General features: G+C 62.3%; 197 protein-coding genes, 4 pseudogenes and 2 riboswitches (2 of these 203 only partly in view). Of the genes and pseudogenes, 104 read left to right on the top strand and 97 right to left on the bottom strand.

The window, feature by feature from the left end; translation table 11 throughout:
• From SJ05684_RS08350 to SJ05684_RS08335, 4 genes are all read right to left on the bottom strand, one after another.
• Positions 1-305, bottom strand: partial view of a DUF2865 domain-containing protein gene (locus tag SJ05684_RS08350; protein ID WP_034857530.1) — the 5' end (the start) only. The gene continues 841 nt to the left of window position 1, outside the view; the window shows 305 of its 1,146 coding nt (coding positions 1-305); it begins with the start codon at positions 303-305; the stop codon falls past the left edge of the window.
• A gap of 284 nt (positions 306-589) precedes the next feature.
• Positions 590-1,234: an acyl-homoserine-lactone synthase gene (locus SJ05684_RS08345; protein WP_034857531.1), complete on the bottom strand. Its 645-nt coding sequence runs from the start codon at positions 1,232-1,234 to the stop codon at positions 590-592.
• A 154-nt stretch (positions 1,235-1,388) separates the two neighbouring features.
• Complete coding sequence (locus SJ05684_RS08340) at positions 1,389-2,126, bottom strand: helix-turn-helix transcriptional regulator (protein ID WP_034857518.1); 738 nt, start codon at positions 2,124-2,126, stop codon at positions 1,389-1,391.
• Positions 2,127-2,443: 317 nt separating this feature from the next.
• The gene (locus SJ05684_RS08335; RefSeq protein WP_034857532.1) at positions 2,444-4,756 is read right to left on the bottom strand and encodes an NADP-dependent malic enzyme; all 2,313 of its coding nucleotides are present in this window, start codon (positions 4,754-4,756) and stop codon (positions 2,444-2,446) included.
• Between the two features lie 209 nt (positions 4,757-4,965).
• On the opposite strand from SJ05684_RS08335, the gene SJ05684_RS08330 reads away from it, so the two are divergent.
• Together SJ05684_RS08330 and SJ05684_RS08325 are read left to right on the top strand one after the other, a co-directional pair.
• Positions 4,966-5,808: a UDP-2,3-diacylglucosamine diphosphatase gene (locus SJ05684_RS08330; protein WP_034857519.1), complete on the top strand. Its 843-nt coding sequence runs from the start codon at positions 4,966-4,968 to the stop codon at positions 5,806-5,808.
• Between the two features lie 109 nt (positions 5,809-5,917).
• Positions 5,918-7,138: an MFS transporter gene (locus tag SJ05684_RS08325; protein ID WP_034857520.1), complete on the top strand. Its 1,221-nt coding sequence runs from the start codon at positions 5,918-5,920 to the stop codon at positions 7,136-7,138.
• On the opposite strand, the gene dgcA is transcribed toward SJ05684_RS08325, so the two are convergent.
• Positions 7,090-8,073 carry an N-acetyl-D-Glu racemase DgcA gene (gene dgcA / locus SJ05684_RS08320; RefSeq protein WP_034857521.1) on the bottom strand — a complete coding sequence of 328 codons (984 nt, stop codon included), beginning with the start codon at positions 8,071-8,073 and terminating at the stop codon, positions 7,090-7,092. The two genes, SJ05684_RS08325 and dgcA, sit on opposite strands and share 49 nt — an antisense overlap.
• A gap of 287 nt (positions 8,074-8,360) precedes the next feature.
• Here dgcA and SJ05684_RS08315 point away from each other — a divergent pair, with 287 nt between their 5' ends.
• The 4 genes from SJ05684_RS08315 (at position 8,361) to SJ05684_RS08300 (ending at position 12,484) form a co-directional block, all read left to right on the top strand.
• Positions 8,361-9,503 (top strand): ABC transporter permease, encoded by a 1,143-nt coding sequence (locus tag SJ05684_RS08315; protein WP_034857523.1) that lies wholly within the window; start codon positions 8,361-8,363, stop codon positions 9,501-9,503.
• 12 nt (positions 9,504-9,515) lie between these two features.
• Positions 9,516-10,322 carry an ABC transporter ATP-binding protein gene (locus tag SJ05684_RS08310; protein WP_034857524.1) on the top strand — a complete coding sequence of 269 codons (807 nt, stop codon included), beginning with the start codon at positions 9,516-9,518 and terminating at the stop codon, positions 10,320-10,322.
• Between the two features lie 94 nt (positions 10,323-10,416).
• Positions 10,417-11,787, top strand: a complete 1,371-nt coding sequence (locus tag SJ05684_RS08305) for an MlaD family protein (RefSeq protein WP_034857533.1) — start codon at positions 10,417-10,419, stop codon at positions 11,785-11,787.
• Positions 11,788-11,866: 79 nt separating this feature from the next.
• On the top strand, positions 11,867-12,484 hold the full coding sequence (locus tag SJ05684_RS08300) for an ABC-type transport auxiliary lipoprotein family protein (protein WP_034857525.1): 618 nt from the start codon (positions 11,867-11,869) through the stop codon (positions 12,482-12,484).
• Between the two features lie 42 nt (positions 12,485-12,526).
• Here the strand turns inward: SJ05684_RS08300 and SJ05684_RS08295 are convergent, their stop codons facing one another.
• Positions 12,527-12,805, bottom strand: a complete 279-nt coding sequence (locus tag SJ05684_RS08295; RefSeq protein WP_095694237.1) for a BON domain-containing protein — start codon at positions 12,803-12,805, stop codon at positions 12,527-12,529.
• Positions 12,806-12,903: 98 nt separating this feature from the next.
• Positions 12,904-13,815, bottom strand: coding sequence for an oxygen-dependent coproporphyrinogen oxidase (gene hemF / locus SJ05684_RS08290; protein ID WP_034857535.1), 912 nt, complete (start codon positions 13,813-13,815; stop codon positions 12,904-12,906).
• A 226-nt stretch (positions 13,816-14,041) separates the two neighbouring features.
• Between hemF and SJ05684_RS08285 the strand changes: the two genes are divergently transcribed.
• Together SJ05684_RS08285 and SJ05684_RS08280 are read left to right on the top strand one after the other, a co-directional pair.
• Entirely contained in the window at positions 14,042-14,302 is a 261-nt protein-coding gene (locus SJ05684_RS08285) for a hypothetical protein (protein ID WP_034857536.1), read from the top strand.
• 278 nt (positions 14,303-14,580) lie between these two features.
• The gene (locus SJ05684_RS08280) at positions 14,581-15,783 is read left to right on the top strand and encodes an MFS transporter (RefSeq protein WP_050980130.1); all 1,203 of its coding nucleotides are present in this window, start codon (positions 14,581-14,583) and stop codon (positions 15,781-15,783) included.
• A 111-nt stretch (positions 15,784-15,894) separates the two neighbouring features.
• On the opposite strand, the gene soxR is transcribed toward SJ05684_RS08280, so the two are convergent.
• Positions 15,895-16,383 (bottom strand): redox-sensitive transcriptional activator SoxR, encoded by a 489-nt coding sequence (gene soxR / locus SJ05684_RS08275; protein WP_034857539.1) that lies wholly within the window; start codon positions 16,381-16,383, stop codon positions 15,895-15,897.
• Between the two features lie 78 nt (positions 16,384-16,461).
• On the opposite strand from soxR, the gene SJ05684_RS08270 reads away from it, so the two are divergent.
• Positions 16,462-17,034, top strand: a complete 573-nt coding sequence (locus tag SJ05684_RS08270; RefSeq protein ID WP_034857540.1) for an NADPH-dependent FMN reductase — start codon at positions 16,462-16,464, stop codon at positions 17,032-17,034.
• A gap of 98 nt (positions 17,035-17,132) precedes the next feature.
• On the opposite strand, the gene SJ05684_RS08265 is transcribed toward SJ05684_RS08270, so the two are convergent.
• Positions 17,133-17,594 (bottom strand): tRNA (cytidine(34)-2'-O)-methyltransferase, encoded by a 462-nt coding sequence (locus SJ05684_RS08265; RefSeq protein ID WP_034857561.1) that lies wholly within the window; start codon positions 17,592-17,594, stop codon positions 17,133-17,135.
• Positions 17,595-18,242: 648 nt separating this feature from the next.
• Between SJ05684_RS08265 and SJ05684_RS08260 the strand changes: the two genes are divergently transcribed.
• The 5 genes from SJ05684_RS08260 (at position 18,243) to SJ05684_RS08235 (ending at position 25,253) form a co-directional block, all read left to right on the top strand.
• Positions 18,243-20,096, top strand: coding sequence for an ABC transporter ATP-binding protein (locus SJ05684_RS08260; RefSeq protein ID WP_034857541.1), 1,854 nt, complete (start codon positions 18,243-18,245; stop codon positions 20,094-20,096).
• 112 nt (positions 20,097-20,208) lie between these two features.
• Positions 20,209-22,074 (top strand): ABC transporter ATP-binding protein, encoded by a 1,866-nt coding sequence (locus SJ05684_RS08255; protein ID WP_034857542.1) that lies wholly within the window; start codon positions 20,209-20,211, stop codon positions 22,072-22,074.
• 400 nt (positions 22,075-22,474) lie between these two features.
• Complete coding sequence (petA, locus tag SJ05684_RS08245; protein WP_034857543.1) at positions 22,475-23,053, top strand: ubiquinol-cytochrome c reductase iron-sulfur subunit; 579 nt, start codon at positions 22,475-22,477, stop codon at positions 23,051-23,053.
• A gap of 14 nt (positions 23,054-23,067) precedes the next feature.
• Positions 23,068-24,348 (top strand): cytochrome b, encoded by a 1,281-nt coding sequence (locus SJ05684_RS08240; protein WP_034857545.1) that lies wholly within the window; start codon positions 23,068-23,070, stop codon positions 24,346-24,348.
• A gap of 32 nt (positions 24,349-24,380) precedes the next feature.
• Positions 24,381-25,253 carry a cytochrome c1 gene (locus SJ05684_RS08235; protein ID WP_034857546.1) on the top strand — a complete coding sequence of 291 codons (873 nt, stop codon included), beginning with the start codon at positions 24,381-24,383 and terminating at the stop codon, positions 25,251-25,253.
• A 251-nt stretch (positions 25,254-25,504) separates the two neighbouring features.
• Here SJ05684_RS08235 and SJ05684_RS08230 read toward each other — a convergent pair whose 3' ends face one another.
• Together SJ05684_RS08230 and SJ05684_RS08225 are read right to left on the bottom strand one after the other, a co-directional pair.
• Positions 25,505-25,927 carry a VOC family protein gene (locus tag SJ05684_RS08230; RefSeq protein WP_034857547.1) on the bottom strand — a complete coding sequence of 141 codons (423 nt, stop codon included), beginning with the start codon at positions 25,925-25,927 and terminating at the stop codon, positions 25,505-25,507.
• 331 nt (positions 25,928-26,258) lie between these two features.
• Positions 26,259-32,420 (bottom strand): apolipoprotein A-IV repeat region-like domain-containing protein, encoded by a 6,162-nt coding sequence (locus SJ05684_RS08225; RefSeq protein WP_034857548.1) that lies wholly within the window; start codon positions 32,418-32,420, stop codon positions 26,259-26,261.
• Positions 32,421-32,944: 524 nt separating this feature from the next.
• Between SJ05684_RS08225 and SJ05684_RS08220 the strand changes: the two genes are divergently transcribed.
• Both SJ05684_RS08220 and SJ05684_RS08215 read left to right on the top strand, forming a co-directional pair.
• Complete coding sequence (locus SJ05684_RS08220) at positions 32,945-33,313, top strand: Hpt domain-containing protein (protein WP_034857550.1); 369 nt, start codon at positions 32,945-32,947, stop codon at positions 33,311-33,313.
• A 224-nt stretch (positions 33,314-33,537) separates the two neighbouring features.
• On the top strand, positions 33,538-33,858 hold the full coding sequence (locus SJ05684_RS08215; protein ID WP_034857551.1) for a 2Fe-2S iron-sulfur cluster-binding protein: 321 nt from the start codon (positions 33,538-33,540) through the stop codon (positions 33,856-33,858).
• A 696-nt stretch (positions 33,859-34,554) separates the two neighbouring features.
• Here the strand turns inward: SJ05684_RS08215 and SJ05684_RS08210 are convergent.
• Positions 34,555-35,184 (bottom strand): DUF922 domain-containing Zn-dependent protease, encoded by a 630-nt coding sequence (locus tag SJ05684_RS08210; RefSeq protein ID WP_034857552.1) that lies wholly within the window; start codon positions 35,182-35,184, stop codon positions 34,555-34,557.
• A gap of 286 nt (positions 35,185-35,470) precedes the next feature.
• Between SJ05684_RS08210 and folP the strand changes: the two genes are divergently transcribed.
• Genes folP through SJ05684_RS08190 form a run of 4 tightly spaced genes read left to right on the top strand, consistent with a single transcriptional unit; the run spans position 35,471 to position 37,817 of the window.
• Positions 35,471-36,340, top strand: coding sequence for a dihydropteroate synthase (gene folP, locus SJ05684_RS08205; protein ID WP_034857562.1), 870 nt, complete (start codon positions 35,471-35,473; stop codon positions 36,338-36,340).
• On the top strand, positions 36,337-36,708 hold the full coding sequence (gene folB, locus SJ05684_RS08200) for a dihydroneopterin aldolase (RefSeq protein ID WP_034857553.1): 372 nt from the start codon (positions 36,337-36,339) through the stop codon (positions 36,706-36,708). The genes folP and folB overlap by 4 nt, the downstream gene beginning before the upstream one ends.
• The gene (gene folK, locus SJ05684_RS08195; protein ID WP_034857554.1) at positions 36,695-37,219 is read left to right on the top strand and encodes a 2-amino-4-hydroxy-6-hydroxymethyldihydropteridine diphosphokinase; all 525 of its coding nucleotides are present in this window, start codon (positions 36,695-36,697) and stop codon (positions 37,217-37,219) included. The genes folB and folK overlap by 14 nt, the downstream gene beginning before the upstream one ends.
• 25 nt (positions 37,220-37,244) lie before the next feature.
• Positions 37,245-37,817, top strand: coding sequence for a dienelactone hydrolase family protein (locus SJ05684_RS08190; protein ID WP_050980129.1), 573 nt, complete (start codon positions 37,245-37,247; stop codon positions 37,815-37,817).
• Between the two features lie 99 nt (positions 37,818-37,916).
• Here SJ05684_RS08190 and SJ05684_RS08185 read toward each other — a convergent pair whose 3' ends face one another.
• From SJ05684_RS08185 to SJ05684_RS08170, 4 genes are all read right to left on the bottom strand, one after another.
• Positions 37,917-38,471: a hypothetical protein gene (locus tag SJ05684_RS08185; RefSeq protein ID WP_034857555.1), complete on the bottom strand. Its 555-nt coding sequence runs from the start codon at positions 38,469-38,471 to the stop codon at positions 37,917-37,919.
• 128 nt (positions 38,472-38,599) lie between these two features.
• Positions 38,600-39,676 carry a YcjF family protein gene (locus SJ05684_RS08180; protein ID WP_034857556.1) on the bottom strand — a complete coding sequence of 359 codons (1,077 nt, stop codon included), beginning with the start codon at positions 39,674-39,676 and terminating at the stop codon, positions 38,600-38,602.
• Positions 39,673-41,133: a YcjX family GTP-binding protein gene (locus SJ05684_RS08175; RefSeq protein ID WP_095694236.1), complete on the bottom strand. Its 1,461-nt coding sequence runs from the start codon at positions 41,131-41,133 to the stop codon at positions 39,673-39,675. The genes SJ05684_RS08180 and SJ05684_RS08175 overlap by 4 nt, the downstream gene beginning before the upstream one ends.
• 119 nt (positions 41,134-41,252) lie before the next feature.
• Positions 41,253-41,789 (bottom strand): SixA phosphatase family protein, encoded by a 537-nt coding sequence (locus SJ05684_RS08170; protein WP_034857568.1) that lies wholly within the window; start codon positions 41,787-41,789, stop codon positions 41,253-41,255.
• 415 nt (positions 41,790-42,204) lie between these two features.
• Between SJ05684_RS08170 and dksA the strand changes: the two genes are divergently transcribed.
• On the top strand, positions 42,205-42,624 hold the full coding sequence (dksA, locus tag SJ05684_RS08165) for an RNA polymerase-binding protein DksA (protein WP_034857569.1): 420 nt from the start codon (positions 42,205-42,207) through the stop codon (positions 42,622-42,624).
• Between the two features lie 220 nt (positions 42,625-42,844).
• Here dksA and SJ05684_RS08160 read toward each other — a convergent pair whose 3' ends face one another.
• The gene (locus SJ05684_RS08160) at positions 42,845-43,780 is read right to left on the bottom strand and encodes a flagellar biosynthetic protein FliO (RefSeq protein ID WP_034857570.1); all 936 of its coding nucleotides are present in this window, start codon (positions 43,778-43,780) and stop codon (positions 42,845-42,847) included.
• A gap of 369 nt (positions 43,781-44,149) precedes the next feature.
• Here SJ05684_RS08160 and cckA point away from each other — a divergent pair, with 369 nt between their 5' ends.
• From cckA to SJ05684_RS08140, 4 genes are all read left to right on the top strand, one after another.
• Positions 44,150-46,765, top strand: coding sequence for a cell cycle histidine kinase CckA (gene cckA / locus SJ05684_RS08155; protein ID WP_034857571.1), 2,616 nt, complete (start codon positions 44,150-44,152; stop codon positions 46,763-46,765).
• Positions 46,766-47,497: 732 nt separating this feature from the next.
• A complete protein-coding gene (locus tag SJ05684_RS08150) occupies positions 47,498-48,499 on the top strand; it encodes an ABC transporter substrate-binding protein (RefSeq protein WP_034857572.1) in 1,002 nt (333 codons plus the stop codon).
• 101 nt (positions 48,500-48,600) lie between these two features.
• The gene (locus SJ05684_RS08145; RefSeq protein ID WP_095694235.1) at positions 48,601-49,488 is read left to right on the top strand and encodes an ABC transporter permease; all 888 of its coding nucleotides are present in this window, start codon (positions 48,601-48,603) and stop codon (positions 49,486-49,488) included.
• A complete protein-coding gene (locus tag SJ05684_RS08140; RefSeq protein ID WP_034854951.1) occupies positions 49,481-50,560 on the top strand; it encodes a quaternary amine ABC transporter ATP-binding protein in 1,080 nt (359 codons plus the stop codon). The genes SJ05684_RS08145 and SJ05684_RS08140 overlap by 8 nt, the downstream gene beginning before the upstream one ends.
• 68 nt (positions 50,561-50,628) lie before the next feature.
• On the opposite strand, the gene SJ05684_RS08135 is transcribed toward SJ05684_RS08140, so the two are convergent.
• Positions 50,629-51,675 carry a GlxA family transcriptional regulator gene (locus SJ05684_RS08135; protein WP_050980017.1) on the bottom strand — a complete coding sequence of 349 codons (1,047 nt, stop codon included), beginning with the start codon at positions 51,673-51,675 and terminating at the stop codon, positions 50,629-50,631.
• 147 nt (positions 51,676-51,822) lie between these two features.
• On the opposite strand from SJ05684_RS08135, the gene SJ05684_RS08130 reads away from it, so the two are divergent.
• On the top strand, positions 51,823-52,857 hold the full coding sequence (locus SJ05684_RS08130) for a GlxA family transcriptional regulator (RefSeq protein ID WP_034854950.1): 1,035 nt from the start codon (positions 51,823-51,825) through the stop codon (positions 52,855-52,857).
• A 701-nt stretch (positions 52,858-53,558) separates the two neighbouring features.
• Here the strand turns inward: SJ05684_RS08130 and SJ05684_RS08125 are convergent.
• The 4 genes from SJ05684_RS08125 to SJ05684_RS08115 form a co-directional block, all read right to left on the bottom strand.
• Positions 53,559-55,172: a BCCT family transporter gene (locus SJ05684_RS08125; RefSeq protein WP_034854949.1), complete on the bottom strand. Its 1,614-nt coding sequence runs from the start codon at positions 55,170-55,172 to the stop codon at positions 53,559-53,561.
• Positions 55,173-55,230: 58 nt separating this feature from the next.
• A complete protein-coding gene (locus SJ05684_RS08120; RefSeq protein WP_034854948.1) occupies positions 55,231-55,647 on the bottom strand; it encodes a universal stress protein in 417 nt (138 codons plus the stop codon).
• Between the two features lie 110 nt (positions 55,648-55,757).
• A complete protein-coding gene (locus SJ05684_RS29555) occupies positions 55,758-55,991 on the bottom strand; it encodes a hypothetical protein (RefSeq protein ID WP_034854947.1) in 234 nt (77 codons plus the stop codon).
• 395 nt (positions 55,992-56,386) lie between these two features.
• Complete coding sequence (locus SJ05684_RS08115) at positions 56,387-56,773, bottom strand: winged helix-turn-helix transcriptional regulator (protein ID WP_034854946.1); 387 nt, start codon at positions 56,771-56,773, stop codon at positions 56,387-56,389.
• 152 nt (positions 56,774-56,925) lie between these two features.
• Here SJ05684_RS08115 and SJ05684_RS08110 point away from each other — a divergent pair, with 152 nt between their 5' ends.
• The 4 genes from SJ05684_RS08110 (at position 56,926) to SJ05684_RS08095 (ending at position 59,556) form a co-directional block, all read left to right on the top strand.
• A complete protein-coding gene (locus tag SJ05684_RS08110; RefSeq protein WP_034854945.1) occupies positions 56,926-57,537 on the top strand; it encodes an NAD(P)-dependent oxidoreductase in 612 nt (203 codons plus the stop codon).
• Between the two features lie 89 nt (positions 57,538-57,626).
• A complete protein-coding gene (locus SJ05684_RS08105; RefSeq protein ID WP_374188707.1) occupies positions 57,627-58,271 on the top strand; it encodes a DsbA family protein in 645 nt (214 codons plus the stop codon).
• A gap of 32 nt (positions 58,272-58,303) precedes the next feature.
• Complete coding sequence (locus SJ05684_RS08100; RefSeq protein WP_034854944.1) at positions 58,304-58,627, top strand: MoaF-related domain-containing protein; 324 nt, start codon at positions 58,304-58,306, stop codon at positions 58,625-58,627.
• Positions 58,628-58,665: 38 nt separating this feature from the next.
• On the top strand, positions 58,666-59,556 hold the full coding sequence (locus SJ05684_RS08095) for an MBL fold metallo-hydrolase (protein ID WP_083846145.1): 891 nt from the start codon (positions 58,666-58,668) through the stop codon (positions 59,554-59,556).
• 220 nt (positions 59,557-59,776) lie between these two features.
• On the opposite strand, the gene SJ05684_RS08090 is transcribed toward SJ05684_RS08095, so the two are convergent.
• A complete protein-coding gene (locus tag SJ05684_RS08090) occupies positions 59,777-60,706 on the bottom strand; it encodes a pseudouridine-5'-phosphate glycosidase (RefSeq protein ID WP_034854942.1) in 930 nt (309 codons plus the stop codon).
• Positions 60,707-60,789: 83 nt separating this feature from the next.
• Positions 60,790-61,737, bottom strand: a complete 948-nt coding sequence (locus SJ05684_RS08085; RefSeq protein WP_034854941.1) for a carbohydrate kinase family protein — start codon at positions 61,735-61,737, stop codon at positions 60,790-60,792.
• Positions 61,738-61,968: 231 nt separating this feature from the next.
• Here SJ05684_RS08085 and recA point away from each other — a divergent pair, with 231 nt between their 5' ends.
• The gene (gene recA, locus SJ05684_RS08080) at positions 61,969-63,051 is read left to right on the top strand and encodes a recombinase RecA (RefSeq protein WP_034854940.1); all 1,083 of its coding nucleotides are present in this window, start codon (positions 61,969-61,971) and stop codon (positions 63,049-63,051) included.
• Positions 63,052-63,278: 227 nt separating this feature from the next.
• Positions 63,279-65,942 (top strand): alanine--tRNA ligase, encoded by a 2,664-nt coding sequence (alaS, locus tag SJ05684_RS08075; RefSeq protein WP_034854939.1) that lies wholly within the window; start codon positions 63,279-63,281, stop codon positions 65,940-65,942.
• 55 nt (positions 65,943-65,997) lie between these two features.
• Here alaS and SJ05684_RS08070 read toward each other — a convergent pair whose 3' ends face one another.
• From SJ05684_RS08070 to SJ05684_RS08045, 6 genes are all read right to left on the bottom strand, one after another.
• The gene (locus SJ05684_RS08070) at positions 65,998-67,656 is read right to left on the bottom strand and encodes a SulP family inorganic anion transporter (RefSeq protein WP_034854938.1); all 1,659 of its coding nucleotides are present in this window, start codon (positions 67,654-67,656) and stop codon (positions 65,998-66,000) included.
• 321 nt (positions 67,657-67,977) lie between these two features.
• Entirely contained in the window at positions 67,978-68,727 is a 750-nt protein-coding gene (locus tag SJ05684_RS08065) for an HAD-IIB family hydrolase (protein ID WP_034854937.1), read from the bottom strand.
• Between the two features lie 501 nt (positions 68,728-69,228).
• Positions 69,229-70,557: a TRAP transporter large permease gene (locus tag SJ05684_RS08060; RefSeq protein ID WP_034854936.1), complete on the bottom strand. Its 1,329-nt coding sequence runs from the start codon at positions 70,555-70,557 to the stop codon at positions 69,229-69,231.
• A gap of 3 nt (positions 70,558-70,560) precedes the next feature.
• Positions 70,561-71,139, bottom strand: a complete 579-nt coding sequence (locus tag SJ05684_RS08055) for a TRAP transporter small permease subunit (protein WP_050980016.1) — start codon at positions 71,137-71,139, stop codon at positions 70,561-70,563.
• Positions 71,140-71,204: 65 nt separating this feature from the next.
• Complete coding sequence (locus tag SJ05684_RS08050; RefSeq protein WP_034854935.1) at positions 71,205-72,224, bottom strand: TRAP transporter substrate-binding protein; 1,020 nt, start codon at positions 72,222-72,224, stop codon at positions 71,205-71,207.
• 41 nt (positions 72,225-72,265) lie between these two features.
• Positions 72,266-73,093 (bottom strand): GntR family transcriptional regulator, encoded by an 828-nt coding sequence (locus SJ05684_RS08045; RefSeq protein ID WP_244426639.1) that lies wholly within the window; start codon positions 73,091-73,093, stop codon positions 72,266-72,268.
• 141 nt (positions 73,094-73,234) lie between these two features.
• Between SJ05684_RS08045 and SJ05684_RS08040 the strand changes: the two genes are divergently transcribed.
• The 4 genes and pseudogenes from SJ05684_RS08040 to SJ05684_RS30320 form a co-directional block, all read left to right on the top strand.
• On the top strand, positions 73,235-74,434 hold the full coding sequence (locus SJ05684_RS08040) for a mandelate racemase/muconate lactonizing enzyme family protein (RefSeq protein ID WP_034854934.1): 1,200 nt from the start codon (positions 73,235-73,237) through the stop codon (positions 74,432-74,434).
• A gap of 11 nt (positions 74,435-74,445) precedes the next feature.
• A complete protein-coding gene (locus tag SJ05684_RS08035; protein ID WP_034854933.1) occupies positions 74,446-75,213 on the top strand; it encodes an SDR family oxidoreductase in 768 nt (255 codons plus the stop codon).
• Positions 75,214-75,228: 15 nt separating this feature from the next.
• A complete protein-coding gene (locus SJ05684_RS08030; protein ID WP_034854932.1) occupies positions 75,229-76,269 on the top strand; it encodes an L-idonate 5-dehydrogenase in 1,041 nt (346 codons plus the stop codon).
• 305 nt (positions 76,270-76,574) lie between these two features.
• Positions 76,575-76,701 (top strand): annotated as a pseudogene (locus SJ05684_RS30320) (SDR family oxidoreductase); the annotation flags it as partial.
• A gap of 118 nt (positions 76,702-76,819) precedes the next feature.
• Here the strand turns inward: SJ05684_RS30320 and SJ05684_RS08020 are convergent.
• On the bottom strand, positions 76,820-78,034 hold the full coding sequence (locus SJ05684_RS08020; RefSeq protein ID WP_034854955.1) for an NADP-dependent isocitrate dehydrogenase: 1,215 nt from the start codon (positions 78,032-78,034) through the stop codon (positions 76,820-76,822).
• A 221-nt stretch (positions 78,035-78,255) separates the two neighbouring features.
• Here SJ05684_RS08020 and SJ05684_RS08015 point away from each other — a divergent pair, with 221 nt between their 5' ends.
• From SJ05684_RS08015 to SJ05684_RS07985, 7 genes are all read left to right on the top strand, one after another.
• Complete coding sequence (locus SJ05684_RS08015; protein ID WP_034854954.1) at positions 78,256-79,083, top strand: RNA methyltransferase; 828 nt, start codon at positions 78,256-78,258, stop codon at positions 79,081-79,083.
• The gene (gene murI / locus SJ05684_RS08010; RefSeq protein WP_050980015.1) at positions 79,070-79,921 is read left to right on the top strand and encodes a glutamate racemase; all 852 of its coding nucleotides are present in this window, start codon (positions 79,070-79,072) and stop codon (positions 79,919-79,921) included. The genes SJ05684_RS08015 and murI overlap by 14 nt, the downstream gene beginning before the upstream one ends.
• Before the next feature lie 262 nt (positions 79,922-80,183).
• The gene (locus tag SJ05684_RS08005) at positions 80,184-81,698 is read left to right on the top strand and encodes a helicase HerA domain-containing protein (protein WP_034854931.1); all 1,515 of its coding nucleotides are present in this window, start codon (positions 80,184-80,186) and stop codon (positions 81,696-81,698) included.
• A gap of 253 nt (positions 81,699-81,951) precedes the next feature.
• Positions 81,952-82,569 (top strand): 30S ribosomal protein S4, encoded by a 618-nt coding sequence (gene rpsD / locus SJ05684_RS08000; RefSeq protein ID WP_034854930.1) that lies wholly within the window; start codon positions 81,952-81,954, stop codon positions 82,567-82,569.
• Between the two features lie 250 nt (positions 82,570-82,819).
• Positions 82,820-83,767: a glutaminase gene (locus SJ05684_RS07995; RefSeq protein WP_034854929.1), complete on the top strand. Its 948-nt coding sequence runs from the start codon at positions 82,820-82,822 to the stop codon at positions 83,765-83,767.
• 297 nt (positions 83,768-84,064) lie between these two features.
• Entirely contained in the window at positions 84,065-84,955 is an 891-nt protein-coding gene (gene ttcA, locus SJ05684_RS07990) for a tRNA 2-thiocytidine(32) synthetase TtcA (protein WP_034854928.1), read from the top strand.
• A complete protein-coding gene (locus SJ05684_RS07985) occupies positions 84,952-85,776 on the top strand; it encodes an inositol monophosphatase family protein (RefSeq protein WP_034854927.1) in 825 nt (274 codons plus the stop codon). Before ttcA ends, SJ05684_RS07985 begins: the two co-directional genes overlap by 4 nt.
• Positions 85,777-85,827: 51 nt before the next feature.
• On the opposite strand, the gene SJ05684_RS29980 is transcribed toward SJ05684_RS07985, so the two are convergent.
• The 9 genes and pseudogenes from SJ05684_RS29980 to SJ05684_RS07940 form a co-directional block, all read right to left on the bottom strand.
• A complete protein-coding gene (locus SJ05684_RS29980) occupies positions 85,828-86,049 on the bottom strand; it encodes a hypothetical protein (protein WP_034854926.1) in 222 nt (73 codons plus the stop codon).
• Between the two features lie 173 nt (positions 86,050-86,222).
• Positions 86,223-87,512 (bottom strand): multidrug effflux MFS transporter, encoded by a 1,290-nt coding sequence (locus SJ05684_RS07975; RefSeq protein ID WP_095694234.1) that lies wholly within the window; start codon positions 87,510-87,512, stop codon positions 86,223-86,225.
• A 78-nt stretch (positions 87,513-87,590) separates the two neighbouring features.
• Entirely contained in the window at positions 87,591-88,829 is a 1,239-nt protein-coding gene (locus SJ05684_RS07970; protein ID WP_095694233.1) for a multidrug effflux MFS transporter, read from the bottom strand.
• Between the two features lie 446 nt (positions 88,830-89,275).
• The gene (gene grxD, locus SJ05684_RS07965) at positions 89,276-89,611 is read right to left on the bottom strand and encodes a Grx4 family monothiol glutaredoxin (RefSeq protein ID WP_034854898.1); all 336 of its coding nucleotides are present in this window, start codon (positions 89,609-89,611) and stop codon (positions 89,276-89,278) included.
• A 220-nt stretch (positions 89,612-89,831) separates the two neighbouring features.
• On the bottom strand, positions 89,832-90,077 hold the full coding sequence (locus tag SJ05684_RS07960; RefSeq protein ID WP_034854897.1) for a hypothetical protein: 246 nt from the start codon (positions 90,075-90,077) through the stop codon (positions 89,832-89,834).
• A 5-nt stretch (positions 90,078-90,082) separates the two neighbouring features.
• Complete coding sequence (locus SJ05684_RS07955; protein ID WP_034854895.1) at positions 90,083-90,316, bottom strand: BolA/IbaG family iron-sulfur metabolism protein; 234 nt, start codon at positions 90,314-90,316, stop codon at positions 90,083-90,085.
• Positions 90,317-90,442: 126 nt separating this feature from the next.
• Positions 90,443-92,674, bottom strand: coding sequence for a phosphoribosylformylglycinamidine synthase subunit PurL (gene purL / locus SJ05684_RS07950; protein ID WP_034854894.1), 2,232 nt, complete (start codon positions 92,672-92,674; stop codon positions 90,443-90,445).
• 249 nt (positions 92,675-92,923) lie between these two features.
• Positions 92,924-93,458 (bottom strand): annotated as a pseudogene (locus SJ05684_RS07945) (acyloxyacyl hydrolase).
• Between the two features lie 137 nt (positions 93,459-93,595).
• Positions 93,596-95,014 carry an aminotransferase-like domain-containing protein gene (locus SJ05684_RS07940; protein ID WP_034854893.1) on the bottom strand — a complete coding sequence of 473 codons (1,419 nt, stop codon included), beginning with the start codon at positions 95,012-95,014 and terminating at the stop codon, positions 93,596-93,598.
• An 81-nt stretch (positions 95,015-95,095) separates the two neighbouring features.
• Here SJ05684_RS07940 and SJ05684_RS29975 point away from each other — a divergent pair, with 81 nt between their 5' ends.
• Positions 95,096-95,338, top strand: coding sequence for a DUF1127 domain-containing protein (locus tag SJ05684_RS29975; protein WP_034854891.1), 243 nt, complete (start codon positions 95,096-95,098; stop codon positions 95,336-95,338).
• Between the two features lie 227 nt (positions 95,339-95,565).
• Here the strand turns inward: SJ05684_RS29975 and SJ05684_RS07930 are convergent, their stop codons facing one another.
• From SJ05684_RS07930 to purC, 4 genes are all read right to left on the bottom strand, one after another.
• On the bottom strand, positions 95,566-95,964 hold the full coding sequence (locus tag SJ05684_RS07930) for a hypothetical protein (protein WP_034854890.1): 399 nt from the start codon (positions 95,962-95,964) through the stop codon (positions 95,566-95,568).
• 146 nt (positions 95,965-96,110) lie between these two features.
• Complete coding sequence (gene purQ, locus SJ05684_RS07925) at positions 96,111-96,782, bottom strand: phosphoribosylformylglycinamidine synthase subunit PurQ (protein WP_034854889.1); 672 nt, start codon at positions 96,780-96,782, stop codon at positions 96,111-96,113.
• Between the two features lie 229 nt (positions 96,783-97,011).
• Positions 97,012-97,254 (bottom strand): phosphoribosylformylglycinamidine synthase subunit PurS, encoded by a 243-nt coding sequence (gene purS / locus SJ05684_RS07920; RefSeq protein ID WP_034854888.1) that lies wholly within the window; start codon positions 97,252-97,254, stop codon positions 97,012-97,014.
• Between the two features lie 18 nt (positions 97,255-97,272).
• Positions 97,273-98,037 carry a phosphoribosylaminoimidazolesuccinocarboxamide synthase gene (purC, locus tag SJ05684_RS07915; protein ID WP_018239850.1) on the bottom strand — a complete coding sequence of 255 codons (765 nt, stop codon included), beginning with the start codon at positions 98,035-98,037 and terminating at the stop codon, positions 97,273-97,275.
• A 224-nt stretch (positions 98,038-98,261) separates the two neighbouring features.
• On the opposite strand from purC, the gene SJ05684_RS07910 reads away from it, so the two are divergent.
• Positions 98,262-98,576, top strand: coding sequence for a DUF1476 domain-containing protein (locus SJ05684_RS07910; protein WP_034854887.1), 315 nt, complete (start codon positions 98,262-98,264; stop codon positions 98,574-98,576).
• An 89-nt stretch (positions 98,577-98,665) separates the two neighbouring features.
• Here the strand turns inward: SJ05684_RS07910 and SJ05684_RS07905 are convergent, their stop codons facing one another.
• Complete coding sequence (locus SJ05684_RS07905; protein WP_034854884.1) at positions 98,666-99,427, bottom strand: glutaredoxin family protein; 762 nt, start codon at positions 99,425-99,427, stop codon at positions 98,666-98,668.
• Positions 99,428-99,484: 57 nt separating this feature from the next.
• The gene (locus tag SJ05684_RS07900; RefSeq protein ID WP_244426638.1) at positions 99,485-100,369 is read right to left on the bottom strand and encodes a DUF305 domain-containing protein; all 885 of its coding nucleotides are present in this window, start codon (positions 100,367-100,369) and stop codon (positions 99,485-99,487) included.
• Positions 100,370-100,943: 574 nt separating this feature from the next.
• Between SJ05684_RS07900 and SJ05684_RS07890 the strand changes: the two genes are divergently transcribed.
• The 4 genes from SJ05684_RS07890 (at position 100,944) to SJ05684_RS07875 (ending at position 104,423) form a co-directional block, all read left to right on the top strand.
• Complete coding sequence (locus SJ05684_RS07890; RefSeq protein WP_034854881.1) at positions 100,944-101,486, top strand: Spy/CpxP family protein refolding chaperone; 543 nt, start codon at positions 100,944-100,946, stop codon at positions 101,484-101,486.
• A gap of 52 nt (positions 101,487-101,538) precedes the next feature.
• Positions 101,539-102,237 (top strand): response regulator, encoded by a 699-nt coding sequence (locus SJ05684_RS07885; RefSeq protein ID WP_034854880.1) that lies wholly within the window; start codon positions 101,539-101,541, stop codon positions 102,235-102,237.
• Positions 102,238-102,511: 274 nt separating this feature from the next.
• A complete protein-coding gene (locus tag SJ05684_RS07880) occupies positions 102,512-103,774 on the top strand; it encodes a sensor histidine kinase (protein ID WP_034854879.1) in 1,263 nt (420 codons plus the stop codon).
• A gap of 133 nt (positions 103,775-103,907) precedes the next feature.
• A complete protein-coding gene (locus SJ05684_RS07875; protein ID WP_034854922.1) occupies positions 103,908-104,423 on the top strand; it encodes an OsmC family protein in 516 nt (171 codons plus the stop codon).
• A 100-nt stretch (positions 104,424-104,523) separates the two neighbouring features.
• Here SJ05684_RS07875 and SJ05684_RS07870 read toward each other — a convergent pair whose 3' ends face one another.
• Entirely contained in the window at positions 104,524-105,078 is a 555-nt protein-coding gene (locus tag SJ05684_RS07870) for an RBBP9/YdeN family alpha/beta hydrolase (protein WP_034854921.1), read from the bottom strand.
• 161 nt (positions 105,079-105,239) lie between these two features.
• On the opposite strand from SJ05684_RS07870, the gene SJ05684_RS07865 reads away from it, so the two are divergent.
• Entirely contained in the window at positions 105,240-106,049 is an 810-nt protein-coding gene (locus SJ05684_RS07865; RefSeq protein WP_034854878.1) for a DUF2189 domain-containing protein, read from the top strand.
• Between the two features lie 20 nt (positions 106,050-106,069).
• Here the strand turns inward: SJ05684_RS07865 and SJ05684_RS07860 are convergent, their stop codons facing one another.
• The 7 genes from SJ05684_RS07860 to SJ05684_RS07830 form a co-directional block, all read right to left on the bottom strand.
• Positions 106,070-106,399, bottom strand: a complete 330-nt coding sequence (locus tag SJ05684_RS07860) for a PilZ domain-containing protein (protein WP_034854877.1) — start codon at positions 106,397-106,399, stop codon at positions 106,070-106,072.
• 138 nt (positions 106,400-106,537) lie between these two features.
• Complete coding sequence (purB, locus tag SJ05684_RS07855; RefSeq protein WP_034854876.1) at positions 106,538-107,845, bottom strand: adenylosuccinate lyase; 1,308 nt, start codon at positions 107,843-107,845, stop codon at positions 106,538-106,540.
• A 63-nt stretch (positions 107,846-107,908) separates the two neighbouring features.
• Positions 107,909-108,457, bottom strand: a complete 549-nt coding sequence (locus SJ05684_RS07850; RefSeq protein WP_050980011.1) for a hypothetical protein — start codon at positions 108,455-108,457, stop codon at positions 107,909-107,911.
• Positions 108,454-109,197, bottom strand: coding sequence for a DUF2259 domain-containing protein (locus SJ05684_RS07845; protein WP_034854875.1), 744 nt, complete (start codon positions 109,195-109,197; stop codon positions 108,454-108,456). Before SJ05684_RS07845 ends, SJ05684_RS07850 begins: the two co-directional genes overlap by 4 nt.
• Positions 109,194-109,871, bottom strand: a complete 678-nt coding sequence (gene rpe, locus SJ05684_RS07840) for a ribulose-phosphate 3-epimerase (protein ID WP_034854873.1) — start codon at positions 109,869-109,871, stop codon at positions 109,194-109,196. The genes SJ05684_RS07845 and rpe overlap by 4 nt, the downstream gene beginning before the upstream one ends.
• A 72-nt stretch (positions 109,872-109,943) precedes the next feature.
• Entirely contained in the window at positions 109,944-110,954 is a 1,011-nt protein-coding gene (locus tag SJ05684_RS07835) for a P1 family peptidase (RefSeq protein ID WP_034854872.1), read from the bottom strand.
• Entirely contained in the window at positions 110,951-112,039 is a 1,089-nt protein-coding gene (locus SJ05684_RS07830; RefSeq protein ID WP_034854871.1) for a branched-chain amino acid ABC transporter substrate-binding protein, read from the bottom strand. The genes SJ05684_RS07835 and SJ05684_RS07830 overlap by 4 nt, the downstream gene beginning before the upstream one ends.
• Positions 112,040-112,305: 266 nt before the next feature.
• Between SJ05684_RS07830 and SJ05684_RS07825 the strand changes: the two genes are divergently transcribed.
• Entirely contained in the window at positions 112,306-112,827 is a 522-nt protein-coding gene (locus SJ05684_RS07825) for a flavin reductase (protein ID WP_083846138.1), read from the top strand.
• A 14-nt stretch (positions 112,828-112,841) separates the two neighbouring features.
• Here SJ05684_RS07825 and SJ05684_RS07820 read toward each other — a convergent pair whose 3' ends face one another.
• The 5 genes from SJ05684_RS07820 to SJ05684_RS07800 form a co-directional block, all read right to left on the bottom strand.
• A complete protein-coding gene (locus tag SJ05684_RS07820; RefSeq protein ID WP_095694232.1) occupies positions 112,842-113,669 on the bottom strand; it encodes a carbohydrate ABC transporter permease in 828 nt (275 codons plus the stop codon).
• Entirely contained in the window at positions 113,666-114,568 is a 903-nt protein-coding gene (locus SJ05684_RS07815) for a carbohydrate ABC transporter permease (RefSeq protein ID WP_034854868.1), read from the bottom strand. Before SJ05684_RS07815 ends, SJ05684_RS07820 begins: the two co-directional genes overlap by 4 nt.
• Positions 114,569-114,602: 34 nt before the next feature.
• A complete protein-coding gene (locus SJ05684_RS07810; protein ID WP_034854867.1) occupies positions 114,603-115,838 on the bottom strand; it encodes an ABC transporter substrate-binding protein in 1,236 nt (411 codons plus the stop codon).
• Between the two features lie 208 nt (positions 115,839-116,046).
• Entirely contained in the window at positions 116,047-121,602 is a 5,556-nt protein-coding gene (locus SJ05684_RS07805; RefSeq protein WP_095694231.1) for a trifunctional serine/threonine-protein kinase/ATP-binding protein/sensor histidine kinase, read from the bottom strand.
• A gap of 352 nt (positions 121,603-121,954) precedes the next feature.
• A complete protein-coding gene (locus tag SJ05684_RS07800) occupies positions 121,955-122,596 on the bottom strand; it encodes a response regulator transcription factor (RefSeq protein WP_034854865.1) in 642 nt (213 codons plus the stop codon).
• A 586-nt stretch (positions 122,597-123,182) separates the two neighbouring features.
• Between SJ05684_RS07800 and SJ05684_RS07795 the strand changes: the two genes are divergently transcribed.
• The 8 genes from SJ05684_RS07795 (at position 123,183) to SJ05684_RS07760 (ending at position 131,061) form a co-directional block, all read left to right on the top strand.
• Entirely contained in the window at positions 123,183-124,565 is a 1,383-nt protein-coding gene (locus SJ05684_RS07795) for a polyhydroxyalkanoate depolymerase (RefSeq protein WP_050980014.1), read from the top strand.
• Positions 124,565-124,975: a response regulator transcription factor gene (locus tag SJ05684_RS07790; protein ID WP_034854864.1), complete on the top strand. Its 411-nt coding sequence runs from the start codon at positions 124,565-124,567 to the stop codon at positions 124,973-124,975. Before SJ05684_RS07795 ends, SJ05684_RS07790 begins: the two co-directional genes overlap by 1 nt.
• Positions 124,976-125,717: 742 nt before the next feature.
• Positions 125,718-126,647, top strand: a complete 930-nt coding sequence (locus SJ05684_RS07785; protein WP_034854863.1) for an AAA family ATPase — start codon at positions 125,718-125,720, stop codon at positions 126,645-126,647.
• 5 nt (positions 126,648-126,652) lie between these two features.
• Positions 126,653-127,936, top strand: coding sequence for a vWA domain-containing protein (locus SJ05684_RS07780; protein ID WP_034854862.1), 1,284 nt, complete (start codon positions 126,653-126,655; stop codon positions 127,934-127,936).
• 152 nt (positions 127,937-128,088) lie between these two features.
• Positions 128,089-128,421: an XdhC family protein gene (locus SJ05684_RS07775; protein WP_034854861.1), complete on the top strand. Its 333-nt coding sequence runs from the start codon at positions 128,089-128,091 to the stop codon at positions 128,419-128,421.
• A gap of 3 nt (positions 128,422-128,424) precedes the next feature.
• Positions 128,425-129,129, top strand: coding sequence for an XdhC family protein (locus SJ05684_RS07770; protein ID WP_034854860.1), 705 nt, complete (start codon positions 128,425-128,427; stop codon positions 129,127-129,129).
• Positions 129,126-130,739 (top strand): NTP transferase domain-containing protein, encoded by a 1,614-nt coding sequence (locus SJ05684_RS07765; RefSeq protein ID WP_034854859.1) that lies wholly within the window; start codon positions 129,126-129,128, stop codon positions 130,737-130,739. Before SJ05684_RS07770 ends, SJ05684_RS07765 begins: the two co-directional genes overlap by 4 nt.
• A gap of 4 nt (positions 130,740-130,743) precedes the next feature.
• Positions 130,744-131,061 carry a TfoX/Sxy family protein gene (locus tag SJ05684_RS07760; protein ID WP_034854858.1) on the top strand — a complete coding sequence of 106 codons (318 nt, stop codon included), beginning with the start codon at positions 130,744-130,746 and terminating at the stop codon, positions 131,059-131,061.
• Positions 131,062-131,146: 85 nt separating this feature from the next.
• Here SJ05684_RS07760 and SJ05684_RS07755 read toward each other — a convergent pair whose 3' ends face one another.
• The 5 genes from SJ05684_RS07755 to SJ05684_RS07735 form a co-directional block, all read right to left on the bottom strand.
• A complete protein-coding gene (locus SJ05684_RS07755) occupies positions 131,147-131,554 on the bottom strand; it encodes an NUDIX hydrolase (protein ID WP_034854857.1) in 408 nt (135 codons plus the stop codon).
• An 11-nt stretch (positions 131,555-131,565) separates the two neighbouring features.
• Positions 131,566-133,065: a DEAD/DEAH box helicase gene (locus tag SJ05684_RS07750; protein WP_034854917.1), complete on the bottom strand. Its 1,500-nt coding sequence runs from the start codon at positions 133,063-133,065 to the stop codon at positions 131,566-131,568.
• 189 nt (positions 133,066-133,254) lie between these two features.
• Positions 133,255-134,613, bottom strand: a complete 1,359-nt coding sequence (locus tag SJ05684_RS07745; protein ID WP_034854856.1) for a M23 family metallopeptidase — start codon at positions 134,611-134,613, stop codon at positions 133,255-133,257.
• A 91-nt stretch (positions 134,614-134,704) separates the two neighbouring features.
• Positions 134,705-135,532, bottom strand: coding sequence for a ferritin-like domain-containing protein (locus tag SJ05684_RS07740; RefSeq protein ID WP_034854855.1), 828 nt, complete (start codon positions 135,530-135,532; stop codon positions 134,705-134,707).
• Between the two features lie 2 nt (positions 135,533-135,534).
• Entirely contained in the window at positions 135,535-136,011 is a 477-nt protein-coding gene (locus SJ05684_RS07735) for a peroxiredoxin (RefSeq protein WP_034854854.1), read from the bottom strand.
• A 423-nt stretch (positions 136,012-136,434) separates the two neighbouring features.
• Between SJ05684_RS07735 and SJ05684_RS07730 the strand changes: the two genes are divergently transcribed.
• Positions 136,435-139,821: a YhdP family protein gene (locus SJ05684_RS07730; protein WP_034854853.1), complete on the top strand. Its 3,387-nt coding sequence runs from the start codon at positions 136,435-136,437 to the stop codon at positions 139,819-139,821.
• Between the two features lie 10 nt (positions 139,822-139,831).
• Here SJ05684_RS07730 and tyrS read toward each other — a convergent pair whose 3' ends face one another.
• Positions 139,832-141,085: a tyrosine--tRNA ligase gene (gene tyrS / locus SJ05684_RS07725; RefSeq protein WP_034854852.1), complete on the bottom strand. Its 1,254-nt coding sequence runs from the start codon at positions 141,083-141,085 to the stop codon at positions 139,832-139,834.
• A gap of 156 nt (positions 141,086-141,241) precedes the next feature.
• Between tyrS and SJ05684_RS07720 the strand changes: the two genes are divergently transcribed.
• Together SJ05684_RS07720 and SJ05684_RS07715 are read left to right on the top strand one after the other, a co-directional pair.
• Positions 141,242-142,396, top strand: coding sequence for an anhydro-N-acetylmuramic acid kinase (locus SJ05684_RS07720; RefSeq protein WP_034854851.1), 1,155 nt, complete (start codon positions 141,242-141,244; stop codon positions 142,394-142,396).
• A 117-nt stretch (positions 142,397-142,513) separates the two neighbouring features.
• The gene (locus SJ05684_RS07715) at positions 142,514-143,713 is read left to right on the top strand and encodes a GGDEF domain-containing protein (protein ID WP_034854850.1); all 1,200 of its coding nucleotides are present in this window, start codon (positions 142,514-142,516) and stop codon (positions 143,711-143,713) included.
• A gap of 183 nt (positions 143,714-143,896) precedes the next feature.
• On the opposite strand, the gene SJ05684_RS07710 is transcribed toward SJ05684_RS07715, so the two are convergent.
• Positions 143,897-144,574 (bottom strand): alpha/beta hydrolase, encoded by a 678-nt coding sequence (locus SJ05684_RS07710; protein WP_034854849.1) that lies wholly within the window; start codon positions 144,572-144,574, stop codon positions 143,897-143,899.
• A 224-nt stretch (positions 144,575-144,798) separates the two neighbouring features.
• Between SJ05684_RS07710 and SJ05684_RS07705 the strand changes: the two genes are divergently transcribed.
• The 8 genes from SJ05684_RS07705 (at position 144,799) to SJ05684_RS07670 (ending at position 153,275) form a co-directional block, all read left to right on the top strand.
• Complete coding sequence (locus SJ05684_RS07705; protein WP_034854916.1) at positions 144,799-145,965, top strand: cysteine desulfurase family protein; 1,167 nt, start codon at positions 144,799-144,801, stop codon at positions 145,963-145,965.
• A 153-nt stretch (positions 145,966-146,118) separates the two neighbouring features.
• On the top strand, positions 146,119-147,588 hold the full coding sequence (sufB, locus tag SJ05684_RS07700) for a Fe-S cluster assembly protein SufB (RefSeq protein WP_034854848.1): 1,470 nt from the start codon (positions 146,119-146,121) through the stop codon (positions 147,586-147,588).
• Between the two features lie 77 nt (positions 147,589-147,665).
• Positions 147,666-148,421 carry a Fe-S cluster assembly ATPase SufC gene (sufC, locus tag SJ05684_RS07695; RefSeq protein ID WP_034854847.1) on the top strand — a complete coding sequence of 252 codons (756 nt, stop codon included), beginning with the start codon at positions 147,666-147,668 and terminating at the stop codon, positions 148,419-148,421.
• Between the two features lie 22 nt (positions 148,422-148,443).
• The gene (gene sufD / locus SJ05684_RS07690) at positions 148,444-149,721 is read left to right on the top strand and encodes a Fe-S cluster assembly protein SufD (RefSeq protein WP_034854846.1); all 1,278 of its coding nucleotides are present in this window, start codon (positions 148,444-148,446) and stop codon (positions 149,719-149,721) included.
• Between the two features lie 11 nt (positions 149,722-149,732).
• Positions 149,733-150,974, top strand: a complete 1,242-nt coding sequence (locus SJ05684_RS07685) for a cysteine desulfurase (protein ID WP_034854845.1) — start codon at positions 149,733-149,735, stop codon at positions 150,972-150,974.
• A 9-nt stretch (positions 150,975-150,983) separates the two neighbouring features.
• On the top strand, positions 150,984-151,364 hold the full coding sequence (locus SJ05684_RS07680) for an SUF system Fe-S cluster assembly protein (protein WP_034854844.1): 381 nt from the start codon (positions 150,984-150,986) through the stop codon (positions 151,362-151,364).
• 130 nt (positions 151,365-151,494) lie between these two features.
• Positions 151,495-151,887, top strand: coding sequence for a Fe-S cluster assembly scaffold SufA (gene sufA, locus SJ05684_RS07675; protein ID WP_034854843.1), 393 nt, complete (start codon positions 151,495-151,497; stop codon positions 151,885-151,887).
• 317 nt (positions 151,888-152,204) lie between these two features.
• Positions 152,205-153,275 carry a patatin-like phospholipase family protein gene (locus tag SJ05684_RS07670; protein ID WP_034854842.1) on the top strand — a complete coding sequence of 357 codons (1,071 nt, stop codon included), beginning with the start codon at positions 152,205-152,207 and terminating at the stop codon, positions 153,273-153,275.
• Between the two features lie 198 nt (positions 153,276-153,473).
• Here the strand turns inward: SJ05684_RS07670 and gcvP are convergent, their stop codons facing one another.
• Genes gcvP through gcvT form a run of 3 tightly spaced genes read right to left on the bottom strand, consistent with a single transcriptional unit; the run spans position 153,474 to position 157,855 of the window.
• Positions 153,474-156,338 carry an aminomethyl-transferring glycine dehydrogenase gene (gene gcvP, locus SJ05684_RS07665; RefSeq protein WP_034854841.1) on the bottom strand — a complete coding sequence of 955 codons (2,865 nt, stop codon included), beginning with the start codon at positions 156,336-156,338 and terminating at the stop codon, positions 153,474-153,476.
• Complete coding sequence (gene gcvH / locus SJ05684_RS07660; RefSeq protein WP_034854840.1) at positions 156,338-156,700, bottom strand: glycine cleavage system protein GcvH; 363 nt, start codon at positions 156,698-156,700, stop codon at positions 156,338-156,340. Before gcvH ends, gcvP begins: the two co-directional genes overlap by 1 nt.
• Before the next feature lie 15 nt (positions 156,701-156,715).
• Entirely contained in the window at positions 156,716-157,855 is a 1,140-nt protein-coding gene (gcvT, locus tag SJ05684_RS07655; RefSeq protein ID WP_034854839.1) for a glycine cleavage system aminomethyltransferase GcvT, read from the bottom strand.
• A 67-nt stretch (positions 157,856-157,922) separates the two neighbouring features.
• Positions 157,923-157,999: riboswitch (glycine riboswitch) on the bottom strand.
• A riboswitch (glycine riboswitch) is annotated at positions 158,000-158,087 on the bottom strand.
• A gap of 226 nt (positions 158,088-158,313) precedes the next feature.
• On the opposite strand from gcvT, the gene SJ05684_RS07650 reads away from it, so the two are divergent.
• Together SJ05684_RS07650 and SJ05684_RS07645 are read left to right on the top strand one after the other, a co-directional pair.
• Positions 158,314-158,709, top strand: coding sequence for a hypothetical protein (locus SJ05684_RS07650; protein WP_034854838.1), 396 nt, complete (start codon positions 158,314-158,316; stop codon positions 158,707-158,709).
• Positions 158,710-158,800: 91 nt separating this feature from the next.
• Positions 158,801-159,766 (top strand): DUF1775 domain-containing protein, encoded by a 966-nt coding sequence (locus tag SJ05684_RS07645; protein ID WP_034854837.1) that lies wholly within the window; start codon positions 158,801-158,803, stop codon positions 159,764-159,766.
• 139 nt (positions 159,767-159,905) lie between these two features.
• Here SJ05684_RS07645 and SJ05684_RS07640 read toward each other — a convergent pair whose 3' ends face one another.
• The gene (locus tag SJ05684_RS07640; protein ID WP_034854836.1) at positions 159,906-160,292 is read right to left on the bottom strand and encodes a hypothetical protein; all 387 of its coding nucleotides are present in this window, start codon (positions 160,290-160,292) and stop codon (positions 159,906-159,908) included.
• A gap of 675 nt (positions 160,293-160,967) precedes the next feature.
• On the opposite strand from SJ05684_RS07640, the gene SJ05684_RS07635 reads away from it, so the two are divergent.
• Positions 160,968-161,399 (top strand): CHRD domain-containing protein, encoded by a 432-nt coding sequence (locus SJ05684_RS07635; RefSeq protein ID WP_034854835.1) that lies wholly within the window; start codon positions 160,968-160,970, stop codon positions 161,397-161,399.
• Between the two features lie 418 nt (positions 161,400-161,817).
• On the opposite strand, the gene SJ05684_RS07630 is transcribed toward SJ05684_RS07635, so the two are convergent.
• Entirely contained in the window at positions 161,818-163,062 is a 1,245-nt protein-coding gene (locus tag SJ05684_RS07630; protein WP_034854834.1) for a trimethylamine methyltransferase family protein, read from the bottom strand.
• A 281-nt stretch (positions 163,063-163,343) separates the two neighbouring features.
• Here SJ05684_RS07630 and SJ05684_RS07625 point away from each other — a divergent pair, with 281 nt between their 5' ends.
• The 6 genes from SJ05684_RS07625 to SJ05684_RS07600 all read left to right on the top strand — a co-directional run bounded on the left by SJ05684_RS07625 (position 163,344) and on the right by SJ05684_RS07600 (position 169,550).
• On the top strand, positions 163,344-164,048 hold the full coding sequence (locus SJ05684_RS07625; RefSeq protein WP_034854915.1) for a phosphatase PAP2 family protein: 705 nt from the start codon (positions 163,344-163,346) through the stop codon (positions 164,046-164,048).
• Positions 164,035-164,286: a hypothetical protein gene (locus tag SJ05684_RS07620; RefSeq protein WP_034854833.1), complete on the top strand. Its 252-nt coding sequence runs from the start codon at positions 164,035-164,037 to the stop codon at positions 164,284-164,286. The genes SJ05684_RS07625 and SJ05684_RS07620 overlap by 14 nt, the downstream gene beginning before the upstream one ends.
• A 246-nt stretch (positions 164,287-164,532) precedes the next feature.
• The gene (locus tag SJ05684_RS07615; protein ID WP_050980012.1) at positions 164,533-164,712 is read left to right on the top strand and encodes a hypothetical protein; all 180 of its coding nucleotides are present in this window, start codon (positions 164,533-164,535) and stop codon (positions 164,710-164,712) included.
• A gap of 369 nt (positions 164,713-165,081) precedes the next feature.
• The gene (locus SJ05684_RS07610) at positions 165,082-165,309 is read left to right on the top strand and encodes a hypothetical protein (protein ID WP_050980010.1); all 228 of its coding nucleotides are present in this window, start codon (positions 165,082-165,084) and stop codon (positions 165,307-165,309) included.
• A 315-nt stretch (positions 165,310-165,624) separates the two neighbouring features.
• Positions 165,625-168,594, top strand: a complete 2,970-nt coding sequence (locus tag SJ05684_RS07605) for an NAD(P)-dependent oxidoreductase (RefSeq protein WP_034854831.1) — start codon at positions 165,625-165,627, stop codon at positions 168,592-168,594.
• Positions 168,595-168,941: 347 nt separating this feature from the next.
• Positions 168,942-169,550 (top strand): dimethylsulfonioproprionate lyase family protein, encoded by a 609-nt coding sequence (locus tag SJ05684_RS07600; RefSeq protein WP_034854913.1) that lies wholly within the window; start codon positions 168,942-168,944, stop codon positions 169,548-169,550.
• A gap of 145 nt (positions 169,551-169,695) precedes the next feature.
• On the opposite strand, the gene SJ05684_RS07595 is transcribed toward SJ05684_RS07600, so the two are convergent.
• Positions 169,696-171,759: an ATP-dependent helicase gene (locus SJ05684_RS07595; RefSeq protein WP_034854830.1), complete on the bottom strand. Its 2,064-nt coding sequence runs from the start codon at positions 171,757-171,759 to the stop codon at positions 169,696-169,698.
• Positions 171,760-172,079: 320 nt separating this feature from the next.
• Between SJ05684_RS07595 and SJ05684_RS07590 the strand changes: the two genes are divergently transcribed.
• The 3 genes and pseudogenes from SJ05684_RS07590 to SJ05684_RS07580 all read left to right on the top strand — a co-directional run bounded on the left by SJ05684_RS07590 (position 172,080) and on the right by SJ05684_RS07580 (position 173,627).
• A complete protein-coding gene (locus SJ05684_RS07590) occupies positions 172,080-172,343 on the top strand; it encodes a hypothetical protein (protein ID WP_034854829.1) in 264 nt (87 codons plus the stop codon).
• A 56-nt stretch (positions 172,344-172,399) separates the two neighbouring features.
• Positions 172,400-172,672: pseudogene (locus tag SJ05684_RS07585) on the top strand (integrase core domain-containing protein); the annotation flags it as partial.
• 73 nt (positions 172,673-172,745) lie between these two features.
• Positions 172,746-173,627, top strand: coding sequence for an AraC family transcriptional regulator (locus tag SJ05684_RS07580; protein ID WP_034854828.1), 882 nt, complete (start codon positions 172,746-172,748; stop codon positions 173,625-173,627).
• 132 nt (positions 173,628-173,759) lie between these two features.
• Here the strand turns inward: SJ05684_RS07580 and SJ05684_RS07575 are convergent, their stop codons facing one another.
• Complete coding sequence (locus SJ05684_RS07575; RefSeq protein ID WP_034854827.1) at positions 173,760-174,197, bottom strand: DUF6678 family protein; 438 nt, start codon at positions 174,195-174,197, stop codon at positions 173,760-173,762.
• Between the two features lie 194 nt (positions 174,198-174,391).
• Between SJ05684_RS07575 and SJ05684_RS07570 the strand changes: the two genes are divergently transcribed.
• Complete coding sequence (locus SJ05684_RS07570; protein WP_014763131.1) at positions 174,392-174,628, top strand: hypothetical protein; 237 nt, start codon at positions 174,392-174,394, stop codon at positions 174,626-174,628.
• A 517-nt stretch (positions 174,629-175,145) separates the two neighbouring features.
• A complete protein-coding gene (locus SJ05684_RS07565) occupies positions 175,146-176,588 on the top strand; it encodes an RtcB family protein (protein ID WP_050980008.1) in 1,443 nt (480 codons plus the stop codon).
• A 185-nt stretch (positions 176,589-176,773) separates the two neighbouring features.
• On the opposite strand, the gene SJ05684_RS07560 is transcribed toward SJ05684_RS07565, so the two are convergent.
• The 3 genes from SJ05684_RS07560 to uvrA all read right to left on the bottom strand — a co-directional run bounded on the left by SJ05684_RS07560 (position 176,774) and on the right by uvrA (position 185,166).
• Positions 176,774-180,565 carry a vitamin B12-dependent ribonucleotide reductase gene (locus tag SJ05684_RS07560; RefSeq protein ID WP_095694230.1) on the bottom strand — a complete coding sequence of 1,264 codons (3,792 nt, stop codon included), beginning with the start codon at positions 180,563-180,565 and terminating at the stop codon, positions 176,774-176,776.
• Positions 180,566-181,271: 706 nt separating this feature from the next.
• Positions 181,272-182,075, bottom strand: coding sequence for a DUF72 domain-containing protein (locus SJ05684_RS07555; protein ID WP_034854825.1), 804 nt, complete (start codon positions 182,073-182,075; stop codon positions 181,272-181,274).
• Positions 182,076-182,244: 169 nt separating this feature from the next.
• Positions 182,245-185,166: an excinuclease ABC subunit UvrA gene (gene uvrA, locus SJ05684_RS07550; protein WP_034854824.1), complete on the bottom strand. Its 2,922-nt coding sequence runs from the start codon at positions 185,164-185,166 to the stop codon at positions 182,245-182,247.
• A gap of 265 nt (positions 185,167-185,431) precedes the next feature.
• Here uvrA and SJ05684_RS07545 point away from each other — a divergent pair, with 265 nt between their 5' ends.
• Positions 185,432-185,956, top strand: a complete 525-nt coding sequence (locus tag SJ05684_RS07545; protein WP_034854823.1) for a single-stranded DNA-binding protein — start codon at positions 185,432-185,434, stop codon at positions 185,954-185,956.
• Between the two features lie 103 nt (positions 185,957-186,059).
• On the opposite strand, the gene SJ05684_RS07540 is transcribed toward SJ05684_RS07545, so the two are convergent.
• The gene (locus SJ05684_RS07540; RefSeq protein ID WP_034854822.1) at positions 186,060-186,689 is read right to left on the bottom strand and encodes a MarC family protein; all 630 of its coding nucleotides are present in this window, start codon (positions 186,687-186,689) and stop codon (positions 186,060-186,062) included.
• Positions 186,690-187,017: 328 nt separating this feature from the next.
• On the opposite strand from SJ05684_RS07540, the gene gyrA reads away from it, so the two are divergent.
• Positions 187,018-189,801 (top strand): DNA gyrase subunit A, encoded by a 2,784-nt coding sequence (gene gyrA / locus SJ05684_RS07535; RefSeq protein WP_034854821.1) that lies wholly within the window; start codon positions 187,018-187,020, stop codon positions 189,799-189,801.
• Positions 189,802-189,888: 87 nt separating this feature from the next.
• Here gyrA and SJ05684_RS07530 read toward each other — a convergent pair whose 3' ends face one another.
• From SJ05684_RS07530 to trxB, 4 genes are all read right to left on the bottom strand, one after another.
• Positions 189,889-190,869 carry a transglycosylase SLT domain-containing protein gene (locus tag SJ05684_RS07530; RefSeq protein WP_034854820.1) on the bottom strand — a complete coding sequence of 327 codons (981 nt, stop codon included), beginning with the start codon at positions 190,867-190,869 and terminating at the stop codon, positions 189,889-189,891.
• 73 nt (positions 190,870-190,942) lie between these two features.
• Positions 190,943-191,452 carry a GNAT family N-acetyltransferase gene (locus SJ05684_RS07525; RefSeq protein ID WP_034854819.1) on the bottom strand — a complete coding sequence of 170 codons (510 nt, stop codon included), beginning with the start codon at positions 191,450-191,452 and terminating at the stop codon, positions 190,943-190,945.
• A gap of 759 nt (positions 191,453-192,211) precedes the next feature.
• The gene (locus SJ05684_RS07520; protein WP_034854910.1) at positions 192,212-193,108 is read right to left on the bottom strand and encodes a LysR family transcriptional regulator VtlR; all 897 of its coding nucleotides are present in this window, start codon (positions 193,106-193,108) and stop codon (positions 192,212-192,214) included.
• Positions 193,109-193,225: 117 nt separating this feature from the next.
• Positions 193,226-194,200 (bottom strand): thioredoxin-disulfide reductase, encoded by a 975-nt coding sequence (gene trxB / locus SJ05684_RS07515; protein ID WP_034854909.1) that lies wholly within the window; start codon positions 194,198-194,200, stop codon positions 193,226-193,228.
• Between the two features lie 480 nt (positions 194,201-194,680).
• Between trxB and SJ05684_RS07505 the strand changes: the two genes are divergently transcribed.
• The 4 genes from SJ05684_RS07505 (at position 194,681) to SJ05684_RS07490 (ending at position 198,140) form a co-directional block, all read left to right on the top strand.
• Positions 194,681-195,151 carry an Lrp/AsnC family transcriptional regulator gene (locus tag SJ05684_RS07505; RefSeq protein WP_034854817.1) on the top strand — a complete coding sequence of 157 codons (471 nt, stop codon included), beginning with the start codon at positions 194,681-194,683 and terminating at the stop codon, positions 195,149-195,151.
• Positions 195,152-195,257: 106 nt separating this feature from the next.
• Positions 195,258-196,070, top strand: coding sequence for a glycosyltransferase family 2 protein (locus SJ05684_RS07500; RefSeq protein ID WP_034854908.1), 813 nt, complete (start codon positions 195,258-195,260; stop codon positions 196,068-196,070).
• A 19-nt stretch (positions 196,071-196,089) separates the two neighbouring features.
• Entirely contained in the window at positions 196,090-197,121 is a 1,032-nt protein-coding gene (locus tag SJ05684_RS07495) for a glycosyltransferase (RefSeq protein ID WP_034854907.1), read from the top strand.
• The gene (locus SJ05684_RS07490; protein WP_034854816.1) at positions 197,118-198,140 is read left to right on the top strand and encodes a glycosyltransferase; all 1,023 of its coding nucleotides are present in this window, start codon (positions 197,118-197,120) and stop codon (positions 198,138-198,140) included. The genes SJ05684_RS07495 and SJ05684_RS07490 overlap by 4 nt, the downstream gene beginning before the upstream one ends.
• 17 nt (positions 198,141-198,157) lie before the next feature.
• Here SJ05684_RS07490 and SJ05684_RS07485 read toward each other — a convergent pair whose 3' ends face one another.
• Both SJ05684_RS07485 and greA read right to left on the bottom strand, forming a co-directional pair.
• Positions 198,158-199,213, bottom strand: coding sequence for a glycosyltransferase family 4 protein (locus SJ05684_RS07485; RefSeq protein ID WP_034854905.1), 1,056 nt, complete (start codon positions 199,211-199,213; stop codon positions 198,158-198,160).
• 80 nt (positions 199,214-199,293) lie between these two features.
• Complete coding sequence (gene greA, locus SJ05684_RS07480; RefSeq protein ID WP_034854815.1) at positions 199,294-199,770, bottom strand: transcription elongation factor GreA; 477 nt, start codon at positions 199,768-199,770, stop codon at positions 199,294-199,296.
• 298 nt (positions 199,771-200,068) lie between these two features.
• On the opposite strand from greA, the gene SJ05684_RS07475 reads away from it, so the two are divergent.
• A complete protein-coding gene (locus SJ05684_RS07475) occupies positions 200,069-201,550 on the top strand; it encodes an MFS transporter (RefSeq protein ID WP_050980006.1) in 1,482 nt (493 codons plus the stop codon).
• A 46-nt stretch (positions 201,551-201,596) separates the two neighbouring features.
• On the opposite strand, the gene SJ05684_RS07470 is transcribed toward SJ05684_RS07475, so the two are convergent.
• Positions 201,597-201,899, bottom strand: coding sequence for a DUF6894 family protein (locus SJ05684_RS07470; RefSeq protein WP_034854903.1), 303 nt, complete (start codon positions 201,897-201,899; stop codon positions 201,597-201,599).
• Positions 201,900-202,036: 137 nt separating this feature from the next.
• Positions 202,037-205,528, bottom strand: coding sequence for a carbamoyl-phosphate synthase large subunit (gene carB, locus SJ05684_RS07465; protein WP_034854814.1), 3,492 nt, complete (start codon positions 205,526-205,528; stop codon positions 202,037-202,039).
• A 390-nt stretch (positions 205,529-205,918) separates the two neighbouring features.
• Between carB and ypfJ the strand changes: the two genes are divergently transcribed.
• The 3 genes from ypfJ (at position 205,919) to SJ05684_RS07450 (ending at position 209,844) form a co-directional block, all read left to right on the top strand.
• Complete coding sequence (gene ypfJ, locus SJ05684_RS07460) at positions 205,919-206,854, top strand: KPN_02809 family neutral zinc metallopeptidase (protein ID WP_034854813.1); 936 nt, start codon at positions 205,919-205,921, stop codon at positions 206,852-206,854.
• 169 nt (positions 206,855-207,023) lie between these two features.
• Entirely contained in the window at positions 207,024-208,283 is a 1,260-nt protein-coding gene (locus SJ05684_RS07455) for a TCR/Tet family MFS transporter (RefSeq protein ID WP_034854812.1), read from the top strand.
• Between the two features lie 163 nt (positions 208,284-208,446).
• The gene (locus SJ05684_RS07450; protein WP_034854811.1) at positions 208,447-209,844 is read left to right on the top strand and encodes an MATE family efflux transporter; all 1,398 of its coding nucleotides are present in this window, start codon (positions 208,447-208,449) and stop codon (positions 209,842-209,844) included.
• Positions 209,845-210,020: 176 nt separating this feature from the next.
• Here the strand turns inward: SJ05684_RS07450 and SJ05684_RS30850 are convergent, their stop codons facing one another.
• On the bottom strand, positions 210,021-210,152 hold the full coding sequence (locus SJ05684_RS30850; RefSeq protein ID WP_034854810.1) for a hypothetical protein: 132 nt from the start codon (positions 210,150-210,152) through the stop codon (positions 210,021-210,023).
• A 224-nt stretch (positions 210,153-210,376) separates the two neighbouring features.
• On the opposite strand from SJ05684_RS30850, the gene coaD reads away from it, so the two are divergent.
• From coaD to tgt, 5 genes are all read left to right on the top strand, one after another.
• Positions 210,377-210,871 (top strand): pantetheine-phosphate adenylyltransferase, encoded by a 495-nt coding sequence (gene coaD, locus SJ05684_RS07445; protein ID WP_034854809.1) that lies wholly within the window; start codon positions 210,377-210,379, stop codon positions 210,869-210,871.
• A gap of 23 nt (positions 210,872-210,894) precedes the next feature.
• Positions 210,895-211,467 (top strand): peptidylprolyl isomerase, encoded by a 573-nt coding sequence (locus tag SJ05684_RS07440; protein ID WP_034854808.1) that lies wholly within the window; start codon positions 210,895-210,897, stop codon positions 211,465-211,467.
• A 22-nt stretch (positions 211,468-211,489) separates the two neighbouring features.
• A complete protein-coding gene (locus tag SJ05684_RS07435; RefSeq protein WP_034854807.1) occupies positions 211,490-211,999 on the top strand; it encodes a peptidylprolyl isomerase in 510 nt (169 codons plus the stop codon).
• 72 nt (positions 212,000-212,071) lie between these two features.
• Positions 212,072-213,154, top strand: coding sequence for a tRNA preQ1(34) S-adenosylmethionine ribosyltransferase-isomerase QueA (gene queA / locus SJ05684_RS07430; protein ID WP_034854806.1), 1,083 nt, complete (start codon positions 212,072-212,074; stop codon positions 213,152-213,154).
• Positions 213,155-214,285, top strand: coding sequence for a tRNA guanosine(34) transglycosylase Tgt (gene tgt / locus SJ05684_RS07425; protein WP_034854804.1), 1,131 nt, complete (start codon positions 213,155-213,157; stop codon positions 214,283-214,285).
• Positions 214,286-214,395: 110 nt separating this feature from the next.
• On the opposite strand, the gene SJ05684_RS07420 is transcribed toward tgt, so the two are convergent.
• The 6 genes from SJ05684_RS07420 to SJ05684_RS07395 form a co-directional block, all read right to left on the bottom strand.
• Complete coding sequence (locus SJ05684_RS07420) at positions 214,396-215,205, bottom strand: SDR family NAD(P)-dependent oxidoreductase (RefSeq protein WP_034854902.1); 810 nt, start codon at positions 215,203-215,205, stop codon at positions 214,396-214,398.
• A complete protein-coding gene (locus SJ05684_RS07415; protein WP_034854803.1) occupies positions 215,202-215,984 on the bottom strand; it encodes a hypothetical protein in 783 nt (260 codons plus the stop codon). The genes SJ05684_RS07420 and SJ05684_RS07415 overlap by 4 nt, the downstream gene beginning before the upstream one ends.
• A 10-nt stretch (positions 215,985-215,994) precedes the next feature.
• Positions 215,995-216,582 carry a protein-S-isoprenylcysteine O-methyltransferase gene (locus SJ05684_RS07410; RefSeq protein WP_034854802.1) on the bottom strand — a complete coding sequence of 196 codons (588 nt, stop codon included), beginning with the start codon at positions 216,580-216,582 and terminating at the stop codon, positions 215,995-215,997.
• 71 nt (positions 216,583-216,653) lie between these two features.
• Positions 216,654-217,244: a hypothetical protein gene (locus SJ05684_RS07405; RefSeq protein WP_034854801.1), complete on the bottom strand. Its 591-nt coding sequence runs from the start codon at positions 217,242-217,244 to the stop codon at positions 216,654-216,656.
• 157 nt (positions 217,245-217,401) lie between these two features.
• On the bottom strand, positions 217,402-217,542 hold the full coding sequence (locus SJ05684_RS30315; RefSeq protein ID WP_083846137.1) for an ABC transporter: 141 nt from the start codon (positions 217,540-217,542) through the stop codon (positions 217,402-217,404).
• Between the two features lie 189 nt (positions 217,543-217,731).
• Entirely contained in the window at positions 217,732-218,316 is a 585-nt protein-coding gene (locus SJ05684_RS07395) for a L,D-transpeptidase (RefSeq protein WP_034854800.1), read from the bottom strand.
• 424 nt (positions 218,317-218,740) lie between these two features.
• On the opposite strand from SJ05684_RS07395, the gene SJ05684_RS07390 reads away from it, so the two are divergent.
• From SJ05684_RS07390 to SJ05684_RS07380, 3 genes are all read left to right on the top strand, one after another.
• Positions 218,741-219,493 (top strand): SDR family NAD(P)-dependent oxidoreductase, encoded by a 753-nt coding sequence (locus SJ05684_RS07390; protein ID WP_034854799.1) that lies wholly within the window; start codon positions 218,741-218,743, stop codon positions 219,491-219,493.
• Between the two features lie 412 nt (positions 219,494-219,905).
• Complete coding sequence (locus tag SJ05684_RS07385; protein WP_034854798.1) at positions 219,906-220,868, top strand: manganese catalase family protein; 963 nt, start codon at positions 219,906-219,908, stop codon at positions 220,866-220,868.
• Positions 220,865-221,674 carry a DsbA family oxidoreductase gene (locus SJ05684_RS07380; protein ID WP_034854797.1) on the top strand — a complete coding sequence of 270 codons (810 nt, stop codon included), beginning with the start codon at positions 220,865-220,867 and terminating at the stop codon, positions 221,672-221,674. Before SJ05684_RS07385 ends, SJ05684_RS07380 begins: the two co-directional genes overlap by 4 nt.
• A 135-nt stretch (positions 221,675-221,809) precedes the next feature.
• On the opposite strand, the gene SJ05684_RS07375 is transcribed toward SJ05684_RS07380, so the two are convergent.
• Positions 221,810-222,970, bottom strand: a complete 1,161-nt coding sequence (locus SJ05684_RS07375; protein WP_034854796.1) for an MFS transporter — start codon at positions 222,968-222,970, stop codon at positions 221,810-221,812.
• A gap of 10 nt (positions 222,971-222,980) precedes the next feature.
• On the bottom strand, positions 222,981-223,238 hold the full coding sequence (locus SJ05684_RS07370; protein ID WP_244426637.1) for a DUF1127 domain-containing protein: 258 nt from the start codon (positions 223,236-223,238) through the stop codon (positions 222,981-222,983).
• A 137-nt stretch (positions 223,239-223,375) separates the two neighbouring features.
• Here SJ05684_RS07370 and SJ05684_RS07365 point away from each other — a divergent pair, with 137 nt between their 5' ends.
• Positions 223,376-224,884 (top strand): winged helix-turn-helix domain-containing tetratricopeptide repeat protein, encoded by a 1,509-nt coding sequence (locus SJ05684_RS07365; protein WP_034854795.1) that lies wholly within the window; start codon positions 223,376-223,378, stop codon positions 224,882-224,884.
• Positions 224,885-224,925: 41 nt separating this feature from the next.
• A pseudogene (locus tag SJ05684_RS31165) lies at positions 224,926-225,015 on the top strand (LysR substrate-binding domain-containing protein); the annotation flags it as partial.
• Between the two features lie 4 nt (positions 225,016-225,019).
• On the opposite strand, the gene SJ05684_RS07360 reads toward SJ05684_RS31165, so the two are convergent.
• The 3 genes in view from SJ05684_RS07360 to SJ05684_RS07350 are tightly spaced (at most 27 nt apart) and all read right to left on the bottom strand, a layout consistent with a single transcriptional unit that may run on beyond the window.
• A complete protein-coding gene (locus SJ05684_RS07360; RefSeq protein ID WP_034854794.1) occupies positions 225,020-225,901 on the bottom strand; it encodes a dihydrodipicolinate synthase family protein in 882 nt (293 codons plus the stop codon).
• 27 nt (positions 225,902-225,928) lie between these two features.
• On the bottom strand, positions 225,929-227,548 hold the full coding sequence (locus SJ05684_RS07355) for an ABC transporter ATP-binding protein (RefSeq protein WP_034854793.1): 1,620 nt from the start codon (positions 227,546-227,548) through the stop codon (positions 225,929-225,931).
• Positions 227,541-227,883, bottom strand: the 3' portion of a protein-coding gene (locus SJ05684_RS07350) for an ABC transporter permease (RefSeq protein ID WP_085939067.1). 524 nt of this gene lie beyond the right edge of the window; only the last 343 of its 867 coding nucleotides appear in the window; its start codon lies off the right edge, out of view — the gene reads right to left on this strand; its stop codon occupies positions 227,541-227,543. The genes SJ05684_RS07355 and SJ05684_RS07350 overlap by 8 nt, the downstream gene beginning before the upstream one ends.

Genomic DNA, 227,883 nt, shown 5'->3' with positions numbered 1-227,883 from the left:
TCGTCCAACTCGGCGCAGAAGGGGGTATTGTCATCGATGACTATGATGCTGCCGCGGCTGCATCCGAGCCGTCTCCGATCGTTCCGGGCGCGACGAAGCTCGATGTTCTGGCGGGAAATCGCGCCGGTGAAATCGCGCAGGTTTGCATTCGAGTTGAACGTGGTCGGCATGCCGGCGAGGCGGGCCTGAAGGCGCTCGCAGACGCTCGAGGCCGACGCCTCGTCTGCCATTGCCAATGCCAAAGGCAGAAGCGCAGACGCAAGCCACGCGAGGCCGCGGGGCGCGTTACTCGGAGATCCCGACACTTTTTTCTTCCCGCATTCCGGCGGAGCGGTCACCGAAGCAGCCGCATCCGTCTCTACAGCGCCGTGCGCCCTTACGGACGCACAAAGGACGCTGTAGTTCTTTGAACCGCGCATCGGGCTTTCCGAAAATCGGGTCCGACATTCGGGCCGATGCGCTAGGCCTCCATTCTAGGCTCTATCCTGGCCGACGCAACCGCAAGACGGCTTCTGCGTTAACGGGTGCGGCCGATAATGGAGGCCGGGCCGCCCTGCGCGAGCGTAGAGCGCGGCGCGGGAGAAGTGTGTCAGGCCGCTCTGGCGGTTTCGAGCGACATCGGGCGTTCCAGCACCGTGCCCTCTATCGTGGCGACCGCCTTCATGGTTTCGAGCAGTCTTTGCGACACTTCCCAGGCGATGGCGACCGCGTAGACATTGCCGATCCGTTGCGGATCGCCGATCCGTTCCCCGGGGCATCCCATCCGCCGGAACATCCGCTCCAGGAATACGTCGGTCACCGTCACGATATGCGTGATGCCGGAGCTCAGGCTCAATTCGCCGACCCCGCACATGAGCTCGGCCGCGGCGACCGTGACCTGGTTCGATGCGCGATCCTGCGAAATATCGGGATCGATGCAGAAGCGGCTCGATTCCCAGACCTCTGCGCTGCGGATCTCAGGATTGTCGCCGAGCAGGATCGGGAAGGTGTCGTCCAGCATGTTCGGGCCGAGCGTCGGCAGCAGCCGCAGCGAGCCGCGCAATTTCCCGGTCTCCGGCGAATAGGACATTACATAGAGCGGATTGGCCTTGTCGTAGTGGTCGATTTCCCACTCACCCTCCGTCTTGACATCCCATTTCAGGAAATCATGGAAGACGCGCTTGCGAAGCCTAAACATTTCGTCGATGGCCTGTGGATGTCGTCCGCGAGCGTTACCGTTCACTATCCTGATCATTTTTCGCTCCATCGTTTTCGTTCGATGGCGCGATGCTGTCAGGCTCCGATGACACATGTAACTGTCGATAGTGACAGTTCAATCGCTGCCATTTTCCCGGTAAATTGGGGGGGCCATCGAGCCGATTTCCGGGTCGGCCCGGCAAGTCGACCCGTCAGATGGTAGGGATCAATGCATGGCGCACGGCCTGCGCGACGGCCTGCGTGTTGGACACCACGTTGAGCTTGCGCCGGGCATTGGTCATGAAGAAGCGAACCGTGCGCTCGGAGATGCCGAGGATCGTGGCGATTTCCCAGTAGCTCTTGCCGGCTGCCGACCAGGTGAGGACCTCCGTTTCACGCAAGGTCAGCCTCGTGTCCCGCTCGTCCATTGCACCGGCCATCGCCGAATGCTCGAGCATCGAGGCGTGAAACAGATTGGCGGCCAATTGGAAATCACGCAGGTGACGGCGCCGATAGACGGACCATTCCGCCGGCGAAAGGTTGGAACCGATGGCGAGAAGCGCCACACGGCCAGCCGGACACGGAAGCGGCAGCGCCACGCCTTCCGTCGAAAGGCCGATCTCCTCTGCCGCCTCGAAAAGCGGTTCGCATTCGGGGAAGCGTCGGCGGGCCGTCGCCCATTCGACGGGCCTGACGCCGCCGAGAGCAAGTCTCAGGATCGGGTCGATCCGGTGGAGCCCTCTCGAATGGTAGATTTCGGCGGCATAGGCGCCGAAGGTGTGATGCAAGCGGCAGACCTTCAAGCCTTCTGACGATGGTTCCGCTTCGAGGTAGAGGAGATGCGCAATATTGAAGGTGCGGCGCATCAAGGCAAAGAATTGCTGCGGTTCGGCGCAGCCTCCGTATTCGACGATATCCAGCAGATCGAGGACAGCCTGTTCATTAGTCATGCCGTAACACCGATTCATGCCCCTAGAATAAACATGGTTTAGGGAGGCTGTCTTTGTCTAGTGCTATATTTTGTAAGCCCTGCAACTATCCTGATATATCAATCGGTGATTGTGGTTTTGTGGGGGCAGGACTTATAAATCGCCAAATGCGCGATTGCTGAAACAGCGATCGCTTCGACAAAGATGATCGCAGACCTAACAGATCTGAGATCATCTCGCGCGATTGGAAGGCGCTGAGACGGGAACCTGCTGGAGAAAAGGAGGGACTTCCTCGTCCTCCCTACGGCGCCGCGCGTCTCTCAGACGCGTAAAGGTCGCTATGCGGGATGGCTTGCCTCCACGACGGCGAGTGCGGCCATGTTGACGACGCCGCGCGACGTCACCGAGGGCGAAAGGATGTGCGCCGGCAGGGCCGATCCCAGGAGGATCGGGCCCACATGGAGGCTGTCCGTCATCGTCTTGACCACACCGAGCGTGATGTTTGCGGCATCGAGATTGGGGAAGACGAGCAGGTTGGCTTCCCCTTTCAGCGTGCTGTTCGGCATTACCCGCTGGCGCAGGATTTCGGAAATCGCCGAGTCGCCGTGCATCTCGCCATCCAGCTCGAGGTCCGGGGCAAGCTCGCGCACGAGCCGGAGCGCCGCACGCATCTTGGAGGCACTTTCGGAATCGCGCGAGCCGAAGTTCGAATGCGATACGAGCGCGGCGCGCGGGGTGATGCCGAAGCGGCGAATTTCGCCGGCGGCCATCACCGTCGTTTGGGCAATCTCTTCGGCGCTGGGATCATAGCTGACATAGGTGTCGGTGAAGAAGGTGGCGCCACGTTGCGAGATCAGGAGGCTAAGGGCGGAGAAATCATGGACGCCCGGTTTCTTGCCGATGATCTGGGATACGTCGCGCAAGTGTTTGCTGTAGCGCCCTTCGACGCCGCAGATCAGCGAATCCGCTTCCCCGCGCTTGACTGCGAGGGCCCCGATTACCGTCGTGTTGGTACGCACGATCGTACGCGCGGCCTCCGGAATGACGCCGAGGCGGCCGACAAGGTTGAAATAGTCGTCGACATAGTCGCGGTAACGCGGGTCGCCTTCGGGGTTCACCACTTCGAAGTCGACATCGGGCCGGATACGCAGGCCATAGCGGCGCAGCCGCGTCTCGATGATCTGCGGACGGCCGATCAGGATCGGCTGGGCGGTGCTTTCCTCGAGCAGAACCTGGGCGGCGCGCAGCACCCGCTCATCCTCGCCCTCGGCAAAGATGACACGGTTCTTCACGGCATTCTTTGCGGCGGCGAAGACCGGCTTCATGATGAAGCCGGACCGGAAGACGAAGCGATTGAGCTTGTCGAGATAGGCGTCGAAGTCCTGGATCGGACGGGTTGCAACGTCGGTTTCGGCGGCGGCCCTGGCGACGGCTGGAGCGATCCTGAGGATCAGCCGCTGATCGAAGGGCGAGGGAATCAGATAATCGGGTCCGAATACCGGCGTTTCGCCGGAATAGGCGCGGGCGGCAACGTCGGACGGTTCCTCGCGCGCAAGACCGGCAATAGCCCGCACGGCCGCCAATTTCATCTCTTCGTTGATGGTGCGCGCGCCGCAATCGAGCGCGCCGCGGAAAATATAGGGGAAGCAGAGGACGTTGTTGACCTGGTTCGGATAGTCGGAACGGCCGGTGCAGATCATCGCGTCCGGGCGTGCGGCGCGGGCGACTTCCGGCATGATTTCCGGCGTCGGATTGGCGAGCGCCATGATCAGCGGCTTCTCGGCCATTTGCGCCAGCAGCTCGGGCTTGAGCACGCCGGCGGCCGAAAGGCCGAGGAAGACGTCGGCGCCGCCGATGCTGTCGGCAAGCACGCGATTGTCGCTCTCCTGCGCGTAGACGGACTTCCACTCGTCCATCAGCGCTTCGCGGCCCTTATAGACAAGACCTTCGATGTCATGGACCCAGATGTTCTCGCGTTTCGCGCCAAGCGTCACGAGCAGGTTGAGGCATGCAAGCGCGGCAGCGCCCGCGCCGGAGGCGACGATCTTCGCCTTGGCGATGTCCTTGCCGGCAAGTTCCAGCCCGTTCAGGACGGCGGCGGCGACGATGATGGCGGTGCCGTGCTGGTCATCGTGGAAGACGGGGATATCCATCATCTCGCGCAGGCGACGCTCCACCTCGAAGCATTCGGGTGCCTTGATGTCCTCGAGATTGATGCCGCCGAAGGTCGGCTCGAGCGCGGAGACGACATCGACCATGCGCTCGACGGTGGGCGCGTCGATCTCGATGTCGAAGACGTCGATGCCGGCGAACTTCTTGAAGAGAACGGCCTTGCCTTCCATGACCGGCTTGGAGGCGAGGGGGCCGATATTGCCAAGGCCGAGTACGGCTGTGCCGTTCGAGATGACGGCGACGAGATTGCTGCGCGCGGTGAAGTCGGCGGCGGTTTCCGGATTGTCCCTAATGGCGAGGCAGGGGGCGGCGACCCCGGGCGAATAGGCCAGCGCCAGGTCACGCTGATTGCCGAGCGGCTTGGTCGGCTGGATCTCGAGTTTGCCGGGGCGAGGATAGCGGTGAAAGAAGAGTGCCTGCTGGTCGATATCGCCGCTCTCCGGCACCGATTGGGATTTCGCTTTGTCGCCCGTGGTCATACCTTGCTTCCTCGATTCCTGCATGCTGGCCTTTTGGCACGATTTGCGCGCGACGTATAGTTTTTCGCTTTCAGTCATTTCCATGTCGGTGTCGGGCAAGAATGACCGGTTGCCCATGCCGGAATGGCGCAAGCAGCGGTCCGTGTCATCTTCCTGAAACACGAGTCTGGTTTTGACGGGGCAAATGGCTCTAGCAAGACGAGGCTCGCATGGCAGCGGCAGCGGTATCGGAACCGAATCCCGTCCGGAAATTGCGCACGCTCTTCATTTCCGACCTTCACCTCGGCTCGAAAGCAGCCAGGACGGAATACCTGCTCGATTTCCTGCGCCACCACGACGCCGAAACCATCATCCTCGTCGGCGATATCGTCGACGGCTGGCGGCTGAAACGGAACTGGTATTGGCCGCAGCAGTGCAACGACGTCATCCAGAAGCTCCTGCGCAAGGCGCGCAAGGGTACGCGTATCATCTACGTTCCCGGCAACCACGATGAGTTCATGCGTGACTTTCCCGGAATGCACTTCGGTGGCATCGAGGTCGCACAGCGGCATATGCATCGGGGTGCCGACGGGCGGAATTATCTCGTGCTGCATGGCGACGAATTCGACGTAGTCGTGCGCAACGCTCGGGTGCTCGCCTATCTTGGCGACTGGGCCTACGACATGGCGATCGCCATCAACATCGGCCTTGCTGCGATCCGCCGCCGGCTCGGCATGCCCTATTGGTCGTTCTCATCCTGGGCCAAGCTGCAGGTCAAGCATGCGGTGAATTTCATCGGCGAGTTCCAGAAGGTCGTGGCCGAGGAGGCGCTCCGCCACCAGGCTCAGGGCGTCATCTGCGGCCATATTCACCACGCGGTGATCGAGGATGTCGGCGGCATCCGCTACATCAATACCGGCGACTGGGTCGAGAGCTGCACGGCGATCGCCGAGCACCACGACGGTACGATGGAACTGATCATCTGGCACAGGCTGCGCGGCAGTGCGGCAAACACGGGAAGCGCGAGCGGGGTCGATCTGCCCTTGTCCGTTCCGGCGCAGCAGGCGGCCTGACTACGCACCGGCGTCTGTCCCCGTACGGAAGTGCCTGTAGCGAAAACTAGCGGATGGTGCGCCGCGAGGCGGTTGTGCTACAGCTGGCACACAGCCATCAGGTCCTCCCATGATTCCCGCATCTGCGCCCCCGGTTCTGGGGCCACCTCCGCGCCATTTCGCGCTTCGCCTCGCGCTGCTGTTTTGCGCTCCGTTGATCGTCAACGGCTTCGCCATGCCGTATTTTCCGGTCTGGCTCAGCACGCTTTCGCTGAGCGATTTCGAGATCGGCGTGGTGCTCGCCGTGCCGATGTTCATCCGCGTCATCACGGCGCCGCTTGCGGGCGTGCTCGCTGACCGGCTCGGAGAGCGCACGATCGTGCTCATCTGGTCCGGCTGTCTGTCGCTTGCGACCGCTTTCATCCTCTTCTTCGCGCACAGCTTCTGGCCCGTGCTCGTGATCTATGCGCTGCAGTCGGCGGTCTATTCGCCCTATTTGCCGATCGTCGAGGCGATCGCGCTGTCGGGGGTGCGCCGCTGGGGGTTCGATTATGCGCATATGCGCGTCTGGGGATCGATCGCCTTTATCGGCGCGACCATGCTTGGCGGCTGGATGACAGGCCTCATCGGCGGCGCCATGGTGTTGCCGGCGATGGCGGTCGGCTTCGGGCTGACGATCGTGATGGCCCTTGCCGCGCCGCGGATCGGACGGCCCCGCCGACCATCACCGATCACGGCCATCACCGAGCCGCCGCCACAGTCGCTGCGTCAGTCAGACCTGCAACTGCTCCTCATCGGTGTGACGCTCGTCAACAGCAGCCATGCGATGCTCTATGCCTTTTCGGCCATCTACTGGCAGAGCATCGGCTACAGCGGCACGCAGATCGGCATCCTCTGGAGCGCCGGCGTAGCTGCGGAAGTGCTCATGTTCTTCTTCGCCAGAAGGATCATCCGGCGCTTCAGCGTCTGGGCGATGATCTTTTCCGGCTGTCTCCTGGCGGTGGCGCGCTGGCTGATTTTCCCGATGGAGCTGGGCTTCTCCGGCTACTTCATTCTCCAATGCTTCCACGCCTTCACCTTTGCGATCATGCATACCGGCATGCAGCACAAGCTCGTGGAGCGTGTCAGCGAGGAGCAGGAGGCCTCGGCGCAGGGGCTCTACTTCTTCTACACCGGCATGTTCACGGCGATCTTCACCTTTCTGTCAGGTTACTTCTACGCCTGGTTCGGCGTCGCCGGTTTCTATTCGATGGCGGTCGTCGCGCTGACCGGCTCCTGCTTCGCGTTTGCCGGCTGGTACCTTCAGCCCCAAAGGCTCGGCTCGGGCGGGAAGACGAGCGAGGCCTCGTAGCGTAAGCTCGCATCACGATCTTGGGCGAGCAGCAGCGGGCCGTCGAGATCGACGAAATCAGCGCCCTGGCCGAGGAGAACTGCCGGCGCCATGGCCAGCGAACTGCCGACCATGCAACCGACCATGATCTTGAGGCCGAGCGCCTCGGCGGCGCGGCGCATGCGCAAGGCTTCGGTGAGCCCGCCTGTCTTGTCGAGCTTGATGTTGACGGCGTCATAGCGGCCGACGAGCGCTTGCAGGTCCTCCGTCCTGTGCACACTTTCATCGGCGCAGATCGGGACCGGGCGGGTAATCCGGGCCAGCGCTTCGTCGCGACCGGCTGGAAGCGGCTGCTCAACGAGGGCAATGCCGTTTTCGAGGCAGGCCGAGAAATGCATTGCGAGATTGTCCTCGCTCCACCCCTCATTGGCGTCGAGGATGATGCGGCTCAAGGGGGCGGCCTGCCGCACGGCGCGAATGCGGACCCTGTCATCCGCCGTTCCGACCTTTACCTTGAGTAGCGCGCGGTGAGCGTATCGCGCCGCTTGCGCCATCATTGCCTCCGGCTCGGCCAGGGAAATGGTGTAGGCTGTGGTCAAAGGCTTCGGTTCGGCAACCCCCGCCAGCAAAGCGGCGGAGCGACCGCTTCGCTTCGCCTCCAGGTCCCAGAGCGCGCAGTCGACGGCGTTGCGGGCGGCACCCGCCTTCATTGCCTGCTGAAGCTCCTCCCGGGCGATGCCGCGCTCGACGAGCGGGCGAACCGCTTCGATCTCGCTCAGCACCGTCTCGATGGTTTCGCCATACCGGCCATAGGGCACGCACTCGCCTGAGCCGGCCAGCGCGCCGTCGGTGAGGCGGCAGGTGACGACGTCGGCGGTCGTCTTCGAGCCGCGTGAAATCGTGAAGGTGCCGGCGATCGGGAAATGTTCGACGGTTGCTGCAAGGGAAATCGGCATTCATGTTCTCCGGCGCTGGCGTGGCTGCGCAATCGGCATTTTACAGGTCGCTCCCGGGCCTTGCGGCTGTGTCTTTTCGGTCGCATGCCTGCGCTGCCGCGTGTCTTCTTAAATCGACCTCGGTTCAAGGACAAAGACATGTAGCCATTCGAAGTGCTACAGCGGCATTGCGCGGCCGACAAGACGCGCGACGATGCAGTACGACTTTGAATTCCCGCGTGATTTTTGTCCTTGGATCGAATCTGGTTTAAGAGATACGCAATGGCGAAGCGAAAGACCAAGCAAACGTGACGCGGGCTCAAACACAGACTGTTGCCGATGTCGTCCTTGAGGAGGGCGAAGGAGGAGCCGGCCGTCGCTACGTCTTCAGCGGCGACTGGCGGCACCAGACGGCCGTGGCCATGGCGGCCAAGCTGAACCGACTTGCCAAGCCGGCGCGTGACCATGACGAATTCGATCTTTCCGCCGTTACCGCGATGGACACCGCCGGCGCCTGGATTATTCGGCGCTTCATGAACGGGAGCGGTGGCGAGGTTCGCTTTGCCGGCGGAGGCGAGCGGTACGTCGAACTCGTGCAGGCCATGCCCGCGGAGCTGCCGCTACCGGAACGCGACACGAGACGGGTTCCGCTTTTCCAAAAACTATTCGCGCCGATTGGCGAGCTCACGGTGTCGATCTGGACCGACACTTTCGCCGCCATGTTCATCCTCGGCTCGGCGGTTCGCGGCGCGCAAATGAAGCTCGGGCGCCATGCCGGCGTTTCGCCGGCTGCGATCGTGCACCAGATCGACCGCATGGGGGTCATGGCTGTGCCGATCATCGTGCTGATGTCGTTTCTGATCGGCGCCATTATTGCGCAGCAGGGAGCCTTCCAGCTCCGCGCCTTCGGCGCCGAGATCTTCGTCGTCGACCTTGTCAGCATTCTGCAATTGCGCGAAATCGGCGTGCTTCTGACGGCGATCATGATTGCCGGCCGGTCGGGGAGCGCAATCACGGCCGAGATCGGCTCGATGAAAATGCGCGAGGAGGTGGATGCGCTGAAGGTCATGGGCCTGAGCCCAGTCGGCGTCCTCGTCTTTCCGCGGCTGGTGGCGCTTACCATCGTGCTGCCGCTGTTGACGATTGTCGCCAATTTCGCCGCGCTGGCCGGCGCGGCCCTCGTCGCCTGGACCTATTCCGACATCACTTTCGCAACATTCCTTTCGCGGCTGCAGGAATCTATCGATTTTTCCACGATTGCGGCGGGCATGATCAAGGCGCCCTTCATGGCGCTGATCATCGGCGTCGTTGCCGCCGTCGAGGGCCTGAAGGTGGGGGGGAGCGCCGAATCGCTGGGGCGGCACGTAACCTCGTCTGTGGTGAAATCGATCTTCGTCGTCATCCTCATCGACGGGCTGTTCGCCATGTTCTATGCGGCGATCGATTTCTGAGGCGGTTGGATCATGGTTCAAGAGGTCATGGAGAGGCAATCGGATCGGGCGGCGGAGAGGCGCGAGGTGGTGCTTTCCGTTCGAGACCTGACCGTCGGCTTTGGCGAGAATATCGTGCTCGACAGGCTCGATCTCGAGATCTATCGCGGCGAAATCCTCGGCTTCGTCGGCGCTTCGGGAACCGGCAAATCGGTGCTGATGCGCACCGTGCTGCGGCTGCTTCCGAAGCGGTCCGGCACCATCGAGATCCTCGGCGCCGAATACGACAAGCTCACCGAAGCGGAGCGCATCGCCCTCGACATGCGTCTCGGCGTGCTGTTCCAGCATGGCGCGCTCTTTTCCGCCCTGACGGTGCGCGAGAACATTCAGGTGCCGATGCGCGAATATCTCGACTTGCCACAGAAGCTGATGGACGAACTGGCGCGCCTGAAGATCGAGTTGGTCGGGCTCGCGCCCGAAGCGGCGGAGAAATATCCGTCGGAGCTCTCGGGTGGTATGATCAAGCGTGCGGCGCTGGCGCGCGCACTGGCGCTCGATCCGGATCTGGTCTTCCTCGACGAGCCTACCTCCGGCCTCGACCCGATCGGCGCGGCGGAGTTCGACGAGTTGATCGCCAAGTTGCGGGACACACTTGGGTTGACCGTGTATATGGTGACTCACGATCTGGACAGCCTGTTTTCGGTCTGCGACCGGATCGCAGTCCTCGGCCAGAAGCGCGTGCTCGTCTCCGGGACAATCGAGGACATGCTTGCCTGCGAGGAGCCATGGGTGAAATCCTATTTCCGCGGCAAGCGGGGAAGGGCGGTGGCGCGGGCATAAGCCCGGCCTGCCGATCGCGTTTGGAAATTGCTTCGGAGAGGTTCGCTTGCCGAAGCGGATGAAAGCGGCGGGAGCCGCAAAGGTGGTCGTAGCGATGGAAACCAAAGCGAATTATGCCATTGTTGGCTTTTTCACGGTGTTCGTGATCGCCGCTGCGTTCGGTTTCGTCTATTGGATGGCGCAATATGGCCGGGCGGGGCAGATGGTCGAACTCATCGTCAACATTCCGGGTTCGGCCAACGGTCTCTCGGTCGGCTCGCCGGTGCGCTTCAACGGCATCAATGTCGGTACCGTTCGCAACCTTGCGATCGACGCCAATGATCCGCGCTATTCGATTGCCATTACCGAGGTGTCGGCCGATGCGCCGGTGCTGACGTCGACCACGGCGACACTGGAGGTGCAGGGACTTACGGGTGCGGCTTACATTGAACTCAGCGGCGGCCGGAAGGGAGATGAGAATATTCTCAAGACGGCGCTCGAAAAGGGAACGTCGGCGACCATCACTGCCGACCAGTCGAGCGTCACCAGCCTGCTTGCGACCGCCGATCAGATCCTGGACCGGGCAAACAGCGCCATTGGCGATATCCAGGGTTTCGTCACGGACATCCGCACGCCTCTGACCGCGACCATCGGCAATGCGGAGAAGTTCTCGAAAGCGCTTGCGAACAATTCGGGTGCCATCGACCAGTTCCTGAAGAGCGTCGAGGAACTTTCGGGGTCGGTCAGCGCCGCGTCGAAGAAGCTCGACACCACACTTGAAAGCGCCGACAGGCTGATCAACGCCGTCGATCCCAAGAGGATCGACACGATCGTCAGCAATGTCGAACAGTTGAGCAGTGACCTCAAGGAAGCTTCCGGCGGCGTTTCGGAAGCGGTCGACGGGTTCAAACGCACGGTCGGCACCTATAACGAGTTCGGCAAGAGTGCGCAGGAGACCCTGAAGCGCGTCGATGCGCTGGTGGCCGCCGTGGATGCGCAGAAGGTCGGAACGGTCGTCAACGATATCTCTGCGGCAAGCGCCGATGCCCGCAAGGTTGCCGCCGAGGTGTCGAGCTTCGCCGAAAAGATCAGCGCCCGGCAGGAGGACATAGACCAGACAATCACCGATTTCACTCAGATGTCGACCAAGCTGAATGCTGCTTCCGATCGGGTGGACGGCATTCTTGTGAAAATCGACGGCTTTCTTGGCGACGCCGATGCGCCATCACTTTCCGCAGAGGCGCGCGCGACGCTCGAATCCTTCCGTACTATGGCCAACAATCTCAATGCCCAGATCGGGCCTATTGCCGAAAATCTGAAGCGCTTTTCCAACGCTGGCCTCAGGGACGTGGAGGCGCTCGTTACCGAAACGCGTCGCACCGTTCAGGGCTTGCAGAATACAATTTCCGATTTCGACAAAAATCCGCAGCGCCTCCTGTTCGGCGGCGAGACGGTTAAGCAATATGATGGCCGCACGCGGCGGTGATTCGCTCACCCCGGTGGTAGGCATGTGACGTGCGGTGGGGGAACCGTGCGACGCGCAATTGTTTGGGGATATTTGCCGTATGCGTTTTCCGGGTGTGGTAGCTGAGCGTAAGGCGGGGGCCGCCCGGTCTGCCGTGGTCTTTTCAATGGCGATGATCTTGGCGGGCTGCGGCACGCGTCCTGCGGTCAACGACACGTTCAGCCTGGCCGCGACGCCTGTCGTGGAGCGTCCGGCAGCGACCAGCCGCCAGATCCTGGTGCCCGAGCCGACTGCGCTGAGAACGCTCGACAGCGACCAGATCGTCGTTCGGCTGTCCGAGTCCGAATTGCGTTTCCTCGCCAGGGCGCAATGGGGCGACCGGCTGCCGCGCATCGTCCAGGACAGACTCGTCCAGACTTTCGAGGATACCGGCAGGGTCGGTGGTGTGGGCAAGCCCGGCCAGGGCCTGGCGATCGACTACCAAATCATCACCGAGATCCGTGCCTTCGAGATCTCCACCGACGGGGCCGACACGGCGGTCGTCGAGATTTTCGCCAAGATCCTCGATGACCGGAACGGCACCGTGCGCCGGCAGCGGGCGTTCCGGGCTGTCGCACCCGTGCACGGTACGAGCAATCCGGCGTTCGTTTCAGCGCTCGATGCGGCTTTTGCGAAAGTGGCGGCGGATATCGTCGGTTGGACGCTGGCGGCTATATGACCCGAGCCGCCGTATGGCGGCCGCAGGAGGAGAGGCGGACGCTCAGCCCCTGCCGACTTTAGCGAGCTCGATCCGGTTGACGACCTCGGTGACGCCGGGGACTGATCTTGCCGCTTCTTCGGCGCGCAGAATTTCCTCCTCGGTCGCAACCCGCCCGCCCAGCACGACTGTTTGGCCGCTGCAGGTCACGGTGACTTCGGCGGCATCCAGCCCCGGTGAGACGGCAAGCAGGTTTGCAACCCGACGCTCCAGTTCGGCGGGCTGCTGGGGTATCAACCGCTCCGGCTCCTCGCCGAAGAATGTGCGCTTCTTGAACACCATGCGACAGTCCCTTGAGTGAGGGTTCTCGTTTCGGTGGGGAAACGCCGGTCGCGCGGTTTTTGTTCGCTGGTTACGGTGTCGTGCGTCCCGAAGGGTGGTCAGGGCCAGCGGACGACCGGGGGAAGCGAGGAGAGGATCGACTCGACGTTTCCGCCGGTCTTGAGTCCGAAGATCGTGCCGCGGTCATAGAGGAGGTTGAACTCGACATAGCGGCCACGGCGCACGAGCTGCTCGTCACGATCGGCCTCGGTCCAGGGCGTGTTGAAGTTCGCCCTGACGATTTTCGGATAGACGAGCGCGAAGGCCTTGCCGACGTCGCGGGTGAAGGCGAAGTCCGCCTGCCAGCCGCCCAGTTCGTCCGGCGAATGCAGCCAATCGTAGAATATTCCGCCCGTGCCCCGCGGTTCGTTGCGGTGCTTGAGGAAGAAATATTCGTCGCACCACTGCTTGAATTTCGCGTGATCGGCGACTGCGTGCCGATTGCAGGTAATCTCCATGGCGCGGTGGAAGAGAACCGTATCCGCGTCAGTCATCACGCGCCGACGGACGAGGACAGGCGTCAGGTCCGCGCCGCCGCCGAACCAGTTGCTCGTGGTCACGACCATGCGCGTGTTCATATGTACGGCGGGCACGTTCGGATTGACGGGGTGGGCGATCAGCGAAATGCCGGAGGCCCAGAAGCGTGGATCTTCGCTGGCACCCGGGATTTGGGTGCGGAACTCCGGGGAGAACTCGCCGTGGACGGTGGAAGTGTGGACGCCGACCTTTTCGAAGACCCGGCCCTCCATCATCGATATACGGCCACCGCCGCCGGCACCTTCCTCGCGCTGCCAGTCCTTGGCGACGAAGCGGCCGGGGGGGCGATCCGACAGCGGTCCCGAGAGGTCGTCCTCAATCGTCTCGAAGGCGGAACAGATCGTGTCGCGCAAACTTTCGAACCAGGCTTTCGCTTCGGCCTTCTTGTCTTCGATGTCGGCAGGCAAGCCCTGCGGCAATTCCGGTCTTTCCATGGGAACTCATAGTCCGTTTGCGGCTCTCCAACGTGAACCGCCGATTCGATTGTCGTCGCCACAGTCCATATTTTGGCCCGAATGGCAACTGCGGAAGGCGGCGCGAATCCACTATACTGCCTGGTCCCTCCGGCCAGCTTCATCACGAAAACGGCCGATCGCCCTTCGCACGAATGGACTGGCAATGGCGCCGCCTCCATCCTATCTTCTCAGGAGAGGTATCGCTATGGCGAAGAAACCACCAGGACCACCGCTCGAGGGGCTGCGACGCCAGATCGCCCGCAGCCGCAGCGAGCGGCCTGCGCGAAGCGACAGCCTCTTCGTCCGCGAGACATTCCGGCTCGAACGGACTGCGGCCCGCGCCAAGGCGCGCGAGTGGTTCGAGACCTGGCCCAAGGCAGCCTACTGGACGGAAGTCGAAAGCTGGCGCCAGCTCGATGGCGGGGAGATCGAATTCACCATGCGTCGGCTCCCGAGTGCGGATTAAGCTCTCGGCATGCTTTTCCTCTTGCCCTGCGCTCCCTCCTAATGGGTGCGGATGCGGATACCCCCTCCGGTCTGCCGGCCATCTCTCCCACAAGGGGAGATCGGCCAGCGGCTTGCTCCTCGCTCCGACAGAAAGGCTTCTGCAGGCGTAGGAAGCGTCCCTATCCGGAAAAAATCGCCGAAGGTGTAAGCGTGGAGTGGTCAATACCGCGCCGACGGCGTAAACCTATGGCTGCATTCCTCCGGACCTGTTTCGCCCACTCCCGCCATCCCGGTTTCATGCCTGTCCTCCGCTCGGTTGCCATTCTCTCCATTACGCAGATCATCGCCTGGGGCGCGATGTTCATGTTCGTGTCGGTCAGCGCAGCAGGCATGGCCGGCGATCTCGGGCTCAGGCCATCCAGCATCTATCTTGGACCGACGGTCATGCTGGTGGTCATGGCGCTGTGCTCGCCGCCATTGGCGTCGTTCTATGCGCGTCTCGGTGCGCGGCGGGTGCTCGCCTTTGGCTCCGTGCTCGCCGCGCCGGGGCTATGGTTGCTTGCCGCTGCCCAGGGGCCGATCGCCTATTTCGCCGCCTGGGCCGTTCTGGGCGTGGCCGGGGCTGCGACGCTCACAACCTCGGCACATGTGTTCCTGACCGAGGTTGCCGGGGAGGGCGCGCGCCGGGCGATCGGAGCGCAAATGCTGGCGATGGCGCTGGCACCGAGCGTCTCCTGGCCGGTCACGGTCTTCTGCGAGGCGGTACTCGGCTGGCGCGGCACTTTCGTCCTCTATGGCGCCACCATGCTCCTCGTCTGCGCGCCGCTGCACTATCTCGCCCTGCCGCGAACCGAGCCCGCGGCGCGTGCGCCGCCTGTCGCGGCCGCAGAAGCGGACCGTGCGCAGGTTCGCCGCGACCGGCACGTGGTAGCACTGATCACCGCGGCCGTCGCGCTCAACGGCTTCGTCACCTGGGGCTTTCAGCTGGTCGTCATCGATCTCTTCCGCAGCTTCGCGGTCGCGGATCGTCTTGCGGTGGCTTTCGGCTCCACGATTGGCTTCGTTCAGCTCTCGGCGCGGCTCTTCGATTTCCTTGGCGGCAATCGCTGGGATGGGGTAACGACCGGGCTCGTTGCAGCGGCGATCATGCCGATGGCGTTCCTGGCACTGACTCTTGGACAGGGCGCGGAGTGGTCGATCGTCCTTTTCCTGCTGCTTTACGGGCTTTCGAGCGGCGCCATGTCCGTGAGCCGCGCGACGATGCCGCTCGTTTTCTTTTCGCCCGCGCAATATGCGGCAGTCATGGCGCGTCTCGGGCTGCCGCTCAACCTTGCCTTCGCGTCAGCGCCGCCCTTCTTCTCCCTGGTTCTCGACGAGTCGGGCAATAGCTCGGCACTGGCGATCGCGCTTGCCTGTTCCTGCGGAACGCTTTTCAGCATGGCGGTGCTCAGTCGGATGCGGCCTCCCGCCCGGAAGCGGAGAGCGTTCAAGGAAGCGTGAAACCTGCGTATCGGCCCGAAAATCGGAACCGGCTTTCGGAAAGCTCGATGCGCGGGATCCCTACAGCGGCTTTGCACTTCAGAAAAGACGCGCCGCGCTGTGGGAACGGCTTTAGCCGGTTTCCGGCTCGCCCGTGCCGTCCGTCGCTTCGATCAGGCGTGGGCCTGCCCCTTCGCTTCCGAGAACGTCATAGGGGTTGCGCAACGGACAGTCGCGCATCGACAGGCAGCCGCAGCCGATACAGCCGGTCAGTTGATCGCGCAACGCCGTCAGTTTGGCGATACGTTCGTCGAGCTGCTGCCGCCAGGTCTTTGAAAGTCTGCCCCAATCCTCCACCGTCAGTGGCCGGTCCTCGGGCAGGACCGATAAGGCGGACTGGATTTCCGAAAGGGGAATTCCCGTCCGCTGGGCGACCTTGATGACCGCCACGCGCCGTAGCACGCCGCGCGGATATCGCCGCTGGTTCCCGCGGCTGCGGTTGCTGCGGATCAGTCCCTTGGTCTCGTAGAAGTGAAGCGTCGACACGGCGACGCCGCTGCGCTCGGCAACCTCGCCGACCGTCAGCTCGCGCTTGATATCGTGGCTATCGTCTTTGTTCACGGGCGCTATTGACCTCAACTATGGTTGAGGTTCTATAGCATGGACTCCCTGTAGCCGACAACAAGGAGTTGATTCCCCATGACAGAGAAAATGACCCTTGCCGTGATCTACGGCAGCGCACGGCAGGGCCGTTTCTGCGATACGGTGACGAGCTGGCTCATCCGCGAGCTTTCAAGTTCCGACATTTTCAGCCTGACGATCATCGATCCGCTGCGGTTCAGGAGCGCGCGCGGCGACAAGGCCGGCGATCTCGGCGAGTGGATGGAGCGCAAAGTGGGCGAGGCCGACGCCTTCATCGTCGTCACGCCGGAATACAACCACGGCTATCCTGCGGCGCTGAAGGAATTGATCGATTCCGTCTATGAGCCCTGGCACGCCAAGCCGGTGGCCTTCGTCTCCTATGGCGGCGCCTCGGGCGGCATCCGGGCCGTCGAGCAATTGCGACAGGTTTTCGGAGAACTGCATTCGGTGACGCTGAGGGATGGTGTGATCTTAGCGAAAGCCTGGTCGAAATTCGATGCGGCGGGCAATCTCTACAAGCCCGAGGAAGTGCAGGCGTCTCTTTTCCTGATGATGGACCGGCTGACCTGGTGGGCGCGCACGCTGAAATCTGCGCGCAAGGCGACACCCTACAATGAGATCGCCGCATGATGTACACGCCGATGACGAATTTGGTGGCGCGCACAAGAAATCGCGCTATTCAGCCGTATATTTCCCGTCGCCGCGACGGTCTTCGCATCGGCCTCTGCTCAATAGGCCTCGACCTGCCGCATCGCCTCGCCGGCGATCATGGCAGTCGCCATCGCGATGTTGAGCGAGCGCTGGCCCGGCGCCATCGGAATGAGAATGCGTGCGTCAGCCCGCTCATGGACATGATCGGGTACGCCTGCGCTTTCGCGCCCGAAGAGGAGGATGTCGTCCGGACGAAAACCGAAGCGCGTGTAGGGCTCGGCCGCCTTGGTGGAGGCGAGAACCAGGCGCCGGCCGGTTCCGGCCCGCCAATCCTCGAAGCGTTCCCAGTTGACGTGGCGGGTCAGCGTGACGGCGGCGATGTAGTCCATGCCGGCGCGCTTCAGATTGCGGTCCGAGAGGTCGAAGCCGGCTGGCTCGATCACGTCGACGGCAAGGCCAAGGCAGGCCGACAGCCGAAGTATTGTGCCGGTATTGCCTGGAATATCAGGTTGATAGAGGCAGATTCGGAGATTCGTCATGAGCTTCCACGGAAAGGGCTGATTTGCGAAGACGAGGGCCTCTATGACATCGAATGGCTTCCTGTTCCACCATCCGATGACCTGATACCAACCTGCACCGATATTGACCAATTGCGTGGGACCGACTGCGGGTGTCCGGTGAGGAGCACACCGCAGAGCGATGCTCATGCATCGGTCGAGGATTGCGACGCGGCCGGCGGCCGACAGACGGCCCACCCGAAGGGCCGGGCGCTTTGGTCAATATCGGTGCAGGTTGGTATGACGCCCCGTCTATGCGATGGCGCTGAATTGCGCTTTGCTAATCTGTGCCGTATCGGCAACAGGGTGGGTGCCGGTGTAGAAAATCGCAGGAAAATGCGTGCGACAATCTGGCGCGGAACCCCGAATAAGGTTAAAGGTCTTTCATCTTCAACGCGAACCGATGGAGGCATACATGACAGTTCTGATGTTGACACGCCTCCCACGTGTGGCCGGGTCTTTCTTGGCCTGACCGGTTCCGCGCCTTTTCCTTCTACCGATCGAATGATGCGTGCTCCGGTCCTCGGGAGGTCCCAGCGCGTTTGCAGCGTCGTTTCCGGGTTGCATATTCAAAGGCAATGAAAGCGGGGAGACCCGCCTACCTTCAAATTCCCTGAAGGAGCTTCACACATGTTCGGCTGGTTTGAATCCCGCCTCAATCCCTATCCGCTCGAGGAGCCGTCCCTTCCGCCGAAGGGGCTCTTCGCCTTCTGCTGGCACTACAGCAAGTCCGCAATGCCGTGGCTCCTGGTCATGGCCGTTTGCACGATGCTGATCGCCGTCGGCGAGGTGGCGCTGTTCCAGTTTCTCGGCAACATCGTTGATTGGCTGTCCAACGCGGATCGGGAGAGCTTCCTCGCGGTCGAGGGCGGCAGGTTGGCATGGATGGGCGCATTGATCCTGATCGGTCTTCCCGTGCTGGTCGCGCTCGACTCTTTTGTCATGCACCAGGTTCTGCTCGGCAATTATCCGATGATCGCGCGCTGGCAGATGCACCGCTATCTGCTGCGGCAGAGCATGACCTTCTTCTCCAACGAGTTTGCCGGGCGCGTCGCCACGAAGGTGATGCAGACGTCGCTTGCCGTCCGTGAAACGGTGATGAAGATCCTCGACGTCTTCGTCTATGTGGTCAGCTATTTCGCGACGATGCTGGTCGTGGTCGCGGCGGCCGACTGGCGCCTCGTTGCACCGCTCGCGATCTGGCTCGTCGTCTATATCTTGATCGTCAGCTACTTCGTTCCGCGGCTCCAGAAGATCTCCAAGGAACAGGCGGATGCGCGCTCGATGATGACGGGACGTATCGTCGACAGCTACACCAATATCGGCACGGTGAAGCTGTTCTCCCATGCGGGGCGTGAGGAGGCCTATGCGCGTGCCGGCATGGAGGAGTTTCTCGGCACCGTCCATCGGCAGATGCGCAGGGTGACGCTGTTCCATATCTGCGTCTACACCAACAATTGCGTCGCGCTCTTTGCGGTCGGTGCGCTCGGCATCTATCTGTGGCTGACAAGCGCGATCTCCGTCGGAGCGATCGCGGTGGCGATCGGTCTTGCCATGCGCATCAACGGCATGTCGCAGTGGATCATGTGGGAAGTCTCGGCGCTGTTCGAGAATATCGGCACGGTCTATGACGGCATGGGCATGATGACCAGGGCGCACGACATCGTCGACAGGTCGGATGCGGCCGTGCTGAAGGCGGAGAAGGGAGCGATCAGCTTCGAAAATGTCCGTTTTCATTACGGCAAGGCGAAAGGCGTCATCGACCGGCTGTCGCTCGACATCCGGCCCGGCGAGAAGATCGGTCTTGTCGGCCGTTCCGGCGCCGGCAAGACGACGTTGATGAACCTGCTTTTGCGCTTCTACGACCTGGAAGAGGGCGTGATCCGCATCGACGGCAAGGACATCTCGCTCGTGACGCAGGACAGCCTGCGCTCGCAGATCGGCGTGGTGACGCAGGACACGTCGCTGCTTCATCGCTCGATCCGCGACAACATCGCTTACGGGCATCGGGAGGTGACCGACGCTCAGATCGTCGCTGCCGCGAAGAAAGCGAATGCCTGGGATTTCATCCAGGCGCTTGAAGACAACCAGGGACGCACGGGGCTCGACGCGCAGGTCGGCGAACGCGGAGTGAAGCTTTCCGGCGGCCAGCGCCAGCGGATCGCGATTGCGCGCGTCTTCCTGAAGGACGCGCCAATCCTGATCCTCGACGAGGCGACCTCGGCGCTCGACTCGGAAGTGGAGGCGGCGATCCAGGAGAACCTCTTCGCGCTGATGTCGGGCAAGACGGTGATCGCGATCGCACACCGGCTTTCGACGCTGACGGAGATGGACAGGCTGGTGATCCTCGAGTCCGGGCGGATCGTCGAGACGGGATCGCATGCCGAGCTGATCGCCAAGAGAGGGCTATATGCCGACCTCTGGTCGCGCCAGTCGGGCGGCTTCATCGCCGACGATGTCGGAAAGGAGGAGGCGGCGGAGTGATCCGCCGCTTCGCCCCCGGAGCTTGTAACGGGGTTTGAAGCTTACGCATTTGTAATCGCCCGGACGGCGGAAACCGATTGCCGTCCGAATTCCGCCACCTATTATCAGAACAATGCTGCGTTCCATCGTCGCCATCTTCGAGAACTGGATCCGCCCCTTCGGGCCGCGGGAGCGCGTTCAGCCGCCAAGTTCGCTGTGGGGCTTCGCCTGGTTCTATGCGAGTCAGGCAAAAGGACCCTTCCTTGCCATGGCGGCGCTTGGCGGGCTGGTGGCGATGCTCGAGGCCGGGCTCTTCTATTTCGTCGGCAGGCTGGTCGACGTGCTCGATACCGTGCGGCCGGAGGATGGCTGGAGCGGATTGATTGCCGCCAACGGCCCGGAACTGCTCTTCATGCTGCTGACGGTGCTGGTCTTCCGCTTCGTCGCCGTTTCGCTCGCCGCGCTCGTCGAGGAACAGTCGATCATCACCGGCTTTCTCAATCTCGTGCGCTGGCAGTCCTATGTGCATGTGGCCCGCCAGTCCCTGAGTTTCTTCCAGAACGAATTTTCCGGCCGTATCGTCACCAAGGTGTGGACCGGCGCGCAGGCGACGAGCGACTTGATCGTCTCGCTGCTGCAGGTCGTCTGGTTCATCGTCATCTACACCGCCTCGACCATGGCGCTCATCGCCCAGCTCGATTGGCGCCTGGCGGCGATGGTGGCATTCTGGATACTCGTCTTTCTGGCGCTCGCCCGCTATTTCGTCCCGCGGGTCCGCAGGCACGCCCGCAACACCGCGGAGATGGCGTCGATGCTCAACGGCCGCATGGTCGACGCCTATTCCAACATGCAGACGCTGAAGCTGTTCGGCAGCGACGAAGAGAATGATCGCTATATCCGCGCCGGCTTCGATCGCTACCAGGGAGCGGTGATCCCATTCACGCGCCTGTTGACCGGCGTCCGGGCCTCTCAGGCGCTGCTTTCGGGGCTGATGATCACGGCGATTGCCATCTATTCCATCAATCTGTGGCTTGCCGGTTCCGTGAGTTCCGGCGCCGTCGCCTTCACCCTCGCGCTTGTGCTGCGGCTCAACATGCTGCTCGGCCGGATGATGGGGCAGTTCAACGCGATCATGCGCAATATCGGCACGATGCAGAATTCGGCCGAACTCGTCTCGCAGCCGATCGGTCTCGTCGACCGGCCCGGGGCACCGGACCTTCAGGTCAGCCGGGCGGAGATCCGCTACGAGCACGTCCAGTTCCATTATGGCAAGGGCGGCGGCGTCATCGACGATTTTTCCCTCACCATCCGGCCGGGCGAGAAGGTCGGCATTGTCGGGCGCTCGGGCGCCGGCAAGTCGACGCTGGTGAACCTGCTGCTGCGCTTCTACGATCTCGAGGGTGGCCGTATCCTCATCGACGGGCAGGACATTGCGGCGGTCCGGCAGGAATCCCTGCGCGGGCAGATCGGGATGGTCAGCCAGGATACTTCGCTCCTGCATCGCTCGATACGCGACAACATCCTGTTCGGCCGCCCCGGCGCCTCGGAAGGAGACCTGATCGAGGCGGCGCGCCGGGCGGAGGCCCATGAGTTCATCGTCGACCTTCAGGACCAGCGCGGCCGCAAGGGCTTCGATGCACATGTCGGGGAGAGGGGTGTGAAGCTCTCCGGAGGCCAGCGGCAGCGGATCGCAATCGCCCGCGTCATGCTCAAGGACGCGCCCATTCTCGTCCTCGACGAGGCGACCTCGGCGCTCGACTCCGAAGTGGAGGCGGCGATCCAGTCGAATCTCGAGCGTCTGATGCATGGCAAGACCGTGCTCGCCATAGCGCACAGATTGTCGACGATCGCGGCTCTCGACCGCTTGGTGGTGATGGACCGGGGGCGCATCGTCGAGGATGGAACCCATGCCGAACTGATCGCGCGCGGCGGTCTTTATGCGGAGCTTTGGGCCCGCCAATCGGGTGGCTTCCTCGCGCAGGAAGAGGCCGCCGAATAGGCGTCCGCGACCTGCAGCGCCGCGCGTCTTGTCAGACGCGCAAAGGTCGCTGCAGCACTCTGAGTTGTGGCATGTCTTTGTCCTTAAATCGACCTCGATTCAAGGAGACATGCAGCAGGCTTGAAACACGCCAAGCCCTTGCGCTGATTGGCCGCATTTTTCCCCGCGACAATCTGCCCACCCTGCCTCATGAAGGCTGGACATAGTCCGCGATCAAGCATAGAACGCGCCGGATTGACGGGGAATCCGTGTGCCGGATTCTCCGGATTCCGCCATCCGATCCGAGGCTTGCCGCCGCGAGCCGGACAGGGTGTCGGTGAATGAGACAGGGCGCGGTTCCGTGACTCGGGGACGGGGGGAATGCGGTGTCCGCAACATTGCGTGAGAGGATGGTTTAGCCGTGAGCGAACACGACACTTCAAGCGAGACCTTGGGCGAGCCCACTCGCCGCGACTTCCTGTACCTGGCCACGGGCATGGCTGGCGTCGTCGGCGCCGGGGCCGCGGCCTGGCCGTTCATCGACCAGATGCGTCCGGACGCGTCGACGCTCGCGCTCGCTTCCATCGAAGTTGACGTATCGAGCCTGCAGCCGGGCATGTCGCTGACGGCCAAGTGGCGCGGCAAGCCGGTCTTCATCCGCAACCGCACCGACAAGGAAGTCGAGGAAGCCAAGGCGGTACCGGTTGGCGAGCTCAAGGACCCGGTGGCGCGTAACGCCAATCTTGCGGCCGATGCCGAGGCGACCGACCTTGATCGCTCCGCCGGCGAAGGCAAGGAAAACTGGATCGTGATGATCGGCTCCTGCACCCATCTCGGTTGCGTGCCGCTCGGCCAGGCCGGTGACTTCGGCGGCTGGTTCTGTCCCTGCCACGGCTCGCACTACGATACGGCCGGCCGCATCCGTAAAGGCCCGGCACCGGAGAACCTCCCCGTGCCGACCTTCACGTTCGTTTCCGACACAGTTATCAAGATCGGTTGAGGGGACTACTGAGAATGAGTGCTGATCATTCAACCTACACGCCAACGACAGGCATCGAGAAGTGGGTTGATTCCCGTCTTCCGCTGCCGCGCCTGATCCACGACTCGTTCGTCTCCTATCCGGTGCCGCGCAATCTCAACTACGCCTATACTTTCGGTGCAATGCTGTCGGTGATGCTGATCGTGCAGATCCTGACCGGCATCGTGCTGGCCATGCACTATGCGGCCGAGACGACCGTCGCCTTCAATTCGGTCGAAAAGATCATGCGCGACGTCAACCACGGATGGCTGCTGCGTTACCTGCACGCCAACGGCGCATCCTTCTTCTTCATCGCGGTGTATCTGCACATCGCCCGCGGTCTCTACTACGGATCCTACAAGGCGCCGCGTGAGATCCTCTGGATTCTCGGCGTCGTGATCTATCTCCTGATGATGGCGACGGGCTTCATGGGCTACGTTTTGCCCTGGGGTCAAATGTCCTTCTGGGGCGCGACGGTTATCACCGGCTTCTTCTCGGCCTTCCCGCTGGTCGGCGAGTGGATCCAGCAGTTCCTGCTTGGCGGCTTCGCCGTCGATCAGCCGACGCTGAACCGCTTCTTCTCGCTGCACTACCTGCTGCCCTTCATGATCGCCGGCGTCGTCGTCCTGCACATCTGGGCGCTGCACGTCACCGGCCAGACCAACCCGACGGGCGTCGAGGTCAAGTCGAAGACCGACACCGTTCCGTTCACGCCCTATGCAACGCTGAAGGACGCGCTCGGCGTTTCCGTCTTCCTGCTGGTCTATGCCTGGTTCGTCTTCTACATGCCGAACTATCTCGGTCATCCGGACAACTACATCCCGGCTGACCCGCTGAAGACGCCCGCTCACATCGTTCCGGAATGGTATTATCTGCCGTTCTACGCGATGCTGCGCGCCATCACCTTCAACATCGGCCCGATCGACTCCAAGCTCGGCGGCGTTCTGGTGATGTTCGGCTCGATCATCGTCCTGTTCTTCCTGCCCTGGCTCGACACCTCCAAGGTCCGCTCCGCCGTGTACCGTCCCTGGTACAAGCTGTTCTTCTGGATCTTCGTTGCCAACGCCATCATGCTCGGCTGGCTCGGTTCGCGTCCGGCGGAGGGCATCTACGTCGTGCTTTCGCAGCTCGGCACGCTGTACTACTTCGGCTTCTTCCTCGCCCTCATGCCTCTTCTCGGCCTGATCGAGACGCCAAAGCGTATTCCGAACTCCATCACCGAGGCGGTGTTGGAGAAGGAGAATGCCAAGGCGCAGCCGAAAACCGCGCACGCCTGACCGGAACAGCGATTGATAAGGAACTCACAACAATGAAAAAGCTTGTAGCGGGCATTCTGTCACTCGCTGTCGTTGCCGGACTCGGACTCGGAGCGGCCATCGCCCAGGACGACGCCGGCGGCGAAGACCACGCCGAAGGCGGCACTCCTCACTATCCGATCCACAAGCCGGTGCAACAGGATTGGTCCTTTGCCGGACTGTTCGGCCACTACGACAAGGGCCAGCTGCAGCGCGGCCTGAAGGTCTATACCGAGGTCTGTGCGGCCTGCCACGGCATGAGCCTGGTCGCCTTCCGCACGCTTGAGGACCTCGGCTATTCCGAGGCCCAGGTGAAGGCCTTCGCGGCAAACTATGAAGTGGAGGATGGCCCGAACGCGGACGGCGAGATGTTCACGCGCACGGCCATTCCATCCGATTACTTCCCGTCTCCGTTCCCGAATAAGGAAGCGGCTGCTGCGGCGAACAACGGTGCGGCCCCGCCGGACTTCTCGCTTATCGCGAAGGCGCGTGGCATCGAGCGCGGCTTCCCGCAGTTCGTTTTCGACATTTTCTGGCCCTACCAGGAAGGCGGTCCGGATTACATCCACGCGCTGCTGACCGGCTACCAGGACGCGCCGGCAGGCGCCGAGGTCGCAGAGGGTACGCATTACAACCCGTACTTCGCGAGCGCCGCAGCGCTCGCAATGGCACCGCCGCTTTCCGACGATCAGGTCACCTATGATGACGGCGCGCCGCAGACGGTGGATCAATACGCCCGCGATGTATCGGCCTTCCTGATGTGGACTGCCGAGCCACATCTCGAGGATCGCAAGCGCACCGGTTTCATGGTCATGGTGTTCCTGCTCATCTTCACCGGCCTCATCTATCTGACGAAGAAGTCGGTCTACGCCAACAAGGACCACTGATCGGAAAACCGGGACAACCGGACGATCGAGCGACAGGGCCCCAGAGAGATTCTCCGGGGCTTTTTTTGCAGGTGCGCCCAAGCGAAGCCCAAACGGGATGGTGGGCGACCCTGCTGGTCGTTCGTGACAGCGCCGTGCGTCTTCTCAGACGCGCGAAGGTCGCTGTAGCTTTTTCAATCTGCGCGTCGAGCTTTCCGGAAATCGGATCCGATTTTCGGGACGACGCGGTAGCCCAGGCGCGTTCGCGCGCTTCAATCGGGAACCGTCCATTGCGGGTTCCATGCAATCTCCCAAAGGTGGCCATCCGGGTCATGGAAATAGCCCGAATAGCCGCCCCAGAAGCGTTGGCATGCCGGATCCGTGATAACCGCGCCGGCGTCTGCGGCCTGCTTCATGACCGCATCGACCTCCTCCTGCGAATTGACGACATGCCCGAGTGATACGGCGCCGAGCCGCTGCTGCGTTGCGCCTATCCTCGCATCCTTTGCGAGTGATGGCGCAGGGTAGAGCGCCAATATGAGGTCGTCATTCATATGGATGAAGACGACGGCTCCGTCTTCGAATTCCTGTCCGATGACCCCCTTCGTCGGCAGGCCCATTCCGTCGCGGTAAAAGGCGAGGGACCTCTCAAGGTCATCCACCGCCAGGGTCAGGACTTTCAGTCGCGGTCTCATTTCGACCTCCCGTGCGCTTGTCCGAAAACGCGCGGCGCCACAGCGGCGTGGCGTCACGACGCCATGGCAAGCAGACTACCGCGAACGGCCCGCCATTACAGCATATGCGTGGCTGCAAAACGACGCGACGCGCTTTGGGCCCTTGTCACGGCGTATGACCCAAGAATCGCCGCACACTTTTGGGCGACATGCATTACTGCCTTGCGCGTCTTTTCAGACGCGCAAGGCAGACGCAACTCCATCTCACACCGAGCGCATAGCCGAAAAAGGAAGAACGGCCCCACCTTGCGGCGAGGCCGTTGTCCTTGGCGTCCGATCCAGACGTTTGGCGTCAGTTGAACCGGCCAGCGGCGTGGGCGAGCATGGTGTAGACCTTGCCCGTATCCGACGTCAGATAAGTCTGCGTGATGCGCTTGTCGGGGTCGTTGCGCGCCACATCGGACAGCAGCTTCTCGAAGTCGGCGATGTAGCGGTCCACCGCGGTGCGGAACTCGGGTTCACGGTCGTATTTGCGCTTGATCTCGTCGAACGTTTGCTGGCCCTTCAGCGTGTAGAGACGCCGGGTGAAGACGTCGCGCTCGCCGCGCTGGTAGCGCCGCCAGAGCTCGACCGAGGCGTCGTGGTCGATCGCGCGCGCAATGTCGACCGAAAGCGAGTTCAGCGATTCGACCACGTGACGGGGGTTACGATTATCACCGGCGCGTGCGACCGGCTGACTTTCGGCCGGGCGCGGCCGTGCCGGCTGCGGCTCCTCCTCGCGGGAGGCGGCGCGTAGCAGATCACGCATCCAGCCGCCGCCTTCCTCGGCCCGTTCCTCGACAGCCGGCGAGCGGGCAGGCTGCAGCGGCCGTGTCGCCTGTTCCAGCCCAAGGCTTCCGCGCAGCGCACCGGCCGGGACCGGCTGCTGCACGACGGGTGGTTGCGGCGCGGCTGCCTGTTGGGACATGGCTGCCTGTTGGGGTGCGGCCGGCTGCGGGGCGGGAGCGGGGGCAGGAGCGGGCGCGGCGGTCATTTTCGGCTGGGCGACCTCGAGCTGCGTCGAGGACTTGCCGATGATGTCCGACAGTTCCTGCAGCGCCTTGATCTGCTCGCCGACGGCGCGCCGCATGAGCGCGGCATTCTCCTTGGCCTCTTCCGGCAGGTCGAAGGCGCCGCGCTTCAACTCTTCGCGCGTCATGTCGAGTTCCTTGCGGATCTCGCCGGCGGAACGGCGAATATCGTCGGTGGCGCCGCTGAAGCGGTTGATCGCCTCGTCGATCGCCTGGCGGACAGCCTCGCGCAACTGCGTTGCCACGCCATCGGACTTTTTGCCGCTTTCCGCGAGCATCCGCTCGATGTCTGCGACAGAAGCGCCGACGCCGTTGCGCAGCCGCGAGGTGACGTCCTTCGCCCGCTCTTCCGCGCTGGCAAAGGCGCCTTCGAGTGCCTGACCGGCATCGTCGCCCGCTTTGGCAATCGCCTGGCGCAGGGCTTCGGAGGCGCTGAGCGCGCGGCCCTCGACCTGGGATAGTGTCCTGTTGACGTCGGCAAAGGAGCCTTCGACGCCGGAGCGCAGTGTATCGGCAATCTCGCGCGAGCGTTCCTCGGCGCGCGCGAAGACGCCTTGCACCGAAGCGGCCGCTTCATCGCCGGCCTGTCCGAGTGTGTTGCGCATGGCTTCCGCCGCCTCGGCCGCCCGCTGCTCGGTGGTCGACAGCAATCGACCGACATCGGCAAAGGAGGACTGAATGCCGCTGCGAAGGTTGCCCACAACCTGTCCGGACCGCTCTTCCGCCCGCTGGAATGCGCCGTCGACGAAGCCTTCCAACGCGCGCATGGTGCGTTCGATTTCTTCCGAGCGCTGAACGAGGCCGACCGAGAGCGTGCGCAGGGCGTCCTGACGCTCCTCGAGCGTGGTGACGAGGTTCGACTGGGCGGCGGACAACAGCTCGGAGGCTTGGCCGAGCACTTTCGAATGATCGTCGAAGCGGCCAACAATGCCGGCGACCTGCGAGAGCGTCGAGGAAGAAATGTCGGACAGCTTGTCGACCTTGCCTTCGATAAGGCGCGTGGAGGTGGACAGCATGTCGGAGGCCTGCCGGGTGGATTCGGAGACCTTGGCGGCGGTTGCTTCCAGACGCTGATCCATATCGCCGAGATTGTTACTGGCCTGTTCGATGACCGATGCAATCGCGGAATTGTTCGCCGCGAGTCGGTCGATAAGCCCCATCGCGGTCGATTGCAGGCGGTTTTCGACCATCTTCATCGCCTGTGCGGTCTCGTCGGCACGCAGCGAGATGGCCTCCAGGGTTTCGCTGGTCCGCTCCGTGATGGCGTTGACGAGAGACGCGCTCTCGGAACGCAGGCGATCGGCGCTCTCCTGGGTGAGCGTGGCAATGGCCTCGGCGGCCTCCTTGCCCGTGGCGGCGTATTGGTCGATCACCGGGCGCGCCTTCTCGTCGATCAGGCGGGAGAGCTCGAGCGAGCGGCCAGCCAGCATCGAGTTGAGCTCGCGGGTGCTTTCATCGAGTGCGCCGCGGATCGACTGGCTGCGCGCTTCGAGCGCCTTTTCTGCATCGGTCAGGCTCTGCTGGATATTCTGGGTGTGGTTGGCGATCTGGCTGTGCGTCGAAGCCAGGCGTGCCGTTGCCGTGTCGGCGGCATCGGCAACCGAGCGGGCGAGGTCCGCCTGACGGGCGGCCGTGGCCGAGGTGGCTTGTTCGAGCGATGCGGCGAATTCCGCGTTTCGGGCGGCAAGGGTGCTGGCGAACTCCGAGCCCGTCCTGGACAGGATCTCGGCCGAGCGCGCAGCCTCTGCGTCGATCTCCTGCGTGGCATCGCCGACGGCGCCGCGCAGGCTGCTGACGAGCGCCGCCGCCTTGCCCTCGAGCGTCCGGTTGACGTTCTCAAGGCCAATGTTGAGGGCGCGGTCCATCGTGCCAAGGCGCTCCTCGATCCGGCCGGCGCCGGATTCGAGGGCGGAGGAGATGCGGGTTGCGGCGGTTTCGGTGATCCGGTCGATCTCGCCCGCCCGTTCGCCAAGGCTCTCGGCAATACGCTGACCGGCATTGTCGACGATAGCGTTGACGCTTCCGACGCTGTCGCGAATCCGTCCCTCGAGCGAGCCGAGGCTCGTTTCGATGCGAGCGCCGGTGTCGTCAACGACGGCGTTGACGCTACCGACACTGCCGCGGATACGCTCCTCAAGGGAACCGATTGTCGTTTCGATCCGGCCGCCGGTGTCATCGACGATAGTGGTGACGGTATTGACGCTGTCGCGCACCCGGTCTTCGAGCGACCCGAGGCTCGTTTCGATACGGGCGCCGGTATCGTCGAGGCGGCTGTTGATGCCGTTGATCGAGATATCGACACGATGGGTGAGCGAGTCCGCCGCGAGGCTGATCTGATCCGCCGTTTCCGCAAGGCGTTCCGCAATGGTGCCCGTCGTCGAGCGCATGCGGACGTCGAGCGCTTCGGTGCTGCGGTCGATGGCGCCGGCGAGAGCGGCCTGGCGCTCCTCCAGGGTCATCTCGAGCATGGAGGCACTGGTCGCGAGCGTCGTCGCCACCGCCATGGTCTGGTCGGACAGCAGTTCTTCCAACTGCTCTCGGCCCTGGCCCACGGCCAGGTTGATCGCATTGATCCGGTCGTCGAGCGTCGAGCGGATCTGGTTATGGGTCGCGGACAGGGTGTCGCGCAGATGCTCGGCTTTTCCGGAGAGCGTCTGCTCGATTTCCGCCGCCTTGCCGGCGAGCGATGCAGTCGCTTCCGAGGTACGCGCGGTGAGCGCCTCGGCAATCTCCGAGCTGGTGCCTGTCAGCGCATCGGAAATCTTGCCGACGCGGCTGCTCAGGTCCTCGGCGATGCGGGCACTGGTATCGGTCAGAGTGTCGGCGATCTGGCTGACGCGGCCCCCGAGGTTTTCGGCGACCTCCGACACGCGATGCGAAAGCTTGTTTTCGATCTCGCCGACCCGGTCGGTCATGGTCTCGGCAACTGCCATCGCCCGGAAGGTCAGGTTGTCGGCAACGTCCTCGGCGTGACGGCTGAGCGTGTCCGCCATTTCGTTGGCGCGCGTCGACATGGTCGAACTGATCTGCGCCGCGCGCTCTGAGAGCACGCCGTCGAGCGCCGTCGTTTGGTTGGACAGCGTCTCGGTAATGGTCTGGCCGCGTTCGGAAAGGACCCCGTCAAGAGCGGCCGTCCGGCTGGTGAGCGCCTCGGTAATTGCCCGGCTGCGCTCGGAAAGGACGCCGTCAAGAGTGGCCGTCTGGCCAGTGAGCGTATCGGCGATTGCCTGGCTCCGCTCGGTCAGCACGCCCTCGAGGGCGGTCGTCTGGCTGGTGAGCGTTTCGGAGATCGCCTGGCCGCGCTCGGAGAGGACGCGGTCAAGCCGGTCGGCCGTATTGTTGACGGCACCCTCAATCGTACTGGTGCCGGTGGCGAGGGCGGTCGAAAGCGCAGCCGTGCGCTCGGACAGCGTATTATCGAGCCGATGCTGGCTTGCCGCGATCGCACTGGTGATCTCGTCGGTGGATCCTGTGAGCGTCTGTTCGATGCGCGCATGGGCCGACTGCAGACCGTCGATGAAGGCGGAGGTCCGCGAGTCGAGCCCTTCGGTGAGGCGTTGTTCGCTGGTCGTCAGGGCATTGGCGAGCGCGTCCGCGCGCTGGCCGAATCCGCCCTCGATGCGCTCTTGCGCATCCTTGAGCGCCGCCATGAGCGAGCCGGTCTTTTCCGAAAGCACGCCGTCGATGCGGCTGTGCGCGTCGCCGATGAGATTGCTGAGCTCCGTGGTGCGGGTACCGATCGTTTCCTCGATGAAATCCTGGGTCGCGCCGAGTGCCGTCGCCAGGGTCAGCGACTGATCCGAAAGCGCAGAGCCGATCTTCTCGATGCTGCCGTCAAGGGTGCTGCCGATCGTATCCGCTCCACCCGAAACGGTTTCGTTGATGCGGTGCAGGCTTTCCATGAGCTTGGAGTCGAGCATGCTCGCGCGCTTGTCGAAGGCGCTCGCGAACTCGTGGAAACGCTCGTCGAAGGCGGTGGCGAGCTGCCCGACGGTCGTCTGCAGCTTTTCTTCGAAGAAGCCGCCCCTGAGGTCGAGATCCATGATCGCATCGTCGGCGCTCGATTTCAGGCTCTGGCGGAAGCTCGCGCCCTTTTCGTCGAGGGCCGCATTGAGGGACGTCAGCACCTCGTCGAGGCCGCCGGCGATCGCCTGCTGACCGACGCTCAAACTTTCATTGAGATCACGCGTGCGCGCGATCAGGGTCTCGTTCAGCTGGCGGGCGCGCTCATTGAGGGCCGCATTGAGCTTTTCCGTGTTGGCGTCGAGCGTTGAGGCACGAGTCTCGAACTGGCTGAGCAATTGCTCGCCGCGCTTTGTCAGCGTGTCGCTGAGCGCGTCGAGACGGGCGTCGAATTCGCTGCTGAGCGTCTCGCCGGCGTTGTTCAGGCCGGAGAGCAGCGTGTCGGTACGGTTCGACAGCATCGCATCGAGGCTCTGCAGCGCGTGATCCGATTTCTCGCTGAGTGCCGCTGCGCGCGTGTCGATGAGCGATGCGAAGGCTTCACCGGAAACTGCGATGCGCGATGCGATGTCTTCGCTCGCGAGTTCGAGATCGTCCTTCAGCTTGTTGTGCGCGCCGGCAATTGCCGAGCGGATGCGTTCGGAATGGCCGATGATCGCCTCGCGCTCCAGTCCGAGCTCCTGGACGAGCGTGCGTACGCGCAACTCGTTCTCGCTGTAGCTACGCTCCAAGGCATTGACCTCGGAGTGCACGAGCGCTTCGAGTTCCGTCGCACGGGCGATTGTCCGCTCGATGCCTTCGTTCATGGCCGAGACTTCGCGCCGAACCGCCTGTCCGACGGTCATCACGCGGTCGGCAGCTGCGGTTTCGGGCTCGGCGAGCCGCAGGGCGACCTCGGCCATGGACCGCGCCGCATTACGCAGCTCCTGCGCGCGCGCAATCATGACCGCGAAGGAGAAGAACAGCATGACCGGCAGGGCTATGCCAAGCAGGAGACCGATTGCACCCGGTGTGGCCGCCAGATCGCCGAGCGAGCGAATCTGCCAGATCTGCGGTGCATAGAGAAGATGGCCGACCCCCAGGCCGGCAACGACCCAAACCGCGGAGATGAGGCCGGCAACCCGGATCGCCGCGCGATTTGCGCGCCCCTCGAAAGCGCGAAGCAAGGCAGCGGGCGACCTGCGCGTGTCGTCATTGGCAGGAGAAAGCGGCGGTTGCTTCGGCGCAGATTCAGGAGCGAGGCTGCGCGGCGGCTCCGCCTCGCGCGGCGTCTTGAAGCCCTCCTGCTGTGCCCTCGCAGGACGGGCCTGTTCGGATGCTGCCGACTTCCTGCTAGGCTCCGACACCAGTTCCTCCGGATCATCCAAGGACGTCTTGTCGTTCAAGGCCGACTTCAGGTCGTCAAAGTCGATCTTCAGTGCCGCCTCCAGAGCCTGGAAGGCCTTCTCGTCGATCGACTCGTTGCTCTTCTTCGTCGCCATAGGGATACGCCTCACTACTTTTGCCCACTGATGGCCGCCTCCGCGGCGCCGCCGGACGGGCCACAAGACATCCTGAACAGGGCGGTGCCTACAGGATACGCGCACCGCATCTGCGCAATATCATGACGGATCACCGATTGCATCGCCTCGATGGAATAGCCGCTGTCGCCGCATCGGGACACCGCGCGCTGAGCTTATCCACCAGAACAGTTGCCATTTTCATATGCATGCATGTTCCTAATCGTATCGTAGTGACACATTAGCCAGTTTCTTACAATTAAGCGCAATCGGCATTCACCGAAATCCTAACGTTTCGTTAACGACAAGATCAGCCGCAGGCATCAGAAGCCAAGGAAATCAGCCGCTTTAATGGCCGTTAACCATGCCACGAAATTCCTGCCCCGATTGTGCCGCCTTTTAAGCCGATGGCAGCGGCGCCCGCGGACGATATCTGTCTGAAAACGGTGCGTTCTCGCATTGCAATATTTGTATCTCGCAATGCAGTAAAATTAAAGGGATTGGCCATGGCGGCACTCAAAATAGCTTTCGACACACCCGATCATCCGGGAAATCCTGCTCCAATTGAAAGAATGCCGATCGATTTCGCTCATCTCGAAGGGCAAACGATGGGGGACAAGGGGCTCGAGATGGAAATTCTCCAGCTCTTTGCCCGCCAGGCACGCCGGGCGATGGCCGAGATTGGAAGCGGAGATGCCAACGCGTGCCGTGAGGCTGCGCACCGGCTGAAAGGCGCAGCGCTCGCCGTTGGTGCGCGAGTTGTCGCGGATGCGGCGGCCGCGCTCGAGAGGCAACCGGCGGATGCGGCTCTGCGGGGCGCCGTCAGTGTCGCTGTGCTCGAGACCGAGCTCTTCATCTTGAAACTTTGTCGCTGATCCAGGCGTTGTCCGACGGGTCGTGCCTCGGATGACTTGGGCGCGCGGGCTCCGCCGAACGCGGTGATGCGTGGACCGTCGCAGAGGCGCACGGCGGTCCGTGTTGACTGGCCGCCTGATATGTTGGAAGAAACGCCTCGAATTCAGCCCGCAACGACCCCTGCAGCACCGCAGGATCGGAGCGCTTGTCGACCGATCCCCATCAATTCAATCCGGAATGAGAAATGACAAAACTTACGATCGTAGCCTTTGACGGCACGCGCCATGAACTCGATGTCGAGAACGGCTCCACGGTCATGGAGAATGCGGTCCGCAATTCGGTGCCGGGTATCGAGGCCGAATGCGGCGGCGCCTGCGCCTGCGCGACCTGTCATGTCTATGTCGACGAGGAATGGTCCGCGGCGGTCGGCGCTCCGGAAGCAATGGAAGAGGACATGCTGGATTTCGCCTACGACGTACGGCCGACGTCGCGTCTATCCTGTCAGATCAAGATGAGCGAAGCCCTGGATGGGCTGATCGTTCATGTGCCCGAGCGTCAGGCCTGAGCTGCCGAGCGCATCGGCCCGAAAATCGGAACCGATCTTCGGAAAGCTCGATGAGAAGATGCGCTGTAACCGCTTCTTCTCGGCATTCCCTACGTCACCCGCAAAAAAAATGCCTCGCTGGTCGCGTCGACGAGCGAGGCAAGGGGGGCGTATCGCAAACAGATGAGGGAGGGGACATCTGCTGCACCAAGACACGCCAGGAGAACCTGCGTTGCCTCACGGCCGGGGATATTCATCAAGTATCCCAAGCAATGACGCCAAACATCCATCAAGGCCGAAACTCAAGCGCGAAGTCTTACTGTCGACCTGCAACTAATTCTGTAAACCCTCGAGCGGTTGAACTTCCGCTCTGCCGCTCGTTTCATGTTGTGAATATAGCTGAGTCGCGAGTCCGCCGCTATCGTTAGAATCCGCCAATAAAATACTGTGGGTTTGTGGCGACCAGAATGGGGCGGATGCGCGCGATCGCCCCTCTTTCAACCGGGGCGGCATCGATCGTGGCTGATCTTGAAACTGCAGCGCCGCGCGTCATTCAGACGCGCGAAGGTCGTTGCAACGTCTCGAAGCTGCGCATCGATCCTTCCGAAAATTGGTTCCAATTTCGGGCCGATGCAAAAGGCGCGTCGCGATCAAGCGTTCTCGTGCGACGTGCATGTCGTTGCCCCAAAACCGCTGCACACTTTTGGGCGACATGCATTAGTCCTGAGCTTTTTTCAGCCTATCCAGCCGGTATTGCAGCAATCTAACCATGCGGCGGTCGAAATTTGCGGCCTCGGTGCGGTCGAAACGCGCCTGATCCTTGTCATGGCGCTCGACTTCTTCGGCGCTGACCTCGGCGACGCGGGCCTGCATGCGCTCGCAATCGGCCTCCGGCCTGAGGGACACCAACGCCTTCTCCATCTGACGGGCATGGAGGCGAGCGATCTCGGCATGGCGCTCCTCATGCCGCTTTATGTCGGAGGCCAGCGTATCCCATACGAGCGCCAGATCGGGGTTGGCCTGCCTGCGGTGTTTCCAGCGCGGCAAGATAATGCGGGTGCTGAGCGTCACGCGCGCCGAGCCGACGGCGCACCGCCCGTTACGGCTGACATAGGTTACCGTGCCGCCGAACTTGATGCGTGTCGCACCGGGGTGGCGTGAGCCGGTGCTCGTCATCAAGGGACCGGTGGCGGCGAGCGCCTTGTCGAGTTCTGCCGCCGTGCGTCCGCCAATCGAGAAATAGGAGACGCTCTTGCTGATCACGGTTTCCCCGGAGGCGCTGCCAAGCGGCAAGCCGACGAGCAATGCGACGAGTGCGGCTTTCAGCGAAACGGGCGCTCGGGACATGATTGTTACTCTTTGATTGAACTTCACCCAAGCTTGGGGCATAGCCGGGGTGAGCGCAATAGAAATCGGAGCTGCCTACGGCGCCTTGCGTCGTGTTACACGCAGGAGGATCGCTGCGGGGCTTTAAGCTTTCTGCATGTCTTTGCCCTTAAATCCAGGCCGATTTAAGGAGACATGCAGGAGGTCGATCGATCTCCGATCCGCAAGGTCGCCTGCGTGCTGTTTTCGACTTTGCGCCTTAGTTCGAGGAAGTGTTGATGCCGTTCGAGCCGCGGACCGCCGGATGATGACCGATAATCCATTTCAAATCTCCCATTGGAAGCTGGCGCATGGACGCAGTCTCGAACTCGGAGCGCGCGGCGTCTTGATGGCGATCATCAATGTGACGCCGGATTCATTTTCGGACGGCGGCCGTTACATGCAGGCCGAGGCCGCCGTTGCGGCTGCGCTCAGGGCGGTGGAGGAGGGGGCAGCGATCCTCGATATCGGCGGCGAGTCGACCCGGCCGGATGCGGAACCGGTCAGCGCCGAAGAGGAGCAGGCGCGCATCCTGCCGGTGATCGCGGCCCTGGCGCGCCAGTCGGATGCGATCATCTCCGTCGACACCTACCGCGCCGAAACGGCCCGGCTTGCGGTGAGGGCCGGCGCACATATCGTCAATGACGTGCACGGCCTGCAGCGGGAACCGGCAATCGCCGGCGTGGCCGCCGAGACGGGTGCGGGGCTTTGCATCATGCATACGGGTCGCGATCGCCAGAAGCTTGCGGATGTGATCGAGGATCAGTGTCGTTTTCTTGAACGGTCCCTCGAGATTGCCGCCGATGCCGGAATATCGCGCGAGCGGATCGTGCTTGATCCGGGCTTCGGCTTTGCCAAGGACACGGAGGAAAATCTGCAGCTGATGGCGCGTTTTGGCGACTTGCACCGCTTTGGCTTGCCGATTCTTGTGGGCACGTCACGCAAGCGCTTCATCGGCGCGGTCACGGGGCGGGACGCCCAGGCCCGCGACGTCGGCACGGCCGCGACGACCGCGCTCCTGAGGGCCGCCGGCGCCGCGATTTTTCGGGTGCACGATGTCGCAATCAACAGGGATGCGCTGATGATCGCCGATGCTATGCTGGCGGAACAGATCAGCCGACGGGACATGGAGCCATGACTGCAACCTACACGATCACCCTGAAGAACTGTGCCTTCTTCGCCCGCCATGGCGTGCTCGACGAGGAAGAGTTCCTGGGACAACGCTTCTTCGTCGATGCGGAACTCGAAGTGGAGCAGGGCACTGCGCTGATGGAGGATTGCATCGACGACACCGTACATTACGGCATCGCCTTTGCGGAGATCGAGCGGATCGTCACCGGACGCAGGCGCTATCTGATCGAGGCGCTGGCGCTGGAGGTCGCAAAGACGCTCTGCGCGCGCTTCAACCAGGTCAGGCGGGCGAAGGTCTCTATCCGCAAGCCGAATGCGCCGGTCCCGGGCATTCTGGATTATGTCGAGGTCACGGTCGAGCATGTCGCCGAATAAGGTCTGGCGCCGTGCAATGCTCGGCCTTGGCGGCAATATTGGCAATCCGCGCCGGGCAATGGCGCAAGCGTTGACGGCGCTCGATCAACGACCGGACTGCCGCATCACCGCCGTGTCGCGGCTCTACCGCACGCCGCCGTGGGGGAAGACGGACCAGGACTGGTTCTTCAACGCCTGCGCGCAAGTCGAGACGACGCTCGATCCGGAAAAATTGCTGGAGACCTGCCTCGAGATCGAGCGGCTGATGAAGCGGGTCCGCAAGGAACGCTGGGGCCCGCGCACCATCGACATGGATCTCCTGACCTTCGAGGGCGCGCGCGCCGCAAGCGAAACGCTGGAACTGCCGCACCCGCGCATGACCGGGCGCGGCTTCGTGTTGATGCCCCTTGCCGACTTTGCGGCGGATCTCGAGGTTAAGGGCCGGACCGTCGGTGAGTGGCTTGCCGATGCCGACGTCCAAGGGATCGAGGTCGCCGACGAGAGCCCGACCTGGTGGCGCTCGGTCGATTGAGGTTCATATCTCAAGGACGTGGGATATGCGTGTACTGGTGGTGACGGACATTCATGGCAAGCCCGGCGCGGCGGATTGCCTGTCGCGTCAATTTCCCGGTCGGGCGCGAATGGTCGTCCGCACCATCGGTTTGCCGGAACTGCTTGGTGTGGACTGTACAGGGGAGGGCCTGCACCGGCATCTTGTCGCCGGCGACGGATTTGTGCGGGCCGCCCAGCGCCTCGTCGACGTCGCGGAGGATGCGGACGTGGCCCTCGGCTATAGTGCCGGCGGGATGGTCCTGTGGCAGGCTGCGCTTCACGGATTCTCGCTCGCCCGGCTGATCTGCCTCTCCTCAACCCGGCTTCGCCAAGTGAGCGCTGCCACAATGCCCGTGCCGGCCCTGGCCATCTTCGGACAGAGTGACTCGAACAGGCCCGCCGACACATGGAACGCCGGCTCGGGCGTGGAAACATTCATTATCCCGCGGGCCGGGCACGAGTTCTACGTCGCGAACAGTGCCGCGCGAGACCTTTGTCTTGCGAGGATGGTGGACTTCCTGAGCCGGTCAAGAGCCGACATTTCGGGCTACTCCGACTCCGCAAATCGGACAATCTGACATCCCGCAGGCATCCGCAGTCGAGGGACATGGATGTTTCGACCTCGCTCGCGTTAGCCGCGAGTACTGGCGCGGACGGCATCACGAGCGGCGCGCTTCCTATTCGATCGAGCCGACGGCGATGTCGTCCATCTGCCGGTTGAGGCTGACGCCGATCACCGGCACCATCGTTTCCTCGACCTTGACGGAGATCGTGATGTTCATCGTCTCTGCGTCCTGCAGCCGGGCGATCATCGCGCCGTTCAGCTTCTTGCGGTTGATGCCGACGACGACCTTGTCCTTGGCGACATTGCCGGAGACGATGTCGAGGCCCTTGCCATCCGCGCCGTCGAGGAATTTGCCGGTGTAGCTGCTGCCCTTCTGCTTGATCGTTGCGGACATCGGCTGTTTGAAGACGCCGACACGGCAGAAGCCGTCAAGTTTGATTCCGGCCGTTGGACCCGAGGTCGGTTCGCCAATCAGGTCGCAAGTGAATTTCGTGCCCTTGTATTTGCCGGCAACGATCTCGCCCGGACCCTTCCATTGGCCGGCGACCTTTTCGAAAAAAGCCTTGTCGCGGGTGCCGGAGAATGCCGGCGTGGCTGCGCCGACGGCGGTCGCTGCAAGCACAACGGCTGCAACGCCGCGAACGATCAAAAGAGGGCGCGAGAACATAAACGATCCTTGATGGGTGAGCGTCCAAACCTGTTTAACAGATTGCGCGAAAATGGTTAATGGAGCGTTTCCTTGGCAGTCGCCGAACTGCATGATCCCGCCCAAAATTGGTGAGAAATCGCCTCGCATCAAAGGCCAGGCGCGTCCTCGGTTCGTGAGGTGCCCGGCGCCAAATCAGCCAGGAAGTCGCCTATGCCCGGACGTTTCAATGCGCGGAACGGCATGGGTCGGCAAAGGTCCATCGCAGCGATGCCGATCCGGGCGGTCATCAACCCGTTGATCACACCTTCGCCGAGCCGGGCGGAAAGCTTCGAAGCGAGACCGTGACCGAGGACTTGTTGCACAAGACTGTCGCCAACGGCAATCGACCCGGTGACCGCCAGATGGGCGATGACGTCGCGCATCAGTCTCAAGAGGCCGAGCGTGCCGGGACGCCCTCCGTAAATCTCCGCCATGGCGCGGATCATCCGGGCCGATTCGTAAAGGACGTAGCCGATGTCGATGAGCGCGCGGGGGCTGACGGCCGTGACGATCGAGACACGCTTCGAAGCCGAAAGGATGATCCGGCGGGCGTCGCGATCGAGCGGCGTCAACAATTCGCGCTCGGCCAGTTCAACGAGATGCGGAGCGTCGATGATGTCTCCTTCCGTTTCCGCAAGCCGCGCCCGGCCCCTTGCCGTCCGGGGATTGGCGGCAAGCAGGTGGACGAGCTTCGAAATCGCCGCGCGCGCCGCCTTTCCGTTTCCCAATGCCGCCGCCTGAGCGACATCCGTTTTCAGCGTCTGGATCGCCGTCAGCTGCATCATGCCGGCAAGCTCGCGGGCGATGACGATCAGGAAGGCGAGGATGCCGATCACCACGACCGCGATTGCCGCATAGCCCAGCCAATCGGTGCGCGAGAAGAGATCGCGGACGAGTTGGTCGATCCAGAGGCCGATGGCGAGCGAAACGACTATCGCGGCCGCGCCGACCGCCACCTTGCCGAAGGAGAACCGGCGCCGGCGCGGGCGTGCCTCGGGTGGGGTGAGCGCTTCGGCGGCGGCGGTGGTCTCGATGAAAGGATCCTCCGCATCGGAAGTCATGATCACCTTGTCGTCGAAGCTCGCCGGGGAACGCTGTGCCGGCTCCGGTGAGCCCCGGCGTCTCTCCTCTTCGACCGAAAAGGCGGAAGGTTTGCGGTGGCGATGTTTGAATTCGTCATTCATGCCAGACGATCTCCAAGCAGGAACTGCATGGCCCGGTCGAGCCGTATATGCGGCACGGATAGCTTCAGGCCACCGCGCGTCTCCTCGAGATGCGGCGGGCGGAAGCGGACGAAATTGAGCTCCGGTAGCGGGTGGTTCGTGTCCTTGAGCAGAACATCAGGATTTTCTGGTAAGTCTCCGGGAAATATCGCTGTTTTCTTCTCCCCGTCAAAGATCTCCCCATTGATCCGCTCGCCGGCGATCGGCGTGCCGACGATCACCGGCAGAGCGTGGCCGTCATGGTTCACCGTCGCCTCACGCGTGGCCCGGACGGAGGCGAGCGCCATCACGTCCAGACCGGCGCCGCTCATGCCGATGCGCTCGGCCGCGCGGCTGACGAGGCGTGCCGCGATGCGCTCGAGCCGGTCATGGCTTTCATGATGCAGGTGATCGGCCTTCGTGGCCGCAATCAGCACCCGGTCGATTCGGCGCGTGAGAAAGGAGGATAGCCAGGAATTGGTGCCTGGTCGGAAGCAGGCGAGCACGTCTGCGAGCGCCTGCTCCAGATCCAGCAACGCTTCCGGCCCGCGATTGATGGCCTGCAAGGCATCGATGAGCACGATCTGCCGGTCGAGACGGGCGAAGTGCTCGCGGAAGAACGGGGTTACCACATGTGTCTTGTAGGCCTCGTAGCGCCTTTCCATCATCGACCAGAGCGATCCCTTCGGCGGACGGCCCTCCGGCAGGTCGGGGAGCGGCGAAAAAGTAAGCGCAGGTGAACCTTCGAGGTCGCCGGGCATCAGGAATCGTCCGGGCGGCAGCGTCGACAGCGACCGGTCGTCCTCCTTGCATGCCTTGAGATAGGCGGTGAAGCTGGTGGCGAGGCGGCGGGCGTCACCCTCGTCGGCCGCCGTCGCTGCGCCGATCGAGGAGGCGAGCGCCAGCCAGTCGCCCGAGAGGCTCCCACGGCTGCCGGAGCGGGCACGTTGAACGGTCGATTCGCTGAACTGGCGGAAATCCTGCGAAAGCAACGGCAGATCGAGCAGCCATTCGCCCGGATAGTCGACAATATCGATCGAAAGCCGTCCGGGAGAGAACATCCGGTTCCAGCCGCTCGCGCTTTCGTAGTCAAGCGTAATGCGCAATTGCGAAATCGCCCGGGTCGAATCCGGCCAGGTGCGGTCGCGCACCAGAGCGGCAATATGCTCTTCATATTGAAAGCGCGGAACTGCATCGTCGGGCTGCGGCTCCAGGCGTATCTTGGAAACGCGACCGGAGCGGACCGGCTCGAAAAGCGGCAGGCGCCCGCCGTTCAGAAGGTTGTGTACGACCGACGAGATGAACACGGTCTTGCCCGCCCGCGACAGGCCGGTAACGCCGAGCCGGACGGAGGGGTTGACGAGACCGGACGCACGGTCGGCAAGAGTGTCCAGCGCGATCAGCGCATCGTCTTTGAAACTGGTGAGAATCGACGCCAAGTGTCTCCGTCCCTTGGGAAATGTTCATCGACGCGGCGCTGTCGCCGGGATAGCACGTGGTCCGCGTCGTCCCTCGTGGCGATATAGGAAATGTTTCAGGCGGTACAACGAGGGACGGTTCATCGCCTTTCGGCTTCTTCCGGGGCCGGCACCAGCAACATGCCGAGAGCCGCCGACCAGATGCCGCCGGGTGTCGGGCGTGCCGGGAAATCGATGATGGCAAGCCCCGCGGGCGGGTAGCCGTCGCCAAGCGCCGCGGCGGCCATTTCCCCGCCGAGGATCTGGTGGAAGAGTTCCTCGATCATGGGATTATGTCCGAGAAGCATCAGCGAGTCTCGGTGTGCATGCGCCTCCACCAGGTTCCTGTAGGTGCTGGTCGGGCCGCTATAGAGCTGGTCGATATAGTGGATGTCGAGGTCTTCGCCGAGGGTGCGGAAGAGCGGTTCGGCAGTCTGGCGGCAACGCAGCGCGGTCGAGCAGAGGATCACATCCGGCCGGATGCCGTGATCGGCAGCAGCCTGCGCGGTCAGCTCGGCCTCCGCATATCCCGTGTCGTCGAGCGCGCGGTCAAAATCCCGTTGCCCCGGCATGGCCCAGCCTGAACGGGCGTGGCGAAGGAGAAAGAGGCGGAAGGCTGGTACGGTGCTGTGTTGCATAAAGGCATCCGCTGCTTGTGTGCGTTCGGCTCGGGCATCGGGCCGCCGGCGTGAGGATGCGCGGGCGGTCGGCTACCTTGTCCCGCCGCGGGTACAAAGATCAAGTCCACGTTATCTGCTTTCCTTGTGGCAGGCGTTCTATTGAAATGGCGCTTATGTGCACCAAATGTCGCAATCCCACGTGCGGCCGGGCATTCCGTTGAGGGCTAAGCGAATTTTTGGAAAGGCTCAATTTTCAGTGGAAGAACGAAATCCGGCGCTCACGCTCTCATGTGTAATTTTGATGGAATATTCGCCAGTTAGCCTGAAATGCAAGCATTGGTAAAATGCTCTTCATTGTGGGGCGCAAGGCTTGAATCGGGGCTTCCATAGGTCTATACACCGCCGCAATGAGATGTTCTTCAGGAGAATCGCGTTGAGTGAGAAGATCGATCTTAGTACCTATGTCCTCTCCGAGGACGAGGAATTCATGAATGCCAATCACCGGGCATATTTTCGCGCGAAGCTGAATGCCTGGAGAAACGATATCCTTAGAGAAGCCCGCGAGACGCTGGATCATTTGGCAGAGGAGAGCGCCAATCATCCGGATCTCGCAGACCGCGCCTCCTCCGAAACCGACCGTGCCATCGAGTTGCGCGCCCGTGACCGTCAGCGGAAGCTTATCGCCAAGATCGATGCTGCGTTGCAGCGCTTGGATGAGGGCACCTACGGCTATTGCGAGGAGACGGGTGAGCCGATCGGCCTGAAGCGGCTGGATGCGCGGCCGATCGCAACGCTCTCAATCGAGGCGCAAGAGCGCCACGAGCGCCGCGAGAAAGTCTATCGCGACGAGTAAACCTACAGACTTGCAGTATTTTTAACGGCGCGGCTTTGACCGCGCCGTTTTTCATTGGCTTCAGAAATTCGAAGTAGCCTTTCGGGCATGGCGCTCGACGAGCTGAGGCAGCGGCTATCCAACTCTGGGCCGGGCATCTTTCCGCCAGGATCAGAGGCGATGGCCTCGGCCCTGACGAATACCTGCTCCGGCAGAATGTTTCCATTTAACCAGAAAGGCTCTAGGGCTTGCGACCGGCGGAGATGTCGGCAAGCATCCGCGTCATCTCCTCGTCGATTGTCGTTTCCCTACTGGCTTCCGGGGGTGTCACGCCAAGCATGGGTTCCTGGCGGACGCTTGCCGCAGGGCGGCTCGGCTGTCTCGCTGCGCCCGCCGGGGCAAGGCGCTGCAGATCGCTGCTGATTTCCGCGTCGAGCATGCGCTCGAAATCCACCGTTTTCTCGGTGGTCGCAGGCCGAACCGCGACGGGCTGTGGCTGCCTCGGCTCTGCCGGTGCCGATTGCTGTGTCGGCCGCGTCCCTTCGGCTGCTCTTGCCATCGGGAGAACGCGGTCGCCCGGTACGGTTGAACTCTCCTGCCGCGGCTCTACGGCTGAAACGGGCGCAATGGCAGGGGCAGCCGACTGGAATCTGGTAAAAGGCTGCTCCTCCGGCCGTGCCGCGGGAGCGGGGCGTGGAGCGGCGGCCGCAACGAGAGGAGGAGCCGGTTCTGTGCGGACGGAGGGGCGCACCGTCTCATCCACTCGCATCGTCCGCATAGGTTCGGCGGCGCGCGTTTCTTCTTCCACCTTTTGCGGCTTTTCTTCCGGCTTTGCCGTCGCGACCGGGATATGGCTCTCGTCTGAAGGCGCGGTGCCCGGTGCCGTATCGTCCGCAACGATGCGGCTCTCGATGACGATATCCGTCGGGCCGCCGATCATGATCAGATGCTCGACGTCGTCGCGGCGGACGAGCACGAGCCGCCTGCGTGTATCGACGGCGGCGGCATCGAGCACGGCAAGTCGCGGCTGCCTATTCCTGCCGCCACGGACGAATGGGGAAGACGGTTTGCGGCGAATGATCCAGAGCACGGCCACGAGGCACAAAAGACCGATGGCAACGGCTCCAGCGGCGATGATGAATCGGCTACCGTTGTCTCCGACGATCGTTTCCAACATGCACTGAACTCCTTTCGCCGCCCGATTGGCAGCAATTGACGGCTTTTTTCGGGCCGCGACAAGCCGACGCCCGACATTCCCTGTGAATTGACTGCTTCCCTTCCGCAGAGACGCTTTTTGCTGTTATCTCTGATTGTTAAAGATGATTCCAGTTCGACTGACGGGGAGCAGGGGCGGCGGGTGCCGGTTCGCGAGGACCGCGTCGGATGCCGGCCACCGCATATCCTTTAACCGGACCCGTTTTAGGGATATGCAGGAAATTAAAGTATCACAGCGGCCCTGTGCCTCCGCATGGGATGCGCGGCGTTGTGAGCGGGCGGGGCGATGCCGGAGGGCAGCGAACGAACCCGCCAGCAGGGTGAGGACCCGATGACGAAATTGCGGCAGTCAGGTGACTACCAGATGCCGGTCGTTGACCGGGGAGTACGGCCGGGTACGGTATTCCGGATCATTGTCCTGGCGATCGTCCTGACAGCATCGGCCGCCGCCTTCGTCGTCTTCAAGAACCAACTTGAAAACGAGATCGTGCTCGGCATTCTCGGCGTGCTGGCAATGGTCGGGATATTCTTCCTGGTTTCCTCTGTAATCGGCTTCATCGAGGTCATGCCGCAGTCGCGGCCGGACGAGTTGGCGCGCGCCTTTCTGGATGGCCACGAAGACGGAACGATCGTCACCGATCGCAAGGGGCGGATCATCTACGCGAATGCCGCCTATGGCGCGCTGACCGGTGCCAGGACCGCCGCGGGCATCCAGTCGCTCGAGACGATCCTTTCGCGAAACCGTGAAGCGACCGAGGCGATTTATCGTCTGACCAACGGCTTGCACGAGGGCAAGCAAGGGCATGAGGAATTTCGTCTCCTGAAGCCGCTGGCGAACGGTGCGGGCGGCTCCGGGGCGCGTTGGTTCCGCCTGAAGGCGCGCGTGCTGCCGCTGGAAGACGCCGACAGCAACCCGCTCTATCTGTGGCAGATCGCCGACATCACCGCCGAACGCGACGATCAGGAACGTTTCTTCAAGGAATTGCAGAACGCGATCGATTATCTCGACCACGCGCCGGCGGGCTTTTTCTCCGCCGGGCGCAAGGGCGAGATCTTCTATATCAATGCCACGCTCGCCGACTGGCTGGGAATCGATCTCACCAAGTTCCAGCCGGGATCGTACAGCATTGCCGATCTCGTCGCGGGCGAGGGGCTGACGCTCGTACAGTCCGTCCAGGCGGAGCCGGGGCTGAAGAAGACCAAGGTTCTGGACCTCGACCTGCGCAAGATGAACGGCCAGAGCCTGCCGGTGAGGTTGATCCATCGCGTCTCCTCGGCGCGGGACGGGGCACCGGGCGAGAGCCGGACGATCGTCATGTCGCGCGAGGGCGATGACGGCGACCAGTCGGCCTCGAACGCGGCGATGCGTTTCACCCGCTTCTTCAACAACACGCCGATGGCGATCGCGTCGGTGGACGGAAACGGCCGCATCCTCAAGACCAACGCGCCGTTCCTGAAACTCTTCGCCGGTCTCGTTTCGCAGGACGACGTCGAGCGCGGCCTGCTGATCGAGGCCGTCGTGCACGAGTCGGAACGGACCCGGCTCGCTGAAGCCCTGGCCGCCGCGAAGGACCGGCAAAGCGACATCGCCCCGATAGACGCATTGCATCCGACGGACGACGGACGTCATTTCCGCTTCTATGTGAATGCCGTCATCGATCAGAGCGATCAGGCGCCGGACGAGGCGGCAATCATCTATGCGCTGGAAATTACCGAGCAGAAGGCGCTCGAAAAGCAGATGGCGCAGACGCAGAAGATGAATGCGGTCGGAACGCTCGCCGGTGGCATCGCGCATGATTTCAACAACGTGCTGACGGCGATCCTGCTTTCCGCCGACCATCTGCTGCTGTCGGCGCGGCCCGCGGACGCGGCCTTCGCCGATCTCATGGAAATCAAGCGCAATGCGAACCGCGCCGCGGTGCTGGTACGGCAGCTGCTAGCCTTCTCGCGCAAGCAGACGATGCGGCCGTCGGTGCTCAATCTCACCGACGTCATCGGCGATCTCCGGATGCTCGTCGACCGGATGACCGGCACCAATGTCAAGGTCGAGGTGGAGTACGGTCGCGATCTCTGGCCGGTGAAGACGGATCTCGGACAGTTCGAACAGGTGCTTCTCAACCTTGCCGTCAATGCGCGCGACGCGATGCCGGAAGGCGGAATCATCACGCTCAAGACGCGGAATCTGACGGCTGGCGAGGTCGCAGCGCTCGGGCGGCGGGAACTGCCGGAGGAAGACTACGTGATGGTCGAGGTCTCCGACCAGGGCACTGGCATTCCGCCGGAGATCATGGACAAGATCTTCGAGCCGTTCTTCACGACCAAGGAGGTCGGCAAGGGCACCGGCCTCGGCCTTTCGATGGTTTACGGTATCGTCAAGCAGTCGGGCGGATACATCTATCCGGAATCGGAAGTCGGCAAGGGCACGACGTTCCGTATCCTGCTACCGCGCCATGTCGAAGCGATCGAGATCCGCGAGGAACCGGGGCCTGGCGAAGCCACTGCCGCGTCTGCCGCTGCACCGGCGAGCGAACGTGCCGCAGCGCCCGCGGCCGCGGCGGAGCCGACTGATCTCACCGGAGATTCCGCCGTCGTACTGCTCGTCGAGGACGAGGAAGCCGTTCGCCGCGGAGGCAAACGCATGCTCGAGACGCGCGGCTATACGGTTCACGAGGCCGGCTCGGGCGTCGAAGCGCTCGACATCATGGATGAGCTCGACGGCGCCGTCGACATCGTCGTATCGGATGTTGTGATGCCGGAAATGGACGGGCCGACGCTTCTGCGCGAGCTGCGCAAGAAATATCCGGACCTGAAGTTCATCTTCGTCTCCGGCTATGCGGAAGACGCTTTCGCACGCAACCTTCCGGCCGACGCCAGGTTCGGCTTCCTGCCGAAACCGTTTTCGCTCAAGCAATTGGCGATCGCCGTTCGGGAGATGCTGGACTCGTGAGCGTGAGCGCGTTTGCAGCCGTCGGCTGCAGCGCCCTGCGTCTTTGAAGCCCGTTTCCGTCCGGCTCAACACCGACCTTTGCGCGTCTGAAAGACGCGAGGCGATGAAAGTGCGCCGCTTGGCTCTCGAACCTGAACGTGGCGCCGTTGCAGTGCCGATAGATCATCATACGCTGTGAGCAATGTGCGGCTCGGCGAGTCGCAATGTCACGCGGGAACGCCGGGCATAGGCAAATCGTAGCTCCGGACACAGCATATCTTGCCTTGCAGGGGAACGACTTCGTCCTCGAAGGACGTTGGAGGGGCACGCCGAATGAACGCGGTTCATTTCGGTCAGCGTCGGAGGCATGGTCTGAATAGGTCAAGAGCGAACAGGAATGCACTCCGTCTCGAACAGATCAGTGCCGGATGGAATTTGCTCGATCTTCGAATGAGCGTATCGAGCCTTGCGAGCGCGTTTGGCGCCGCGAGGCATCTGTCGACGCGTCTTCATGGCGCGATACAAACCCAAGGATGCAAGTCCCCGGGCGATCGCTCCTGCATGCCCCCGAGATATTCAATCATCGGTTTCACCGCCGTTGTGAGGCAGAGGCTAGAGCACGGAGGACGTGTTTAGCGGCTGTCAACGGCGCTGGAGGAAGTCGGCAAGCGCGGGGCACCGTGGCTGCCGCAGGAGCGGGTAAACGCGGCAGCCCCGCTCCGTGATAAACGCCGCATTCAAGAGGGAACGTTGATGAAGAAACTACTTGGGTCCACATGCCTTATGCTGGGTCTGCTCGGCGGGGTGTCCGCGTCGAACGCCGCGGAGTGCGGCAGCGTCACCATCGCCAGCATGAACTGGCAGAGCGCTGAGGTCCTGTCGAACATCGACAAAATCATCCTGAACGAAGGCTACGGTTGCAGCGCCGACATCACAATCGGCGACACCGTGCCGACGATCACTTCGATGGTCGAAAAGGGCCAGCCGGACATCGCGCCGGAAGCATGGGTCGACCTGTTGCCGGATGTCGTCAAGCGCGGCATGGACGAAGGCAAACTGGTCACCGGAGCGACGGCTCTGCCCGATGGTGGCGTGCAGGGTTGGTGGATGCCGAAATACATCGCGGACGCTCACCCGGACATCAAGACCGTGGGTGATGTCCTGAAACATCCGGAACTCTTCCCGGATCCGGAAGACTCCAGCAAAGGCGCCATCTACAACGGACCTCAGGGCTGGGGCGGCACCGTCGTGACTTCGCAGCTTTACAAGGCCTACGAAGCCGAGAAGGCGGGCTTCACGCTGATCGACACGGGCTCTGCTGCCGGCCTCGACGGCTCGATCGCCAAGGCTTACGAGCGCCAGCAGGGTTGGGTCGGATACTACTGGTCGCCGACCGCGCTGCTCGGCAAGTACGAAATGGTCAAGCTCGAAGCGGGCGTGCCGAACGATCCGGACGAATGGAAGCGCTGCAACACGGTAGCCGATTGCCCCGATCCGAAGCCGAATGCCTGGCCGATCGATCGCGTCGTCACGCTCGTGGCAAAGCCCTTCTCCGAAAAGGTCGGTCCCGAGGTCATGGACTACTTGAACAAGCGTTCCTGGAGCAACGAGACGGTCAACAAGCTGATGGCCTGGATGACCGACAACCAGGCGACCGGCGAGGAAGGCGCCAAGCACTTCCTCGAGGAGAACGAGGAAATCTGGTCGAAGTGGGTTTCGCCGGACGCTGCCGAGAAGATCAAGGCGGCGCTTTAAATAAGCCGAACTGACACGCGGCGCACGAAAGTGCGCCGCGTTCATCCCGCCCAAACAAAACAAAAACAGGCTCAGCCGGCTTCTTCAAAAAGGGGAACCGAATGGATTGGTTGTACGAATTTCCGCATATGAACGACGACTCCCTGCGCAATCTGAAGAAGATTATCGACGAGGGATTCCGGACCTTTACGCGCGCCTATGGTGAAGCCATCGAGGGCTTTTTCTCGCCTCTGCAGCATTTCCTGATTGCCGCCGAGCGTTTCTTGACGCAGACGCCGTGGCCGATCATCACGCTGATCATTCTCGCGATCGCCTGGGGCGCCAGCCGGAGCGTGAAAGTGGTGCTGGGCTGTCTCGTGACGCTGCTGACCATCGGCTATTTCGACATGTGGGACGACACGATGCGGACGGTGTCGATGATCTTCGTCTGTACCATCCTGTCGATCGCGGTCGGCATTCCGATCGGCATCCTGATGTCGCGGTCCGATCGCCTGCAAAGGGTGGTGAACCCGGTGCTCGACGTGATGCAGACGATGCCGAGCTTCGTCTACCTAATTCCGGTGGTGATGCTGCTCGGGATCGGCAAGGTGCCGGGCCTGATCGCCGTCGTCATCTACGCCATCCCGCCGATGATCCGCCTCACCAATCTCGGCATTCGCCTGGTCGACAAGGATGTGCTCGAGGCGGCGGACGCCTTCGGCTCGTCGAGCTGGCAGAAGCTGAAGAACGTGCAGCTGCCGCTGGCGCTGCCGACGATCATGGCCGGCATCAACCAGACGATCATGATGGCGCTTGCCATGGTGGTCATCGCCTCGATGATCGGCGTTCAGGGCCTGGGTCAGCCGGTTCTGAAGGCGATTGCCAACCAGTACTTCACGCTCGGCATCTTCAATGGCATGGCCATCGTCGGCATCGCCATCATCTTCGACCGCGTCAGCCAGGCCTATGGCAAGCGGCTGCAGAAGCACCTGGAGATCGTCCATGGCTGATCCCCACTTCGGCGGCATCAAGGTCCGCCATCTCTACAAGATCTTCGGGCCGAACGCGCAGGCGCATGTCGAGGCGGTCAAGAACGGCCTGACGAAGGCCGAGCTCAACGAGCGGCACGGGCACGTCCTCGGCTTGCGGGACATCAATATCGAGATCCCCTCCGGCTGCATCCAGGTGATCATGGGGCTTTCGGGCTCCGGCAAGTCGACGCTGATCCGCCACATCAACCGGCTGATCGACCCGACCGCCGGCGAGGTGCTGGTCGACGGCGTCGATGTCGTCAAGATGAACGCCCAGGAATTGCGGGCCTTCCGCAGGCATCAGACGGCCATGGTGTTCCAGAAGTTCGCGCTTCTTCCGCATCGCAACGTCCTCGAGAACACACTCTACGGGCTTGAGGTGCAGGGGATGGAGCGGGCGAAGGCGGTCGACATCGCCATGCGCTGGATCGAGCGCGTCGGGCTCGGAGGCTTCGAGAGCAAGTATCCGAACCAGCTTTCGGGCGGCATGCAGCAGCGCGTCGGGCTCGCCCGTGCGCTTTCCAACGACGCGCCGGTGCTGCTGATGGACGAAGCCTATTCGGCGCTCGATCCGCTGATCCGCATGGACATGCAGTCGGTGCTTCTGGACCTGCAGAAGGAGATCAGGAAGACGATTGTGTTCATCACCCACGATCTCGACGAGGCGCTGAGGCTCGGCGACCAGATCGCCATCCTGCGCGACGGCGAAGTCATCCAGCAGGGCACCAGCCAGGACATTGTGCTCAGGCCGGCCGACGAATACGTCGCGAACTTCGTCAAGGAAGTGAACCGCGGTCGCGTCGTCCATGTCGAGGCGGTCATGATGCCGATGCATCCGGGTTCTTCGCCGATCGGGATGCCGATCCAGGTGGGGACCACCATCGAGGATGCCATGCGCATGACCGCCCATGGCCCGGATGGCGATATCGCCGTCGTGGACGCCGAAGGCAAGCCGCTCGGCGTCGTCAACCTGCGCCAGCTCGCCGGCGCAATGGTCAGCGCCCATGGTGAGGCGCAACAGGCTGACGCCTCGCTGGCAAAGGTCATCTAAGCCGGTAATCTGGCGCCCGAAGAATCCGGATTCCTGTCCGGTTGGTACGGGCGCCAGTAATGCTTCAGTTACTTGGAACGAATTGCTTCAGCCTCCTGCATCTCCTTAGATAGGTCCGCAGAAGCACGGAATTGTTGCGGGGTGCCGTCGAAACGGCGCCGGAACAGTCGGCTTAGATGTGAGGAATCGCAGAAGCCGCTTTCCGCGGCAATCGAGGCGATGGACTTGTCCGTGTTCTCGAGCAGATGGCGGGCGTGTAAGAGCCGCATCTCGATAAAGGCCGACAGGGGCGAGCTTCCGAGCGCATCGCGGAAGTGCCGTTCAAGCCTGCGCTTGCCGACATTAAGATGCCGCGCGATTTCCGCAACGGATAGTGGCGTATCCAGGTTCTGCTGCATCAGCAGAAGCGCTTTCCGGACGAGCAGGTCCTTGGTACGGAAGTCAAGCGTGAGCCCCGGCTGCGGGGCTCCACCTTCCTCCGCGCCGCTGATCATCATGATGTTCAGGCTCTTCGTCGCTTGCGCCTTGCCGATATGCCTGTCGACGAGGAACGCTGCGAGATGCGCCGTGCTGGTGCCGCCCGAACACGTTAGACGATCGCGGTCGACCACGAATATCTGGTCCGACACCGGCTTCATCCGCTCGAACTGCGCGAGGAAGTCTTGATGGTGGAACCAGCTTACGCAGCAGCGATAGCCGTCCATCAGTCCGGCGCGGTGGAGGATGAATGTGCCGGTACAAAGGCCCACCAGCGGAATGCCCGCCGCGGCGGCCTCACGCAGAAATCCATCAATCCTGTCGTCGCTGCGGTCGATCTCGTCGAGAAGACCGCCGACCACGACGATATAATCGAACCGCTTCGGATTGCCGAACAGTTCCTGGGGCTGGATCGATACGCCGCAACTCGCGCTTACCGGCCTCATATCAGCGGCGATGACGCTCCACCGGCACTGGATCGGGCGGCTGCGGTCCCCTTCATCGGCGGCAAGCCGCAACACATCCACGAAGTTGGCGAAGGCGCAAAGCGTGAACCGGCGCAGCAGCACGAATCCAACTGACAGGCGCAAATGCTGGTAGCGGCGCTGGGAAATGGGGGAGACCTTGTTCGCCGCCATCGGTGTATGTCTCGTTTTTACTGTCGAAATGACGCAATCATTCTTTTCAGATTTTTAGGACAGGTCAATATTCGTCGATCATTTGGGAGGAGCGGGCAGACCGCCAAGTGCGCGAGCTGTTCCGCCGAGGATCAGAGGAGGTCTTCCATGCGACTGGTAAGTGCTGAGCCGCGTCTGGTAGTTTTTTACCTGGTGCCGGAATTCACCATGATGGCGTTCTCCTCGGCGATCGAGGCTTTGCGGATGGCCAACGCCGCCCTTGGCCATGAGGCCTATAGCTGGCGCGTGGCCACGGCGGACGGCGGGAAGGTTCGCGCGAGCTGCGGCCTCACTCTCGATTCCGACAGCTCCATTGCGGAAGAACGCCAGCGTCTCGTCACCCACCAGCGGCCTGCCCTGGCGATCGCCTGCGGCGGCAAGGACGTGCATCGTCACGCCCACCGGGCAGCCGAGGCATGGCTGCGCGAATGCCGGCATCGGGGTGTGGCGATCGGGAGCCTTTGCACCGGTGCTCATATCCTCGCGAAAGCGGGCCTGTTGAATGAGAAGAAATGTGCGCTCCACTGGGAGAGCATTCCCGGATTCGTCGAGGCGTTTCGCGGTGTCGACGTCAACACCGGAATCTACGAAGTCGATGGCAACATCTTCACTTGCGCCGGCGGCGCCGCCGCCTTCGACATGATGCTCCACATCATTCAGCGCGATGTCGGCGAAGAGGTCATCGGCAGCATATGCGAGCTCGCGCTGGTGGACCGCGTGCGCGGGCCGGGTGACCGGCAGCGCCTGCCTTTCGCACAACGGGTCGGGGTGCAGGATCGAACCGTGATGATGCTCGTGGAGAAAATGGAGCAAAGTCTTGCCGACCCGATGCAGATCGACGAGCTCACCGCATCCGTGGGGCTCTCGCGCCGGCAGATCGAACGGATCTTCCGCAACGAATTGCGCTGCTCGCCGGCACGCTACTATCTCAAACTTCGTCTCGAACGCGCCCAACACCTGCTGGTTCAAACCTCGATGCCAGTCGTGGAGGTCGCCATCGCCTGCGGCTTTGTATCGGCTTCGCACTTCTCGAAGTGTTATCGCGAAACCTATGGCTGTTCACCGCAGGATACGAGAAATCGCAACAGCCACAGCAAGAGGTCTCCGGCTCGGCGTTTGCGCGAGTTCGCTGCGGCCGCATAGGCGCTCTTCGATAGCAGCTCACGCATCCGGAGGCCGTCTCGCTGAATGGAGACATGGCGCTTTCGCGCCATGGCTTGCCCCGCTACAGGCAGCAAGCGCAGCCGACTTGTCAGTGCCGCCATCGAATTCGGGACCGATGGCGGCGGCGCATTGGCGTGCGGAGAAAAAGCGGTATGCGCTTACATGTTCTCCCCATTGCCGCTCTGTCTTCTCGTTCCCGCAAAATTGTCGGCGCGTCGAAATGACTTCGATCCGGACCGGGCGCGCACGCAATCTCATTCAAAGCCCTAGTTAAGCCCTACTGCGCCGTGCGTTCTATCAAAGATCGCTGCAGCGCTTTGAAGCGCTGCATGACTCTTAATGGGGTCGAGGAGACATGCAGCATGCGCGACGCTGGCGTGTTCCACCAAGTTCTGCCTCTCGAGCGAACTCGCAACGTCCTGTGTGGGCCCACACCTGCCGCCCCGTTTCGTTCGATGCACGGATTTGAGGCGAGGATGAGTCGAGAGGGCAATGCTGCAGTGGTGCCCTCGAATGCGGAGTCCAGAGCGGTCAACGCCCCGCCTGTCCAGCGGGGCGTTGAGTGGTCTTCGGCGCTTACAGCGCTGTGCATCCTTCAGGACGCACGGCGCTGCAACTCCTCGAATCTGCGCATCGCGCGTCCCGAAAATCGGATCCGTTTTTCGGGACGGCGCGCTAGACTAGCGGGGTTCGCTCGCCAATCCCTTGATGATGGCAAAGCAGGCAAGCAACAGCACGATGGTGAAGGGGAAGCCGGTCGAAACCGCCATCGCCTGCAGTGCGCCCAGTCCGCCACCCAGAAGAAGCGCGATCGCGACCAAGCCCTCGAAGGTTGCCCAGAAGACACGCTGCGGTGTCGGGGCATCCACTTTTCCGCCGGCGGTAATCGTATCGATCACCAGCGAGCCAGAGTCCGATGAGGTCACGAAGAAGACAATCACAAGAACGATCCCGATGAAGGACGTGATTGCCTGCAGAGGCAGCGCCTCCAGCATGGAGAACAGTTTCAGTTCCAGCGGTGCATCGACAATGACCTGGTAGCCGTCATTGACGATCTGACTGATTGCCGTGCCACCGAAAGCCGTCATCCAGAAGACCGAGACGAGGGATGGGATGATGAGGACGCAGGTGAGGAATTCACGCACGGTGCGACCGCGGGAAATGCGGGCGATGAACATGCCGACAAAGGGCGACCAGGAGATCCACCATGCCCAGTAGAAGGCCGTCCAGCCGTCACGGAAGTTGTCGTCGGTGCGTCCGAACGGGTTCGACAGCTCCGGCAGGTAGCGCACGTATTCATAGAGGTTAATGAAGAAGCCGGTAAGGATCGCCCAGGTCGGCCCGACGACGAGCACGAAGAACAGAAGCAACCCGGCCAAAACCATGTTGATTTCCGACAGGCGCTTCACCCCGGCGTCGAGACCTGCCACCACGGAAACGAGGGCGATGGCGGTGATCCCCACGATCAGAAGCACTTTCGAGACATCATTGATCGGAAGGCCGAAAAGATGGTTTAGCCCGGCACTGGCCTGCTCGGCGCCGAAACCCAGGGAAGTGGCAAGTCCGAACAGTGTCGCGAAGACTGCGAGTACATCGATGATGTGGCCCGGCCAACCCCACGTGCGCTCGCCGAAGACCGGATAGAAAATTGAACGGACCGTCAGCGGAAGGCCTTTGTTGTAGGCGAAGAGAGCAAGTGCAAGCGCCACCACGGCATAGATCGCCCAGGGATGCAGGCTCCAATGGAAAATGGTCGCTGCCATGCCGAGATGGCGGGCCGTCACCGTATCGCCGGGGGCGCCGCCGAGCGGTGCCCAGCTATCCGGCGTGCCAGCATCAGCCGCCACGGACGAGGAGTAGTGCGAGATCGGCTCCGAAACGCCGTAGAACATCAATCCGATGCCCATGCCGGCGGCAAACAGCATTGCGAACCAGCCGGAATAGGAATAGTCGGGCGTAGCCTCCTTTCCACCGATCCGTACCTTGCCGTAGGGCGAGGCAATCAGGAAAAGGCAGAGCAGGACGAATATATTGGCCGAGAGAAGGAAGAACCAATCGAAGGTCGACGTCAGCCATTCACGCATACTGTTGAAGATGGGACCCGCCTGCTCCTGAAAGGCGAGCGTCAGCAGCACGAAGGCCACGGCCGTCAAGCCGGATATCAGGAAGACGGGGTTGTGAACATCAAGGCCGAAGGGCCCGATTTGCGCAGTGATGTTGTCTTGACCGATTTCGTATTCGGTCTCGATCAGCGCCGAAGGGCCCTCAGGGGCCGGGATTCCAGCATCGCTCATGGAGTATGCTCCTCAAATTGTTGCCGCGATTTGTCGTGGCTGGTCCGGTGCTGATCGTTCAGCTGCGAACCAGGAATACGGAGGCATTTGTGTGGGTTGCCAGGCGGCCTCCATTGGAGGGCCAGATATGATCGACAACATTGGGAATGTGCGTCGCCATGACGACGAGATCACTTCCCGTTGTCTTGACCGCCTCGACCAGCGCATCGCTGAGATCCACTGCAGGGTCGTGACTGACAACCGACTTCGATTGGGTTGAGATGCCGTGTCGGGCACCCTGGTCCTTCGCGAAAGCCTCCAGCCTCGCGGCATATTCCGCAGCGTTGTGCCCGAGTGGACCGGGCGCTGCGGCCGTGACGCCCACGTAAGCAACGGGAGCATTGTAGAGCTTTGACAGATTTGCCGCCGTATCAAGTGCACGTTGTAGCTTTTCGACGTGCGCCAGATCGACGGGAACCATTATTTTCGTGTACATTTCCCCTCCAGTTTTGGTTTTCCGGTTGACCTCTTTTTCTCCTTTCTCTCGTGTTGAAATGCCGTTGCGACTTTTACCCGCGTGTCAGCCAACCCACGCGCCAGCAGTCTTTACATTGCAGTCCGGAAGATGATGCGCAAAAGCCGCTGCGCGGGTCCGGAATTCAAGCGCCGGATTTCCTGCTCGTGAGGACGCGCAGTCCGCGTCTCTTCATGTCGTTTGCTCAGATCTAGGTAAGAATTTGTGCCGTCGGGTGTCGTCGTCCACGCGACGGCGCTGCGAGCAAATGCGACATTGGTGTGGCATCCCGGTTCTGAAATCGGGATTTCTTCGATATTCAGCATGTCGGAACTGCAACTCAGCCATTGTCGGCAGGCCTGCGACTGCGCCCGGGTTCTTGCCGACGCCGCCGCGATACTGCCAAGGCCCGCAAGTATACCATCGAGCAGGCGAAAAGACTAAGTGGATAGTAGCTTCGCGTTCCGGCCTTTAGCGCAGACCGCGACTGGGTGGCCGGTCCCCAGAGCGAGGCGGATCAAGGGTAAACGCGCTGTCGATTGGCGTCGCCGCCAGGCTCGCAACCGGGTGGTGAACGGCGGGGCATGAGGTGCCTCAACTGACAGCGCAGCATCTGGCGTGGCGCTTCATTGCCCGCCCGCAGCACGCAGGACCAACGTCTTGGGTGGGCCGATTGAGCCATCTATCGTGACTGCCGCCGAGGAACCGCAAGGCGCTCCGATCACCGGCCACCGTTCTTTGCACCATATTCGCTACGGGCCTCGCAGATTGCCTGATGGTTCTCGTTCGCCCAGGCAATGAGAGTCTTCATCGGCGTCAGGAAGGAGCGGCCGAGGTCCGTCAGCTCGTATTCGACGCGCGGCGGCACCTCCGGATAGAGCGTGCGCTTTACGAAACCGTCCTCCTCCAGGCGCCTCAGCGTTTTGGAGAGCATCTGCTTGGAGATGTCGGTAATCGCTCGCTCGATCTCGCTGAAACGCATGGTTCCATGCTCGAGCACTTCGAGGAGGAGCAGGCTCCATTGGTCTCCGATCCTGTCGAGAACATCTCTGATCGGACAAGGTTGTTCGAACACGAATGGAATGGAAACCAGTTTACCGTGGCTCATTCTGCTGCGCTCCATGACGCTCGTGGTCACACCGGGCTGACCTGATCACCGGACGATGACGTCTTGCAAGGGCGATCCCGATACCATAGGTCGCCGGGCGCGGGGGTCTAGTTTATTGACCTGATCACGATCTCAAACCGAGGGGAATGGATATGGCACATATCGCGCTTATCGGCGCATCCGGCAATGTTGGCTCGCGCCTTCTCAAGGAACTGTCCGATCGCGGACATCAGGTCACGGCTATTGCGCGCAACCCCGAAAAGATCGCCGCGTTTCCCGGAGTGACGGCGGTCGCGGGCGATGCCCAGGACGTGCACTGCCTGGCGGACCTGGTCCGGGGGCACGATGCCGTGATCAGCTCGACCCGCTTTACCGGCACCGATTTCTCAATCATCACCGACGCGCTGCGCAAGGCCGGCGTCAAACGCTATCTGCTGGTCGGCGGCGCCGCCAGCCTCGAGGTTGCCCCCGGCAAGCGCCTGCTCGAGCAACCGGACTTTCCTGCGGCCTATAAGGAAGAGGCGACCAACGGCGCCGAAACGCTCGCTTACCTGCGCACGATCGACGACCTCGACTGGACCTTCCTGTCGCCCTCGGCGATGTTCGTCCCCGGGGAGCGGACAGGGAAATTCCGCCTAGGCAAGGACGAGTTGCTGACCACCAACGACGGCAGCAGCATTTCCTTCGAGGATTACGCCATTGCCATGGTGGACGAGGTCGAGAACCCGCAGCATCCACGCCAGCGTTTCACCGCCGGATACTGAACAACCACAATTGGCGGCAACCGCCGTTCCGATCCATGGGCTGTCCCCAATGCGGAGGCCCGCCGAAGCGCAACCTGAAAGTGAACGTCGTGACCGAGACAATTCATCTGACCTATCTCTTCGACCCGCTCTGCGGCTGGTGCTACGGTGCTTCGCCGGCGCTGGAAAGACTCCTTCAAGAGGACGGCTTTGCCGTCACGATCATCCCGACCGGGCTGTTCGCGGGCGCCGGCGCGTTTCCGATGAACGCGGGATTCGCGGCGCATGCATGGGAGGCCGACCAGCGCATCGCGAAGCTCACCGGCCAGGTCTTCAGTGAAGCCTATCGCAGGAATGTGCTGGAAAGCGGAACAGGCCAGGTGGATTCCGGCCCCGCCACGTTGGCGCTGACCGCCATACGCCTGATAGCGCCCGAAAAGGAGTTCGAGGTCCTGAAAACCATTCAGCGCGCCCGCTATGTCGAGGGGCGCGACAATGGCGATCCGGCCGTCATTGCCGACATCCTCTCCGCCCTGACGCTCGATGATGCGGCGGCACGCTTTGCCTCACCCGATGAAGAGCTGCTCTCTGCCAACCGCACCCGCATCGATGCCGGACAGGCCGAGATGCGCCGTTTCGGCGCCCGCGGCGTCCCGGCCCTTGTCGCCGGGCAAGGGCAGGACGTCCGCCTCGTCAATTCGGCCGCGCTCTATGGCAGCGCTGACGAGTTGATCGCTGGTCTGCGCGCGGCTTGACATCGCTAAACAGCAACGAACGAGGAAAACCCGTGACCGATACCGCATTTCCCGCAACCGGCCATGTCTTCAAGGCGGATTACGGCGACCCCGTCTTTCGCGTCGCTTTCGACGCGGATGGCAAGACGCTGCGCTGGGCGCCTTTCGCCGCCGAGGATTTCGAGGCCGCCGCCACGACCGAAACCTATAAGGCGACCTACATCCGCCCGGGCGTTTTCATGGTGACCTGGCAGGAGGCCGACGGCGTCACCGTCGCCCATGTCGAGGATTTCGAGAACGACACCGTCCACGCCGCCATTACGCTTCCGGACCACAAGTTCCTCACCCTCACCGGGAGCTGGACGCGTCTGGACTGAGTTCCTTTCCACATCAACCCCGAAACCAGGAGCATTCCATGTATACGAGAAGGGAAATTATGAAAACGTCGCTGGCCGCCGGAGCCGCCACGATCGTCTCGCCGCCCGCCTTCGCACAGTCATCGCTGTCGTGGGAGTATTTCCCGACCAATGACAGCGGCTTCTTCCGTGCGCCCGTGCTCGTCAAAGGTGCCACCGAGGCCGTTCTCATTGACGGCGGCTTTACGCTTTCGGACGGCAGAGCTGTCGCCGATGCGATCAAGGCGACCGGCCTGACGCTCACAACCGTTTATGTCAGCGTCAACGATCCCGACTACTATTTCAGTCTCGCCCCGGTGAAAGCCGCTTTTCCGGATGCGCGTGTGATTGCAGCGCCCGATACGGTCGCCGCTATCGAGGAAAATGTTGCGGGAAAGATCGAGGTCTGGGGGCCGCAGCTTGGCGATAATGGTCCGCAGTCGGTCGACGAAGTCGTGATGCCGGAACCGTCCGACGTGGCATCGCTTACGGTCGACGGCAAGACGGTGGAAATCGTCACCATCGAAGACATGCATGATCGCCGCTACCACTGGGTTCCCTCGCTCGAAGCGGTTTTTGGCGGCGTCCTGGTTTATGGTGGTCTGCACCCCTGGATCGCCGACGTCCCAAAACCGGAGGATCGTGCCGCCTGGATCCGCGCTTTGGACGGTATCGCCGCGCGCAATCCGAAGATTGTCGTGCCCGGCCACATGAAACCGGAATGGCCGACCGATTTCTCCGGGGTCAGTTTCACGCGTGATTATCTTGTCGCCTATGAAGAGGAGTTCGCGAAGGCCAAGGATAGCAGCGAACTCATCGCGGCAATGAAGAAGCGCTATCCGGATGCCGGTCTGGATGTTGCCCTCGAAATCGGCGCCAAGGTAGCCAAAGGCGAGATGAAGTGGGGCTGAGCCAAGGAATCATAGGACCGGCCGGGATTCAAACCGGCCGGTCCTGTCTCACATGAGCCTCCTAGAAGTATTCCTCGATGTTCGTCGTCATTTCCATCTTTAGAAGAACGGAATGGCGTCATCGGTCGAATGCGTTGCGAGCGGGCGTTACCCTGCGAATGTCACGGGCGATGCCCCAAATCAGGTCGACTTGAGAGACGTCCGGTGGCGCGGCTTGCAATTATTTCGCGGCCAGCGCGACGGCGATCTCGGCGGCGAGGCGAGCATTGTTTTCGACGAGCGCGATATTGGTTTCGAGGCTGCGACCCTCCGTCATGTGAAAGAGGTTGTCGAGCAGGTAGGGCGTCACAGCCTTGCCGGAAACGCCGTCGCTTGCGGCGTTGTCCAGCGCGCGGGTGATATAGATTTCCATCTCTTCACGCGCAATCTCGCTTTCCTCCGGCACCGGATTGGCGACGAGCATTCCGCCGTCAACGCCGAGTTGCTCGCGCATGCGCTGGAAATTGGCGATTGCCGCGGGGCTGTTCAGCATCAACGGGCTTCTGAGGCCGGAGTCGCGCGACCAGAAGGCGGGGAAGGTTTCGCTGTCATAGGTGACGACCGGCACGCCTCGGGTCTCGAGCACCTCGAGCGTCTTCGGGATATCGAGAATCGCCTTGGCGCCGGCACAGACGACGACCACGCTGGTGCGCGCGAGTTCGTCTAGGTCCGCGGATATATCGAAACTCAGTTCCGCGCCCCGGTGAACGCCGCCGATGCCGCCGGTCGCGAAAACGCCGATGCCGGCGCGGGCCGCGGCGATCATCGTCGCGGCAACCGTGGTGGCTCCGGTGCGGCGCTCGGCGATCGCGAAGGCGAGGTCGGCGCGCGAAAGCTTCATGGCCCCTTGCGTCTTTGCAAGCGCTTCCAGCTTCGTGTCGTCGAGACCGATATGGAGCACGCCGTGGATCACCGCAATTGTCGCAGGCACCGCCCCCTGTTCGCGAATGATCGACTCGACGCTGCGCGCCATGTCGAGGTTGCCCGGATAGGGCATGCCGTGGGTGATGATTGTCGATTCCAGCGCGACGATTGGCGCCCCGCGCGCTTTCGCGGTCGCGACTTCGTCGGAGAATTTCATCGGGAGGGACGGGGTGGAAGGCTTCGTCATTTTTCTTCGCTTCTGAGACGTTGGGGCAGAGGTCGGGCGGAAGAACGGTCGCCGTATTCCCGCCCGGCGTTCGATTGATGATGTCATGCCAGCATTTGCGGCGCCGGCACAAGGGGTAGCGCCTCGCGGAGTTTGTTCGCCGACATCTCCTCCGCAGCGGCGTAGGGAGAGCGGAGCGTGATCAGGGCGGCGGCAATGCCATGTCGCAGGGAAGCGGCGAGATCCAGGCCGGAGAGCCGGGCGGAAAGGAAACCGGAGGCCAGAGCGTCGCCGGCGCCGGTAACATCGGCGAGCGCGGGCAGGGCTGGCGGCTCGGCAAGGCAGGCACTCATCCGGTCGAAGGCGACCGCCGCCCGGTCACCGCGCGTCACGACCCCGCCGGAAAGACCCACGGCGCGCAGAAGATGAGGCCACGCCTCGGCATCGGCGTTTTCAGTCCCGGTCAGCGCGCGTGCTTCCGCCTCATTCATGAACAGGAAATCGAGGCCGGCGAGGCATTCGCCGTATCGGATCACCTTGGCGGGGGAAACGGCGATGCCGGCGATAGGCCGGCAGTCGCCGCTTGCGGCGCGGACCAGAGCCGCCAAGGTCTCCTGCGGTAGGTTGGCATCCATCAGCACGAGGTCGCTGGCCGCGATCACCTCGCGCGTTGCCCGCTGCTGCAGCCGGCGCGGCGAGAAGAGCGCATAGAGTTCCATGTCCGCGAGCGCTATGGCGAGGTTGCCGTCGTTTTCAAGGATCGCCGTGTAGCTCGGCGTCTTGCGGTCGAGAAAGGTGAAGGGGCAGTCGATCACCCCGGCTGCAGCCGCGGCCGCGGCGACCATCTCGCCGGACGCATCGCCGCCGCGCGGGCTGATCATCCGCACCCGGTGGCCGAGGCGCGCGAGATTGCGCGCCGCATTGAATCCACCGCCGCCCGCCTCCTCGAACCAAGTGCCGGGATTGCTTGCGCCCGGCGCCGTACTGCCAATGATGCGGCCGCGGCGGTCGATATGGGCGCCGCCGAAAACGGCGATTTCATGCTGCTTCATGCGCTCACCTCTTCATGCGAATCGGGCCGGCCTGCGAAAGTCCAGGCGAAGCCTCGCGCCGCTTCATGGAAATGGAGTATAATGGACGTGAACAGGAATCGAACGATTTGAAAATAATTCATATGCTTCAACCGGTTGGCGTGCCATTGTCAAAACGGAACAAAGCGTGTACAAAAACTCCTGCGGCGGCTTCATTGCCTCGATAGCTCCAATAACCTAAAGGTGGACCCAATGGCACAAAACTCTTTGCGGCTCGTAGAGGACAAATCGGTGGATAAAAGCAAGGCACTTGAAGCGGCTCTCTCCCAGATCGAACGTGCGTTCGGCAAGGGATCGATCATGAAGCTCGGATCGAAGGATAGCGTCGTCGAGATCGAAACCGTCTCGACCGGGTCGCTCGGCCTCGATATCGCGCTTGGCATCGGCGGCCTGCCGAAGGGCCGCATTGTCGAAATCTACGGCCCGGAAAGCTCGGGTAAGACGACGCTGGCGCTGCAGACCATCGCCGAGGCGCAGAAGAAGGGCGGCATCTGCGGCTTCGTCGACGCCGAGCACGCTCTCGATCCGGTCTATGCCCGCAAGCTGGGCGTTGATCTCGAAAATCTACTGATCTCGCAGCCCGATACCGGTGAGCAGGCGCTGGAAATCACCGATACGCTGGTTCGCTCCGGCGCAATCGACGTGCTCGTCGTCGATTCTGTTGCAGCGCTCGTGCCGCGCGCCGAAATCGAAGGCGAGATGGGCGACAGCCTGCCGGGCATGCAGGCGCGCCTCATGAGCCAGGCGCTGCGCAAGCTGACCGCATCGATTTCCAAGTCCAACTGCATGGTGATCTTCATCAACCAGATCCGCATGAAGATCGGCGTGATGTTCGGCTCGCCGGAAACGACGACGGGCGGCAACGCGCTGAAGTTCTATGCATCGGTCCGGCTCGATATACGCCGCATCGGTTCGGTCAAGGAGCGGGAGGAAGTGGTCGGCAACCAGACTCGCGTAAAGGTCGTCAAGAACAAGATGGCGCCGCCCTTCAAGCAGGTCGAGTTCGACATCATGTATGGCGAAGGCGTGTCCAAGACCGGCGAACTCATCGACCTCGGCGTCAAGGCGGGTGTGGTGGAAAAATCCGGCGCCTGGTTCTCCTATAACAGCCAGCGTCTCGGCCAGGGCCGCGAGAACGCCAAGCAGTTCCTCCGCGACAATCCGGATCTTTTGCGCGAGATCGAAATGACGCTCCGGCAGAATGCCGGCCTCATAGCAGACCGGTTCCTCGAGAATGGCGGGCCGGAGAGCGACGGCGAGGACGCCGCTGAATAGGAACGGCAGAGCAAGCCAGCTTTCGCCTGGAAGACCGGCCCTCGCAAGGAGCGGCCGGTTTTTGCTGCCGTCTGGACAGCGTGATATGCGGACGATAAAAGCCTGTGGTTCCGATGGCAGCGGCCGTCGGGAGGCGGCTACGAACGATAGACGCGGGGTTGAAGGTTACGGCACTGAGCGCGCGACACCTGCGCTTGCGGCCGGATTGTGCACAGATAGGACGCAAGATGAGCGGCGTGAATGAAATCCGGTCGATGTTTCTCGACTATTTCCGCAAGAACGGCCACGAGATCGTGCCGTCGAGCCCCCTGGTGCCGCGCAACGATCCGACATTGATGTTCACCAATGCCGGCATGGTGCAGTTCAAGAACGTCTTCACCGGGCTGGAACAGCGTCCCTATTCCACGGCGGCGACTGCGCAGAAATGCGTGCGCGCCGGTGGCAAGCACAATGACCTCGACAATGTCGGCTATACCGCGCGTCATCACACCTTTTTCGAGATGCTCGGCAATTTCTCCTTCGGCGACTATTTCAAGGAACGCGCGATCGAGCTTGCCTGGAACCTGATCACCAAGGAATACGGGCTCGATGCGAAGCGGTTGCTCGTCACCGTCTATCACACCGATGACGAAGCCTATGACCTCTGGAAGAAGATCGCCGGCCTCGGCGACGATCGCATCATCCGCATTCCGACGAGCGACAATTTCTGGGCCATGGGCGATACCGGCCCCTGCGGCCCGTGCTCGGAAATCTTCTACGACCACGGCGAAGAGATCTGGGGCGGCCCGCCGGGCTCGGCCGAAGAGAATGGCGACCGCTTCATCGAAATCTGGAACCTCGTCTTCATGCAATACGAGCAGGTGACGAAAGAGGAGCGTGTCGACCTGCCGCGTCCCTCGATCGATACCGGCATGGGCCTGGAACGTGTCGCGGCAGTCCTGCAGGGCCAGCACGACAACTACGACATTGACCTTTTCCGGGCGTTGATCGCGGCTTCGGAAGAAGCGACCGGCGTCAAGGCCGAGGGCGAAAGGCGTGCAAGCCATCGCGTCATTGCCGACCATCTGCGTTCTTCCGCCTTCCTGATCGCCGACGGCGTGCTGCCGTCGAATGAGGGCCGCGGTTACGTGCTGCGCCGTATCATGCGCCGCGCCATGCGCCATGCTCAGTTGCTCGGCGCTGAGCAACCGCTGATGTGGAAGCTTCTCCCGGCGCTGGTCGGTCAGATGGGCCGTGCTTATCCGGAGCTGGTGCGGGCCGAAGCGCTGATCTCCGAAACGCTGAAACTCGAAGAGACCCGTTTCCGCAAGACGCTGGAACGCGGCCTCATTCTTCTCTCGGACGCCTCGGCCGGTCTCTCCGAAGGCGATCAGTTCGATGGCGAAACCGCGTTCAAGCTTTACGACACCTACGGATTCCCGCTCGATCTGACACAGGACGCGCTACGCGCCAAGGGCATCACCGTCGACACGGATGCTTTCGCCGCCGCCATGGAACGGCAGAAGGCGGAAGCGCGTGCCAATTGGGCCGGTTCCGGCGAAGCCGCGACCGAGACCATCTGGTTCGAACTCAAGGAAAAGCACGGCGCCACGGACTTCCTCGGCTACGACACGGAAACGGCCGAGGGCGTGATCCAGGCTATCGTTCGCGATGGTACGATCGTCGACTCCGCGAGCCGGGGTGAAAGAATTCAGGTGATCCTGAACCAGACACCCTTCTATGGAGAGTCGGGCGGCCAGATCGGCGATACCGGCGTCATCACCACGGAAACGGGCAAGCTGACTGTGACCGACACGCAAAAGCGAGGCGAGGGGCTCTTCGTTCACTACTGCGTGGTTGCGGAAGGCAGCGTGAAAACCGGCGAAGCCGCCGCCCTGACGGTGGATCATGCGCGCCGCACGCGCCTGCGCGCCAACCATTCGGCAACGCATCTGCTGCATGAGGCGCTGCGCGAGGTCCTCGGCACCCACGTGGCGCAGAAGGGGTCGCTCGTCGCACCCGAACGCCTGCGTTTCGACGTGTCGCATCCGAAGCCGATGACGGCCGAAGAGCTCAAGGTCGTCGAGGAGATGGCGAACGAGATCGTCGTTCAGAACACTCCGGTCACGACTCGCCTGATGAGCGTGGACGACGCGATCGCCGAGGGCGCGATGGCTCTCTTCGGTGAGAAATATGGCGACGAAGTTCGCGTGGTGGCGATGGGTGAGGGCATTCGCGGTTCGAAGGCCGGAAAGCCCTATTCGGTCGAACTCTGCGGCGGCACACACGTCTCCGCGACCGGCGACATCGGCCTGATCCGTGTCGTCTCGGAAAGTGCCGTCGGTGCCGGGGTTCGCCGCCTCGAAGCGCTGACCGGCGAGGCGGCCCGCGCCTACCTTAATGAGCAGGACGAGCGGGTGAAAACCTTGGCGGCGGCACTCAAGGTTCAGCCGGCCGACGTTCTCGGCCGCGTCGAGGCGCTTCTCGACGAGCGGCGCAAGCTCGAGCGGGAACTGACCGAGGCGAAGAAGAAGCTCGCGCTTGCCGGCGACGGCCAGAACGGCTCGGGTGACGCAGCCCGCGAGATCGGTGGCGTCCGCTTCCTCGGCAGAGTCGTGTCCGGGGTCGAGCCGAAGGATCTGAAGAGCCTCGCCGACGACGGCAAGAAGACGCTCGGCTCCGGCGTCGTCGCCTTCGTCGGTGTATCTGGCGACGGCAAGGCAAGTGCTGTCGTCGCTGTCACCGACGATCTGACCGCGAAGGTCAGCGCCGTCGATCTGGTGCGTGTCGCTTCGGCCGCGCTCGGCGGCAAAGGCGGGGGCGGTCGGCCGGACATGGCTCAGGCGGGCGGCCCGGACGGCGGTCGTGCAGCCGAGGCGATCGAGGCAGTGGCGCTTGCACTGGCCGGCTGAGCCGGGACATCATTCGAAAGAAAAGGGCGCCCGCTGCAACGGCGCCCTTTTTTGTTCATGCGGTCTTTTCGGCACGGATGGACTCGAGTGCCGCCGGGACCGAGGCGCGCATCAGGACCCGCGGCGGGCGGACGTGGTGCTGGTAAAGCGTGCGGCGGACCTGCGACCTGGCTCCGGTGATGATGAAGCGCACGCCGCTTCGTTCCGCCTTCCGGAGCGTCCCTTCGATGACATTGGCAGCCGTCGAATCCATGAAGGGGACTTCGGAGCAGTCGAGAATGAAATTCCGGCGCTGGTCGGCGATGCGATCGAGAACGGTGCCGACGGTGGCAGCGGAGCCGAAGAAGAAGATGCCGGAGATGCGGTAGATGACTGTATTGGGGTCGTCTGCGACGACCGGATGCTCCTTCTCACCATTTCCCGGCTTCACAAGTGCCAGGGGCGTGGTCTCGCCGACAGAGATGCTCTTTGCCATGCGATCGATGAACAGGACGGCGCCAAGGGCGAAGCCGATCACGATGCCTTCCGTCAACTCGCGGAAAACGACGATCAGGAAGGTGGCGAGGAGGACTACCGCGTCGCCATAGGAGGATCGCAACAGCGCCATGAAGGCCGGCTTCTCGATCATGTTCCAGGCGACGATGGAGAGTACCCCGGCAAGTGCGGCAAGCGGGATATAGCTTGCGAGCGGCGCCGCCAGCAACATGAAGAGAAGAAGAAAGACCGCGTGCAGCATGCCCGAGACCGGGCTCGTGCCGCCGGCGCGCACGTTCGTCGCCGTTCGCGCGATGGTGCCGGTCACGCAGATTCCACCGAACAGGGCCGAGCAGATATTCGCGAGCCCTTGCGCGATCAGCTCGATGCTTGAACGGTGTCTGCGGCCGGTCATGCCGTCGGCGACCACCGCCGAAAGCAGAGACTCGATCGCTCCGAGAAGGGCAAAGGAAACGGCGTCCGGGAAAACGGCGACCAACTTGTCCAGCGAAAGCGGTGGCAGGGCGGGCAGCGGCAGACCCGGCGGAATTCCGCCGAAACGCGTGCCGATCGTTTCTGCCGGCAATTGCAGCAGAGCGACGCCGACCGACGCCGCGGCAACCGCGATCAACATGCCGGGCCAATGAGGCCTTGCTCGCCGGAGCGCGAGGATGACGCCGATCGTCAGGGCCGCGGTCAGTACGGACGCCCAGTTGACCGTGTCGGCCGCCCGGGCAAGCTCGACGACCTTGTCGACGATGGCGCCTGGCTCGGCTCCTGTCAGGGTCAAGCCGAAGAGATCGCGCAGCTGACTTGCAAAGATGATCACGGCAATTCCGGCGGTGAAGCCGACGGTGACCGGATAGGGAATGAGCTTGATGTATTGTCCAAGCCGCAAATAGCCGGCGGCGACCAGCATCAGACCGCTCATGGCGGTTGCCAACAGGAGACCGTCAACGCCGTGTCGCGTCACCGTCGCAGCGACCAGCACGATGAAAGCGCCGGCCGGCCCGCCGATCTGCACGCGGCTGCCGCCGAGAAGCGAGACGAGGAAACCGCCGATGATTGCCGTGTAGAGCCCGCGATCGGGCGTGACCCCAGAAGCGATGGCGATCGCCATCGAAAGCGGCAGGGCGACGATGGCGACCGTCAGGCCGGCAAAGGCATCAGCTTTCAGCCGCGCAAGATCATAGCCCTCGGCAAAGACGCTGAAAGTTTTCGGAACCATGGTATCGGGCATCGGCGAGGCTTTTCCGGACGCCGCGCGTTGCGGGATTGAACGTGCAGGGCGCATGCTTAGCGTATCTGAGTCGCGCCGCCGCACAAGCAGGATACAGCCGGTGCTGGCGTTACTGTACCCGCTCTTCGGAAAGCACCACGCGTCGATTCAAAACTTGCAGCGATCTTTGTGTGTCCTGAAGGACGCACGGCGCTGTTTGGCACTTGGCTGCCGCAGTCCGGCCCCGAAAACCGTGACAGCCCGATGTTCGAACGACGCGCGCGAGGTCGCCCCGACGGAACTCGGAGATCTACCTGCGGCTGAAGTAGAGGCAGAGCCCGTTCATCGCAGCACGCCCCAATGTCTCAGGCCTTCGATAACGCCATCCGCATGGCAACTCGATGCCAGAAAGTGCCGGCGGTGGAGCGATGCCGCGTCGCGGAGTTCGGAAAGTGCATTGGCGACCACGACGCCGCGGACATGGGGCATCTCGAACACCTCCCGGTCGTTGCCACTGTCTCCGGCGACAACGACCTCGTCGAGGGGGATCGATAACCGACGGCAGATCCAGCCGAGCGCGCTGCCCTTTCCGCCGGCCGGTGGCAGGATGTCGAGGTCGCGGCGACTGGAATAGACAAGCTTCACATCCAGTCCTGCGGCGGCGAAGAGCATGGCGATCTCGCGGATTGTCGCTTCCGCGGCCTCAGGCAGATGCCAGCTTTTCTTATGAGGGAGCTGGTGCGATTGCGGCTGAGGAGCGGCGCCCATGATCGAGTCCATGACGGCAGCGATCGCTTGCGACTCGAAAGGAGGGCCAAGTTCCTCGATGAAAGCCTGGAGCGGGCCCGGTATGAACATGTCGGCAATCACCGTGCCGACACCGCCGATCACGTAGTCTGGCCTCGGCAGAATCCTTGCTTCGACGAGAGACAGCATGTCGTCAGCGGTGCGCGCGCTGTTATAGACGAGGAGCGGCCGCTCGTCTCGGTTCAGCGCATGCCAGCGGCGTGAGAAGCGTTCGGCCGCCGCCTCGTTGCCGAGCAGCGTTCCATCTAGATCGGAGGCTAGCAGCCTTACCGGCCGGGTCGTCATTTTTACCGGTCCCCATTCCTCATTAAAGGGTCGGCGATGTGCCGTGCCGCGACCTTCTCCTCAAGGGCAGGCGGATCGGCGCTGGCAGGCGTTTCCTCTCCCGACGTCGGGAGTGCCTATGATGTGGGGCATGCGTATTCTATGGAGAAGTCTAACGCCTGGCGACAGATTTCTGTTTTGCGTGGAAGGCAGCCGTTTAAGAACGGAACGAACAGTTTGCGGGAGACACCTGCCTTTCGTGGAGCGCCGGTCCGGCAAGTGGGCGCAGGGCGCAGCCCAATCCAATATGTTCGCTCGTGCTGCGGATAACCGAAGAACTCCGCTGGCGAATAGTGTTCGATGATCTGGATCATCAGCGTCAAAGCTGGCTGTTGGTGCGGGCTTTGAAGGCGAGGTGCTTCGCGACGATCAATGGGAGCAGATCAACCGTCGTGCCACTACTTGCATGGCTTCCGTTGCGCAGGCCGGCGCTTCTTCAGATTTGACGTTACCGCTTCGGGCTTACCGCCCCGTTATCCCTGGAAAAGCTATGAGCACCGCAATCGCAAGCATCTGAAGCATAATGAACGGTAGCAGGGATTTGAAAATGACACCAAGCGTGATGCCCGGCGGGGCGACCGACTTGAGGTAAAACGCGGCGGGGCCGAATGGCGGGGAAAGGAAAGAAACCTGCATGTTCATGCAGAAGAGCACGCCGAACCAGACCGGATCCATGCCGAGCGATTTGATGATCGGCACGAAGATCGGCATCGTGAGCAGGGCGATGCCGACCCAGTCAAGGAAGGCGCCCAGCACGAAGAGAATGACCATCATGAAGAGAATGATGACCGTTGGGTTGTCGGAGATGCCGGTGATGAGGCCGGATACGAAGTTGACCCCGCCCATGAGATTGTAGACACCGACAATCGCCGTCGCACCGATGCCGATCCAGACGATCATGCCGACGGTCGCCAATGTCTGCATCGCCGCGCCGCGCAGCAGCGCGTAGGAGAACTCCCCGCGCAGGATTGTTGACAGCACCACGCCGCCGACGCCGATGGCGGAGGCTTCGGTTACCGAGGCGATGCCGCCATAGATCGAGCCGAGCACGATGAAGACCACGAGGATCGGCAAGGCCAATCCCTTGAGAAGGCGGATCTTTTCGGCAGTTGGGATCGGCGTCGCGTCGGCTGGCGGCGCCACATGAGGCGTGAAATAGGCGCGCGCCAGGATGTAGACGACATAGAACATGGCCAGCATGAAGCCGGGGATGAACGCGGCCGTGAACAGCTCTCCGATCGAGACGTTGGCGGTCAGGCCGTAGATAATCAGAACGATCGACGGCGGGATCATCGTCCCGAGCGACCCGCCGGCACAGACGACGCCGATCGCCAGGCTCCGGTCGTAGCCGAGGCGCAGCATCTGGGGCAGGGCGATGAGGCCGAGCAGGACGATCTCACCGCCAATGATGCCGCTCATGGCGGCGAGAATGACCGAGACGAAAACGGTCTGTACGGCGACACCGCCGCGGATACGGCCGGCGAAGAGCTTCATCGCGTCGAACAGATCGCGCGCGATACCGGAACGATCGAGGATCGCCGCCATCAGCACGAACATCGGCACGGAGACGAACACGAAGTTCATGACGAAAGAATAGACGCGGCTGGTGATCAGCGGGATCGACATCGGGCCGAACCAGCCGAGGGCAAAGATGAGCGCCACAAGCAATGTCACAAAGGCCAGCGGCATGCCGGTCAAAAGCAAGCCGACCATGAGCACGAACATCACGATCGTGCCCCAACCAATCCCGAGCGCCTGAAGGTTGAGGCCGAAGTCGAGAAAATCTGTCATGGGCTAATCTCCCTGACCGCTGCGTGCGTAATTGAAGGCCAGGATCAAGAATTGCAGGACCAGCAAGATCATCGTGATGAAAATGAAGATCTTGATCAGGGCAGGGGTCGGTGCGCTCCAGGCGCTCCCCGTCGTTTCGAGGCGTATCTCGCCGGATGGGGCGAAGACCGCGCGCGTCACCATGTGGTAGGCGGCATAGGCGAAAAAGCCGCTTGCGAGCGCGCAAACCACGGAGATCGCGACATCAGCGATCCGTCTCGCACGTGAAGACAAGTGGTCATATATGAGAACCACGCGGATATGGCTGTCTCGGCAGGTACAATAGAGCCCTCCGAAAACAAAAGCGGACCCGCAAAGGAAGACCGTCGTCTCATGTGCCCATATCGTCGGACTGTTGAGGACATAGCGTAGAAAAACCTCCATCAGGAGGATGAGCGCGGCTGCAACGATGCCGGCTGCGAAAATATACCCGGTCTTATCCACCATTCGACCCATAAGACCGGCTTCGGGAGCCGGAGCGCCGATGCCTTCACTTGTCGCCGCCAGATCTATCAATTCCCTCGTACGGGCGTGATCGCTCATGGCCTCTCTCCCTAGCCATATCAAGGAGGAGGGCGGCCCATTCGGCGGGCCGCCCGGTATTCGGATTAAAGCAGGCCGTTTTCTTTCAGATAGCCGGTCAGGGTATCAAAGACCTTCTGCGCCATCGGCGAACTCTTGGCCACCCGCTCCCATTCCGCAACGGCGATCTTGCGGAACTTCGCCCGCTCCTCGGCTGACCAGTCGTGCACGGTTATGGATCCATCAGCCTTCGCTTCCTCAAGTGCGGCCTGATCAGCCTTCTTCAACCCCTCGATCTGGGTTTGCTGGAATTCCTTGACCGTTTCCTCGAGCATCTTCTTGATGTCGTCGGGCAATTCGTCCCATTTCGCCTTGTTCATCGACACTTCGACGAGCGGCAAGGAGTGAAAGCCGGGATAGACCGGGTGCGGCGCCGCCTTGTTCAAGCCCTGCTGCTGGTTGACGGAAAACACGGAATAGTCGGCCGCGTCCACCACGCCTTTGTCGATCGATGTGTAAACCTCGGAGGCAGGCAGGTTGACTGGGGCCGCGCCGGCTGCGGCGAAGACGTTTGCAATTGGGCCCTCGGGCGAGCGCACCTTGACCCCTTTGAGGTCGTCGACGCCGTCAAGCGGCACGCGGGAGACGAAGGCTTCAAGGCCCGGGGTCGAGACGCCGATGAAGTGCAGGCCATAGGAGCCGAGCAGTTCTTGCATGATTTCCTTGCCGCCGCCGTTTTCGACGAAATCGATCATCTGCGACGGGTCCGACCAGGCGCCAACGGGATTCGAAATCAGGCCGAAGGCCGGGTCCTTGCCGGCCCAATAGGAGGAATCGCAGATCTGTCCATCCAGAATGCCACCTGCCACGGCGTCGAGAGTTTCATTGTACTCGACGATCGAGCCGACTGGCAGAAGCTCGATTTTGACCTTGCCTCCGGAGCGCTCGGCAACCAGGTCTGTCCAGCCCTTCTGGTATTCAAAATTGGGGTTGCCGGCCGGGTCCGATGATTGGAACCGGAACGAATACTCCTGTGCGCCGGCCGCGCCGGCCAGGCCGAGCACCGCCACGAGCGTGGCTGCGGTATTGAACAGAAAACGTCTCATGATCTTTCCTCCCTTGGATGATCCGTTGTGGGTATGGCGTTCTATTCGGGTGGCGCAGAACTCCCGGCCCTGGCCGGCGCGAATGGGCCGGCAACGCTGTGGGTGGTGGAGAAACGGATGTCCAGCAGGGCCGGATCGATCTGTTCCTCGAGCTCGACGAGCATGGAAATGCCGAACTGGATCAGTTCGTCCGATGCCTGGCAGGCCCTCTCCGCGTCGCCCGCAAGCACGGCTTCCATGATGGCGACATGGCGCTCGACGGTGCGCGAGAGGCCATCGAGTCCGCTTATATGGGTCAGATGCAGGTAGCCGTTGCGCCGGCCGATGGCGTGGAGCGGGCTCAGTACACGTTCAAGAAATCGCTCACCCGACGCTCGGATCAGGAGGTCGTCGAACGATTTGTCGATGAAATTGAAACTGTCGACCGTCATCGCCGGCCCCTCAGCTTCGAGCTTCCTCTTCAGGTGATGAAGAGCGGCCCGATCATTGGAGGTCATATTGCGAATGGCGGCCGCGGTGACGAAGCGATCGAGATCGCGCCTGAGTTCCGCGAGGCGCTTTTCCCTCGAAAGGTCGATGGGCGCGACGCGAAGGCCGTTCCGTGGACGAATTTCCAGAAGCGTTTCGGCTGCGAGCCTGCGCACGGCCTGGTGCACCGGCGTGCGGCCGATACCAACCATTGCCTGAAGGTCCTGCGTGCGGATTTCCGCGCCCGGCACGATGCGCATGGAAACGAACAGCGCCTCTATCCGCTCGTAGGCGAGCGCCGTCAGATCGCGCCCATGCTCGATCGGCCAAGTGCTTTCAGCCTCGGAAGTGGCCGAGGGTTTGGCGGCTTTGCCTCTCTCCTTGAGCGGTCTCCCTTGCAAAATGCGCTCCGAAAACGTATTGCGATCGGATGTGATATTTCACAGAATATCATAGTATGTCAATTCCCGACCCGCCGGCCCGCGGCAGAGGCCAGGCCTAAAAGGCCGGAGTGGGGTTTCAGACTGCCAAGGGAGGAGCGCATGAGGATCACCGCACTGGAAACGTTGAGAACGGAAGAGTTTTCGAACGTTCTCTGGGTTCGCGTTCACACAGATGAGGGCACGATTGGCCTTGGCGAGACCTTCTACGGCGCCGGGGCTGTCGAGGCCCATATTCACGATACTTTGGCAGGCCGCCTGCTCGGCCAGGACCCGTTGCGCATCGAGGCGCTCAATCGGGTCATGACCGACCTCCCGATGGCGCAAGCGTCGACAGGCGTTGAATATCGCGCCGCTTCTGCGATCGACATCGCGCTCTGGGACCTCTTCGGCAAGGTGTGCGGTCAGCCGGTACACCAGATGCTCGGCGGATTGGCCACCGACAGGCTGCGCGTCTACAACACCTGCGCCGGTTACGGTTATGTCCGCAGCCACAATATCCGCCCGGTGGACACCTGGAACATTGGCGCCGGTGAGGGACCTTATGAAGATCTGGCCGGCTTCATGGGCGACGCCGGTGCGCTCGCCGAAAATCTCCTTGAAAGCGGCATTTCGGCGATGAAGATCTGGCCGTTCGACCCGCCGGCACAAGAAAACCGCGGCCTCTTCATCACGGCGGCGCAAATGAAGAAGGCGATCGAGCCGCTCGAGAAGATCCGCAAGACCGTCGGCGACAAGATGGAAATCATGGTGGAGTTCCATTCGCTATGGAATCTTCCCACCGCCAAGAAGATCGCCCGGGCACTGGAGCCCTACGCTCCGACCTGGTACGAGGACCCGATCCGCATGAACTCGCCGCAGGCGCTGGCCGAATATGCGGCGGCTACGGACGTTTGGGTCTGTGCGAGCGAGACGCTCGGATCGCGCTTCCCCTACAAGGACATGCTGGAGCGGAACGCCACCCACGTGGTGATGGTCGATCTCTGCTGGACGGGCGGCCTGACCGAGGGGCGCAAGATCGCTTCTCTTGCCGATACTTATCATCGCCCCTTCGCGCCGCATGATTGCACTGGCCCAGTCGGTTTTGCAGCGGCAATCCACGCCTCTTTCAGCCAGCCGAACACACTGATCCAGGAGTCGGTCCGGGCTTTCTATACCGGTTGGTACAAGGAACTTGTGACGGTCGTGCCGACGATCAAGGACGGTTACGTCCTGCCGATGGAAGGTCCGGGGCTCGGCACGGATCTGCTGCCTGAGGTCTATCAGCGTCCGGATCTGATCTGCCGCCGCTCGGAGCTTTAAGGGAGATACCGATGACCAGCAAACTCTTCGATCTTACGGGCCGTACGGCTTTGGTGACCGGATCGTCGCGCGGGCTCGGTCGCGCCATCGCGGAGGGTCTCTGCGACGCCGGCGCCAGGGTCGTTCTCAACGGTCGAAACGAAAAGGCCGTGGCGATTGTCGCGGAAGAAATGCGGAATGCGGGGTACCAGGTACTGAAGGCGGTCTTCGACGTGACAAGTGAGTCCGCCGTGAGGAACGCCTTTGAACGCCTCGACGACGAGGGCCTGGAGGTCGACATCCTCGTCAATAATGCGGGCATTCAGCACCGGCAGCCGCTTGTCGAGCTTTCACTTGCCGATTGGCAGGGCGTCATCGACACCAATCTGACCAGCGCCTTCCTCGTCGGCCGCGAGGCGGCGCGTCGGATGATTCCCCGTGGTCGCGGCAAGATCATCAACATCGGCTCGCTGACGAGCGAAGTCGCGCGCGCCACGGTCATTCCCTATACCGCCGCGAAGGGCGGCGTGAAGCTCCTGACAAAGGGAATGGCGGCCGAATGGGCGAAGTTCGGCATTCAGGCAAATGCGATCGGGCCCGGCTATATGCTGACCGACATGAACGAGGCGCTCGTCAACGATCCGCAGTTCGACGCCTGGGTGAAGAGCCGCACGCCGGCCGGCCGCTGGGGTGAGCCGCAAGAACTCGTCGGCACGGCGGTCTTCCTTGCCTCCTCTGCATCCGACTATGTCAACGGCCAAATCATCTACGTCGACGGCGGCATGCTGTCAGTGCTTTGACGCGAGGAGAAACTCATGCGCGCTGTGGTCGCTCACGCTGCCCATGATCTCAGACTGGAACGGCTGCCGGAGGTCGCCGATCCTGGCGAAGGAGAGGTGCTCGTTCGCGTCGTCGCAGGCGGGATCTGCGGCTCGGACCTGCATTACTATCATCATGGCGGCTTTGGCACCGTGCGCCTGAGGGAGCCGATGATCCTCGGCCACGAGGTCTCTGCCGTGATCACGGCAGCCGGCAAAGGCGTGACGCGCGCCGGGCCGGATGATCTCGTTGCGATCAACCCATCCATGCCCTGTGGTAGATGCGAAGAATGCCGGCGAGGTCTCCGCAACGAATGCCACGATATGGTGTTCAGCGGCAGCGCCATGCGCTTTCCCCACGCACAGGGCATGTTCCGTGACAGCATTATCGTTCCCGAGGAACGGGTGTTTCCCGTCAGTCCCGGGATCGGTGCCGGCACTGCCGCGCTGGCGGAGCCCTTTGCCGTTTGCCTGCACGCCGCCAAGCGCGCGGGCCCGCTGCTCGGTGCAACGGTTCTGGTGTCCGGCTGCGGACCGATCGGTTGCTTGACCGTGGCGGCGGCACGCCATGCCGGCGCTTCCCGCATCGTCGCGTGCGACGTCGTTCCGGAACCGCTGGTGGCTGCCGGGCGACTTGGGGCCGACGATCTTGTGGTGGTGAGCCCTGATGCGAGCGGTCTCGATCGCTGGAAGGCAGGCAAGGGCAAGATTGACGTTGCCTTCGACTGCTCCGGCCATCCCACCGCTGTCGCGACGGCCCTGGACTGCCTGCGGCCGCGCGGCCGGCTGGTCGCCGTCGGCCTGGGCGGGCCGATGCAATTTGCGCTGCCTTCCGTCGTTACCAAGGAACTGGAGGTGATCGGCAGCTTCCGCTTCGATGAGGAGTTTGGCCAAGCGGTGGAGATCATCTCGCACGGCAAGGTGGACCTTTCCGGCTTGATCAGCCACAGCTTTCCCGTCGATGAGGCGATCGCGGCCTTCGATCTGGCTGGAGATCGCCGGAGCGCGATGAAGGTTCAGTTGAATTTCGCCACTTGAGCAGTGCTCAGCGCTCCAGCGAGACCGTTCCGCGGCGATGATCGCAATCGTGTCTTCACACCAGCGCTCTTTCCCGGCTTTCGCCACAAGGAACGCGGCCGTCAGGTTGACCGATGTAACATCGTTCCAGTTGCCGATCGTCATTCGGGTATTGGACCCAACTCTCCCACGATGCCGGCATTGTTGAACGCTCCGTCCAGCCCCCGAACTCTTTTCGGCGAGAGCGACGAGAGCATCGGCATAGCTCTCATCCTTAAGGTCGCCGGCTTAGGCACACGGCTTTGCCGTTGCCGCGGCCTGATCGCATGAAGCGCATGGCGAGCGCGAAGGAAATCGCCCAGGCAGCCCTTTTCCTCCTCTCCGACCGGTCGAGCTTCATGACGGGAGGCCCGGGTCATGGTGGATGGCGGCATGTCGGTTCGGCTTACGTAGCTGTCACACAGAGGTCGCCCAAAAGCAACATTGGCTGACCACCGTCTGTAATTATGAGAAGCGATACAAGAAACCCGGCGCGAGGCCGGGTTTCCAGATCGATGTCTATGCGGCTCGCTCAGGCGGCCATCGCCTTCCTGAGGTTCTCGTCGATCTTGTCGAGGAAGCCGGTGGTCGAGAGCCAGGGCTGGTCGGGACCGATCAGCAGGGCGAGGTCCTTGGTCATGAAGCCCGCTTCGACGGTGTCGACGCAGACGCGCTCAAGCGTCTCTGCAAACTTCGCCAGTTCCGCATTGCCATCGAGCTTGGCGCGGTGAGCGAGACCGCGGGTCCAGGCGAAGATCGAGGCGATCGAGTTGGTCGAGGTTTCCTCGCCCTTCTGGTGCTGGCGGTAGTGGCGGGTTACCGTTCCGTGGGCGGCTTCCGCCTCGACCGTCTTGCCGTCCGGCGTCATCAGCACCGAGGTCATGAGACCGAGTGAGCCGAAGCCCTGGGCAACGATGTCGGACTGGACGTCGCCATCATAGTTCTTGCAGGCCCAGACATAGCCGCCGGACCACTTGAGCGCCGAGGCGACCATGTCGTCGATCAGGCGATGCTCGTACCAGAGCTTGGCAGCCTTGAACTGCTCGGCGAACTCCTCGTCGAACACCTTCTGGAAGATGTCCTTGAAGCGGCCGTCATAGGCCTTGAGGATCGTGTTCTTGGTCGAGAGATAGACCGGCACCTTGCGCTGCAGGCCGTAGTTGAAGGAAGCGCGGGCGAACTCGGTGATCGATTCGTCGAGGTTGTACATCGCGAGGGCCACGCCGGCGCCCGGTGCGTCATAGACTTCGTGTTCGATCGTCTGGCCGTCGTCGCCGACGAATTTGACCGACAGCTTGCCCTTGCCGGGGAACTTGAAGTCGGTGGCGCGGTACTGGTCGCCGAAAGCGTGACGGCCGACGATGATCGGCTTGGTCCAACCCGGAACCAGGCGCGGCACGTTCTTGCAGATGATCGGCTCGCGGAAGATCACGCCGCCAAGGATGTTGCGGATGGTCCCGTTCGGGGATTTCCACATCTTCTTGAGGTTGAATTCTTCTACGCGTGCCTCGTCGGGCGTGATCGTCGCGCACTTGACCCCGACGCCGTGCTTCTTGATGGCATTGGCGGCATCGACGGTCACCTGGTCCTCGGTCGCATCGCGGTTCTCGACGCTGAGGTCGTAATATTCGAGATCAAGGTCGAGATAGGGATGGATCAGCTTGTCTTTGATGAACTGCCATATGATGCGGGTCATCTCGTCGCCGTCGAGTTCGACGACCGGATTGGCGACCTTGATCTTTGCCATGAACATGCCTCGTGCTTTGCGGGACACCGGCTCGATGTCCCTCCGGTGGAAAAATCCAGAGCCCTATAGCACCGTGGGTCCGGAAGGCAAAGCATGCTTGGCCGAAACTTTCGATGTACATGGATCGGTGGTCGAAAGGCCGGTCCGGGAACGAAAGCAGCTTTAATTTTCGCGCCATTTGTGCGAGGGAGGCGCCGAACGAAGACGAAGGCAACGAGGGCATGGCAGGGACCAACAGCGAGCGCGAACTCTTGACGGAAGGCCCGGCGATCATTCTCGCCTATCCGCAACTCGGCGAGAATATCGGCATGGTGGCGCGCGCCATGGCGAATTTCGGGCTGTCGGAACTGAGACTCGTCAATCCGCGGGACGGTTGGCCGAACGAGAAGGCGCGGTCCGCCGCAAGCCGAGCCGATCACGTGATCGACAATGCCAAGCTCTACGAATCGCTCGAAGAGGCGATCGCGGACCTTAATTTCGTCTATGCGACCACCGCACGCGATCGCGACGGATTCAAGCCGGTGCGCTCGCCGATCGTCGCGGCTCGTGAGTTGCGCACACGCTTCAGGGGCGGTGAGGCGATTGGGATCATCTTCGGCCGCGAGCGTACAGGCTTGACCAATGAGGAGGTCTCGCTTGCCGACGAGATCGTCACTTTTCCCGTCAATCCTGCTTTCGCGTCGCTAAACCTGGCGCAGGCCGTGCTGCTCATGTCCTATGAATGGCTGAAGACCGGCATGGCCTCCGAGGACGAGACATCATTCCAGGCGATTGCGCAGCGTCCTGCCACGAAGGAACAGCTTCAGGGTCTCGTCGACCATGTGGAGGAGGCGCTGGAGGCGCGCAACTACTTCCGCCCCGCCAACAAAAAACCGAAGTTGATGGAAAACCTGCGCGCCGTCCTGACAAGGCCATCCTTTACCGAATCCGAAATCCAGGTGCTGCGTGGCATCATCTCCTCGCTCGACCGGTTCACGCGGGAAAACCCGCGCGGTTCGGGAGCGCCGGACCGCGGCAGGAAAGCGCAGAGCGGCGGTGACGACGACTGAACCGAAACCCATTCTCGTGTTCGACAGCGGCATCGGCGGGCTGACGGTGCTGCGCGAGGCGCGGGTCCTGATGCCGGAGCGGCATTTCATCTATGTCGCCGATGATGCCGGCTTTCCCTATGGAGGTTGGGAGGAGGGCGCCCTGAAGGAGCGCGTGATCGCGCTCTTCGGCAGATTGCTGGCCGAACACGAACCGGAAATCTGCATCATCGCCTGCAACACGGCCTTCACCCTGGTCGGTGCGGACCTGCGTGCCGCCTATCCCGAGATGACCTTTGTCGGCACGGTGCCTGCAGTCAAGCCGGCAGCCGAACGCACGCGCTCCGGGGTTGTTGCGGTTCTTGCCACGCCCGGAACGGTGAGGCGTGCCTATACCCGCGACCTCATCCAGTCTTTCGCAGCGCAATGTCACGTGCGGCTCGTCGGTTCGGAAAACCTGGCGCGCATGGCTGAGGCCTATATTCGCGGCGAAAAGCTCGAGGACGAAACCGTCCTGGCGGAGATTGCGCCCTGCTTCGTGGAACTTGACGGGCGGAAGACCGACATAGTCGTGCTCGCCTGCACCCATTATCCCTTCATGGCCAATGTCTTCCGGCGGCTGGCACCCTGGCCGGTCGATTGGCTGGACCCCGCCGAGGCAATCGCTCGGCGCGCGCGCTCGTTGCTTCCGCTGCCGAACGGTTTCGAGCCGCTCAACGGCGAGGATCCGGCGATCTTCACCTCCGGCAAGCCGGATTTTGCGACGCGCAGGCTGATGCAGGGGTTTGGATTGAAACTGACCCCAGGTGTTGTCTCTGAGGATGCTAATCGAGCGCTTGGGCTGAACGCCAGTGCGTGATTCAAGTTTCTCACGGGGCAGACGCGCCGTGGCAGGCACCTGTGCTTGTCACCGGAATCCAGCCGCCCCGCGTCGGCGGCGCGGAGAGACGCCTTGGACCACAGAAGCCTCGGTGATTGCCTCGCGGCGTAGCCCGTGTTCTGTCGCGAACTAATCCCTGTGGGTTTCCGCAATCGGTAGCACGTCGGGACACATTCCATGCTAGGTGTCGCCCGTTTTGGTGGTCCACTGCCACGAATCAGTCAGTGACGAAGAGGTGGGAATGAAAGTCGGCATCGATATGGGAACGACGTCCGAAGGGACCTCGGCCTCGCTCGATATCGAAGAGCTTCTGGCGACGCGTCTGCTGGTGCAGGGTAACTCCGGCTCCGGCAAGTCGCATCTTTTGCGTCGCCTGCTCGAACAGTCCGCGCCCTGGGTGCAGCAATGCATCATCGATCCCGAGGGCGATTTCGTTACGCTTGCGGACAGGTTCGGGCATGTGGTCGTCGAAGGCGAGCGGACGGACGCCGAGCTGATCGGCATTGCAACCCGCATCCGCCAGCACCGGGTCTCCTGCGTGCTTTCGCTCGAGGGGCTGGATATCGAGCAACAGATGCGCAGCGCCGGCGTGTTCCTGAATGCGATGTTCGATGCGGATCGGGACTATTGGTATCCGGTCCTGGTCGTCGTCGACGAAGCGCAGATGTTCGCGCCTTCCGTGGGCGGGGACGTGTCGGAAGAGGCGCGCAAGATCTCTCTTGGTGCCATGACGAACCTGATGTGCCGCGGCCGCAAGCGCGGGCTTGCCGGGGTTATCGCCACGCAGCGACTGGCGAAGCTTGCGAAGAACGTCGCGGCGGAAGCGTCCAACTTCCTGATGGGGCGCACCTTTCTCGATATAGACATGCAACGCGCCGCGGATCTCCTCGGCATGGACCGACGCACCGCGGAGATGTTCCGTGACCTGAAGCGCGGTTCCTTCGTGGCGCTCGGACCGGCGCTTTCGCGCCGTCCGCTGAAGGTGACGATCGGTTCGGTCGAGACGTCGGCGCGTTCGACGAGCCCCAAACTGATGCCCCTGCCGGAAGCGCCGCAGGACGTGGAAGACCTGATCTTCACGCCCGACCCGGAGGAACTGGCCCGCCCTGTCATTCGCCGCCCGGCGCCGCAGCCGCGCCCGGCGAGCGACATACTGGCCGAACTGTCCCGTCCGCGCGCCGAACCGGTAGCGCCGCTGGAAATCAAGCCGGCTCAGCCGGAGATTTCGGCGGAGGAGCGGGAGGCCCTGTTCGATAGCCTCTTCGCCGAGATCTTCGCAAATCCGGAGGCCGCTTTCCGCCCTGATGCGGAGCTCTATCAGGACTTTCTCGTGCGCTGCCGAATACGCCGCGTGCCGGGGACGGCGCTTACCTTGAGCGCCTTCCGCCGCAAGATGGCTGTTGCGCGCTCCGGCGTCGATCCGGAGACGGCCGCGACTGAGGCCTGGGCATCTGCCGTTCAGCTCGCCGACCGAGTGACGGAAGACCTGCAGGCGGTCTTCCTGATGATGGCTCAGGCCGCCGTGCGCGGTCTGCCGTGCCCATCGGATGCCATGATTGCCCGCGCTTACGGCACGCACTCGGCGCGTCGCGCCCGACGGTTGCTCGGCTATTTCGAGGAGCAGGGGCTGATCGTCACGCATGCGGACTTCTCCGGAAAGCGCATCGTCGCCTTCCCCGACCTCGGCAAGGAGACTGCGCCGGGCGATGCCAATGCGCCCGATGCAGGAAATGCCGGGCGCGCTGCCGCCGAGTGAGCCTTGCTGCAAGCCCGCAGGGAATTTGTGCCGCAAGTGTCATATTCCGTTGACAAATCAGCGCCCTCTGCGTAAAGACCCGCCCAACGCCGGGCAGTGATGCCCGGTGTTTCATTTGACATGTCCCGTGGCTTTTCGCGTTCGCGTGATCGCGAGAGCCTGTCAGAGCCCAAGAGAATGGGTTCAGAGGAGGGCGTGTTTCCTTGATCCGGTTTGGCAACAATCCGGGCGTAACTGTCTGAAAGGAAATGCGATGAGCAAGCGCGAATCGTCCAAGTACAAAATTGACCGCCGCATGGGCGAAAACATTTGGGGTCGTCCGAAGTCCCCGGTCAACCGTCGCGAATACGGTCCCGGCCAGCACGGCCAGCGCCGCAAGTCCAAGCTCTCCGACTTCGGTGTGCAGCTGCGCGCCAAGCAGAAGCTGAAGGGCTACTACGGCGACATTCGTGAGAAGCAATTCCGCGCCATCTTCGACGAAGCTTCCCGCCGCAAAGGCGATACGCCGGAAAACCTGGTCGGCCTGCTCGAATCGCGCCTCGACGCGATCGTCTACCGCGCCAAGTTCGTTCCGACGGTCTTTGCTGCCCGCCAGTTCGTCAACCACGGCCACGTGAAGGTCAACGGCGTTCGCGTCAACATCGGTTCCTACCGCTGCAAGCCGGGCGACGTCATCGAGGTCAAGGAAAAGTCCAAGCAGCTCGTCTCGGTTCTCGAATCCGTGCAGCTCGCCGAGCGCGACGTCCCGGACTATATAGAAGTCGATCACAACAAGATGGTCGCGACCTACGCGCGCATTCCGGTCCTCTCCGACGTTCCGTACCCGGTCGTCATGGAGCCGCACCTGGTCGTCGAATTCTATTCGCGTTAATCCGGGCCTTGGCCGCTGGATTTTTCGAAACCGCCCGGAAACGGGCGGTTTTTCTATAAGGGATGTCGGAATCTCATATGTTTGGGGCGCGGGATGCGGGCGGAAGACGTGCTCGATCTCTCCCACGCCAGCGCATCGGGCCGAAAATCGGAACCGATTTTCGGAAATCTCGATGCGCAGATTCAAAGAGTTGCAGCGACCTTTGCGCGTCTTGAAAGACGCGCGGCGCTGTAGTGTCGAGGAGTGCCGTATGTCGGAGCAGAAAGCGCAACAGGATCTCCAGCTGATCCTTGACGACATCCATCGGGAGCTGGCGCCGCGTTTCGGTGAGGGCAAGGTCGCCGACTATATCCCCCAACTCGCGCGGGTGAATCCGCGGCATTTCGGCATGGCGATCGTGACGACGGACGGCGAATTGCACCGCGTCGGCGATGCCGAGGTGCCGTTCTCGATCCAAAGTGTCTCCAAAGTGTTCACCTTGACGCTGGCGCTCGGGAAGCACGGCGAGAACATTTGGCACCGCGTCGGGCGAGAGCCGTCGGGTTCGGCCTTCAATTCGATCGTCCAGCTCGAACATGAGGGCGGCAAACCCCGCAATCCGTTCATCAATGCCGGAGCGATCACCATCAGCGATCTCATCCTCGCCGGCCACACGCCGAAGGAACTGATCGGCGAGATCGTCCGGTTCGTGCGCTACCTCGCCGACGACGAGACGATCGTGATTGACCACGAGGTTGCGCGTTCGGAAACGGCAACCGGCTTCCGCAATTTAGCCCTCGCCAATTTCATGCGCTCCTTCGGGCGGCTCGACCATCCCGCCGAGCATGTGCTCGGCGTTTATTTCCACCATTGCGCCTTGGCGATGACCTGCAGCCAACTCGCCAAGGCGGGACTGTTCCTCGCCGCCGGCGGGAGCAATCCCCTGACCGGGCATTCCGTCGTCTCGCGCCAGCGGGCCCGGCGCATCAACGCGCTGATGCTGACCAGCGGCCATTATGACGGCTCCGGCGATTTCGCCTATCGAGTCGGCCTGCCTGCCAAAAGCGGCGTCGGCGGCGGCATCATGGCGATTGCGCCGGGCAAGGCCTCGATCGCCGTCTGGTCACCGGGTCTCAACGAGAACGGAAACTCGCTACTCGGCTCGCTTGCGCTCGAGATGCTGGCAGCGCGCACCGGATGGTCGGTGTTCGGGCCTTGATCATTTCAGGTCGCGGCCCCTCATCCGGCCTGCCGGCCACCTTCTCCTCCGCAAGCTGGGCGAAGGGAGAAGCGGCACGCTTCCCGCTTCCTCGCAGGGTTTTCAGGTAACTGGGGAGGGCGCCACGATCTCGTCCCCTCTCCCTGTCAAAACGGGGAGAGGGCTAGGGTGAGGGGCCATTGCGCCGAATCGCAGGGGCGGCAGCTCGATTTCCACTTGATCTTCCGGGGCTGACCGGGCAAGTGCTGGTTCAGCCCCCGGCCGTATTAATGCCCTGCACATTCCGAGACCGACGCCATGGAACTCGCACGAACGTCTGAGCGCGATATGATGAACATCGCCGTCGATGAGGAAAAGACCGGCTTTCACGCCGGAAATCATCCGCTGTTCTCGCGCATGCCGTCCTCCGTCTCCTTCAACAAGCTCCGTAAGCGTCTGCTCAGGCAGGTGCGTCAGGCACTCGACGATTTCGGCATGCTGAAGGGTGCGAAGCGCTGGCTTGTCGGCGTATCCGGCGGCAAGGACAGCTACAGCCTGTTAGCGCTGCTGATGGACCTGCAGTGGCGCGGGCTGCTGCCGGTCGAGATCATCGCCTGCAACCTCGATCAGGGGCAACCGAATTTTCCGAAGCACATCCTGCCGGACTATCTGTCGTCAATCGGCGTCAAGCACCGGATCGAGTATCGTGACACCTATTCGATCGTGAAGGAAAAGGTGCCGACGGGGGCGACCTATTGCTCGCTCTGTTCACGGCTTCGCCGCGGCAATCTCTACCGCATCGCTCGGGAGGAAGACTGCGATGCACTGGTGCTCGGGCATCATCGCGAGGACATCCTCGAGACGTTCTTCATGAACCTCTTCCACGGCGGACGGCTCGCATCCATGCCGGCGAAGCTTCTCAACGACGAGGGCGACCTGATGGTGCTGCGGCCGCTCGCCTATGCGGCCGAGGACGATCTCGCGCGGTTTGCCGCGGCGATGGCGTTTCCAATTATTCCCTGCGATCTCTGCGGCTCCCAGGACGGGCTCGAGCGCAATGCGATGAAGGCCATGCTTGCCGACATCGAGCGGCGCATGCCCGGCCGCAAGGACACGATGCTGCGCGCGCTCGGGCACGCCAACCCCTCGCATCTCCTCGATCCGAAGCTGTTCGACTTCCAATCCCTTTCCCCGGAGCCCCGAGAATGAGCCGATCCGTCGACATCGCCGCCCTTGCCAACCTTCTGCAGGAGGCGGCGGTCAAGGAAATCCTGCCGCGGTTCCGCAATCTTGAACCCGGCGATGTGCGGATGAAGACCGAGGCGATCGACCTCGTCACCGAAGCGGACGAAGCGGCGGAAAGGCTGATCAAGTCGCGGATCGATGCGATCGCGCCGGGCGCCGTCTTCATCGGCGAGGAATCCGTCGCCGCCGATCCGGTGCTCATCGAAAAGCTGGCGGATGCTGATCTCGCCATCGTCGTCGATCCGATCGATGGTACGTTCAATTTCGCGGCGGGCATGCCTCTCTTCGGCGTAATGGCAAGCGTGGTCGCCAAGGGCGAGACCGTCGCCGGCATAATCTACGATCCGCTCGGCAATGATTGGGTCATTGCGGAGAAAGGTTCCGGCGCCTGGATGTGCCGGCCGAACGGCTCACAGGAAAGACTGTCGGTGAGCGGCGCTGTCCCGCTTGCAAACATGGTCGGCGGCGCTTCTACCGGCTTCTATGGCGAAGACGATCGCCGCATCGTCATGGGCAACCTCGCGAAGGTTCGGATCGCGACCAGCTACCGCTGCGCGGCGCACGAATATCGCATCTTTGCCGCCGGCCATCTGCATTTCCTGATGTATCAGAAGCTGATGCCCTGGGACCATCTTGCCGGCACGCTGATCGCGGAGGAGGCGGGTGCCTTTGCCGCGCGCTTCGACGGGTCACGCTACCTGCCGGCGCATTTGAGCGGCGGACTGCTTCTCGCTACGGACCGGGAGAGCTGGGACGCGCTGCGGCGCGAGGTCTTCACGGTCTGAGCCCGGTCGGAGGCAAGTGCCGTATCTTCGTCACGACCTCTGCATGTCTCCTTAAGTCGACCTCGATTTAAGGACAAAGACATGCAGCAATTCAAAGTGCTGTAGCGACCTTTGCGCGTCTGATAAGTCGCGCGGCGCTGGAATGGCGGTGTGCTCGCCTTCATTGAGGAGGCGCGACAAGCCGATGATCTTTTCACGCAACCCGCGGTGCAAGGGGCTCGAAGCGGAGCGACGGTGCCAGACGGCAATGATCAGGGGCGGATCGATCGGCATGGGTGGGCGGTAGATCTCCAGACCCATCTGAACTGAGGTGGCGAGATGCGGGCGGAACCGCCCGCACTGTCGCTTCCAAAGTCACGGCGCCGCGCGTCTCTCAGGCGCGCAAAGGTGAGCTCGTTGAATTTGCGCATAGAGCTTTCCGAAAGTCGGTTTCTCGGGCCGATGCGCTAGACGTGGACGCCGTGGTCGTGCACCACATCCTGATCCCCCGGGTGAGTGAAAAGCCTACCCTTTTCTGCCCAAAGCGTTGCGAGGATGGTGAACAGACCGAAGAGGGCGAAGCCGCCGAACAGCGGCTGCAGGGTGCCGTTGAAGAGCTGGCCGACGCCGCCGCCGAGCAGTGCCCCGCCTGTTGTCGAGACGAAGCCGGTGATCGCCGTTGCCGTTCCCGCAAGATGTCCCATCGGCTCCAGGCTGATGGCGGTGAAGTTGGTGGCGATAACCGCGAAGAACATCAGCAGGACCGAGAACAGCACGTAGCTTACGACAAAGGCGGGCGTGCCCCCAAGCGACATTACATAGCCGGCAGTTGCCACCCCCGTGAACAGGATCATCGCGGCATGCGAGATGCGACGCATTCCGAAGCTGCGGACGAAAAAACCATTGGCGAGATTGGCGGTCGCGATGCCTCCCGCCGTTCCGGCAAAGGCGATCGGCAGCCATTCGTCGAGCCCGTAGACCTCGCCGAAGACCTGCTGGACGGTCACGATATAGGCACAGATGACGGCGGTGGAGAGTGTCATGCCGATCATGTAGCCACAGGTGATGCGGTTCGTCAGGACGGTCCGGAAGCCGGCAAGGACGGCGCCCACAGAGAGCGGCAGGCGCTCCTCCCGCGGCAACGACTCCCTCATGCGCGTCAGCGCCCAGAGGAAGAGCACGGAGCCGATGCAGCCGATCAGGGTGAAGATCCAGTGCCAGCTGGCATAGAAGACGACGAGCTGTCCGAACGAGGGCGCGACGATCGGCACGATCATGAAGACGATCATGACATAGGACATGACGCGCGCCATCTCGCGGCCGCCGAAGCAGTCGCGAACGATCGCCAGCGTCGTGATGCGGATGGCGGCGGCGCCGATCCCTTGGATGAAGCGGAGCGCGAGTAACTGTTCGAAGCTCGTCGCCTGCGATGCGGCAAACATCGAAAGGGTGAAGACGGTAAGGCCTCCCATGAGCACGACGCGCCGGCCGAATGCATCGGACAGGCTGCCGAAGAAGATTTGTGAGAAGCCGAAGCCGAAGAAGAACACGCCGATGACGAGCTGCGCGTCGTTGGCGTTGGCGACATGGAGGGACTGGCCGATGCTCGACAGGGCCGGCAGCATGCTGTCGATCGCGATCGCAACGCTCGCGGTCATGAGGGCGATGGTAATGATGAATTCGACGAGACCCATGCGAATGCGGGCCGCGCCGGAAATCCTGTCGAGCGAATCTGGTTGTCCGGTAATGGTAGACATTGTCGAGTGTCCGTATTTGATCAAATGAAATGGACCGTTTGGAAGGCGCCGCCCTGGGCGGAAGCACAGGACCCGTTGCTAGCCGGAGGGATTGTGCGGCCTGAAGAGTTTGCCGCCCTCGGCGATGAGTACGAAAGCAAGGGCAAGAATGGCGACGCTGAATGAGCCGACAGCCGGGGGGGTGACCGTGCCGTCGAAGGCTTGGCCGATGAGTGCGCCGATAAGCGCTCCGCCGATCGTCTGGGTGAAGCCGAGAACGGAGGAGGCGGTGCCGGCGACATGACCGAGCGGCTCCATGGCCATGGCATTGAAATTCGCCGCCATCAGCCCGAATTGAAACATGGCCGCGGCTTGAAGCACGATGAAGAGCGGCAGCGGTAGCGGCCCCATCAGCGACAGTGACAGCCAAACGAAGCTCGTAAGTCCGAAGCCGAGAAGAGCCGCATGCGAAAGTGCGCGCATGCCGAACCGCTGGACGAGACGCGAATTGGCGAATGAGGCAAGCGCCATCGCCCCGGCGAAGGCTGCGAAAACCGCCGGAAACCAGATGCCAAGACCATAGATGCCGACGAGAATCTGCTGCGCCGAGTTGACGAATCCAAAGAGCCCGCCGAGGAGCACCGATGTCGCCAGCGTATAGGACAGCGCCAGGCGGTTGGTGAGCACGATGCGGAAGCCGTCGAGTATCACGGCAGCGGTGAAGGCACGTCGATAGGCGGGATCCAGCGTTTCCCGGAGGCGAAGGGCGACCGGCGCCGAAACGGCAAGGCCGAAGAGCGCAATGACCACGAAGATCATGTGCCATTCGGCGAAGATCATGATCAATTGCCCCATGCTCGGCGCCACGACAGGGACGATCATGAACACCATCATCACCAGGGACATGATTTCCGCCATCTGACGGCCGCCATAAACGTCGCGAACTATGGAAACCGTCACGACCCGGGTCGCGGCCGCGCCGACGCCCTGTACGAACCGAAGGAGCAGGAGCGCCGTGAAGGTCGGCACGAAGGCAATCGCCAGCGCGCAACTGGCGTAAAGCGCAAGCCCACCTAGAAGCGGTGCCTTTCGTCCCAGCCGATCGGAAAGAGGCCCGAAGAACAATTGCGCGAAGCCCATACCGAACAGATAGGCGGAGATGATGTATTGGCGGTCGTTTTCGTCGGCAACGCCGAGGCTGGCGCCGATCTCCTGCAGGCCCGGAAGCATGATGTCGATCGAAAGTGCGTTGATGGACATCAGCATGGCCATCAGCGCGATGAACTGAACCTTCGACAACCCGGAAAGGGCGGCGGACTGATCTAACGGCTTTGTCATGTCTTGATACCTGCAGACACACGCGCTTGCGGCTTAAGGTAGAACTCACAAAACGCGCGGCAACTTCTTGTAAGGGGTGCTAATTCAGTGCTTGGCGACCCGCTCCGGGCCTGTGTGTTCGGTCAAGAATGGCGCCGAGGACGTTACCGACGGGTCCTCCGCGGAGTCATGCAGCAACTCAAAGTGTCCCAGCGCCCTTTGCGCGTCTCAAAAGACGCGCGGCGCTGTAGGGAAATCGCAATCTGCGAGGCGGCAAGAGCGCGTCCTCACGTTTCGGCCGGCGTTGTTACAGGTGGCGCCTGCTCATGAGATCTCTGTAAGCAATCCGAAATATGCTGCTTACTCATGGAGCGCATCGAAATTTAGACGATCGGCATAAAGTCCTTGAATCAAAAAAGGCGGTCACCCGCCTTTTCGACCTTGGCGAAAATGCCGGCCGTCAGATGTCAGGCGGCGCCTTTGACGGAGATACCATTGTTCTGAAGGAGCGTCTGAAGCTCGCCGGCTTGGAACATTTCCCGGACGATGTCGCAGCCACCGATGAATTCGCCCTTCACATAGAGCTGCGGAATGGTCGGCCAGCTCGAATAATCCTTGATACCCTGGCGCAAATCCCCATCGGCAAGCACGTTGATGCCCTTGTAGTCGACGCCCACATAGTCGAGGATCTGGACGACCTGCCCGGAGAAACCGCACTGCGGAAACTGCGGCGTGCCCTTCATGAAGAGGACGACGTCGTTGGTCTTGACCTCGTTGTCAATGAAATCGTGAATTCCGCTCATCTTGTCTTCCTTCTTGCACCGGTTTCAAGGACCGGGTCTCGAGCCTAGATAGCATGCATGGGGTGACTTTTCACCCACCCCGCCGCAATAAATATTGATGGTCCTCAAGATGCGGCTCTCGTAGCATCAAGGGCTTATTGTCCGTCCGGCGGCATAAAGCTTGTATTTGAATCGGCGCATAGCGATTTCCGAAGATCGGTTCCGATTTCGGACCGATGCGCTAGGCCGAGCGCCGGCGAAGCTTGCTTCGGGCCTTGACGGTGCGGCGACGGCTCACCTGCTTCTTCGCCGGTTTGCGGCTTGCCGCCTCGAGGATGTCGGCGAGGAGGCCGCCGCCCGACGTGGTCTGCCGGGACCGGCGCTTCGCCCGTCGAGCCGCCGTTCTCGTGGCGCCGGTCTTCTTGAGGATTTCCCTTAATGCACTGTCGATAACGCCGCTGACGAGGTCCCTGATCAGGTCTGCCATCCGGCTCAGTCCGGGGCGCTGGTCTGCAGGGCGAGGGCATGCAGCATGCCACCCATATGTCCCTTCAGGGCGTTGTAGACCATCTGATGCTGTTGCACGCGGGTCTTTCCACGAAACGCTTCGGCCACGACTTCGGCGGCATAGTGGTCGCCGTCACCGGCCAAATCGCGGATCGTGACCTTTGCGCCGGGGATGCCGGCCTTGATCATGTCTTCGATGTCGCCTGGTGCCATGGGCATGATACGCCAACTCCTTGTTATCGCGTAGGCGAAAGCTCTGCTATCCGCCATTCATGAGTTCAAGGGAACCACGATTCAGGGGCGGAAAGCAAATGCTGATTTGAGGCTTTTCGAGTGGGCTTTCGATCAATTGTCCGGCGCGAGATCACCACCCATGTAGGTGGGGAACCAGGCCTCGTGGGCGGACCTCAGTTCAGCCACCGGTACTGCCTTCGCCTCGCCGAGCTTGACCGCAACACCGCCGGTCTTGCCGATGACCGGCAGGGCGATCCCCGCGGCCTTCGCCCGTGCAGCGACCGAATCGACATTGGTGTCGGCGACGGTCACGACATAGCGGCCCTGGTCTTCTCCGTAGAAGACCGGGATCGGATCGCGTCCCTCCGGTGCTGCGATCGTCACCCCGATGCCGGAGGCCATCGCCATTTCGGCGACGGCAAGTGCGAGACCCCCGGACGAGCAGTCATGCACGGCGGTCGCCAGACCGTCTTCGATCAGGCCGCGGACAAAATCGCCGACCTTGCGCTCATGCGCCAGATCCACGTGCGGCGCCGGCCCGTCGGAGCGGCCATGGATGTCGCGCATATAGACCGACTGCGCAATATGCGTGCCCCAGCCTTCGGGAGCGCCGGCGAGCAGGACGGTTTCGCCGGCCGCGGCAAAGCGGATGCGAGCCATCCTCGACCAGTCCTTGATCAGACCGACGCCGCCGATGGTCGGGGTCGGCAGGATCGCCTGGCCATTGGTCTCGTTGTAGAGCGAGACGTTGCCGGAGACGATCGGGAAGTCGAGGGCACGGCAGGCCTCGCCGATGCCTTTGATCGCGTGGACGAACTGGCTCATGATCTCCGGACGCTCCGGATTGCCGAAGTTCAGATTGTCTGTCGCGGCAAGGGGCAGGGCACCGGTCGCCGTCAGATTTCGCCAGCACTCGGCAACGGCCTGCTTACCGCCCTCGAACGGGTCGGCCTCGACGTAACGCGGGGTCACGTCGGAGGAGAAGGCGAGCGCCTTGGTCTCATGACCGTCGACCCGGACGACGCCTGCGTCGCCGCCTGGCAGCTGCAGCGAATTGCCCTGGATCAGCGTGTCGTACTGCTCGTAAACCCAGCGGCGCGAAGAATTGTTGGCGGATTCGACGAGCTTCAGGAGCGCATCGGCGATATCGGCCTGCGGGATGTCGTTCGTTTCGAGCGGCGAGGTGCTCTTCGCCGGCGTCCAGGGGCGGTCATATTCCGGCGCCTCGTCGCCCAGTTCCTTGATCGGCAGGTTTGCGACCTCTTCGCCCTGGTGCAGGATGCGGAAGCGCAGATCGTCCGTGGTCTTGCCGACGATTGCAAAATCCAGGCCCCATTTGACGAAGATCGCCTTGGCCTCTTCTTCCTTTTCCGGGCGCAGCACCATCAGCATGCGCTCCTGGCTTTCCGAAAGCATCATTTCATAGGCCGTCATCCGCTCTTCGCGGACCGGGACCTTGTCGAGATCGAGTTCGATGCCGAGGTCGCCCTTGGCGCCCATCTCGACGGCGGAGCAGGTCAGCCCGGCCGCGCCCATGTCCTGGATGGCGATGACAGCGCCGGTCCGCATGAGTTCCAGGCAGGCTTCCAGCAGGCACTTTTCCGTGAAGGGGTCGCCGACCTGCACGGTCGGGCGCTTTTCGTCGATCGACTCGTCGAATTCAGCCGAGGCCATGGTGGCGCCGCCGACGCCGTCGCGACCGGTCTTGGCGCCCAGATAGACGACGGGGAGGCCGACGCCTTCCGCCTTCGAATAGAAGATCGCATCGCTCTTGGCGAGACCGGCGGCGAAGGCATTGACGAGAATGTTGCCGTTATAGCGGGCGTCGAACTCGACCTCGCCGCCAACCGTCGGCACACCGAAGGAATTGCCGTAGCCGCCGATTCCGGCGACGACGCCGGAAACGAGATGGCGCGTCTTCGGATGATCGGGCGCGCCGAAGCGCAGCGCATTCATCGCTGCGATCGGCCGCGCGCCCATGGTGAAGACGTCACGAAGGATGCCGCCGACGCCGGTCGCCGCACCCTGATAGGGCTCGATATAGGAGGGGTGGTTGTGGCTCTCCATCTTGAAGACCACGCAGTCGCCGTCGTCAATGTCGACCACGCCGGCATTCTCGCCGGGCCCCTGGATGACGCGCGGCCCCTTGGTCGGGAGCGTGCGCAGCCACTTCTTCGAGGATTTGTACGAGCAGTGCTCATTCCACATCGCCGAGAAAATGCCGAGTTCGGTGAAGGTCGGTTCGCGCCCGATCAGGCTCAGGATGCGTTCGTATTCATCGGGTTTCAGCCCGTGAGAGGCGATGAGGTCCGGGGTGATGGGGCGGGTGTTGGAAATCGTCATCGTCGACCGTCAATCCTTCGGGCGGCGCGCAAACCCTTCCGGGAAGAATACGGCGCGTGCGAACCGCAGCAGATACTGAATTCAGAATGCTGCAACGGCCTTTGCGCGTCTGATGGGACGCCCGGCGCTGCAGGGAACGTTTCGCGGCTTCTTTAGCCTAAGCGGGACCGCGGCGCGACAGAAAAATGCCGCCGATCAACAGCGGACAGGTTGCAAGAGTCCTTGAACGGGTCCGCGTTCCGCAAGCGGCTAGAACCTGTAGCCGAGCATCAGTCCGGCCCGGGTGAGGCCGCCGTTCGGGCCATCGCAAATATTGGCATGCGAGTTGTGCTCGATCGTGGCCGACAGGCTCCAGTTGGCGTCGAAACGATAGCCGGCGGCGGCATATTCGCGAAAGAGCACCCGGCAGCCGAGCTTCGGCCCGTCGGATCCGTCGTCGAGGTTGCCGTCGTGAACCGTTGCGCCGGCGCCCAGTTCGACAAAAAGCCGTTCGCCAATATCTGCGTCCCAGCTGAAGCCGCCATACATCTGGTTTATGCCGCTGGACGAGGTCGCGGCCGAGGCTCCCGCATGGATGCGCGGCCGCAGGATTTTTTCGGCGCGTGCTCGCGCTGTCGGCGCCAAGCGGGTCGAAGAAAACCGTGAAGGAGGGGAATAGTCCACGCTCATGGTGTTTTCCGCCCTCTACTGGGGCCGTGAGGCCGAACCGCATTTCGTCGAAGATCGCGTCATCCGCCTGAGCAGATGAAGCCGCGAGGCTACCCAACAGCACCAGGGCGCTCATAGCGGGCCGGAAGAATGGAGCGGCGAACGAAGCCGACTGGGCCATGACCGAGTATCCTTTGCAGGCGAATCAACCGGAGCAACGGCGACAACTATAGATCGCCGTTGCTTACGCAAAAGCCGTCGCGACGAGAATGTTCAGTCGAAACTGTCGTAGCCGGCGCGACCGCTGTCGAGCAGGCGGCGGAGAATATGGAAGCCTCGCTCCACTTCGGAGCGTTCGGCAGCAGAGGAGAAGCCGACGCGGATGCGGTGGAAGACGCGATCGGCGCGTCCGGCCTTGAACTCGTCCTCATCGTCGATGAGCACGCCCTCCTGCAGGGCCGCCTGCTTGAATGTCCCGGAGAGCCAAGGGTCAGGCAGTTTCAACCAGAGAAACGGCACCTTCGGGTGGGACCTGAACTCGAAGCCGGAGAAGATTTCGCGCGCCATGGCTTCGCGCACACCGATTTCTTCGACGCTGCGGTCGCGCAAGGCAGCTGCGGCACCGGAAAGGACCAACCGAGCGCAAAGTTCTGCGAGAAGGAAAGGGAGGCCGCCACTGATCATCTTGTGGGAGATGCGGATGCGCTGGCTGAAATGCGGCGGGCAGGCCACCCAGCCGCCGCGCACGCCGGCGGCTACCGATTTCGACAGACCGCCGACGAGGAAGGTTCTCTCGGGCGCGAGTTCCGCAAGCGACGGCAGCGGATCTCCGGTCATCGAACCATAGAGATCGTCTTCTATCAGCCAGACACCGTATCGCCGGGCAATGTCGGCGATCGCCTGGCGACGGTCGAGCGGCATGATGGCGACCGTCGGGTTCTGGGCGCTCGGCATCAGGAAGGCGAGCTTCGGGTGCTGCTGGGCGCAAACGCGCTCGAAATCCTCCGGCAGCAGCCCCAACTCGTCGCTTTCCATCAGGGCAATGCGTCGACCGATCAGCCCGGCGCTGCGGCTCACTTGCGAATAGGTCAAGGTTTCGAAGGCAATGCGGTCACCGGGCGAGGTCACTGCGGAGATCACGGCGATAACGGCGGCATGGGCCCCGAGTGTCGGTACGATGCGCTCTGCCTCCGGCCGGAAACTGCCGCGTGCCAGCCATTGTGCGCCCGCCTCGAACCAGTGATCGGGGAAATTGCGGGCATAGCTGGCAATGTCCGCGTGATGCTCGCGGCTGATGTCGCTCAGCAGCCTCGCGAGAATGTCCCCCTGGCCGATATCCGGTGCCGCGGTGCTGTCGAAACGCAATTTGCCTGCAGGCGCTACGATCGGACGGGTGCCGGCGAGCGACGTGGTCAGCGGATCGGACTGTTCCGGAGGCCTGCTCTCCGGATGATCGAGCACATAGGTGCCGCGGCCCACCTCGCCACTGACGAGGCCGCGCTCGCGGACAATATTGTAGGCGCGGCCGATCGTGCCGATTGTCACCCCGATATCGAAAGCGAGGTTGCGTTGCGGTGGCAACTTCGTGCCCGCGGGCAGTATTCCGTTGCCGATCGCCTCCTCGATCTGGTCTGCGATGCGCGCGTAGATAGGGCCGCGGCCCTGCTGTATATCAGGGAGCCAAGTTGTCATAGTGACAATTATCTATATTGCCTCAAATTTCCTGTCAATTATCACAGACGATAGGTGACAATTGATGCAGAGGTGAGGGCAATGGGTACAATTGATGCAATCCAGCTGTCGCACAAGCGAAATGCAGGAATTGCGGATACTGCTTCGAATAGCAAACCCGGGCCTGTTGGTGCTTTGCTGCGGCTTTGGCGCGCCTACAGCGCCCTCGCCAGCAAGAGACGCAGCCGGCTTGCGCTCGGCGAACTCAGCGCCGAGCAACTCAAGGACATCGGGCTCACGGAAGCGGAGGCGCGGCGCGAGGCGGCCGTGCCGTTCTGGCGGTAGGGGCGGCATAGGTTGCGGGTCGATGCGCTAAAAAAGCCCCTCACCCTAACCCTCTCCCCGCAATCGGGGCGAGGGGCCGCCCATGTGCTCAGCCGCACCGTATGCTCCTGACGCGACGCTCGCTCCGGACACGGGAAATGGGTCGGAGTGCGCTCCGCGAGTCCCTTCGCCCCGCTTGCGGGGAGAAAGCCGGTAGCGGATGAGTGGCAATCGCGATACGCCGAGGTTCAGCTGCAGCCCCTGTCGCCCGCCGCCCAACGGCGAACGTCAGCCGACATGCGGGCGCCCACGGGCTCGCTGAAAAGCGGGCCGAAAGCTTCGAGGCGGGCAGGCTGTCCTTCCGCCTGGATGACGGCGAGGGGGCGCGCTTCGGGAGATTTGGCCGGCACGATCAGAATGCGCGGGCGGCCGGAGAAGGAGTTGAGCTCCGGCGCCAGGCGGTAGGCCTGGAATGCCGGATCGCCCGATTTGAACCAGCAACCGCTGGCGCCGAGTGCTATACGCTCCATCGTCGGCAAGGCGGCAGAACTTGCCGCCGAGGCGGCCGGTCGATTGGATTGGCAACCGGCGACGAGGATGAGGCTTGCCGTCGCCGAGGCAAGCGCAAGGAAACGTCCGTAAAGCATGGGATGGCTTGGCGCCTCGCACTGGTGAGATTGGATGCCGAATTCGTTTCCGAAGGGCCGGAGGCGCGTGCAGGAAACGAAACAGGAATTGGAACTGCTGGAGCAATCTTGGCGCGCCTTATAAGACGCGCGGCGCTGTAGTTCGCTCAGGCCGCGATCACGTCCAGCGCGGAAGCGAAGAGTCCGCGTCCGTCCGCACCGCCATGGGCCGCCTCGATCAGGTTCTCCGGATGCGGCATCATGCCGAGAACATTGCCCTTCGCGTTGATGACGCCGGCAATATCATTGATGGAGCCGTTCGGGTTGGTGCCGTCGGCATAGCGGAACACGACCTGGCCGTTGCCTTCGATCGCCTTCAGCGTTTCCGCATCGGCAAAGTAATTGCCGTCATGGTGGGCAACGGGGCAGCGGATCACCTGGCCCTTGGCATAGGCGCGCGTGAATGACGTGTCGCCATTGGCGACTTCGAGCTTCACCTCGCGGCAGACGAATTTCAGCGAGGCATTGCGCATCAGCGCGCCCGGCAGAAGACCGGATTCGACCAGGATCTGAAAGCCGTTGCACACGCCGAGAACGCGGACGCCCTGTTCCGCCTTGGCCTTGATCGCCTGCATTACCGGCATGCGCGCGGCGATCGCGCCGCAGCGCAGGTAATCTCCATAGGAGAAGCCGCCGGGGATGACGACCAGGTCGACATCTGGGATTTCCGTTTCGGTCTGCCAGACGGTGACCGGTACCTTGCCGGAAATCTGCGTTAGCGCCGCAATCATGTCGCGATCGCGGTTGAGGCCAGGAAGCTGAACGACGGCGGATTTCATGGACGTGGATACCTCGCCTTGGTCTCGCGGCCTCTATGGCGCGAGGCAGTTTCTATGCGTTGGAAGCGCCAGCATACCCCAAGGGAAAAGACGAATGGGAACCTGCCGGCGGCTACAGCGCCGCGCGTCATTTCAGACGCGCAAAGGTCGCTGTAGCTCTTTCATTCTGCGTATCGAGCTTTCCGAAATCCGGTACGATTTTCGGGCCGATGCGCAAGCCGCCCCGCCGTCAGGCGAGGGAGATGCTGTAGTTTTCGATAACGGTGTTTGCGAGCAGCTTCTCGCACATGGCCTTGAGATCCGCTTCGGCCTTGGTCCTGTCGGCGGTTTCGAGCTCGAGGTCGAAGACCTTGCCCTGGCGTACATGGCCGATGCTGTCGAAGCCGAGGGCGCCGAGTGCGCCTTCGATCGCCTTGCCCTGAGGGTCGAGTACGCCGTTCTTCAGCGTCACGGTTACGCGTGCCTTGATCACTTTTGCTAATCCCCGAACTTACTTGACGAGCACCGGACCGGAGCCGCGCGGCGGCTCGTTTTCGTTGATGATTCCGAGACGGCGAGCCACTTCCTGATAGGCCTCGACCAAACCGCCCATATCGCGGCGGAACCGGTCCTTGTCCATCTTTTCCTTCGTCTCGACATCCCAGAGGCGGCAGCTGTCCGGTGAGATCTCGTCGGCCAGAACGATGCGCATCATGTCGCCTTCATAAAGACGGCCGCACTCGATCTTGAAGTCCACCAGCTGGATGCCGACCCCGAGGAAGAGGCCGGAGAGAAAATCGTTGATGCGGATGGCGAGCGCCATGATGTCGTCGAGTTCCTGCGGGCTTGCCCAGCCGAAGGCCGTGATGTGCTCTTCCGAGACCATCGGGTCGTCAAGCGCGTCGGCCTTGTAATAGAACTCTATGATGGACCGCGGCAGGACCGTGCCTTCCTCGATGCCCAGGCGCTTGGCGAGCGAGCCGGCGGCGACGTTGCGCACGACGATCTCGAGCGGAATGATCTCCACTTCCTTGATCAGCTGCTCGCGCATGTTGAGGCGACGGATGAAATGCGTCGGAATGCCGATCTTGTTCAGATGCGTGAAGATGTATTCGGAGATGCGGTTGTTGAGCACACCCTTGCCGTCGATGACGTCGTGTTTTTTCTTGTTGAAAGCGGTGGCGTCATCCTTGAAGAACTGGATCAACGTGCCTGGTTCCGGACCCTCGTACAGGATCTTGGCCTTGCCCTCGTAGATACGGCGGCGACGATTCATGGACTTGTCTCTGTGCTTGTTGGCGCGCTTGGGTCGCGCAATTGGAATTTTCTCAGCGGGTCCATATCTGAAAAGAACGCATTTCACAATCGGCGTATCTTCACATCCCCCGATTTAGATTAGGGTATCATGAAAGTCGGCAAACACGAAAACGCGCATTGCACTTTCGGCGGCGTTTTGGTTTATGGCGATAGCAACTTCCGAGAGGAAAGGGAGATTGATTGATGACCAGCATCCACGATCGCGAGAAGGCTTTCGAGACGAAGTTTGCTCTCGATGAAGAGTTGAAATTCAAGGCCTTGGCGCGCCGCAACAAATTGCTTGGCCTCTGGGCCGCCGGTCTTTTGAACAAGGCCGATCCGGAGGGCTATGCTCGGGAAGTGGTTGCCGCGGATTTCGAAGAGGCGGGGCATGAGGACGTCGTGCGCAAGGTCAAGGCCGACTTCGACGCTGCCGGGGTGGCACAATCGGAGGACGAAATCCGCATGCGGATGATCGAATTCCTGGGCGAAGCGGTCGAACAGATTCAAAAGAGCTAATCATCCGGTCCATTCGGAAACTGCCGCCGCCCGCCGGTTTGATCGGGCGGCTTTTTTGGAGCATTTTTCAAGTGGTCAACGGCAAGATGTCAGCTGATCCACAACATCTTGGCTGACATCCAAATCGCCATGGCGACCATCATCAGGTTCTCCGTCAGCGATACGAAGCCAAGAGGGACGTTGCTCCTTCCGCCTACGCAGGCGCATTTCAGTTCACGTTTGTCGACATAGACGGCCTTGAAGACCGAGACCGCGCCGACCGTGCCGATGAGAAGCGCCACCGGGGCCGCGATAAAGATCAGCGCACCGGCAATCATCAGGATTCCGGCCAGTGCCTCGCCGATCGGATAGAGATAGCCGTATCGCACCCATCGGCGCGCCAGCAGGTCGTAGTTGAGGAACATTGTCGAGAAGCTTTCAACGTCCTGTAGCTTCTGGACGGCGAGGATGCACATGCTGATGGCGATGAACCATTCGAGTGCCGGTATCGTGAAGACCGTCTCGAACGTGTACCAACTGAAGGCGAGGGCCATCAGGAACGCGGTCGCGAAGATCGCAATGACCGGCTGATAGCTGGCCTCGTCTTCGTCCTTTACATCCTGTCCGAAATGCTCGCGCAGTTCATCGTAGCCGCCGATGCGCTTGCCATCGATGAAGGTTTGCGGCGTCGTGTCCACTGCGTGTTCCTTCATGAACGCGTCGGTCTCCTCACGGGTCTTGAGGTGCCGATCGTCGACCGAGAACCCCTGCCTTTCCAGAAGGTCCTTTGACTTCAGCCCGTAGGGGCAAAGGTGGTCGGGCATGACCATTCGGTAGAGTACGGCGCTCTTTTGGCTTTGGTCCCATGCCATGGGTTGGCCTCCTTTCAGGGCGTCCTTCCTCTCGCAGTGGCGGTCTTCCCCCGACAATCAGCTCCTGCAGGCGTAGAAGCCGCGATATCCGACGATCAGGCCCTGATCGAGTTGAAAGACGAGCTCCGCATCCGCGCGCCAGTCCGCATCCTCGCCGAGAGGCCGGATAGTGACGGCGGTGCCGGGCGAGGAAAACGTCGCGGTGCCGGTTTTTGGGTCGCCAGCTGTATCGAGGGTGACGAGGACCCCGTTCAGCTTTACTGCCGCTCCGCTACCGTCCCGAGCGGCCCAGAGGATCGGGTCGGATTCCGGACTGCGGTTGAAAGTGCAGCGGGCGTCCGCCTCGAGGACACGGTCGGCCTCCGCGTCCGGCATTGGCGCGAGGTCGAGCTGACTGATGAGAGTGTTTGAAAGAGCATCCTCCACAGTACCCGGTTCGGCGGGCGGGTCCTTGTAGATGCTGTCCCCCCTCTTGCCAGAAGAAGCCTCCGCAATGAGGTAGCGCATTTCGGCAATCTCGCGGCGCTGCGCCTCGATGATCTCGTCGGCGAGTTTCCGCACCCGCGGATCTCGGATCTGCGCGCGCTCGGAGGTCATGATGGCGATCGAGTGGTGCGGGATCATCGCCCGCATATAGCTCGGTCCGGAGACTGTGGCCTGACTGCGAACAAGCCAAAGGGAAAGCGCAAAGACGATCGCTGCTCCCGCGAATATCGCAGCGTTGAGCTGCTTGTCGGAATACATGCCCAGCATGTAGGCGAGCATCACGACCGCCATCGTCGCGCCCATCAGGACCGCCATGTAGATGCGGGTTTCCGAGAAGAAGACGTGCTCCCAGGCGTAGGTGTTGAGATACATCAGGATGAACATCAACACCGTGGAAGTGAGGATCATCAGGCCGAAGCGGACGTAGGACATGTTCGCCTTTCCGTTTTTATGCATGGACTATTCTCCTGGAGGCTCGGCAGTTGAGGAGCCGTTGTGCCCATGGTCCGCGGTGGATGAAGGCGTCTCTTCCGCATGTCCTTGAGCGGAACCAGTGAGTCTCGCGTAATCGTCGGCGGAGAGCCCGGGAAGAGCCTCTTGTTCATGTTTGTCCTCCCCCGCGTTCGGCAGAGTATGCGTTGCGCGTGTTCTCCGGAGTGTATTCCTCGAACGGACAGCCGCCGCCGATGTTCCCCGAAGCATTCGAGTTCAGGACCTGGTCCAGCGAGATGAGATCGTTGACCGATGAGTCCTGGATGGGGGAGCGTCTTCAACGCCTGAAGCTGCGCATCGTGCTTCCGACAATTGGGTCCGATCGGGCCGACCACGGCATGCGAGGCCGATCGCCGCAGAGCCAGGACTCCGTGACCGGCTTGGGGACACCATTCCTCGGCCGACCCGGCAATGCGCTGGCCGCCAAACCGCCGCTGCGGCTTTACAATTCTTTACATTCTCCCGGAAGGCTCGAAACGTTGCCTCGCTAGCTTTGCTCCATCGCAGCAAGGTGCTGCGGAGTGAAAGGAGACTAACCATGGAAAACGAGGACAAGAACCTGTCGAGCCCGCAGGCCCGCGAAGCGGTTTCAAAAGGATGGGGACGGCGCGCCGCGATCGGCGGACTTGCAGCCGTCGCCGTCGTCAGCGTGGTTGGCTATGCCGCTGCACGCAGCGACGATTTCGGCTTCGGCATGGGCCGGTTCGGCGGCCATATGATGCACGCGCATATGGGAGGTGGCTTCATGGAACACCGGATCGGCTCCGTGCTTGATGAACTCGATGCGTCGCCTGAGCAGGAAGACAAGCTTTGGGATATCATCGACAAGGCCCGCGCCGAGATCAGGCCGACCGTCCGGGACTTCCGCGAGACGCGCGAAGAGGTTATCGAACTTCTCGGCGCGCCGACCGTCGACCGCGCCGCCGCCGAGAAGCTGCGCAGCGAACGCATAGCGGCCATCGACGATGCTTCGCGCAAGATGACGACTGCGCTCCTCGATGCTGCGGAAGTGCTGACGCCGGAGCAGCGCACCAAGCTCGTCGAGCATTTGAAGGAGCGCAGGGGCCGCGGCCGATGGTAATACCGATGGCGATAAGCTTGAGTCGCGCAAGCGACTGAACGGAGCGTAAAAGATGGCGGAACGGGTCCTGATTGTTGATGACGACACGCGCCTGTCCGCCATGCTCTCCGACTATCTCTCCGGGAACGGCTATTCCGTGCACACGGCGGCGACGGCGACGGCGGGACTGACGGAGCTCGGTCGCCGGGCGCCGGACGCCGTGATCCTCGACGTCATGCTGCCGGACCTTGACGGCTTCGAGGCCTGCCGGCGCATGCGCACGGTCTCCGACGTACCGATCCTGATGCTCACGGCCAAAGGCGAAGAGACGGACCGCATCGTCGGGTTGGAACTCGGGGCCGACGACTATCTGCCCAAGCCCTTCAACCCGCGCGAACTGCTGGCCCGACTGAAGGCGATCCTGCGCCGCCGTAATGGCGGCCCGGCGGTTTCGCGGACCTTGCGCTTCGGGCGGCTGGAGATCGATCCGGGATCCCGCTCGGTCAGGATCGACGGCCGCGACTGTGCGCTGACAAGCTATCAGTTCGACCTGCTCGTGGTGCTTGCCGAACATGCCGGTCGCACATTGTCGCGCGAGCAGCTTATGGATGCGGTTAAAGGCGAGGAGCTGGAAGCCTTCGATCGCTCCATAGACGTCCATATCTCGCGCATCCGCGCGGCCATCGAGAACGATCCCAAACATCCGAGGCGCATAATCACCGTGCGCGGCGCCGGCTATGTCTTCGCCCGCTTTCAGGACGACGAAAGATAATGCATGTCGCAAAAAAGTGTGCAGCGGTTTTACAGCGCCGCGCGTCTTTTCAGACGCGCAAAGGTCGCTGTAACTCTTTGAATCTGGGCATCGAGCTTTCCGAAAATCGGGTACGATTTTCGGGCCGATGCGCTAAGCAGGCATTCGTGGGTTTCCCCACGAATGCCTGCTTAGATTCCTTTACTTTGCCGCAGGTTCTGATCGCAATACCGTGGCACACTTTTGCGGAACCTGCTTAGGACAACGGCATGCATCAAAACAGAGACCTAGAGCCATGCGCAGCCGGCTGTTCCTGAAAATCTACCTGACGCTGCTGGCAAGCCTTGCAGCGGTCGCCGTCGCCAGCGCGGCCTTTGTGTGGCTGGGGAAAGGCGAAGAAGACTCCAGCTGGCACAGCCAGCGCGCGCGGTTCATCACCGCGCTGATCCCGCCCGACATGGACCGGGGCTCGGTGGAGGCGACGCTCGAGCGGTTTTCACGGGCCTTCCACGCCGACATTGCCGTCTACGATCGGCGCGGCAGGCTCATCGCGAGCGCCGGCCGGCCGCTTCCACGCGATATCGGCGAGGGGCCGTGGCGCCATGATAGGGGCAAGCTTCACACCATGGTGACCGAGCTGCCCGACGGACGCGCGGTCGCCGCACGGATGGAGCGGCCCTTCCGCCCGGTCGGCCGAAATCCGCTCGCCTATCTGGCATTGATCGCCGGAGTTATCGGGCTCGCCGCGTATCCGGTGGTGCGTCATCTGACCCGAAGGCTGGAGCGGCTGCGCGCTGGCGTGGATGCCTGGGGCAGGGGTGATCTCGTGGCCCGCGTACCGGCGGAGGGGCGCGACGAGGTCGCAGCGGTGGCGAAAAGCTTCAACAAGGCCGCCGATCACGTCGAGCGGCTGATCAATTCACACCGGGCGCTGCTCGCCAATGCCAGCCATGAGTTGCGCTCGCCGCTTGCGCGCCTGCGCATGGCGATCGACCTTTTTGAGCAGGCGCCGGAGGAGCACCGTAAGGAAGAGATTGTCCGCAACCTCGCCGAACTTGACCGGCTGGTCGAGGAAATTCTGCTCGCGAGCAGGCTCGACCATATCGAAAAGCTCGAAGCGCAAGAGGCTGTCGACGTGCTCGCCCTGGTGTCGGAAGAAGGGGCTCGCAATGGGGTGGAGGTTTCCGGCACGCCCGCGACGGTCGCGGGCGACGCGCGCCTGCTCGGCAGGCTCGTGCGCAACCTCATGCAGAACGCGCTGCGTCACGGCGGCCCGCCTGTTAGAGCCACGGTCGCGCTGGTGGATGGCACGGTTGAAGTGAGCGTTCGCGATCACGGACCGGGCATCGTGGCCAGCGAGAGCGCTCGCGTGTTCGAGCCGTTCTATCGGCCCTCCGGGCGCAGCGAGGCCGCGGGCGGCTGGGGACTGGGGCTTGCGCTGGTGCGCCAGATTGCCGAGCGCCACGGCGGCAGGGTGCGCTATGAATCGCCTCCGGGCGGCGGCGCCTGCTTCATCGTAACGCTTCCGGTGCATCGCCCCCCCCGGAATGTAAGCTGAGTCGGCGTGATGCACCTGGCTGAAGAAGTTCTCCTTCGCTCAATCTGCGAGATATGGGATCTACCCATTGCGGAGTTTGGTTGCCGACGGCACTGTGAGACCGTGTTCGTGACATCGGAGGAGAATGATGATGATGGATGCCGCCGCGCTGCGTGCCTTACAGGCGCCGATCAAGGAACGCTACAGATCCAATCCCGAGGCGGCATATATCACGCTTCGTGCGAATGGCGCGCTCGACGACCAGAACATCGCCTGCAAGGTGGAAACCGGGCGCGCGCTCGCGGTGGCGGGCCTGCATCCGGCGACCGGTGGGACGGGTCTCGAACTCTGCTCTGGCGACATGCTTCTGGAAGCGCTGGTTGCCTGCGCCGGGGTTACCCTGAAGGCGGTCGCGACGGCGCTCGAGATTCCGCTCGAGTCCGGCACGGTTTCGGCCGAGGGCGACCTCGACTTTCGCGGCACGCTGGGCGTCGACAAGGACGCGCCCGTCGGTTTTTCGCAAATCCGGCTTTTCTTCGACCTGGAAACGGATGCGCCGCAGGAGAAGGTCGATCAGCTTCTGAAGCTCACGGAGCGCTATTGCGTCGTCTATCAGACGATCCGCAGCGGGCCGTCGGTGGAAGTCGAGCTACGCCGGAACGGCGCCTGATGTCGCCGCGCATTCGTGCGCGCAGACGACCGTCGTTACAGCGCCGCTAGTCTTTACAGACGCGCAAAGGTCGCTCCAACTCTTTGAATCTGCAATAGCGCTATGCCTGCAGACGGCTCAGAAACTGGGCGAAGACCATGGATCCTTCCGGCCACGGACCATGGCCGGATTCCGTATTGATATGGCCCGCCTCGCCGGCGTCGATCAGCAGCGACCCCCAGGCGTTCGCGATGTCGCCGGCGTGGTCATAGGAACCGAACGGATCGTTGCGGCTGGCGATCATCAGCGAGGGGAAGGGCAAAGGGTCTCGCGGGTAGGGCCCGAAGGTCATGAAGTGTTTCGGTCGGATCTTCGAATTGTCCACATCCGGGGGCGCAACGAGGAAGGCACCGGCGATTCGCCGCTTGCAGTGCGGAAGTGCATGGACCGCCGTCGGCACGCCGAGCGAGTGCGCAATGATCACCACCGGTTTCGTCGCGGCGTTGACCTCATGGATCATGCGCGCAACCCAGTCCTCCCTGACCGGCTTCGACCACTCTGCCTGAACCACGCGGCGCGCTGTCGAGAGCTTGCGCTCCCAGCGGCTCTGCCAATGGTCGGGACCGGAGTTGGTATAGCCCGGAACGATGAGGATATGCGTGTCTGAGACCTTCATGATGGCCGCGATTTGGCGATGAAAGGCGCTGAAGTCAAGGCACAGGCGACAGGGCACGCATTTTCTGTATAATCAGAGCCGGCGGTCGCGCTTGGCAGCGGCCCTTTTTATGTCGCTGTCGTGAGTCCGTGGCCGCTCTGGTTCGTTGAGGAGTGTGAGCCATGACAACCTTCCATGTCCTCTCGGGGCCGAACGCGGACGTTGTTCATCCCGAGATACGAAAGATTGGCATTGCAGATGTATTCGACGCGCTGCGTCTCGGCTTCGAGGATTTCCGCGAGAAGCCGTCGCATTATGTATTTTTATGTCTCATCTATCCTGTTGCCGGTGTTGTCCTGATGACCTGGAGCGCGGGCGCCAACATGCTGCCCTTGCTCTACCCGCTGGCCTCCGGCTTCGCCCTCATCGGGCCGGTTGCGGCGCTTGCTCTTTATGAGATCAGCCGGCGCCGTGAGCTCGGCATGGATGCGCGATGGCCGCATGTCTTCCGGTTGCACCGTCATCCCGCAATTCCCTCCATCTTGGCGGTCGCGGGGCTTTTGTTTGTCATTTTTATCGTCTGGTTGCTCGTCGCCCAGGCGCTTTACATCACGATTTTCGGCCCGACACCTCCCGCTACGATCGCCGAGTTCTGGAACAATATCGTCGGGACAGAAGAAGGCTGGAACCTGATCATCGTCGGAAATGCCGTGGGCTTCGTGTTCGCGGTGATCGTGCTCGCGATCAGCGTCGTCACCTTCCCGTTGCTGCTCGACCGGGACGTCGGAGCCCTGGCGGCGATCGAGACCTCGGTCCGGGCGACGCTTGCGAACCCCATCCCGGTCGCAACTTGGGGCCTTATCATCGCCGCAGGCCTGCTGATCGGATCGATCCCGATCTTTGTCGGCCTTGCCGTGATCATTCCGATATTCGGCCACGCCACCTGGCACCTTTATCGCAAGCTGGTCGAGCCAGCCCGAACGGCGCGGTAGGCTAAAAAGGGTGGCCGGCCTCAGGCCGGCCACCGCATCTCCACGTCACGGAAAAACTTGTAATAGGACGAGATTTGCGCAGCCGTGTTCGACGACAGGTTGAGCTTGACGCCGATCATGTCGCCGCGGCACCAGCGCACGATGCCAGTCAGGTGACCGAGTTGCTCGCTCTCGATCGTCACCTCCTGCCCGCTGCGAACGCCGATGTCGAAAAGCAGCTGAAAGCAGACTCCTTGGGAGGAAAGGTCTTTCACGATGCCGTTCGTCCACCCGGTCTTGCACGTGACCTTTCCGGTAATCTGGGTTTGATCGCGCGGGGACAGGCGCTGAACGTTATCCCTAAAGGCCATAGACACCTCGCAGCCTGAATTGACAGATCACAACTTGTTTCACGCGAAGATTGAAAGCACCGCTAAAAAAATCGCCCGCATTTGAGAAAAGCGCTCAAATGCAGGCGAATATGTTTCGTCTCGGGGCTGAGAGTACAATCAGGCCGTGCCAAAGACCCGACGGAAGATGGTATCGACGTGTTTGGTGTGATAGCCGAGGTCGAACTTCTCGCGGATGTCCTCCTCGGAGAGCGCCGCGCGCACTTCCTGGTCGGCCAGCAGTTCCTCCAGGAAGTCCTTGCCCTGTTCCCATACCTTCATCGCATTACGCTGAACGAGGCGGTAGGCATCTTCGCGCGAAACTCCGGCCTGGGTGAGGGCGAGGAGCATACGCTGTGAATGAACAAGTCCTCGGAACTTGTTGAGATTCTTCATCATGTTCTCTGGGTAGACGACGAGCTTGTCGACGACCCCGGTCAGGCGGGCCAGCGCGAAATCGAGCGTCACGGTGGCGTCCGGTCCGATCATGCGTTCCACCGAAGAGTGGGAGATGTCGCGTTCATGCCAGAGCGCGACGTTCTCCATGGCCGGGACGACGAAGGCGCGAACCATGCGGGCAAGGCCGGTCAGGTTTTCCGTCAGCACCGGGTTGCGCTTGTGGGGCATCGCCGAAGACCCCTTCTGACCCGGCGAGAAATATTCTTCCGCCTCCAGCACCTCGGTGCGCTGCAGGTGGCGGATTTCCGTTGCAAGGCGTTCGATCGACGAGGCGATGACCCCGAGCGTGGCAAAATACATGGCATGGCGATCGCGCGGGATCACTTGCGTCGAGACCGGCTCCGGCTTCAGGCCAAGCGCCTTTGCCACATGTTCCTCGACGCGCGGGTCGATGTTGGCGAAGGTCCCGACGGCGCCGGAAATGGCGCAGGTGGCGATTTCTTCGCGGGCGGCGCGCAGACGCTCCCGGCAGCGGTCGAACTCCGCATAGGCGAGGGCCAGTTTGACGCCGAACGTCGTGGGCTCCGCATGGATACCGTGCGAGCGGCCGATCGTTACCGTATCCTTGTGCTCGAAGGCGCGGCGCTTCAAAGCATCGAGCAGCCTGTCCATATCGGCAAGCAGGATATCGGTGGCCCGGACGAGCTGCACGTTGAAGCAGGTGTCCAGAACGTCCGAGGAGGTCATGCCCTGGTGCACGAAGCGGCTGTCGGGTCCCACGAACTCGGCAAGATGCGTCAGGAAGGCGATGACGTCATGCTTGGTGACCGCTTCGATCTCGTCGATGCGCGCCACATCGAAGGTCGCGGCACCGCCCTTTTCCCAGATCGTCTTTGCCGCCTCCTTGGGGATGACGCCGATTTCGGCCAGGGCATCGCAGGCGTGCGCCTCGATCTCGAACCAGATGCGGAATTTCGTTTCCGGCGACCAGATGGCCACCATTTCCGGCCGGGAGTAACGGGGGATCATGGGCTCTGTGCTTTCGTTGTCAGTGGAGGATGGCTGTGCGTCTAGCAAAGATGACGGGGAAGCTCAACGCTGTTGAGACCCATCGGAGCGCGCCAGCCAGAGGCTAGCAAGGACAAGGGCACTGGCACCGACGGGCAGGTAAAGTCTGACGCCCAGGACGAGGAACTGATAGAAGGCCGACGCCGATGTAAAGAGGAATTGAAGGAGCCATGTGCGGGTGCCGGGTGCGGCGTGCCACTGCGAATAGAAGGCCCGGTAATCGAGGGAAAAGAGGCAACCCGTCACCCCGATCGTGCCGGCGATCAGGCACAGGAGGAAGGCGGCGAGGCGGGTTTCGAAGGCGCGGCCCTGAGCAAGCCAGCGGGCGGCGAACAGCGAAGGCGGCCATGCAAGGAGTCCGCCGAGTGCGTAAAGCAGCAGAATTTCGCGCAGATGAAACGTGGCATCATGCTCGCTCACCCACAAGGCATGCCAGGCCGACAGCGCCATCGTGAAGGCCCAGAAGGGGCTGCCGACCGCGACTTCCCGGAACGTGGGAAAGGCCCTGACGATGCGGTCGCGGGCCGAACGGCGCACGACGATGGAACGGTTGGCCGGCGTCTCGTCCGTCATCGCCGGGGCCAGGTCGGGACGGCGATCCAGCGGCCGTCGGTCGTCCCCTCGAAGCCGAGCGATTTGACCAGCACCATCACCACATGCACTTGCGAGCCGTCGTCATTGATGTGGGTGACGACACCGCCGATGCGGTAGCCGGTCGGACAGCGTCGGCTCTCCGGTATGCGGGCGTCGTCCTGGAGCACGTCGGCGGCGGGCTCGCCGGCCTTTTCGGTCATGACCAGGCGGAAGCCCTTGACCTCATTCAGGAACTCCTTGCAGATTCCCTCCGCCGCAAAGCTCTTCTCCTCGAGTTGCAAGGCATAGGCCTTTCGAAACGCCGGATCGGCCGGAAAGGCGTAGTAGCCGAGCGTGTGCTCGGCGGCATCCGCTTCCGTTACGGGATTATAGGCGGCAAGCAGGCCGGGCGCGTCGGGGAGGCGATAGGCATCGACCACCGGTGCGGCACGCCTGCGTGCCTCGTGCCGGGCCATAGGCAGATTGCCGCCGTCGCTTTCGATACGCGCCCGAACGGGCGAGCCAGGCAGGAATGTGTCGGCCCGGGTGTCGAGGGCGTAGATCGTCGAATAAGGAAACCCGGAGCCGTCCTCGATGCCATATTCTTCGAAGGCGAAGACGGTTCCGTCCGACGAAAAACCGATCGGTCGAAAGCCGGCATAGTCACCGGCGACGGCCGGAGACGTGGCCATCGCCGTTACCGTCAGGAGCGGAGCCGCAATCGCCGACCGCCAACTCATCCGCGACCGGTCTCCGCCGCCGCGCGGATGGCGGCAATGGCGCCGCGATAGGCCTCGACGGAGCCGCCCTTGAAGACCGCCGAACCGGCAACCAGGACGTTGGAGCCGGCCCTCGCCACAGCGCCAGCCGTGTCCGGTGTGACGCCGCCATCGACCTCTATCTCGATCGGGCGATCTCCGACCATCGCCTTGATCCGTCGGATCTTCTCTTCCATCTCGGCGATGAACTTCTGGCCGCCGAAACCCGGATTGACCGTCATCACCAGAATCAGGTCGACGGCATCGAGCACATATTCGATCGTGCTTTCCGGCGTCGCCGGATTGAGCGAGACGCCGGCCTTCTTGCCAAGTGCCCTGACGGTCTGCAGTGACCGATGCAGATGCGGTCCGGCTTCGGCATGCACGGTCAGGATATCGCAACCAGCCTTGGCGAAGGCTTCGAGGAAGGGATCGGCCGGCGCGATCATCAGATGGCAATCGAAGGTCGCGTCCGTGTAGGGGCGCAGCGACTTGATGACGTCCGGTCCGAAAGTGATATTCGGCACGAAATGGCCGTCCATCACGTCCAGGTGAACCCAGTCGGCGCCGGCATCGACGACGTCGCGCACCTCCTGGCCAAGTTTTGAAAAGTCGGCCGCCAGGATGGATGGGGCAATGCGAATGGGGTGGATCATGAACAGCCTCCGCTCTTTTGCGCGCCATAGCATCCCGCGGCAGTGCAAACAACATGGGAAGGTGATGGCCGGCTATGCCGACGCCTGCGACCAGGCGGGCTTGACGTCATTCTCCGCAGGCGCGGCGTCGTGGACGCCGCGCGCGATCGCCCGCGCCATCGTGGCAGCGGCGGCGACGCCGAGATCGATGAAATCCTCGAGAAGCGGCTTCTTGCCGCCGGCGCCCGTCGACAGCGCGAAGACGAGGTCGCCGTCGAGCGGCGTGTGCGACGGCCAGAGCGCTCGCGAAAAGCCGTCATGGGCGGAAATCGCCAGTCGTTTGGCCTCGGCCTTGGTGAGAACCGCATCGGTGGCAATGACGGCGATGGTGGTGTTGACGGGCGCGGCCGGCGCCTCGCGGAATTTGAGCCGTGGCAGCATCGCGTCCCCAGGCCAGGGGGAGGGCATGCCGATGCCGCCGAATTCGCCGTCCAGTTCGAAGGGAGCGGCCCAGAAATGGCGCGTCCCCCCAATCGTAGCGGATCCCAAGGCGTTGACGGCAACAAGAGCGCCGACGGTAATGCCGTTCGCAAGCACGGTCGATGCCGAACCGAGGCCGCCCTTGAAGGTTGCCGTCAGTGCACCGGCGCCGGCGCCGGCACTGCCCGTCGCAAAGCTGCTGGCGGCAGCCCGAGCCGCCTCGTAGCCGAGTTCGCGATAGGGGGAGAACCGTCCCCAGTCCTTGTCCCCGCCATTCATCAGATCGAAAAGGATCGCTGCCGGGACGATCGGGATGCGCAGCGAGCCCACAGGAAAGCCGCGGCCCAGATCGCGAAGTGCCGCCTGGACGCCGGACGCGGCATCGAGGCCGAAGGCGGAGCCACCGGAGAGCACGACCGCATCGACCGTCTGTACCGTATTGTGAGGGGCGAGCAGGTCCGTTTCACGCGTGCCGGGGGCGCCGCCGAGCACAGCTATGGCCGCGGTCGCAGGCGGATCGCAGAGCACCGCTGTGACGCCCGATTTCAGGCGCTGGTCATCGGCATTGCCGACGAGCAAGCCCGCGACGTCCGTTATCGCGTTGCTCTCTCCTCTGCGCATCATCCGCCATTGCCCGGATTCGCGGCGTCCACGAAGCGGCCGTCTTGCCATTGCATCAGCTTGTAGGGGCTTTGGACGCGCTCGTGGGCGCTGTTGAAGCGGATCGGTCCCAACACCGTCGGATAGGGCCCCTTCATGAGAGCATCCGAAAGGGCGCTGTCATCCTCCTCTGCCTGGTCCTTCGCCTGTTCGAGGAGCGATACCGCGGCAAAAGCCGGCAGGACGTAGCCATCCGGCTCCAGGCCCGCGGCACGCATCGCCTTGACGACCGGGGCGGCCTCCTGCGACCGTGACGCATCGGGGATTGTAACGGCCAACACGCCGTTCTCGAGCGGCACATTGAGGTCGGCCGCGTACAGGACATCGCCGCCCATGAGCGTGATCGGAATGTTCTCGGCCTTGGCATCCCGCGCTATGATCGCCGTGTCGTTGCGATCGCCGCCGGTGAAGACATGGGTTGCGCCGCTCTTGGCCAGACGGCGGACGAGACTGACCTGCTGCTCCTGTGCCGGACGATAGGTGTCGGTGAAGACGGGGGTGATCCCGATTTCGGCAAGCGCATTGCGCACGGCCTCGACGAGCTCGCGGCTGTGAATGGTGCCGTCGTCGATGAGCGCGAGCGGCTTGTCCCTCCAATTCGCAACGATCGCGTCGATGATTGCCCTTGCCTCGGCCTTGCCGCTCGGAGCGAGGCGATAGAGCGGCCACTTCTTCTTCAGCGCATCCTCCATGAGGATGTCCGAGCGCACGCTGAGTGTGATGGCGGGCATGCCGGCTTCGGCAAGCGCCGGGAGTACCGCTTCCAGGCCCTCGGTGCAGAGAAAGCCGATCGCAGCCTCCGCGCCGCTCGCCAGCAGCGCCTTGGCCAATTCGTCGCCGCCGGCGGGTTCGCAGCTTTCGCCGATCGCGACGACTTCGCTTCCCCGCTCACCGGCTTGGAAGGCGGCGCCGTCCATGATTTGCCTTCCGAGCGTCGCAAAGGGGCCGTCGATGGGGGCGACGACCGCCAGTTTCAGCCCTGCGGAGAGTGCCGGTGACGCCAGCATCAGCCCCGCGATGAAAAGGCTCGTAACGATTGATTTCGGCATGCTTTTTTCCTGCTGTCGCATGCCATGTTTTAAGGCAGACGCCCCGCTCGTCAAAGGAAAAGATCGCCTACAGCGCCGCGCTACTCTTCAGACGCGCAAAGGTCGCCGAGACTCTTTGAATCTGCGCATCGAGCTTTCCGAAAAATCGGTTCCGATTATCGGGGCGATGCGCAAGGGCCGCGTCATTGCCGTCTGCGTCATGTCGGTGCGCTGATCGGCAAGAATCTCCGGCCGCCGGGTTTCATATTTCGTCTGACAGTCTATGTATGAGCGAGACCGATCCGGAGCGAGATGTGTTGGAGAAGACCCGGCTGGACCCGATAGCTTACCGCGACGCTATGAGTCGCATGTCCGCGCAAGTGCAGTTGATTACCGCCGCCGACGGCACCGAACGGCGGGGCGTCACGATCACCGCCTCATGCTCGGTCTCGGACGACCCGCCGATGGTGCTTGCCTGCCTCAATGCCGCCAATCCGCGCAACGACATCTTTTCGCGCAGCGGCAGCTTCGCGCTGAATGTGCTGGGGGCACAGCATCGCGCGCTGGCGCACGCATTTTCCGGCCGGGACCAGCTCGAGATGGAACGACGCTTCGCACTGGCTCGCTGGACGCAGCTTGCGACCGGCGCTCCCATTCTCACGGATGCCATCGTCGCCTTCGACTGCCGTCTCATCGAGATCAAGATCATGGCGACCCATGCGATCCTCTTCGGCGAAGTGGTTGACGTCAGGATAGGTGAGACGCAGCCGCCACTCATTTATGTGGACCGGGAATACCGCACGATCTGAGTTCTCGATGGAGATTACCTCAAGGCGCCCGAGGTGAGGCCGGAGATGATGCCCCGCTGCAGGAGAACGAAGGCGACCAGTATGGGGGTTACATAGATGGTGGCATAGGCCATGATGCCATTCCATTCGTTGGTGTTAGGCCCCATGAAGCTGTTGAGCCCGATGCTGGCCGGTTGCAACTCGGCCCTCTGGATTATGGACCTTGAATAGACGAACTCGCCGAAGGCTTGCATGAAGATCAAGAGGGCGCTGACCACGATGCCGTTCCGGGCGAGCGGCAGGGCGATACGGAAAAACGCTCCGACGCGAGAATCTCCGTCCACAAGTCCCGCCTCCTCCAACTCCTGCGGAACGCTCAGGAAGGCCGTGCGCACCAGCACGACGAAGAAGGGCATACTCTTGGCGGCGATCGCCAGGGTAACCGCGAGACGAGGGTACTCGAGCAGGCCGGTCTGTGAGAAACCGACGAAGATCGGCGTGATCATCAGCGATGCGGGTAGGACCTGCAGCATGAGAATGAGGAAGAGCGTGACATCCACCCAGCCATTTCGGTAGCGGGCCAGCACATAGGCACAACCGACGCCAAGTACAGAGATCATGGCGACGGCACCGAAAGCAATGACCAGCGAGTTCCAGATGTAGCGGCCCATGTTGCGGCTCTGCCAGACCTCGGCATAGATATGCCACTGGGGGTCGGCCGGCCAGAAAGCCGGAGGACTTGCGAATATCGCCGAGCCGGATTTAAGCGCGGTGACGTACATCCAGTAAAGCGGGAACAGGTAGATGGCAGTGAACACAAGCGCCACCGCCAGCATCAGCTTTTCCCGGAAGGGGTGCCTCATCGTCGCACCTCATGGCGCGTCGATCGGACATAAACGATCGAGGCGAGGATCACGAATACGATCATGATAACGGAGACCGTCGCGCCCTTGGCGAAGTCGTACTGGCGGAAGGACAGTTCCCAGGCCCAGTACTGGGCGACATTGGAGGAGTTGTTCGGTCCGCCGTTGGTAATGGCTGCGAAGAGATCGAACTGCTGCAGCGTGAAGATGAGCCCGAGCGCCATGAGCGCACCGATCGAGGAGCGCATCATCGGCAGGGTGATGGTCCGGAAACGCTGCCACGCATTCGCACCGTCAAGTTCTGCGGCTTCATAGAGGTCGGATGGAATGGCCGACAGGCCGACCGACAGAAGGATCATGTTAAAGGAAGTTCCGAACCAGATATTCGCGACGATTACTCCCCACAGTGAGTAGTTCGGGTCAGATCGCCAGAAGATATTGCCATTGGTCAGGCCACTTTCGCGCAAGAGGAAATTCAGGACGCCGAAGTCACCCGAGAGAATCCAGTTCCAGATCGCCCCGACGACGAGACCCGGCATCACCCAGGAAACCAGGAAAAGGCCACGCAGCCAGCTGGCGCCCGGAAAATTTGTCCAGAAGAAGAGGGCCAGCCCGAAACCGATCAGGAACTGGCCGACAATGGATGAGACGACGAATATGGCCGTGTTGGCGAAGATCGGCCAGGTTTCCGGCTGCGCGAAGAGTTCGGCGTAATTCTTGAGGCCTACGAAGGGTCGCCAGAAGGTTCCCAGGCTGAACAGGTCCACTTGCTGAAAACTCATCAATACGTTGTAGATGAGCGGCAGTCCGGAAAGGGTAACCAGGAAGGTGAGCGGTAGCGCAACGAGCGCAATGTCGAATCCCTTGCCATCGACGATACTGGACAAGATCCCCTTCATGGACGCCCACCTTCGCTGCGAACATTTTTCTTTTTCAGCCGAGCACGGCCTTGATCTTTTTCGCTGCCTGATCAAGCGCTTCCTTGGAAGACATCTGACCGGTAAGTGCCGATTGAATGGCATCCTGGATTGCCTTGGAGATCTTCGGCCATTCAGGATGCGGCCCCCGAGGCTTGGCGTATTTGAGCTGCTCGACAAAGACCTTGAGCGCTGCATCCTTGAGCGGCTGGCCGGTCTCTGCGACAGCGATATCGGCTCGGGCCGGGAGCAGGCCGAAATCCCCGAACATGCGGTCATCCTGGGAGACGAAATATTCCAGCACCTTGAAAGCCTCGTCAGGATGCTTCGTGCTGGAGAAGATCGCCCAGTTGAAGTCGCCCATGGAAGAGGACCGTTCGGCTCCCTCTTCCGGCACCGGCAGCAACGTCACGCCCCAGTCGAACTTTGCTTCGGCAACCATGCGGTCGAGCTCCCAGGGGCCGGAAATTGCCATGGCCGCGTTTCCCGAATTGAAGGTGCCGGTCGAGTCCGACTGACCGCGCGTCAGCGTATCCGGGGAAGCAAGCCTCTCGTCAAGAAACGTTTTCCAGAGTTCGAGCGCTTTGACCGCGCCATCGGTGTTGATGTTCTCGTAGGTGGCACCGGCCATCTGAGCCCAGGGGAGGAACTGGAACGTGCCCTCCTCGCTCGCCTTGGCCGAAAAGGCTATGCCGTAGACATTGGCAGCCGGATCCGTCAGCTTTCGGGCGGCGTCCACCAGTTCGGCCCATGTCTGTGGCGGCCTGTCGGGATCAAGGCCCTTCGCTTTGAACATGTCCTTGTTGTAGTAGAGCGCGATCGTATTCGTCGCCTTGGGAACGCCATAATGCCTGTCTTTCCACATGGTGGAGGCGAGCGGGCCGGGGAAGTAGTTTTCCGGCTTGATCACCGTAGACTTCGCGATCATATCGGTCAGGTCGAGAAAGGCCCCGCGCGAGGCGAAGAGCGCGTGTTCCGGATTGTCAACCGCGATGATATCCGGAGCCTGGCCAGTGGAATACGCACGCAGCGCCTCGTTGACCAGATCGTCAAACGGAACCTCCCGGTACTCGACTTTGATGCCCGTATTAAGCTTGTTGTAGTCGGCAACCAGGTTCGGCGCCGGCCGAACGTCTCGATCCTGCGACCAGACGGTGATCGTCACGTCCTCCGCCTGGGCCGGAGCGTATAAACCTAAGACGCACGCAAGCGCGAAAGCGCCGCCCAGCAGAGAGTATTTGTGGATGCCCATGGTCTCCTCCTTCGTCATCGGGCCCGATGACCCCACGTGATAGTGGCGAATTCAATCCGGCCACCCGGCCGTCTCCCTTCCTCGAAGGATCTACACTGCAAGGGGGTTCGGCCAGCCGTTTGGCCCTACTGCATGTCTCCTTAATCGACCTCGATTTAAGGGTAAAGGCATGCGGAAATTCAAAGTGCTACAGCGACTTTTGCGCGTCCTACAAGACGGGCGGTGCTGTAGTTCCCGACACTGCCGTTTGGGCGGGATACTCCTCGCCTGCGATTTCATCCCGGTCGACAGGTAGGGTGAACTGAAACACGGCCCCGCGAGGTTCATTCGCGCTAACCCACAACCGTCCACCGTGAGCTTCGATGATCGAACGGCAAATCGACAGTCCCATGCCCATGCCGCTGGATTTGGTGGTGTAAAAGGCCTCAAACACGCGGTCCATACCCAGCGGATCCACCCCAGGACCCGTGTCCCGTATCCTAACAGTCACATCTCCTGAAGTCTCTGTTTCGGTGCTGATCCGCAGCTCGCGCTCTCCTTCATCGATCTCGCTCATCGCCTCGATGGCGTTCATGATCAGATTTAGGATCACCTGCTGCAATTGAACGCGATCTCCTTTCACGTACGGCAGGCTAGTTGAGAACTCGCTCCGCAGCGAGACTGCCTGTCGGCGTACTTCGCCGTGAGACAGGGCGATCACGTGGCTCACGGCTTCATTGAGGTCGAACTGCACCTTCAAAGGCGGTTCCTTCTTGACCAAGGCGCGGATCCGACCGATCACTTCTCCGGCTCGGTTGGCGTTTCCCACGATCCGGCCGAGCGCCTGTGCCACCTCCTCCAGATTGGGCGGATGGGCGCCCAGCCAGCGCAGGGCGGCCTGGGCGTTGGTAACCGACGCGGCGATCGGTTGGTTGACTTCATGGGCGATAGAGGCTGTGAGCTGTCCCATCGTGGCGACGCGGTTTGCGTGCGCCAGTTGCCCCTGCGCCTCGCGCAGGGCTTGCTCGCTCTCGCGTAGCGCCTCTTCCGCCCGCCGGCGCTCCGTCAGATCGAGCACGAAAGAGACACCTTCGTCGCTACGTTCCTCGAAAATTGCGCCGCCGATCAGGACCGGTACGCGGCTGCCATCTTTCCGAAAATACTCTTTCTCGAACGGTTGGACTGCCCCGATCATCTCCAGCTCCGCGTGGGTCCGTGCATCGCGGTCGCTCCATTCGACCGGCGTCAGGCCCGTCCAGCATAGCCGACCTGAGGCAAGATCCTCCCGGTCATATCCAACGATACGGAGAAAAGCGTCATTGGCTTCAAGAATTCGACCTTCGGTATTCCAGAGAACGATTCCGATGATGTTGGCGTCGACTAGGCGACGGATTTTGGCTTCGCTTTCTGCGCGATCCCGGTACAATCTGGAGTTTTCCAAGGATATCGCTGCCTGTGACGCGAGCAGCTTCAGCACCGCAATTCGGGCCGACGCGAAGATCCGAGGCGCGAGGTTGTTCTCGAGATAGAGCACTCCGGTCAACTGACCCTGGTTGAGCAACGGCAGGCAGAGAACGGAACGCGCTTGTTGTTGACGGATGTACGGGTCCGCCGAAAATGGGTTCTGAGCCGTAGCGTCACCGAGAACCACGCTCTCCTTTGTGCGCAATACATAATGAAGGACGGTGACCGGCAGTGTCTCCGCTGTCACGAGCCCGTCGCAGGACTGCACAACGACCGTGTCGCCGCAGGTCGTCGCCTCCGCCGTGATCCGTGCTTCACCGCCATGCGACAAGATCAACAGGCCGCGCTCGGCTCCCGCCTGCTCAATAGCGGTGCGCAAGACCGTTTCAATCAGCTTTTCGAGGACGATCTCGCCCGAGACGGCTTGCGACACCTTGATCACGGTGGCGAGATCAAGCCGTTCGATCGGTGCTCCGATCGATCTCGTCGGAGCAGGTGCGGTCTCGTCCTCCCCCAAGTGCGGATACAATGCATCGATCTGCTCGACCTTGGCGTCAGCCCCCCAACTCAGGTAGCACTGCCGGGCCCGTCGCAGAAGGGCACGGGAATTGATCTCCAAGCCACTGGCCGCGTAGTAACGCCCGGCCAGTTCGCAAGCCAGCGCCTCGTTGTGAATCAAACCGTTGTGGCGGGCAGAGCGGATGGCCTGGTCGTAGAGGCGCTCGGCCTCAAGGCGCCGCCGTTTGAGGCGGGCGATCTCGGCGCCGACTAGCGCGGCGCGGCTCGCGAAGTTTTCCGGGCAGTGTTCTGCCCACTCCTGGAGCCGGCGTTGGTGGACGGCCAAGGCCTTGGTATGGTCAGCGCGCGCCGCAGCCGGGGCCGAGTCATAGAGGGCGGCCCGCGCCAATGCAGCATATAGATGATACTCCGCCCTCTCAAAAATGGCTGGCGACATCCAGAGCAGTCGTTCTGCTTCTGTCGCCGCGGACGCGGCGGCGGCATAGTCGCCGGCGAACAGGCGTGCCTGTAGCTTACGGATCCAGTACAGGCAGGCGGCGATCGACAGGCGTGGATCCTCGTCCAGATGCTGCTCGAACCGAGCCTCGTCGAAGCCGCCACCGTTGAAGGAGCCAAATATTGCGGTTTTGCCCTGGAGAGTTCGGACAAGCCCGAACTGAGCAGTTATGAGGTCGACGACGAGCCCGAACTTCGACTGGCGCGCGAAGTCGAGTCCGGCCTCCGCTTCGCGCTGCACTTCGGCAAGCGGGTTGCCGATGGCCAGTAGCTGGGTGAGGATATTGTTGCAGCTGAAGGCCGCGTAGGTCGGATCACCGGCCCGCAGTGCCACGTCGAAGGCATGGCGTGCGAGCGGGCGGCCCGTGGTGAAATGCTGCAGGGACGGTTTCGCAAGGTTTCCGAAGGCTAGGTAGACGCGGGCCTTGAGGCGGTCCACTCCACTCCGCTCCGCCATATCGAGCCCAAGCTCACCGAAGCGGAATGCAGCCTTGTAGTCGCCGAAAAACAACCCCAGCACGTTGCCCACCGCGGTGTAGGCGTAGCACGACGCGTCGCTGTTGCCGTGCTCCAGGCTGAGATTCCCCATGCGACCGATGACGAGGCAGCGCAGATTCTCGTCGGTGAACAGGGCCGGCGACACGAGGGAGGTGAGGACATCCATCGTCGCGCACGCGACCGGATCGGTCATCCGGGGCAGATCAATCAACGCGTCGACCGAACGGTCGCCGAGTTGCCGCCACAGCCGCGCGTATTCCTGCCGGACATCGTCGTTCGTCGGATGCGGCGACCATGCGACGCCGACGCGGCGCAGGTAATCGAGGCCGACTGCCACCGCGCGGTCGCTGCGAGCGAGGGTCATGAAAAGGTCTACTTGCAACCGGGTCACGGTTGCCGAGTCCGGCAGACTGGTGGCGCGGCGTGCGAGTTCAGCCAGGTGCGCCTCCGCTCCCCCCAACGCACCGGTAAGGAATTCGCACTCGGCCCGGTGCAGTTCCAGCGCGAAGGTGAGTTGGTATCGGCGCTCCCAGCCCTTAGCCGACAGTAATGCTAGCCCCGCGGTGAGATAAGTCAGCGCCGAGGCGTAGGCAGTGGAGGCTTTGGCGCGCCTGCCGGCGATCAAGTTCAGTTCGGCCAAGCGCTCCCGTTCGTCGCTCGATGCGATCAGCGCGGCGCCGCGGTTTAGGTGGCCGACGATCTCGAAGACGCGCTCCTCGACCGCGGCCGGCGGCGTGATCGCGGCCAGCCGTCGGCCGATGGCGAGATGCGCAGCGGCCCGGTTGCCTTCCGGTATGAGCGCGTAACCTGCCTCCCGAACGCGATCATGCAGAAAGTGATAGGCTCCATCCTTCCGGAACACCAACCCGGCTCGCTCCGCCTCCAGCAGTGCTGCGACGAGCACCGCCTCGCTCTCGCCCAGAACCTGGCTGAGGGTGGCGATCTCGCCAACGTTTCCAAGGCAGGCCAACTGCTGCAGGGCCTCCCGGGTCGCATCGGGGAGACGGCGCAATTTGCCCAGCAAAAGGTCAACAACATTGTCCGTGTAACCCTTGGCGTGAATGCCATCGAGGTCCCAGGACCAGCGTGCCTGCTGATGGTCGAAGGCCACCAGCCCTTCCTCGGCCAACGCGGTGAGGAACTGAATGGTGAAGAAGGGATTGCCGGCGGTCTTTTCGTGCACCAGCCGGGCCAGAGGCGCGGACCGGGCTGGCGTGCAGTGCAGGGCATCCGCGACAAGCCGGCCGAGATCCTCGAGGCCGAGCGGCGCCAGCACAATCTCCCGCACAGGTCGGCTCCTACTGCGGACGGCCGCCAGCCGCCGCATGAGCGGGTGTGCGGGCTTGACCTCATTGTCTCGGTAGGCTCCAATCAGCAGCAGATGGCGCAACTCGGTCTGGGTAATCACGTACTCAAGCAGGTCGAGCGTCGCAGCATCAAGCCACTGCAGGTCGTCGAGGAACAGCACCAGCGGGCGTTCCGGCCGAGCGAATACACCAAGCAGCCGGCAGAATACCATGTGGAAGCGGCGCTGCGCGCCCTGCGGCGGCAGCTCGGGCAAAGGCGGCTGCGGGCCCAGAAGCAGCTCGAGCTCAGGGACGAGTGTCACCATAAGCTGACCGTTCGGGTCGAGCGCCTCGCCGAAGGCCTCGCGCCAGGGAGCCAGTTCGGCCTCGCTCTTGCCCAGCAGCGGCCTGATCAGTTCCTGCAGTGCCTGCGCCAAACTGTTATATGGTATGTCTTGCTTGTATTGGTCGAATTTGCCCGAGGCGAATAGTCCGCGAGGCGGCACGAGCACCTTGTCCAACTCGCGGACGACGGCGGATTTGCCAATTCCGGAGTAGCCGGATACCAGCACCAACTCCGGGGCGCCACCCTCTGCGATGCGATCGAAGGCGGCGAGCAGGGTCTTGATCTCCCGCTCGCGTCCGTACAGCGTTTCAGGAACCAGAAGCTGGTCCGGCGTGTCGTGTTCGCCGAGGGGGAAGTCATGGATGCGGCCTATAGCCTCCCAAGCCATGAGGCAGCGCCGCAGGTCGTGCTCCAGACCGCCGGCGGTCTGGTAGCGCTGCTCTGCGGTTTTTGAGAGCAGCTTCATGGTGATCGCGGAGAGGACGCTGGGGACCGCCTTCACACGCTCCGCAGGCGGCAAGGGCTTCCTGGCAATGTGGCAATGCACCCATTCCATCGGATCGTCAGCCGCAAACGGCAGTGCGCCCGTGAGCATCTGATAAAAGGTGACGCCGAGCGCGTAGAAATCGCTGCGAGAGTCGACCGTCCGGTTCATACGGCCGGTCTGCTCCGGTGCCATGTAAGCGAGGGTTCCCGTAATGGTCTCGGGTGGGTCGGGTGACCGCCGCAGGCGGGAGACGCGAGAGGCAATGCCAAAGCCGATCAGCCGCACGTCATCACCCCCGCCGTTCACCAGAATATTGGCCGGGTTGATGTCCTTGTGAACGAGACCGCGCTGATGGACCTTACGCAGAGCCGCAGCGAGGCCGATGGCGATGCGCAAGAAATCGTCGATATCCATCGGGCCGTCGAGTAATCGGGCGAGCGGCTCACCGCCGGGGTCCTCGAGCACCAGCATGGTCCGGCCGCCATCGCGTACGAACTCCAGCGGCCGCACGGCCCATGAACCGTCCAGATCGTCCTTCAGTTCATATTCGTGGGCGAGGCGGGCGAGGCTTGAGGGAGGCGGGTGCTCGCCGGCGGGGAGCACGGTCAGCACAGGGTTCCACCGGCCGCTCACACCCCGACGCCGTGCGCGGCACAGCACGCGTTCGCCGTCCTCCCACAGGACCTCCAACGGCTATCTCCATCAGCGCCGAATCGAGAGGATGGGTTCAACCGCTCGACTCGGTAAACAAATTAGCGTTCCCGACAGATTGTCAGCAACATGGCACACATTCGTCCGCCCAGCCTTGCCGGAGCGAAAACAAAAGATCCTTACCACACGACGATGTAGTCTGGCGACGTCATTTCCTGCGACATTAGCCAACCCTCCCCGTGGGAGAGGACTTAAAGAGACCTTTGTTGGGAGGAGGGCCAGCCCATTGGGAGGAGATGATGGTGAACCTTGCCCATCTGACCATATTGGCACGGAAGAAGAGTTGGGTACCAAGGTGAAGGAGGTGGGCTACACGCGGGCATGATCCTGCCTATACCGGTTTCCCAGCCGAGACCTGCAACTTGTCCGCCATGCGGGCGAGTTCGGGTAAGGACGAAGCACGCATCTTCTGCATGACCTGGCTGCGGTGAACCTTCACGGTAATCTCGCTCACGCCCAGATCGCCGGCAATCTGCTTGTTGAGCCGTCCGGTCACCACCAACGCCATCACCTCGCGCTCCCGCGGCGTCAGACTGTCGAAACGCGTGCGCAGCGTCGCCATTGCCTTTTCATTGTCAAGCCATGCGCGGTCGCGCGCCAGGCCGACGTGAACGGCGTCGAGTAAATCCTGATCGCGGAACGGCTTCGTCAGAAACTCGACCGCGCCCCCCTTCATCGCTTGGACGGACATGGGGATGTCGCCGTGCCCGGTGATGAAGACGATCGGTAGCTGAATATTCTCGCGAGATAGCTCGAGCTGGAAATCCAGACCGCTTTGTCCCGGCAGCCGGACATCGAGCACGAGACAGGTCGGGCTGTCGGGTCGCCCGGATTTGAGGAAGTCGCCCACAGAAGCGAGGAGACGAACGGAGAATCCGACGGAACGCAGCAGACTGCCCAGCGCCTCGCGGATCGCCGGATCATCATCGATGACAATGACGGTTCCTGGGACAGTTCCTGGCGTCTCGGTCATTGTCGACCCATGATGTTAGATTCTCTGCGGGGGCATGCCCCATCGGTACCCGTCGAGGGAGTGTTAAGGGACGGCCAACCAGCACGGTGCCTGTGACGCAATGTGAACACTCCGCTTCCTTCGCCGGTGTCGAGACGGGTCTTCTTCGCTGCCAGTACGAGATGAGCGGGCTGCCCCTCCGAGCATCTTGCGCCTCCTCATGCCTCCTTAACCGACCTCGGTTTCAGGACAAAGACATGCGGCGATTCAAAGCAAGCGTCTGGTAAGACGCTTTTCCCGCGCTCACGTCTCTGGCGGCTGCTTCACGGACCCGATCCGCATACCTTGTGGGCGGCACGAGGCCAGGACTGGCGACGCTCTACCGACCGAATACGGCACACATTATTAGACGAAGGTATAGGTATTGCAAGCCTTTAGCCGTGCCGCTGAACGTTACGTACAATCGAAGGGAAGGGCTCACCGGATTACTCTGGTCGGGACAAGCGGCAAATCTGGTCGATAGCCCCAGACCGCTTCCGGCAAAAGCAATGGACACAAGAACTGCCGATCAACGGTGGTTCTCGCATTCCACGCACAGGAGTTTTCGATGAGCCATGTCCTCTCCAATCCCGCCTATCTCTGGTATGAAGCGGCACATTGGTTGGTCACGCCGGCACGGGCAACCACGCGGGGCATGAAGCGCTTCTTCGAGGACCCGATCAACCCTTTCGCTGGAACGTCCTACGGGCGGACCATCGCCGCTGCCTGTCAGCTCTTCGAGGGGACGACGCGGCGCTACAACAAGCCCGCGTTCGGACTTACAAGCACGCTCATTGATGGCCAGCAGGTCGGAGTGAGCGAACGCGTCGCCTGGGAACGCCCCTTCGGCCGGGTGATCGCGTTCGATCGGAAGCTCGGGGAAACGAAGCCGCAACCGAAGCTCCTGTTGGTTGCCCCGATGTCGGGCCATTTCGCTACCCTCCTGCGTGGCACGGTCGAGGCCTTCCTACCTACCCATCAGGTCTTCATCACCGACTGGGCCGACGCGCGCCATGTGCCGCTGTCACACGGGCGATTCGATCTCAACGATTACATCGATTACCTCATTTCGATGTTCCATTCGCTCGGGCCCGACCTCCACATTCTGGCGGTCTGCCAAGCCTCCGTGCCGGTGCTCGCAGCCATCGCCTCCATGGAGGCCGGCAACGTTCCGCTAGCGCCGCGTTCAATGACGCTCATCGCCGGGCCGGTCGACACGCGCCACTCTCCAACGGAGGTGAACCGGCTCGCCGAGACGCGCGGCATCGATTGGTTCAGGAGGCACTGCATCTCAAAGGTACCGCAGACCTATCCGGGTTCCCGGCGCGACGTCTATCCGGGGTTTATGCAGCTCTCCAGTTTCGTTGCGATGAATATCGACCGGCATATCAGCGCCCACTACGAGATGTTCAAGCATCTCGTCGACGGCGACGGCGACGCGGCTGAGAAGCATCGCGACTTCTACAACGAATACCTGGCTGTCATGGACCTGACTGCCGAGTTCTATCTGCAGACGGTGGAACAAGTCTTCCTCCGCCATGCCTTGCCCAAGGGCGACATGATCCATCGCGGGAAACGCGTCGACCTGAGCGCCATTCGGCACTGTGCCATCATGGTCGTCGAGGGTGAGAAGGACGACATCACCGGCATCGGTCAGACAAGAGCGGCCCTCGAACTCACGCCCAACCTGCCGCCGCACAAGAAGGCCTACCATCTCCAAAATGGGGTTGGTCATTACGGCGTATTCAACGGTTCCCGCTTTCGCGCCCAGATCGTGCCCCAAATCGCCCATTTCATACTGAAACAGTCGATGAGTTCTGGCGGGATTGTTGCCACCACAGCACCACCAACCGGGCGAAGAACATCTGTGACACCGATAGGCCACGCATCGCCGCAACCAGCCGCAGCCAGAGATCGAGACGACTCTGTTGGCGAATTCGGGAGGCGGTAGTGCCAACCACAAGACCACAAATTGCGATCGTCGACGACGACGAGGCGATGCGCGAGGCCATCAAGGGGCTCATGAGGTCGGTGGGATTTGACGCCGAGGCTTTTTCATCGGCGGATGATTTCTTGAGGTCTCCCGATCTCCGCCGCACGACGTGCCTGGTGACGGACATCCATATGCCCGGAATGAGCGGACTCGAACTGCACCACCGACTTCTCTCGATGGGCGAGAACATTCCGACCGTGGTAATGACGGCTCATCCAAACCAGAATGCGCATCTGCGTGGATGGGGGCCGGACATCGTCGGGTATCTCGCAAAACCGTTTGGGGAGCAGGACCTGCTGAATTGCATCCGTTCTGCGCTGCCGCGCGGTGACGTTGGCGAAAACTTCAACCAGAAACGGGACCCTTAAGACGCTGCTGACTACGGGCTTGCACCGCTTTCTAGGGCGGGTCTTTCCGGTAGTTCGCTCCTGTCAGGCGTCGGGGCCAGGTCCGTTGTGTAAATAGCCCGTTGGCTTCGTGCGCGGGAACGGCAGGTATAGGAGCCCTTGGACTTGGGTACATGCTATCTCCTCCTCTTTGACACTCGTACCGTCCCCAACGCCAATAGTCAGGTGGGGCGGCGTACTGATATCGTAAGATATATCCTCCCAACGGGCCGACCATTTTCCCGGTAATCGGCCCTCTTTAGCCCCTCCCGCGACGGGAGGGGCTTTTTTGTCCGTTAGCGGCTATGGCTGTGCAGCGGCGCCATCCTGGTCTACCCTGACAATTCGCTCGGACCCACCAAACAGGCGGCCTTCGTCTCCGCCTCCTCGACCGGCAACACGCCTGGTGAACAGCCGAGTCTTACGCGCCGTTGTTTCTGCTTCCGTCTGCCGGGCTACTCGGGCCAGCGGCGCTGCCTGTATTCGGGTAATATCGTCTGCGAAGCAGCCAACGAGGGCCTAGGAGGGCGCCGGTGCGGCTGCAAAGCGAGATAATGAGACGGACAAGGTTGGAGGCGGCTCTTGCCCATGGTGAAGCGGCGACCTAACGTTTCCATGAGGTGGACGTCCATTTGGCCAATCATGACTCTCAGGGCGATTCGGTGGTGCTGTTCCCGCTCGCAACGGCCGCTGTCCGACTGAAGGATGCATTTACGGAGGAGACATGGCGCAGCCGGTGACAGGAAGGATCCCCCGGTCCATCGACGAGACGGCGGCGATGCTGGAGGCGCACGACTATCTCGCCGGAACAGCGCTCGCGACCGTTCTCTTCCTTGCGCTCCGAATGAAGCGTCCGCTCTTCCTGGAGGGTGAGGCGGGGGTCGGCAAGACCGAGATTGCCAAGGTGCTTGCCCGCTCCCTCGACAGGCCGCTGATACGGCTGCAATGCTACGAAGGGCTCGATATCGCGTCCGCCGTCTACGAATGGAACTATCCGGCGCAGATGCTCGAGATCCGCCTCTCCGAAGCTGTCGGAATGGTCGACCGGCAGAGGATCGAGAGCGATATCTTCTCCGAACGGTTCCTCATCCGCCGACCGGTGCTTCAGGCGATCTCGTCCAGTGCCGGGCGCGCGCCTGTATTCCTGATCGACGAGTTGGACCGCACCGACGAGGCCTTCGAGGCGTTTCTGCTGGAGGTGCTTTCCGACTACCAGGTGACGATACCTGAACTTGGAACGATCCGTGCAAACGAGCCGCCCATCGTCATCATCACCACGAACCGGACGCGTGAAATCCACGACGCCCTGAAACGGCGCTGTCTCTATCATTGGGTCGACTATCCCCAGGCGGCGCAGGAACTGGAGATCATCCGCCGCAAGGTGCCGGGCTGCAGCGAAACCCTGTCGCGGGAAATCGTCGCCTATGTCCAGAAGCTCAGGACAATCGATCTTTTCAAAAATCCCGGCGTCGCCGAGACGATCGACTGGGCGACGGCCTTGACCGAGCTCGATACGCTTGCACTCGATCCGGAGACGCTTGCGGATACCCTCGGGACGCTTCTCAAATATCAGGACGACATAGCGCGGATCGAAGGTGCGGAGGGACGAAAGCTGCTTTCCCAGGTCAAGGCCGAACTGGCGGCGCCGGGTTGAGCGCCATGACCCCACGTGCCGACAGCACCGCCAGACAAGAACCGCCCGGAGCGGGTCGGCTCGCGGACAATATCGTCTACTTCTCCCGCGCCCTGAGGCGCGCAGGGATGCGGATCGGTCCCGCTGCCATTGCCGATGCGATCGAGGCCGTCGCGGCGATCGGGATCGGATCGCGTGACGAGTTCTATGCGGCGCTTCAATGCACGTTGCTGAAGCGCCATGAGGATCAGCCCCTGTTCGACGAGGCGTTCCGCCTGTTCTGGCGCAGGCGCGATCTGGTCCGCAAGATGATCGCGCTGATGTCGCCGGTGGCGCCACCACGCGCGAGCGACGAACGGCGGCGTCGCGCGGGAGAGGCGCGCCTTGGCGATGCTTTGCTCGGGGGCAGGGAAGACGCCCGGCCGCCTCGGGAAACGTCCGAGATCGAGCTCGATGCGCGTCACACCGTTTCTGGACGCGAGGTGTTTCGCAAGGCCGATTTCGCCCAGATGAGCGCCGCCGAAATCGCGGAAGCGCGCAAAGCGCTGTCGTCGCTGCTTCTTCCGTTCGACCGGGTGAGGACACGCCGCTTCCGCGCGTCGCGCAGGCCGATCCGCGTCGACCCGCGCACGACCATGCGCGACGCCATGCGCCTCGGGGGCGATTTCATTCTGCCGCGCTTCCGCGAACCGCGCCTCGTCCATCCACCGGTCGTCGTGCTGGCTGACATTTCCGGGTCGATGAGCCAATATTCACGGATTTTCCTGCATTTTCTGCATGGGCTGACGGAGCAGCGGCGCCGCGTTCACACCTTCCTGTTCGGCACGCGCCTGACGAATGTCACTCGGCAGATGCGCAACCGCGATCCAGACGAGGCCCTCGATGAATGCGTGGCGGCGGTGAAGGACTGGTCGGGCGGTACGCGAATCGGAGAAGCGCTGCACGAGTTCAACCGGCGCTGGTCCAGACGCGTACTCGGGCAGGGTGCTGTGGTCCTCCTGATCACCGACGGTCTCGAGCGTGACGATACGGCCCAGTTGGAAGCCGAGACCGATCGCCTGCACCGCGCCTGCCGCCGCCTCATCTGGCTCAATCCGCTGCTGCGCTTCGACGGGTTCGAAGCGCGGGCGCGTGGCGTCAGGGCGATGCTGCCGCATGTCGACGAGCTTCGTGCAGTGCATAATCTCGAATCGGTTGCCGACCTGGTGAAATCCCTGTCCGGCCGGAGGACGCGCAACGCCGATCCGCGGCGGTTCTTGGTGAAGCCGGTCGGCGGCTTACGGGCGCATCCACCCGATGATAGGGATTGAAATGCGCGGCAATCATTCTGATCTACTGCATGTCTCCTTCAATCGGTGTCGATTCTAAGGACAAAGACATGCAGCAATTCAAAGTGCTACAGCGACCTTTGCGCGTCTGATAAGACGCGCGGCGCCGTGGAGGCGATGAGGGAGAGCATGGAATGACAAAAGAAGGGAATATCCTCGATCCTCTGCAGGTCGCCGAAACCTGGCACAGACAAGGCCGTGCAGTTGCACTTGCGACGGTCATCGAGACTTGGGGGTCGGCGCCGAGGCCGGTCGGCAGTCATCTGGTGATCGACGGCGAGGGCAATTTCCAGGGTTCGGTTTCGGGCGGCTGTGTCGAAGGTGCGGTCATCGCCGAAGCGGCGGACGTCATCCAGTCGGGCGCGCCGAAGATCCTCGAATTCGGTGTCGCCGATGAGACGGCATGGCGCGTCGGCCTTTCCTGTGGCGGCCGGATCCGCGTCTATATCGAGCGCGTCGACGGCTGATCCATGAACATCGCCACTCTCAAAAGTCTCAATTCCGCACGCGCCGCCCGCCGGGCTGCGGTAGTCGTCACCGACCTCGCAACCGGCCGCACCCAAACCCTTCTCGAGGGCGAGCCACTGCCGTCCGAATGGGAGGCCGCGATTTCCGGTGCGCTCCGTTCCGGGCGGCCGACGCTGGCGACGCTCGGCGAGCGCTCGCTCTTCATCAATGTACACTTGCCTCCGCCGCGCATCGTCGTCATCGGCGCCGTCCATATCTCGCAAGTCCTGGGGCAGTTTGCGCCGGTCGCGGGCTTCGATCTGTCGATCATCGATCCCCGGACAGCGTTCGCGACGGAGGAGCGTTTTCGAGGCACAGAGCTCATCGCGGAATGGCCGGAGGACGTGTTGACCGCGCGCCCGCTCGATCGCTACACGGCGCTCACCGCGCTGACGCATGATCCCAAGATCGATGACCATCCGCTTCGCGCCGCCCTGGAGGCCGGCTGCTTCTATGTCGGCGCCCTCGGCAGCCGTAAGACGCATGCGGCCCGCGTCGAGAGATTGCGGCAGGCTGGCGTAGCGGCAGAGGATATTGGCCGGATCCGGGCTCCGATCGGCCTCGATATCGGCGCAGCGAGCCCGGCCGAAATAGCAATCGCCATATTGGCCGAGATCATCGCGGCGTTGCGCAAGCGAGAGCTCGGGTGGGGAGGGGAAGCACCATGAAATTCGGTCCGGTGGCGCTCTCTACCGCCGAGGGCGCCATTCTCGCGCATGCGGTGAAGACCGCGTCACAAAAGCTGCCGAAGGGGCACCGCTTGACAGCGGCCGACCTTGCGCTCCTGGCGGAGGCCGATGTGAACGAAGTCATCGTCGCTCGGCTCGAGGCGGGCGACTTGTCCGAGGACGAGGCCGCGGCGCGTATTGCCTCGGCGATCGCTCAGGACCACCTGCGTTTTACTCCTGCGGCGACCGGCCGGGTGAATATTTATGCCACCGCGAGAGGGCTTTTCGTCGCCAGCCGTAGCGTGGTGGATCGCATCAACCGCATCGATGCTGCGATCACGCTCGCCTGCCTTTCCGACCACATCGCCGTCGATGCGGGCGACATGTTGGCGACGATCAAGATCATCCCGCTGGCTGTGCCGGGGAAATTTGTCGAGGAGGCCGCAGCGGTGCTCAGCGCGCAGCCGCCCTTCGAGGTCAAGCCCTTCGCGCCACGCCGCGTCGCCCTGGTTGCAACTCAGTTGCCGTCGCTTAAGGTCCAGGTCATGGACAAGACCCATATCCTGCTCGCCGCGCGCCTCGCGCGCTCAGGCAGCGATCTCGCGACGGAACGGCGAGTGGCCCATCGAGAAGAAGCGGTTGCCGACGCCATTGCCGAACTGAGGACGGCGCACGATCTGATCGTTGTCTTTGGCGCCTCGGCGGTCGCCGATCCGTACGATGTGGTGCCTGCCGCCATCCGGCGTGCGGGCGGCATCGTCGATCATATCGGCATGCCGGTCGATCCCGGAAACCTGCTTGTCCTCGGGCGGCTTGGCGAAATTCCGGTCGTCGGTGCTCCCGGTTGCGCCCGCAGTCCGCGCGAGAACGGATTCGATTGGATTCTCGATCGGTTGCTTGCCGGTGAATGGCCGAGTTCGACGGATATAACCGCGCTTGGTGTCGGCGGCCTGCTGAAGGAAATCCCGACGCGTCCGCAGCCGCGCGAAGCCGCCGTCGCGCCACGCCGCGGCCCGGTAGCGGTCGTCGTACTGGCGGCTGGCCGGGCGAGCCGGATGGGGCCGGAGGGCAGGCACAAGCTTCTCGCCGAACTCGACGGCGTGCCGCTTGTCCGCCGTGCGGTCGAAACGGCGCTTGCCGCCACGGACAAGGTGGTCGTCGTCACCGGGCATCGTGAGCCGGAAATCAGGGCCGCGCTTGCCGGTCTGCCCGTGACGTTCGTCTCGAATCCCGACTATGCGAGCGGCATGGCTTCATCGCTGGTGGCCGGCCTTTCAGCGCTCGACGAAGCAACGGGAGGCATGCTGGTGATGCTCGCGGATATGCCGGGGATCACGGCCGAGCACCTCACAAGGCTGGTCGGCGCCTTCGATGCGGAGTCCGGCGCCGCGGTCGTGCGCGCGGTCGCCGATGGACAGCGCGGCAATCCGGTCATTCTGCCGCGAATCACTTTTGGCGCCGTGCGGCAGCTTGTGGGTGACGTTGGCGCAAGGCATATCGTCGAGCGATGCGGTCTTCCTGTTATCGATGTCGAGCTTGGCGCTGCCGCGCGTGTCGACCTCGACACGCCGGAAGCGATCGCTGCGGCCGGGGGCGTCTTGAAGGAGTAAAGCGATGGACAATGCGGCGATCGAGGACATGTTCGAGACGCTGGGACCCGTCACGATCCGCCGCATGTTTGGCGGCAAGGGCATCTATTTCCAGGGCGTGATCCTTGCGCTCGAGGTCGATGGCGAGATCCTGCTGAAGGGCGATGCCGAAACGGCACCGGAGCTCGAAGAGGCGGGCAGCCGGCAATGGACCTATGACGGCAAGGGGAAGCCGGTGAAGATGCCCTATTGGAGCATTCCCGAGTCGGCCTTCGACGATCCGGATGAGATGGGCCGCTGGGTGCGGATGGCCTATGCCGCAGCCCTTAGGGCGAAAAAATGAGGGGAGACGGTCGGCAGGCCAGAGGGGAGCGTCGAGGCGCGGGATATAGACGGAAACGCCCCGTTCCTCATCCCACCTGTTGCGTTCAGCCGAGCGCCCGCACGGCGTCGGCCGCGAAGCGCGACAGCGGCTGGGGCAGGGCGGAGAGGTCGAACCAGCCGATATCGGACAACTTGTCCGGTTCCGTGAGGCGCGGCTCGCCGGAAAAATCTTCCGTTGCGTAGATCAGCGAGATCCAGTGCTGGCGGTCGGCTTCGATCACCTGCTCGCTCACGCAGAGAAAGCGCGTTGAATGGATGGAAAGGCCGCTTTCCTCTTCCGCCTCGCGGCGTGCGGCATCCTGCGCGCGTTCCATATGGTCGACCTTGCCGCCGACGATGCTCCAGTGCCCCGCTTCCGGCGCCTTCAGGCGGCGGCAGAGCAGGATCTTGCCGTCGCGCAGTACCGCAAGCCCACATCCAAGTCCTGGAAAATCGGTGCCGGGGAAAGCCATGGGCCCGGTGGTCAGGCCTTGCCGGCGACCAGCATGAAGGCGGGGATTTCGTCGCCGAAGCCGATCGGCGTCGGACCATCGTCGTGGTCGCGACGGTTGCGGCCGCGACGATCGCGATTGTCGTCATTGGCCGCCGTCTGGGCTCGGCCCGGACGGTTGCGGCCGGCCTGGCTCTGCTTGTTGTCGGCGTTCCGTTCCGGTTTCACCGCGACCACCCTTTCCATGACTGATTCGAGTTCGGCCGCACTATCGCTGTCGGCGGTATCGGCTTTATGTTCTGCACGCCCCTTTCCGGAACGTTCCACATCTTTTTTGCGGTCCCTGCGGCCATCGCGGCCACGACGTCCGTTGTCATGGCTCTCCATCGGCTCCGGCAGTTCCGAGAGGTCGCCGCTCAGCCACTCGATCTTCTGGCCGATCAGCTTCTCGATGGCGTCGGAAAATTTCGTGTCACGCTTGGTGACGATGGTAAACGAAGCGCCGGAGCGGCCGGCCCGGCCGGTGCGGCCGATGCGGTGCACATAATCTTCCGCATGGATCGGCACGTCGAAATTGAAGACGTGGCTGACAGCCGGGATGTCGAGACCGCGTGCCGCAACGTCGGAGGCTACCAGGAGCTTGATGTTGCCGTCCTTGAAGTTCGCTAGCATCGCCATGCGCGAGCGCTGGTCCATGTCGCCATGCAGCGCGCCGACCGAAAAGCCATGGCGATCAAGCGACCGGAAAAGTTCGGCAACGTCTTTCTTGCGGTTGCAGAAGATGATTGCGTTCTTCAGTTCTTCCTGCGAGCGGATGAGATCGCGCAGCACCGCGCGCTTTTCGTAGTCCTTCGCATGCGAAGCAACGAAACGCTGCGTCACCGTAATCGCCGTCGAAGCGGGGCGCGCCACTTCGATACGTTCGGGGTTTTGCAGGAACCGGTCGGCAAGCTTCTGGATCTCCGGCGGCATCGTTGCCGAGAAGAACAGCGTCTGCCGCGTGAAGGGGATCAGCTTGGCGATGCGCTCGATGTCCGGGATGAAGCCCATGTCGAGCATGCGGTCCGCCTCGTCGATGACCAAGATCTCGACGCCGGTCATCAGGAGCTTGCCACGCTCGCAATGATCGAGCAACCGACCGGGCGTACAGATCAGCACATCGGCGCCGCGCTCCAGCTTTCGGTCCTGTTCTTCGAAGGAAACGCCGCCGATCAGCAGCGCGATGTTCAGCTTGTGGTTCTTGCCGTATTTGTCGAAGTTCTCCGCCACCTGGGCAGCAAGTTCGCGTGTCGGCTCGAGGATCAGGGTGCGCGGCATGCGGGCGCGGGCGCGGCCCTTCTCCAGAAGCGTCAGCATCGGCAGGACGAAGGACGCGGTCTTACCCGTCCCGGTCTGGGCGATGCCCAGAATGTCGCGACGCTGGAGGGCCGGCGGAATGGCACCTGTTTGGATCGGAGTCGGCGTTGCATAGCCCGCATCGGTAACGGCGGAGAGAACTTTTTGGCTCAGGCCAAGATCAGCAAAATTGGTCAATGTGGAAACTGTTTCCGTTTCGTTCAATAGAACATAAGGTCGGTCGATGAAAAACCACCACCACGTGCCAGCGCTCATAAGACGGAAGTCGCCGAAAGTCAAGAAATCCAGCACGTTGATGTGGGTGGCGGCCAATAAAACGGAAATCTACCCCACTTCAGGTCAAGCCTTGACCCTACCGGCCGCCATTTAATCGATATAGTCGGCGAGCTTTGTCCCGGCCCTTAGGAACCGCATTGGATCGACGGCCTGGCCGTTCAGCCGCACCTCGTAGTGAAGGTGAGGACCGGTCGAGCGGCCGGTGCTGCCGGACTTGCCGATCACCTGATCGGCCTTCACACGGTCACCGACATTGACCAGAACAATCGCGAGATGCGCGTAGCGCGTCGATACGCCGTTGCCATGATCGATCTCGATCATGTTGCCATAGCCCCCCGCCGGCCCTGCGGCCTTAACCGTTCCTGCCGCGGTAGTGCGGATGCGCGTGCCGGTCTGCGCACGGAAATCGATCCCGGCGTGAAGCGCAAGCCGCCCGAAAAACGGGTCCAGCCGGTTTCCGAAATTGCTGGTAATATCGTTTGCCGGCGCCGGGCTTGCGAGCGGCAGCTTTCGGGCTGCGGCGCGGGTCTCTTCCAGTTCGAGAAGGGCACTGTCGAGTGCGGCGAGGGACTGGTCGAATCCGTCGTCCTTTTGCGGCTCGACAAAGGGCCCGCCGATCCCCGCCGCTTCGCCCGTTCTCAAAACAGCGCCCGTTCTCAAAACAGCGGATGAGACGTCGGCCGTTTCATGAGCGGGCAGAAGGATACCCGTGCGCTCGACGATGGATCTGATGGTTTCGGATGCTTGAAGTGCTCCGTCCGTCAGTTGTCGGATATGGTCCATCTGGTCGCGCTCGACACCTTTCAGGGACAGCGTCACCTTGGAAAAAATCCGGTCGACCCGATCGGATGTGGTCTCTCCGGCCTCCGCCGCGGTCGTGATCGGCGCATAGGCGAGGGCCGCGCGAGCATGGGGCGCGTCTAAGCTCGGCTCGGCAACACCCATGATCTTTTCGATCGCCTTGAGCCCGCCCTGGGCCCCGGCGCGCTCTTGATAAGCCGGCGGCTCCGTGTGTGGCGGCGGTGCATCCTGCCCGATCGGCTCGGCCGATGCGATGCCGCCGCTCAGGGCGCCCAGTCTGCCGCTGCGCGATGAAATCTCGAGCTGCTGCTGCAGGAGTTTTTCGACTTTTTCCTCGACGACCTGCTGGTCCAGCAATTGCCGGCTCGTCACCCGGTCCACCTGCGCCCGAAGCGCGGTGATTCGGTCCTCATATTCATGCTGCATACGCGCCTGGCGGGCGATCGTGCCGCCAATCAAATCATCGCGAAGCACGAGATAGGTGGTCGCGGCCAGGTAGCCGATGCCGAAAGCGCCGATAATGGATGTGACGACGGCCACCATCCACGGACGGACGGTCACATGCCTGACCTTGTCGCCGCTTGCGAGAATCAGAACGTGGCTCCGCGATCTTTTCCCGAAGCCGCCGTTTGCCGGACGAACAGACACTCACTCAACCCCCACCAGATGCGAAATAATCCGCGTTGCCCGTGGCGATTACACTTTATTAGCGTTAACAAATCCTTGAATGCGCCCCATCTCAGATGTTGGTCGAGGCCGTCATTGATCTGTAGAAGGAGGGCGTCAGTCCGGCTTCGGCGCGCGCAATGTCGTTGAAGGGCGCTTTCAGTGGACCGCGGAAATTCGTCCGCACCAGCGCCTGGAAGGTTGCGGCCGGGTCCTTTTTCTGCCGGGCACAGAGAAAGCGGAACCACTTGGCGCCAACGGCAACATGGCCCTTTTCGTCTTCATAGATGACGTCGAGAACGGCAGCACTCTCGTGGTCGCCGGTCTCGCGCATCTTCGCCTGCAGGGCCGGCGTGACGTCGAGGCCGCGCGCCTCGAGAATGAGCGGCACAATGGCGAGTCGAGCCGTCAAATCGTTTCGCGTATCGTGGGCGGCCTGCCAGAGGCCGTCATGCGCCGGCAGGTCGCCGTAGTCGGCGCCGAGACCGTTCAGTCTCTGCCGGACCATGCGGAAATGCTTCGCTTCCTCGAAGGCGACCCGCATCCAGCCATCGAAGAAGGAATGCGGGACGGGCTCGCTGGCGAAACGGGCGACGATGTCGAGCGCAAGGTCGACCGCGTTCAGTTCGATATGGGCGATCGCGTGGAGGAGGGCGATGCGTCCTTTCAGCGAGCCGAGAGAGCGCCGCTTGACCTGCGTCGGCGGCGTCAGGATCGGCCTCTCCGGCCGACCGGGGCGCGCCGGAACGGAGCGGTCGAGGGGCGAGCGCAACGATAATGTGCCCGCCTGCCAGCGCCGATGGGCCTCCTGGGCCAGCTCGGTCTTGATGGCAAGATCCGCTGCCCGGATCGCTTCGACGGCCGCACCGCGCAAGCTATGGAAATGCGGGAGCGTCGGCATCGTCAGGCATCGGCAAGGGCTTTTGCGGCGGCGAGAACCTCCTCCGCATGGCCGGCCACCTTCACCTTTTCCCAGACGTATCTGATCGCGCCATGCGCATCGATCAGAAAGGTGGTGCGTTCGACGCCCATATATTTGCGGCCATACATGCTCTTTTCCACCCAGACGCCATAGGCATTGAGAACCGCCTTTTCCTCATCCGCGGCAAGCGGGACCGTGAGGTCGTGTTTGCTGACGAAGCGATCGTGGCTCTTGACGGAATCTGGCGATATGCCGAGCAGCGCGACGCCCGCTGCTGCGAACTCCTCCGCAAGCCCCGAAAAGGCGATTGCCTCCTGTGTGCAGCCCTTGGTGTCGTCCTTCGGGTAGAAGAAGAGGACGACGGGCTTTCCGCGCAGAGCGGAGAGAGAAAGGGAGCCGCCACCGTCGCGGGGAAGCTCGAAATCCGGGGCGGCATCGCCGGACCGCAATAGTGCCATGATTGAGCCTTTCTTACGCCAAGTTTTCTGGACATTCCCCAGGTACTGCATGAGGCCACGGAACGGAACCGGCCGGGGATAGTTCGTGCGGTACTTTTTGAGCGCTTCGACGAATCCATTCGTGGCCGATGAATGAGCCACGGCGTCGCAGGCTTAACGTGGATCGTTCGAGGCTCCCGGTAGACTTGTGACAGATTCTCGACAGCCGCGCGACGGGTCCTTGCATTATGACCCATGGTCGCCGCTTCGACGCACGGAAACTGGGCGGCAGAACCGCGCTTTCCACAGCATGCGAAGCGAAGCATGGTGGTTGGGTTCGGCGAATTGTGATCTAGTTGCGCATAATCAGACCCGGCGCGAGCCAAGTATCGGGCATGACAGGGGAAACTCGATGCACCATTCACGTGGAGGACGCCTGCGGAGATGAGCGAAATCCGCGGCGAAAGGATTTGCTTTCGCAAGGAAGACATCGTCGCGCTGCATGCGCTGCCCTCTGCGCAAGCCCATGATCCGGTCATCGTGCACGCGCCGTCGTCCGGCGGCACGCTGCGCCTGTGCGGCAAGGTCTTTCTTTGCTTTTCGCTTGTCTTCTTCCTCATCATGGCCTCCCTCATCGCCGTCGTCGAAAGCGGGCTCGCCGATGGCCCCCTCAACGCGCGCGCACGCAAGGCTCTCAACGGCGCGCTTGGCCCCAGCTACAGCGCCGAGGTCGAGAGCACCGTCCTCCGTGTGACAGCTCGAGGCGCGCTCGCGCTCAAGGCACGCGGAGTGACCCTGAACGAGGGCGGGGCGGGGCGTCCTGTCGTCAGGCTCGCGGCCGTGTCGATTGCACTCGATCCGCTTGCGTTGCTGATGGGCCGGATCGCAGTATCCAGGCTCGAGGCGGACGGGGGCGATCTCGACACCGGGCTCTTGCCGCGTGGTGAACCCGTCAATCTCGCGGCGATTCGCATTGCCGATGTCGGCACTGCCCTCGAAGCGCTGTTTACACAGGTGGACGGCATGTCGCGGCTGACGGCGACCAGCGCAACCCAAACGATCCAGCTTTCCGACTTCAGCCTGTCGGTGACGGGTGCGCGCGCTCGAAGCGTACCGATCCATGTCGAATCGTTGGCCTTCAGCCGCGAGCCGGATGGCTCCATCCGCGTCGATGGCGCGGTTGCAATGGACGGTAGACGGACGCATCTGGCGGCGCGCGCATTTGGCGACGGCGGGCGTATCACCGCCATCGAAGCCGCCCTGGAGGACGTACCACTCACGCCCTTCCTCTATCACGGCAAATCGGGAAACGAGGACGCCTTCGGGATAGACACGGCCGCCGGCGTCAGCCTGAAGGCGACGCGCGCCGCGGATGGCACGAAGCCAACGCTCGCAGTCGCCGTCAGGACATCCGAGGGGCGTTTCCATGCCGGCGGATTGACCTCCGCACTCAATCCATCGGAGCTGAACATCTCCTATGACTTCGAGCGCTCCTCGGTGGAGATCCTGCCATCCATGGTGAGGATCGGCCAGTCGACCTTTCCCTTCACCGGCGCCTTGGTCGATCTCGACAAGGTCTCCGACGCCGGCAAGAGGGGGTTCGCCGTCGACCTGCTTCTCAGGGATGCGAGTTCCGCTCCGGAAGACATGCAGGAGCGCCCGCTTACCTTCGATGCCAAGGCGAACGGGAGATTCGAGGCCGATACAAACCGGCTGATCTTTGACCGCCTGATGATATCGAGCCCGCTGGGCTCAATGGCCGGTTCGCTTTCGGCCGCCTTCGGCAAGACCTCTCCGCAGATCAGTTTCGTTGCGCTGAGCGATCAGATGCATTCGACTGCCATCAAGCAATTGTGGCCCTGGTGGATTGCCAAGGGTGCGCGGCGATGGGCCATCGGCAATCTTTTCGGCGGCATGATTACCGATGCGCGCATCGAGGTCTCGATTCCGGAGGGGCGCATCGCCGAGAGCGGGGGCGACCTCAGGCTCGATGAGCACGAGCTCAACATAAATTTCGCGATCGACGATACGCGCATCAACATCGCCGGCGAGATTCCGCCGTTGCGCGATACCTCCGGCAGCTTCCGGCTGAGCGGCGAGCGCATGTCGGTGGCGGTCGGCAAAGGCGTGGCCTACTTCGCCTCGGGGCGCTCCGTGACCCTGAACGGCGGGGAATTCGTCATTCCCGACGTCCATATGAAGCCGCTGATGGCGGAGATGAAGATTGAAGTGGGCGGCCAGGCCGACGCCATCGCCGAGCTCGTCGCCTACAGGCCGATCCATGCGCTCCAGAAAACGCCTTTCGTGCCGGAGGATTTCAAAGGGCCGATGACCGCGCTCGTGGGGGCCCGGTTCGGATTGATCATGGATCAGGACCCGCCGCGCCCCCTTTGGCAGGCGGAGATGCGGCTTCAGGACGTCACGCTCAATCGGCCCGTGGCCGGTCGCACCATTGAGAACCTGACCGGCGCGATGCGGATCGACAACAGCAAGGCGGTCCTCGATGCGGATGCCTTGATCGATGGGGCGAAAATGCGGATCGCCCTCACCGAACCGGTTGACCCGGCTGCGAATGTGACGAGAACGCGCGATATTTCCGGAACGCTGGATGATGCCGCGCGGCGCAAAATCGCGCCCGCTCTGTCCGGGATCGTCGGGGGACCGGCCAAGGTCGAGGTTTCGCTCGCCGAAGACGGCAGCCAATCCGTGAAGGCCGATCTCGCGGGGGCGTCGCTGTCGCTGCCCTGGATCGGGTGGAGCAAGGGCGCCGGTATTGCCGCCAAGGCGGAATTCACCGTGAAGGCGACCGACGGCATCACGGAGATAAGCGATTTCCGTATTGCGGGCGACGGCTTCGGCGCGACGGGCGACCTGCGCGTCGATGATGCCGGTCTGGCCACGGCACGGCTTAATGGTGTCAGGCTCGCACACGGCGACGACTTTTCAGTCGCCGTCGAGCGCGGAAAGGGCGGATACACCGTGGCCCTCACCGGTCCATCGGCGGATATCAGGCTACCGCTGGCGCGGGCGAAGGGCGGCGCGAGCTCCGGCGACGCCGGCAACGTGAAGATCAATGCGCGGCTCGACCGGGTCACCGGCTTCAACGGCGAGGTCTTTTTTAATGTGAACTTCGCCTATTCGACACGCGGCCAGCAGATCGACGACGTCGACCTATCTGCGGTCACCGGAAGCGGCCAGGCAGTGGTCGCCAGGATGGTGAAAGCGGGGGCCGATAATACGCTCGAACTGACGACAAGCGATGCGGGCGCGCTCGCCCGCTTCACCGACATATATCGCAATATGCGGGGCGGGCTCCTGAACCTGAGGCTGCGCGACCGCGGCGCCAGATCCTGGCGCGGCGCGGTCGACCTCAGAAAGTTTTCGCTCATAGGGGAACAGAAGCTTAAATCAATGGTCTCGACGCCGGCCGGGCAGGACGGCCGCAGCCTCAATCAGGCCGTGCGGCGGGATATCGACGTCAGCACGGCTCGCTTCGAGCGCGGCTATGCGCAGCTCCTTTTGGACCGCGGGGTCATTCGGGTCGACGGCGGCGTCCTGCGCGGCGTCGATGTGGGTGCAACTTTCCAGGGGACGATCCGCGACGCGAACGGCCGAATGGACATGACGGGCACCTTCATGCCCGCCTATGGCCTCAATCGGCTTTTTGGCGAGCTGCCGCTGATCGGCGCCTTGCTCGGCAACGGCCGCGACCGCGGCCTGCTCGGCATCACCTTTAAACTGACCGGACCGTTCGACCAGCCGAGCCTGTTGATCAACCCGCTGTCGATCATCGCGCCCGGCGTCTTCCGCAACATATTTGAATTTCAGTGAGGGCGGCCCCTCAGGCCGGCCGCACCAGCATGTGCTTCTTCTTGCCGAGCGAGAGCTTGATCACGCCGTCTCCGGTGACGTCGGCGCTGCCGATGATCCGGCGTTCATCGCTGACCGGCTGGTCGTTGATCCGCACGGCACCACCCTGGACATGCCGCCGCGCTTCGCCGTTCGAAGTGGCGAGACCGGCGCGCACCATGAGGGTCAACAGGCCAAGGCCCGCCTCGAGCTCGGCGGCCGGGACGTCGACTGAGGGCAGATTCTCGGCAAGCGCACCTTCCTCGAACGTTTTGCGCGCCGTTTCGGCGGCCTGTTCGGCGGCCGGGCGCCCATGCAGCATGGCGGTGACTTCGGTCGCGAGGATCTTCTTCACCTCGTTGATCTCCGAGCCGTCGAGCTGCGACAGCCGTGCGATTTCGGACATTGGCAGCGTCGTGTAGAGCTTGAGGAAGCGCGTCACGTCGGCATCCTCGGTGTTGCGCCAGTATTGCCAGAACTCGTAGGGGCCGAGCATGTCCGGATTGAGCCAGACCGCGCCGTTGACCGACTTGCCCATCTTCGCCCCAGATGCCGTCGTCAGCAGCGGCGAGGTGAGGGCGTAGAGCTGCGGCGTTCCCATGCGATGGCCGAGATCGATGCCGTTGACGATGTTGCCCCACTGATCGGAGCCGCCCATCTGAACGCGGCAGCCATAACGCTTGTTAAGCTCAACGAAGTCATAGGCCTGCAGGATCATGTAATTGAATTCGAGGAAGGAGAGCGAGTGCTCGCGCTCGAGCCTCGTTTTCACGCTGTCGAACGAAAGCATGCGGTTGACCGAGAAGTAGCGGCCGACGTCGCGCAAGAATTCGAGGTAGTTGAGCGAGCGCAGCCACTCCGCATTGTTGATCATCAGCGCCGCATCGGGGCCCTTCTGGTAATCGAGATAGTTGGCGAAGACGCGCTTGATCGAGGCGATGTTGCTTTCGATCGTCTCGACGGTCATCAATTGCCGCGCTTCGTCCTTGAAGGACGGGTCGCCGACCATGCCGGTGCCTCCGCCCATCAGGGAAATGGGGCGATGGCCGGTTGCCTGCAGCCAGTGCAGCATCATGATCTGAATAAGACCGCCCGCATGCAGGCTCGGGGCCGTCGGGTCGAAGCCGATATAGGCAGTCACGGTTTCCTTGCGGAACAACTCGTCGAGACCGGCGTCATCCGATGTCTGATGGATGAAACCGCGCTCGCTGAGGGTGCGAAGAAAATCGGACTTGAACTCGGACATAAGCTGTCTCTTTCGGCTTGTTATGACGTTTCGGGCCGGCCTTTAGCACTGTTTTATCGAAAGTGCACGTGTTTGCGCGGACCGCGTTTTGCTATGAACGGGGAACCGAGGGAGCATTGCGCGCCTCCGATTCTCGAGCGTCGTGAGGAGATTCAATTGGGCAGGGTGTTGACCGCGATCGGGCTTATGAGCGGCACGAGCATGGACGGCATAGATGTCGCCCTCATCAAGACCGACGGCGACAGTATCGTCGAACGGGGCCCCTCCACCGGCTTTGCCTATGATCCCAACTTCCGACAGCGCCTGAAGCAAGGGCTGGACGACGCGCGCTCGATCGTGAAGAGGCAGGAGCGGCCAGGCAGACTCGCCGAACTCGAGCGGGACCTGACGTTGCGGCATGCCGATGCCGTCAGGACATTCCTGCGTGAAAATAATCTCTTGTCTGAAAATGTCGATGTGGTCGGGTTTCATGGACAGACGGTCCTGCACCGCCCGGATGAGGCTTTGACGGTGCAGATCGGCGACGGGGAGATGCTGGCGCGGGAAACGGGCATCGACGTTGTCTACGACATGCGTGCAAACGATATGGTCCATGGCGGTCAGGGGGCTCCGCTCATCCCGGCCTATCATGCGGTGCTTGCGCGCGGACTAACCGAGAGGCAAGGGATCGACGCGCCTATCGTCTTCGTCAACATAGGCGGCATTTCCAATCTCACTTTCATCGGCGCGGGCGAAGAAATCGTCGCCTATGACAGCGGCCCGGGCAATGCGCTGATCGATCAGTGGGTGGAGGCGCATGCCGGAATACCCTTCGACCAGGGCGGCATGATCGCAAGCGAAGGGACGATTCTGCCGCAGCTTGTCGACCGCTACCTTTCGCATCCATTCTTCACGGCAAAGAAGCGCCGCTCACTTGACCGCAACGACTTTGCGCCGCTGGCGCCGACCGATGCAAGCCTCGAAGATGGCGCCCGCACCCTGGCGCATGTGACGGCAGCAGCGATCGTTCGCTCCTCCTGCCACTTGCCTTCAAAGCCCGCGACCTACATCGTCTGCGGCGGTGGCCGCCTCAATCCCGTCGTGATGCGCGACCTCGGCGCGCTTGCCGAGAAGGCGGGCGGACGCGTCTTTGCCGCAGAGGCGCTGGAACTCAATGGCGATTCGATGGAGGCTGAAGCCTGGGCCTATCTCGCCGTGCGGTCGCTACGCGGCCTGCCCTTGAGCTATCCCGGCACGACAGGCGTCAAACGGCCGGTGAGCGGCGGACGGATGGCGGCCAAGCCGGCAAGCCTGTGGGAGTTCAAGTCTTGATATTCCCAAGGCGGCTTAATGTTTTCTTCGTGCTCGGCCGCTAACCTGCGTCCCGTTGTGCAACACAGCTTTTTGCAGGTCGATTGACCTGCTACCGGGAGTTTTCGGATTCTGTCGATGGGTGGTGCGATTTCCCTTCTGGCCGTGAACTTCATCATTGCCCAGGTCTTCGTCGTGGCATTCCTCGTCATTGCGGCAAAGAGCCAGGCAAGGCTGCCGGCGATCTGGTGCGCCGCCGGCTTTGCAGTGGCGTCCCTTTCGGCCGTGTTCGAATCCGTTCTGCCATTTACGCCAGTGCCGAAGTTTTTCGCGGTTGGCGCCTTTGCCAGCGTCCTAGGCGGCTTTCTTTTGATCCGCTTCGCACTCGGGCTCTTTTATGAGGTGCCGGCGAAGCTGCCGCACCTGGCTGTCTTCTTCGCCGCTTGCGTGGCCCTGGACCTGATGATCTACGACCTGCCGCGTGGAACATTGCAGCACGCTTTTTTCTATCAAATGCCGTTCTGTGTCATTCAGGCCTCGTCCGCCGCGACCGTCCTACGCTCCGAGCGACGGTCGCAGGCGGACAAAATCCTGTTCTGGCTCCTTACCCTCAGTGCGATCTATTACCTGGTAAAGATCTACGCTGCGATCGCCGCCGGATCAGGTACAACCGCAGCGGATTATCTCACAAGCACTTTCGCGCTGATCTCGCAGGCTTTGGGCGCCATGCTGATCGTGGCGACCGGCGTGGCGATGCTTGGCGTCCTGGTCAAGGAGATCATCGACGAGGCGCGCGCCAGTTCGGAACTGGACCCGCTTTCCGGCCTTTATAATCGCCGCGGCTTCATGGAACGCGTGGCTCCATTCCTGCGGGAGGACGGGGAGGACGGTCCCGGCACCATGATCCTCATCGATCTCGATCGCTTCAAACTGGTCAACGACACTTACGGCCACCATGCCGGCGACCAGGTGATCCGCCAACTCTCCCACGTGCTTACTGATCTCCTGCCAGGCATGGCGGTGCCGGGGCGCCTTGGCGGGGAGGAATTTGCCGTGTTTTTGCCGCGGTTCGGCATGGCGGAAGCGCGCGTGCTTGCGCATGGTATGCGCGCCGCGCTGGCCTCGGCACGCATCGACGGTCTTGCGGAAAGCGTCAGGGTTACCGCAAGTTTCGGCGTCGCCACCGTCATGGCGGAAGAGACATTGGAGGCAGCGCTGCACCGCGCCGACAAGGTGCTCTATGCCGCCAAGACGGGCGGAAGGAACCGCGTGGAATGCGCCGAACCGCCCGTGCGCCTCTTCGCTGCCTCGGCTTCACGGCGGGCGGGGAACTCCTGATCCTTTCGTCTCGCGCATGGGCCCAAAGTACGGACCGAATGTTCGGAAAGCTCGATGCGCAGATTCACAGCGTTATAGCGACCTTGCGCGTCTGAAAAGACGCGCGGCGCTGTTGCCGAAACGAAGAAGGCCCGGAAACCGCTTTCGATTTCCGGGCCTTCCGTTCGAACGAGCCGATGTGGTTCAGCGGATACGCTTTGCGGCGGGCTCCGGCACCAGTTCGCCGTTGAGCCGGCGGTCGAGATAGTCTTCGCATTCCGCCATCAGGGTTTCGATCTGGCTGTTGAAGAAATGGTTCGCACCGGCGACCGTACGGTGGGTAATGAGGATGCCCTTCTGCGACTTCAACTTCTCGACGAGCCCGTTCACATCCTTCTCGGGCGCGACCTTATCGGCGTCGCCATTGATGATCAGGCCGGAAGACGGGCAGGGTGCAAGGAACGAGAAGTCGTAAATATTCGGCTGCGGCGCGACGGCGAGGAAGCCCTCGATCTCCGGCCGGCGCATCAGAAGCTGCATGCCGATCCAGGCGCCGAAGGAATAGCCGGCCACCCAGCAGCTCTTCGAATCCGGATGCAGGCTCTGCACCCAGTCGAGCGCCGAGGCGGCGTCCGAAAGCTCGCCGGCGCCGTGATCGAATTCGCCCTGGCTGCGGCCGATGCCACGAAAGTTGAAGCGCAGAGTGGTGAAGCCGCGCTTCTGAAACATGTAAAAGAGCTGATAGACGATCTGGTTGTTCATCGTTCCGCCGAACTGCGGATGCGGATGCAGGATGATCGCAATCGGTGCGCTCTTCTGCTTCGAAGGCTGATAACGGCCTTCGAGGCGACCAGCCGGTCCGTTGAAAATAATTTCGGGCATTGGCTCTCCGGGGATGTTTCTGGTTCAAATCGCGGCTCTTGGTGCCGATCTGTCTTGACGAAACGAGTCAGCTTTTCTAGAACCCACTTTAGAACCGTTCAAAACTTCGGTGCGGGCATTCCGCCATGTGCTTCGTCTCTTAAGGCAAGCGGCGCGGAAAATTCAAGAAAAATGCAACGGCACCGATTTTGCGGAATGGGCAGCTCGTTTTGATGATGGAAAGCATGCCGAGGGCGCGGATTTACATGGACTGGAACGCGACGGCGCCGCTTCTCGGCGAAGCGCGCGAAGCCGTTCTGTCCGCGCTCGACGTGAATGGCAATCCATCGTCCGTGCACGGCGAGGGCCGTGCTGTCCGGGCCCTCATCGAAAGCGCCCGTCGTGACGTGGCAGCGCTCTGCGGCGCGGAGGCGACAGCGGTCACCTTCACCAGCGGCGCCACCGAGGCGGCGAACATGGTTCTGACGCCCGAGTTCCGCATGGGCCGCACGCCGCTCACACTCGGCAAGCTCTACGTTTCGGCGATCGAACATCCGGCCGTGCGCGTGGGCGGACGGTTCGCGCGCGAAGATATCTGCGAGATTCCCGTCACGGGCGCCGGCCTGGTCGATACCGGAGCGCTGGAAGCTTTGCTCGGCGCCCATGATCGCCAGTCGGGCCTGCCGATGGTCGCGGTGATGCTCGCCAACAACGAGACGGGTATCATCCAGCCGATCGCCGAGATCGGCGGGATCGTGCGCGCGCATGGCGGCCTTCTTGTTGTGGATGCGGTGCAGGCGGCAGGGCGCGTGCCGTTGTCGATCGAGGCGCTCGGTGCCGATTTCCTGATTGTCTCCTCGCACAAGATTGGCGGGCCGAAAGGAGCGGGCGCCCTGATCGCCCGCGGTGAAGTCATGATGCCATCTCCGCTGATCCACGGCGGTGGACAAGAAAAAGGACATCGCTCCGGAACGGAGAACGCGCCGGCCCTTGCAGGATTCGCGGCCGCGGCCCGGCAGGCGGCCGGCAATATCGAGAGCCGCATGGCTGTCGTCGCTGCGCTGCGCGACCGCCTCGAGACGGAAATGCGGAAGCATGCGCCGGACGTAGTGATCCACGGCTCGGAGGTCCCGCGACTCGCCAATACGACCTTCTTTACCCTGCCGGGACTGAAGGCTGAAACGGGCCAGATCGCGTTCGATCTCGAAGGCGTGGCGCTCTCGGCAGGTTCAGCATGCTCTTCCGGCAAGGTAGGACAGAGTCATGTGCTGACGGCGATGGGTTATGATCCCCGCCAGGGTGCGTTGCGCATTTCGGTCGGCGAGAGCACGACGCAAGCGGAGATCGAGGCATGCGCCACGGTATTCGCGAAAGTGGCGGCGCGTCGCCGGGCAACCGGAGAGGCCGCGTAAGCCAGGGAAGGTTTGGACGAAATTGCGGAAAAGCAATTTTCCGCTTGGCAAACGGGGTGAAAAGCGCCTTTTAGCCATTACATAAGCGGTGCGCAAACCAGCATCGAGTTGTCAAGCTGCCGGACCTTGGATCCGGCAAGATTGGAGAACGACATGCCTGCCGTGCAGGAAACCATTGATCAGGTCCGCCAAATCGACGTGGACCAGTACAAATACGGCTTCGAGACGAAGATCGAAATGGACAAGGCGCCGAAGGGCCTGTCCGAAGACATCATCCGTTTCATCTCCAGCAAGAAGAACGAGCCGGGCTGGATGCTCGAATGGCGCCTTGAGGCCTATCGCCGCTGGCTGACCATGGACGAGCCGAGCTGGGCGCGTGTCCGTTATCCGAAGATCGACTTCAACGAGATCCACTATTATGCCGCGCCGAAGGGCACGACGGGGCCGAGGTCGCTCGACGAGGTCGATCCGGAACTTCTGAAGGTCTATGAGAAGCTCGGCATTCCCCTGAGGGAGCAGGAGGTTCTCGCCGGCGTGCAGAAGTCGAAGATCGCGGTCGATGCGGTTTTCGACTCCGTCTCGGTCGTCACGACCTTCAAGGAGGAACTGAAGAAGGCCGGCGTGATCTTCATGTCGATCTCCGAGGCGATGCGGGAGCATCCCGATCTCGTACGGAAATATCTCGGTACGGTCGTCCCGCAGTCGGACAATTTCTATGCGACGCTGAACTCCGCCGTCTTCACCGACGGTTCCTTCGTCTATGTGCCGAAGGGGGTTCGGTGCCCGATGGAGCTTTCGACGTATTTCCGGATCAACGAGAAGAACACCGGCCAGTTCGAGCGCACGCTGATCATTGCGGATGAAGGCGCCTATGTGTCCTATCTGGAAGGCTGCACCGCGCCGCAGCGTGACGAGAACCAGCTTCACGCCGCAGTCGTCGAGTTGATCGCGCTGGACGATGCCGAGATCAAGTATTCGACGGTTCAGAACTGGTATCCGGGCGACAAGGAAGGCAAGGGCGGCATCTACAACTTTGTCACCAAGCGCGGCGATTGCCGCGGCAAAAACTCGAAGATCTCCTGGACGCAGGTCGAGACCGGCTCGGCGATCACCTGGAAATACCCGTCCTGCATCCTGCGCGGCGACGGCTCGCGCGGCGAGTTCTACTCGATCGCCGTTTCCAACGGCCATCAGCAGGTCGACTCGGGCACCAAGATGATCCATCTTGGCAAGAACACGTCGAGCCGCATCATCTCCAAGGGTATTGCCGCCGGAGTCTCGGACAACACCTATCGCGGCCAGGTTTCCGCCCATCGCAAGGCGGAGAACGCCCGCAACTTCACCCAGTGCGACTCGCTCCTGATCGGCGACAAGTGCGGCGCGCATACGGTGCCCTATATCGAGGCGAAGAACTCGACGGCGCAGTTCGAGCACGAGGCGACGACGTCGAAGATTTCCGAGGACCAGCTTTTCTATTGCCTGCAGCGCGGTATCCCGGAAGAGGCGGCGATCGCATTGATCGTCAACGGCTTCGTCAAGGAAGTCATCCAGGAATTGCCGATGGAATTCGCCGTCGAGGCGCAAAAGCTGATCGGCATCTCGCTGGAAGGATCCGTGGGCTAAGCCTCGCACGAATTATCGAACCGACGCGCAACGACTTGCGCGAGAAGAGAACACTTCGTTTCCGAAGAGGACGAACAATGCTTGAAATCAAGAACCTGCATGCCCGTATTGCCGAGGACGGCACCGAGATTATCCGCGGCCTGGACCTGACCGTGAAGGCCGGCGAGGTCGCCGCCATCATGGGCCCCAACGGCTCCGGCAAGTCGACACTCTCCTATATCCTCTCCGGTCGCGAAGACTATGAGGTGACCGAGGGCGATATCCTTTACAACGGCGAGAGCATTCTGGAGCTCGATGCCGCCGAGCGCGCGGCCAAGGGCATCTTCCTTGCATTCCAGTATCCGGTCGAAATCCCGGGCGTTGCGACCATGCAGTTCCTGAAGGTGGCGATGAATGAGCAGCGCAAGTACCGGGGCGAAGACGAGCTCTCGACGCCGGAATTCATGCGCCGCGTCAAGGAAGCGGCCTCCGAACTGAAGATCGCGCCGGAAATGCTGCGCCGTCCACTGAATGTCGGCTTCTCCGGCGGTGAAAAGAAGCGTGCGGAAATCCTGCAGATGGCGCTGCTCGAGCCGAAGCTCTGCGTTCTCGACGAGACCGATTCCGGCCTCGACATCGATGCATTGAAGATTGTGGCCGATGGCGTCAATGCGCTCCGCTCGCCGGACCGCGCCGTCGTCGTCATCACCCACTACCAGCGCCTGCTCGACTACATCGTCCCGGACACGGTCCACGTTCTCTACAGGGGCCAGGTCGTCAAGTCGGGCGACAAGACGCTGGCGCACGAACTCGAAGCCAAAGGCTACGCGGATATCATCGAGGCAGCAGCCTGACGCCTGTTGAAGGAGGGTTCGAATGAATATGCAACAGGCGATCAAGATGACGGCAGCCGAAACGGCGCTCGTCGATGCCTATACCGCGCAGCTCGGCGATCTGCCGGGCGATGGCGCCGTACTCTCGCTCCGAGATGCGCTTGTCCATGAATTGAAGACCGCCGGCCTGCCGACCCGGCGCATCGAATCCTGGCATTACACGGATTTGCGCACACTGCTGCGTGCGGTGCCTGCCGCCGATCCGGCCGCCTTTTCGGATCCTGTCGAGGCCCTGGTGCCCGGTTCGTCCGTAATTTCCGTTCGCAATGGCGAGGCGGAGATCGAGAGGCTCCCGGACGTCCTCACGGTGCGCTCCTACACCGAAAGCCTTATCGACGGCTCTGCAGCTGCCGGTCTCTCGGTCCTCGGTGCGGACGATGCGATAGGGCGCATCAATGGCGGACTGGTTCGCGGCGGAGTCGAAATCGCCGTTCCCGAGGGCGTTGAACTTGAAGTGCCGCTGGAGCTTCAGGTTATTCAAAGCCACGGTCAGGCGCATACGCGTTTCCCGGTTTCCTTCGGCGCCGGCGCCAAGGCGACGGTGATCGAACGGCATCTCTCGACCAATGCGGAACCGAGCTTCGTTTCGTCCGTCAGCGATGTGACGCTCGCCGAAGGCGCCGACGTGATCTGGATCATCCTGCAGCAGCAGGGACCGTCCGATACCCATCTCGGCCAGATCCGGTTCGATCTCGGCAAGGATGCAAGGTTGCATCTCTTTGTGATCAATGTTGGCGGCAAGCTGGTGCGCCAGGAGATTCACGGTCGCGCGAGCGGCGAGGGTGCCGACCTGACGCTCCGCGGCATCAACCTGCTCGGCGGCGACGGCCACACGGACGTGACCTTCACGCTCAGCCATGACGTGCCGCACACGACGTCGACTGAGATCATCCGCAACGTCGTGTTCGACCGGGCAAAGGGCGTATTCCAGGGCAAGATCCTGGTCGCGAAGGACGCCCAGAAGACCGACGCTAAGATGTCGTGCAACACGCTGCTCCTGTCAGACGAGGCCGATTTCTCGGCAAAACCGGAGCTTGAAATCTTCGCGGACGACGTGCAGTGCGGTCATGGCGCGACGGTAATCGATATCGATCATACACAGCTTTTCTACCTGCTCTCCCGCGGCATCCCGGAAAACAAGGCGCGCGCGATGCTCGTTAACGCCTTCGTGGCCGAGATCGTCGAGGAACTGGAAGAGGACGAGGCGCTGGTCGAGGCGCTTGAGGGCGTGATCTCGGCCTGGCTCGAAAAACACGCCTGATTGGACAAGACATGGAACAGGTTGCGCCGATGACGGCCTATGACGTCGAGACGATCAGAAAGGATTTTCCGATCCTTTCGCGGATGGTCTACGGCAAGCCGCTGGTCTATCTCGACAACGGCGCTTCGGCGCAGAAGCCCCAGGTCGTCATCGATGCGGTCGCCAATGCCTATTCCAACGAGTATGCAAACGTCCATCGCGGCCTGCATTTCCTCTCCAATGCCGCGACGGATGCCTATGAGGGGGCGCGCGAGAAGGTTCGCCGTTTCCTGAACGCCCCTTCGGCCGACAATATCATCTTCACCAAGTCCTCGACCGAGGCGATCAATACGGTCGCTCACGGCTATGGCATGCCGAAAATCGGCGAGGGCGACGAGATCGTGCTTTCGATCATGGAGCACCACTCGAATATCGTTCCCTGGCATTTCATCCGTGAAAGGCAGGGCGCGAAGCTCGTCTGGGCGCCCGTAGACGATGACGGCGCATTTCATATCGAAGACTTCGTCAAGTGCCTGACCGAGCGAACCAGGGTCATCGCCATCACGCATATGTCGAATGCGCTGGGCACCATGGTTCCGGTCAAGGAAATCTGCCGCATTGCCCGCGAACGCGGCATTCCGGTGCTGGTCGACGGCAGTCAGGGCGCCGTGCACATGCCGGTGGATGTCCAGGATATCGATTGCGACTGGTATGTCATGACCGGTCACAAGCTCTACGGCCCCTCCGGTGTCGGTGTGCTCTATGGCAAGATGGAGCGGCTCAAGGAGATGCGGCCGTTCCAGGGCGGCGGCGAGATGATCGAGGAGGTGACGGAGGATTACGTCACCTACAACGATCCGCCGCACCGCTTCGAGGCCGGCACGCCGCCGATCGTTCAGGCGATCGGGCTCGGCTACGCGCTCGACTACATGGAAAAGCTCGGCCGCGAAGCGATCCGGGCGCATGAGGCGGATCTGACCGCCTATGCGCGCGAGCGCCTGTCGTCGGTCAATTCACTCCGGGTCTTCGGCGACGCGCCCAACAAGGGCAGCATCTTCTCCTTCGAGATCGCCGGCATCCACTCGCATGACGTGTCGATGGTGATCGATCGTGCCGGTGTCGCCGTGCGGGCGGGGACCCATTGTGCCCAGCCGCTCTTGAAACGCTTCGGCGTGACCTCCACATGCCGTGCGTCCTTCGGTCTCTACAATACCCGGGCCGAGGTGGATGCGTTGGCGGATGCGCTCGAACATGCACGCAAGTTCTTTGCATAGGAGGTCGAGATGGCTCTCGAACAAACGCAAGAGAAGGTCGATGTCCGCGAAGGCATCGTGCACTCGGCCATTCCCGCCGAGGAACTGGCGCGTCTCAGCGACGACATCATCGCCGCACTGAAGACCGTCTACGATCCCGAAATCCCGGCCGACATTTTCGAACTCGGCCTCATCTACAAGATCGACATCGAGGACGATCGGATGGTGAAGGTCGAGATGACGCTGACCGCTCCCGGGTGCCCCGTTGCCGGTGAGATGCCGGGCTGGGTCGAGAACGCCGTCGGCGCCGTCGAGGGCGTTTCCGGCGTCGAGGTCACCATGACTTTCGATCCGCCATGGACACCGGACCGCATGTCGGAAGAAGCGCAGGTGGCCATCGGCTGGTATTGAGCCTGTTGCATGCGGGTCTTACGACACGCGCGACGCCGTGGAGGCCATTGATCCGTCAACACACGGGCATTACATTCGATTCTGGAAAGCGCCGGGCCTTTAACCCGGCGACGCGAAGGAGAAGAAGCCGATGGGCTTTGCTGTAATGAGTCTGACCGATGCGGCCGCCGGCCGCGTGCGGTCCATCGTCGAGAATGCCGGGGGCGACGCCAAGGGCATTCGCTTGAGCATCAAGAAGGGCGGCTGCGCCGGCATGGAATATGCCGTCGACCTCGTCACCGAGCCCAGTGCCAAGGACGATCTCGTCGAGCATAAGGGCGCCAGGGTCTGGATCGCGCCTGAGGCGGTACTGTATCTGCTCGGCACGCAGATGGATTTCGAGGTCACGCCGCTGCGCTCTGGCTTCACTTTCAAAAACCCGAACCAGACGTCCGCCTGCGGTTGCGGCGAATCGGTGGAGCTGAAGCCGGCGGACCTCGCCGCGCTCGCGGCCGAGGGCAATCCGGTGGTTCGGGCGAACTGAACGGTTGCTTATTCACTGCGCCTCAAAAAAGGGCCCGGCTTGCCGCCGGGCCATTTTTTACTGTGCGGCCACCGGGCTCATGCTCTCACGGTGGTCGGGGTACGCGGCAGGATCTGCGGAGTCGGGCGCGGATGACTTCGCCAATTCCGTGTAGTCTTGAGGATGATCGCCATCTCGCATAGAGTTCAACCGGGATGCGGGGCAGCAACTTAATCGCGAGGGGAAGGATGTCGCCATTAGGACCGCCTTCGACTGACAGTGCTGATTCGAAGGCAATGTCGCGGCCCATGCGCGGCTGTTGACCGAGCCGTGACACCATGTCCGATCAAGTAACACAAAAGTCAATCGATCTGGCGCTTCAGGGTGGCGGATCCCATGGTGCTTTGACCTGGGGAGTGCTTGATCGGCTGCTGGAAGATAGTCGCATCCGCATCTGCAGCATCAGCGGGACGAGCGCCGGCGCGATGAATGCGGTCGTGCTTGCGGACGGCCTGGAGAAAGGGGGGGCGGAAGTTGGACGCGAGGCGCTAGCAGGATTCTGGAAGGCGGTGAGCGACGCTGCGCGTTGGTCTCCGCTGCAGCGCACCCTTTGGGACCGCATGACGAACAATTTCAGCCTCGACCAGTCCCCGGCCTATCTCTGGTTCGAACAGTTCACGCGGCAGTTCTCTCCCTATCAACTGAACCCGTTCGACATCAATCCGCTGCGCGACCTGATCGCCGGCACTGTCGATTTCGACGCAGTCAATCGATGCTCCAGCCTCAAGGTGTTTGTCACCGCCACCAATGTGCGCACGGGCCGGGCCAAGGTGTTCACGCAGCCAGACCTGTCGGTCGATACCGTCATGGCGTCCGCCTGCCTGCCGTTCATGTTCAAAGCGGTCGAGATCGACGGCGAGGCCTATTGGGATGGCGGCTATATCGGCAATCCCGCGCTCTATCCGCTCGTCGACGACCGCGCCACCCGAGACATCGTGATCGTCCAGATCAACCCGCTTGTCCGCGAGGAATTGCCGACAACCGGCCGGGCAATCATCAACCGGCTGAACGAAGTGACCTTCAATGCAGCGCTCCTGAAGGAGTTGCGTGCCATCCATCTCCTTCACGAATTGATCGAGGCGGAAGGGCTGGAATCCGAGCATTATCGGAACAGCTACGTTCATCTGATTCATGCCCATGAGGAGATCCAGCACCTTAGCGCCTCAAGCAAATTCGCGGCCGAATGGAGCTATCTCCTCTATCTCAAGGAGCGCGGACGGGCCTGGGCCGAACGCTTTATCGACCAGCATTTCGATGACCTTGGAGTCCGCTCGACACTCGATCTCGGCCAGCTGTTCAGCGACAGTTTCAGGTTGCCCCAGCTCGCAGACACCGCCTCGACGGAGTGACCGATAGTCGGAGCCCTGTTCATGCTAGCATCCCAGTAGCACTTTGGCTTGCCGCATGTCTTTGTCCTTGGGGTCGATCTGAGGACACATGCAGTAACTGTTGTTGCCAAGGGTGCGGACGCCCCGATTTCGATGAGAGGAATGCCGTCGCCACTCCGTCGTCGGGGCGTACCAAGGCACGCCCCTTTGCAGACACATTCACTCCGCCGCTTCCGCGTAGCTTTCGATCGGCGGGCAGGTGCAGACGAGATGGCGGTCGCCATAGACATTGTCGACTCGGTTGACGGGCGACCAGTATTTGTCGACGCGGAAGGCGCCGGGCGGGAAGCAGGCCTGCTCGCGGGAATAGGGCCGATTCCAATCCCCGACGAGGTCCTCTACCGTGTGCGGCGCGTTCTTCAGCGGATTGTTGATCCGGTCCATCCCGCCTTCCTCGATGGCGCGTGCCTCCTCGCGGATTGCCAGCATCGCGGCGCAGAAGCGGTCGAGTTCGGCCTTGGTTTCCGATTCGGTCGGCTCGATCATGAGCGTGCCGGCCACCGGCCAGCTCATCGTCGGCGCATGGAAGCCGCAGTCGATCAGGCGCTTGGCGATGTCGTCGACGCTGACGCCGGCGCTTTCGGCAAGCGGACGCGTGTCGATGATGCACTCATGCGCGACGCGGCCCTTCGCGGATTTGTAGAGCACGTCGTAGGCCCCCTTCAGCCGCGCGGCAATGTAGTTAGCGTTGAGGATCGCCACCTTCGTCGCCTGCGTCAGCCCTTCGCCACCCATCATCAGGCAGTAGCTCCAGGAAATCGGCAGGATCGAGGCCGAGCCGAAGGGAGCGGCCGAGACCGTGCCGTCGTGCTTGTCCGCTTCCGGGTGGCCCGGGAGGAAGGGAACAAGATGCGCCTTGACGCCGATCGGACCCATGCCGGGACCACCGCCACCATGCGGAATGCAGAAGGTCTTGTGCAGGTTCAGGTGACTGACATCCGAGCCGATATCACCGGGGCGGGAAAGCCCGACCATGGCGTTCATGTTGGCGCCGTCCAGATAGACCTGTCCGCCGTGCCTGTGCACGACATCGCAGACCTCGCGCACGTTCTCCTCGAAGACGCCGTGCGTCGAAGGGTAGGTGATCATGCAGCAGGAGAGAGTGTCCGAAAACTGCTCCGCCTTGGCGCGGAAATCGTCCATGTCGATCTCGCCGATATCGCTCACCTTGACGACGACGACCTTCATCCCGGCCATGTTCGCCGAGGCGGGATTGGTGCCGTGGGCGGAGGTCGGAATCAGGCAGACGTCACGGTGCGCATTGCCGTTGGCGATGTGATAGGCCCGGATCGCGAGCAATCCCGCATATTCACCCTGGGCGCCGGAGTTCGGCTGCATCGAAATCGCGTCATAACCGGTGATGGCGCAGAGTTTTTCCGAGAGGTCCTCGATCAAATGCTGGTATCCGAGCGCCTGGTCGGCGGGGGCGAAGGGGTGAATCTCCGAAAATTCCGGCCAGGTGATCGGCAGCATTTCGGCCGTCGCATTGAGCTTCATCGTGCAGGAGCCCAGCGGGATCATGGCGCGGTCGAGCGCGAGATCGCGATCGGCGAGGCGGCGCATATAGCGCGTCATCTCGCTCTCCGCCCGGTTCATATGGAAGATCGGATGGGCCAGATACTCGCCGGTGCGCAGCAGCGCCTCGGGCAGCCGATAACCGGGCTCGAACGCCTCGACGTTGAAATCGCCGCCGAATGCGCGCCAAACCGCTTCCAGCGTCACCGGCCGCGACCGTTCGTCGAGGCTGATGCCGATCTTTGTAGGGCCGATCTTGCGCAGGTTCACGCCCTCGGCAACGGCCGCCTTCAGAATGATTCCCTGCAACTTGCCGACCTCGACGGTGATCGTGTCGAAGAAAAGATCCGGCTCGACCCTATAGCCGAGCTGTTCAAGACCCATGGCAAGTCGCACAGTCTTTTGATGCACGCTCTGGGCGATTGCCTTGATGCCCTCCGGGCCGTGGAAGACGGCGTACATCGACGCCATGACGGCGAGGAGCACCTGGGCGGTGCAGATGTTCGAGGTCGCCTTTTCCCGGCGGATGTGCTGTTCGCGCGTCTGCAGGGCAAGACGATAGGCGCGATTGCCGCGGGAATCGACCGATACGCCGACGAGGCGCCCGGGCATGGAGCGCTTGTAGGCATCCTTCACGGCCATGTAGGCGGCGTGCGGCCCGCCATAGCCGACCGGCACGCCGAAGCGCTGCGTGGAGCCTACGGCGATATCCGCACCCATTTCACCGGGTGACTTCAACAGTGCCAGCGCCAGCGGATCGGCAGCGACGGCCGCGACTGCGCCCTGCTCGTGGAGCTTCGCGATGAGGTCCGAAAAATCCCGGACGTGACCGTAGGTGCCGGGATATTGGAAGATCGCGCCAAAGACGGCGGCGGGGTCCAGGTCCTCGAAAGGATCGCCGAAGACAAGCTGCCAGCCGAGCGGCTCCGCACGGGTCTTCAGCAGGGCGATCGTCTGGGGATGGCAGTTCTCGTCGACGAAGAAGGCCCTCGCCTTGGACTTGGCGACGCGCTCCGCCATGGCCATGGCTTCCGCTGCCGCTGTCGCCTCGTCGAGCAGCGATGCATTGGCAACGTCAAGGCCGGTCAGGTCGCACACCATCGTCTGATAGTTGAGCAATGCTTCGAGGCGGCCCTGGCTGATTTCCGGCTGGTAGGGTGTGTAGGCCGTGTACCAGGCCGGGTTCTCCAGGATGTTGCGCTGGATAACCGGCGGCGTGATCGTGCCGTAATAGCCCTGGCCGATCAGCGAGACGAGTTTCTCATTGCGGTTTGCCGTTTCGCGCAGCTTGTCGAGCGCTTCGCGCTCGGTCATCGGAGCGCCCCAGGAGAGCGGCGTTTCCTGCCGGATCGAAGCCGGAACCGTGTCGTCGATCAGCGCATCGAGGCTCGGATAGCCGACGACTTTCAGCATCTCCTCCATTTCGGCCGGGGAAGGGCCGATATGGCGCCGATTGGCGAAATCGTAAGGCTTGTAGTCGGTAAAGGTGAAGTCCTTTGGCATGCTCATCAGCTGACGAGCTCCTTATAGGCCGCTTCATCCAGAAGGGCATCGGCCGAACCCGGATCGGCGAGCTTGAGCTTGAAGAACCAGGCTTTGCCTTGAGGGTCGCTGTTGACCAGCGCGGGGTCGTCGACAACGGCCTGATTGACTTCGACGATTTCGCCATCGAGCGGACAGTAGACGTCGGAAGCGGCCTTGACCGATTCGACGGTCGCAGCCGAGTCTCCTTTGGAGAAGGTCGCGCCAACCTCCGGCAGTTCCACGAAGACGAGATCGCCCAACTGGCCGGCTGCATGTTCGGTGATGCCGATCGTCGCAACGCCGCCGTCGATCTTCAGCCACTCGTGTTCCTCGGTAAATTTCAGCATACGCGCTTCTCCTGGTCAGCGTTTGTAGGTTTGTTTGACGAAGGGCAGGGCGGAAACCGTGACCGGCAGATATTTGCCACGCACCTCCGCAAAGAGTTTCGTGCCGTTTCCGGCGTAGGCCGCATCGACATAGCCCATGGCAATGGGGCCATCGACGCTCGGGCCGAAACCGCCGGAGGTCACGCTGCCCGCGGCCACCGTGCCATCGGCATCGGCGAAGAGTTTCGCGCCACCGCGCACCGGCGCCCGCCCGTCCGGCTTAAGCCCGACGCGGCGCCGGCTCGTACCATTAGCGAGTTCGGCAAGGATGCGGTCTGCACCGGGGAAGCCACCGGCCCTTTTGCCGCCGGCGCGGCGGCTCTTCTGGATCGCCCATTCGAGCGCCGCTTCGACCGGCGTCGTTCCGGTATCGATGTCATTGCCGTAAAGGCAGAGGCCCGCCTCCAGACGGAGCGAATCGCGGGCACCGAGCCCGACGGGCAGCACGTCCGGGTGCTCGAGCAGGCGCTGCGTCACGTCGACCGCCGAGGCAACGGGGATGGAGATCTCGAAGCCGTCTTCACCGGTATAGCCGGAGCGGGAGATGATGCAGGCGACGTCGTGGAGGTCCGCTTCCGCCACATCCATAAAGCGCATGGAGGCGATGTCGGCCCAGAGTTCGCCGAGCACCGCCTCGGCGCGGGGCCCCTGGAGCGCCACGAGGGCGCGATCGTTCAGCATTGTCACGAGACAGCTGTCGCCAAGGCCGCGCTGCAAATGCTCGAAGTCGGCGGCCTTGCAGGCGGCGTTGACGATGAGGAAAAGATGGTCGCCGCGGTTGGCGATCATCAGGTCGTCGAGGATCCCCCCTTCGTCGTTGGTGAAAAGCGCATAGCGCTGGCGGCCCTCCGCAAGACCGAGCACATCCACCGGGACCAGCCTTTCGAGCGCCAGAGCCGCATCGGCGACCCGGCCGGAGCGAGGGCGGATGGCGATCTGCCCCATATGGGAGACGTCGAAGAGACCGGCTGCCGCGCGGGTGTGCAAGTGTTCCTTGAGCACGCCCTCCGGATATTGCACCGGCATTTCATAGCCGGCGAACGGCACCATGCGTGCACCCAGCGACAGATGGAGCGCGTGCAGCGGCGTATGCTTCAAGCGGGAGATACTTTCCAAAGTCCGGCCTCCAGGTCTGGCGCAGCATGCGCCGGCTCACACTACCGGCGCCAAGCGCCGACAAATTCGAGCCCCCTCTGTCCCTTTGCCTGAGATTGTTATCCCTTCGGCGAGCGTGAAACGCTTCTCTCCAGAGTCCTTACCGGCATCCCGTTGGTCCTTTGGCCTGAGAGTTTCCGGGGCGGTTGCTCCTTCGGCACCGGATCGAACCGGTTTCTCCCAACAAGATCGTATCCAGATAACGGCGAAGTCCGGATTTTGGCAAGGGACAATGTCGCGTCCAAGCATATTTTTGTCGCCACGGCCTTACAGCGCACTGCGGCCTTTGGGACGCTAGGCAGAATCGGGGCCGATTTTCGGGCCCTTACGCTTGCGTCGGGGCAAGGGCACCTGCGGCAATTCGGCCTCTGCAATTCCTGGCGGTTGTGGGTTACCAAGTTCGTATCGATGAGGCGACGATGAGCGGGCGTGGGGAAAATCTCGGGATTGCGGTGCGGCTGCTGACAGCCTTCGCACTCCTTTTCCTTGCCTTCGCCCATAAGCCCGGCCTCGCGCAGCAGGCGAGCCCGGCGCTCTCAGCCGAATACCTTCTCCCCGACGGCACCTTCGCGGATATCTGCTTTGGCACGCACGGGGTCGATGGCGATTCGCGGCACGGGAAGGCGCCTGCCAAGGCGCCGGTGTGCGAGGCTTGCCGCCTGGCCGCATCGATCGTCTTGCCGTCGCCGCCCGAAGAAGGCGGGCCGGTCGTAAACGGCAGCTGGTTGGTATCCAGGCCGGACGTTGCAGACCAGGTCACACTTGTCGCCCGCCGCTTGCTGCCGCCATCGCGCGGTCCGCCGGCTTTTTCGTAATTCTCCCCAGTCCAGTCTTTAATGCATTCCGCCGCCCGCGCGGCACCACGGGGCCCATGGATCACAAGGCACGTGGTTTGGAGATTACGAGATGAACAGACTTACCTTTCTCACCGCCGGCATGACACTCATAGCCGGCATGGCCCACGCGCATGCGACCTTCGAAGTGGATCAGGCGCAGAACGAAAAGTCGTTCAAGGCGGTTCTACAGCTGCCGCATGGCTGCGACGGCAAGGCGACGACCGAGGTACAAGTGAAGCTGCCCGAGGGCTTCGCCTTCGCAAAGCCGCAACCGAAGCCCGGCTGGGAGCTTGAAATCATCAAGGGCGACTATCAGAAGACCTATGACAACCACGGAACAAAAGTATCCTCCGGCCCGGTCGAAATCCGCTGGAGGGGCGGCACTTTGCCCGATGCGCATTACGACACCTTCGTGATCCGCGGCAAAGTTTCCGGCTTCGACAAGGAAACGGTACTCGCCTTCCCGACCGTCCAGCTTTGCGGCGCGGACGACAGGCTCGCCTGGGACGAAGTGCCAGCCGCCGGGCAGGATCCCCATGCTCTGAAAAATCCGGCACCGACCATAAGCGTGACGCTCGCAGGCGAGGAGCATGCCCATGGCGCGCACGGCGGGGTCCAGACCACCGGTCGGGTGGAGGCGGGGGATCTCGAAATCTCCGGCGGTGCGGTGAAAGCCATGCTGCCGGGCGCCAAGGTCGGTGGCGGTGGTTTCATCGTGAAGAACAACGGCAGCGCCGATGACCGGTTGATTGCGGCGGAAAGCCCGGCTGCAGGCCGCGTCGAACTCCATGAAATGACGATGGAGAATGACGTGATGAAGATGCGCAAGCTCGAAGACGGCATCGCCGTTCCGGCGGGCGAAACGGTCGGGCTGAGAAGCGGTGGGCTGCACCTGATGTTCATGGAGGTGAAGAAGCCCTTTGCCGAAGGCGATGTGATCCCCTTGACGCTCACCTTTGAAAAGGCCGGCAAGGTGGACTATGCGCTGCCGGTCGGCAGTGCCGCCGGCGGAACGGACCAACACAAGCACGAGTAAAGGCCACTCCGGCGGAGCGGGTTTACTGCATGTCTCCTTAAGTCGACCTCGATTTGAGGGCAAAGACATGCAGCAATTGAAGTACTACAGCGACCTTTGCGCGTATGATAAGACGCGCGGCGCTGTGGCGTCCGCTCCATCACCCCTGTTGGATAAATTGCTCGAGCATGGCGGAGACCTCGTCGGCCTCCTGCTCCCCCTCCGCCTCGGGCTCATCCGGTCGGTCGTCGTCCTGACCGGAGTCTCCTTCCTCTTCCTGCATGAACTCGAGGTAACGACGCAATGTTTCCGCCGCACTCTCCTGCGGCGGGCGCCGTTCGGCACTGATCAGCATCAGCGCCTGGGATAAGGCCCCCTTGGTTTTCGCGATCGGTGCGAGCGCTGCGGCTTTGGGCTCGACCGGCCGGGCCGAGAGCAGCGTGATCGCCTCGTCTGTGGGTCCGTCGCCGCGTATGCGGGCGGACGGTTTGACGGCTTCCGCCGCATAGGCCGCCGTCGTTGCGGAAACGGTTACAACCTGGGTCACTTTTCAACCCCGAGTTAAGTCTATTTCTCCTCTGTGCCAGATTTCCTTTGACCGGCGGTGAAACCCGGCGGTTGCATTTGATGCAAATTCAACGGACCAAGGGGGATTTGCCTAAGGGGACGCGAAGCGCTGGAGGCGCTTTAAGGCATCGGTTGCAGGCCCGTCTTCTTTCGGCGGTCTGGGCGAACAGCGGTCCGGCATGTACTATCGGTTTTGCAACGCAGTGCAATGACGCCGATCCTCTTCCCCTAAGGGAAGAAGTGGGCGACTTCAGTCATTCGGAAAGGACGAAGCTCATGCGGGCGGTCTTATTGCTGATGGCACTTGCTGTTCTTGGGGCCTGTTCTCAAACCGGGAGCCCCACGGTTTACCACCACTACCAACCGGGCGAGGGTGAATACTACACGGGCATCGTGCCCCCGACGCCCCTTTGACGAGGGACTACGCGCGGGCAGCGGTTTTCGCCTGGCCGTGTAGCCCGCCGATCTACGCCCAATGAGGCTATAACAGCCGACGCCCTCTGGCCGGCGAGCGCCTGCGCCTTATCTACACTCTGCTGCTTATATCTTCGCCTGGACGCATGCTGGAGAAGCGGCGTTCAAGGACGGCGGCAGTCTCGGATGACATGCGTGCGGCGAAGAACGCATGAGCCGCGTCAGATTGGAGGAATGAGCCATGCAGTCTTGGACAAAGACGACAGGTATCATCGTAGCGCTGGGCTTTCTCGCTGCCGCTTCGGCGGGACTTGCGGAGGAGATGAAGTTCGAGGCAGAACTCAAGGGAAGCGAGGAGGTGCCGCCGGCTGAAACCGGTGCAACGGGAACGGCCGATGTCACCTATGATACGGAAAGCAAGAACCTCACTTGGACCATCGAGCAGTCGGGCCTGAGCGGCGATGTGACCGCTGCCCATTTCCACGGACCTGCCGCGCCCGGCGAGAATGCGCCGCCCATGGTGCCGATCGAGCTGTCGGCGCTCTCTGAAGGTTCCGCAACGCTGGACGAAGCCCAGGCATCGGCGCTGACCGAAGGGCGCATGTATATCAACCTGCACACGGCCGCCCATCCCGACGGCGAGATCCGCGGACAGGTGGTGAAGGCTGAATAGACCGGGAAACGCAGGACGAACACGCCACCCGGGCGGACCGCTACAGCGCCGCGCGTCTTTTAAGACGCGCAAAGGTCGCTGTAACTCGTTGTATCTGCGCATCGAGCTTTCCGAAAATCGGGTACGAATTTCGGGCCGATGCGCAAGGCCCGCCCGTATCATGCTACGGCGCAATCCCAACCGAGAGATTTGATCCGGCGCTGATGCCAGAATATCAATGATCGTCAACGCGTCAGGAAGGACGATTCGATGCGAAAGATCATGCTGTTGCTGGCATTGCTGGTCCTGGCGGCGTGCCAGTCCGGAAAGGTCCACGTCGGTGGGGAGGGTGAGTATTACGAAGGCATCGTCTCGCCGCGATGAAAGGGTGGTATTCGACGGCGCCGCGTGCTTCTTCGGGCGCGCAGTGGCTCTCGGGTCACATGCGGATCCGTTGCCGCAGTTCCGATTCCAGTCGAGGATCGAGCGGTAGCGGAGGCGCGCTTTCGCCAGCCTCAATGCCATAGAGTTGGGCAATCGCGGTTGCTTCACGTTCGAATTTGCCGATCGAAACACTTCGGCCCTGTTCTAGCCAGCCCGCGCTATGGAGGATGAAATCGGCACCTGAAAGAACCGAGGCGGCCGTCGCTCTGGCGCCCTCAGCGCCAGCCTGGCCGTCATCCACCTTTGCGGAAGTCACGCCGCCTTCGCCGCGAATCGGTACGCCAAGGCGGCGGGCAAGCTGGACCGCGTAGATCTGCACGACATGCGACGCCGGATCGCCATAGCAGGGCAGCATGCTCTTCATGCCGAAAGGAATGGCAAAGAGGCCCATGACCGCCGGCGCACCGGGCGACCAGAGCTGTGTCAGTGCCAGGCCCGCCAGGACCTCCGCATAGCCTTGGATCAGTGTGCCGGCGACGGTCACCGGCGAGGTCGCCCCCATCATCATGTAGGAGGTAACCATGCAGGCTTGTCGGCGCCGTGCAACGGCGCGCAACACCTTCAGCGGGTTGTCCTTGTAGACCAGCGGCGGCGTGGCGTTGATCAGGTGCAGAAGTTCGCAGGCGCCGTCCGTCGCATCGCGGCCGACCGCCATTGATGCGACGTCGATGACGTCTACGGCCGCCTCCGGCGATGCGATGCAGCCCATGAACGGCTTGTCGGAGAGCGTCAGATGCGCCAGCGCCATCTCCATCGGCCGCACTGTTTCGGGAACGTCATTGAGGACGCAGATCATGTGACCGGTGTTGGAGAGTGCCGGCGCCGCATGCGCCATCGAAACCAGCCGGCGATAAATCGACAATGATCCGCTGCTACGTTCGCCGTTTTCGAGGAGGACATTAGGCGCACCGTAGATCGGCGCGAACACGGGAGCATGCTTCGCCCCAATCGACGTGTCCCGCACGGGATTGCGCGCCCTGAGCGTAAAGCTTTCCGGTGCGTTCTCGCGGATGATCTTTCGCAGCCGCGGGCCGTCCAGTAAGACGTGGTCGCCTTTCACGATGCCGCCGTTCTGCCGCCACAGATCGACCGTTTCCAGGTCGCCTTCGAACCGGATGCCGACTTCCGCCAGCACATGATCGGCACCATCCTCGATCTGTCGAAGCGCCGCCTCATCCGGCGGTGATCGGCCGATCAGGGCCATTTCGAAGTCGCGATTGACGGATGGGGAATCCAGCATCTCCGAGGTCCTGAGCACAAGCTGCGTCTACGGCGCCTTGATAGCAGGCTCGGAGAAATTCAACCGTTGCAAATGCGACCTTGGCGCGCCCTGAGCAGACTTGCGTGGCTTCGCCTACGCGTCATCCGCTTGGTTTTTGTGTTGGCGCGGCATTCATCGGAAAGCCGTGGGGCATACTCAACGGATCGGACAAGGCAACGGGCAGCCTGCGTTCGGGCGGAATGTCGGGAACCGGGACGGCGGATCGGCGTTTGGGTGTGATCCGGTTTGAGGAGGCACCCTTGACGGAGAGGCTGAACAGGTGGCTCGGCCGAAAGGAATGGCCGCTCGTGCTCGCCTTGCTGCTGACTGCAGGCGCATTGTGGGCCTTCTTGGAACTTGCCGATGAAGTGATCGAAAGGGAGACCGACGCGGTCGACCGGTTGCTGCTGCTATCCATGCGCAGCCAGGAGGACCCGACGGATCCGCTCGGGCCCGAGTGGCTCGAGGAGATGATGCGCGACTTCACCGCGCTCGGAGGCGTCGGGGTATTGACCCTGATCGTCATCGCTGCCGCCGGCTATCTGGTCATGATGGACAAGCGACGGGCTGCGCTCGCGGTCGTCTTCGCCGTCGGCGGAGGCGTATTATTGAGCATGCTGGTGAAGATGGGGATCGACAGACCCCGGCCCGACATCGTGCCGCACGGTTCCTACGTCTCCTCCGCGAGCTTCCCGAGCGGCCATTCGATGATGGCAGCCGTCGTCTATCTGACGCTGGCGGCGATGATCGCGCGTGTGCGGCCACGCTGGAGGGCGAAGGCCTTTATCCTGCTCTGGGCGGTGTGCATTTCGCTGCTTGTCGGGGTCAGCCGGGTCTATCTCGGCGTTCACTGGCCGACGGATGTGCTTGCCGGCTGGACGGTCGGTTCCGGCTGGGCGCTTCTCTGCTGGGCTGTGACGCTTTGGCTGCAGCGCAAAGGAGAAGTGGAGGATGATTCCGCCTAGCGCGCATCGTCCTGAAAAGACGCGCGGCGCTGTAGTCAGGGCACATCACCCGCCCATCGATACGACCGGGACAATGAACTATCCGGGCATTCAAGCGTTCCTTCTATCCCGGCATGGCATGGAGGAGATCACCATGCGACGCGATAGCCAGCGTTTCCCGGTGGTCGAGTTGATCGCGCTCATTGCTTCGCTGGCAGTGGTTTCGGCAATCATGGTCGTAACCCTGCTCGTCGCCTGACCTCACTGCCCGGGGCGATGCTTCGGAGCGATCTCGCCAGCGAACTCGCCCATGATTCCGACAAAGGTGGCCCTCTCACGCCGGCCGATCGTTGCTTGCCGCCGACGGCACGGTCGTGTCCTGCTCTGGAATCCAGTCATCGCAATACCAATATCAGTTCATCATCAAAGAAGCTGCTTTGATTGGAGGATCAAAGTGAACTGGTACCGTTTCTCGGACTTGGCGATAGATGACGATGAAATCTCGATGCTTCGGCGCGTTCACATATACGTGTGCTCCTCGAAGGATCTGGAGCCGGAGAGCGCGGGCGGCACGGAGATCGGCAAGATGCTGTTCCACCTCTATCGGCAAGGGGTAAGGAGCGAGTTGGGCCTTATTCGGATGGTGACCGAGGGTGAACCTCCTCCGGCTGCGGAAGCCGAGTAACGCCCGGCAACCGGCTGGGTGGGACTGCAGTCACGCGACTACAGGGCCGCGCCTGTATTTATTTAGACGCGCAGAGGTCGCTGTAACTCTTTGCATCTGCGCGTCGCACGCGCATCGGGCCGAAATCGGTTCGATTTTTCGGGGCAATGCGCTGCGGCACTCTTTCGGGATTTGAACTTTTTTGGGCCGCGAAACGTTTCCTATTACCTCGCAACAGCGCGGAGCAAACCGCCATGCGTCGCGATATGCAGCGTTTCATGATGCTGGAGTTGATCGCGGTCATTGCCGCACTCGCGGTGATTTTCGCCGTCCCGGTGATGACGCTGCTTCCCGGCTGATCAGTCAAAGCGGAGGAATGCGGCCCGTTCTATGCTCATGACCAAATTCGAAACAGACTTCGCCCCTGCAAACAAGTACGACGCAAACAGGCTGCAATTCGCCAAGCGGTTGGAAGACTTGCTGCCGGGCGAGTGCATCTGGCCGATCAACAGCGGCGGCCCCTATCTCTTCTGCGCCGCAAAGACGGACGGCAAGAAATATTGCGCCCACCACAAGGCCAGATTGCTCCAGAAGAGGGGGGGTCAGGGTGGCGGGTGAGGGCGCTTTATCGAATAGCCGCCGATAGGCCGCCCACCGCATTGATCCTCCAACTCGTCGAACCCAGCCGACAAAACCGAAGCATCGATTGCTTGAGCGGGCTTCCTATGAGTGCCATTCCCACGCCATGTCGCAATTGAATGGGCATATCGTCGAAAATGTGCGGCGCGTCCGAACGATTTCTCCAACATTATGCGCCCGAACGGTCCTGCCTGGTCAGGAAACCCATTTCCTTAACGGAGACTGGTTTCCGGCGGCCGACAACAGGGAAGCGGTCACAGTCGCTGCCCGACAATCGGAACTAGAGGGTTATACATGATATCCGACGCAGAATTGCACGCGCAGCGGCTCGATGCGCTTGAGTTGACAAAGAATGGTGTTCCTTCGCTGCCCTCTAATCCGTTTTTCGGGGTAGGACCGATCACCGATGCTGCGACGGATGAGGTTGACAGCCGGCTTCGGCGCCTAGAATTCGATCGCTGGATCGAGAAGACGTACCGCAAATACGACGATACCGGGAAGGACATCGGCGCCTTCACCACGGCGGAACTTTCGCGCAGCATGCATCGCGGATACCCGGCGGACAAGATCCTGCTGGACATGATGCGGGCGATCCATCGCTACTTCGAGTTTCCCAAGACCAACCGTATCGCCGTCGGCCTGGGCGGCGGCCACAGCGGCTATACCGTCTGCGTTCAGCATCTTCTGAATGCCAACGACGCCGAACAGCGCGTCTATGTGGACACGCCGCGTCCTGAAAGCGGCGGTGCCGGTGCATCCGGCTTCTTCCGCCAGTCCTGGGCGACGCAGCTCATCGAGATGCACCGCTTCGCCGAGAAGGGCGACGAGAACAGGATCTATTTCGCGGAGAAAGAGGGGGCGATCCCGTCGGCGCGGACCCTTGCCAAGCTCGGCGTCTCCATCTTCGTCGGCGTCGGACACGAAACCACCGGCGCGAATTCCTACACCAACGAGGAAATCAACGAACTTCTGACGTGGCTGGATGGCGATCCGGAGAACAGGCACGCCGTGTTCGATGCCACATCCATGCTCGGCGCCATGCCCTGGGAGCCGGAAGTCGTGCGGGCCGTCATGGCGAAATGCTGCCTCTTCATGCCTTTCCAGAAGGCAATCGGGGGCGTCTCCGGCTACTTTGTCGCTTCCTTCACCCCGGCCGCCCTCGCACTCATCGAACGAAACCAGAGCAATCCGTCCTGGGCTATTCCCCGTCAGTTGAAGATCGCCCCGCCGCTCGATCCGAAGCAGCCGCTCAGCAGCAAGCGCTCCGTCGATGCCGGCCCCTTCTACGACGCCCAGGAAGACAAGATGCTGGGTGGCGTCATCAACACCTACAGCGCCCTGGCCTTTGCCGAGACGACGTTCGGCGTTCTGCAGACCGAGCGCCGCATTGGTTCGGTCATCGAGCTCAACAGGCGCTCGTCCGCAAACCGCGAAGTCATCAACGAATGGGTCGCGAAGAATCCGCTGTTCAGCCTGGTGGTCGACGAGCGGGAACGCCGCGGTGCGGCCGTCACATTGCTGAAGGTCAATGACGGCGAGGTGTCGTCCTCCGAGCTGCACGCCCGCATCATCGCACGCTCGAAGCAGCTTCTGGGCTATGAGGGCATCACCCACCCCAATGGCGATCAGGAGGCCGGCCTCGACGCGGCGCGTTACGTCAACGCGTTTCCGGGTACGCCGGGCGATTATCGCGCGTGGGTCGGCGGCATCCGCGAGCCCGCGGACATCGTCGCGCTCCTGGAAAACCTGAAATACGCCTATCTTCGCGCCAAGGTCGTCGTCCTGGAAGAGGAGCTGGAAAAGAGAGGCAGCAAGGCCGAATATGCCGCGAGCAGCAGCGCTTCCGCCGTTGGCCCGCGCGAGGGCACTTTCAGGGTGCTGATCGCCGATGCAATCGGCCTGCGCTTCGATTCGGAAGGGCGTCTCGACCATAGCGAGCTCGCGGCTTACATCGGCGAAAAGGGATGCGTGTTCCACGAAGGATCGGTGAAGTCCGCGGACGCCTCCGACGACGGCAAGGTCCACTTCTTCTACCAGCCGCATCTCAGCACGGCCGACGAAATTCTGGCTGAGACCGATCAGGGCCAGTATGATGCGGTGATTGCAGCCGCGACCTTCATCCCCTCGGGAGCGAAGTTCCGTCTGGGCGGTGTCCGCATCGGCACCGGAACCGGAAACATGGGGTCCGCCTCCTGGGGCGGTCCGAACGGCGAGGGCGGCGAGGCCCCGCTCATGAACACGCCCGGCATCAACAGCCGCGCGACGGCGCAGATGGCTGCAAAGGCGCTGCTCAAGGTCACGCCCGATCTTCCGGTGGAGGAACTGCACGCGCGCGTCGTCAATGGCGACTTCGACACGGGCAAGAACCTGGCCGAATACCCGACCGAGAAGCTGGAAGGCAAAAGGATCGCCATCCTCGGCTACGGCAATATCGGCCGCGAGCTCGCCCGGATCGCCAAGGCCTTCCACATGGACGTGGTCGTCTACGCTCGTCCGGCTCATCGCGACAACATCCTGGCCGAAGGCTACGAGTATGCGGATACGCCGGTCGCCGCGGCAAAGGGCGCCGATGTTCTCTCCGTCCATCTCGGCTTGGGCAGGCAGGATCCCGCCACCGGCGCATTCTCCAATACGGGGCTGGTGGACCGTGAGGTCCTGTCCGCGCTGAACGACCGGTCCGTGCTCATCAACTATGATCGCGGTGAACTGGTCGACGTCGCAGCGCTCGATGAGGCGCTGGCATCCGGCAAGGTCCGTCATGCGGCCATCGATGCGGACCTCTTCAAGGGTCCGGAAGGCCCGACCGGACCGATGAAGCCTTATCTGTCGCTACTTCCCAGGCACGCAGACAAGGTCGAGCTTCTCCCGCATGCGGCAGCCGATACCGACCACCCGACCCGTGTCGCCGGTGCTAAGCAGGCCGTCGATCAGCTGCTCGACTCGATCCGGAACCGGGCTGTCACGAACCTGAAGGGCGATCTGCCGGAAGGCTATCGGTCGAAGGGCGCCAAGACGCCGCTCGGCGTCGGGCAGCTCACCCGTGCGGACGTTTTCCGGCTGGCGGAGAATTCCGAGCTCCTGGGTGAGCTGCGCGCCGTTAGCGAAAAGATCGCGGCGGTCCTCGGCGCGCTGAACGCGGTTTCGGACGAGGCGCATCGGTGCCGCATCGTCGAGCGCTACCGCGCGCTCCTCGCCGACAGCACACTCAGACAGCACAACCTGCTGAAGGCCGCGGGGCTGCTCGCTCCCGCCGCCAAGGAATAGGTCGGACGATCGCGCCTGGCCGGCAATCCGCCGGCCAGGCATAACTGTCGCGCGATTCGGTAGGCTTCTCAGCGAGAACTCAGCAATCTGGACCGAAGATCCGCGGAAAGGCTTCTTGCTGCGCTGCTTTATCCATGCAATGTCGGTACGCACGGGTGGTCAGGCGTCGAGCTGGACGGCCGAACCCCTTCGTCGCATGAGGGCGAGCCTAAATGGAAGATACAGAGCGCCGAGGTGGAAGAGCTGTCGCGGTCGATCGCGACTCTGACGGAGGCATCATCCGTCGGGCCACGAGAGGACGTTCGAGCTTCAGCTGCGATCCGTCGCCGGTCGGCAGGGCGCCCATCATGGTCTGGGGGAGCCGTCCGAAGACCCTGCAGAACCTGATCAACGTCGCGGGAAGCCTTTTTCTCGCCCATGACGTCCCGGTAATGGCGAAGTACGTTGCCGGAAAGATCTTCCACACGCTGATGAAGCCGTCGTCGCTCTACAGTGCCGGCGGTAATATATTGCCACCCGCCGAACATCTGGCCGAAACGCTGGTGGAAGCCTCGAGGCGCGGTGGAACGATCGGCGCCATGGGCGATGCGATCCTGGCGATCGCGCCGGAGTTGCGCTGGTACCGTTCGAAATCGGGACCGTTTGCCAGCGTCAATTTCGCGCGTGACCACGCCCATGCTTCCATCATCGGCCCGGGAGGCATCGAAGACCGGGACGACGTCTATGTCGGGCTGACCGTCATGGGGCCTTACAGCCGGTTTCCCGACCATCGCAGAAAATACGCGACCGCATATCTGCCGCTTTCCCGCGTCGAGGTCCTGACGGATGACGGCGACTGGACTGTCGCCGATCCAGGCCGGGCATTTTTCGTCGAGGAGGGAAGGGAGTTCGCGATGCGCTGCACCGGCAATCCTCTTCTGTTGCTGTGGTGCCAACGGACGGGTTCCGAGGCTTAAGCGACCTGGGCCCGCCTCTACAGCGCTGCGCGTCTTTTTAGACGCGCACAGGTCGCTGTAACTCTTTAAATCTGCGCTTCGAGCTTTCCGAAAATCGGTTCCGATTTTCGGGCCGATGCGCAAGCCGTCGGGGCGTTTTCAATTTCTACTTCCACATGCCCCGCATCCGGGCCGCGACATCGATGCGGATCTGATTCGCGCTGCGCTCTGAGGCGGCCGGACTGACGGTCGGCCAGGTTCCACTCTCGAAGAACTGCAGCAGCGTCGCCGGGATGAAGCGTGTCCGGCTCGCATAGACATGGCGGTCCCCCTGCGCGTGTTGCCCGCTGGTGAAGAACCGCTGGGGCACCATCAGTGTCAGGCTGTCCTTGGCGCGCGTCATGCCGACATAGAGAAGCCGCCGCTCCTCCTCGAGATCGTGGCTCGTACCCGTGCTGAGATCCGACGGGATGCAGCCGTCGACGACATTGAGCATGAAGACGGAACGCCATTCCTGGCCCTTGGCGGAATGGATGGTGGAGAGCACGAGATAATCCTCGTCGAGCAGAGGCACACCGGCCTGGTCGCTCGTCGCGTCCGGCGGATCGAGCGTCAGCTCCGTCAGGAAGCGCTCGCGGCCCGGATAGCCGGCGGCGATCTGCTCGAGCTGCATGAGATCGGCCCGGCGCGTCTCGGCATCCTCGTGCATCCGCTCGAGATGGGGTTCATACCACGTCCGCGCCATCGCGATCTCCGCCGGCCAGCCGCTGCCGGATTTGCGTAAGGCCTGCAGCAGATCGACAAAGGAGCCCCAGTCCTGCCCGCTCTTCGGTGGAGCGGGTATCTCGCCGAGCGCCATCAGCGGCTCCGAATCGGCCGCGATGGCGTCGAGAACCTTGCCGGCGGTCTGGGGGCCAATGCCCGGCAGCATCTGCAGCAGCCGGAAGCCGGCAACCCGGTCTCGTGGATTTTGCGCGAAGCGCAGCACGGCGAGGAGATCCTTGACATGGGCGCTGTCGAGGAATTTCAGCCCGCCGAATTTCACGAAGGGGATGTTGCGGCGGGTCAGCTCCACCTCGAGCGGCCCGCTGTGGCTCGATGTGCGGAACAGGACTGCCTGCTGCTTCAGCAGCATGCCCGTTTCGCGGTTGGCGAGAACCTGCTCGACGATGTAGTTCGCCTGGTCTCTCTCGTCCTTCACGGTCAGGAGTTTAGGACGATCCGCCGATTGCCGGTCGGTCCACAAATTCTTGGTGAACCGCTCGCGCGCCAGCTCGATGACGCCGTTGGCGGCGGCAAGGATCGTCTGCGTCGAGCGGTAGTTCCGATCAAGCGTGATGACGTCGGCGGGCGGCGAGAAGGCATCGGGAAAGTCGAGAATGTTACGGACGGTCGCGGCCCGGAACGAATAGATGGACTGAGCGTCGTCGCCGACGACAGTGAGGCCGCGCCCGCCGGGTTTGAGCGCAAGCAGCACGGAGGACTGGAGCTTGTTGGTGTCCTGATACTCGTCCACGAGCACATGGTCGAACCGGTTGCCGATATCTTCGGCAAGCGACGGATCGCTCACCATCTGCGCCCAGTAGAGAAGCAGATCGTCGTAATCGAGAACGTTCTGCGCCTGCTTGGCTTCGACATATCCGGAAAAGAGCGCCTTCAACTGCTCTTCCCAGTTGGAGACCCAGGGATACCAGTTGCGGAGCACTTCATTAAGCGGCGTCTCCGAATTCACCGTCCGCGAGTAGATCGCCAGGCAGGTGCCCTTGGTCGGAAACCGGCTTTCGGTCTTCGAGAGCCCGAGCTCGTGCCGCACCAGGTTCATGAGGTCGGCGCTGTCCTCGCGGTCGTGGATGGTGAAATCCACATTGAGGCCGATCTGCTCGGCATAGATCCGGAGCAGTCGGGCGCCGATTCCGTGAAAGGTTCCCGCCCAGGCGAGGGCGTCCGTCATCACGGCGGAATTGGCACCGAGCACCTGCGCGCAGATACGCTCGACGCGGCGCGACATCTCGGCGGCGGCCCGGCGCGCAAAGGTCATCAGCAGAATGCGGCGGGGATCGGCGCCATTGACGATCAGGTGGGCGACGCGATGGGCGAGCGTGTTCGTTTTGCCCGATCCGGCCCCGGCGATGATCAGCAGGGGCCTGGCGCCAGTTTCATCCTGTCCGATGCCATGCTCGACGGCGCAGCGCTGCCTGTCGTTCAGCTTCTCAAGATAGCTCGCGCTCATTCGCCCCCGTCAATCCGTTCCGTCATGAGTCCCTCCATACCCGATCACGGTCGGCGCTTCACCTGAAATGAGCCGATCGGGTAAGAATCCACGGGCAGGAGTGGAGCCGGTATCCAACATCCGTGGGGTTGGCACCTTGTCGACTCAGCAACACTTTTCGTTCGCCATATGTTCACGGGAAAAGAAACCGCGTCAACTGCGACTTGCTGCCGGCGTGACCGTCGTCAACATGCCTGGCCCACTATTTCGGGTGCTGTTTTTAATGCAATTGCAACCCGAAAACCGCCCGCTCGCGAACCAAGGTGTGCTATACAAAGAGGATGACAGAGACCGAACAGAAGTTTGAATTTTCGGAATTCTCCGGAGAATTCGTCGATGATGACGTAACTGTAATCCTGCGCATCTACCGGCCTGCAGGCACCAACCTCGATTGGACGCTTGAAGTCTTCGACGAGGAAGGGAACACGACGATCTGGAACGACACCTTCGACACCGATCGAGACGCGTTTGAAGAATTCTTAGCGACCGTCCAGCGTGACGGCATCCGCAGTTTCCTGGATGAGCCGGTGCAAAGATTACATTGACTGCTTGGCCGCGTGGGTACGATTCACGGCCTCACCAATCCCGCAATCCAACGAACGACAAGCTATTGAGCGAGACCCTCTTCTCGTCTCTGAACCATGCTCGATCAGCGCTTTCAAGCTGGCGCTGCTGCTACAACTATCACCGACCGCGCTCTGGCCTCGGCTGGCTGACGCCTGCAGAGTTCGCCCAGACCGTCAACCCGCGACGTGTTGCGGTGCTGCGCAGTCGAAATGTCTCCGCACCGCAACCCGCCGCTACCGCCGCAGATGCAGCGACCCAAAACCGCTGGAGCGAACTCAAAACGTTATGGCTGAGCAGCCAAGCCTGATAATCCGCAAGATCGGTCGAGCGCACAGCACTCGTGCGGGTCTATTTGGTCCTGCCACGGTAAGGACAGGATAATGACAACGACGCTTCGAAACTACCATGCCCGGATGCAACGGGTCCTAGATCACATTGATCAGCATCTCGACCGCAATCTGGACCTAGACGAGTTGAGCTGCGTGGCCGCCTTCTCCAAGTATCATTTCCATCGGCAGTTCGCGGCGGCCTTTGGGCTGTCTGTGCATCGCTATATCCACCTCATCCGCATGAAGCGGGCATCCTACAGGCTGGTCTACAGGGACGTAGACAGCGTGACCGAGATAGCGATGGATGCCGGCTACGAAGCTCCTGACGCCTTTGCTCGCGCATTTCGGCAACGGTTCAGCCAGTCGCCTTCGCAGTTCAGGAAATCTCCCGATTGGGAACCGTGGCTTGCCGCCCTCGGCCCTCTCAACCAAGCAAGGAGTAAGCTCATGCAAAGGACATTTGCAGCCAACGACATCGAAATCCGCGAGGTGTCTCCGACCCCTGTCGCGATCATGAAACATCGAGGTGATCCGGCAAGGATCGGCGACACGATCAAACGCTTCATAGCATGGCGCAAAGCCACTGGCCTGAATCCGAAGACCAGTTTGACTTTCAACATCTTTCATTCCGATCCGCGTGTGACGACTCCGGACGAGTATCGGCTGGACCTTTGTGTCAGCACTGATCAGCCGATCAAGACGAACGGAGAGCATATTGAGGCGGGCATGATCCCCGGCGGCCGTTGCGCCGTGCTGAAAGTCATCGGCAATACTGATGATCTGGAGCCTGCCGCGCTTTACCTCTATCGCGATTGGCTGCCGGTCAGTGGCGAGGAAGCGAGGGATTTCCCCCTGTATTGCCAGCGCCTCACCTTCTTTCCGGAAGCACCTGAAAATGCGGCGGTGGCAGAGCTCTTCCTGCCCCTGAAATAGCGAACCTCTGTGGCTGCTTGTCCGTTTCCGTCCACGGCGGCGGACAAGCAGCTTTCAACCCAAATCTCCCGATCCGGCTAAACAGCGCGTTCGCTGAACGTGGGCATTCCATCAGGCGAAATCATAGCGCCTTCACCGGATGGCTACGCTAGCAGTGTGCCCGTAGATAGTGAAGAAGCCATTCTGTTCGCTGAACGGGATACGCAAGCCTTTTAGAATGTCGCGCAATGGTGCTGAGCAGTCGTCAACGCGGGGAGCCACCAATTGTCCCATGTGCACGCTTACTCTAGGTGCAACCTTGAGCCATTCGATGAAAATACCCATCGACGCTTCAGGCGTTCTTGCCCAATCACCCCAATATGAAGGAGCCGCCTCAAGCACCTCCGGATCGGCCGTCTCTGAGAGAACGAGTTTCACTTGATAGGGTGGTGGGAACGGAAGTTCCTGGGCTATGGCCGTGCAGAGTGCTCGCCATTTGGTGTCATTCATATGAGATGTCAGGCCGCGCTCCTCGATGGCGCGACGCACCTTGGCGATCTCGTCCCTGTCAGCCAAGCCGATGTACAGCATTCTACGATCCTATTTCCGAGCCCCCGTAAACCGTACCAGATTTGTGGAGCAATGACTGCAATTGGCGCAATCCGGTCGGTTGCCGATTATCGAAGAAGTCCATCGCGATGACGTCATTCGGTTGGAGACAGAGCGTCCTCTAGGGTCAAGCCGAAAAATGTGGTAAGCGCCAGCCAAACAACAACAGGAGTGCAATGGTGAGCGAACCGACCGTCGCAGATGCAACAAACCGTATTTATGAATCGCTCCAAGCGGACAATGCCGACATCGACGCGCATATCGCGACTCTCAAGGCAGCGTTGACGCGGGAGGGGTTGAAAGAGGCCGTCTTTGACCCGGCTAGGCTCGTTCAGAACAACCGTTCTGGCAGGAAGCTAATGCAGGCCTACTTTCGGCAGCGCGGCGTAACGGTCAAATACTCGGCTTCGTGAAGCCGTCCCATGTCGTCAGAAAGGCCGTAGTAGACGGTTGACCTGATCACCCGGCTTTGGCCTTCGAACGCGAATTGAAGTGCCGCGTCCGCATCGGGCCGAAAGCTGCCGAAGTAACTTGGCAGCTTTCGGCCCGATGCGGACGCGGGCCACTGCTAGAACCAATATCGACTCATCCGCGTCAGGAAGTCGACCGCCGTCACGGGGAGGCCCGATGCGTCACCGATGATGGAATCAATGCCGTAAAGACTTGCGTCCGGTCAATTAAGCTCGACCGCGTCCCCCTCGACGTGGGCGGAGAAATCGCAGTTCCTCGGGTCGATCACGACAGTTGCTCCGCCCGCGGTCAGTTCAAACCTCATGGCTGCCTTCCTCCTTTCCTGCCCGACAATTCTTTGTGGGCGTGCTTTGATCAACGCGCTCGAATCACTCGTTGACGCGGAGTCCTTCACAATCTAAATGTCATGCCAATCCGTATCGCCGCGGCTGCTGAACCCATGGCAATCGGAGAAGCAAGATGAATTCCCCCACAAACCCCGTCATCCGCGTCGACACCGCCGCAGGACACGTCATTAGGTCGGTCGTCGCGCGCGACGAGCCGGAACGCCATCGCGCGCGTGCCGTCTCGGACCTCTGTTCCGCCCTTCCCGGCGTCGAAGCAGCGGAGCGGATGGGTGCCGAAATCGTGCGTGTAGCGACGACGCCCGACTTTCATCCCGGCCGCCCCGTGCCCGTGGGAGTCGTCGCCGACGTGCGCGGTGCAGTCCTCCCACATCTGGTCGGCAACGACATCGGCTGCGGCATGCGTATGATCGTGCTCGAGAACGTCTCCGAGGACGATCTCGAGCCACTGCTGGACCGCAATCTTCGTCACGTCTTCTTTCAGGGCGGCAGGGACGTAGCCCTCACTGGAAGAGATCGGCAGGCGGTTCTTCGGGAAGGGCTTCCTGGCCTGCTCGAAAGTATCGGCCGTGGCCGGGAAGGCCTCCTGTCTCGCCTTGATCTCGAGGCGGCGTGGGGCGATCTCGACAGGACCTGCGATGCAGGCGTGTTCGCGAGTTGTGCTGTCGATCCGGGCTTCGAGCACTATGCGCGGATCGACGACGACTACAGGCGCGACGCCATCCTCGGGACCATCGGAGGCGGCAACCATTTCGTCGAGTTCGGGGTTGTCGACCGCGTTGCGGACGGCGCCTACGCCGCCGCCTGCGGCCTAGCCCGTGGAAAGGTCGTGATCGTCGTTCATAGTGGATCGCTGGACTTCGGACAGCGTGTCGGCACAGCGGTGCGCGAAGCGCTGCATTCCGGCAGACATGGTGTCCCGGACTACAGGATTCTCTCCCACGAACGGAACGAACCCCTCTTCGAAAGGTATCTCGACGGCCATGCCAACGCCGCCAATGCCGCCTTCGCCAACCGCTTTCTTATCGGTCTTGCGGCGGTGGAGGCTCTCAGGCGCACGATCGGCCGGGACGTCGAACACAGGCTCGTCTACGACGCTCCGCACAACACGGTATGGCAGGATGGCGACGTCGTTCGACACCGGAAGGGGGCCTGCCCCGCCAGAGGCGTCGGTACGCTGGGCGGAAGCCCGTACGAGTGGATCGGAGAGCCGGTCATCCTGCCTGGGTCTATGGGCGATGGAACATGGCTCTTGCGTGGGCTGGGAAACGAGGAGGGCCTGCAGTCCTCGGCCCACGGTGCGGGACGCCGCCTCTCGAGGCAGGAGGCCCGGTCGGCCGCGCGTCTCGACGCCAGCCTGCGGGTCGTCGGCCCTGTCGATCCGAACGATCCGCTCTTGCGCGGGCGTGCGGACGTCGTCGCGGAACTCGAAGGTCGGCTTAAGGAGGAGGCGCCCGGCGCTTATCGTCCGATTGAGGCCGTCGTCGACCCTATGGTGGAGGCCGGCATGGTCAGCCGGGCCGCCAAGATCCGGCCGGTGCTCACGGTAAAGGGGTAGCATACTTTCTGCGCAGGGCTTTTAGCCTAGAAAAGCCAAGAGGGGCAGGTCGCAGACCTGCCCCTCTTGGCTTTTTCTCGCGTATTCTCTAGGCCAATTTCAGCTTCAACTATGGCCAGTTTTAAGCCGTATTGGCCAGAACTACGTTCGGTTTCTCAGTTACACAAAGCCGCTGCCGCCCGACCTTACGAGCACCCGCTCGTGGCACCGCAGGTGTCACACTTTTCGCACGTACCGTTTCGCACCATGGTGAAGTTCTGGCACTCGGTGCACATGTTCCCGGTATAGCCCTGCATGATCGAGCGGGCGCGGCGTTCGGCCTCGACCTTCTTCGCCTCCGACTTGGCGGCAGCGGCTTCCGCGGCGGCCTTGTCGGAGAAGAGGGCGGTTACGTCCTGTTCGGCTTCGTTGGCAACCTCTTCGGCGAGTTCCGCGGCGCGTTCCTCATAGTCGCGCTTGAAGGCCACGACTTCGGAAGTGGCGGCGGCCGTCGCCGGCTCCAGCTTGCGCGCGGCATTGCCCGCGATGGAGGTGACGGTCGCGCCGCCGGAGGCGCGGGCAGGGGCCGCGGTCGAAGCGCCCTTCGGTTCGGAGCGCTCGCCCGAGCCGCCAACGAGGGTCGGCTTGTAGCCGCGGGTCCAGCCGGTCGAGACGAGATTGGTCTTGCCTTCCTGGATGCCGCGGCCGAGCGCCGTATTGCTGAAGTCCGACGTGTCGACATGGGCGAGGTCGTGGCGGCCGAGATAGGAGACGGCAAGCTCGCGGAACACGTAGTCGAGGATCGACGTCGCGTTCTTGATCGCGTCATTGCCCTGCACCATGCCGGCCGGCTCGAACTTGGTGAAGGTGAAGGCCTCCACATATTCCTCGAGCGGCACGCCATATTGCAGGCCGAGCGAGATGGCGATGGCGAAGTTGTTCATCATCGCACGGAAGGCCGCACCTTCCTTGTGCATGTCGATGAAGATCTCGCCGAGACGGCCGTCGCCGAATTCGCCGGTGCGCAGATACACCTTGTGGCCGCCGACGATCGCCTTCTGGGTATAACCCTGGCGGCGGTTCGGCAGTTTTTCGCGGGCACGCACCACCTTCTCGATGACGCGCTCGACGATCTTCTCGGTGACGGCGACCGCCTGGGCTGCGGCCGGCGCCTGCATCAGCTCCTCGATCGCCTCTTCCTCTTCCTCGTCCTCGATCAGCGAGGCGTTGAGCGGCTGCGACAGCTTGGAGCCGTCGCGGTAAAGCGCGTTCGCCTTCAGCGCCAGTTTCCAGGAGAGCATGTAGGCGTTCTTGCAATCCTCGACGGTCGCCTCGTTCGGCATGTTGATCGTCTTGGAGATCGCGCCCGAGATGAAGGGCTGGGCGGCCGCCATCATGCGGATATGGCTTTCGACCGAAAGGTAGCGCTTACCGATCTTGCCGCAGGGATTGGCGCAATCGAAGACCGGCAGGTGCTCGGCCTTCAGGAACGGCGCCCCTTCGAGCGTCATCGCGCCGCAGACGTGGATATTGGCGGCTTCGATGTCCTTCTTCGAGAAGCCGATGTGCTCGAGGAGGTTGAAGTCCATCGAGGCGAGCTGCTCGTCGCTGACCTTCAGCGTCGCTTTCAGGAAGTCGGCGCCGAGCGTCCACTGGTTGAAGACGAACTTGATGTCGAAGGCGGATTTCAGCGCCGCATTGACCGCCTCGATCTTCTCGTCGGTAAAGCCCTTGGCCTTCAGCGTCGTCGGGTTGATGGCCGGCGCCTGGTTGAGGTTGCCGTGGCCGACCGCATAGGCCTCGATCTCGGCGATCTGGCTTTCGGAATAGCCGAGCGTGCGCAGCGCCTCGGGCACGGCGCGGTTGATGATCTTGAAATAGCCGCCGCCGGCGAGCTTCTTGAACTTGACCAGCGCGAAATCGGGCTCGATGCCGGTCGTGTCGCAATCCATCACCAGGCCGATCGTGCCGGTCGGCGCGATCACCGTCGCCTGGGCGTTGCGGTAGCCATGCTTCTCGCCGAGCTCGACGGCCTTGTCCCAGGCGCTCTTGGCATGCGCGATCAGGTCCTGGTCCGGGCAGTCGGAATGAACGAGCGCAACCGGATCGACCGCCAGGCCCTCATAGCCCGATGTTTCGCCATGGGCCGCGCGGCGATGATTGCGCATCACACGCAGCATGTTGTCGCGGTTCGGGGCAAAGCTCGGGAAGGGGCCGAGCTTGGCGGAGATCTCGGCCGAAGTCGCATAGGCGATACCGGTCATGATCGCCGTCAGCGCGCCGGCAATGGCGCGGCCCTCGGGCGAATCATAGGGAATGCCCGAAGACATCAGGAGGCCGCCGATATTGGCATAGCCGAGGCCGAGCGTGCGATATTCATAGGAGAGCTCGGCGATTTCGCGCGACGGGAACTGCGCCATCATCACCGAGACTTCGAGCACGACCGTCCAGAGGCGGACGGCGTGTTCGTAATCGGCGATGTTGATCCGTTTAGTCGCCGCATCCTTGAACTGCATCAGATTGAGCGATGCGAGGTTGCAGGCCGTGTCGTCGAGGAACATATATTCCGAGCACGGGTTCGATGCGCGGATCGGGCCGGCGGCCGGGCAGGTGTGCCAGTCGTTCATCGTCGTGTTGAAATGCAGGCCCGGATCGGCGGAAGCCCAGGCGGCATAGGAGATCGACTCCCAGAGGTCGCGCGCCTTCACCGTCTTCATCACGCGGCCGTCCTTGCGGGCCGTCAGGTGCCAGTCGCCGTCGGCCTCGACGGCGCGCAGGAAATCGTCCTTGATCGAGACGGAGTTGTTGGAGTTCTGGCCGGAGACCGTCAGATAGGCTTCCGAATCCCAGTCCGTGTCATAGGTCTTGAACTCGATGTCCTTGTAGCCCTGGCGTGCGAACTGGATGACGCGCTTGACGTAATTTTCCGGAACCGCGGCCTGCTTGGCGGCGCGGATCTCGCGTCTCAGGGCCGGATTCTGCTTCGGGTCGAAGCAGGCATCGTCGCTGCCGTCGCAATTGACGCAGGCCTTCATGATCGCCTTCAGGTGCCTGGCGACGATCTTGGAACCGGTGACCAGGGCAGCGACCTTCTGCTCTTCCTTGACCTTCCAATTGATATATTCCTCGATATCCGGATGGTCGATGTCGACGACGACCATCTTGGCGGCGCGGCGCGTCGTGCCGCCCGATTTGATGGCGCCGGCGGCGCGGTCGCCGATCTTCAGGAAGCTCATGAGGCCGGAGGACTTGCCGCCGCCCGACAGCCTCTCGCCCTCGGCGCGCAGGTGGGAGAAGTTGGAGCCGGTACCGGAGCCGTATTTGAAGAGGCGGGCTTCCCGCACCCACAGATCCATGATGCCGCCCTCGTTGACGAGGTCGTCGGCGACCGACTGGATGAAGCAGGCATGCGGCTGGGGATGTTCGTAGGCGGACTTCGACTTCGTCAGCTTGCCGGTGAAGGGATCGACATAGAAGTGGCCCTGTCCGGGACCGTCGATGCCATAGGCCCAGTGCAGGCCGGTGTTGAACCATTGCGGCGAGTTGGGCGCGACGCGCTGGGTGGCGAGCATATAGGCGAGCTCATCGCGGAAGGCGGCCGCGTCTTCTTCCGTGTCGAAATAGCCGCCCTTCCAGCCCCAATAGGTCCAAGTGCCGGCCAGGCGATCGAAAACCTGGCGCGCATCCGTTTCCGAGCCGTATTGCTCATCCTTCGGCAGGGCTTTCAGCGCGTCCGTGTCCGGAACCGAGCGCCACAGGAAGGAGGGCACATCGTTTTCCTCGACGCGCTTCAGCTTTGCCGGAACGCCGGCCTTGCGAAAATATTTCTGCGCAAGGATGTCGGCGGCGACCTGGGAGAACTGCGCCGGCACGTCGATGTTCTCCAGACGGAAAACGATCGAGCCATCCGGGTTCTTGATCTCGCTCGTCGCCTTGCGGAAATCGATCTCGGCATAGGCGGATTGCCCTGCCTTGGTGAATCGACGTTCGATCTTCATTGTCCCGTGTCCCTTATTGCCTTCGCGCCGATTGAGCGCAGTTAACCCCGCCCGGCCGCAAGCGTTCCCGCAGCCAGCTCCAGCTTTCGTCCTTTTTGAGAAACCCAAGCCCTGGGTGACCCTGTATCTTGTGATTATGCTGGCTGCAAACGCTAAATATAGTATTAACAGCTTGTTTACGCCAGTCCGAATATCGCTCAGGCAGCACCCGCAAACCGCGCAAAGCTCCGCCATTGCCGCCTCACGGGAACTATCCGCTTGGCGCTGGTCAGAACCGACGATTTGGGGGGATGAACCGGCCGCTAAACAACCCGGTCCGCCGCCGTCGCAACGTGAAATCCATTAACCGTGAATCGGCTCCGGGCGTCAAGGGGTGGTTTGTGACAGAAGTTTGGCCCCTATATCTTGTGTGGATCGCTTGTGGAAAACGGGGACATCGATCAAGTCGTTGAAAATCAGGCACTTCCGCCGGTTGTCTCCGATGGCGGCGAAGCTACAACCGGGAAATCGAAATTTTCAGGGGTAAAAATAAGGGGTAGGGAGATGTCGCAGCGCCACTCGCGATTGCACGCCGAGCCGCGATGTGATGCATCCGGGCCGCGCGATTCGCGACCGCGGCATGAGGCGTGCCGATGAAAGGATCATGCCATCCACATCTCGGGCGCAATCCAGGCGCGGCACGTGGAGACACGCCGTTGAACCGGCCTCAATCAACCCGCTTCTGCAACTCCCGCGCACCGTTCGGCGCATTGACCTTGCCCGAGCTGATGAAGAAGGCAAAGACGTCGCGCGGCCGGCTTTCCGCCTTTCGCTCCGGCGCGCTCTTTTCGAGGCCGTCCGGCTCATGGCCCGCGGCAAAGGCCTTGAGCCTGTCGGCCCAAAGATCGAGGACTTTCGGGGGATAGCAGGTTTCCACCTCGTCGCTCCCCTTCTGCAGCCGGGCATAGACGAAGTCGGCGGTGACGTCCGCGAGCATCGGATAATCCGCATGCTCGGCAAGCACCACCGCCACCTTGTACTTGTCGAGCATCGCCACGAAGTCCGGCGACTGGAATGAGGGGTGGCGGACCTCGACCACGTGACGGAGCGTCAATCCATCCTGCTTCTCCGGCAGCAACTTCAGAAATCCCTCGAAATCGTCGGGCTCGAATTTCTTGGTGGCGGCGAACTGCCAGAGAATCGGACCGAGGCGATCGCCCAGTTCGGTCAGGCCCTGGGTCAGGAACCGTTCCATCGATTCGCCGGCCTCGGAGAGGACTCGGCGATTCGTCACGAAGCGGCTCGCCTTCAGTGAGAAGATGAAACCGTCCGGCACGTCCGCGGCCCATTTGGCAAAGGTCGCCGGCTTCTGCGAGCTGTAATAGGTGCCATTGACTTCAATCGTGCGCAGTTCCTTGCCGGCGAATTCCAGCTGCCGCTTCTTCGGAAGATCGGCGGGATAGAAGCTTGCCTCCCATGGCTCGAAGGTCCAGCCGCCAATGCCGACGCGGATTGTTCCGGTTTCTGCCATCGTCTCCTCCTCAACCTGCAGTGCAGGGGCAAGTATTCCAGGGTCAGGTCTTTGGAACCCTACAGCGCCGCGCGTCTTTCAGACGCGCAAAGGTCGCTGCAACTCCATGAAACTGCTTATCGAGCTTTCCGAAAATATTCCGATCGTCGCGTCGATCCGCCAGCGCCGGTCATTCCGCCGCGACGGCCTTCTTCGTCGGCCGGCGCTCCAGAAGCTCCTTCAGGAACTGCCCGGTATAGGAGCGAGGTTCCTTTACGACGTCTTCCGGCGTGCCCTGGGCAATGACTTCACCGCCGCCGTCGCCGCCCTCCGGGCCGAAGTCGATGATCCAGTCCGCCGTCTTGATCACTTCGAGATTATGCTCGATGACCACGACCGAATTGCCCTGGTTGACGAGCTCATGCAGAACTTCAAGAAGCTTGGCTACGTCATGGAAATGCAAGCCGGTTGTCGGCTCGTCGAGTATGTATAGCGTGCGCCCGGTCGACCGCTTCGACAATTCCTTGGCAAGCTTCACGCGCTGGGCTTCGCCGCCCGAAAGCGTGTTCGCCTGCTGGCCGATCTTGATGTAGCCGAGTCCCACCTGGTTCAGCGTCACCAGCTTGTCACGCACCGCGGGGACGGCGGAGAAGAATTCGACGCCTTCCTCGACCGTCATGTCGAGGACGTCGGCAATCGACTTGCCCTTGAAATGCACGTCGAGCGTTTCGCGATTATAGCGCTTGCCGTGGCACACGTCGCAAGTGACATAGACGTCGGGCAGGAAATGCATCTCGATCTTGATAACGCCGTCGCCCTGGCAGGCCTCGCAGCGACCGCCCTTGACATTGAAGGAGAAGCGGCCCGGCTGGTAGCCGCGCGCCTTTGCCTCCGGCAGGCCGGCGAACCAGTCGCGAATTGGCGTGAAGGCACCGGTATAGGTCGCCGGATTCGAACGTGGCGTACGGCCGATCGGCGACTGGTCGATGTCGATCACCTTGTCGATATGCTCGAAACCGTCGATGCGGTCGTGATCGGCCGGGTTTTCGCGCGCGCCCATGATACGGCGCGCCGCCGCCTTGTAGAGCGTCTCGATGAGGAAGGTGGATTTGCCGCCGCCCGAGACGCCGGTAACCGCTGTGAAAACGCCGAGCGGGATCGATGCCGTAACATTCTTCAGATTGTTAGCACACGCTCCTACGACGGTGATTTCCTTCTTTTTTTTCGGCTTTCGTCTTTCGGCAGGAACGCCGACGGAAAGCTCGCCTGAGAGATATTTGCCGGTCAGCGACTTCGCACTGGCCATGATCTCGGATGGCGGGCCTTCGGCCACGATCTCACCGCCATGGATGCCGGCCGCCGGTCCGATATCGACGACATAGTCCGCCGTCAGGATGGCATCCTCGTCATGTTCGACGACGATGACGGTGTTGCCGATATCGCGCAGGTGCCTCAGCGTATCGAGCAGGCGGGCATTGTCGCGCTGGTGCAGACCGATCGACGGCTCATCCAGCACATAGAGCACGCCGGTCAGGCCGGAGCCGATCTGGGAGGCAAGGCGGATGCGCTGGCTTTCGCCGCCGGAGAGCGTGCCGGAATTGCGCGACAGGCTCAAATATTCGAGCCCGACATCGTTCAGGAAGCGCAGCCGCTCGCGGATCTCCTTGAGGATCCGCACGGCAATTTCGTTCTGCTTAGTGCTGAGCTGCTGCGGCAACGCCTCGAACCAGTCGCGGGCCGCCCGGATCGACATGTCCGTGACCTCGCCGATATGCAGCTCATTGATCTTGACCGCCAGCGCCTCGGGCTTCAGCCGGTAGCCGGCGCAGGCGGGGCAGGGCGCGGCCGACATGAAGCGTTCGATTTCTTCCCGCGCCCAGGCGCTGTCGGTCTCCTTCCAGCGCCGCTCGAGATTGGGCACGACGCCCTCGAAGGTCTTGGTCGTGTTGTAGGCGCGGGCACCGTCCCGATAGTGGAAGGTGATCTTTTCCTCGGTGCCGTAGAGGATCGCCTTCTGCGCTTCCGCCGAAAGCTCGCTCCAGCGGTTGCCGAGCTTGAAGTCGAAGACCTTGCCGAGCGCCTCGAGCGTCTGGTTGTAATAGGGCGAGGTCGATTTCGCCCAGGGCGCAATGGCGCCGTCGCGCAGCGTCCTGTTCGGCTCCGAAACGACCAGCGCCTCGTCGATCTTCTGCTGGCTGCCGAGACCGTCGCAGGTCGTGCAGGCGCCGAAGGGATTGTTGAACGAGAAAAGCCGCGGCTCGACCTCCGGAATGGTGAAGCCGGACACCGGACAGGCGAATTTTTCCGAGAACAGCATGCGCTCATGCGTCTCGTTGAGAGACTTGTTGGCCGCGCCACCGGCCGCCGTTTCCTCCGGGGGCAGCGGCCGGTCGGCGAACTCGGCGACGGCCAGCCCGTCGGCAAGCGTCAGGCAGGTCTCGATGCTGTCGGCGAGGCGAGTGGCGAGATCGGGCCGGACGACGACGCGGTCGACGACGACGTCGATATCGTGCTTGAATTTCTTGTCGAGCGCCGGGACGTCGGCGATCTCGTAAAACTGCCCGTCCACCTTGACGCGCTGGAAGCCCTTCTTCATCAGCTCGGCGAGTTCCTTCTTGTACTCGCCTTTGCGGCCCCGCACGAGCGGCGCCAACATGTAGAGACGGGTGCCTTCTCCGAACCCCAGCACGCGATCGACCATCTGGCTGACCGTCTGGCTTTCGATCGGCAGCCCCGTTGCCGGCGAATAGGGCACGCCGACGCGCGCGAAGAGCAGGCGCAGATAGTCGTAGATCTCGGTAACGGTCCCGACCGTCGAGCGCGGGTTGCGCGAGGTCGTCTTCTGCTCGATCGAGATCGCCGGCGATAGCCCGTCTATCTGATCGACGTCCGGCTTCTGCATCATCTCCAGGAACTGGCGGGCATAGGCCGACAGGCTTTCGACGTAGCGGCGCTGGCCCTCCGCATAGATCGTATCGAAGGCGAGCGAGGATTTGCCGGATCCGGAAAGCCCGGTCATCACGATCAGCTTGTTGCGCGGCAGATCGAGGTCGATGCCCTTGAGATTGTGCTCGCGCGCGCCGCGAATGGAGATGGTCTTGAGTTCGCTCATCGGAAGTCAGCTTTGCAGGTCGGTTGAAGCCTCCTATGTAATGACGACTGCGCCCATGTCGAGGCGCAAACGGCGAAGAGGCCAATCAATTGCGATTCGGTTGACAGGATAATAGGCAATCGCTAGAACAAAAAAAGAACAAATATCAGCTGTGGATTACGCCCGGCGCGGGGGCGTATAGACGGCGACGGGCCGCTAAGATGCGCGCTCTTGAGACATGGGAAAGCCGGGCCGGCGGTTCGGCGGCAAGCACGGGAAAAGTGATATGGCTGGCAGCGTCAACAAGGTGATCTTGATCGGAAATGTCGGGGCAGACCCAGAGATCCGGCGCACGCAGGACGGCCGGCCGATCGCCAATCTGCGCATTGCGACCTCCGAAAGCTGGCGCGACCGCAACAGCGGTGAGCGCCGCGAGAAGACGGAATGGCATACTGTCGTCGTCTTCAACGAGGGCCTCTGCAAGGTCGTCGAGCAATATGTGAAGAAGGGCGCCAAGCTCTACATCGAAGGACAACTGCAGACCCGCAAATGGCAGGACCAGAACGGCAATGACCGCTACACGACCGAAATCGTGCTGCAGGGCTTCAATTCGACGCTGACGATGCTCGACGGCCGCAGCGAGGGCGGCGGGGCGGGCCGCGGCGGCAGCGACTACGGCGGAAGCCTCGGTGGTGGCGGCTACGAGGATTACGACCAGCCGCGACAGTCCTCCGGCGGACGCGCCGGCGGCCAGCCGAACCAGGGCGGCGGCAACTTCTCGCGCGATCTCGACGACGACATTCCGTTCTGATCAAGCAATGGCGCTGTGTGGGGCCTTACGGCGCCGCGCGTCCGTCAAGCAGCAGAATCCGTTCGGCCCGTTTCGAAGCGGGCCGTTTGCGTTTCTCGAACGATCAGATGCCAAAGGCAGCGCGTACGCCGTCGACCACGAATTGCACCGCGAGTGCCGCAAGGATGACGCCCAGCAGGCGGGTGAGGATCGCGCGCCCGGTGACGCCGAGAAAGCGGTCGACCCGTTCGGCGATCACCAGCGCCAGAAACAGAAGCGCCATGGAGACCGCGATAACGGTAAGAAGCTGCACGCGATCGAGGACGGAGGGGAAGGAACTGCCGAGCAGGATGGTCGCCGAAATTGCCCCCGGTCCGGCGATCAGGGGCAGGGCAAGCGGGAAGACCGCAATATTGTGAATGTGATCCTTGGTGACGGCCGCCTCACCGGTCTTTTCCTTTCTTTCCTGGCGCCGCTCGAAGATCATCTCGAAGGCGATCCAGAACAGCAGCAGGCCGCCTGCGATCCGGAAGGCACCGATCGAGATGCCGAGCAGGCCGAGAATGCCGTCGCCGAATAGAGCAAAGGCTGCAAGGATGACGAAGGCGATCAGCGAACCGCGCGTCGCAACCTGAATACGCTGCTGCCGATTCAAACCGACGGTGAGACTCAAGAAGATCGGCGCCAGACCCGGCGGGTCGAGCGTCACGAGGAGTGTCGTCAGCGCATTGATCAGCAGGTCGGCATTGAACATCCGTTCCCCCCTTGAGGCATCCCGGCTGGTCCGGATTGTGGAGCCGCATTGTTAGGCAAGCCATGCGCGCTTGGAAAGGGGCGGGCAGGGCGCCGTCGAACGAGGCACCCAGAGGCCGCTCTAGCCCTCTGAATTACTGTTGGTTCCCGAAGTCGATTTCAGTGGCCAAGCGTACTGCGATGGCTTAAACCGGCACGGCGCGCCACATGCCTCAGAAAAGCCCGCTCCGGCGGCGAAAGACTGTTCAAAACCTTCCGCCAAATTGGCGCGCAAAGCCGCATTCGGCTATAAAGAACCGACTGATTCTTAACAAAGATCGTGATCGACATTGACTGAACAAAGCACTCCCGGCGGCGGAAAGAATCCGCCAGGCATCGAGCCGATTTCCATCATCGAGGAAATGCAGCGGTCCTACCTGGATTACGCCATGAGCGTGATCGTCTCCCGCGCGCTTCCCGATGTGCGCGACGGGCTGAAGCCGGTCCACCGGCGCATCCTCTACGGGATGAGCGAACTCGGCATCGACTGGAACAAGAAATACGTCAAATGCGCCCGGGTGACCGGTGACGTGATGGGTAAATACCATCCGCACGGCAATATGGCGATCTACGATGCCCTGGCGCGCATGGCGCAGGATTGGTCGCTGAGGCTGCCGCTGATCGACGGCCAGGGCAATTTCGGCTCGGTGGACGGCGACCCGCCTGCGGCCGAGCGTTATACCGAATGCCGGCTGCAGAAGGCGGCCCATTCGCTGCTCGACGATCTGGACAAGGAAACGGTCGATTTTCGCGAGAATTACGACGGCACCCTGCAGGAGCCGGTCGTCGTCCCGGCGAAATTTCCGAACCTGCTCGTCAATGGCGCCGGCGGCATCGCCGTCGGCATGGCAACCAATATTCCGCCGCACAATCTCGGCGAAGTCATCGATGCATGCATCGCTCTGATCGACGATCCGGCAATCGAACTGCCGGAACTGATGCAGATCATCCCGGGTCCGGACTTCCCGACGGGCGCGCTGATTCTCGGCCGCGCCGGCATTCGCCAGGCCTACGAGACCGGCCGCGGTTCTGTCATCATGCGCGGCCGTGCCCATGTCGAACCGATGCGCGGCGACCGTGAGCAGATCATCATCACCGAAATCCCCTACCAGGTGAACAAGGCGACGATGATCGAGAAGATGGCCGAACTGGTGCGCGACAAGCGCATCGAGGGCATCTCCGATCTTCGCGACGAGTCGGACCGGCAGGGCTACCGCGTCGTCATCGAGCTGAAGCGCGATGCCAATGCCGATGTGATCCTCAACCAGCTTTATCGCTACACGCCGCTGCAGACGTCTTTCGGCTGTAACATGGTGGCACTGAACGGCGGCAAGCCGGAACAGATGACGCTGCTCGACATGCTGCGCGCCTTCGTCTCGTTCCGCGAGGATGTCGTTAGCCGGAGAACAAAATACCTGCTGCGCAAGGCTCGCGAGCGGGCGCATGTCCTGGTCGGCCTCGCCATCGCCGTCGCCAATATCGACGAGGTGATCAAGCTTATCCGCCACGCGCCCGATCCGCAGAGCGCGCGCGAACAACTGATGGAGCGTCGCTGGCCGGCGCATGAGGTCGACGCGCTGATCCGGCTGATCGACGATCCGCGTCACCGCATCAATGACGACGACACCTACAACCTCTCGGAAGAGCAGGCGCGCGCCATTCTCGAACTCCGCCTGCAACGCCTGACCGCGCTTGGCCGGGACGAGATCGGCGAGGAGCTCAACAAGATCGGCGAGGAAATCCGGGAATATCTCGATATCCTCTCCTCGCGACTGCGCATCATGCAGATTGTCAAGGACGAGCTCGCCGCCGTCCGCGACGAATTCGGCACGCCGCGCCGCACCGAGATCGCCGATGGCGGTCCGGACATGGACGACGAGGATCTCATCGCCCGGGAGGACATGGTCGTGACCGTGTCGCATCTCGGTTACATCAAGCGTGTGCCGCTGACCACCTATCGTGCTCAGCGCCGCGGCGGCAAGGGTCGCTCCGGCATGGCAACGCGCGACGAGGATTTCGTTACCCGGCTATTCGTGGCCAACACCCATACGCCGGTCCTGTTCTTCTCCTCGCGAGGTATCGTCTACAAGGAAAAGGTCTGGCGGCTGCCGATCGGCACCCCGCAATCGCGCGGCAAGGCGCTGATCAACATGCTGCCGCTTAGTCCCGGCGAACGCATCACCACAATCATGCCGCTGCCGGAGGACGAGACGACCTGGGAAAACCTGGACGTCATGTTCTCGACGACGCGCGGCACCGTCCGGCGCAACAAGCTTTCCGACTTCGTCCAGGTCAACCGCAACGGCAAGATCGCGATGAAGTTCGATGAGGAGGGCGACGAAATCCTCTCGGTCGACACCTGCACCGAGTTCGACGACGTGCTGCTGACGACGGCCCTCGGCCAATGCATCCGCTTCCCGGTCTCCGACGTGCGCGTTTTCGCCGGGCGCAATTCGATCGGCGTGCGTGGCATTTCGCTCGGGGACGGCGACCGGATTATCTCGATGGCGATCGTCGCCCATGTGGATGCCGAGCCTTGGGAACGCGCCGCCTATCTGCGGCGGTCGGCGGCCGAAAGGCGCGCCGCAACCGGCGAGGACGAAGAGATCGTGCTGGTCGGCGAGGAGGTCACCAATGGCGGCGAACTCACCAACGAGCGCTATGAGGAGCTCAAGGCACGCGAGCAGTTCGTGCTGACGCTCTCGGAAAAGGGATTCGGCAAGCGGTCCTCGTCCTATGATTTCCGCACCTCCGGTCGCGGCGGCAAGGGCATCCGCGCCACCGACACCTCCAAGACCGCCGAGATCGGCGAACTGGTCGCGGCATTCCCGATCGAGCATAACGACCAGATCATGCTCGTTTCCAACGGTGGACAGCTGATCCGCGTGCCGGTCGACGGTATTCGACTGGCAAGCCGTGCCACCAAGGGTGTCACGATCTTCTCGACCGCAAAGGACGAGAAGGTGGTCTCGGTCGAACGGATCAGCGAGCCGGAGGGCGAGGACGGGATCGAGGAAGTCGTGACCGCCGGCGAGGCCATCGTCGCCGAGCCACCTGCAGACGCGGAAGACTGATCCGCGACAGACAACCAAGCCCGCCTGACCGGCGGGCTTTTTCATAACCAACCTTTATTCATGGCGGCGCAAACGCCGAACTCCCCGTCAATTCTTGAAGACGATACAGGACCCGCCGCTCCGGCGAACGGCGGCGCATAACTTATCCGCCTCGGCGCGCGTCTGGCGGCCGATCCGGGCGGCGTACCGGCTTCTCGCTCCGAAGCCGCCGTTGCGCTCCCGCACGAGCAGGGCCTTTTCACTGCTGATCGGCGCCGGCAGCCGCTTCACGGCATTCAGGAACATTCGCTGGGCGACGGCTTTCTGGAAATGCGCCGCCAGCTGAACGCCCCAGGGCGCCCAGGCCGCCTCGTCGGCAACGGCGATCTCACGCAACCGGCGGGTGTTCGCAAGCGCGACGCAGCCCTCCAGGAAGCTCTTATCCTTGTCGAGCGAGAGGTCGAGCGCCTTCGGCGGGTTATCGCGCCAGTCCTCGACCGGATGGGCCGTGATCGCCAGGACATAGTTGCGCGTCTCATAGGGCAGCCGGTCCCTCTCCAGGAAACGCTCGAGCCCGGCCTCGCCGGCATTGTAGGCCGCCGCTGCAAATCCCAGATTGCCGTAGCGAAGCTTGAGTTCGCTCAGATACTCGGCCGACTTTCCGAGTGCGGCTACCGCGTCGAAACTGTTGGGGAGGCCCCGCAATTTTGCCGTTGCCGGCATAAACTGGGCGATCCCCTCGGCTCCCTTGGGACTGACGGCGTCCGGTTGGAAAAGACTCTCGCGCCAAATCAAGCGGGCGAAAAAGGCCGCAGGGAGACCATTGGTTTCGGCGTAATGCTTGATGATGCCACAGACGTCGCGTGCGAAATTCTCACGCCTTATGCAAAGACGGACCGACGGATTTGCTGCCGAGTTGCCGGCATAGAGGCATTTTCGCGGAACGGGCGCATCGGTCCGCGCCTCGGCAGGGCCGCTGACACCGACGGCGTGCCAGATGGCCATGGCGGCTGCTCCGGCAGCGCGCGCCAGACGTCCCATTCGGTTGCTCCAGAAGTGGCATCTGCCCGCTCTGCCTTGTTCGACCATGCGGCTCCTCAGCGACGACCGAGTGAGCAAAAATAGCATCTTCGCCGCCGGCGGGAAACCACCGCGGCGTCCGTCAATCGGGTGAGCCTGTGCGCAGTATCAACTGCATGAAGGTCAGATCGAGCCAGCGGCCGAATTTGGTGCCGACCTCCCGCATATGACCGGTCTGTTGGAAGCCCAGCCGTTCATGCAGATGGATCGAGGGGTGGTTGCCCGACTCGATCCCGGCGACCATCACATGCTTTCCGAGCGCCTCGGCCCTTTCGATCAGTGCCAGCATCAACGCCTGGCCGATGCCGGCGCCGCGCTGGTCCCGACGCACATAAACCGAATGCTCAACCGTATGGCGGTAACCGTCGAACGCGCGCCATTCGCCGAGGGACGCATAGCCGACGACCTCATCCGCCTCGGAAAGGGCGACAAGCACCGGAAATCCCGCGGCATTGCGCGCCTTCAGCCAGGCCCTACGGTTGGCAATGTCGACGAGAGTTTCGTTCCAGATCGCCGTCGTATTCGCCACCGCATCGTTGTAAATGTCACAAATCGCCTGGAGATCGGCGTCGGCCGCATTCCTGATGTGCACGTTGTCTTCCTTCCATGCAAAGTGACGAGCGCCTGCACGACCGATATGGCAGTAAACATTCCGTCCGCCGGCAGCAATGTGAATCAGCCGCGTCGAGGCAGGTGCGCGGGAAAGCCACCGAGGCGGCGATCATCGTGCGCGCCTGATCTGACGGTACAGCGCCGTGCGTCTTTGCAGGCGCGCAAAGGTCGCTGTAATGCCTTGAATCCGCGCATCGGCCTTCGCCAGGGCAAAAAAAAGGGCCGCAAGAGAACTTGGGCCCTATCAGTTGTGAAGGTTTGAAAACCTTCAGAGGGGAACGGCTGCTGCAGCGGCCGGGGAGGAGAAAGCCGCCAAATGCATCAGCCAAAAGAGATATGGGGAGCATCAAGTCCGCTTTCAATAGCCTCCCCATGCGAAATCTCAACTGGGGGGTGTGCGGATAGCGAACAAAAAAAGAGGGCCGCAAGAAAACTTGGGCCCTTTGTAGTTGTGAAGGTAATTAGAACCTCCAGAGGGGAACAGCTGCTGCGGTGGCACTGGGAGGAGAAGCCACCAAAGATGCATCAGCTGTTTTTGGTATGCTGTTTTTTTGGGCGACGAGCAATCATTTAATATGCATGTCAGCCATGCCGTGCGCGCATCGCTGCATATTTTTGCGGCGAACAATGGAACTGATCCAGATCGAATTCTCCCCGGCGACAGGAATAAACGCCAGGAAAACAGCAGCTTAGCGCTCGCACAGACATACGCCCAGAAAGCGAGCAACTGTCCCGTCCGTCAAAAACTCCAATTCCGGGCCTTGGCGACGATATAGTCACGGAAGACCTTCAGCTTCGCCGAGTTTTTCAATTCGTCCGGATAGCAGAAATAGGTATCGAAAGAGGGGATCTCGGCACTGATCGGCAGCTGGATCAAGCCGGGGTCGCGACCGACGATATAGTCGGGCAGCATGGCGATTCCGATTCCGAGCAGGCAGGCGCGCTTGATGGACGTCTGGCTGTTGATCTGCAGGTGCGAGACGCGCGGATTGTCCGGATCGCGGCCGGCGATTTCCAGCCAGTTCACGTCAAGCAAATAGTTCGGGGCCGGCTCGCCGAAAGTGATGATGCGGTGGTTGTCCAGCTCCTCGAGCGTGTGAGGCTCGCCGTGCTTGTTGATATAGGACGGCGCCGCGTAGATATGCATGTGCACGGTGAACAGCTTGCGTTGGATCAGATCCGACTGCTGTGGCTGGCGCAGCCGGATCGCGCAGTCGGCATGCCGCATGTTCACATCAAGCTCTTCGTTGTCGAGAATGAGCTGTACCTGCACATCCGGATAAAGGGTCATGAACTCCTGGATCTTGTCGGTCAGCCAGCCCTGGCCAAGACCGACCGTCGTGGTGATGCGCAGCTTGCCGCTTGGCCTGTCGGTGGTTTCGCTCAGCTGCGCCTTGATGCTTTCGAGCTTCATCAGCACCTCGTGTGCGGTGCGGTAAAGCATTTCGCCCTGTTCCGTCAGGATCAGGCCGCGGGCGTGGCGATGAAACAGCTTGATGCCGACATCCTGCTCGAGCGCACTGACCTGGCGACTGATCGCAGATTGCGACAGATGGAGCTTGTCTGCCGCATGCGTGAACGATCCGGCCTCGGCCGCCGCGTGAAATATGCGCAGTTTGTCCCAGTCGAGCGCCATGACTTCCCCCATAAAGGATCGCTCGGAGGAACCGGGCGGCGTCCTCCGGGCGGCACCGATGCTTCTGTTCCCACACGAAGCCGCGCCTTGAGAGGCGTCGGCCCGCTTTTGCAGCTTCTATTCGGCTGCAATTGCGACGGGCATATGACCCGCCAGATATTTCTCCGCCTCAAGCGCCGCCATGCAGCCCATCCCCGCGGCGGTAACCGCTTGACGATAAACGTCGTCGGTGACGTCGCCTGCGGCAAAAACGCCCGGAACATCGGTCGCGGTCGAATCGGGCGCGGTCCAGAGATAACCATTCGGCTTTTGGCGAAGCTTGCCCTTGAAGAGTTCCACGGCCGGCGCATGGCCGATCGCGACGAAGACCCCGTCGGCCGCCATTTCGGTGACTTCGCCGGTCTTGGTGTTCCGGAGCTTCACGCCGTTGACCGAGGCGGGCATCGGCGGGTTTGCCGGTGCGCCGAGATATTCGATCACCTCGTGGTCCCAGACGATCTTCACGTTCGGCTTGGCGAAAAGACGCTCCTGCAGGATCTTTTCTGCCCGGAATGCGTCACGACGGTGGACCACCGTTACCGTCTTTGCCAGGTTCGAGAGATACAGTGCCTCTTCCACGGCGGAGTTGCCGCCGCCGACCACGATGACGTCCTTGTTGCGGTAGAAAAATCCGTCGCAGGTGGCGCAAGCGGAAACGCCGAAGCCCATGAAGGTCTGCTCGGTCTCGATGCCGAGCCACTTGGCCTTGGCGCCGGTGGCGATGATCAGTGTGTCGGTCGTCCACTCGGCGCCACTATCGGTCCTGACGCGAAAGGGGCGGACGGAGAGATCGACATCGGTCACGATATCATTGACGATCTCGGTGCCGACATGGATAGCCTGCTTCAGCATCTGCTCCATCATCCAGGGACCCTGCACCGGATCGGCATAGCCCGGATAGTTCTCGACATCCGTGGTGATCATCAATTGCCCACCCTGTTCCATGCCGGCGATGAGCACGGGCGAAAGCATGGCACGCGCCGTATAAATCGCGGCGGTGTAGCCGGCAGGGCCGGAACCGATGATCAGCACTTTGGTGTGGCGGGCGGTCATGCTTGTGTCCTTCATTCGCCGGAAGATCTGCTGGGCATTATCCGGTGGGTTCTGCAAGTGGCAAAAAATATCGCCTTACTTTAGGTATTCACAGCCCGGACTTTCAAGGGCGCCTCCGCTGATACACACAAGTGCTTGCGCCTGCACCAGGAAATTGACACCAGATCGGGAATTTTGCCGCGTTTCCGCCGGAATTTCTCGACCGCGGTCGCCGGCAGCTTGGCCGCCCCGCAGCGAGGGGCGCCGAAGGTGCCCGTGCATGCGTCCGCCCGCGCTCTCTCTCCTCGGCGCGATTACGTGCAGGGGACGCATGCAGCTTCGCTTGCCAAGCCTTCGCCGGACGGTGTGTTTTCAGCGTCGGTGGCGCGCTCGCCGTGTGCCTTGCCGAGGATTTCCGCTGTTTCCTTGCGATTGCGATATCTATATGGCGAAGAACGGGCCTCCAGGAGCGAGGCAAGCAGAGATTGGGGATATTGGGCAATGGCCATACGCGTCGACCTCGATGCCATCGACATGAAGATCCTGCGGGAGTTGCAGGGAAACGGCCGGATGACGAATGTGGAGCTTGCCGAGCGGGTCGGGATTTCAGCACCTCCCTGCCTGCGCCGCGTCCGCAAGCTCGAAGAGTCCGGCGTCATTCGCGGCTATCGCGCGCTCCTCAATGCTTCGGCGCTTGGATACGATCTCGTCGCCTTTTGCATGGTCGGGCTCAAGCACCAGTCGGATGCCAACCTCAAGGCCTTCGCGGCGCGAACGGCGTCGTGGCCGCTCGTACGCGAAGCCTGGATGGTTTCCGGCGAGTCCGACTTTCTCCTGCAGTGCGTGGCCGAGAACCTTGCGACCTTTCAAGATTTCGTTATTGAAGAACTCACCGCGACCGACAATGTCGACACGGTTCGAACGATGCTGACGATCCGCCAGGTCAAGGACGCCTGTCAGGTCGAGATCTAGGGTCTGTTGAGACTTCTCCATCCCAGGTTTTGCTAGGCGGAACGAATTGAAACATCTGCAGGACGAAAGCCCGGATGTGGCGGGAAAGGTGAGAAGGAGCTCTGCCATCGTGCCGAAGCTCCCGCTCTCGGCTTTCATCATCTGCCTCAACGAAGAGGCCTATCTCGGCAATTGCATCGAGAGCCTCGAACAATGCGCCGAGATCGTGATCGTCGATTCCGGCTCGAAGGACGGCACGGTCGCCCTGGTGCAATCCTATATCGACAAGGGCTGGCCCATCCGCTTCATGTACGAGCCCTGGCGGGGCTATGCCGGGCAGAAGCAGTTCGCCCTTGAGCAATGCCGTGAACCCTGGTGCTTCAACATCGATGCCGATGAGCGCTTCGACGGGCCGCTCAAGGCTTTGCTGCCCTCGCTTCTCGCCGCCCCGGATGACATCGTCGGCTGGAGGGTGGCGCGGCGCCCATATTTGATCGGCTACGGCTATACGCCCGAGAAAGTCCATGAACGCCGCAATCTTCGACTGATCCGCAACGGACGCGGGCGCTACGATCTCGGCCAGAAGGTGCATGAAGGGATCATTCCGGACGGCAAGGTCGGTGCGGCCGGGGCCGGCAGCCTTTTGCATTATCGGCCGCTGATCATCGACGAGCAGATCCTCAAGGAAAACAAATACTCAACGCTCAAGGCCGACCAGCATTCCGCCGAGGGAAGACCGCCGCGGCCCTACAAGCTGCTCTTCGGCCCGCCTCTCTATTTCTACCGGCTCTATTTCCGCAACGGCCTGTGGCGCTGCGGCTTTCCCGGTTTCATCGAGGCAATGACCGGGGCCGTTTATGCATTCCTGACCGCTGCCAAGGCTTACCAACGGCACGCGCTGAAAGCGCGGCCGAATATTGACGATGCGCTTTCCCGCTGAAGGCTCCAAAGGCGACCATATGAAAGTCATGCATATTCACTTTGGCAAGGAAGGGGGCGCGGAACGTTTCTTCGTGAACCTGGTCAACGCCTTGCATGAAAGGGGCGTGGAGCAACGCGCACTGATCCGACCCGGGCGCAGCTGGCGCAACCAGATCGAGGGCAGCGCGAAAATCTATGAGGGCACGTTCCGCCGCATTTCCCTGTCGCGATTCCTGCTGCAGTGGAGAATGCAGCGCATATTGAGGGACTTCCGGCCGGATGTGATCATGGCATGGCAATTGCGCGCGAGCCGGTTCATGCCCGCCTATAAGGGGGCCTATCGCATCTCGCGCCTCGGCGACTACCCCGAACATCTCGACTACTACGGCAATGTCGAGACGCTGGTGTGCATTACGCCCGACATGGCGGCCAAGGTACGCGCACTCGGATGGAAGCGGGATGTAGAGGTGATCGCCAATTTCACGCGTGCCGTCCCGGTCGCGCCGGTTGCGCGCTCGGGCATGCGGACGCCGGATGAAGCCTTTGTGGTTGTCGGCATGGGGCGTTTCGTCAAGCGCAAGGGTTTCGACGGCCTTCTCCGGGCCGTCAAAATGATCGACGGCGCCTATCTGTGGCTCATCGGCGATGGACCCGAACGAGAACAGCTGGAAAGGCTGACCGATGAACTCGGTCTGCGCGATCGCGTGCGTTTCGCCGGGTGGCAGACCAATGCCTATGGCTATCTGGCGGCCGGCGATGTCTTTGTCATCAACTCATCGCACGAACCGCTCGGCAATGTCTGCTTCGAGGGCTGGGGCGCCGGCAAACCGACGGTTGCTTCGCGGGCAGAGGGTCCTTCCTGGGTCATGACGAACGAGGCCGATGCATTGCTGGTGGATTGCGGCGATGACGAAGGACTCGCGAATTCTATCCGCAGAGTGCGCGATGACCCGGCCCTTCGCCAAAAGCTGAGTATAGGCGGTCGCGAGACGCTGCGCGCGCGGTTCTCCGAAGAAGCGATCACCAATGCCTATCTCGAGCTTTTTGCCAAAGGTGTGGCCCGCCAATGAAAGTGATGCATTTTCATTTCGGCAAGGACGGCGGCGCGGAGCGCTTTTTCGTCAATCTCGTAAACGCGCTCGCCGAACGGGGAGTCGAGCAGACGTCCATTATCCGCCCCGGACGTACTTGGCGGCGGGAGGTCGAGGGTGCCACGAAGATCACGGAAAGCAATTTCCGCAACCTCTCGCTTGATCGCCTGCTCTTGCCGCGCAAGGCCCTGCGCATGGCAGAGCAGGGCAGGCCGGACGCACTGATGGCATGGGCGCCGCGCGCCAGCGAACTCATGCCCCCCTACGACGGCTGCATCAGGATTTCGCGGCTTGGCGACTACCCGAAGCGCCTCGACTATTTCAAGAACACGGACTGCCTCGTCTGCAACACGCCGGGCATAGCCGAACACGTCCGCAACCTTGGCTGGACGCGGCAAATAGAGGTCATATCGAACTTCACCGGCACGGAGCGGGTGCCGGCAAAGGACCGGGCCGCGCTTGACACACCAGCCAATGCTCCGCTGATCCTGTCGATGGGGCGCTTCGTCGAACGCAAGGGGTTCCACACTCTGATCGAGGCTGTTGCCAAATTGCACGACGCCTATCTCTGGCTTCTCGGCGACGGCGAGGAGCGCGACAATCTGCAAAAGCTTGCGGCCGACCTCGGCGTTTCCAACCGGGTGCGATTCGCGGGTTGGCAGGAGGATACCAGGCCGTTCCTCGCCGCCGCAGACATTTTTGTGATGCCGTCCAGCCACGAGCCGCTCGGCAATGTCATCCTCGAAGCCTGGGCCCAGAACACGCCGGTGGTCTCCAGCCGAGCCGAAGGACCGCAATGGTTCATGCGCGACGGCGACAATGGCCTGATGGTGGACATCGGGGATGCCGACGGGTTTGCGCGTGCGATCGAGCAGATCTCCAATGATCGCGTGCTCGGAACCAGGCTCGCCGAGCGCGGATACGAGACGCTGATCGGCCAGTTCTCCAAGGCGGCGATCACGGATGCCTATCTGAAACTGTTCGCTTCGAAGCGATAGGCCACCGGATCAGCGGATCAGCGCATCAGCGTCTCGTACACCGCACCAATGGCGCGAGCCTCGCCCTCGATGGCGAAGCCCTTGGAGGCCCGCGCGCGTGAATTGGTGCCCGCGGCGGCAAGCCGCGCCGCATCGTCCATGAAGCCCGCCGCACCATCAACCATCGCCTGCAGGTCCCCGGCGGGGACGAGGACGCCGGTTTCCTCGGACTCTTCCGCGATCAGTTCGGCAAATGCGCCGACGTCGGCGGCGACGACGGGCACGCCCGTTGCCATCGCCTCGAGCGGCGTCAGCCCGAAACCTTCCCAGCGCTGCGGCGCGATGAAGAGATCGAGGGCTCGATACCAGTCGGGAATGTTGGTGTGCTCGCCGACAAAGAGAATGCGCTCCGTGAGACCGGCTCTTGCGACACGGTCCTTGAGTTCCGCCTCGAAAGTGAGGTGAGGACCGGTCGCCCGTCCGGCAACGATCGCGCACCAATCCGGCCGGCAGGGCAGGAGGGCGATCATGCTGTCGACGAAGAGGTCTGTCCCCTTCTGATGGCGCACGCGGCCGAAACAACCGGCATATTTCTTCGAGGGGTCGAGGCCGAGACCACGTTTCGCCTCCGCCTTGTCAGCCGGCGGCCGGAACCGCTTCGTGTCGATCCCGTGCAGGATCACCGAGTTCGGCACGTCCAGATAGGCGGCCGTCTTGCCGCTCGTGGCAATCACCGCATCCATGCGGCGGATGAGGAACTTACTCCAGGCTGTATGTCGCCGCTGCGAAGCCGAGGTGAATACGATGCGGATCTTCATACCCAAGACGTCCCGGAGCAGGATCGCCGGCAGCATCTCGACATTGCGGCGTGCATGCCAGATGCGGCACGACCGCCCGGCCGGCGCGCTCCAGAGATGGACCAGGTCGCGATACCGGATCGAGGGTAATGTCGCGGGCAGACCCGGGCCGAGGACGGCGATCTTCTGACCCAAGGCCCGCTGCACCGGGATCAGTTGGATGATGGTCGAAGTGACTCCGGAGAGACGCCGCTTGAAGTTGGGCGCAATGATCTCGACGTCCCGGATATCGGCCACGAAAGCACGCTCCTCGCGCATACGAAGTCAATTGTGAAGGGGGGATGGGGGGCGCAATGGAATGCGCCCCGTCGGGCTGGTCAGCCCCAGTGAATGGCGAGAATTTCGTATGCCTTTGAGCCGCCGGGCGCGTTGACCTCGATCGAATCACCGACTTCCTTGCCGATCAGCGCACGGGCGATGGGGGAGGAAATGGAGATACGTCCGGCTTTGACGTCGGCTTCCTGATCGCCGACGATCTGGTAGGTCTTTTCCTCCTCGGTGTCCTCATCGATGAGCTTCACCCGCGCTCCGAACTTGATCTTCGATCCGGACATCTTCGACAGATCGATAACTTCGGCGCGCGCAATCAGATCCTCAAGCTCGCTGATTCGGCCCTCATTATGGCTCTGCGCTTCCTTGGCCGCATGGTATTCGGCGTTTTCCGATAAGTCGCCATGGGCGCGGGCCTCGGCGATCGCTTCGATGATTCGTGGGCGTTCTTCCTGCTGGCGCCAGCGCAGCTCCTCCTGCAGATTCGTAAATCCACCCTGGGTCATCGGAACTTTGTCGACCATTTCATTACCCTTCATCAAGCGCGCGGCGCCGCTTTTCAGCAGCGCCGACGCAAAAAGAAAACGGCCCCCGGAGCGAAAGCGCCGGAACCGTCCGCAACATCCGAACCGTCCTTATAGCAGAAACGGAAGCGCGAAAGCCAGATTTTTTGCCGCCATCACGCAGCCGCCAGGGGCGCACTACAGGTTGAAGGAGCCCCTTATCGAAAGGGACTATTGCGAAAAAATGCCTCTTTACCTCAACAGCACTTGAGGTTGTATCAGTGCTGGTTCCATGAACGCACGACAGGGAACCGGATCCATGAATTTAGCCGAACGGAATTTGACGGCTGCCGATGTTACACAGGAGGCGGAGGGGCGCTGGCGGGAGCTCTTGCAGCCCAACTTCTTGGCTGCGACCGTGACACTATGCCTCGGCGTGGCGCTCTTCGCCTTCAACGAATTCTTCGTCTCGACGGCATTGCCTTCGGCAGTCGCGGAATTTGGCGGAGCGGCATTGCTTTCCTGGGCATTCACGCTCTACCTCGTTTTCGCCATCGTCGGCGGCGCCTTGGCGGCTAATCTGAAAGCTAGGTTCGGCGCGCGCCGCACGCTGATCGTCGCAGCGCTTGTCTTCGTCACCGGCACCGTCATCGCCACGGCAGCGAGCGGCATGCCGCAGGTGCTCGCCGGCAGGTTGTTACAGGGGTTGGGAGAGGGGATCATCGCGGCGGTCTGCTACGCACTGATACCGGAGCTCTTCCCGCCGCGGCTCGTGCCCAAGATCTTCGGCGCGGAAGCGATCGTCTGGGCCACCTCCGCCTTTGCCGGGCCGCTCATTTCCGGCCTGCTCACCGAATATTGGTCCTGGCGCGCGGCCTTCTTCGTCAACGTGCCGGCCGCGGCAATCTTCATCGCGCTCGTCGTCGCGATCGTTCGCCAACCGGCGCAAGCCGGGAGAGCGGCAGGCTCAATTCCCTTGTTCCGGCTCCTTGGCTTCGGCTTCGGCATCCTGCTGATCTCGCTCTCGAACACCACAGGCAACGGGTACGCGATGACGGCCCTGCTGGTGACGACGCTCCTTATTTTCGTCGGCGCAATCCAGTTCGATCGCAGATCGTCCAACGCCATTCTGCCGTCCGATGCCTTTGCGACCGGCCGTCCGCTCGGCACGGGGCTATGGGTCATTCTCCTGATGCCGCTGGCTCAAGCGTCAGGCTCCGTCTACCTCGTCTATGCGATGCAACATCTTTGGGATTTCGGGCCGACTGCCGCCGGTTTCTCCAGCGCCCTGATGGCCATGTCCTGGAGTGCCACGGCCATATTGGTTGCCAGCCTGCGTTCGTATGAGTTCCGCGTTCAGTTGATCGGGACGGGACCCTTGCTTCTGATTCTTGGTCTCATCGGGTTGACACTCGCCGTCGAAACTGGCGAGCACCGCCTGATCTTCGTCAGCCAAATCGCGATCGGAACCGGCTTTGGCGTCTCATGGGGAACGCTCAGCCAGTTGTTGATGGACGTCGCGACCATTGGGGAACGCGACAAAACCTCCGCGCTTTTGCCAACGCTGCAATCGGCCGGCTACGCGATTGGCGCGGCCGTTTTCGGTTTGACCGCCAATGCCCGCGGTTTTGATGAAGGCGCCAGCGATCGCGTGATGACCGCGGCGTTGTCCGGCGTTTTCGCGCTCGGCTGCGTCATCGCCGCCGCTTCGCTTTTCTTCGGCATCAGGACCCTGCGGCTGATGCGGCGCGAAATCCGTACCGCGCCTTGCGGGCAATCAACTGCACAGAGATCGGCCTGAGCCGCCAGCGTTCGGATTGATCGAAATTCGTGACTGCGACCGCCGCTCAGAGGGCGGCGGTCGGTTTCGCGGCAGGATCGGCCGCATGGCGAACCGGGCGCGGATAGCGGCGGCCGATCAAGGCGAGTTGCTCGCGGCGACGGCCTTCCGATGGCAGAATGGTCGCCAAGAGGCCACCTTCGCTCGTGCGTACCTCGACTTTCAGCGATCCATAGTCTGCGTCGCGGCCGATCTTGTCGGCAATGCGCTGAGCATAGTAGAGCGCCGAACCTTCGTCGAAATGGGCGATACCCTCCTCATCAAGGAAGCGTTCATCGCCCCAATGAAGACCGAAGAAATAAAGCTGCACGTCATTGCCCCAATCCTGCGCGTCACCGGCCGATGCCGGCTTTCGTTTCGCATGACGGCATGGAAACACGACGTGCTCGAACGCGGCCTGAACCGAGTGTTCAGGCCGCGTTCAGAAGGTCCGCAAGCGGCTAGTCGTCAAGCGTCGAAGTAGCTCTGCAGCGGACGCACTTCGAGGTTGCCCGCCTTCAGCGCCTTGATGGCAAGGGCTGCCGCTTCGGCGCCGGCCATCGTCGTATAATAGGGAACCTTCTGCATCAGCGTCGCCCGGCGAAGCGACTTCGAGTCCGAGATCGCCTTGTTGCCATCAGTCGTGTTGATCACGAGTTGGACCTGCCGATTGCGGATCGCGTCCTCGACATGCGGCCGGCCCTCAAGCACCTTGTTGATCTTGGTGGCCGTAATGCCGTGCTCTCCCAGGAAGCGGGCGGTTCCGCCGGTCGCCATGACCTTGAAGCCGATATCCGCGAGGATTCGGATTGCCGGCAGCACGCCCGCCTTGTCTTCGTCGCGAACCGAAACGAAGACCGTTCCGTCCCGCGGCAGGTCGACGCCGGCACCGAGTTGGGACTTCGCAAAGGCGAGCGCGTAATCCGTATCGAGCCCGATCACCTCGCCGGTCGAGCGCATCTCGGGGCCGAGCAGCGTGTCGACGCCGGGGAAGCGGGCGAAGGGGAAGACCGCCTCCTTGACGGCGATGTGCTTCAGGTTGCGTGGGTCCGGCTTCTTGCCATAGGCGGCAATGGCGTCTTCCAGCGTTTCGCCGGCCATGACCCGGGCGGCGATCTTCGCGATCGGCGCGCCGATCGTCTTGGCGACGAAGGGCACCGTGCGCGAGGCGCGCGGATTGACCTCGAGAACGTAGATCGTGCCGTCCTTGATGGCGAACTGCACGTTCATCAGACCGCCGACATTCAACGCTTTCGCAAGCGCCGCCGTCTGGCGCTCGAGTTCGTCCACCGTGTCCTTGTCCAGCGTGTGCACCGGCAGCGAGCAGGCGGAGTCGCCGGAATGGATGCCGGCTTCCTCGATATGCTCCATGATGCCCGAGACGAAGACATCCTTGCCGTCGCACAGGCAATCGACATCCACTTCGGTCGCGTTCGTCAGATAGCTGTCGAAGAGCAGCGGGTTCTTGCCGAGCAACGTGTTGATCTGGCCGGTCTTGTCGTTCGGATAGCGCTGCTTGATGTCCTCGGGCACCAGGCCCGGCACCGTGTCCAGCAGATAGGTCTGCAGCATGCTTTCGGAATGGATGATCTGCATGGCGCGGCCGCCGAGCACGTAGGAGGGGCGAACGACCAGGGGGAAGCCGATCTCGGCGGCGACGAGGCGCGCCTGCTCGACCGAATAAGCGATGCCGTTGCGCGGCTGGTTGAGATCGAGCTTCATCAGGAGCTTCTGGAACCGGTCGCGGTCTTCGGCCAGGTCGATCGCGTCCGGCGCCGTGCCTAGGATCGGAATACCGTTCTTTTCAAGCGCTTCGGCCAGTTTCAGCGGCGTCTGGCCGCCGAATTGAACGATGACGCCGTGGAGCGTGCCGTTTTCCTGTTCGGCGCGCATGATCTCGATCACATCCTCCGCCGTCAGCGGCTCGAAATAGAGCCGGTCGGAAGTGTCGTAGTCCGTCGAGACGGTTTCCGGGTTGCAGTTGACCATGATCGCTTCATAGCCGGCATCCTTCAAGGCGAAGGCCGCATGGCAGCAGCAATAATCGAACTCGATGCCCTGGCCGATGCGGTTCGGTCCGCCGCCGAGAATAACGACCTTCTTGCGATCGGAGACCTGCGCCTCGGAGCGGGCAAGACCGACGAAGGGCGTTTCATAGGTCGAATACATATAAGCGGTCGGCGAGGCGAATTCGGCCGCGCAGGTGTCGATGCGCTTGTAGACCGGGCGAACGTTCAGGGCGTTGCGGAGTTCCGCAACTTCCTTGGGCCGCGTTCCGGTGAGCGTGGCAAGACGGGCATCGGAGAAACCCATCGCCTTCAGCATGCGCAGGTTTTCGGCGTCCTCGGGCAGGCCGTGCTCGCGGATGCGCGCCTCCATGTCGACGATCGCCTTGAATTGGGCGATGAACCACGGATCGATCTTGCAGGCCTCATGCACCTCCGCCTCGCTCATGCCGAGACGCAGCGCCTGGGCAACCATGCGCAGGCGGTCCGGCGTCGGCGTGCCGAGTGCGGCGCGGATGGCATTGCGGCCGTCGCCGTTGTCGTCGAAATCCGGGATCTCGATCTCGTCAAGACCGGTGAGTCCGGTTTCAAGCCCGCGAAGCGCCTTCTGGAGCGACTCGGCAAAGGTACGGCCGATTGCCATGACCTCACCGACCGACTTCATCGCGGTCGTCAGCGTCGGTTCGGCACCGGGAAACTTCTCGAAGGCGAAGCGCGGGATTTTGGTGACCACATAGTCGATCGAGGGCTCGAAGGAAGCCGGCGTCGCGCCGCCGGTAATGTCGTTTTCCAGTTCGTCGAGGGTATAGCCGACCGCAAGCTTGGCGGCGATCTTGGCGATCGGGAAGCCGGTCGCCTTGGAGGCAAGCGCCGAGGAGCGGGACACGCGCGGGTTCATCTCGATGACGACGAGGCGGCCGTTTGTCGGATTGACCGCGAACTGGACGTTGGAACCGCCTGTCTCGACGCCGATCTCGCGCAGCACCGCAATGGAGGCGTTGCGCATGATCTGATATTCCTTGTCGGTCAAAGTCAGCGCCGGCGCGACCGTGATCGAATCGCCCGTGTGCACGCCCATCGGATCGATGTTCTCGATCGAGCAGATGATGATGCAATTGTCCGCCTTGTCGCGGACGACCTCCATTTCATATTCCTTCCAGCCGAGCACCGACTCCTCGATCAGCACTTCAGTCGTCGGGGAGGCATCGAGGCCGCTGGCGACGATGTCGAAGAACTCGGAACGGTTATACGCGATACCGCCGCCGGTGCCGCCGAGCGTGAAGGAGGGGCGAATGATTGCCGGCAGGCCAACCTCGTCGAGCGCCTGGGCGGCGATCGCCATGGCGTGGTTGACGTAGCGCTGCTTGCGATCGCCTTCGCCGAGGTTCCACTGGTTTTCCAGTTCGTCGAGCGCGTTGTCGAGTTCGGGGCCGGAGAACCGGGCCTTGAGTGCGCTCCGCTCGGCCTCATGCGCCTTGCGATCCTGATCCTTGATGTCGGTGGCGTTAGCAAGATGCGACTTCGGCGTTTCGAGGCCGATCCGCGCCATTGCCTCACGGAAGAGCGCGCGGTCCTCAGCCTTGTCGATTGCCTCCGGCTTGGCGCCGATCATCTCGACATTGTAGCGATCAAGCACGCCCATGCGGCGCAGCGACAGGGCCGTGTTGAGGGCTGTCTGACCGCCCATGGTCGGCAGCAGCGCGTCGGGACGCTCCTTGGCGATGATCTTGGCGACGACTTCGGGCGTGATCGGCTCCACATAGGTCGCATCGGCAAGCCCCGGATCGGTCATGATCGTTGCCGGGTTGGAGTTGACCAGGATGACCCGGTAGCCTTCTTCCTTGAGCGCCTTGCACGCCTGGGTACCGGAATAGTCGAATTCGCAAGCCTGGCCGATGACGATCGGCCCCGCGCCGATGATGAGAATCGATTTGATGTCTTGGCGCTTCGGCATAGGTTTTCATCCGTTCTGGCTGCGCGAAAAACCGGCCAGGGTGGAGGATCACCGGCCGGGGCGCGCAACAATGGTGTTTTCAGGCTAGAAGCGGCTTATAGGCAAATGTTTCTGCAAGCGAAACCCCGAAAATTCCTGAATCGACAATAAAGCGGTACATATTCGGCCTCCCGGAATGCAATGCCTCGGCCCCACGGATCGGTGCGGCGACGCGCCTTCTCGCGGACCGCGAGGTTAGGCTCAGGACTTGGGCTTTGGCGCACCCCACCAAAATGAGGGCGCCGTGAAACCGGGACTGCTGCAAATGCGTTTTGCAACAATTGCGGCCGCGGCTATAACATCTTCAGCTCACTAGGCGGGATGAAGCGGTCTTTTTGGAGGAAAGAAATCATGGAGTGGAAGGGCCGCCGTCAGTCGAGCAACGTCGAGGATCGACGTGGCGCAAGCCGGGGTCGCTTCGGAGGCAGTCCGTTCGGCCGCGGCGGAGGCTTTCGGATCCCAACCGGCGGCGGCATGCGGCGCGCGGGCGGTGGCCTGAGCATCGGCACGATCATTTTCCTCGTCGTCATCTATTTTCTGTTCAGAGCCATGGGAATAGATCTGCTTCAGGTAATCGAAGGCGGGCCGGTGAACATGCCGGGCTTCGAACAGACCGACGGCTCGCAGGCGCCGCGCGGGTCGGCTGAGGAAGAGGAGATGAAGGCCTTCATGGCGACCGTGCTGGCCGAAACGGAAGACACCTGGCACGGCATTTTCCAGGCCAACGGAGAAGCATACCAGGAGCCGAGGCTGGTTCTGTTCAGCGGCGCGGTCCAATCGGCCTGCGGCTTCGCTTCAGCAGCCTCCGGCCCCTTCTATTGCCCGGGCGACCGCAAGGTCTATCTCGACATGAGCTTCTTCGACGAACTGGCACAGAAGTTCGACGCCGCCGGAGACTTCGCCCAGGCCTATGTGCTGGCGCATGAGGTGGGCCATCACGTGCAGAATCTGATCGGCGTCCTGCCGAAATTCAACGAGATGCGCCAGCGGATGAGCGAGACCGAGGCGAACCAGATGTCGACTCGCGTGGAACTGCAGGCCGATTGCTTTGCCGGCATCTGGGGCAAATACACGGAGCAGAAGGGCCTGTTGGAACGCGGCGATCTGGAAGAGGCGCTGAATGCCGCGACCCAGATCGGCGACGACACCTTGCAGAAGCGCACGCAGGGCTATGTAGTGCCGGAAAGCTTCAACCACGGGACGTCCGAGCAACGGATGAACTGGTTCAAGCGCGGCTTCGACAGCGGAAGGATGGCGGACTGCGACACCTTCTCGGGTCCGGTCTGATCTTTTCCGGTTCGCCGGGCATGCAGCTCCCATCAAGCAGCGGACTCGCGCGCATCGATCAACATTGAAATGTTCACCTATTGTTCCGATCGACCTTGTGCGATACACCTTATCTGGTGACGTCGTTCATGTTTTGTCTGCGCTTCGGCTCGAAGCAGGGAGGGGGCTCATGCTCGACAAGCGTTTCAGTCAGCGTGGCCTGCTCCTCGTCTTTTTCATCTTGCTGCTCGACATCATGGGTATCGCCATCATCGTGCCGGTGCTGCCTAGCTACCTGCGTGAGTTGACAGGAGCAGAGATTGGCGAAGCGGCGATCGACGGCGGCTGGCTGCTGCTCGTCTATTCGGCAATGCAGTTTCTGTTCGCTCCCCTGATCGGCAATTTGAGCGACCGTTTCGGGCGTCGGCCTGTCCTGCTGGCTTCGGTGCTCACCTTTGGAATCGACAATCTGATCTGCGCGCTGGCGACCAGCTACTGGATGCTCTTCATTGGTCGCGTTCTGGCCGGCGTGAGCGGGGCGAGCTTCGGGACCGCCTCCGCATTCATCGCCGACGTCAGCGACGACAGTAACCGCGCCCGGAATTTCGGGCTGATCGGCATTGCCTTCGGCGCGGGCTTCGCGCTCGGGCCGGTCGTTGGCGGGCTTCTCGGCGAGTTGGGTCCGCGCGTGCCGTTTTTTGGTGCGGCTGGCCTGTCCTTTCTGAATTTCGCGTTTGCATGCTTCCTTCTTCCCGAGACGCTCGACACCGCCAATCGTCGCCGCTTCGAGTGGCGCCGGGCGAATCCGCTCGGCGCGCTGAGGCAGATGCGTGAATATCGCGGGATCGGCTGGGTGTGCCTCGTCTTCTTCCTTTTGTGGCTTGCTCATGCCGTCTACCCGGCCGTCTGGTCCTTCGTTTCGTCCCATCGCTACGGCTGGAGTGAGGGACAGATTGGCCTTTCGCTGGGGATTTTCGGCGTCGGCGGCGCCTTTGTGATGGCCGTCGTCTTGCCGAGCGTCGTCTCGAAACTCGGCGAAAGACGAACGGCGACGCTTGGCCTCGCTTTCACCGCCCTCGGAATGGCGGGCTACGCGGCCGCGTGGCAAGGGTGGATGGTCTATGTCGTGATCGTCGCGACGGCGCTTGAAAGCCTCGCGGAGCCGCCATTGCGCAGCATCGCGTCCGCGAATGTGCCGCCATCGGCGCAGGGCGAATTACAGGGCGCGCTCACCAGCATCTCGAGCGCAACGACAATTTTCGGACCGCTGCTGTTCACGCAGGTCTTTGCGCATTTCGCAGGTCCGACGGCCGCATACGCATTTTCCGGCGCGCCCTATGCAATGGCGGCATGTCTCGTCGCAGCGGCTCTCGCGATCTTTCTGTTGCGCGTGCGTCCTGCCCGTCGCGCGATAAGCGAGCGTGCCGCATCGCGACCGACAGAGGCATAGGGGGCCTGCGCCCGATGCCGGCGATTTGATCAATTTCCTTGATGGATTGATGAAAGTTTAAGCAGGGCATTGCTTGCCGCTGGCGCCCGTAGCGGTGGTGCGGTAACCATCGCCCTCTTTCAACGGGTTTCATGACCGTCGCCGCCATCGAGCGAGGATTTCCATGCTGACCGCGACCGAAGACCTGGTGCTGCCGCCGGCCGACAATTCGTGGAGAATGCATTTTCGCGCCAGTATCTCCCTCGGCGTGCCGTTCATTGGCGCACAGCTGGCGCAGCTTGCGATCAATGCCACGGATGTGCTGATGGTCGGCCAGCTGGGAGCAACGCAGCTCGCTGCGATCATTCTTGCGACGCAGGTCTTCTTCACCGTCTTCATCTTCGGCAGCGGCTTCGCGCATGCCGTAGTACCGATGGTCGCGCAGGCTCACGGCAGGGGCGACAGGATCTCCGTCCGTCGAGCCGTTCGCATGGGCATGTGGGTGGTGCTGCTCTACAGCGTGCTGACTGCGCCGATCCTCTGGTTGGCCGAGCCGATCCTGCTCCTCGCCGGGCAGGCGCCGGACGTTGCAGAACTCGCCGGGGAATATCTGCGCATCGCGCAATGGGCAATGTTTCCAAGCCTGCTCTTTCTGGTGTTCCGGGCGTTTCTTGGCGGGCTCGAGCGGGCAGGGGTGATCCTCTACGTGACGCTCTCCACCCTGGTGCTCAACGCCGCCCTTTGCTACGTGCTGATCTTCGGCCATTTCGGATTCCCCGCACTCGGCCTGACCGGCGCGGCGATTGCGGCCGTCGGCGTGGCGATCTTCGGCGCCGCCTTGACGATCGGCTACATAGACAGTCGCGCGGAACTTAACGGCTATGAGCTGTTCGTCCGCTTCTGGCGGGCGGACTGGCCGGTCTTCTTCGAGGTCGTCCGTCTCGGCATACCGATTTCGCTGACGATCCTCGCGGAAGTGAGCCTCTTCACCGTGGCATCCTTGCTCATGGGAACGATCGGCACGATCGAGCTGGCGGCCCATGGCATCGCGCTGCAGTTCGCCTCGATGGCCTTCATGATCCCGCTGGGCCTGGCGCAGGCCGGCACAATCCGCGTGGGGCATGCCTATGGAAGTGGCGACATGCTGGGCGTCAGGCGTGCGGCCATTGCCGCGCTCGCGCTCGGCTGCGGCTTTGCTGCCGTCAGCAGCGCTGTTTTTGCGCTGTTTCCGCGCGAGTTGGCTGCGCTCTACCTCGACACGAGCCGGCCCGACGCTGCCAAGGTGCTTGCCTTCGCCGGACCGCTGATCGTGATCGCCGGCGCCTTCCAGCTGATGGACGGACTTCAGGCGATCGCTGCCGGGCTGCTGCGCGGCCTCAAGGATACGACGGTGCCGATGATCCTGGCGATGATCGCCTATTGGCCGATCGGTTTTCTCTGTGCCTGGGCATTCGCCTTCCCGCTCGCCTTCGGCGGCGTCGGCGTCTGGTTCGGATTCGTGCTGGGGCTTGGGACGGCCGCCCTGTTGCTCAACTGGCGCTTCTTCCGCCTGCTCGGTTCGCGCACGCCCGCCCGAATTTAGGTAACGCCGGCGCAGGGAAGTCGGCAAAGAAAAGCCGGACGGGCAGGGGAGACCGTCCGGCTTGCAAGAGCGACCCCATCCGGGGAAGTAACGAGGCCGCTTGTCATGAAACTTCCTGGCAGAAGTTTCCTGGAGGCATTTCCTGTCAAGCTCGCGCCTGCATCAGCAGGTCGCCTTCATTTCCTCTTCGATCGGGTGACCGCTGGCGATGGTGCGATCGCACGGTTGCGGGCCTCGTCGCGAAGCGCATGAATTGTCGCAAAGATCATCGCGAAAAACATCGCCATCGAAAACAGAGCAAGTCCCATGGCCGTCTCCTTTCAGTCGCTACAACGGCACGCCCCCGAAAAAAGTTCCGTTCAACGTTGGTCTACGCTACGACATCCGGCGTGAAATGAACTTGAACGTTGCGTTCATTTAGCATTCATTCTTCCGCTCTGGTTGTTTCCAAGGGAACAGCGAGGTGCCGCGGGCGCCCTTGCGGTTCGCCGCAGTCCATGACAAAAGGCTTCACCGAACGGAAACAGGCGCGATGACCACGGCATTCTATCCCGGTTCTTTCGACCCGATGACAAACGGGCATCTCGACGTGCTCGTCCAGGCGCTGAATGTCGCATCGAAGGTGATCGTGGCGATCGGCATCCATCCAGGCAAAACGCCGCTCTTTTCGTTCGAGGAGCGCGCGGAACTCATCAGCCGGTCGCTTGGCGAGTTCCTGCCGGAACGGGCGGGAGACATCGCCATCGTGTCCTTCGACAACCTCGTGGTCGATGCCGCCCGCGAACACGGCGCAACCCTTCTGGTGCGGGGTTTACGCGACGGCACCGACCTCGACTACGAGATGCAGATGGCCGGCATGAACCGGCAGATGGCGCCCGACATCCAGACGCTGTTTCTGCCGGCGGGAACGGCCTCGCGGCCCATTACGGCCACATTGGTCCGGCAGATCGCGGCCATGGGTGGCGACGTCAGCGCCTTTGTTCCCAAGGCGGTCTATCAGGCGCTGCAGGCAAAACACGAAGCCTGAGCCACATCACGCAAGGAGAACCCATGAAAATCCTCCATTTCGCTCTCGCCGGCGCACTGGCGCTTGCCGCCTTCACGGGCGGCGCGCTCGCGCAGTCGAACGACAACTACCTGACCATCGAACTCAAGGACGGCCCCGTCGTCATCGAACTGCGCCCGGACATCGCGCCGAAGCACGTTCAGCAGATCAAGGAACTGGCGGCCGCCGGCGAATACGACAATGTCGCCTTCCACCGCGTGATCCAGGGTTTCATGGCCCAGACCGGTGACGTGCAGTATGGCGATATGGAGGAGGGCTTCCAGCCGCAACTCGCCGGAACCGGCGGCTCCTCGAAACCCGACCTGCCGGCCGAGTTCTCCGATGTGCCTTTCGAGCGCGGCACCGTCGGCATGGCCCGTTCGCAGGACCCCGACAGCGCCAATTCGCAGTTCTTCATCATGTTCGCGCCCGGTGACTTCCTCAACGGCCAGTACACGATCGTCGGCAAGGTCGTCGAAGGGATGGAGAACGTCGACAAGATCAAGATGGGTGACGAAGCCAGCAATGGCGCCGTTACAGATCCCGACCGGATGCTCAGCGTCAAGGTCGGCAAGTAAATCAAAGAGAAGGAGAAACACCATGGCCGAGATCAAGGATCCGGAAAACACGATCATCATGGAAACCACGAAGGGCAGGGTGGTGATCGAGCTCCTGCCGGACGTGGCTCCGGGCCATGTCGCCCGCATCAAGGAACTGGCGCGCGAAGGCGCCTATGATGGCGTGGTTTTCCATCGGGTGATCGAGGACTTCATGGCCCAGACCGGTGACGTGCAATACGGCAAGACCGGCGGCGAACAGTTCAATCCGGCCCGCGCCGGCATGGGCGGCTCCTCCAAGCCGGACTTGAAAGCAGAGTTTTCAGATGTCTCCCATGTGCGCGGCACCTGCTCGATGGCCCGCAGCCAGATGCCGAACTCGGCCAATTCGCAGTTCTTCATCTGCTTCACCGACGCTCCCTGGCTCAACAAGCAGTATTCTGTCTGGGGACAGGTGATCGAAGGCATGGAGAATGTCGACAAGATCAAGCGCGGCGAGCCGGTGCGCGAGCCCGATTCGATCGTGTCGATGCGGGTTGCCGCCGAGGCCTGATTTGCGCTAATGCAAAGACCCGCCCCGGTCGGATCAATGCCGCGGGGCGGGTTTGCTTTTGTTTTACAGCCGATGCGTGTAGACCTGTTCGACTTCGACCTGCCGGAATCCTCGATCGCTCTGAGGCCCGCAAGCCCGCGCGACAGCGCGCGCATGCTCGTCGTGCGGCCGGAGGGTGAGCCGGTTCTCGCCGACCACGGCGTCCTTGATCTGACTTCCTTCCTCAATCCCGGCGATGCGCTGGTCTTCAACGACACCAAGGTCATACCGGCTCAACTCGAGGGTATCCGCAGACGCGGCGAGGACGTCGCCACAGCGGTGTCGCTGACGCTGCATATGCGCGTCGCTTCCGATCGCTGGAAGGCCTTTGCGCGGCCGGCGCGGCGGCTGAAATCCGGCGACAGGATTCAGTTCGGTCATGGCGAGAACACCTGTCTGCTGGGCGCACTCGAAGCGACGGTCGAAGAGAAGGGAGAGGCCGGCGAGGTCACGCTCCGCTTCGACCTCTCCGGTCCGGCCCTTGATGAGGCGATCCTTGGCGTGGGGCACATCCCGCTGCCACCCTATATCGCGTCGAAGCGTCCGGAGGATGCGCGCGACCGCGCCGACTACCAGACGATCTTTGCCCGGGAGGAGGGAGCGGTGGCCGCACCGACGGCCGGACTGCATTTCACCGACCGGCTTTTTGCCAAGCTCGACGAGGCCGGCATCGAGCGCCACTTCGTCACGCTGCACGTCGGCGCAGGCACCTTTCTGCCGGTCAAAGCCGATGACACCGATGATCACGTGATGCACGAGGAAATCGGCCACGTCGACGCGGCGACGGCCGAGAAGCTGAATGCCGTTCGGGCACGCGGCGGACGCATCGTATGCGTCGGCACGACATCGCTGCGTCTCATCGAAAGCGCGGCAACGGAAGGGGGCGAAATCCGCCACTGGTCAGGCCCGACCGGCATTTTCATCACTCCCGGCTACCGCTTTCGTGCCGTCGACGTGCTGATGACCAACTTCCACCTGCCGAAATCGACCCTGTTCATGCTGGTTTCCGCTTTCGCCGGTCTCGATACGATGCGAGCCGCCTACGCCCATGCGATCGCGACGGGCTATCGTTTCTATTCCTATGGCGACGCAAGCCTGCTTTTTCGGAAAGACTGAATGACCGAAACGTTTCAATTCAAGCTGCTCGCCACCGACGGCAAGGCCCGGCGCGGCGAGGTTCTGACGCCGCGGGGCACGATCCGCACGCCGGCCTTCATGCCGGTCGGTACGGTCGGAACGGTCAAGGCGATGTATCTCGATCAGGTACGTGACCTTGGCGCCGACATCATCCTCGGCAATACCTATCACCTGATGCTGCGCCCCGGCGCCGAACGCGTCGCGCGTCTCGGCGGCTTGCATAAATTCATCCGCTGGGAGCGGCCGATCCTGACCGACAGCGGCGGCTTCCAGGTCATGTCGCTCTCCAGCCTGCGCAAGCTCAACGAACAAGGCGTCACCTTCAAGAGCCATGTCGACGGCGCGCTCTATCACATGTCGCCCGAGCGCTCGATCGAGATCCAGGGGCTGCTCGACAGCGACATTCAGATGCAACTCGACGAATGCGTGGCACTGCCGGCCGAACCCGACGAGATCGAGCGCGCCATGGAAATGTCGCTGCGCTGGGCCGAACGCTGCAAGGTCGCCTTCGGTGAACAGCCGGGCAAGGCCATGTTCGGCATCGTGCAGGGCGGCGATAATCCGAAATTGCGCGAGCGCTCGGCTCTGGCACTGAAGGATCTCGACCTCAAAGGCTACGCCGTCGGCGGTCTCGCTGTCGGCGAACCGCAGGAAGTCATGCTCGACATGCTGGACGTCACCTGCCCGGTCCTGCCAGAGGCGAAGCCGCGCTATCTGATGGGCGTCGGCACCCCGGACGACATCCTGAAGTCGGTCGCGCACGGCATCGACATGTTCGACTGCGTCATGCCGACGCGCTCCGGTCGCCACGGGCTGGCCTTCACGCGCTACGGCCGCATCAACCTGCGCAATGCACGCCATGCCGAAGACACACGCCCGCTCGACGAACAGTCCTCCTGCCCGGCGGCGCGCGACTATTCCCGCGCTTACCTGCATCATCTGATCCGCTCGAACGAATCGCTCGGCGGCATGCTGCTCAGCTGGAACAACCTTGCCTATTACCAGGAACTCATGACCGGCAGCCGCCAGGCTATCGAGGAGGGGCGCTATGCCGACTTCATGGCAGAGACCCAGGAGGGCTGGCGGCGCGGCGACCTGCCGCCGGTGTAAACGGCGCCGCGACCGTCAGGACACTCTCCGCGGCTGCAGCGGTTCAACCGCACGGGATTGTCACCGGCGCTGGGCCGTTGTGCGGCCCGCCAGTAGGTCTTGGCGGAATCTCAGGGGCAGATATCCTTGCTGCGGCGCTGCAGGCGGCCGACGAGCGGCAGCACTAATGCCGACGGAAGCAATCTCGTGATGAGGACAGCGAGCTTGGACGAGAGGCCGGGAACGACGAGGCGGCGGCGCGCTTTGAAGCCACGCCACGCACATTCGGCCACGTAGTCCGAATCGAGCTTGGGCAGAACCTTGAAGAGCGCCGCCCTGTTGGCGCCGGACCGCTGCAGGAACTCGGTCGCCACGGGCCCCGGCGCCACGCAGGTGACCGTGACGCCGGTGCGGTGAAGCTCCTCGTAAAGCGCCTCCGAAAAGGAGCGAACGAAGCCCTTGCTGGCGTAATAAAGAGCCATGAACGGGCCGGGGGTGAAGCTCGCGACCGATCCGAGGTTGATGACGCCGCCGCGGCCGCGCGCCACCATGTCCGGCAAGAAGCAGAGAGTGAGAGCCGCAAGGGCGCGAATGTTGAGATCGACGATGCCGAGTTGATCATCGGCGGGCAGGACTGCAGCACTGCCGCGCAGACCGTAGCCCGCGCTATTGACAAGGACGTCGCAGAACAGGGAGTTCTCGGACAGGAATGCTTCGAGGCGGCGGCTGGCATCCTCCTCCATGAGATCCAGCGCAAAAACGAAAGCTTCCCGGTCCCCCTTCTGGAGTTCGGCAGCGACCGCCGCAAGGTGCTCCTCGGATCGCGCCACCAGAACGACTGTTGCGCCATCGCGCGCGGCCACCCCGGCGATCGCCTTTCCGATGCCGCGTGAAGCGCCCACCACGACGACGGCCGGCCGCAAGCTTGGCTCGTCACTCATCGCGAAGCGCCCCGAATCTCCCTGTCCACGGTCTCTCGTTCGGCGAGGCTTGCCAGTTCGAACGCGACTTCGCCATTCAGGATTTCCTCTAACCGCGCCAGCGCTCGTGCGACATTGGCGCCATCCATGACCCTGTGATCGTAGTGTATCCGCACCGTCACCAGGCCCTGCTCAGTGATCGGGCCATAGTTGAAAAGCGTCGTCAGAGGCGTCAGGGGGTTGAGCGATTCGGCGCCGAGACCGGAATAGACGGACAATTGAAATGTGCCGAAATGGCGCGCCCGCTGGCGCCCGAGGTTGAGCCCGAGCCACATGAGCAGCCATCGGATCGGCGCGGGCGCGCGGGCGATCTTCAAGGCGCGCCGGAACTCCTTGATTTCGAGAACGGGACGCGTCCGTGCCGCCTCCAGCAATGCGCCAAGCTCCCGGATCGTTCGACGCTCGGGATTCTTGATGAGACTCAAGAGGACGACCCGCTCACCTTCGTACTCGCGCTCATGCGCAACGGAGGCGATACTTCCCGGATATTCATAGAGCTGCGGCCTCGGCAGCTTCACGTAGGCGCGCCGCAATTCCGGCGTCTCCATCGCAAGCAGCGCATACCCCTTCAAAAACAGCGCCATCCATGAGGGCCTGCTCGTGACCGAGTTCCTCGCTTGCTGAAGGGGCGCGAGATTCATCTGCCTCTGAACGCTGACCCTTGGAACCCCGATCGAAAATCTCATCAGGTCGCCTACGAGGCGGCGTGGCCCCGAGAGCTTGAGAGCGCGGCCTCGCATCGTACAACCTCTAATATATGTAAGGAATGATCCGCTTGGTCTTTTCCATATAGGCGCGATATTGCGGCCCGAAGGTTTCCAGCATCATCCGCTCTTCTTCATCCACCCTCAGAAAAAACAGAACGGCGAAGCCGACCAGGCCGGCGAGTCCGCCGAGCCAGTTCGGCAGCAGGAAAGCCTGGCCGATGCCCATCAGCAGAAAGGAGGTGTACATCGGGTGACGGACGAAAGCATAGGGGCCGCTGCTCACCAGTTCGTGCCGGTCCCGAATTTCAAGCGTAATGGACCAGTTGCGGCCGAGAGCCTTGTGCGTTCTGCGAAACACCCACATGGCGGCGACGAAGGCGACGATGCCGATCGCCACGGCCCAGGGTCGCGCCGCATAATCGGCCGATTCGGGAATGCCAGTCGCAACGTAGAAGCCCGGTACGATTGCCAAGCCGAGCAGGGCCGCAGCAAGCCCGATCCTTTCCGAGGGAGACCGGCGGTGGGTGACAACCTGCACTCGCCTGGCGCGGCGCTCATGGGGCCTGCGAATGAAATACCAGGCCAGGATGCCCAGCACCCATAACGTCTTTCCGACGGCAGCTATCGACATTTTTTCACTCCCCGCCAAGGCTTTCCCGCGATACGACCGCCAGCAAAGCGGGAAGCCGCAACCAGATCGCGTCAGCCGCCATTCATCTGGCGGAGCTTTGTAATGAATTCTTGCGGTCTGAGCCAGATATTTGGCGCCTGATATCCCATGGAGCGGGCGATTTCTGCAACAAACGCGTTACAGTTGTAGAGTGAGGCATGCCAGAAACGAGCCTTGGCCTTCAGCTTGCGGATATCGGCGACAACCTTGTTGTATTCTGCCTCCGTCAGCATGATGCGCCAGCTCGCCGACCTGTATCCTTCTTCGAGATCACCATCGCTCCACCCTGTCTCCGCTGGCACGGGGAGAAAATGGCCAATGACATAGGGCGCCGTATCATTGGTCGCGGGAGCGAGACCTGCAACCTCAGGATTGATCATGGATCCGTTCTTGTCGATACGGCCGAAAACGACATAAGAGTGTCCATAGCTCAGCGCATAGCGCGAGCGGAATTCAATGAAATATCCCTGCTCTCTCACTTCCGAGGCCAGCTTGGCGGGACCATCGATATTTGGGCTGCTCGATACGTAGCTCGGTTGGGCTTTCTTGTCCTGCGTCTGGCACGCCGTCGCAGCGAGTGCGAGCAGTACAATTGCCAGTGTACGGGTTCCTACACGTATCATCACGTCTCTACGCTTTGTCCCCGGGCTATGCTCGGGCCAGGATTCGGGCCGACCCGTCATCTACAGTGTCTTTGACTGGCAGCCGCGCTGATCCAGCCCTAGAAGAGTGCTGCGGGGAGGGGCTCCTCAGCTTCTCCCCGCAGCACAATTTCAGTAATTATTTGTATATCGGTGCGGGCTCTATAGGCGCGGCCGCTACGGGCGGCGGTGCCTTGCCTTTACCTTTGCCGATCGTGCCGCAGGCGCTCAGCCCGACGACAGAAAGCAACGTAATCGTCAACACTAGAATTCTGCTCATCAAGTAGTCCTTTCCTCATTAGTGGGAACGGTTTATCGAAGGCAACACTCCAAGTAATAGTGGCGATTCTCGCCGTGGCCTAGTGCATGAAAGACACAGTTGGCATCAGCTTTGTCGGTTTGGAACTGTTCAACGGAACCTCACACACATGGCTCAAGCTATTTATACCAAATACGCGCAAAAACACCATCAGACGATCATCACCGCCGTACCCACCGAGGCGCGGCTGTACAGATCGACGATATCTTCGTTCGTCAAGCGGATGCAGCCGCTCGATACGGCTTGACCGATGGTCCATGGTTCGTTCGTACCATGCAGGCGGAACATCGTGTCCTTCCCACCCCGATAGAGGTAGAGCGCAGCCGCTCCGAGCGGATTGTGGAGCCCGCCCGACACGCCGCCGGCATATTGCCTGAGGTGGGGCTTCCGACGCATCATATTTTCGGTTGGAGTCCAGGACGGCCACTCCGCCTTTCGGCCGATTCTCGCCCGACCCTTGATGGTCCGGCCTTCTTCGCCGACGCCAATGCCGTAGCGAATCGCCGATCCACCGCCCTGCACGTAATAGAGATAGCGCTGCTCGGTATCGACGACGATCGTTCCCGGATCCTCAGGTCCCGGGTAAGCTACCTCTTGCCGACGGTAGCGGGGATCGATACGCGACCTGGCAGCAATGGCGCTTCCCCTCGGACGCCCGGTCGAACTGCATCCGGATGCCAGCAAAGCCAAACCGCCCAGCATGAGCATCCGGCGTGTAAAGTGGTCTTTCCCCATTTTCACCTGCTGCGCGGATTGAGACTCGGTTACTATCCGTGTTTAACACCGCTGCGGGTGTCAGCCAAGCCTTGCATCCAGCACGGGTCCAAATCTGGCAGAACCCGCCGATCAAAAATAGGCAAAGGCTGTATTCCATAGTGATCTTAAGCCTTTGTCGTGGCTTTCGGCCAAAGGCGATCAGGCGGAACCGCACTCAGACGAGCAGGGGGAAGGTCCGACAAGGTGCCGGCCACGTGCGATTGGAGGCGACGACGATTTCGCATTTCATTTGTCAGGAGCAAATAGCATCACCGTCGCCTGGCGAAATGCATTGCGCAGACCCTTCACGTCTGGTCGACTACAGCGCCGCGCGTCCTAACTCCTCAAGTCGACGTCGATTTGAGGAGACGCGCAATAGGGAGCAGAAGAACAAGGAGGCACGATGAAACAACGCTTCGGGGGGAAAGTGGCGCTCGTGACCGGCGCGGGCTCCGGGATAGGTGCTGCCGTTTCACGGCAGCTTGCTGGCGAGGGGGCCGAGGTCGTCATCGCCGACATCAATGCCGATGCGGCCAAGAGCGTCGCGGCCGAAATCAACTCGGGCGGAGGCAGGGCGCGCGACTTCGCCGTCGATGTCACAGACGCAGTTGCAGTTGAGCGGCTGATCGAATTCGTGATGTCGCTCGGCGGCCTGCACCTGGCGGTGAATAATGCAGGCACCGAAGCTCAGCGGTGGCCGACGGCGAACTACCCGCTCGACGAATGGCACCGGGTGATGAACGTGAATCTGAACGGCACCTTCTACTGCATGAAGCACGAGATCGCGGCCATGCTGGCGCAACGGGAAGGCGCCATCGTCAACATGGCCTCCATTCTCGGGTCAGTCGCTTTGCCGACGGCTTCGGCTTACACCGCGGCCAAGCACGGCGTCGTCGGCCTGACCAAGGCGGCTGCAATCGAATATGCAAGACTGGGCATCCGCATCAATGCCGTCGGTCCCGGCTGGATCGAAACCCCGCTTCTGTCGGAATATTCGGAACTGGCGAAGACGCGACGCATGGAGGCCCTTCAGCCGATGGGGAGGCGCGGAACACCGGAGGAAGTGGCGGCCCTCGTTTGCTTCCTCCTCTCCGACGAGGCCTCCTTCATCACGGGAAGCTATCATCTCGTGGACGGGGCCTACACGGCGCATTAGCTCGGGTTGCCCAAAAGTGCGCAGCGGTTTTGGGGCAACGACGTGCATAAAAACAAGGACCTACAGCGCGTCGCACGGGGACGTTTGGTCGCGATGCGTTTTCTCGCCGCCGATCCAATGGCGGCCGGGAAAGGACAGTTCAGAGCAATGCCTCAATTCCCGAGGCGAAATTCACGACCGAGGCCTGAGCCGAGCCTAGGGCCCTGCCGGAGAAGCTGAGTATCCGGATTCTTCCCTTCCAGTCCCGCTGCAAGCACGCGCTGCCCCCGTCCGTTCGGCAAAGCACGGCATCAGGCAAAATCCTTGGAACAAAGCCAACGGCGGCAGGTTCGGACAGCGTTTTTAGCCCGCCGCCGATCCGCAGGTTTGCTGTAGGGCGAGACGGAAACGCACCAATCCCGAGGACCGCACCATGTTTCATCATGTGAAGGAACTTCAGTTCGACGCACGCGTGTCCAAACCGGATCCGCGCTTTGCCGCGCTTCTTCTGGAGCAGTTCGGTGGCGGCAATGGTGAGCTAAAGGCTGCCATGCAGTATTTCGTCCAGGCTTTCGCCGCCAGACAGCCCTATCCCGAAAAATATGACTTGCTCATGGACATCGCCACAGAGGAATTCAGCCATCTGGAGATCGTGGGAGCGACGATCACGATGCTGCTCGATGGCGTTAACGGTGAACTCAAGAATGCCGCCGAAGCCAACCCAATCACGAAACTCAACGGGAAGCCGTCCAAGGAAAGCTTCATTCACGAGGCGCTTGCGAACCCGCAATTTCTCGCCCTGTCGGGCGGCGGCCCCACGCTGACCAACAGCCAGGGCGTTCCTTGGACCGGCGCCTATGTAAACGCCAACGGCGATCTCACAGTCGACCTGCGCTCGGATATCGCCGCCGAAAGCCGCGCGAAGATCGTTTATGAATATCTGCTGCAATTCACCGATGACCCCCACGTCAAGAATACGCTCCGTTTCCTGATGACGCGGGAGATCGCGCATTTCCAGATGTTCTCGGCGGCACTCGAAACCATACAGCCGAACTTCCCGCCCGGTGTCCTTCAGGGCGACCCTCGCTTCACTCATGAATATTTCAACATGTCGAACGGGATTGATGCCCGCGGGCCATGGAACGAGGGCCAGGGACCATGGGGCGACGGGGAGCACTGGGAATATATCGAGGATCCCATCAAGCACGTTGTCGACACCCAGGGCGAGGTCAACCACCAGCCCGAGGGCACCAGCCGCTCCGCAAAGGAAGTCGCGCGAATGGACAAGGAAATGAGCAAGCAACGCAGCGAAGAGATCAGGTCCAGGCTGCCGAAGGGGGAAAACCAGTGGTCGTCCTATCCGCAGACCGAGCTCGCAAGCCCCCGAAGCAAGTGACTGATCGCGTTGTCGGGTCTGCATCCAGCGCGGCACGACACGATGAGACGGCGGCAGAAGCCGCCGTCGAAATCGTTTACTATACGGATCCGCTATGCTGCTGGTCCTGGGCGTTCGAGCCGCAATGGCGCCTCCTGCGCTACGCCTTTGCGGGGCAGTTGGCCTGGCGCTATCGCATGGCCGGCATGCTGAGATGCTGGGACGATTACCAGGATCCGATAAACTCCATCCACAGGCCCGCCCAGATGGGACCGCTCTGGCTGCAGGCGCACCAGATGTCCGGCATGCCACTGGACGCCGGCATCTGGACCGAGGATCAACCGTCGTCTTCGTGGCCGGCATGCCTCATGGTCAAGGCGGCAGAGTTCCAGTCGCCCATGGCCGCCGAACTGATCCTGCGGCGCTTGCGCGAGGCCGTAATGACAGAGCGGCGCAACATCACCCGGGAAGCCGTGTTGAACGAAATCATCGACGCCTGCGCCGCGGCGCGTCCTGATGTGGTTGATCCGCAGCGTCTGCGCCACGACATGGACGGCGACGACGCTAGAACGAACTTCATGGACGACGTCAAGAACGCGCGCTTTCGTCAGATCGGGCGCTTTCCCGCGCTCGTCATTAGGCGACCGCGGACCGCGGGCACGCTAATCATCGGCTGGCGTCCGTTCGATATCCTGCTGAAGGCCGTGACCGAGGTGGCGCCGGAACTCGGCGGGGGCCGCCGACCTGGTGACGCAGATGCCTATCTCGCGTTCTGGCCGCATTTGACCAAACCGGAGCTCGAACTGGCGCTTGGCGCCGAAAGCTGAAGTGCCGTTCGCAGAGCCACCAAGATTCGAGCGGTTCGGCAGAACGCCGGCGCGCTGCCTTCCGCCGTTGTTTGCGGTGCGCTCAGCGTTAGGCTCGACTGCGGCATCGACGCAGAGAGGAGGCAAGTGCCTCCGTCAAAGCCGTCTCTCCGCCATCAGCAACACCGCCAGGACACACGACAGCAGGCCAAGGGACCATGGCAGCCCCTGATATCCGATCAGTTGCATCGCCACTCCTGTCGCGGGCGAGCCCACGATACCGCCGATGCCCCAAACGAGCGCGAAGGCCGCATTCCCCGCGATCAAGATTTGACCGGTAAAGCGCTCTCCAAGTTGGACCAGCGCCATGGTGTAGATCCCGAACGAGACCCCGCCCCAGGCGAAAACGAGCGGCCAGACGAGCCACGAGTCGAAGATCGTCGGCAGCAGCAGGCAGCCAGCCAGCGAAGCCAGCGCACAGAATAGCATGGTCCACGTCGAGCCAATCTGTTCGGCCAAGCGCCCGAGCAGAATCTGCAGCACGGCATTGCCGGCGATGAAACAGGTGATGAGCGAAGCGGTGCGTTCCTCGGCGCTGCCGAGCGCGGCGCCGTAGACCGCGAATAGGGAAAGCAGGGTCTGCTCGAAGGCGGCTGCGGCAAAGACCGCGAATAATAGGAGCGGCGCCAGCGCGAAGAAACCGCCGACCGATGTTGCCTCGCCTTCCTGCGGCACCTTCGGCAGGCGCGGCACGACCGCAAGCACGATCAGCCCGCAGAGAAGGAAGGCCACGGTGCCGATCACGAAGGGCGGCCAACCCTGCGTGCCGACCAGGCCGAGCGACAGCGGGCCGACGGCGAAGCCGCCCGAAACGATCGATGAATAGAGGCCCATGATGCGGCCCCGGCGCGGCGCCGGGGCGTTCGAGATCAACCAGGTCTCGCTGATCACGTAAAGCGGATTGGCGAAGAAGCCGAGCAGGAAGCGCAGCGGCATCCAGGCCCAGACGTCCTGCCTCCAGGCGATCGCGATCAGGGTGAGCGCGGCGAGTAGCGAGCACAGGATCGCAAGCCGCGCCCCGCCCATGCACCGCACGAGCGCCGGAACGAAGGGCGCGGATACGATGAACCCCAGCGGCGTCATCGCCGCCGACAGGCCGATAAGGCCGGGTGTCGTCCCCTGCCGCTCCAGGATGAAGCTGAGCAGCGGATAGGTCAGCCCCTGTGCCAGCGCGAACACCGCTACGGTGGCGGTGGTCCCCGCCATCGCTGCCCAGGGGATCCGATCCTCTCGCGGCAATGTGCCTTCGGCAGTCATGCAGATCTCCCTATGCTTGCCAGAAGGGCTTGGCGATCTCTGCCTCGACGCGCCGTCCCGTCAGACCGATATCGTCGATCAAATGGGGATCGTCCTTCAACTTTTGCTCAAGTTCGCAGCGCAGGCGCATCCGCGCTCCCCAGGTCGCGATAATGCTTCGCAAGGTTGTCAGGCTGTAGTGCCGACGCGACGCGTCCGCCGGCCCCACGGGCGTTCCCAGCCGCGCAGCCTGATCCGGAGCCGTTGCAAGGGCGGAAGTATCGTTCATAGCAACCTCCCAATGGTTTGAGGGTCCAGGGACCCTCGACCCGAAAGAGGATGAATTCTGCAGGATACGGAACAGCGTCGTAATTAAGCCCTCCCAAATTGTTCTCAAAAACTTCCAAACGGGCTATTGATGCGCCTATGCAGGGATCGCGTTTTGCCTTTGGTCCGTTCGTGCTTGATCCGGGTGCGGGAACGCTTCTTCGTGACGGTGAACCCGTTGCCGTTGGCCACCGGGGGCTAAAGCTGCTTGCGGCGCTCGTCGGACGGGCGGGCGAAATCCTCAGCAAGGCCGAGTTGATGGACGCGGCATGGTCGGGCAGGGCGGTCGAGGAAGGCAACCTCACCGTCCAGATCGCGCTCTTGCGGAAGCTGCTCGGTCCGGCCGCCGACGGCGGTGAATGGATCGCCACGGTTCCGCGCGTCGGCTACCGCTTCACAGGAGCCAGCGAACAGCTCGGTGGCGCGAAGCGAAAACCTTTGCCGCTGCCCGACAAACCATCCATAGCCGTGCTGCCCTTTGTCAATGTCAGCAACGATCCCGAGCAGGAGTCCTTCGCGGACGGATTGACCGAAGACCTGATCAACGATCTGTCCAGGGACTCCGGCCTATTCGTCATCGCGCGCAACTCGGTCTTCGCCTACAAGGGAAAGGCGACGGATGTGCGCGAGATCGCTGAGGACCTTGGCGTACGCTTCCTCTTGGAGGGGAGCGCAAGACGCGCCGCTGGGCGCGTGCGCATCAACGCCCAACTGGTCGACGCGGTGAATGGCGATCATCTATGGGCGGAACGATTCGATCGCAGCCTCGACGACATCTTTGCCGTTCAGGATGAGGTCACCGGCAAGATCGTGGAGGCGTTGCTCGGCCGGCTGCGCATGCCGCCTCCGCGCAACCGGCCAAAGAATCTCGAGGCTTACGAGCTCTGCGTGCGGGCGCGCAAGCTGATGGATGATTCGCCGCAGACGGCGCAGGAAGCGCATCTGATGCTCACGCGCGCGATTTCACTCGATCCCGGATACGCCGAACCCTATCGCTGGCTTGCCATGAACTACTGGATGGGATGGGTGCACTCGGGCGGACCAACTGCAGCAAACCGCAGCGCTGCTCTGGAACTGGCGCGCAAAGCTGTCGCGATCGATCCCAACGATGCTGGCTGCCGCTGGGTCCTGGCTTACCTGCTTGCCTATGAGCGCAGCTTCGCCGAGGCGGATGTGGAGTTCGCCAAGGCGGTCGAGCTCGACGCGAACGAGGCTGACGCCTGGGCGGCATTATCCGATATCGCGGTCCTGGCCGGGCGAGTCGAAGAGGGCCTCGAGCATAGTCGCAAGGCGTTCCGGCTGAATCCCCATCCGCCAAACTGGTACTATCTGACGCTCGGCCAGGCGCAATACGCGGCCGGCGACTACGACGCCGCTGTCGAAACACTGCGCAGGGACGAGACCTATCGGACCAGCTCGCGCCGTTTCCTGGCTGCGAGCCTTGCCCAAATGGGGCGGATCGAGGAGGCGCGCGAGGAGGTCCAGCTGTTCCTCGTCGCCAACCCGCATTTCACAATCCGCCATTGGGCCGCGACGGAGCCGTTCCGCGACGCCGCGACGCTCGAGCATTTCGTCGATGGTTACCGCAAGGCCGGTCTTCCGGAGTGACTGCGCCGGCGTGACCTCCGCTGCAAAGGCGAAAATGTCGCGTGGGTGTCGCCTGGAACAAGGAGGACCCGACGGCTGCCCGGGACGACATCGTCGATCTTGCCGAGACGTTGGTCAGGGCAGGGCAGTGATAAGTCAAAGCAGGTCATAGCGGCGCAGGATGGCGGCGATACGGGCGTCCTGATCGAGGTCAGGCAGGAGCGCCGGCTGACGGCTGGCGCCGACAGAGGCGTCCTGCAGGTACAGCGCACGCTTGACCATGGCCGGCGCGAAGCCGAGTGCATAGAGGTCGGTGCGGAAGGCTGCGAAGATCGCCTGCTGCCTTTCGGCTTCCCCAATATCACCGGCGTTGAAGGCGTTGAGGATGCCAGCGAGCACATGCGGCATGGCGTTGCCGAGACCGGATATGCAGCCAGCCGCGCCATTCTCCAGCGCCCAGAGCACCAGATGGTCTGGGCCGGAATAGACATCGAACCCGTCCATATCCTTGGCAACCGCGAGATACGCTTCGAGCGTATCCTTCGCACCGCCCGAATCCTTGATACCGGCGATATTGCCATGGGCGGCGAGCCTGCGGGCCGTTTCCGGCTCGATGTGGTTCTGGGTGCGGGCCGGGATATCGTAGAGGTAGACCGGAGTTTGCACCGCGTCTGCCACAGTGGAAAAATGGCGGATCAGACCATCCTGGGTACAGGCGATGAAGAACGGGGTGATGACGGCAATGCCATCAACGCCGATGCGGTCGAATTCGCGTGCCAGCTTCAGTGTCTCGAAGGTGGCAGGCATGCCGGCATTGACGATGATCTGGACGCGTCCGGCGACCTCGTCCGCCACTTCCTCCGTCAGCCGGACCTTCTCCTCGAAGGTCAGCGCGCTGAAATCGCCATTAGTGCCGGCGCACATGATGTTGTTGCCGGCCTCGACCTGGCGGCGGACCTGGGCCCGTGTCGCCTCGTAGTTGATGGTCTCGTCTTCGTTGAAGCAGGTCACGAGCGCGACGAAGGCTTTTTTCGGCATGTGTCAGTCTCCTGGTGATTGGGGTGCTCAGGACACCTGCCTGAGGCGGGCTGCGCGGTTGGCGGCCTGAATGTCGGGATCGGGATCAAGACCAGCTGCGAGGAGCGCGCGCGTATAGTCTTCGCGCGGTGTGTCGAAGATCTCGCTGACGGTTCCCATCTCGACGACATTGCCCTGTTGCATGACCATGACGTGGTTGGCGAAGTCGCGAACGACCGGCAGGTCGTGGGCGATGAAAATGAAGGCGATTCCCATCTCTCTGCGCAACCTGTCGAGCAGCGCGATGACCTGCGCCTGGACCGAGACGTCGAGTGCCGAGACGGCCTCGTCGCAGATGATCAGCTGCGGCTCGAGGGCAAGAGCGCGCGCGATCGCGATGCGCTGGCGCTGGCCGCCGGAAAACTGATGCGGATAGCGGCCCATATGTTCCGGGCCAAGTCCGACCTGGACCAGCAGTTCAGCCACCCGCTCGCGCCATTTCGCCTTGGGCAGGATATCGGGGTGGATGATCCAGGCCTCGGAGATCAGCTGAAAGACGGTCATGCGCGGATTGAGCGACTGGGTCGGGTCCTGGAAGACCATCTGCAGGTCGCGGCGCAGCTTATAGAGTTCGCCCGGCGACAGCGTGAAGAGGTCGCGTCCCTTCCACAAGGCGCTGCCGCTGTCTGCTTCGTCGAGACGCAGGAGGATGCGGGCGAGCGTGGATTTGCCCGATCCGCTTTCGCCGACCACGGCCATGGTTTCGCCCGGCATCAGATCGAAGGACACACCCTTCAAAGCCTCGAAGGCTCCGTAGTGCTTGCGCACGTCGCGCACGCGCAGGACCGGTTCGCCGAAGCCTTGGGGGGCATGCATCTCGCCCTTGCCCGGTGCGGCGGCGATCAGCCTTTTCGTATAGGGATGCTGCGGGTTGTGGTACACTTCGCGGACCGTGCCGGTTTCGACCAGTTCGCCTTTTTCCATGACGACGACGCGATCGGCAATCTCGGCGACCACACCCAGATCGTGGGTGATGATCATCACCGCCATGCCGGTTTCTTCTTGAAGCTCCTTCAACAGTGCCAGCACTTCGGCCTGGACGGTGACGTCGAGCGCCGTCGTCGGTTCGTCGGCAATCAGAAGATCCGGCCGAAGCGCCAGCGCCATGGCGATCATCACGCGCTGGCGCTGGCCGCCCGAAAACTCGTGCGGATATTTGTCAAGCGCGCGCTCCGGGTGGGGCACGCCGACGCGAGCGATGAGACGCAGGGCCTCAGACTGGGCCTTGGCCGCATCCGCCCCATGCGTGGTCAAAGCCTCGCGGATCTGCCAGCCGACCGTATAGACCGGATTGAGGTGGCTGAGCGGGTCCTGGAAGATCATCGCAATACGGCTGCCGTTTATCTTGCGGCGCTCGTGCGCGGGCATTTTCAAAAGGTCGGCGCCATTAAGCAGAATCTCGCCCGAACTGATCCGGCCGGGTGGCATGTCGATGAGGTTCATGATCGCAGACGAGGAGACCGACTTGCCCGATCCGCTTTCGCCGAGAATGGCAAGGGTTTCGCCGCGGCCGAGATGATAAGAGATGGAGCGCACAGCCTTCACCACGCCCATGGCGGTGTGGAATTCGACCGACAGGTTGCGGACTTCCAGGAGATGCTCAGCCATTGTTGCGGCCTTTCATTTCAAGCCGCCAGCGCTGGACCGGATCGAGCGCGATGCGCAACCAGTTCGACAACAGGTTCAGCGACATGGTGGTCAGGATGATCGCAAGACCCGGCCAGAAGGACAGCCACCAAGCATTGGTCAGGTATTGGCGCCCCTGCGAGATCATCAGGCCCCAGGTGATTTCCGGCGGCTGGATGCCGATGCCGAGGAAGGAGAGCGCGCTTTCAGCAAGCATCACATAGGCAAAATCGAGTGTCGCCAGTGTCGTCAGCGTCGGCAGGACCACGGGCAGGATGTGGCGGAAAACAATGCGCTTGCCGGAGGCGCCCATGACG

This window comes from Sinorhizobium sojae CCBAU 05684, assembly GCF_002288525.1.
GTDB classification, from domain to species: domain Bacteria; phylum Pseudomonadota; class Alphaproteobacteria; order Rhizobiales; family Rhizobiaceae; genus Sinorhizobium; species Sinorhizobium sojae.
The sequence above is the reverse complement of the archived record's forward strand: the minus strand, read 5'-3'. Positions and strand labels throughout refer to the sequence as shown.

What these genes read in the sequence shown, in the direction of transcription:
- SJ05684_RS08280 (WP_050980130.1), top strand. Translation starts at nt 14,581, where the DNA reads ATGCCTGTCCTCCGCTCGGTTGCCATTCTCTCCATTACGCAGATCATC.
- rpsD (WP_034854930.1), top strand. Translation starts at nt 81,952, where the DNA reads ATGAGCAAGCGCGAATCGTCCAAGTACAAAATTGACCGCCGCATGGGC.
- SJ05684_RS07860 (WP_034854877.1), bottom strand. Translation starts at nt 106,399, where the DNA reads ATGGCCTTTAGGGATAACGTTCAGCGCCTGTCCCCGCGCGATCAAACC.
- SJ05684_RS07455 (WP_034854812.1), top strand. Translation starts at nt 207,024, where the DNA reads ATGCTCGACAAGCGTTTCAGTCAGCGTGGCCTGCTCCTCGTCTTTTTC.
- uvrA (WP_034854824.1), bottom strand. Translation starts at nt 185,166, where the DNA reads ATGAGCGAACTCAAGACCATCTCCATTCGCGGCGCGCGCGAGCACAAT.
- SJ05684_RS07435 (WP_034854807.1), top strand. Translation starts at nt 211,490, where the DNA reads ATGGCCGAGATCAAGGATCCGGAAAACACGATCATCATGGAAACCACG.
- SJ05684_RS07410 (WP_034854802.1), bottom strand. Translation starts at nt 216,582, where the DNA reads ATGTCGATAGCTGCCGTCGGAAAGACGTTATGGGTGCTGGGCATCCTG.
- SJ05684_RS08110 (WP_034854945.1), top strand. Translation starts at nt 56,926, where the DNA reads ATGGCACATATCGCGCTTATCGGCGCATCCGGCAATGTTGGCTCGCGC.
- SJ05684_RS07820 (WP_095694232.1), bottom strand. Translation starts at nt 113,669, where the DNA reads ATGAGGCACCCCTTCCGGGAAAAGCTGATGCTGGCGGTGGCGCTTGTG.
- queA (WP_034854806.1), top strand. Translation starts at nt 212,072, where the DNA reads ATGCGTGTAGACCTGTTCGACTTCGACCTGCCGGAATCCTCGATCGCT.
- SJ05684_RS08145 (WP_095694235.1), top strand. Translation starts at nt 48,601, where the DNA reads ATGGATTGGTTGTACGAATTTCCGCATATGAACGACGACTCCCTGCGC.
- SJ05684_RS07910 (WP_034854887.1), top strand. Translation starts at nt 98,262, where the DNA reads ATGACCAGCATCCACGATCGCGAGAAGGCTTTCGAGACGAAGTTTGCT.
- SJ05684_RS08040 (WP_034854934.1), top strand. Translation starts at nt 73,235, where the DNA reads ATGAGGATCACCGCACTGGAAACGTTGAGAACGGAAGAGTTTTCGAAC.
- SJ05684_RS08225 (WP_034857548.1), bottom strand. Translation starts at nt 32,420, where the DNA reads ATGGCGACGAAGAAGAGCAACGAGTCGATCGACGAGAAGGCCTTCCAG.
- SJ05684_RS08235 (WP_034857546.1), top strand. Translation starts at nt 24,381, where the DNA reads ATGAAAAAGCTTGTAGCGGGCATTCTGTCACTCGCTGTCGTTGCCGGA.
- tyrS (WP_034854852.1), bottom strand. Translation starts at nt 141,085, where the DNA reads ATGTCCGAGTTCAAGTCCGATTTTCTTCGCACCCTCAGCGAGCGCGGT.
- purC (WP_018239850.1), bottom strand. Translation starts at nt 98,037, where the DNA reads ATGAATCGTCGCCGCCGTATCTACGAGGGCAAGGCCAAGATCCTGTAC.
- SJ05684_RS07995 (WP_034854929.1), top strand. Translation starts at nt 82,820, where the DNA reads ATGTCGGAGCAGAAAGCGCAACAGGATCTCCAGCTGATCCTTGACGAC.
- coaD (WP_034854809.1), top strand. Translation starts at nt 210,377, where the DNA reads ATGACCACGGCATTCTATCCCGGTTCTTTCGACCCGATGACAAACGGG.
- SJ05684_RS07770 (WP_034854860.1), top strand. Translation starts at nt 128,425, where the DNA reads ATGAACATCGCCACTCTCAAAAGTCTCAATTCCGCACGCGCCGCCCGC.
- SJ05684_RS08065 (WP_034854937.1), bottom strand. Translation starts at nt 68,727, where the DNA reads ATGACGACCCGGCCGGTAAGGCTGCTAGCCTCCGATCTAGATGGAACG.
- SJ05684_RS07645 (WP_034854837.1), top strand. Translation starts at nt 158,801, where the DNA reads ATGAACAGACTTACCTTTCTCACCGCCGGCATGACACTCATAGCCGGC.
- SJ05684_RS07560 (WP_095694230.1), bottom strand. Translation starts at nt 180,565, where the DNA reads ATGAAGATCGAACGTCGATTCACCAAGGCAGGGCAATCCGCCTATGCC.
- SJ05684_RS30315 (WP_083846137.1), bottom strand. Translation starts at nt 217,542, where the DNA reads ATGAGCAGAATTCTAGTGTTGACGATTACGTTGCTTTCTGTCGTCGGG.
- SJ05684_RS07635 (WP_034854835.1), top strand. Translation starts at nt 160,968, where the DNA reads ATGCAGTCTTGGACAAAGACGACAGGTATCATCGTAGCGCTGGGCTTT.
- SJ05684_RS07970 (WP_095694233.1), bottom strand. Translation starts at nt 88,829, where the DNA reads ATGACAAAGCCGTTAGATCAGTCCGCCGCCCTTTCCGGGTTGTCGAAG.
- SJ05684_RS08335 (WP_034857532.1), bottom strand. Translation starts at nt 4,756, where the DNA reads ATGACCACGGGCGACAAAGCGAAATCCCAATCGGTGCCGGAGAGCGGC.
- SJ05684_RS08255 (WP_034857542.1), top strand. Translation starts at nt 20,209, where the DNA reads ATGCTGCGTTCCATCGTCGCCATCTTCGAGAACTGGATCCGCCCCTTC.
- SJ05684_RS08305 (WP_034857533.1), top strand. Translation starts at nt 10,417, where the DNA reads ATGGAAACCAAAGCGAATTATGCCATTGTTGGCTTTTTCACGGTGTTC.
- SJ05684_RS07450 (WP_034854811.1), top strand. Translation starts at nt 208,447, where the DNA reads ATGCTGACCGCGACCGAAGACCTGGTGCTGCCGCCGGCCGACAATTCG.
- SJ05684_RS08220 (WP_034857550.1), top strand. Translation starts at nt 32,945, where the DNA reads ATGGCGGCACTCAAAATAGCTTTCGACACACCCGATCATCCGGGAAAT.
- SJ05684_RS07405 (WP_034854801.1), bottom strand. Translation starts at nt 217,244, where the DNA reads ATGATACGTGTAGGAACCCGTACACTGGCAATTGTACTGCTCGCACTC.
- SJ05684_RS08140 (WP_034854951.1), top strand. Translation starts at nt 49,481, where the DNA reads ATGGCTGATCCCCACTTCGGCGGCATCAAGGTCCGCCATCTCTACAAG.
- SJ05684_RS08330 (WP_034857519.1), top strand. Translation starts at nt 4,966, where the DNA reads ATGGCAGCGGCAGCGGTATCGGAACCGAATCCCGTCCGGAAATTGCGC.
- sufD (WP_034854846.1), top strand. Translation starts at nt 148,444, where the DNA reads ATGAATATGCAACAGGCGATCAAGATGACGGCAGCCGAAACGGCGCTC.
- SJ05684_RS08135 (WP_050980017.1), bottom strand. Translation starts at nt 51,675, where the DNA reads ATGGCGGCGAACAAGGTCTCCCCCATTTCCCAGCGCCGCTACCAGCAT.
- SJ05684_RS07520 (WP_034854910.1), bottom strand. Translation starts at nt 193,108, where the DNA reads ATGGCGCTCGACTGGGACAAACTGCGCATATTTCACGCGGCGGCCGAG.
- SJ05684_RS08120 (WP_034854948.1), bottom strand. Translation starts at nt 55,647, where the DNA reads ATGTACACGAAAATAATGGTTCCCGTCGATCTGGCGCACGTCGAAAAG.
- SJ05684_RS07705 (WP_034854916.1), top strand. Translation starts at nt 144,799, where the DNA reads ATGCCGAGGGCGCGGATTTACATGGACTGGAACGCGACGGCGCCGCTT.
- SJ05684_RS07395 (WP_034854800.1), bottom strand. Translation starts at nt 218,316, where the DNA reads ATGGGGAAAGACCACTTTACACGCCGGATGCTCATGCTGGGCGGTTTG.
- gcvH (WP_034854840.1), bottom strand. Translation starts at nt 156,700, where the DNA reads ATGCTGAAATTTACCGAGGAACACGAGTGGCTGAAGATCGACGGCGGC.
- SJ05684_RS07735 (WP_034854854.1), bottom strand. Translation starts at nt 136,011, where the DNA reads ATGGCACTATTGCGGTCCGGCGATGCCGCCCCGGATTTCGAGCTTCCC.
- SJ05684_RS07755 (WP_034854857.1), bottom strand. Translation starts at nt 131,554, where the DNA reads ATGGCTTTCCCCGGCACCGATTTTCCAGGACTTGGATGTGGGCTTGCG.
- SJ05684_RS07765 (WP_034854859.1), top strand. Translation starts at nt 129,126, where the DNA reads ATGAAATTCGGTCCGGTGGCGCTCTCTACCGCCGAGGGCGCCATTCTC.
- SJ05684_RS07540 (WP_034854822.1), bottom strand. Translation starts at nt 186,689, where the DNA reads ATGTTCAATGCCGACCTGCTGATCAATGCGCTGACGACACTCCTCGTG.
- sufB (WP_034854848.1), top strand. Translation starts at nt 146,119, where the DNA reads ATGCCTGCCGTGCAGGAAACCATTGATCAGGTCCGCCAAATCGACGTG.
- SJ05684_RS08240 (WP_034857545.1), top strand. Translation starts at nt 23,068, where the DNA reads ATGAGTGCTGATCATTCAACCTACACGCCAACGACAGGCATCGAGAAG.
- SJ05684_RS07615 (WP_050980012.1), top strand. Translation starts at nt 164,533, where the DNA reads ATGCTTCGGCGCGTTCACATATACGTGTGCTCCTCGAAGGATCTGGAG.
- hemF (WP_034857535.1), bottom strand. Translation starts at nt 13,815, where the DNA reads ATGGAAAGACCGGAATTGCCGCAGGGCTTGCCTGCCGACATCGAAGAC.
- sufA (WP_034854843.1), top strand. Translation starts at nt 151,495, where the DNA reads ATGGGCTTTGCTGTAATGAGTCTGACCGATGCGGCCGCCGGCCGCGTG.
- SJ05684_RS29980 (WP_034854926.1), bottom strand. Translation starts at nt 86,049, where the DNA reads ATGCCGATCGATCCGCCCCTGATCATTGCCGTCTGGCACCGTCGCTCC.
- SJ05684_RS07730 (WP_034854853.1), top strand. Translation starts at nt 136,435, where the DNA reads ATGAGCGAAATCCGCGGCGAAAGGATTTGCTTTCGCAAGGAAGACATC.
- SJ05684_RS29975 (WP_034854891.1), top strand. Translation starts at nt 95,096, where the DNA reads ATGGGTACAATTGATGCAATCCAGCTGTCGCACAAGCGAAATGCAGGA.
- dgcA (WP_034857521.1), bottom strand. Translation starts at nt 8,073, where the DNA reads ATGCCGATTTCCCTTGCAGCAACCGTCGAACATTTCCCGATCGCCGGC.
- ypfJ (WP_034854813.1), top strand. Translation starts at nt 205,919, where the DNA reads ATGGAGTGGAAGGGCCGCCGTCAGTCGAGCAACGTCGAGGATCGACGT.
- SJ05684_RS29555 (WP_034854947.1), bottom strand. Translation starts at nt 55,991, where the DNA reads ATGCTGAATATCGAAGAAATCCCGATTTCAGAACCGGGATGCCACACC.
- cckA (WP_034857571.1), top strand. Translation starts at nt 44,150, where the DNA reads ATGACGAAATTGCGGCAGTCAGGTGACTACCAGATGCCGGTCGTTGAC.
- SJ05684_RS07875 (WP_034854922.1), top strand. Translation starts at nt 103,908, where the DNA reads ATGGATGCCGCCGCGCTGCGTGCCTTACAGGCGCCGATCAAGGAACGC.
- folK (WP_034857554.1), top strand. Translation starts at nt 36,695, where the DNA reads ATGTCGCCGAATAAGGTCTGGCGCCGTGCAATGCTCGGCCTTGGCGGC.
- SJ05684_RS08115 (WP_034854946.1), bottom strand. Translation starts at nt 56,773, where the DNA reads ATGAGCCACGGTAAACTGGTTTCCATTCCATTCGTGTTCGAACAACCT.
- SJ05684_RS08210 (WP_034857552.1), bottom strand. Translation starts at nt 35,184, where the DNA reads ATGTCCCGAGCGCCCGTTTCGCTGAAAGCCGCACTCGTCGCATTGCTC.
- SJ05684_RS08270 (WP_034857540.1), top strand. Translation starts at nt 16,462, where the DNA reads ATGACAGAGAAAATGACCCTTGCCGTGATCTACGGCAGCGCACGGCAG.
- SJ05684_RS08070 (WP_034854938.1), bottom strand. Translation starts at nt 67,656, where the DNA reads ATGCCCGATACCATGGTTCCGAAAACTTTCAGCGTCTTTGCCGAGGGC.
- SJ05684_RS08310 (WP_034857524.1), top strand. Translation starts at nt 9,516, where the DNA reads ATGGTTCAAGAGGTCATGGAGAGGCAATCGGATCGGGCGGCGGAGAGG.
- SJ05684_RS07960 (WP_034854897.1), bottom strand. Translation starts at nt 90,077, where the DNA reads ATGGCAGACCTGATCAGGGACCTCGTCAGCGGCGTTATCGACAGTGCA.
- SJ05684_RS08020 (WP_034854955.1), bottom strand. Translation starts at nt 78,034, where the DNA reads ATGGCAAAGATCAAGGTCGCCAATCCGGTCGTCGAACTCGACGGCGAC.
- SJ05684_RS08260 (WP_034857541.1), top strand. Translation starts at nt 18,243, where the DNA reads ATGTTCGGCTGGTTTGAATCCCGCCTCAATCCCTATCCGCTCGAGGAG.
- SJ05684_RS08230 (WP_034857547.1), bottom strand. Translation starts at nt 25,927, where the DNA reads ATGAGACCGCGACTGAAAGTCCTGACCCTGGCGGTGGATGACCTTGAG.
- SJ05684_RS07740 (WP_034854855.1), bottom strand. Translation starts at nt 135,532, where the DNA reads ATGCCGACGCTCCCGCATTTCCATAGCTTGCGCGGTGCGGCCGTCGAA.
- SJ05684_RS08055 (WP_050980016.1), bottom strand. Translation starts at nt 71,139, where the DNA reads ATGAGCGATCACGCCCGTACGAGGGAATTGATAGATCTGGCGGCGACA.
- SJ05684_RS07775 (WP_034854861.1), top strand. Translation starts at nt 128,089, where the DNA reads ATGACAAAAGAAGGGAATATCCTCGATCCTCTGCAGGTCGCCGAAACC.
- SJ05684_RS07815 (WP_034854868.1), bottom strand. Translation starts at nt 114,568, where the DNA reads ATGAAGGGGATCTTGTCCAGTATCGTCGATGGCAAGGGATTCGACATT.
- SJ05684_RS08265 (WP_034857561.1), bottom strand. Translation starts at nt 17,594, where the DNA reads ATGACGAATCTCCGAATCTGCCTCTATCAACCTGATATTCCAGGCAAT.
- SJ05684_RS07870 (WP_034854921.1), bottom strand. Translation starts at nt 105,078, where the DNA reads ATGAAGGTCTCAGACACGCATATCCTCATCGTTCCGGGCTATACCAAC.
- SJ05684_RS07370 (WP_244426637.1), bottom strand. Translation starts at nt 223,238, where the DNA reads ATGAACGATACTTCCGCCCTTGCAACGGCTCCGGATCAGGCTGCGCGG.
- SJ05684_RS08125 (WP_034854949.1), bottom strand. Translation starts at nt 55,172, where the DNA reads ATGAGCGATGCTGGAATCCCGGCCCCTGAGGGCCCTTCGGCGCTGATC.
- SJ05684_RS08150 (WP_034857572.1), top strand. Translation starts at nt 47,498, where the DNA reads ATGAAGAAACTACTTGGGTCCACATGCCTTATGCTGGGTCTGCTCGGC.
- SJ05684_RS08130 (WP_034854950.1), top strand. Translation starts at nt 51,823, where the DNA reads ATGCGACTGGTAAGTGCTGAGCCGCGTCTGGTAGTTTTTTACCTGGTG.
- SJ05684_RS07620 (WP_034854833.1), top strand. Translation starts at nt 164,035, where the DNA reads ATGATTCCGCCTAGCGCGCATCGTCCTGAAAAGACGCGCGGCGCTGTA.
- purL (WP_034854894.1), bottom strand. Translation starts at nt 92,674, where the DNA reads ATGACGATTTCCAACACCCGCCCCATCACCCCGGACCTCATCGCCTCT.
- SJ05684_RS08015 (WP_034854954.1), top strand. Translation starts at nt 78,256, where the DNA reads ATGGCAGGGACCAACAGCGAGCGCGAACTCTTGACGGAAGGCCCGGCG.
- SJ05684_RS08005 (WP_034854931.1), top strand. Translation starts at nt 80,184, where the DNA reads ATGAAAGTCGGCATCGATATGGGAACGACGTCCGAAGGGACCTCGGCC.
- SJ05684_RS07565 (WP_050980008.1), top strand. Translation starts at nt 175,146, where the DNA reads ATGAATTCCCCCACAAACCCCGTCATCCGCGTCGACACCGCCGCAGGA.
- SJ05684_RS08340 (WP_034857518.1), bottom strand. Translation starts at nt 2,126, where the DNA reads ATGACTAATGAACAGGCTGTCCTCGATCTGCTGGATATCGTCGAATAC.
- SJ05684_RS07885 (WP_034854880.1), top strand. Translation starts at nt 101,539, where the DNA reads ATGGCGGAACGGGTCCTGATTGTTGATGACGACACGCGCCTGTCCGCC.
- alaS (WP_034854939.1), top strand. Translation starts at nt 63,279, where the DNA reads ATGAGCGGCGTGAATGAAATCCGGTCGATGTTTCTCGACTATTTCCGC.
- SJ05684_RS07490 (WP_034854816.1), top strand. Translation starts at nt 197,118, where the DNA reads ATGAAAGTGATGCATTTTCATTTCGGCAAGGACGGCGGCGCGGAGCGC.
- SJ05684_RS08060 (WP_034854936.1), bottom strand. Translation starts at nt 70,557, where the DNA reads ATGACAGATTTTCTCGACTTCGGCCTCAACCTTCAGGCGCTCGGGATT.
- SJ05684_RS07715 (WP_034854850.1), top strand. Translation starts at nt 142,514, where the DNA reads ATGGGTGGTGCGATTTCCCTTCTGGCCGTGAACTTCATCATTGCCCAG.
- rpe (WP_034854873.1), bottom strand. Translation starts at nt 109,871, where the DNA reads ATGATCCACCCCATTCGCATTGCCCCATCCATCCTGGCGGCCGACTTT.
- greA (WP_034854815.1), bottom strand. Translation starts at nt 199,770, where the DNA reads ATGGTCGACAAAGTTCCGATGACCCAGGGTGGATTTACGAATCTGCAG.
- purQ (WP_034854889.1), bottom strand. Translation starts at nt 96,782, where the DNA reads ATGAAATCCGCCGTCGTTCAGCTTCCTGGCCTCAACCGCGATCGCGAC.
- SJ05684_RS07955 (WP_034854895.1), bottom strand. Translation starts at nt 90,316, where the DNA reads ATGCCCATGGCACCAGGCGACATCGAAGACATGATCAAGGCCGGCATC.
- SJ05684_RS07710 (WP_034854849.1), bottom strand. Translation starts at nt 144,574, where the DNA reads ATGCCCGAAATTATTTTCAACGGACCGGCTGGTCGCCTCGAAGGCCGT.
- SJ05684_RS08095 (WP_083846145.1), top strand. Translation starts at nt 58,666, where the DNA reads ATGTATACGAGAAGGGAAATTATGAAAACGTCGCTGGCCGCCGGAGCC.
- SJ05684_RS07975 (WP_095694234.1), bottom strand. Translation starts at nt 87,512, where the DNA reads ATGTCTACCATTACCGGACAACCAGATTCGCTCGACAGGATTTCCGGC.
- SJ05684_RS08325 (WP_034857520.1), top strand. Translation starts at nt 5,918, where the DNA reads ATGATTCCCGCATCTGCGCCCCCGGTTCTGGGGCCACCTCCGCGCCAT.
- SJ05684_RS07610 (WP_050980010.1), top strand. Translation starts at nt 165,082, where the DNA reads ATGCTCATGACCAAATTCGAAACAGACTTCGCCCCTGCAAACAAGTAC.
- SJ05684_RS08030 (WP_034854932.1), top strand. Translation starts at nt 75,229, where the DNA reads ATGCGCGCTGTGGTCGCTCACGCTGCCCATGATCTCAGACTGGAACGG.
- SJ05684_RS07900 (WP_244426638.1), bottom strand. Translation starts at nt 100,369, where the DNA reads ATGCATAAAAACGGAAAGGCGAACATGTCCTACGTCCGCTTCGGCCTG.
- SJ05684_RS07985 (WP_034854927.1), top strand. Translation starts at nt 84,952, where the DNA reads ATGAGCCGATCCGTCGACATCGCCGCCCTTGCCAACCTTCTGCAGGAG.
- SJ05684_RS07575 (WP_034854827.1), bottom strand. Translation starts at nt 174,197, where the DNA reads ATGCTGTACATCGGCTTGGCTGACAGGGACGAGATCGCCAAGGTGCGT.
- SJ05684_RS08190 (WP_050980129.1), top strand. Translation starts at nt 37,245, where the DNA reads ATGCGTGTACTGGTGGTGACGGACATTCATGGCAAGCCCGGCGCGGCG.
- SJ05684_RS07845 (WP_034854875.1), bottom strand. Translation starts at nt 109,197, where the DNA reads ATGAGTTGGCGGTCGGCGATTGCGGCTCCGCTCCTGACGGTAACGGCG.
- SJ05684_RS07365 (WP_034854795.1), top strand. Translation starts at nt 223,376, where the DNA reads ATGCAGGGATCGCGTTTTGCCTTTGGTCCGTTCGTGCTTGATCCGGGT.
- SJ05684_RS07835 (WP_034854872.1), bottom strand. Translation starts at nt 110,954, where the DNA reads ATGATGCGCAGAGGAGAGAGCAACGCGATAACGGACGTCGCGGGCTTG.
- SJ05684_RS08215 (WP_034857551.1), top strand. Translation starts at nt 33,538, where the DNA reads ATGACAAAACTTACGATCGTAGCCTTTGACGGCACGCGCCATGAACTC.
- SJ05684_RS08085 (WP_034854941.1), bottom strand. Translation starts at nt 61,737, where the DNA reads ATGAAGCAGCATGAAATCGCCGTTTTCGGCGGCGCCCATATCGACCGC.
- recA (WP_034854940.1), top strand. Translation starts at nt 61,969, where the DNA reads ATGGCACAAAACTCTTTGCGGCTCGTAGAGGACAAATCGGTGGATAAA.
- SJ05684_RS07590 (WP_034854829.1), top strand. Translation starts at nt 172,080, where the DNA reads ATGACAGAGACCGAACAGAAGTTTGAATTTTCGGAATTCTCCGGAGAA.
- sufC (WP_034854847.1), top strand. Translation starts at nt 147,666, where the DNA reads ATGCTTGAAATCAAGAACCTGCATGCCCGTATTGCCGAGGACGGCACC.
- SJ05684_RS07880 (WP_034854879.1), top strand. Translation starts at nt 102,512, where the DNA reads ATGCGCAGCCGGCTGTTCCTGAAAATCTACCTGACGCTGCTGGCAAGC.
- SJ05684_RS08170 (WP_034857568.1), bottom strand. Translation starts at nt 41,789, where the DNA reads ATGCAACACAGCACCGTACCAGCCTTCCGCCTCTTTCTCCTTCGCCAC.
- SJ05684_RS07905 (WP_034854884.1), bottom strand. Translation starts at nt 99,427, where the DNA reads ATGGCATGGGACCAAAGCCAAAAGAGCGCCGTACTCTACCGAATGGTC.
- SJ05684_RS07795 (WP_050980014.1), top strand. Translation starts at nt 123,183, where the DNA reads ATGAGCCATGTCCTCTCCAATCCCGCCTATCTCTGGTATGAAGCGGCA.
- SJ05684_RS07865 (WP_034854878.1), top strand. Translation starts at nt 105,240, where the DNA reads ATGACAACCTTCCATGTCCTCTCGGGGCCGAACGCGGACGTTGTTCAT.
- SJ05684_RS07595 (WP_034854830.1), bottom strand. Translation starts at nt 171,759, where the DNA reads ATGAGCGCGAGCTATCTTGAGAAGCTGAACGACAGGCAGCGCTGCGCC.
- SJ05684_RS07890 (WP_034854881.1), top strand. Translation starts at nt 100,944, where the DNA reads ATGGAAAACGAGGACAAGAACCTGTCGAGCCCGCAGGCCCGCGAAGCG.
- SJ05684_RS08285 (WP_034857536.1), top strand. Translation starts at nt 14,042, where the DNA reads ATGGCGAAGAAACCACCAGGACCACCGCTCGAGGGGCTGCGACGCCAG.
- tgt (WP_034854804.1), top strand. Translation starts at nt 213,155, where the DNA reads ATGACCGAAACGTTTCAATTCAAGCTGCTCGCCACCGACGGCAAGGCC.
- SJ05684_RS08035 (WP_034854933.1), top strand. Translation starts at nt 74,446, where the DNA reads ATGACCAGCAAACTCTTCGATCTTACGGGCCGTACGGCTTTGGTGACC.
- carB (WP_034854814.1), bottom strand. Translation starts at nt 205,528, where the DNA reads ATGCCGAAGCGCCAAGACATCAAATCGATTCTCATCATCGGCGCGGGG.
- SJ05684_RS07475 (WP_050980006.1), top strand. Translation starts at nt 200,069, where the DNA reads ATGAATTTAGCCGAACGGAATTTGACGGCTGCCGATGTTACACAGGAG.
- SJ05684_RS08185 (WP_034857555.1), bottom strand. Translation starts at nt 38,471, where the DNA reads ATGTTCTCGCGCCCTCTTTTGATCGTTCGCGGCGTTGCAGCCGTTGTG.
- folB (WP_034857553.1), top strand. Translation starts at nt 36,337, where the DNA reads ATGACTGCAACCTACACGATCACCCTGAAGAACTGTGCCTTCTTCGCC.
- SJ05684_RS08345 (WP_034857531.1), bottom strand. Translation starts at nt 1,234, where the DNA reads ATGATCAGGATAGTGAACGGTAACGCTCGCGGACGACATCCACAGGCC.
- folP (WP_034857562.1), top strand. Translation starts at nt 35,471, where the DNA reads ATGACCGATAATCCATTTCAAATCTCCCATTGGAAGCTGGCGCATGGA.
- SJ05684_RS08295 (WP_095694237.1), bottom strand. Translation starts at nt 12,805, where the DNA reads ATGGTGTTCAAGAAGCGCACATTCTTCGGCGAGGAGCCGGAGCGGTTG.
- SJ05684_RS07390 (WP_034854799.1), top strand. Translation starts at nt 218,741, where the DNA reads ATGAAACAACGCTTCGGGGGGAAAGTGGCGCTCGTGACCGGCGCGGGC.
- SJ05684_RS07850 (WP_050980011.1), bottom strand. Translation starts at nt 108,457, where the DNA reads ATGACGGACGAGACGCCGGCCAACCGTTCCATCGTCGTGCGCCGTTCG.
- SJ05684_RS07940 (WP_034854893.1), bottom strand. Translation starts at nt 95,014, where the DNA reads ATGACAACTTGGCTCCCTGATATACAGCAGGGCCGCGGCCCTATCTAC.
- ttcA (WP_034854928.1), top strand. Translation starts at nt 84,065, where the DNA reads ATGGAACTCGCACGAACGTCTGAGCGCGATATGATGAACATCGCCGTC.
- SJ05684_RS08090 (WP_034854942.1), bottom strand. Translation starts at nt 60,706, where the DNA reads ATGACGAAGCCTTCCACCCCGTCCCTCCCGATGAAATTCTCCGACGAA.
- SJ05684_RS07415 (WP_034854803.1), bottom strand. Translation starts at nt 215,984, where the DNA reads ATGCGAGGCCGCGCTCTCAAGCTCTCGGGGCCACGCCGCCTCGTAGGC.
- SJ05684_RS07630 (WP_034854834.1), bottom strand. Translation starts at nt 163,062, where the DNA reads ATGCTGGATTCCCCATCCGTCAATCGCGACTTCGAAATGGCCCTGATC.
- SJ05684_RS07830 (WP_034854871.1), bottom strand. Translation starts at nt 112,039, where the DNA reads ATGCCGAAATCAATCGTTACGAGCCTTTTCATCGCGGGGCTGATGCTG.
- SJ05684_RS07810 (WP_034854867.1), bottom strand. Translation starts at nt 115,838, where the DNA reads ATGGGCATCCACAAATACTCTCTGCTGGGCGGCGCTTTCGCGCTTGCG.
- SJ05684_RS07785 (WP_034854863.1), top strand. Translation starts at nt 125,718, where the DNA reads ATGGCGCAGCCGGTGACAGGAAGGATCCCCCGGTCCATCGACGAGACG.
- SJ05684_RS07355 (WP_034854793.1), bottom strand. Translation starts at nt 227,548, where the DNA reads ATGGCTGAGCATCTCCTGGAAGTCCGCAACCTGTCGGTCGAATTCCAC.
- trxB (WP_034854909.1), bottom strand. Translation starts at nt 194,200, where the DNA reads ATGACCGCCCGCCACACCAAAGTGCTGATCATCGGTTCCGGCCCTGCC.
- SJ05684_RS07545 (WP_034854823.1), top strand. Translation starts at nt 185,432, where the DNA reads ATGGCTGGCAGCGTCAACAAGGTGATCTTGATCGGAAATGTCGGGGCA.
- SJ05684_RS07420 (WP_034854902.1), bottom strand. Translation starts at nt 215,205, where the DNA reads ATGAGTGACGAGCCAAGCTTGCGGCCGGCCGTCGTCGTGGTGGGCGCT.
- SJ05684_RS08160 (WP_034857570.1), bottom strand. Translation starts at nt 43,780, where the DNA reads ATGTTGGAAACGATCGTCGGAGACAACGGTAGCCGATTCATCATCGCC.
- SJ05684_RS08180 (WP_034857556.1), bottom strand. Translation starts at nt 39,676, where the DNA reads ATGAATGACGAATTCAAACATCGCCACCGCAAACCTTCCGCCTTTTCG.
- SJ05684_RS07760 (WP_034854858.1), top strand. Translation starts at nt 130,744, where the DNA reads ATGGACAATGCGGCGATCGAGGACATGTTCGAGACGCTGGGACCCGTC.
- SJ05684_RS07680 (WP_034854844.1), top strand. Translation starts at nt 150,984, where the DNA reads ATGGCTCTCGAACAAACGCAAGAGAAGGTCGATGTCCGCGAAGGCATC.
- SJ05684_RS07825 (WP_083846138.1), top strand. Translation starts at nt 112,306, where the DNA reads ATGAGCGAGACCGATCCGGAGCGAGATGTGTTGGAGAAGACCCGGCTG.
- SJ05684_RS07495 (WP_034854907.1), top strand. Translation starts at nt 196,090, where the DNA reads ATGAAAGTCATGCATATTCACTTTGGCAAGGAAGGGGGCGCGGAACGT.
- SJ05684_RS07440 (WP_034854808.1), top strand. Translation starts at nt 210,895, where the DNA reads ATGAAAATCCTCCATTTCGCTCTCGCCGGCGCACTGGCGCTTGCCGCC.
- SJ05684_RS07570 (WP_014763131.1), top strand. Translation starts at nt 174,392, where the DNA reads ATGGTGAGCGAACCGACCGTCGCAGATGCAACAAACCGTATTTATGAA.
- SJ05684_RS07555 (WP_034854825.1), bottom strand. Translation starts at nt 182,075, where the DNA reads ATGGCAGAAACCGGAACAATCCGCGTCGGCATTGGCGGCTGGACCTTC.
- SJ05684_RS08300 (WP_034857525.1), top strand. Translation starts at nt 11,867, where the DNA reads ATGCGTTTTCCGGGTGTGGTAGCTGAGCGTAAGGCGGGGGCCGCCCGG.
- SJ05684_RS07650 (WP_034854838.1), top strand. Translation starts at nt 158,314, where the DNA reads ATGAGCGGGCGTGGGGAAAATCTCGGGATTGCGGTGCGGCTGCTGACA.
- SJ05684_RS07670 (WP_034854842.1), top strand. Translation starts at nt 152,205, where the DNA reads ATGTCCGATCAAGTAACACAAAAGTCAATCGATCTGGCGCTTCAGGGT.
- SJ05684_RS07930 (WP_034854890.1), bottom strand. Translation starts at nt 95,964, where the DNA reads ATGCTTTACGGACGTTTCCTTGCGCTTGCCTCGGCGACGGCAAGCCTC.
- SJ05684_RS08050 (WP_034854935.1), bottom strand. Translation starts at nt 72,224, where the DNA reads ATGAGACGTTTTCTGTTCAATACCGCAGCCACGCTCGTGGCGGTGCTC.
- SJ05684_RS07780 (WP_034854862.1), top strand. Translation starts at nt 126,653, where the DNA reads ATGACCCCACGTGCCGACAGCACCGCCAGACAAGAACCGCCCGGAGCG.
- SJ05684_RS07375 (WP_034854796.1), bottom strand. Translation starts at nt 222,970, where the DNA reads ATGACTGCCGAAGGCACATTGCCGCGAGAGGATCGGATCCCCTGGGCA.
- SJ05684_RS07385 (WP_034854798.1), top strand. Translation starts at nt 219,906, where the DNA reads ATGTTTCATCATGTGAAGGAACTTCAGTTCGACGCACGCGTGTCCAAA.
- purB (WP_034854876.1), bottom strand. Translation starts at nt 107,845, where the DNA reads ATGATCCCCCGTTACTCCCGGCCGGAAATGGTGGCCATCTGGTCGCCG.
- SJ05684_RS07530 (WP_034854820.1), bottom strand. Translation starts at nt 190,869, where the DNA reads ATGGTCGAACAAGGCAGAGCGGGCAGATGCCACTTCTGGAGCAACCGA.
- SJ05684_RS07580 (WP_034854828.1), top strand. Translation starts at nt 172,746, where the DNA reads ATGACAACGACGCTTCGAAACTACCATGCCCGGATGCAACGGGTCCTA.
- grxD (WP_034854898.1), bottom strand. Translation starts at nt 89,611, where the DNA reads ATGAGCGGAATTCACGATTTCATTGACAACGAGGTCAAGACCAACGAC.
- gcvP (WP_034854841.1), bottom strand. Translation starts at nt 156,338, where the DNA reads ATGAGCATGCCAAAGGACTTCACCTTTACCGACTACAAGCCTTACGAT.
- SJ05684_RS07360 (WP_034854794.1), bottom strand. Translation starts at nt 225,901, where the DNA reads ATGCCGAAAAAAGCCTTCGTCGCGCTCGTGACCTGCTTCAACGAAGAC.
- SJ05684_RS07605 (WP_034854831.1), top strand. Translation starts at nt 165,625, where the DNA reads ATGATATCCGACGCAGAATTGCACGCGCAGCGGCTCGATGCGCTTGAG.
- SJ05684_RS07505 (WP_034854817.1), top strand. Translation starts at nt 194,681, where the DNA reads ATGGCCATACGCGTCGACCTCGATGCCATCGACATGAAGATCCTGCGG.
- SJ05684_RS07800 (WP_034854865.1), bottom strand. Translation starts at nt 122,596, where the DNA reads ATGACCGAGACGCCAGGAACTGTCCCAGGAACCGTCATTGTCATCGAT.
- SJ05684_RS07600 (WP_034854913.1), top strand. Translation starts at nt 168,942, where the DNA reads ATGGTCTGGGGGAGCCGTCCGAAGACCCTGCAGAACCTGATCAACGTC.
- SJ05684_RS07685 (WP_034854845.1), top strand. Translation starts at nt 149,733, where the DNA reads ATGGAACAGGTTGCGCCGATGACGGCCTATGACGTCGAGACGATCAGA.
- SJ05684_RS30850 (WP_034854810.1), bottom strand. Translation starts at nt 210,152, where the DNA reads ATGGGACTTGCTCTGTTTTCGATGGCGATGTTTTTCGCGATGATCTTT.